This is a genomic window from Modestobacter sp. L9-4, assembly GCF_019112525.1.
Taxonomy (GTDB): domain Bacteria; phylum Actinomycetota; class Actinomycetes; order Mycobacteriales; family Geodermatophilaceae; genus Modestobacter.
Genome location: NZ_CP077800.1, coordinates 1,935,875 through 2,162,379, shown reverse-complemented (window position 1 = coordinate 2,162,379; position 226,505 = coordinate 1,935,875). Strand labels below are relative to the sequence as shown.

214 protein-coding genes and 1 pseudogene (2 of these 215 running past the window's edge) are annotated in these 226,505 nt (G+C 75.1%); 122 read left to right on the top strand and 93 right to left on the bottom strand.

Going from position 1 to position 226,505, the window contains the following annotated elements:
• From glpK (KUM42_RS10200) to KUM42_RS10185, 4 genes are all read right to left on the bottom strand, one after another.
• A protein-coding gene (gene glpK / locus KUM42_RS10200; RefSeq protein WP_237491930.1) for a glycerol kinase GlpK crosses the window boundary here: on the bottom strand, positions 1-420 show its 5' portion. The gene continues 1,098 nt to the left of window position 1, outside the view; 420 of the gene's 1,518 nt are visible here — the first part of the coding sequence; it begins with the start codon at positions 418-420; its stop codon lies off the left edge, out of view.
• A gap of 65 nt (positions 421-485) precedes the next feature.
• Positions 486-1,226 carry an MIP/aquaporin family protein gene (locus tag KUM42_RS10195; protein WP_237491928.1) on the bottom strand — a complete coding sequence of 247 codons (741 nt, stop codon included), beginning with the start codon at positions 1,224-1,226 and terminating at the stop codon, positions 486-488.
• 151 nt (positions 1,227-1,377) lie between these two features.
• Complete coding sequence (glpK, locus tag KUM42_RS10190; protein WP_237491926.1) at positions 1,378-2,880, bottom strand: glycerol kinase GlpK; 1,503 nt, start codon at positions 2,878-2,880, stop codon at positions 1,378-1,380.
• Positions 2,873-3,601, bottom strand: coding sequence for an IclR family transcriptional regulator (locus KUM42_RS10185; RefSeq protein WP_237491924.1), 729 nt, complete (start codon positions 3,599-3,601; stop codon positions 2,873-2,875). The genes glpK (KUM42_RS10190) and KUM42_RS10185 overlap by 8 nt, the downstream gene beginning before the upstream one ends.
• Positions 3,602-3,757: 156 nt before the next feature.
• Between KUM42_RS10185 and KUM42_RS10180 the strand changes: the two genes are divergently transcribed.
• The 4 genes from KUM42_RS10180 to KUM42_RS10165 all read left to right on the top strand — a co-directional run bounded on the left by KUM42_RS10180 (position 3,758) and on the right by KUM42_RS10165 (position 9,677).
• Positions 3,758-5,488 carry a glycerol-3-phosphate dehydrogenase/oxidase gene (locus KUM42_RS10180; RefSeq protein ID WP_237491922.1) on the top strand — a complete coding sequence of 577 codons (1,731 nt, stop codon included), beginning with the start codon at positions 3,758-3,760 and terminating at the stop codon, positions 5,486-5,488.
• Between the two features lie 170 nt (positions 5,489-5,658).
• Positions 5,659-6,294, top strand: a complete 636-nt coding sequence (locus tag KUM42_RS10175; protein ID WP_237491920.1) for a TetR/AcrR family transcriptional regulator — start codon at positions 5,659-5,661, stop codon at positions 6,292-6,294.
• A 13-nt stretch (positions 6,295-6,307) separates the two neighbouring features.
• Positions 6,308-8,539, top strand: coding sequence for an MMPL family transporter (locus KUM42_RS10170; RefSeq protein ID WP_237491919.1), 2,232 nt, complete (start codon positions 6,308-6,310; stop codon positions 8,537-8,539).
• A gap of 49 nt (positions 8,540-8,588) precedes the next feature.
• Entirely contained in the window at positions 8,589-9,677 is a 1,089-nt protein-coding gene (locus KUM42_RS10165) for a M20 family metallopeptidase (protein WP_237491917.1), read from the top strand.
• Between the two features lie 20 nt (positions 9,678-9,697).
• Here the strand turns inward: KUM42_RS10165 and KUM42_RS10160 are convergent, their stop codons facing one another.
• A complete protein-coding gene (locus tag KUM42_RS10160; protein ID WP_237491916.1) occupies positions 9,698-10,696 on the bottom strand; it encodes a LacI family DNA-binding transcriptional regulator in 999 nt (332 codons plus the stop codon).
• Positions 10,697-10,921: 225 nt separating this feature from the next.
• On the opposite strand from KUM42_RS10160, the gene KUM42_RS10155 reads away from it, so the two are divergent.
• From KUM42_RS10155 to KUM42_RS10115, 9 genes are all read left to right on the top strand, one after another.
• The gene (locus tag KUM42_RS10155) at positions 10,922-11,761 is read left to right on the top strand and encodes a BtpA/SgcQ family protein (protein ID WP_237491913.1); all 840 of its coding nucleotides are present in this window, start codon (positions 10,922-10,924) and stop codon (positions 11,759-11,761) included.
• The gene (locus KUM42_RS10150; RefSeq protein ID WP_237491912.1) at positions 11,758-12,651 is read left to right on the top strand and encodes a carbohydrate kinase family protein; all 894 of its coding nucleotides are present in this window, start codon (positions 11,758-11,760) and stop codon (positions 12,649-12,651) included. Before KUM42_RS10155 ends, KUM42_RS10150 begins: the two co-directional genes overlap by 4 nt.
• Before the next feature lie 120 nt (positions 12,652-12,771).
• The gene (locus KUM42_RS10145; protein WP_237491910.1) at positions 12,772-13,794 is read left to right on the top strand and encodes a substrate-binding domain-containing protein; all 1,023 of its coding nucleotides are present in this window, start codon (positions 12,772-12,774) and stop codon (positions 13,792-13,794) included.
• A 3-nt stretch (positions 13,795-13,797) separates the two neighbouring features.
• Positions 13,798-14,574, top strand: a complete 777-nt coding sequence (locus KUM42_RS10140; protein WP_237491909.1) for an ATP-binding cassette domain-containing protein — start codon at positions 13,798-13,800, stop codon at positions 14,572-14,574.
• Positions 14,571-15,602, top strand: a complete 1,032-nt coding sequence (locus KUM42_RS10135; protein WP_237491907.1) for an ABC transporter permease — start codon at positions 14,571-14,573, stop codon at positions 15,600-15,602. Before KUM42_RS10140 ends, KUM42_RS10135 begins: the two co-directional genes overlap by 4 nt.
• Entirely contained in the window at positions 15,599-16,633 is a 1,035-nt protein-coding gene (locus tag KUM42_RS10130) for a phosphotriesterase (protein ID WP_237491906.1), read from the top strand. The genes KUM42_RS10135 and KUM42_RS10130 overlap by 4 nt, the downstream gene beginning before the upstream one ends.
• Position 16,634: 1 nt before the next feature.
• Positions 16,635-17,384 (top strand): glutamine amidotransferase, encoded by a 750-nt coding sequence (locus KUM42_RS10125; RefSeq protein ID WP_237491904.1) that lies wholly within the window; start codon positions 16,635-16,637, stop codon positions 17,382-17,384.
• Complete coding sequence (locus KUM42_RS10120) at positions 17,381-18,013, top strand: TenA family protein (RefSeq protein ID WP_237491902.1); 633 nt, start codon at positions 17,381-17,383, stop codon at positions 18,011-18,013. Before KUM42_RS10125 ends, KUM42_RS10120 begins: the two co-directional genes overlap by 4 nt.
• Before the next feature lie 69 nt (positions 18,014-18,082).
• Positions 18,083-18,604 carry a flavin reductase family protein gene (locus KUM42_RS10115; protein WP_237491900.1) on the top strand — a complete coding sequence of 174 codons (522 nt, stop codon included), beginning with the start codon at positions 18,083-18,085 and terminating at the stop codon, positions 18,602-18,604.
• A gap of 138 nt (positions 18,605-18,742) precedes the next feature.
• Here the strand turns inward: KUM42_RS10115 and KUM42_RS10110 are convergent, their stop codons facing one another.
• Complete coding sequence (locus tag KUM42_RS10110; protein WP_237491899.1) at positions 18,743-21,073, bottom strand: GAF domain-containing SpoIIE family protein phosphatase; 2,331 nt, start codon at positions 21,071-21,073, stop codon at positions 18,743-18,745.
• Between the two features lie 160 nt (positions 21,074-21,233).
• On the opposite strand from KUM42_RS10110, the gene KUM42_RS10105 reads away from it, so the two are divergent.
• Positions 21,234-22,067 (top strand): hypothetical protein, encoded by an 834-nt coding sequence (locus KUM42_RS10105; RefSeq protein WP_237491897.1) that lies wholly within the window; start codon positions 21,234-21,236, stop codon positions 22,065-22,067.
• Positions 22,068-22,098: 31 nt separating this feature from the next.
• Here KUM42_RS10105 and KUM42_RS10100 read toward each other — a convergent pair whose 3' ends face one another.
• From KUM42_RS10100 to KUM42_RS10090, 3 genes are all read right to left on the bottom strand, one after another.
• Entirely contained in the window at positions 22,099-22,563 is a 465-nt protein-coding gene (locus KUM42_RS10100; protein ID WP_237491896.1) for a hypothetical protein, read from the bottom strand.
• Entirely contained in the window at positions 22,556-22,921 is a 366-nt protein-coding gene (locus tag KUM42_RS10095) for a hypothetical protein (RefSeq protein ID WP_237491894.1), read from the bottom strand. The genes KUM42_RS10100 and KUM42_RS10095 overlap by 8 nt, the downstream gene beginning before the upstream one ends.
• A 137-nt stretch (positions 22,922-23,058) precedes the next feature.
• On the bottom strand, positions 23,059-24,051 hold the full coding sequence (locus KUM42_RS10090; RefSeq protein WP_237491892.1) for an aldo/keto reductase: 993 nt from the start codon (positions 24,049-24,051) through the stop codon (positions 23,059-23,061).
• 18 nt (positions 24,052-24,069) lie between these two features.
• Here KUM42_RS10090 and crcB point away from each other — a divergent pair, with 18 nt between their 5' ends.
• The 16 genes from crcB (at position 24,070) to KUM42_RS10010 (ending at position 43,718) form a co-directional block, all read left to right on the top strand.
• Positions 24,070-24,576: a fluoride efflux transporter CrcB gene (gene crcB, locus KUM42_RS10085; protein WP_237491891.1), complete on the top strand. Its 507-nt coding sequence runs from the start codon at positions 24,070-24,072 to the stop codon at positions 24,574-24,576.
• Positions 24,573-24,929, top strand: coding sequence for a CrcB family protein (locus tag KUM42_RS10080; RefSeq protein ID WP_237491889.1), 357 nt, complete (start codon positions 24,573-24,575; stop codon positions 24,927-24,929). Before crcB ends, KUM42_RS10080 begins: the two co-directional genes overlap by 4 nt.
• 129 nt (positions 24,930-25,058) lie before the next feature.
• The gene (locus KUM42_RS10075) at positions 25,059-26,654 is read left to right on the top strand and encodes a methyl-accepting chemotaxis protein (RefSeq protein WP_237491887.1); all 1,596 of its coding nucleotides are present in this window, start codon (positions 25,059-25,061) and stop codon (positions 26,652-26,654) included.
• Positions 26,655-26,723: 69 nt separating this feature from the next.
• Positions 26,724-28,142: a trehalose-6-phosphate synthase gene (locus KUM42_RS10070; protein ID WP_237491886.1), complete on the top strand. Its 1,419-nt coding sequence runs from the start codon at positions 26,724-26,726 to the stop codon at positions 28,140-28,142.
• Complete coding sequence (gene otsB / locus KUM42_RS10065) at positions 28,139-28,879, top strand: trehalose-phosphatase (protein WP_237491884.1); 741 nt, start codon at positions 28,139-28,141, stop codon at positions 28,877-28,879. The genes KUM42_RS10070 and otsB overlap by 4 nt, the downstream gene beginning before the upstream one ends.
• Positions 28,880-28,966: 87 nt before the next feature.
• Positions 28,967-29,953 (top strand): tripartite tricarboxylate transporter substrate binding protein, encoded by a 987-nt coding sequence (locus KUM42_RS10060; protein WP_237491882.1) that lies wholly within the window; start codon positions 28,967-28,969, stop codon positions 29,951-29,953.
• Positions 29,954-30,026: 73 nt separating this feature from the next.
• Positions 30,027-30,575, top strand: coding sequence for a tripartite tricarboxylate transporter TctB family protein (locus KUM42_RS10055; protein WP_237491880.1), 549 nt, complete (start codon positions 30,027-30,029; stop codon positions 30,573-30,575).
• Positions 30,575-32,113 carry a tripartite tricarboxylate transporter permease gene (locus KUM42_RS10050; RefSeq protein WP_237491878.1) on the top strand — a complete coding sequence of 513 codons (1,539 nt, stop codon included), beginning with the start codon at positions 30,575-30,577 and terminating at the stop codon, positions 32,111-32,113. The genes KUM42_RS10055 and KUM42_RS10050 overlap by 1 nt, the downstream gene beginning before the upstream one ends.
• Complete coding sequence (locus KUM42_RS10045; protein ID WP_237491876.1) at positions 32,110-32,532, top strand: universal stress protein; 423 nt, start codon at positions 32,110-32,112, stop codon at positions 32,530-32,532. Before KUM42_RS10050 ends, KUM42_RS10045 begins: the two co-directional genes overlap by 4 nt.
• Before the next feature lie 327 nt (positions 32,533-32,859).
• Positions 32,860-35,307, top strand: coding sequence for a chemotaxis protein CheA (locus tag KUM42_RS10040; protein ID WP_237491874.1), 2,448 nt, complete (start codon positions 32,860-32,862; stop codon positions 35,305-35,307).
• A 1-nt stretch (position 35,308) separates the two neighbouring features.
• Complete coding sequence (locus tag KUM42_RS10035) at positions 35,309-35,761, top strand: chemotaxis protein CheW (RefSeq protein ID WP_237491872.1); 453 nt, start codon at positions 35,309-35,311, stop codon at positions 35,759-35,761.
• A gap of 198 nt (positions 35,762-35,959) precedes the next feature.
• Positions 35,960-37,567, top strand: coding sequence for a methyl-accepting chemotaxis protein (locus KUM42_RS10030; RefSeq protein ID WP_237491869.1), 1,608 nt, complete (start codon positions 35,960-35,962; stop codon positions 37,565-37,567).
• A gap of 319 nt (positions 37,568-37,886) precedes the next feature.
• Positions 37,887-39,482, top strand: a complete 1,596-nt coding sequence (locus KUM42_RS10025) for a methyl-accepting chemotaxis protein (RefSeq protein WP_237491867.1) — start codon at positions 37,887-37,889, stop codon at positions 39,480-39,482.
• A gap of 215 nt (positions 39,483-39,697) precedes the next feature.
• On the top strand, positions 39,698-41,305 hold the full coding sequence (locus tag KUM42_RS10020) for a methyl-accepting chemotaxis protein (protein WP_237491866.1): 1,608 nt from the start codon (positions 39,698-39,700) through the stop codon (positions 41,303-41,305).
• Positions 41,306-41,547: 242 nt separating this feature from the next.
• Positions 41,548-43,152: a methyl-accepting chemotaxis protein gene (locus KUM42_RS10015; RefSeq protein WP_237491864.1), complete on the top strand. Its 1,605-nt coding sequence runs from the start codon at positions 41,548-41,550 to the stop codon at positions 43,150-43,152.
• Between the two features lie 134 nt (positions 43,153-43,286).
• A complete protein-coding gene (locus KUM42_RS10010; protein ID WP_237491862.1) occupies positions 43,287-43,718 on the top strand; it encodes a hypothetical protein in 432 nt (143 codons plus the stop codon).
• 2 nt (positions 43,719-43,720) lie between these two features.
• On the opposite strand, the gene KUM42_RS10005 is transcribed toward KUM42_RS10010, so the two are convergent.
• On the bottom strand, positions 43,721-45,427 hold the full coding sequence (locus KUM42_RS10005; RefSeq protein WP_237491860.1) for a SpoIIE family protein phosphatase: 1,707 nt from the start codon (positions 45,425-45,427) through the stop codon (positions 43,721-43,723).
• An 89-nt stretch (positions 45,428-45,516) separates the two neighbouring features.
• On the opposite strand from KUM42_RS10005, the gene KUM42_RS10000 reads away from it, so the two are divergent.
• The 10 genes from KUM42_RS10000 (at position 45,517) to KUM42_RS09955 (ending at position 54,237) form a co-directional block, all read left to right on the top strand.
• Positions 45,517-45,903, top strand: a complete 387-nt coding sequence (locus KUM42_RS10000; protein ID WP_237491859.1) for a helix-turn-helix transcriptional regulator — start codon at positions 45,517-45,519, stop codon at positions 45,901-45,903.
• A gap of 202 nt (positions 45,904-46,105) precedes the next feature.
• Positions 46,106-47,020 (top strand): hypothetical protein, encoded by a 915-nt coding sequence (locus tag KUM42_RS09995; RefSeq protein ID WP_237491857.1) that lies wholly within the window; start codon positions 46,106-46,108, stop codon positions 47,018-47,020.
• A 126-nt stretch (positions 47,021-47,146) separates the two neighbouring features.
• Positions 47,147-48,271: a chemotaxis response regulator protein-glutamate methylesterase gene (locus KUM42_RS09990; protein WP_237491855.1), complete on the top strand. Its 1,125-nt coding sequence runs from the start codon at positions 47,147-47,149 to the stop codon at positions 48,269-48,271.
• The gene (locus tag KUM42_RS09985; protein ID WP_237491853.1) at positions 48,268-49,092 is read left to right on the top strand and encodes a protein-glutamate O-methyltransferase CheR; all 825 of its coding nucleotides are present in this window, start codon (positions 48,268-48,270) and stop codon (positions 49,090-49,092) included. The genes KUM42_RS09990 and KUM42_RS09985 overlap by 4 nt, the downstream gene beginning before the upstream one ends.
• A gap of 2 nt (positions 49,093-49,094) precedes the next feature.
• On the top strand, positions 49,095-49,478 hold the full coding sequence (locus KUM42_RS09980; protein WP_237491851.1) for a response regulator: 384 nt from the start codon (positions 49,095-49,097) through the stop codon (positions 49,476-49,478).
• Complete coding sequence (locus KUM42_RS09975) at positions 49,475-49,978, top strand: chemotaxis protein CheX (protein ID WP_237491849.1); 504 nt, start codon at positions 49,475-49,477, stop codon at positions 49,976-49,978. The genes KUM42_RS09980 and KUM42_RS09975 overlap by 4 nt, the downstream gene beginning before the upstream one ends.
• Positions 49,975-50,337: a response regulator gene (locus tag KUM42_RS09970; RefSeq protein ID WP_237496614.1), complete on the top strand. Its 363-nt coding sequence runs from the start codon at positions 49,975-49,977 to the stop codon at positions 50,335-50,337. The genes KUM42_RS09975 and KUM42_RS09970 overlap by 4 nt, the downstream gene beginning before the upstream one ends.
• Positions 50,334-50,822: a hypothetical protein gene (locus tag KUM42_RS09965; RefSeq protein ID WP_237496613.1), complete on the top strand. Its 489-nt coding sequence runs from the start codon at positions 50,334-50,336 to the stop codon at positions 50,820-50,822. Before KUM42_RS09970 ends, KUM42_RS09965 begins: the two co-directional genes overlap by 4 nt.
• Before the next feature lie 192 nt (positions 50,823-51,014).
• A complete protein-coding gene (locus KUM42_RS09960; protein WP_237496612.1) occupies positions 51,015-52,427 on the top strand; it encodes a cation:dicarboxylate symporter family transporter in 1,413 nt (470 codons plus the stop codon).
• A 100-nt stretch (positions 52,428-52,527) separates the two neighbouring features.
• Positions 52,528-54,237 (top strand): SpoIIE family protein phosphatase, encoded by a 1,710-nt coding sequence (locus KUM42_RS09955; RefSeq protein ID WP_237496611.1) that lies wholly within the window; start codon positions 52,528-52,530, stop codon positions 54,235-54,237.
• 7 nt (positions 54,238-54,244) lie between these two features.
• On the opposite strand, the gene KUM42_RS09950 is transcribed toward KUM42_RS09955, so the two are convergent.
• From KUM42_RS09950 to KUM42_RS09925, 6 genes are all read right to left on the bottom strand, one after another.
• Positions 54,245-55,180, bottom strand: coding sequence for an alpha/beta hydrolase (locus KUM42_RS09950; RefSeq protein WP_237496610.1), 936 nt, complete (start codon positions 55,178-55,180; stop codon positions 54,245-54,247).
• Positions 55,181-55,236: 56 nt separating this feature from the next.
• Positions 55,237-56,427 (bottom strand): ATP-binding protein, encoded by a 1,191-nt coding sequence (locus tag KUM42_RS09945; RefSeq protein WP_237496609.1) that lies wholly within the window; start codon positions 56,425-56,427, stop codon positions 55,237-55,239.
• Positions 56,428-56,606: 179 nt separating this feature from the next.
• A complete protein-coding gene (locus KUM42_RS09940; RefSeq protein ID WP_237496608.1) occupies positions 56,607-57,350 on the bottom strand; it encodes a TVP38/TMEM64 family protein in 744 nt (247 codons plus the stop codon).
• 152 nt (positions 57,351-57,502) lie between these two features.
• Complete coding sequence (locus KUM42_RS09935) at positions 57,503-60,112, bottom strand: LuxR C-terminal-related transcriptional regulator (RefSeq protein ID WP_237496607.1); 2,610 nt, start codon at positions 60,110-60,112, stop codon at positions 57,503-57,505.
• 169 nt (positions 60,113-60,281) lie between these two features.
• The gene (locus KUM42_RS09930; protein ID WP_237496606.1) at positions 60,282-60,461 is read right to left on the bottom strand and encodes a hypothetical protein; all 180 of its coding nucleotides are present in this window, start codon (positions 60,459-60,461) and stop codon (positions 60,282-60,284) included.
• Positions 60,458-61,165, bottom strand: coding sequence for a septum formation family protein (locus tag KUM42_RS09925; protein WP_237496605.1), 708 nt, complete (start codon positions 61,163-61,165; stop codon positions 60,458-60,460). Before KUM42_RS09925 ends, KUM42_RS09930 begins: the two co-directional genes overlap by 4 nt.
• Positions 61,166-61,375: 210 nt before the next feature.
• On the opposite strand from KUM42_RS09925, the gene KUM42_RS09920 reads away from it, so the two are divergent.
• Together KUM42_RS09920 and KUM42_RS09915 are read left to right on the top strand one after the other, a co-directional pair.
• Complete coding sequence (locus tag KUM42_RS09920; protein WP_237496604.1) at positions 61,376-61,762, top strand: phage holin family protein; 387 nt, start codon at positions 61,376-61,378, stop codon at positions 61,760-61,762.
• 59 nt (positions 61,763-61,821) lie between these two features.
• Positions 61,822-66,798, top strand: coding sequence for an NAD-glutamate dehydrogenase (locus tag KUM42_RS09915; RefSeq protein WP_237496603.1), 4,977 nt, complete (start codon positions 61,822-61,824; stop codon positions 66,796-66,798).
• A gap of 3 nt (positions 66,799-66,801) precedes the next feature.
• Here the strand turns inward: KUM42_RS09915 and KUM42_RS09910 are convergent, their stop codons facing one another.
• Positions 66,802-67,641 carry a DNA/RNA non-specific endonuclease gene (locus KUM42_RS09910; RefSeq protein WP_237496602.1) on the bottom strand — a complete coding sequence of 280 codons (840 nt, stop codon included), beginning with the start codon at positions 67,639-67,641 and terminating at the stop codon, positions 66,802-66,804.
• 81 nt (positions 67,642-67,722) lie between these two features.
• Between KUM42_RS09910 and KUM42_RS09905 the strand changes: the two genes are divergently transcribed.
• Positions 67,723-68,178 (top strand): PGPGW domain-containing protein, encoded by a 456-nt coding sequence (locus KUM42_RS09905; RefSeq protein ID WP_237496601.1) that lies wholly within the window; start codon positions 67,723-67,725, stop codon positions 68,176-68,178.
• Positions 68,179-68,206: 28 nt separating this feature from the next.
• Here KUM42_RS09905 and yaaA read toward each other — a convergent pair whose 3' ends face one another.
• Entirely contained in the window at positions 68,207-68,965 is a 759-nt protein-coding gene (gene yaaA, locus KUM42_RS09900; RefSeq protein ID WP_237496600.1) for a peroxide stress protein YaaA, read from the bottom strand.
• Between the two features lie 182 nt (positions 68,966-69,147).
• On the opposite strand from yaaA, the gene KUM42_RS09895 reads away from it, so the two are divergent.
• Together KUM42_RS09895 and KUM42_RS20410 are read left to right on the top strand one after the other, a co-directional pair.
• Positions 69,148-69,996, top strand: coding sequence for a PP2C family serine/threonine-protein phosphatase (locus tag KUM42_RS09895; RefSeq protein WP_237496599.1), 849 nt, complete (start codon positions 69,148-69,150; stop codon positions 69,994-69,996).
• Positions 69,948-71,788, top strand: a pseudogene (locus KUM42_RS20410) (SpoIIE family protein phosphatase). The gene KUM42_RS09895 and the pseudogene KUM42_RS20410 overlap by 49 nt, the downstream one beginning before the upstream one ends.
• 58 nt (positions 71,789-71,846) lie before the next feature.
• Here the strand turns inward: KUM42_RS20410 and KUM42_RS09885 are convergent.
• The 3 genes from KUM42_RS09885 to KUM42_RS09875 are packed head-to-tail and all read right to left on the bottom strand — an operon-like array spanning position 71,847 to position 74,828.
• The gene (locus KUM42_RS09885; RefSeq protein ID WP_237496597.1) at positions 71,847-72,947 is read right to left on the bottom strand and encodes a spore photoproduct lyase family protein; all 1,101 of its coding nucleotides are present in this window, start codon (positions 72,945-72,947) and stop codon (positions 71,847-71,849) included.
• A 59-nt stretch (positions 72,948-73,006) separates the two neighbouring features.
• A complete protein-coding gene (locus tag KUM42_RS09880; RefSeq protein ID WP_237496596.1) occupies positions 73,007-73,807 on the bottom strand; it encodes an exodeoxyribonuclease III in 801 nt (266 codons plus the stop codon).
• Positions 73,808-73,865: 58 nt separating this feature from the next.
• Positions 73,866-74,828, bottom strand: a complete 963-nt coding sequence (locus KUM42_RS09875; protein ID WP_237496595.1) for an acyl-ACP desaturase — start codon at positions 74,826-74,828, stop codon at positions 73,866-73,868.
• A 205-nt stretch (positions 74,829-75,033) separates the two neighbouring features.
• Between KUM42_RS09875 and KUM42_RS09870 the strand changes: the two genes are divergently transcribed.
• On the top strand, positions 75,034-76,683 hold the full coding sequence (locus tag KUM42_RS09870; protein WP_237496594.1) for an LCP family protein: 1,650 nt from the start codon (positions 75,034-75,036) through the stop codon (positions 76,681-76,683).
• A gap of 24 nt (positions 76,684-76,707) precedes the next feature.
• Here KUM42_RS09870 and KUM42_RS09865 read toward each other — a convergent pair whose 3' ends face one another.
• Positions 76,708-77,091 carry a VOC family protein gene (locus KUM42_RS09865; RefSeq protein ID WP_237496593.1) on the bottom strand — a complete coding sequence of 128 codons (384 nt, stop codon included), beginning with the start codon at positions 77,089-77,091 and terminating at the stop codon, positions 76,708-76,710.
• Between the two features lie 89 nt (positions 77,092-77,180).
• Here KUM42_RS09865 and KUM42_RS09860 point away from each other — a divergent pair, with 89 nt between their 5' ends.
• Positions 77,181-77,378 (top strand): hypothetical protein, encoded by a 198-nt coding sequence (locus tag KUM42_RS09860; RefSeq protein ID WP_237496592.1) that lies wholly within the window; start codon positions 77,181-77,183, stop codon positions 77,376-77,378.
• An 84-nt stretch (positions 77,379-77,462) separates the two neighbouring features.
• Here KUM42_RS09860 and KUM42_RS09855 read toward each other — a convergent pair whose 3' ends face one another.
• The 3 genes from KUM42_RS09855 to KUM42_RS09845 form a co-directional block, all read right to left on the bottom strand.
• Positions 77,463-77,936, bottom strand: coding sequence for a DUF4383 domain-containing protein (locus KUM42_RS09855; protein WP_237496591.1), 474 nt, complete (start codon positions 77,934-77,936; stop codon positions 77,463-77,465).
• A 127-nt stretch (positions 77,937-78,063) separates the two neighbouring features.
• Positions 78,064-79,725, bottom strand: coding sequence for a carbamoyltransferase C-terminal domain-containing protein (locus KUM42_RS09850; RefSeq protein WP_237496590.1), 1,662 nt, complete (start codon positions 79,723-79,725; stop codon positions 78,064-78,066).
• 111 nt (positions 79,726-79,836) lie between these two features.
• On the bottom strand, positions 79,837-81,555 hold the full coding sequence (locus KUM42_RS09845; protein WP_237496589.1) for an ATP-dependent DNA helicase RecQ: 1,719 nt from the start codon (positions 81,553-81,555) through the stop codon (positions 79,837-79,839).
• A gap of 160 nt (positions 81,556-81,715) precedes the next feature.
• On the opposite strand from KUM42_RS09845, the gene KUM42_RS09840 reads away from it, so the two are divergent.
• The gene (locus tag KUM42_RS09840) at positions 81,716-82,108 is read left to right on the top strand and encodes a molybdopterin-binding protein (RefSeq protein ID WP_237496588.1); all 393 of its coding nucleotides are present in this window, start codon (positions 81,716-81,718) and stop codon (positions 82,106-82,108) included.
• Positions 82,109-82,180: 72 nt separating this feature from the next.
• On the opposite strand, the gene KUM42_RS09835 is transcribed toward KUM42_RS09840, so the two are convergent.
• Both KUM42_RS09835 and KUM42_RS09830 read right to left on the bottom strand, forming a co-directional pair.
• On the bottom strand, positions 82,181-82,648 hold the full coding sequence (locus KUM42_RS09835) for a DUF779 domain-containing protein (protein ID WP_255557582.1): 468 nt from the start codon (positions 82,646-82,648) through the stop codon (positions 82,181-82,183).
• On the bottom strand, positions 82,645-84,168 hold the full coding sequence (locus KUM42_RS09830) for an aldehyde dehydrogenase family protein (RefSeq protein ID WP_237496586.1): 1,524 nt from the start codon (positions 84,166-84,168) through the stop codon (positions 82,645-82,647). The genes KUM42_RS09835 and KUM42_RS09830 overlap by 4 nt, the downstream gene beginning before the upstream one ends.
• Positions 84,169-84,382: 214 nt before the next feature.
• Here KUM42_RS09830 and modA point away from each other — a divergent pair, with 214 nt between their 5' ends.
• From modA to KUM42_RS09815, 3 genes are all read left to right on the top strand, one after another.
• On the top strand, positions 84,383-85,198 hold the full coding sequence (gene modA / locus KUM42_RS09825) for a molybdate ABC transporter substrate-binding protein (RefSeq protein WP_237496585.1): 816 nt from the start codon (positions 84,383-84,385) through the stop codon (positions 85,196-85,198).
• The gene (locus KUM42_RS09820; protein WP_237496584.1) at positions 85,195-86,001 is read left to right on the top strand and encodes an ABC transporter permease; all 807 of its coding nucleotides are present in this window, start codon (positions 85,195-85,197) and stop codon (positions 85,999-86,001) included. The genes modA and KUM42_RS09820 overlap by 4 nt, the downstream gene beginning before the upstream one ends.
• Positions 86,002-86,062: 61 nt before the next feature.
• Entirely contained in the window at positions 86,063-87,112 is a 1,050-nt protein-coding gene (locus KUM42_RS09815; protein ID WP_237496583.1) for an ABC transporter ATP-binding protein, read from the top strand.
• On the opposite strand, the gene KUM42_RS09810 is transcribed toward KUM42_RS09815, so the two are convergent.
• Positions 87,100-87,693, bottom strand: coding sequence for an NAD(P)H-dependent oxidoreductase (locus tag KUM42_RS09810; RefSeq protein WP_237496582.1), 594 nt, complete (start codon positions 87,691-87,693; stop codon positions 87,100-87,102). The two genes, KUM42_RS09815 and KUM42_RS09810, sit on opposite strands and share 13 nt — an antisense overlap.
• Before the next feature lie 51 nt (positions 87,694-87,744).
• On the opposite strand from KUM42_RS09810, the gene KUM42_RS09805 reads away from it, so the two are divergent.
• The 3 genes from KUM42_RS09805 (at position 87,745) to KUM42_RS09795 (ending at position 90,567) form a co-directional block, all read left to right on the top strand.
• Positions 87,745-88,320, top strand: coding sequence for an NTP transferase domain-containing protein (locus KUM42_RS09805; protein WP_237496581.1), 576 nt, complete (start codon positions 87,745-87,747; stop codon positions 88,318-88,320).
• Positions 88,321-88,413: 93 nt separating this feature from the next.
• Complete coding sequence (locus KUM42_RS09800) at positions 88,414-88,833, top strand: molybdenum cofactor biosynthesis protein MoaE (protein ID WP_237496580.1); 420 nt, start codon at positions 88,414-88,416, stop codon at positions 88,831-88,833.
• Positions 88,834-88,965: 132 nt separating this feature from the next.
• On the top strand, positions 88,966-90,567 hold the full coding sequence (locus KUM42_RS09795; protein WP_237496579.1) for a SpoIIE family protein phosphatase: 1,602 nt from the start codon (positions 88,966-88,968) through the stop codon (positions 90,565-90,567).
• Here the strand turns inward: KUM42_RS09795 and KUM42_RS09790 are convergent.
• From KUM42_RS09790 to KUM42_RS09760, 7 genes are all read right to left on the bottom strand, one after another.
• Positions 90,564-90,761: a hypothetical protein gene (locus tag KUM42_RS09790; RefSeq protein WP_237496578.1), complete on the bottom strand. Its 198-nt coding sequence runs from the start codon at positions 90,759-90,761 to the stop codon at positions 90,564-90,566. The genes KUM42_RS09795 and KUM42_RS09790 overlap by 4 nt on opposite strands.
• Positions 90,762-90,783: 22 nt before the next feature.
• On the bottom strand, positions 90,784-91,023 hold the full coding sequence (locus KUM42_RS09785) for a MoaD/ThiS family protein (protein ID WP_237496577.1): 240 nt from the start codon (positions 91,021-91,023) through the stop codon (positions 90,784-90,786).
• Positions 91,024-91,106: 83 nt separating this feature from the next.
• Complete coding sequence (moaA, locus tag KUM42_RS09780; protein WP_237496576.1) at positions 91,107-92,165, bottom strand: GTP 3',8-cyclase MoaA; 1,059 nt, start codon at positions 92,163-92,165, stop codon at positions 91,107-91,109.
• A 426-nt stretch (positions 92,166-92,591) separates the two neighbouring features.
• Positions 92,592-93,461, bottom strand: a complete 870-nt coding sequence (locus KUM42_RS09775; RefSeq protein ID WP_237496575.1) for a hypothetical protein — start codon at positions 93,459-93,461, stop codon at positions 92,592-92,594.
• A 97-nt stretch (positions 93,462-93,558) separates the two neighbouring features.
• Positions 93,559-95,361 carry a SpoIIE family protein phosphatase gene (locus tag KUM42_RS09770; RefSeq protein WP_237496574.1) on the bottom strand — a complete coding sequence of 601 codons (1,803 nt, stop codon included), beginning with the start codon at positions 95,359-95,361 and terminating at the stop codon, positions 93,559-93,561.
• A complete protein-coding gene (locus tag KUM42_RS09765; protein WP_237496573.1) occupies positions 95,354-97,228 on the bottom strand; it encodes a SpoIIE family protein phosphatase in 1,875 nt (624 codons plus the stop codon). The genes KUM42_RS09770 and KUM42_RS09765 overlap by 8 nt, the downstream gene beginning before the upstream one ends.
• Before the next feature lies 1 nt (position 97,229).
• Positions 97,230-97,679 (bottom strand): ATP-binding protein, encoded by a 450-nt coding sequence (locus tag KUM42_RS09760; protein WP_237496572.1) that lies wholly within the window; start codon positions 97,677-97,679, stop codon positions 97,230-97,232.
• 189 nt (positions 97,680-97,868) lie between these two features.
• Here KUM42_RS09760 and KUM42_RS09755 point away from each other — a divergent pair, with 189 nt between their 5' ends.
• From KUM42_RS09755 to KUM42_RS09740, 4 genes are all read left to right on the top strand, one after another.
• Positions 97,869-99,080: an MFS transporter gene (locus tag KUM42_RS09755; protein ID WP_237496571.1), complete on the top strand. Its 1,212-nt coding sequence runs from the start codon at positions 97,869-97,871 to the stop codon at positions 99,078-99,080.
• The gene (eis, locus tag KUM42_RS09750; protein ID WP_237496570.1) at positions 99,077-100,249 is read left to right on the top strand and encodes an enhanced intracellular survival protein Eis; all 1,173 of its coding nucleotides are present in this window, start codon (positions 99,077-99,079) and stop codon (positions 100,247-100,249) included. The genes KUM42_RS09755 and eis overlap by 4 nt, the downstream gene beginning before the upstream one ends.
• Before the next feature lie 82 nt (positions 100,250-100,331).
• The gene (locus tag KUM42_RS09745; protein ID WP_237496569.1) at positions 100,332-101,939 is read left to right on the top strand and encodes a peptide chain release factor 3; all 1,608 of its coding nucleotides are present in this window, start codon (positions 100,332-100,334) and stop codon (positions 101,937-101,939) included.
• Between the two features lie 178 nt (positions 101,940-102,117).
• On the top strand, positions 102,118-102,957 hold the full coding sequence (locus KUM42_RS09740) for an aldo/keto reductase (RefSeq protein ID WP_237496568.1): 840 nt from the start codon (positions 102,118-102,120) through the stop codon (positions 102,955-102,957).
• Between the two features lie 258 nt (positions 102,958-103,215).
• On the opposite strand, the gene KUM42_RS09735 is transcribed toward KUM42_RS09740, so the two are convergent.
• Positions 103,216-104,034 (bottom strand): DUF3097 domain-containing protein, encoded by an 819-nt coding sequence (locus KUM42_RS09735; RefSeq protein ID WP_237496567.1) that lies wholly within the window; start codon positions 104,032-104,034, stop codon positions 103,216-103,218.
• Between the two features lie 270 nt (positions 104,035-104,304).
• On the opposite strand from KUM42_RS09735, the gene KUM42_RS09730 reads away from it, so the two are divergent.
• Entirely contained in the window at positions 104,305-105,249 is a 945-nt protein-coding gene (locus KUM42_RS09730; RefSeq protein ID WP_237496566.1) for a PRC and DUF2382 domain-containing protein, read from the top strand.
• A 197-nt stretch (positions 105,250-105,446) separates the two neighbouring features.
• On the opposite strand, the gene ppk2 is transcribed toward KUM42_RS09730, so the two are convergent.
• The 6 genes from ppk2 to KUM42_RS09700 all read right to left on the bottom strand — a co-directional run bounded on the left by ppk2 (position 105,447) and on the right by KUM42_RS09700 (position 111,171).
• Positions 105,447-106,436 (bottom strand): polyphosphate kinase 2, encoded by a 990-nt coding sequence (gene ppk2 / locus KUM42_RS09725; RefSeq protein WP_237496565.1) that lies wholly within the window; start codon positions 106,434-106,436, stop codon positions 105,447-105,449.
• Positions 106,437-106,450: 14 nt separating this feature from the next.
• Entirely contained in the window at positions 106,451-107,719 is a 1,269-nt protein-coding gene (locus KUM42_RS09720; RefSeq protein ID WP_237496564.1) for an inorganic phosphate transporter, read from the bottom strand.
• Between the two features lie 67 nt (positions 107,720-107,786).
• A complete protein-coding gene (locus KUM42_RS09715; protein WP_237496563.1) occupies positions 107,787-108,956 on the bottom strand; it encodes a glycosyltransferase family 1 protein in 1,170 nt (389 codons plus the stop codon).
• Entirely contained in the window at positions 108,946-109,896 is a 951-nt protein-coding gene (locus tag KUM42_RS09710) for a 1-acyl-sn-glycerol-3-phosphate acyltransferase (RefSeq protein ID WP_237496562.1), read from the bottom strand. The genes KUM42_RS09715 and KUM42_RS09710 overlap by 11 nt, the downstream gene beginning before the upstream one ends.
• A 150-nt stretch (positions 109,897-110,046) precedes the next feature.
• Positions 110,047-110,691, bottom strand: coding sequence for an FMN-dependent NADH-azoreductase (locus KUM42_RS09705; protein ID WP_237496561.1), 645 nt, complete (start codon positions 110,689-110,691; stop codon positions 110,047-110,049).
• A 93-nt stretch (positions 110,692-110,784) separates the two neighbouring features.
• Positions 110,785-111,171 (bottom strand): YchJ family protein, encoded by a 387-nt coding sequence (locus KUM42_RS09700; RefSeq protein ID WP_237496560.1) that lies wholly within the window; start codon positions 111,169-111,171, stop codon positions 110,785-110,787.
• 121 nt (positions 111,172-111,292) lie between these two features.
• Between KUM42_RS09700 and KUM42_RS09695 the strand changes: the two genes are divergently transcribed.
• From KUM42_RS09695 to KUM42_RS09675, 5 genes are all read left to right on the top strand, one after another.
• Positions 111,293-112,273 carry an ABC transporter ATP-binding protein gene (locus KUM42_RS09695; protein WP_237496559.1) on the top strand — a complete coding sequence of 327 codons (981 nt, stop codon included), beginning with the start codon at positions 111,293-111,295 and terminating at the stop codon, positions 112,271-112,273.
• Entirely contained in the window at positions 112,270-112,977 is a 708-nt protein-coding gene (locus tag KUM42_RS09690) for an ABC transporter ATP-binding protein (protein ID WP_237496558.1), read from the top strand. The genes KUM42_RS09695 and KUM42_RS09690 overlap by 4 nt, the downstream gene beginning before the upstream one ends.
• Positions 112,974-116,234, top strand: coding sequence for a hypothetical protein (locus KUM42_RS09685; protein ID WP_237496557.1), 3,261 nt, complete (start codon positions 112,974-112,976; stop codon positions 116,232-116,234). The genes KUM42_RS09690 and KUM42_RS09685 overlap by 4 nt, the downstream gene beginning before the upstream one ends.
• A complete protein-coding gene (locus KUM42_RS09680) occupies positions 116,231-118,993 on the top strand; it encodes an FtsX-like permease family protein (RefSeq protein ID WP_237496556.1) in 2,763 nt (920 codons plus the stop codon). The genes KUM42_RS09685 and KUM42_RS09680 overlap by 4 nt, the downstream gene beginning before the upstream one ends.
• A gap of 74 nt (positions 118,994-119,067) precedes the next feature.
• Positions 119,068-120,438, top strand: coding sequence for an NAD(P)/FAD-dependent oxidoreductase (locus KUM42_RS09675; protein WP_237496555.1), 1,371 nt, complete (start codon positions 119,068-119,070; stop codon positions 120,436-120,438).
• Here the strand turns inward: KUM42_RS09675 and KUM42_RS09670 are convergent.
• A complete protein-coding gene (locus KUM42_RS09670) occupies positions 120,435-120,680 on the bottom strand; it encodes a toxin-antitoxin system YwqK family antitoxin (protein WP_237496554.1) in 246 nt (81 codons plus the stop codon). The genes KUM42_RS09675 and KUM42_RS09670 overlap by 4 nt on opposite strands.
• 88 nt (positions 120,681-120,768) lie before the next feature.
• Between KUM42_RS09670 and KUM42_RS09665 the strand changes: the two genes are divergently transcribed.
• A complete protein-coding gene (locus KUM42_RS09665; RefSeq protein ID WP_237496553.1) occupies positions 120,769-120,957 on the top strand; it encodes a hypothetical protein in 189 nt (62 codons plus the stop codon).
• 1 nt (position 120,958) lies between these two features.
• On the opposite strand, the gene KUM42_RS09660 is transcribed toward KUM42_RS09665, so the two are convergent.
• The 6 genes from KUM42_RS09660 to KUM42_RS09635 all read right to left on the bottom strand — a co-directional run bounded on the left by KUM42_RS09660 (position 120,959) and on the right by KUM42_RS09635 (position 126,735).
• Entirely contained in the window at positions 120,959-121,693 is a 735-nt protein-coding gene (locus KUM42_RS09660) for a GAF and ANTAR domain-containing protein (RefSeq protein ID WP_237496552.1), read from the bottom strand.
• Positions 121,694-121,810: 117 nt separating this feature from the next.
• The gene (locus KUM42_RS09655) at positions 121,811-122,173 is read right to left on the bottom strand and encodes a hypothetical protein (protein WP_237496551.1); all 363 of its coding nucleotides are present in this window, start codon (positions 122,171-122,173) and stop codon (positions 121,811-121,813) included.
• Positions 122,163-123,056, bottom strand: coding sequence for a hypothetical protein (locus KUM42_RS09650; protein ID WP_237496550.1), 894 nt, complete (start codon positions 123,054-123,056; stop codon positions 122,163-122,165). Before KUM42_RS09650 ends, KUM42_RS09655 begins: the two co-directional genes overlap by 11 nt.
• A gap of 195 nt (positions 123,057-123,251) precedes the next feature.
• Positions 123,252-125,282, bottom strand: a complete 2,031-nt coding sequence (locus tag KUM42_RS09645) for a glycosyltransferase family 2 protein (RefSeq protein WP_237496549.1) — start codon at positions 125,280-125,282, stop codon at positions 123,252-123,254.
• A complete protein-coding gene (locus KUM42_RS09640; RefSeq protein WP_237496548.1) occupies positions 125,282-126,352 on the bottom strand; it encodes a HEAT repeat domain-containing protein in 1,071 nt (356 codons plus the stop codon). The genes KUM42_RS09645 and KUM42_RS09640 overlap by 1 nt, the downstream gene beginning before the upstream one ends.
• Positions 126,349-126,735 (bottom strand): response regulator transcription factor, encoded by a 387-nt coding sequence (locus KUM42_RS09635; RefSeq protein WP_237496547.1) that lies wholly within the window; start codon positions 126,733-126,735, stop codon positions 126,349-126,351. Before KUM42_RS09635 ends, KUM42_RS09640 begins: the two co-directional genes overlap by 4 nt.
• Before the next feature lie 126 nt (positions 126,736-126,861).
• On the opposite strand from KUM42_RS09635, the gene KUM42_RS09630 reads away from it, so the two are divergent.
• Positions 126,862-129,681, top strand: a complete 2,820-nt coding sequence (locus KUM42_RS09630) for a response regulator (RefSeq protein ID WP_237496546.1) — start codon at positions 126,862-126,864, stop codon at positions 129,679-129,681.
• 56 nt (positions 129,682-129,737) lie between these two features.
• Here KUM42_RS09630 and KUM42_RS09625 read toward each other — a convergent pair whose 3' ends face one another.
• From KUM42_RS09625 to KUM42_RS09615, 3 genes are all read right to left on the bottom strand, one after another.
• Complete coding sequence (locus KUM42_RS09625; protein WP_237496545.1) at positions 129,738-131,843, bottom strand: ATP-binding protein; 2,106 nt, start codon at positions 131,841-131,843, stop codon at positions 129,738-129,740.
• 93 nt (positions 131,844-131,936) lie between these two features.
• Entirely contained in the window at positions 131,937-133,409 is a 1,473-nt protein-coding gene (locus KUM42_RS09620; protein ID WP_237496544.1) for an MFS transporter, read from the bottom strand.
• A gap of 97 nt (positions 133,410-133,506) precedes the next feature.
• A complete protein-coding gene (locus KUM42_RS09615) occupies positions 133,507-134,178 on the bottom strand; it encodes a TetR/AcrR family transcriptional regulator (RefSeq protein ID WP_237496543.1) in 672 nt (223 codons plus the stop codon).
• 85 nt (positions 134,179-134,263) lie between these two features.
• On the opposite strand from KUM42_RS09615, the gene KUM42_RS09610 reads away from it, so the two are divergent.
• From KUM42_RS09610 to KUM42_RS09600, 3 genes are all read left to right on the top strand, one after another.
• Positions 134,264-134,824, top strand: a complete 561-nt coding sequence (locus KUM42_RS09610; protein ID WP_237496542.1) for a GNAT family N-acetyltransferase — start codon at positions 134,264-134,266, stop codon at positions 134,822-134,824.
• A 10-nt stretch (positions 134,825-134,834) separates the two neighbouring features.
• Entirely contained in the window at positions 134,835-135,548 is a 714-nt protein-coding gene (locus tag KUM42_RS09605) for an ASCH domain-containing protein (RefSeq protein WP_237496541.1), read from the top strand.
• Positions 135,549-135,710: 162 nt separating this feature from the next.
• On the top strand, positions 135,711-136,160 hold the full coding sequence (locus KUM42_RS09600; RefSeq protein WP_237496540.1) for a hypothetical protein: 450 nt from the start codon (positions 135,711-135,713) through the stop codon (positions 136,158-136,160).
• A 4-nt stretch (positions 136,161-136,164) separates the two neighbouring features.
• Here KUM42_RS09600 and KUM42_RS09595 read toward each other — a convergent pair whose 3' ends face one another.
• Positions 136,165-137,454 (bottom strand): M18 family aminopeptidase, encoded by a 1,290-nt coding sequence (locus KUM42_RS09595; RefSeq protein WP_237496539.1) that lies wholly within the window; start codon positions 137,452-137,454, stop codon positions 136,165-136,167.
• A gap of 243 nt (positions 137,455-137,697) precedes the next feature.
• Here KUM42_RS09595 and KUM42_RS09590 point away from each other — a divergent pair, with 243 nt between their 5' ends.
• The 5 genes from KUM42_RS09590 to KUM42_RS09570 all read left to right on the top strand — a co-directional run bounded on the left by KUM42_RS09590 (position 137,698) and on the right by KUM42_RS09570 (position 140,859).
• A complete protein-coding gene (locus KUM42_RS09590; RefSeq protein WP_237496538.1) occupies positions 137,698-138,243 on the top strand; it encodes a dihydrofolate reductase family protein in 546 nt (181 codons plus the stop codon).
• A gap of 65 nt (positions 138,244-138,308) precedes the next feature.
• Positions 138,309-138,584, top strand: a complete 276-nt coding sequence (locus KUM42_RS09585; protein WP_237496537.1) for a hypothetical protein — start codon at positions 138,309-138,311, stop codon at positions 138,582-138,584.
• Positions 138,585-138,596: 12 nt separating this feature from the next.
• A complete protein-coding gene (locus KUM42_RS09580) occupies positions 138,597-139,172 on the top strand; it encodes an MOSC domain-containing protein (protein ID WP_237496536.1) in 576 nt (191 codons plus the stop codon).
• Positions 139,173-139,181: 9 nt separating this feature from the next.
• Positions 139,182-140,471 carry an MFS transporter gene (locus KUM42_RS09575; RefSeq protein ID WP_237496535.1) on the top strand — a complete coding sequence of 430 codons (1,290 nt, stop codon included), beginning with the start codon at positions 139,182-139,184 and terminating at the stop codon, positions 140,469-140,471.
• Positions 140,472-140,499: 28 nt separating this feature from the next.
• Positions 140,500-140,859, top strand: a complete 360-nt coding sequence (locus tag KUM42_RS09570) for a hypothetical protein (RefSeq protein ID WP_237496534.1) — start codon at positions 140,500-140,502, stop codon at positions 140,857-140,859.
• A gap of 86 nt (positions 140,860-140,945) precedes the next feature.
• Here the strand turns inward: KUM42_RS09570 and KUM42_RS09565 are convergent, their stop codons facing one another.
• Together KUM42_RS09565 and KUM42_RS09560 are read right to left on the bottom strand one after the other, a co-directional pair.
• A complete protein-coding gene (locus KUM42_RS09565; protein ID WP_237496533.1) occupies positions 140,946-141,275 on the bottom strand; it encodes a hypothetical protein in 330 nt (109 codons plus the stop codon).
• A gap of 3 nt (positions 141,276-141,278) precedes the next feature.
• Positions 141,279-142,334: an SPFH domain-containing protein gene (locus KUM42_RS09560; protein WP_237496532.1), complete on the bottom strand. Its 1,056-nt coding sequence runs from the start codon at positions 142,332-142,334 to the stop codon at positions 141,279-141,281.
• A gap of 231 nt (positions 142,335-142,565) precedes the next feature.
• Between KUM42_RS09560 and KUM42_RS09555 the strand changes: the two genes are divergently transcribed.
• From KUM42_RS09555 to KUM42_RS09540, 4 genes are all read left to right on the top strand, one after another.
• The gene (locus KUM42_RS09555) at positions 142,566-143,333 is read left to right on the top strand and encodes a hypothetical protein (RefSeq protein ID WP_237496531.1); all 768 of its coding nucleotides are present in this window, start codon (positions 142,566-142,568) and stop codon (positions 143,331-143,333) included.
• 146 nt (positions 143,334-143,479) lie between these two features.
• Positions 143,480-144,370, top strand: a complete 891-nt coding sequence (locus tag KUM42_RS09550; protein WP_237496530.1) for an NmrA family NAD(P)-binding protein — start codon at positions 143,480-143,482, stop codon at positions 144,368-144,370.
• 10 nt (positions 144,371-144,380) lie between these two features.
• Positions 144,381-145,034 carry a TetR/AcrR family transcriptional regulator gene (locus KUM42_RS09545; protein ID WP_237496529.1) on the top strand — a complete coding sequence of 218 codons (654 nt, stop codon included), beginning with the start codon at positions 144,381-144,383 and terminating at the stop codon, positions 145,032-145,034.
• A complete protein-coding gene (locus tag KUM42_RS09540; RefSeq protein WP_237496528.1) occupies positions 145,031-146,431 on the top strand; it encodes a bifunctional 3-(3-hydroxy-phenyl)propionate/3-hydroxycinnamic acid hydroxylase in 1,401 nt (466 codons plus the stop codon). Before KUM42_RS09545 ends, KUM42_RS09540 begins: the two co-directional genes overlap by 4 nt.
• Positions 146,432-146,433: 2 nt before the next feature.
• Here KUM42_RS09540 and KUM42_RS09535 read toward each other — a convergent pair whose 3' ends face one another.
• Entirely contained in the window at positions 146,434-147,000 is a 567-nt protein-coding gene (locus KUM42_RS09535; protein WP_237496527.1) for a TetR family transcriptional regulator, read from the bottom strand.
• A 95-nt stretch (positions 147,001-147,095) separates the two neighbouring features.
• Here KUM42_RS09535 and KUM42_RS09530 point away from each other — a divergent pair, with 95 nt between their 5' ends.
• Positions 147,096-148,217, top strand: coding sequence for a zinc-binding alcohol dehydrogenase family protein (locus KUM42_RS09530; RefSeq protein ID WP_237496526.1), 1,122 nt, complete (start codon positions 147,096-147,098; stop codon positions 148,215-148,217).
• Between the two features lie 6 nt (positions 148,218-148,223).
• On the opposite strand, the gene KUM42_RS09525 is transcribed toward KUM42_RS09530, so the two are convergent.
• Complete coding sequence (locus KUM42_RS09525; protein ID WP_237496525.1) at positions 148,224-149,114, bottom strand: hypothetical protein; 891 nt, start codon at positions 149,112-149,114, stop codon at positions 148,224-148,226.
• A 108-nt stretch (positions 149,115-149,222) separates the two neighbouring features.
• On the opposite strand from KUM42_RS09525, the gene KUM42_RS09520 reads away from it, so the two are divergent.
• On the top strand, positions 149,223-149,786 hold the full coding sequence (locus KUM42_RS09520; protein ID WP_237496524.1) for a TetR/AcrR family transcriptional regulator: 564 nt from the start codon (positions 149,223-149,225) through the stop codon (positions 149,784-149,786).
• A 50-nt stretch (positions 149,787-149,836) separates the two neighbouring features.
• Positions 149,837-151,063 (top strand): cysteine desulfurase-like protein, encoded by a 1,227-nt coding sequence (locus KUM42_RS09515; protein WP_237496523.1) that lies wholly within the window; start codon positions 149,837-149,839, stop codon positions 151,061-151,063.
• A 43-nt stretch (positions 151,064-151,106) separates the two neighbouring features.
• Here KUM42_RS09515 and KUM42_RS09510 read toward each other — a convergent pair whose 3' ends face one another.
• Complete coding sequence (locus KUM42_RS09510; protein ID WP_237496522.1) at positions 151,107-151,568, bottom strand: SRPBCC family protein; 462 nt, start codon at positions 151,566-151,568, stop codon at positions 151,107-151,109.
• Between the two features lie 71 nt (positions 151,569-151,639).
• On the opposite strand from KUM42_RS09510, the gene KUM42_RS09505 reads away from it, so the two are divergent.
• The 3 genes from KUM42_RS09505 to KUM42_RS09495 all read left to right on the top strand — a co-directional run bounded on the left by KUM42_RS09505 (position 151,640) and on the right by KUM42_RS09495 (position 153,057).
• On the top strand, positions 151,640-151,849 hold the full coding sequence (locus KUM42_RS09505; protein ID WP_237496521.1) for a hypothetical protein: 210 nt from the start codon (positions 151,640-151,642) through the stop codon (positions 151,847-151,849).
• A 36-nt stretch (positions 151,850-151,885) separates the two neighbouring features.
• Entirely contained in the window at positions 151,886-152,434 is a 549-nt protein-coding gene (locus KUM42_RS09500) for a hypothetical protein (RefSeq protein ID WP_237496520.1), read from the top strand.
• Between the two features lie 95 nt (positions 152,435-152,529).
• Entirely contained in the window at positions 152,530-153,057 is a 528-nt protein-coding gene (locus KUM42_RS09495) for a hypothetical protein (protein ID WP_237496519.1), read from the top strand.
• Here the strand turns inward: KUM42_RS09495 and KUM42_RS09490 are convergent.
• The 3 genes from KUM42_RS09490 to KUM42_RS09480 all read right to left on the bottom strand — a co-directional run bounded on the left by KUM42_RS09490 (position 153,050) and on the right by KUM42_RS09480 (position 156,178).
• Entirely contained in the window at positions 153,050-154,354 is a 1,305-nt protein-coding gene (locus tag KUM42_RS09490) for an endo-1,4-beta-xylanase (protein ID WP_237496518.1), read from the bottom strand. The genes KUM42_RS09495 and KUM42_RS09490 overlap by 8 nt on opposite strands.
• Before the next feature lie 231 nt (positions 154,355-154,585).
• Entirely contained in the window at positions 154,586-155,065 is a 480-nt protein-coding gene (locus KUM42_RS09485; RefSeq protein ID WP_237496517.1) for a pyridoxamine 5'-phosphate oxidase family protein, read from the bottom strand.
• Between the two features lie 111 nt (positions 155,066-155,176).
• Positions 155,177-156,178 (bottom strand): iron-siderophore ABC transporter substrate-binding protein, encoded by a 1,002-nt coding sequence (locus KUM42_RS09480; RefSeq protein WP_237496516.1) that lies wholly within the window; start codon positions 156,176-156,178, stop codon positions 155,177-155,179.
• A gap of 138 nt (positions 156,179-156,316) precedes the next feature.
• On the opposite strand from KUM42_RS09480, the gene KUM42_RS09475 reads away from it, so the two are divergent.
• The 3 genes from KUM42_RS09475 to KUM42_RS09465 all read left to right on the top strand — a co-directional run bounded on the left by KUM42_RS09475 (position 156,317) and on the right by KUM42_RS09465 (position 160,613).
• Positions 156,317-157,711, top strand: a complete 1,395-nt coding sequence (locus tag KUM42_RS09475) for a 3' terminal RNA ribose 2'-O-methyltransferase Hen1 (protein WP_237496515.1) — start codon at positions 156,317-156,319, stop codon at positions 157,709-157,711.
• Positions 157,708-160,251: a polynucleotide kinase-phosphatase gene (locus KUM42_RS09470; protein WP_237496514.1), complete on the top strand. Its 2,544-nt coding sequence runs from the start codon at positions 157,708-157,710 to the stop codon at positions 160,249-160,251. The genes KUM42_RS09475 and KUM42_RS09470 overlap by 4 nt, the downstream gene beginning before the upstream one ends.
• 110 nt (positions 160,252-160,361) lie before the next feature.
• On the top strand, positions 160,362-160,613 hold the full coding sequence (locus tag KUM42_RS09465; RefSeq protein WP_237496513.1) for a type B 50S ribosomal protein L31: 252 nt from the start codon (positions 160,362-160,364) through the stop codon (positions 160,611-160,613).
• A gap of 70 nt (positions 160,614-160,683) precedes the next feature.
• Here the strand turns inward: KUM42_RS09465 and KUM42_RS09460 are convergent, their stop codons facing one another.
• A complete protein-coding gene (locus KUM42_RS09460; protein WP_237496512.1) occupies positions 160,684-162,921 on the bottom strand; it encodes a bifunctional diguanylate cyclase/phosphodiesterase in 2,238 nt (745 codons plus the stop codon).
• Between the two features lie 174 nt (positions 162,922-163,095).
• Here KUM42_RS09460 and KUM42_RS09455 point away from each other — a divergent pair, with 174 nt between their 5' ends.
• From KUM42_RS09455 to KUM42_RS09445, 3 genes are all read left to right on the top strand, one after another.
• Entirely contained in the window at positions 163,096-164,571 is a 1,476-nt protein-coding gene (locus KUM42_RS09455; RefSeq protein ID WP_237496511.1) for a cytosine permease, read from the top strand.
• Positions 164,568-165,101: a cysteine hydrolase family protein gene (locus KUM42_RS09450; RefSeq protein ID WP_237496510.1), complete on the top strand. Its 534-nt coding sequence runs from the start codon at positions 164,568-164,570 to the stop codon at positions 165,099-165,101. Before KUM42_RS09455 ends, KUM42_RS09450 begins: the two co-directional genes overlap by 4 nt.
• A gap of 117 nt (positions 165,102-165,218) precedes the next feature.
• The gene (locus tag KUM42_RS09445; RefSeq protein ID WP_237496509.1) at positions 165,219-166,535 is read left to right on the top strand and encodes a multidrug effflux MFS transporter; all 1,317 of its coding nucleotides are present in this window, start codon (positions 165,219-165,221) and stop codon (positions 166,533-166,535) included.
• Between the two features lie 17 nt (positions 166,536-166,552).
• On the opposite strand, the gene KUM42_RS09440 is transcribed toward KUM42_RS09445, so the two are convergent.
• Positions 166,553-167,344 (bottom strand): fibronectin type III domain-containing protein, encoded by a 792-nt coding sequence (locus KUM42_RS09440; RefSeq protein WP_237496508.1) that lies wholly within the window; start codon positions 167,342-167,344, stop codon positions 166,553-166,555.
• Positions 167,345-167,496: 152 nt separating this feature from the next.
• On the opposite strand from KUM42_RS09440, the gene KUM42_RS09435 reads away from it, so the two are divergent.
• A complete protein-coding gene (locus KUM42_RS09435; RefSeq protein WP_237496507.1) occupies positions 167,497-168,714 on the top strand; it encodes an MFS transporter in 1,218 nt (405 codons plus the stop codon).
• A 146-nt stretch (positions 168,715-168,860) separates the two neighbouring features.
• Positions 168,861-170,363, top strand: a complete 1,503-nt coding sequence (locus tag KUM42_RS09430; protein ID WP_237496506.1) for an SRPBCC family protein — start codon at positions 168,861-168,863, stop codon at positions 170,361-170,363.
• A gap of 40 nt (positions 170,364-170,403) precedes the next feature.
• Here the strand turns inward: KUM42_RS09430 and KUM42_RS09425 are convergent, their stop codons facing one another.
• From KUM42_RS09425 to KUM42_RS09415, 3 genes are read right to left on the bottom strand one after another with little or no spacing between them, the layout of a single operon-like run.
• On the bottom strand, positions 170,404-171,012 hold the full coding sequence (locus KUM42_RS09425) for an alpha/beta family hydrolase (RefSeq protein ID WP_237496505.1): 609 nt from the start codon (positions 171,010-171,012) through the stop codon (positions 170,404-170,406).
• On the bottom strand, positions 171,009-171,683 hold the full coding sequence (locus KUM42_RS09420) for an HAD-IA family hydrolase (RefSeq protein ID WP_237496504.1): 675 nt from the start codon (positions 171,681-171,683) through the stop codon (positions 171,009-171,011). Before KUM42_RS09420 ends, KUM42_RS09425 begins: the two co-directional genes overlap by 4 nt.
• Positions 171,680-172,363 carry a DedA family protein gene (locus tag KUM42_RS09415; RefSeq protein ID WP_237496503.1) on the bottom strand — a complete coding sequence of 228 codons (684 nt, stop codon included), beginning with the start codon at positions 172,361-172,363 and terminating at the stop codon, positions 171,680-171,682. Before KUM42_RS09415 ends, KUM42_RS09420 begins: the two co-directional genes overlap by 4 nt.
• Positions 172,364-172,434: 71 nt before the next feature.
• Here KUM42_RS09415 and KUM42_RS09410 point away from each other — a divergent pair, with 71 nt between their 5' ends.
• Positions 172,435-173,727: an amidohydrolase family protein gene (locus KUM42_RS09410; RefSeq protein WP_237496502.1), complete on the top strand. Its 1,293-nt coding sequence runs from the start codon at positions 172,435-172,437 to the stop codon at positions 173,725-173,727.
• A 51-nt stretch (positions 173,728-173,778) separates the two neighbouring features.
• Here KUM42_RS09410 and KUM42_RS09405 read toward each other — a convergent pair whose 3' ends face one another.
• On the bottom strand, positions 173,779-174,828 hold the full coding sequence (locus tag KUM42_RS09405) for an aldo/keto reductase (protein ID WP_237496501.1): 1,050 nt from the start codon (positions 174,826-174,828) through the stop codon (positions 173,779-173,781).
• A 136-nt stretch (positions 174,829-174,964) separates the two neighbouring features.
• Here KUM42_RS09405 and KUM42_RS09400 point away from each other — a divergent pair, with 136 nt between their 5' ends.
• Positions 174,965-176,374, top strand: coding sequence for a radical SAM domain-containing protein (locus tag KUM42_RS09400; protein ID WP_237496500.1), 1,410 nt, complete (start codon positions 174,965-174,967; stop codon positions 176,372-176,374).
• On the opposite strand, the gene KUM42_RS09395 is transcribed toward KUM42_RS09400, so the two are convergent.
• The 4 genes from KUM42_RS09395 to KUM42_RS09380 are packed head-to-tail and all read right to left on the bottom strand — an operon-like array spanning position 176,354 to position 180,331.
• Positions 176,354-177,460: an ABC transporter ATP-binding protein gene (locus KUM42_RS09395; protein ID WP_237496499.1), complete on the bottom strand. Its 1,107-nt coding sequence runs from the start codon at positions 177,458-177,460 to the stop codon at positions 176,354-176,356. The two genes, KUM42_RS09400 and KUM42_RS09395, sit on opposite strands and share 21 nt — an antisense overlap.
• Positions 177,457-178,236 (bottom strand): ABC transporter permease, encoded by a 780-nt coding sequence (locus KUM42_RS09390; RefSeq protein WP_237496498.1) that lies wholly within the window; start codon positions 178,234-178,236, stop codon positions 177,457-177,459. Before KUM42_RS09390 ends, KUM42_RS09395 begins: the two co-directional genes overlap by 4 nt.
• On the bottom strand, positions 178,233-179,087 hold the full coding sequence (locus tag KUM42_RS09385) for an ABC transporter permease subunit (RefSeq protein WP_237496497.1): 855 nt from the start codon (positions 179,085-179,087) through the stop codon (positions 178,233-178,235). The genes KUM42_RS09390 and KUM42_RS09385 overlap by 4 nt, the downstream gene beginning before the upstream one ends.
• Positions 179,084-180,331, bottom strand: coding sequence for an ABC transporter substrate-binding protein (locus KUM42_RS09380; RefSeq protein ID WP_237496496.1), 1,248 nt, complete (start codon positions 180,329-180,331; stop codon positions 179,084-179,086). Before KUM42_RS09380 ends, KUM42_RS09385 begins: the two co-directional genes overlap by 4 nt.
• A gap of 177 nt (positions 180,332-180,508) precedes the next feature.
• Between KUM42_RS09380 and KUM42_RS09375 the strand changes: the two genes are divergently transcribed.
• On the top strand, positions 180,509-181,135 hold the full coding sequence (locus tag KUM42_RS09375) for a CDP-alcohol phosphatidyltransferase family protein (RefSeq protein ID WP_237496495.1): 627 nt from the start codon (positions 180,509-180,511) through the stop codon (positions 181,133-181,135).
• Here KUM42_RS09375 and KUM42_RS09370 read toward each other — a convergent pair.
• From KUM42_RS09370 to KUM42_RS09340, 7 genes are all read right to left on the bottom strand, one after another.
• Positions 181,089-182,552 (bottom strand): NAD(P)/FAD-dependent oxidoreductase, encoded by a 1,464-nt coding sequence (locus KUM42_RS09370; RefSeq protein WP_237496494.1) that lies wholly within the window; start codon positions 182,550-182,552, stop codon positions 181,089-181,091. The genes KUM42_RS09375 and KUM42_RS09370 overlap by 47 nt on opposite strands.
• A 109-nt stretch (positions 182,553-182,661) precedes the next feature.
• Entirely contained in the window at positions 182,662-183,291 is a 630-nt protein-coding gene (locus tag KUM42_RS09365; RefSeq protein ID WP_237496493.1) for a TetR/AcrR family transcriptional regulator, read from the bottom strand.
• Positions 183,292-183,368: 77 nt separating this feature from the next.
• On the bottom strand, positions 183,369-184,241 hold the full coding sequence (locus tag KUM42_RS09360; RefSeq protein WP_237496492.1) for an MBL fold metallo-hydrolase: 873 nt from the start codon (positions 184,239-184,241) through the stop codon (positions 183,369-183,371).
• 46 nt (positions 184,242-184,287) lie between these two features.
• Positions 184,288-185,541, bottom strand: coding sequence for an MFS transporter (locus tag KUM42_RS09355; RefSeq protein ID WP_237496491.1), 1,254 nt, complete (start codon positions 185,539-185,541; stop codon positions 184,288-184,290).
• Positions 185,538-186,026 (bottom strand): nuclear transport factor 2 family protein, encoded by a 489-nt coding sequence (locus KUM42_RS09350; RefSeq protein ID WP_237496490.1) that lies wholly within the window; start codon positions 186,024-186,026, stop codon positions 185,538-185,540. The genes KUM42_RS09355 and KUM42_RS09350 overlap by 4 nt, the downstream gene beginning before the upstream one ends.
• Positions 186,027-186,092: 66 nt before the next feature.
• A complete protein-coding gene (locus KUM42_RS09345) occupies positions 186,093-186,839 on the bottom strand; it encodes an SDR family NAD(P)-dependent oxidoreductase (RefSeq protein ID WP_237496489.1) in 747 nt (248 codons plus the stop codon).
• Positions 186,840-186,996: 157 nt separating this feature from the next.
• Positions 186,997-187,428, bottom strand: coding sequence for a DUF4260 domain-containing protein (locus KUM42_RS09340; protein WP_237496488.1), 432 nt, complete (start codon positions 187,426-187,428; stop codon positions 186,997-186,999).
• Positions 187,429-187,576: 148 nt separating this feature from the next.
• Between KUM42_RS09340 and KUM42_RS09335 the strand changes: the two genes are divergently transcribed.
• The gene (locus KUM42_RS09335; protein ID WP_237496487.1) at positions 187,577-188,686 is read left to right on the top strand and encodes an NAD(P)/FAD-dependent oxidoreductase; all 1,110 of its coding nucleotides are present in this window, start codon (positions 187,577-187,579) and stop codon (positions 188,684-188,686) included.
• Here the strand turns inward: KUM42_RS09335 and KUM42_RS09330 are convergent.
• Positions 188,680-189,324, bottom strand: coding sequence for an NAD(P)-dependent oxidoreductase (locus KUM42_RS09330; protein ID WP_237496486.1), 645 nt, complete (start codon positions 189,322-189,324; stop codon positions 188,680-188,682). The two genes, KUM42_RS09335 and KUM42_RS09330, sit on opposite strands and share 7 nt — an antisense overlap.
• Positions 189,325-189,458: 134 nt before the next feature.
• Here KUM42_RS09330 and KUM42_RS09325 point away from each other — a divergent pair, with 134 nt between their 5' ends.
• Positions 189,459-189,917, top strand: coding sequence for a MarR family winged helix-turn-helix transcriptional regulator (locus KUM42_RS09325; RefSeq protein WP_237496485.1), 459 nt, complete (start codon positions 189,459-189,461; stop codon positions 189,915-189,917).
• Positions 189,918-189,961: 44 nt separating this feature from the next.
• On the opposite strand, the gene KUM42_RS09320 is transcribed toward KUM42_RS09325, so the two are convergent.
• Together KUM42_RS09320 and KUM42_RS09315 are read right to left on the bottom strand one after the other, a co-directional pair.
• The gene (locus tag KUM42_RS09320; RefSeq protein ID WP_237496484.1) at positions 189,962-190,765 is read right to left on the bottom strand and encodes an MBL fold metallo-hydrolase; all 804 of its coding nucleotides are present in this window, start codon (positions 190,763-190,765) and stop codon (positions 189,962-189,964) included.
• A 16-nt stretch (positions 190,766-190,781) separates the two neighbouring features.
• Positions 190,782-191,315 (bottom strand): MarR family winged helix-turn-helix transcriptional regulator, encoded by a 534-nt coding sequence (locus KUM42_RS09315; protein WP_237496483.1) that lies wholly within the window; start codon positions 191,313-191,315, stop codon positions 190,782-190,784.
• 155 nt (positions 191,316-191,470) lie between these two features.
• Between KUM42_RS09315 and KUM42_RS09310 the strand changes: the two genes are divergently transcribed.
• The 3 genes from KUM42_RS09310 to KUM42_RS09300 all read left to right on the top strand — a co-directional run bounded on the left by KUM42_RS09310 (position 191,471) and on the right by KUM42_RS09300 (position 194,525).
• On the top strand, positions 191,471-192,220 hold the full coding sequence (locus KUM42_RS09310; RefSeq protein ID WP_237496482.1) for an SDR family NAD(P)-dependent oxidoreductase: 750 nt from the start codon (positions 191,471-191,473) through the stop codon (positions 192,218-192,220).
• Positions 192,221-192,293: 73 nt separating this feature from the next.
• Positions 192,294-192,632 (top strand): UBP-type zinc finger domain-containing protein, encoded by a 339-nt coding sequence (locus KUM42_RS09305; RefSeq protein ID WP_237496481.1) that lies wholly within the window; start codon positions 192,294-192,296, stop codon positions 192,630-192,632.
• A 24-nt stretch (positions 192,633-192,656) separates the two neighbouring features.
• Positions 192,657-194,525, top strand: coding sequence for a cation:proton antiporter (locus KUM42_RS09300; protein WP_237496480.1), 1,869 nt, complete (start codon positions 192,657-192,659; stop codon positions 194,523-194,525).
• A gap of 12 nt (positions 194,526-194,537) precedes the next feature.
• Here KUM42_RS09300 and KUM42_RS09295 read toward each other — a convergent pair whose 3' ends face one another.
• The gene (locus KUM42_RS09295) at positions 194,538-195,524 is read right to left on the bottom strand and encodes a GlxA family transcriptional regulator (RefSeq protein ID WP_237496479.1); all 987 of its coding nucleotides are present in this window, start codon (positions 195,522-195,524) and stop codon (positions 194,538-194,540) included.
• Positions 195,525-195,576: 52 nt separating this feature from the next.
• Here KUM42_RS09295 and KUM42_RS09290 point away from each other — a divergent pair, with 52 nt between their 5' ends.
• From KUM42_RS09290 to KUM42_RS09280, 3 genes are read left to right on the top strand one after another with little or no spacing between them, the layout of a single operon-like run.
• Positions 195,577-195,942 (top strand): cupin domain-containing protein, encoded by a 366-nt coding sequence (locus KUM42_RS09290; protein ID WP_237496478.1) that lies wholly within the window; start codon positions 195,577-195,579, stop codon positions 195,940-195,942.
• A 49-nt stretch (positions 195,943-195,991) separates the two neighbouring features.
• Positions 195,992-197,503, top strand: a complete 1,512-nt coding sequence (locus tag KUM42_RS09285; protein ID WP_237496477.1) for a TldD/PmbA family protein — start codon at positions 195,992-195,994, stop codon at positions 197,501-197,503.
• The gene (locus KUM42_RS09280; protein WP_237496476.1) at positions 197,500-198,888 is read left to right on the top strand and encodes a metallopeptidase TldD-related protein; all 1,389 of its coding nucleotides are present in this window, start codon (positions 197,500-197,502) and stop codon (positions 198,886-198,888) included. Before KUM42_RS09285 ends, KUM42_RS09280 begins: the two co-directional genes overlap by 4 nt.
• Before the next feature lie 43 nt (positions 198,889-198,931).
• Here KUM42_RS09280 and KUM42_RS09275 read toward each other — a convergent pair whose 3' ends face one another.
• The 3 genes from KUM42_RS09275 to KUM42_RS09265 all read right to left on the bottom strand — a co-directional run bounded on the left by KUM42_RS09275 (position 198,932) and on the right by KUM42_RS09265 (position 200,964).
• Entirely contained in the window at positions 198,932-199,918 is a 987-nt protein-coding gene (locus tag KUM42_RS09275; protein ID WP_237496475.1) for an alpha/beta fold hydrolase, read from the bottom strand.
• 123 nt (positions 199,919-200,041) lie between these two features.
• Positions 200,042-200,260, bottom strand: coding sequence for a hypothetical protein (locus KUM42_RS09270; protein WP_237496474.1), 219 nt, complete (start codon positions 200,258-200,260; stop codon positions 200,042-200,044).
• 62 nt (positions 200,261-200,322) lie between these two features.
• Positions 200,323-200,964 carry a DoxX family protein gene (locus tag KUM42_RS09265; RefSeq protein ID WP_237496473.1) on the bottom strand — a complete coding sequence of 214 codons (642 nt, stop codon included), beginning with the start codon at positions 200,962-200,964 and terminating at the stop codon, positions 200,323-200,325.
• Positions 200,965-201,383: 419 nt separating this feature from the next.
• On the opposite strand from KUM42_RS09265, the gene KUM42_RS09260 reads away from it, so the two are divergent.
• From KUM42_RS09260 to KUM42_RS09210, 11 genes are all read left to right on the top strand, one after another.
• The gene (locus KUM42_RS09260; protein ID WP_237496472.1) at positions 201,384-202,223 is read left to right on the top strand and encodes an amidohydrolase family protein; all 840 of its coding nucleotides are present in this window, start codon (positions 201,384-201,386) and stop codon (positions 202,221-202,223) included.
• A 25-nt stretch (positions 202,224-202,248) separates the two neighbouring features.
• The gene (locus KUM42_RS09255; protein WP_237496471.1) at positions 202,249-202,806 is read left to right on the top strand and encodes an MSMEG_0572/Sll0783 family nitrogen starvation response protein; all 558 of its coding nucleotides are present in this window, start codon (positions 202,249-202,251) and stop codon (positions 202,804-202,806) included.
• 10 nt (positions 202,807-202,816) lie between these two features.
• Complete coding sequence (locus KUM42_RS09250) at positions 202,817-203,890, top strand: MSMEG_0568 family radical SAM protein (RefSeq protein ID WP_237496470.1); 1,074 nt, start codon at positions 202,817-202,819, stop codon at positions 203,888-203,890.
• 6 nt (positions 203,891-203,896) lie between these two features.
• On the top strand, positions 203,897-205,315 hold the full coding sequence (locus tag KUM42_RS09245) for an MSMEG_0567/sll0787 family protein (RefSeq protein WP_237496469.1): 1,419 nt from the start codon (positions 203,897-203,899) through the stop codon (positions 205,313-205,315).
• Positions 205,316-205,330: 15 nt separating this feature from the next.
• Positions 205,331-206,188 carry a carbon-nitrogen hydrolase family protein gene (locus tag KUM42_RS09240; protein ID WP_237496468.1) on the top strand — a complete coding sequence of 286 codons (858 nt, stop codon included), beginning with the start codon at positions 205,331-205,333 and terminating at the stop codon, positions 206,186-206,188.
• Positions 206,185-207,507, top strand: a complete 1,323-nt coding sequence (locus tag KUM42_RS09235) for an MSMEG_0569 family flavin-dependent oxidoreductase (RefSeq protein WP_237496467.1) — start codon at positions 206,185-206,187, stop codon at positions 207,505-207,507. The genes KUM42_RS09240 and KUM42_RS09235 overlap by 4 nt, the downstream gene beginning before the upstream one ends.
• Positions 207,504-208,319 (top strand): carbon-nitrogen hydrolase family protein, encoded by an 816-nt coding sequence (locus tag KUM42_RS09230; protein WP_237496466.1) that lies wholly within the window; start codon positions 207,504-207,506, stop codon positions 208,317-208,319. The genes KUM42_RS09235 and KUM42_RS09230 overlap by 4 nt, the downstream gene beginning before the upstream one ends.
• On the top strand, positions 208,316-209,389 hold the full coding sequence (locus tag KUM42_RS09225; RefSeq protein ID WP_237496465.1) for an MSMEG_0565 family glycosyltransferase: 1,074 nt from the start codon (positions 208,316-208,318) through the stop codon (positions 209,387-209,389). The genes KUM42_RS09230 and KUM42_RS09225 overlap by 4 nt, the downstream gene beginning before the upstream one ends.
• Positions 209,390-209,556: 167 nt before the next feature.
• Positions 209,557-209,859, top strand: a complete 303-nt coding sequence (locus KUM42_RS09220; protein WP_237496464.1) for a hypothetical protein — start codon at positions 209,557-209,559, stop codon at positions 209,857-209,859.
• A gap of 196 nt (positions 209,860-210,055) precedes the next feature.
• Entirely contained in the window at positions 210,056-210,580 is a 525-nt protein-coding gene (locus tag KUM42_RS09215) for a hypothetical protein (protein ID WP_237496463.1), read from the top strand.
• A 132-nt stretch (positions 210,581-210,712) separates the two neighbouring features.
• Entirely contained in the window at positions 210,713-211,717 is a 1,005-nt protein-coding gene (locus tag KUM42_RS09210) for a C40 family peptidase (protein WP_237496462.1), read from the top strand.
• Between the two features lie 37 nt (positions 211,718-211,754).
• Here the strand turns inward: KUM42_RS09210 and KUM42_RS09205 are convergent, their stop codons facing one another.
• Positions 211,755-212,333: a YdeI family protein gene (locus KUM42_RS09205; RefSeq protein ID WP_237496461.1), complete on the bottom strand. Its 579-nt coding sequence runs from the start codon at positions 212,331-212,333 to the stop codon at positions 211,755-211,757.
• Positions 212,334-212,464: 131 nt separating this feature from the next.
• On the opposite strand from KUM42_RS09205, the gene KUM42_RS09200 reads away from it, so the two are divergent.
• Genes KUM42_RS09200 through KUM42_RS09185 form a run of 4 tightly spaced genes read left to right on the top strand, consistent with a single transcriptional unit; the run spans position 212,465 to position 215,317 of the window.
• Positions 212,465-213,220, top strand: coding sequence for a histidine phosphatase family protein (locus tag KUM42_RS09200; RefSeq protein ID WP_237496460.1), 756 nt, complete (start codon positions 212,465-212,467; stop codon positions 213,218-213,220).
• Positions 213,201-214,091, top strand: a complete 891-nt coding sequence (locus tag KUM42_RS09195) for an NAD(P)H-hydrate dehydratase (RefSeq protein ID WP_237496459.1) — start codon at positions 213,201-213,203, stop codon at positions 214,089-214,091. The genes KUM42_RS09200 and KUM42_RS09195 overlap by 20 nt, the downstream gene beginning before the upstream one ends.
• A gap of 4 nt (positions 214,092-214,095) precedes the next feature.
• Complete coding sequence (locus tag KUM42_RS09190) at positions 214,096-214,584, top strand: hypothetical protein (RefSeq protein WP_237496458.1); 489 nt, start codon at positions 214,096-214,098, stop codon at positions 214,582-214,584.
• 55 nt (positions 214,585-214,639) lie between these two features.
• Positions 214,640-215,317: a sigma factor-like helix-turn-helix DNA-binding protein gene (locus KUM42_RS09185; RefSeq protein WP_237496457.1), complete on the top strand. Its 678-nt coding sequence runs from the start codon at positions 214,640-214,642 to the stop codon at positions 215,315-215,317.
• A 55-nt stretch (positions 215,318-215,372) separates the two neighbouring features.
• Here KUM42_RS09185 and KUM42_RS09180 read toward each other — a convergent pair whose 3' ends face one another.
• Together KUM42_RS09180 and KUM42_RS09175 are read right to left on the bottom strand one after the other, a co-directional pair.
• A complete protein-coding gene (locus KUM42_RS09180; RefSeq protein ID WP_237496456.1) occupies positions 215,373-216,479 on the bottom strand; it encodes an acyl-CoA desaturase in 1,107 nt (368 codons plus the stop codon).
• A 172-nt stretch (positions 216,480-216,651) separates the two neighbouring features.
• Positions 216,652-217,710 (bottom strand): low specificity L-threonine aldolase, encoded by a 1,059-nt coding sequence (locus tag KUM42_RS09175; protein WP_237496455.1) that lies wholly within the window; start codon positions 217,708-217,710, stop codon positions 216,652-216,654.
• Between the two features lie 33 nt (positions 217,711-217,743).
• Here KUM42_RS09175 and KUM42_RS09170 point away from each other — a divergent pair, with 33 nt between their 5' ends.
• Positions 217,744-218,772, top strand: a complete 1,029-nt coding sequence (locus KUM42_RS09170) for an alcohol dehydrogenase catalytic domain-containing protein (protein ID WP_237496454.1) — start codon at positions 217,744-217,746, stop codon at positions 218,770-218,772.
• Between the two features lie 4 nt (positions 218,773-218,776).
• Here KUM42_RS09170 and KUM42_RS09165 read toward each other — a convergent pair whose 3' ends face one another.
• On the bottom strand, positions 218,777-219,358 hold the full coding sequence (locus KUM42_RS09165) for a hypothetical protein (RefSeq protein ID WP_237496453.1): 582 nt from the start codon (positions 219,356-219,358) through the stop codon (positions 218,777-218,779).
• Positions 219,355-220,278: a mechanosensitive ion channel family protein gene (locus KUM42_RS09160; RefSeq protein ID WP_237496452.1), complete on the bottom strand. Its 924-nt coding sequence runs from the start codon at positions 220,276-220,278 to the stop codon at positions 219,355-219,357. Before KUM42_RS09160 ends, KUM42_RS09165 begins: the two co-directional genes overlap by 4 nt.
• A 271-nt stretch (positions 220,279-220,549) precedes the next feature.
• Between KUM42_RS09160 and KUM42_RS09155 the strand changes: the two genes are divergently transcribed.
• Complete coding sequence (locus KUM42_RS09155; protein ID WP_370629347.1) at positions 220,550-222,115, top strand: methyl-accepting chemotaxis protein; 1,566 nt, start codon at positions 220,550-220,552, stop codon at positions 222,113-222,115.
• Between the two features lie 66 nt (positions 222,116-222,181).
• Here the strand turns inward: KUM42_RS09155 and KUM42_RS09150 are convergent, their stop codons facing one another.
• The 3 genes from KUM42_RS09150 to KUM42_RS09140 are packed head-to-tail and all read right to left on the bottom strand — an operon-like array spanning position 222,182 to position 225,146.
• Positions 222,182-223,000, bottom strand: a complete 819-nt coding sequence (locus KUM42_RS09150) for an ABC transporter ATP-binding protein (protein WP_237496450.1) — start codon at positions 222,998-223,000, stop codon at positions 222,182-222,184.
• Positions 222,997-224,088 carry an iron chelate uptake ABC transporter family permease subunit gene (locus KUM42_RS09145; RefSeq protein WP_237496449.1) on the bottom strand — a complete coding sequence of 364 codons (1,092 nt, stop codon included), beginning with the start codon at positions 224,086-224,088 and terminating at the stop codon, positions 222,997-222,999. Before KUM42_RS09145 ends, KUM42_RS09150 begins: the two co-directional genes overlap by 4 nt.
• The gene (locus KUM42_RS09140) at positions 224,085-225,146 is read right to left on the bottom strand and encodes an iron ABC transporter permease (protein WP_237496448.1); all 1,062 of its coding nucleotides are present in this window, start codon (positions 225,144-225,146) and stop codon (positions 224,085-224,087) included. Before KUM42_RS09140 ends, KUM42_RS09145 begins: the two co-directional genes overlap by 4 nt.
• Positions 225,147-225,299: 153 nt before the next feature.
• Here KUM42_RS09140 and KUM42_RS09135 point away from each other — a divergent pair, with 153 nt between their 5' ends.
• Together KUM42_RS09135 and KUM42_RS09130 are read left to right on the top strand one after the other, a co-directional pair.
• A complete protein-coding gene (locus KUM42_RS09135) occupies positions 225,300-226,331 on the top strand; it encodes an endonuclease/exonuclease/phosphatase family protein (RefSeq protein WP_237496447.1) in 1,032 nt (343 codons plus the stop codon).
• A gap of 63 nt (positions 226,332-226,394) precedes the next feature.
• On the top strand, positions 226,395-226,505 hold the 5' portion of the coding sequence (locus KUM42_RS09130; RefSeq protein ID WP_237496446.1) for an acyl-CoA dehydrogenase family protein. The gene runs 1,077 nt beyond the window's last position; the window shows 111 of its 1,188 coding nt (coding positions 1-111); the start codon lies at positions 226,395-226,397; the stop codon falls past the right edge of the window.

Genomic DNA, 226,505 nt, shown 5'->3' with positions numbered 1-226,505 from the left:
CTTGGGGCCGGCGAAGTAGGTGGCCAGCGGGAGGCCGACCTTGTCCTTGTACCGGTCGGCGCCGCCGCCCAGGGCGCCGAGCTGCTCGACGATGCCCGCGGTGCGGGTGTCCTGCCAGACGATGGCGTTGTAGACCGGCTCGCCGGTGGTGCGGTCCCAGACGACGGCGGTCTCGCGCTGGTTGGTGATGCCGACGGCGACGATGTCGGAGTTGCTCGCGTTGCCGCGGGCGAGGGCCTGGCCGACGACCTCGCGGGTGTTGGCCCAGATCTCCTTGGCGTCGTGCTCGACCCACCCGGCCCGCGGGAAGATCTGCTCGTGCTCCTTCTGCCCGACGGAGACGACGGCCCCGTCGTGGTCGAAGAGCATGCACCGGGTGCTGGTGGTGCCCTGGTCGATGGCTGCTACGTACTGCGGCATGGCGGTTCCTCCTTGCTGAGGAGGGCGGGAGTGGCCACCCCCGCCCCCTGGTGGGGTGGGGGAGGTCAGATGTGGACGAACTGGGCGAACAGGCCGGCGAGCGCGCCACCGATGAGCGGGCCGACGACCGGCACCCAGGAGTAGGCCCAGTTGCTGCCGCTCTTGTTCTTGATGGGCAGCAGCGAGTGCACGATGCGCGGGCCGAGGTCGCGGACCGGGTTGATGGCGTAGCCGGTCGGCCCGCCGAGGCTGGCGCCGATGCCGACGACCAGCAGCGCCACCGGGAGTGCACCGAGCTGGGCGGGGCTGTCCCCGAACCGCAGGATGACGTAGACCAGCACGAAGGTGCCGATGACCTCGGTGATGATGTTGTCCGGGGTGCTCTTGATCGCCGGGCCGGTGGAGAAGGTGCCGAGGATGGTGCCGGGGTCGGTCTCGGCCTCGTAGTGCTTGCGGAAGGCCAGCCAGGCGAGCACCGCGCCCAGCATGGCGCCGACCAGCTCACCGGCGAAGTAGGTCAGGGTCGAGCCGATGGTGATCGGCACGCCCGGGGCGTAGTCCGACGTCCCGCTCGCCCACAGCCCGACGGTGACCGCGGGGTTCAGGTGGGCTCCGGACGAGGCGGCGGCGTAGACGCCGGCGAAGACGGCGAGCCCCCAGCCGAAGATGATGACGATGTACCCGCCACCCAGGGCGCCGGACTTCGCCAGCAGGACGTTGGCGACCACGCCCACGCCCAGCAGGATCAGGATGGCGGTTCCGGTGACTTCACTGCCGAAGACGGTCAGCAGACTGACGGTGTCCACGCGTAGGCGCTCCTCACAACGGGTCCGCTGCACTGCGGACCGTGGATGTCCGACCTGGCACGGTGATGGCCGTCACCAGGTCGTGCTGCGGACCGTAGGAGTGATCATGTGACCCGGACAACACGCCCGGTGCGACATCGTCGGACGAGGCTCAGGGGGCGCCCCAGGCGATGCTGAGCTGCACCGCCCGCTCCCACCGCGGGTACTCGGCGGTCACGGCGGCCACCCGGGCCGGCGCCGGCGACCACTGGGCGGCTCGGTGCCAGTTGCGGCGCAGCGCCTCGACGTCCGACCACAGCCCCACGGCCAGCCCTGCGGCGTAGGCGGCGCCCAGCGAGACCGTCTCCCCCACCATCGGCCGCACCACCGGGGTGTCGAGGGCGTCGGCGACGAACTGCATCAGCAGGTTGTTGGTGGTCATCCCGCCGTCGACCCGCAGCGCCGGCAGGGACAGGCCGGAGTCCGCGGCCATCGCCCGGACGACGTCCCGGGTCTGCCAGCCGGTCGCCTCCAGCACGGCCCGCGCCAGGTGGCCCTTGGTGACGTAGGAGGTCAGCCCGGCGACCAGCCCGCGGGCCTCGCCGCGCCAGTGCGGGGCCAGCAGCCCGGAGAACGCCGGGACGACGTAGCAGCCGCCGTTGTCGGTGACGGTGCGCGCCAGCGTCTCGACCTCCGCGGCCGAGGCGATGAGCCCCAGCCCGTCACGCAGCCACTGCACCAGGGCGCCGGCCACCGCGACCGACCCCTCCAGCGCGTAGTGCACCGGCTCGCCGGCCAGCTGGTAGGCCACCGTGCTGATCGACCCCGAGCGGGTGCGCACCAGCTCGGTGCCGGTGTTCTGGAGCAGGAAGCTCCCCGTCCCGTAGGTGCACTTGGCCTCGCCCGGGGCGAAGCAGGTCTGCCCGAACAGCGCGGCCTGCTGGTCGCCGAGTGCGCCGGTGATGGGCAGCGCCGGCGACAGCGCGGTCGCCGTCCCCAGCAGGCCGACCGAGGGCCGGATCTCCGGCAGCATCGCGGCCGGGACGTCGAAGAAGGCCAGCAGGTCGGGGTCCCAGCGGCAGGTGCGCACGTCCATCAGCAGCGTGCGGCTGGCGTTGGTCACGTCGGTGACGTGCACGCCGCCGTCGGTGCCGCCGGTGAGGTTCCAGATCAGCCAGGTCTCCATCGTGCCGAACAGCAGCTGCCCGGCCTCGGCCCGCTCGCGGGCGCGCGGCACGTGGTCGAGGATCCAGCGCAGCCGGGGCCCGGAGAAGTAGCCGGCGATCGCCATGCCGCTGCGCTCGGCCACCAGCCCGGCGTCCGGGCGCGCGGCGAGGGCGGTGACCAGCTCGTCGGTGCGGGTGTCCTGCCAGACCAGGGCGCGGGTCACCGGCCGGCCGGTGTCCCGGTCCCAGACGACGGTGGTCTCACGCTGGTTGGCGATGCCCAGGGCCATCACCTCGCCGGTCCCCGGCACGTCGGCCAGCACCTGGGCGGCGGTGCGCTGCGTGTTCGCCCAGATCTCCATCGGGTCGTGCTCGACCCAGCCCGGGCGCGGGAAGTACTGGCGGTGCTCCCGCTGGCGCACCGCCACCATCCGCCCGCCCCGGTCGAAGACCAATGACCGCGTCGACGTCGTCCCCTGGTCGACGGCGAGCACGTACCGCTCAGGCACCGGGGGAGCCGAGCTCGCGGGAGACGGCGTGGGCGGCGTCGGTGACCATCGCCAGCACCAGGGGCCGCGGGACGCCGCGGGCGTCGAACAGCGCGCTGTGCGCCCCGCTGATGCCGAGTGCGGCCACCACCAGCCCACCGGCCCCGCGCACCGGTGCGGCGATGCCGCCGGTGCCGGGCTGGTGCTCGAGCCGGCCGGCGGCCCAGCCGCGGGCACGCACCTCGGCCAGCTCCGCGACGGCGGCCGGGGGCCGGGACGACGTCCGGGAGCCGGTGTGCGGGTGGCTGTGCGCCAGCAGCACCTTGCCCAGCGCGCTGCTGGGCGGCAGCGCGGTGCCCACCTCCAGCAGCTGGGCGGAGTCGTCGGGGCGGAAGACGTGGTGGACGACGACCACCTGGTCGTCGGCCAGGGTGGCCAGCCGGACGGCGTGCCCGCTGCGCGCGGCCAGCGCGTCGGCCCAGTTCGACGCCCGGGCGCGCAGCTCGTTGGCGTCGAGGGAGGAGCCCAGCCGGAGCAGCGCCGAGCCCAGGGAGTACCGGCCGGTGCCCGGGTCCTGCTCCACGAAGCCGACCAGCAGCAGGGTGCGCAGCAGGCTGTGCGCGGTGGTCTTCGCCAGCCCCACGGCCTCGGCGATGTCGGTGACCCCCAGCGTGCCGCCGGAGCCGGCCACCACGTGCAGGATCGCCGCGGCCCGCTCGATGGACTGCACGCTCCCGGGCACGGCGCGACCGTAGGCCATCCCGCGGCCCCGTGGAGTCACCCGGACTGTGCGACATCGTCGGACGGGAGGCCTCGGCGCGGGCCCGGACACCGACCTACCGTGGAGTGCAAGAGGCCACACCGACGTGTCCCGGGTCCGCCATGAGGAGCATCCCAGATGACCGCAGTCCCCCCGCTCGGCCCGCAGCAGCGCGCCGAGGCCTGGGCCGAGCTGGCCCGAGGCGAGTTCGAGGTCCTCGTCGTCGGCGGCGGGGTGACCGGCGCGGGTGTCGCGCTGGACGCCGCCACCCGCGGTCTGCGGACGGCGATGGTGGAGGCCCGCGACTTCGCCAGCGGCACGTCGTCGCGGTCGTCCAAGCTCTTCCACGGTGGCCTGCGCTACCTGGAGCAGTTCGACTTCGGCCTGGTCCGCGAGGCGCTGCACGAGCGCGACCTGTCGGTGAACCGGATCGCCCCGCACCTGGTCAAGCCGGTGCCCTTCCTCTACCCGCTGACCCACCGCGGCTGGGAGCGGCCCTACGTCACCGCCGGCCTGGCGCTGTACGACGGCCTGGCCCGCTTCGGTGCGCTGTCGGAGCCCATGCCCGGGCAGAAGCACCTGACCCGCACCGGCGCCCGCCGGATGTTCCCCGCGCTCAAGGAGCACGCGTTCGTCGGCGCGGTGCGCTACTACGACGCCCAGGCCGACGACGCCCGGCACACCCTGACCGTGGCCCGCACCGCGGCCGCCTACGGCGCGACCGTGCTGAACTCCGCCGAGGTCGTCTCCTTCACCCACGCCGGCGGCCGCGTCGTCGGTGCCCGGGTGCGCGACGTGGAGACCGGCCAGGAGGTCGACGTCCGCAGCGAGGTCGTCGTCAACGCCACCGGCGTCTGGACCGACGACCTGCAGACCCTGGTCGGCGGCCGCGGCCGGTTCCACGTGCGGGCCAGCAAGGGCGTGCACATCGTCGTCCCGCGCGACCGGATCAACGGCGAGGCCGGGCTGATCCTGCGCACCGAGAAGTCCGTGCTGTTCGTGATCCCGTGGGGCAGCCACTGGATCATCGGCACCACCGACACCGACTGGTCGCTGGACAAGGCGCACCCGGCGGCGTCGAAGGCCGACATCGACTACATCCTCGAGCACGTCAACGAGGTGCTCTCGGTGCCGATCTCGCACGCCGACATCACCGGCGTCTACGCCGGCCTGCGCCCGCTGCTGTCGGGTGAGGAGGAGTCGACCAGCCAGCTCTCCCGCGAGCACGCCGTCGCCCGGCCGATGCCCGGCGTGATCGCCGTGGCCGGCGGCAAGTACACGACCTACCGGCCGATGGCCGCCGACGCGGTGGACGCCGTGGCCGAGGACGTCACCCGGCGGGTGCCGCCGAGCGTCACCGAGGACATCCCGCTGGTCGGTGCCGAGGGCTACAAGGCGATGGTCAACTCCCTCGACACGCTCAGCGAGCGCTGGGGCATCCCGCACTTCGCCGCCGAGCACCTGCTCAACCGGTTCGGGTCGCTCACGCCGGAGGTGCTGGCCCTGGCCGACGCCGACAAGGCGCTCCTGCAGCCGGTGCCGGGTGCCGAGGAGTACCTGATGGTCGAGATGGTCTACGCCGCCGCGAACGAGGGCGCCCTGCACCTGGACGACCTGCTCGCCCGGCGCACCCGGATCTCCATCGAGACCCCGCACCGCGGTGTGGAGTCGGCCGAGCCGGTGGCCCGCGCCGTGGCCGGGGTGCTCGGCTGGGACGCCGAGCGCATCGCCAGCGAGGTCGACAGCTACCGGGCCCGGGTCGAGGCCGAGCGGCGGTCGCAGGAGGCCGCCGACGACCTGGCGGCCGACGCCGTCCGGCTCGCCGCCCCCGACACCCGCGCCGTCGCCGTCGGCCGCGCCCTGGCCTGACGCAGGACCCCCGTGGCGGGGCCCGGCACGGGGTGAGCTGAGCAGAGGCCGCCCACCCGCACCGACACCGGTGCGGGTGGGCGGCCTCTCCTCGTCCGGGACCGCGGCGCGGTGGGGGTCCGGGGTCCCGCGGACTCGATGCACCGCTGCATCCAATACAGTCCTGCATCGTGACCGACCCGGGGGCCGAGCGCCCCGGACGGCGCCGTGCGGCCACCGTGGAACGGCTGCTGGACGCCGCGCTGGAGACGTTCGCCGAGCGGGGGTTCGCCGCGGCCAGCGTCGAGGACGTCTGCCGCCGCGGCGGGTTCACCCGGGGCGCCTTCTACTCCAGCTTCTCCAGCAAGGACGAGCTGTTCGCCGCGCTCATGCACCGCGAGGTCGAGCGCGACCTGGCCCGGGCGACCGACATGCTCACCGGTCTGGGCGACGAGGCCGACCCGGTCACCTCCGCCGTCGACCGCAGCCTGGCCCTGTTCCGGGTCGGCCGGGTCTGGACGCTGGTCACCACCGAGTACGTGCTGCACGCCGCCCGGCACCCCGAGGCCGCCGAGGTGCTCCGTCGGTACCGGCGGCAGCTGCAGGCCAGCCTGGTGGAGCTGATCACCCCCGCCCTCGCCGAGGCCGGCCTGCACCTGCGGGTGCCGGCCGAGGAGCTGATGCGGGCGGTCTTCGCCCTGCACGCCGGCATGACCGTGCTGTCCCTCACCGACCCGGCCGAGGCCGACGGGCTGCGACGCGACGCGCTGCTCATGCTCGTCCGCGGCGCCGTCACCACCACTCCCCCCACCTCCCGACCCGGCTGATCCAGGAGAACCGATGTCCACCCTGCTGTACCGGCTGGGACGTGCCGCCTTCCGCCACCGCGTGCTCTTCTCCGCGGCGTGGGTGGTGGTGCTCGGCGCGGTCGTCGCCGCGCTCCTGACCATCGGCGGGGAGTTCGACGACGAGTTCACCATCCCCGGCTCGGAGTCCCAGGCCGCGCTCGACCGGCTCGCGCAGGCGTCCCCCGCTGCCGCCGGTGCCGGCGCGGACCTGGTCTTCATCGCCCCCGAGGGCGCCACCGTGGCCGACCCGCAGTTCGCCGCGGCCATCGGCCAGGTCGTCGCCGCGGCCGGGCAGGTGCCCGACGTCGCCGCCGTGCAGGACCCCTTCGCCGCGATGGCGGTCAGCCCCGACGGCCGGGCGGCGCTGGCCTCGGTGCAGTACGGCGTGAGCGCCGACCGGCTCTCCGGTGACGCCCTCGAGCAGCTCCAGCAGGCGTCGACGGCGGCCACGGACGCCGGCATGCAGGTCGAGGTGGGCGGCAACGCGTTCAACACCGGGGCGGTCACCGTCGGCCCCACCGAGCTCGTCGGCGTGGTCGTCGCCGTCCTGGTGCTCGTGCTGACCTTCGGGTCGCTGCTCGCGGCGGGCATGAACCTGCTGACCGCGCTGGTCGGCGTGGCCATCGGTCTGATCGGGCTCGTCGCGCTGTCCGGCGTCATCACGCTGTCCTCGACCGCCCCGACCCTGGCCCTGATGATCGGCCTGGCCGTGGGCATCGACTACACGCTGTTCATCCTGTCCCGGCACCGCTCCCAGCTGGCCGCCGGCATGGCGCCCGAGGAGTCGGCCGCCCGGGCCACCGGCACCGCCGGCTCGGCCGTCGTCTTCGCCGGGCTCACGGTGATCATCGCGCTCTCCGGGCTGGCCGTCGTGGGCATCCCCTTTCTCACCGTCATGGGCCTGGGCGCCGCCGGCACCGTGCTGGTCGCCGTCCTGGTCGCGCTCACCCTGCTGCCCGCCTTGCTGGGCTTCGCCGGCGCCCGGCTCACCCCGGCGCCCGGGTCGCGGGCCGCCCGCCGCGAGCAGGCACTGGCCGAGCACGCCGGGGCGCCGGCCCGCACCGGCGGTGCCCGCTGGGCCGCCCTGGTCACCCGGCGCCCGGCGCTCACCGCGGCGGTCTGCGTGGTCGGTCTGCTGGTCATGGCGGTCCCGGCGCTGCAGCTGCGGTTGTCCCTGCCCGACGCCGGCACCGCGCCGGCCGAGTCCACCGAGCGGCAGGCCTACGACGCGGTCAGCCGGTACTTCGGCCCCGGCGCCAACGGGCCGATCCTGGTCTTCCTCAGCGACCTCGACCCCGCCACCGCCGAGCAGACCGCGAACGAGGCGGCGGCGACCATCGGCGGCACCCCCACCGGGACGCCCGGGCAGTTCACCGGCGGACTGGCCGACGTCGTCTACGCCGCGCCCCGGCTCCTCCCCACCGGCACCGACGCCATCGTGCAGGTGGTCCCGGAGAGCGGCCCGCAGGAGGAGGCCACCACCGACCTGGTCACCGCGCTGCGGGACACCGGCCGCGAGCTGGAGGCCAGCACCGGTGCGCAGGTGGCGGTCACCGGCCAGACGGCGGTCGCCATCGACGTCTCCACCCGGCTCACGCGGGCGCTGCTGCCGTTCACGCTGGTCGTCGTCGGGCTGGCGCTGGTCCTGCTGCTGCTGGTGTTCCGCTCGGTGCTCGTGCCGGTCAAGGCGGCGCTGGGCTTCCTGCTGTCGGTGGGCGCCTCGTTCGGTGCCGTCGTCGCGGTGTTCCAGTGGGGCTGGCTGATGGACGTGTTCGGCGTGCCGGCGACCGGCCCGGTGATCAGCTTCATGCCGATCCTGCTGATGGCCGTGCTCTTCGGCCTGGCCATGGACTACGAGGTCTTCCTGGTCTCCCGGATGCGCGAGGAGTTCGTGCACGGTGGGGGTCCGCAGGAGTCGGTCGTGGCCGGCATGCGGCACGCCTCGCGGGTCGTCGTCGCCGCCGCGCTGATCATGTTCTCGGTCTTCGCCAGCTTCGTGCACATCGACGACGTGACGGTGAAGGCGATCGCCTTCGGCCTCGCCGTCGGTGTGCTGGTCGACGCGTTCGTCGTCCGGATGACCCTGGTGCCCGCCGTGCTGGCGCTGCTGGGGCGGTCGGCCTGGTGGCTGCCGCGCTGGCTGGACCGCGCCCTGCCCGACCTGGACGTCGAGGGCGCGAAGCTCGACGCCGCCCGCGAGCCGGCGCTCGCCGGGCGGGGCTGACGAGCCCGCCGGTTCCACGTGGAACCGGCGGGCAGGCCATGCTCGGGCCATGAGCGCCCCCACCACCGACGTCGTCGACCTCGTGCGCGAGCTGGTGCGCCGGCCCACCGTCTCCGGGGACGCCGGCCCGCAGCGGGAGGTGCTCGGCATCGTCACCGACGTGCTCACCGCCGCCTCCCCCCACCTGCACCGCCGGGACGGGACCGACCGGGACCAGCCGTGGACCCTGCTCACCTCACCCACGGACCCGGGGCGGCCGCGGCTGCTGCTGGCCTGCCACGTCGACACCGTGCCGGCCGCGGACCCCGGCTCGTGGCAGCGGGACCCCTTCGGGGCCGACCTGGACGGCGGCCGGGTCTGGGGGCGTGGGGGCTCGGACATGAAGGCCGGGCTGGTCGCCGCGGTCGCCGCGCTGGCCACCGCCCCGGCCGGGACGCCGGTGGCGCTGCTGCTCACCAGCGACGAGGAGATCGGCTCGCGCGGGGCCGCCGCCGCCGCTGCCGCCGTGTCCGAGCTCGAGGTCGGCGCGGTCGTGGTGCCCGAGGCGACCGGCAACCGGGTGGTGCTCGGCCACCGCGGCGCCCTGTGGCTGGCGGTCCGTGCCCAGGGCCGCGCGGCGCACGGCAGCACGCCGGAGCGGGGGCACAACGCGCTGCTGGACCTCGTCGCCGTCCTGGGCCGGGCCGGCGGCGTGCTCCCGCTGGCCGAGGAGCCCTTCCTCGGCCGGGAGACGTGGAACCCCGGGGTGATGCGCAGCGGCACGGTCCCGAACGTGGTGCCCGACTCCGCGGAGGTGGTGGTCGACCACCGGACCGTCGGGGACGGCGCGGCCCTGCTCGCCTGGTGGCGGGCGCAGCCGGAGGTCGCGGGGGTCGACGTCCTCGTGGACCTGCCCTCGGTGCGCACGCCCGCCGGCGACCCGTGGGTCGCCGGGCTCCCCGTCCCGGTCGAGTCCGCCCCGGCCACCTACTTCACCGACGCGTCGGTCCTGCAGCCGGTGGTCGGCCGGGCCCCGGTCGTCGTCTGGGGGCCCGGGACGCCGTCGGCGATGCACGCGGTCGACGAGCACGTCGAGGTCGCGGAGCTGCAGCAGGCCGCCGCCGCCTTCACCGAGGTGCTCCGCCGCTGGCCCGCCTGAGGTGCGCGTCCTGGGCCGGCTCAGCGCCCGGTGCTCTCCCGCACGGTGAGCGAGGGGGTCAGCGCCGTCCGGGACGGCGCGGCGTGCTCGTCGCCCAGCACACGCGACAGCAGGCGCACCGCCTCGGCGGCGATCTCACGCTGCGGCTGGTGCACGGTGGTCAGCGGGGGGTTGGACAGCGCGGCGAAGGGGACGTCGTCGAAGCCGGTGACGAGCACGTCCCCGGGCACCCGGACGCCGGCAGCGGTGCACGCCTGCAGGACGCCGAAGGCGATGAGGTCGTCGGCGCAGACCACCGCGTCCGGTCGCGGGCCCTCGCGGAGCAGCTGCTCGGCGGCCTGCCGGCCCCAGGCGATCGAGTACTCCCCGAGGTGCACCCCGGTCACGGCGATGCCCAGCCGGTCGGCGTGCCGGCGGAAGCCGGCGACCCGGAGCTCCGTCGAGGAGTTGGTGAGCCGTGAGCTGACGAAGGCGGCCGACCGGACCCCGCGGGCGGACAGGTGCTCCGCGACCAGGCCCAGCGCCGCGTCGTCGTCCACCCCCACCCAGTCGCTGTCGACGCCGGTGACGTACCGGTCGACCTGCACCAGGGGCAGCTCCTGCGCGGCCCGGTGGACGGCGGGGGTGCTGAGGCTGCCGTGGGCGGGGCTGATGATGATCCCGTCCACCTGCCGGGCCACCAGGCTGCGCAGCCGCTGGGCCTCCAGCCCGGGGTCGGACCGGGACGAGCAGAGGAAGAGCTGGCGGCCTGCCTCCTGGAGTGCGTGCTCGACGTGCTCGACCAGTCCGGTGAAGAACGGGTTGGTGATGCTGGGGACCACCATGCCGACCGTGTCGGTCCGGCTGCGCCGTAGCGCGCTGGCGATGCCGTTGCCGGCGTAGCCCAGCTCGTCGGCGGCGCGGCGGACCTGCTCGGCGACCGCCGGCGACACCGGCTTGGCGCCGGACAGCGCCCGCGAGACGGTGGCCGTGGAGACCTGCGCCCGCTCGGCGACGTCCCGGATGGTCACCCTCGCCACGCTCACCGTCCTCCCCGTCGTCGGTCCCGGCGGGACACGTCCCCATCCTGTCTGGTCCGGGTGGGCCGGGCGCGGGCGCGAGCCTCCACCGGACGGATGTCCGCGGGATGTCGAGGCGCTGACCACCGGAAACACGAATGTAAACGATTGCCTCTTGACGGACACCGGGGCTGGCCCGCTAGCGTTCGACAGGTCTTGCAATCGATTACATGAACGGGTGTGGACGTGTCAGCTCCGCTGGGTGTGTACCCCCGCAAGCCCTCCGCCATGGCCGAGCTCTTCGCCACGGAGAAGACGCTCATCGGCGCCGTGCACCTGCCCGCGCTGCCCGGGAGCCCGTCCTACCGCGGGCAGTCCGTGGCCGAGATCTGCCGCTTCGCGGTGGAGGAGTCGGCCACCTACGTGGGCAACGGCTTCGACTCGGTGATCGTGGAGAACCACTGGGACCTGCCCTTCCTCAAGCCCGGCGAGCACGGCTACGAGGTCGCGGCCTCGATGGGCGTGATCACCGCGGCGGTGGTCGCCGAGCTGGGCTCCCGGGTCGGCGTGAGCGTGCTGTCCAACGCGGGCACCTGCTCGGTCGCCGCCGCCTGGGCCGCCGGTGCCGGGTGGGTCCGGGTCAACCAGTGGGCCAACGCCTACGTGGCCAACGAGGGGTTCATCGAGGGTCAGGCCGCCCGCACGACGCGGTACCGGCACGAGATCGGAGCCGACCCGGTGAAGGTCTTCGCCGACGTCCACGTCAAGCACGGTGCCCACGCCATCGTCGCCGACCGGACGCTCGCCGAGCAGACCGAGGACGCGGAGTTCTTCGACGCCGACGTGCTCATCGCCACCGGCTCGCGCACCGGTCACGCCACCTCGGTCGAGGAGGTCGTGGGGATCCGGGACCACACGCAGCTGCCGGTGATCATCGGCAGCGGCATCGACCCGGGCAACGTGGCCGCGCTGCTGGCGGAGTGCGACGGCGCGATCGTGGCGTCCTCGGCCAAGGAGAACGGCCGCTGGTGGGGCCGCGCGGACGCGGAGAAGGTGCGCGCCGTGGCCCGGGCCGCCGGGAAGTGATCGTCTTCTGCGGGTACGCCAACCTGGACGTGGTCGGCCGGGTGCCCCGCTTCCCGCAGCCCGACGAGCGCGTGCACGCCACCGCGGTCGAGCACCTGCCCGGCGGCATGGCGGCCAACGCCGCCGTCGCGGCCGCACGGGCCGGTGCGGCGGTCGCCTTCGCCGGCGTGGTCGGCGACGACCCGCTGTCCGACCGGTTCCTGGCGCAGCTCGCCACCGAGGGGGTGGACACCGGCTGGACCGACCGCGGTGGCTTCCTCTCGACCGCGATCGTGCTGGTCGACGGCGCCGGCCGGCGGTCGGTGGTCAGCGAGGACGACGCGCTGGGTGGCGCTCACGTCTCCTCGGTCGCCGACCGGCTGGCCGCTGCCGGCGGCGGGCTGCTCTACCTCGACGGCTACCGCGCCGCGGAGCTCGGCGCCGCCGTGCGCCCCGGTGTCCCGCTCGCCGTCGACCTGGACGGCTGCGACGACCCGGCGACCGCGCTGGAGGCCGTCCGGCTGGCCGACCACGTCGTCGTCGGACGGGGCCGGCTCACCGGGCAGCTGGGCGTCCCGGCCACCGGGTGGGCGGAGCTGGCGCGCGCGGCCGGGACCGTGCTGGTCGTCACCGACGGAGCCCGCGGCTGGACGCTGCACGGTGCCGACGGGTCGTTCTCGCAGGGCAGCGCGCTGGCCGTGGACGTCGTCGACGACACCGGTGCCGGCGACTGCTTCGCGGGCACCTACCTGGCCGGGGTGGCCGGCGGGGCGGGTCCCGTGGCTGCGGCCACCCGCGCCGGGATCGCCGCCAGCCTGTCCTGCACCGTGCCGGGCGCCCGCGGCGCCCCCGCGCCCGCGCTCGTCGACGCCGCGCTGGGTGGCCCCTCGGTCCCCGCGCCGCCCGCCTGACCTCCCGCCGCTCCACCCGTCCCGCCGCAGCACCCGTCCCGCCGCTCCACCCGTCCCGCCGCACCACCGCTCCCCCGCACCGCGATCCGCACCGACCCGGCACCGCAACCTGGAGGACCCATGAACCGCTCCCTCGCCCTCGCCGCAGGCGCCTGCCTGTTCGCGCTCGCCGCCTGCGACAGCGCCCCGGCCCCGTCCGCCGGCCCGGCCGCGGCGCCCGCCTCGGGCAGCTCGGCGTCCGGCTCGCTCCCCGAGCCGTCGGCCCAGCCGGTCGGCTGCACGCCCACCGACGGCCCGATGAAGGTCGGGCTGGTCACGATCAACCTGCAGGCGCTGTTCTTCAACCAGATCAACCGGGCCGCGCAGGCGATGGCCGACGACCAGGGCGTCCAGCTGCAGATCATCAGCGGCAACGACGACTCGGTGACCCAGGCCAACGCGATCGACACCCTGGTCGCCAGCGGCGTGGACGCGATCATCGTCGACGCCATCGACACCGAGGGCATCAAGCCCTCGGTGCAGGCCGCCGACGCCGCCGGCATCCCGGTGGTCGCCGTGGACGCCATCGTCGACGACCCGGCGGTGAAGGCCCAGGTCGGCACGGCCAACGCCGACGGGGGTGCGGCCATGGGCAAGGCGCTGCTCGAGCAGTCCGGCGGACAGGGCGAGGTCGGCATCGTCGGGGCCCTGAACTCGACCATCCAGCTGGAGCGCCAGAAGGGCTTCGAGGACACCGTCACCGGTGGCGGCATGACCGTCGGCACGGTCGTCGACGGCAAGAACGTCCAGGAGACCGCCCAGTCGGCGGCGGAGAACCTGCTCACCGGCAACCCGGGCCTGGAGTACGTCTACGCCACCGGTGAGCCGGCGCTGATCGGCCTGGCGGCCGCCGTCCGCGGCCAGGGCGCCCAGGACCGCGTCGACGTCGTCGGCTGGGACCTCTCCGACCCGGCCGTCCAGGGGCTGCGGGACGGCTGGATCACCGGTGTCGTGCAGCAGCAGACCTTCGAGTTCGGCTACCGGGCGATGGCCGCGGCGATCGACCTCTCCTGCGGCAACCCGGTCGAGCGCGACCAGCCGGTGCCCACGGAGATCGTCACCCCGGACAACGTGGACGACTTCACGTTCTACCTGGCGGGCTGAGCGGTGAGCCTGCCCGACACGAGCAGCGACCTCCTCGTCGAACTCGCCGGGATCACCAAGTCCTACGGGCCGGTGAAGTCGCTGCAGGGGGTGGACCTGACCCTCCGGCGCGGCGAGGTCCTCGGCCTGGTCGGCGACAACGGCGCCGGCAAGTCGACCCTGATGAAGGTGCTGGCCGGAGCGGTGCAGCACGACGACGGCGAGATCCGGGTGCACGGCAGCCCGGTGCGCTTCGCCAACCCAGCGGACGCCCAGGCGGAGAAGATCGGCATCGTCTACCAGGACCTCGCGCTGTGCGACACCCTGGACGTGGCCAGCAACCTCTTCCTCGGCCGCGAGCCCAAGCGGGGGCCGTTCATCGACCGGGGCCGGATGCACCGGGACGCAGCCCGGATCCTGGCCGACCTGCACGTCAAGGTGACGAGCACCCACCAGGAGATCGGCACGCTGTCCGGCGGGCAGCGGCAGACCGTGGCCATCGCCCGGGCCGTGTCCTTCGCCCCGGACGTGCTCATCCTCGACGAGCCGACGGCGGCCCTGGCGGTCGCCGAGGTGGAGTCGGTGCTCCGGCTCATCGGCGAGGTCGCAGCCCAGGGGGTCGGGGTCATCCTGATCACCCACCGGCTGCAGGACCTGTTCCGGGTGTGCGACCGGATCACCGTCATGTACGAGGGGCGCAGCGTCGACGACGCGGCCATCGCCGACCTGGACATCGAGACCCTGGTCGGCCTCATCACGCGAACGCCTGCGCAGCCGCGTACCGAGGGGACCCGGGCATGACCACCACCGAGACCACCACCGCGCCCGAGCCCACCGTGGCCCGGCTGTCCCAGCAGCAGTCGTTCTGGCAGCGCACCAACAAGGCCACCCTGGTGATGGCCGGGGTCACCCTGGCCGTCTTCGTGTTCTTCGCCGTCGCCGACCCGAACTTCCTGACCTTCGCCAACCTGTCCAACCTGGCCACCCAGGTGGGGCCGGTGCTCATCGTCGCCGTGGCGATGACCTTCGTCATCACCGCCGGGCAGATCGACCTGTCGGTCGGCTCGATCGTGGCCTTCACGGCGGCGATCTCCGCGCAGCTGCTGGTGGCGGGCTGGGACTCCTCGCTGGTGATCGTGGCCGCGCTGCTCATGGGCCTGGGCTGGGGCCTGGTCAACGGCTGGTTCACCGCCTACCAGGGCATCCCGGCCTTCATCGTCACGCTGGCGACGCTGTCGGTGGTCCGCGGCATCGCGCTGTTCCAGACCGAGGGCTTCTCGGTGCCGATCGCCTCCTACACCCTCGTGGCGAAGCTCGGCACGGCGCGCTTCCTGGGGTTCTCGGCGACGGCCTGGATCGCGCTGGTCGTCGTGGTGCTGGGCTTCGTGCTGCTGCACGCCACCCGCTTCGGTCAGTACGTGATCGGCATCGGGTCGGCCCAGGAGTCCGTCCGCCGGGCCGGGGTGAACGTCAAGCTGGTCACGATGTGCGCGCTCGGCTTCTCCGGGCTGGCCGCAGGCCTGGCCGGGCTGCTCATCGCCGCCCGCCTGGGCTCGGGGTCGGCCAACAGCGCGCAGGGCTTCGAGCTGACCGTCATCGCCGCGGTCGTGCTCGGCGGCACCAGCCTGCTCGGCGGTCGCGGCACCATCGTCGGCACGCTGATCGGGGCCCTGCTCACGCAGGTCATCGCCAACGGGCTCACCCTGCTGTCGGTCAGCCCGTACCTGACCCCGATCATCACCGGCGCGGTGCTGGTGCTGGTGGTCTGGATCAACCTGCGCGGCAAGGACCTCGGCTGGTTCCTCCGACGGCTCACCTCCGGCCGGTGACCGCCGTCCGCACCGTCACCGGGGACGTCGACGCGGCGGCCCTGGGACTGGTGCTCCCGCACGAGCACCTGGTCAACGACAACGCGGTCGCCTTCCGCCCGGCGCCGGACCCGCGGCTGCGGGCACTGCTGGACGCCCCCGTGTCGGCGGACCTGGCCTGGCTGCTGTCCGACCACCCCTACGAGAACGCGGACAACTGCCGGCTGGACGACGCCGAGGCGATGGCGGCGGACCTGCGCACGTTCGCCGCCGTCGGCGGGCGGACCGTCGTCGACCTGACCCCGCCGGGCATCGGCCGTGACCCCGAGCGGCTCCGCGAGCTGTCCCTGGCCACCGGCGTCCAGGTGGTGATGGGGTCGGGCTGGTACCTGCAGGCCACCCACCCGCCGCAGGTGGCCACGTCGACGGCCGACCAGCTCGCGGCCGAGCTGGTCGCCGAGTTCGACCCGGCGCACGAGCTGCGGCCCGGTGTCATCGGGGAGATCGGGGTCTCCCCCGCGTTCACCGACGACGAGCGCCGGGCGCTGCGGGCCGCCTGCCGGGCCCAGCGGGAGGTCGGGGTGCCGCTGTTCGTGCACCTGCCCGGCTGGCAGCGCCGCGCGCACGAGGTGCTGGACCTCGTGGTGGACGAGGAGGGGGTCGACCCCGGGGCCGTCGTGCTCTGCCACATGGACCCCTCCGGAGCCGACCGGGACTACCAGCGGTCCGTCGCCGAGCGGGGCGTCGTCTGCGAGTTCGACATGGTCGGCATGCCGTTCGACTACCCCGGCGAGGGCCAGTCCCCCGCACCGGCCGAGACGGCGGCCGCCGTCGCCGCCCTGGTCGCGGCCGGTCACGGCGACCGGCTGCTGCTCTCCCACGACCTGTTCCTCAAGGCGATGCTCAGCCGCTTCGGCGGCAACGGGCTCGCCTACGTCCCCGTCGTCTTCGCCGACCGGCTGCGCCGCAGCGGGCTCGACGGGGACGCGGTGACCGACCTGATGACCACCAACCCGCGCGCGCTGTTCGAGCGCGCCTCGAGAGGACTCTGACGTGGCCCGCATCCTGATCGCCGGCGAGAGCTGGATGACCACCTCCACCCACGTGAAGGGAGTGGACGAGTTCTCCGTCCACTCCTACGTCGAGGGCGTCGGGCCGCTGCGCGACGCGCTCACCGCCCGCGGGCACGACGTCGTCCACCTGCCGGCGCACCTGGTGCCCACGCAGTTCCCCGGGGACGCCGCCGCGCTGTCGGCCTACGACCTCGTCGTCCTCTCCGACATCGGCGCCAACTCGATCCAGCTGTCCCCGCAGGTGTTCGAGCGCTTCCAGCCCGGGGAGGACCGGCTGGCCGCGCTGCGGACCTGGGTCGGCGACGGCGGTGCGCTGCTCATGATCGGCGGCTACCTGTCCTTCAGCGGGTTCCAGGCCCGGGCGGCGTTCCGGCAGACGGTGCTGGCCGACGTGCTGCCGGTGGAGATGCTCGCCGAGGACGACCGGGTGGAGGCCCCCGCGGGCGTGCTGCCGACCGTCGCCGACCCGGACCACGCGGCCCTGGGTGGCGCCGGGGCGCAGTGGCCCGCGCTGCTGGGCTACAACCGGGTGGTCGCCAAGGCCGGGGCCGAGGTGCCGGTCCTGGTGGGCGCGGACCCGTTGGTCGCGCTGGGCACCTTCGGCAGCGGGCGGGCCGGGGCGTTCACGTCCGACTGCTCCCCGCACTGGGCACCGCCGGCCTTCTGCGAGGAGTGGCCGGGCTACGCCGACCTGTTCGACGGGCTGGTGCGCTGGCTGGTGCGCGGGTGACCTCCCGGTCCGCGGCCCTGGTCGACCGGAACGCCGCGCTGCTGGACCGGGCCTGCGGCATCCGGTTCGTCCGCGAGGCCACCGACGGCACGCTCGGCGCCGGCGACCTCGCCCGGTACCTGCTGGTGGAGGAGGCGTTCGTGCTGACCGCCTCCCGGGTGCTCGGCCGGGTGGTCTGGGAGTCGACCACCTGGTCGGACCTGCTGCCCTCCGCCCGCTCGCTGACCAACCTCGTCACCGAGCAGCGGGACTACTTCGCCGGGGTGCGGGAGAGGCACCCGGCGACCGGCGGGGAGGCCGCGCTCGCGCGGGCCCAGGTGCTCTCGGACGTCGTCCTGCAGCAGGTCGCCGACGGCGGGCGCCCGGCCGCGCTGACCGGGATGCTCGCGGCCGAGACCATGTACGCGCGCTGGTGCACCGCTGCGGCGGCGCAGCCGGCGCCCCGCGACCCGGACCTGCAGGCGTGGGTGCAGCTGCACGCCGAGCCGGTCTTCCTGGGCCAGGTCGACGCACTGCGGCGCGACGTCGACGTCCTGGATCCCGGTGCCGTGGACGACGCCGACCTGGACCGCTGGTTCACCGCCGTCCTCGAGGCGGAGATCGCCTTCCACGACGCGGTGCACGCCTGACCGCCGGGTGCCGGCCGGCACCCGGCGGCCGGCGGCGCGGGAGCCCGGGCCGCGTGGTGGGATCAGCGGGTGACCGCCGAACCGGACGTCCCCGCCCAGGTGATCGACCCCCGGGTGATGCGCGACGTGCTCGGGCACTTCGCCTCCGGCGTGACCGTGGTGACGGCGATCGGCGCCGACGGGCCGGTCGGGTTCACCTGCCAGTCGTTCAGCTCGCTGTCGCTGGACCCGCCGCTGGTCACCTTCGCCCCCGCGCGCACCTCGACCACCTGGCCACTGCTGCGCCGGGCCGGCCGGTTCTGCGTCAACGTGCTGGCCGACGACCAGCAGGCGCTGTCCGGGCAGTTCGCCCGCTCCGGCACCGACAAGTTCGCCGGGGTGGGCTGGGCACCCAGCGCCCAGGGCTCACCGGTGCTCGACGGGGTCGTGGCCTGGATCGACGGCGAGCTGTGGGCCGAGTACGAGGGCGGCGACCACACGATCGTGGTGGCCCGGGTCCTCGGCCTGGGCGCCGACGCCGCGCGCTCCCCGCTGCTGTTCCACCGCGGCGGCTACGGCGTCCGGTCCGCGCTGCTCGACCCGGGCGCCTGACGGAGGACCCGCTGCCCCACCGCCCGCGAGCTCGCGGCGGGCCCCTGCAGCGGGGCCGTCAGGCGAAGCGGACGGCGGTGACGAGGACCCCGCCGCCCCCCCTGCGCGAGCTCGCGGCGAGCGCCTGCAGCGGGGCCGTCAGGCGAAGCGGACGGCGATGACGGCCACGTCGTCGCGGCGGTCGGGGTGCGGGCCGACGGCGTGCACGCACAGCTCGACCGGTGAGGCGTCGACCGGTGCGACCGACAGCCGGGTGACGAGCGAGGCGAGGCCCTGGTCGAGGTCCTCGCCCGGTCGCTCGATCAGCCCGTCGGTGTAGGCGACCAGCGTCGACCCGGGCGGCAGCCCCACCGAGCGGGAGGCCCGGGCGTGCGTGGCGTCCACGCCGATCAGCAGCCCGGTGATGCCGTCGAGCACCTCGACGGTGCCGTCGACGTGCCGCAGCAGCAGCGGCGGGTGGCCGGCGTTGGCCAACTGCATCTGCCACGGCTCCCCGGGGCCGGTCGGCCGCACCACGCGGCCGTAGACCATGGTCGCCATCGGCGCGACGTGCAGGCCCTGCACCAGCCGGTCGACCCGGCCCAGGATCTCGCCCGGGTCGCCCTCGCCGGCGTCCCAGGCGCAGGCACGCAGCAGCCCGCGCAGGTGGCCCATCGCCGCGGCCGCCGTGACGTCGTGGCCGACGACGTCGCCGATCGCGATGCCGACGCTGCCGTCGGGCAGCTGCAGCATGTCGTAGAAGTCGCCGCCCACGTCGGCGCTGCTGGACGCGCTCAGGTACTGGGCCGCCGCGGTGATGCCCGGGATGGTCGGGAGCTCCGGCAGCAGGGACCGCTGCAGCGTCTCGGCGACCGAGTGCTCCTGCTGGTAGAGCCGCACGTTGTCCATGGCCATCGCCGCCCGCCGGGACAGGTCGCGGGCGAGCTCGACGTCCTCGGTGCTGAACGGGCTGCGCTGGTCGGCCTTGACCATGGCCATCGCGCCCAGCATCCGGCGCCGCGCGACCAGCGGCACGGTCAGCACCGAGGCGCCCCCGAGGGAGCGGAACAGCTCGGAGGTGCGCTCGGTCGGGAAGACCCGTGCGGTCCACTCGTCGGTGACCTCGGCCTGGAGCACCGGCTCGCTGCTGGTCAGCGACCGGCGCGTCGGTGAGGTCTCCGGCAGGTTGCCCACGTGCAGCTCGGCCAGCTCCTGCAGCTCGGCCGCCCGGCCGTCCCGGTGCCGGGACTCGGTGCCGTAGACGACCCCGTGCTCGTCGACCAGCGTCACGAACACCCAGTCGGCCAGCAGCGGCACGCACAGCGAGGCCAGCCGGCCCAGCAGGTCGTCCATGTCCAGGGTGGCGCTCAGCGTGCTGGTCGCCTCGGCCATCAGGGCCAGCCGGCTCTGCGCCCGCTCGGCCTGCACCCGGGCGGCGTCGGCGGCGGCGTGCGCCTGCTCGGCGTCCCGGCGGGCGGCCTGCTCGGCGGCGAACGCCGCTCGACGGTCGTCCTCGACCCGCACCCGCTCGGTGACGTCGGTCTGCACCCCGACGAAGCTGACCAGCTCGCCCTCGCCGTCGAAGACCGGCGTGATGGACAGCTGGTTCCAGAAGGCCGTGCCGTCCTTGCGGTAGTTCAGCAGCGTCGTGGTGACCGGCTGCTGGCCCTGCAGCGCCTTGCGCAGCTGGTCGACACTGTCCGGGTCGGTCGCCGGGCCCTGCAGGAACCGGCAGTTGCGCCCGACGCTCTCCTCGTAGGAGTAGCCGCTGATCCGGCTGAACGAGGGGTTGACCCAGACCAGGGGGTCGTCCTCCCGACGCGGGTCGGTGATCGTGAACGCGATGTCGGTGGCGACGACGGCACGCTCCCGCAGCGCCTGCAGCTGGGCCTCGGGGTCGTCGTCGGCGTTCGGCTCGTCGATCTGCAGGAAGACCACCAGCGACAGGCGCTGCTCGCTGCCGTCCTGCGAGAGCGGGAAACCGGTCACCCACAGCACCTGGTCGGGTTCCTCGGCCGCGGCGGCCGCCCGCCCCTCGTCGGAGCTGCGCCGGGGGGAGAGCCGGACCGCCTCGCCGATCACCGGGCGCCCGGCGGCCACCAGCGACAACGGGCTGCTGCTCTCGGCCAGCGGGGCCGAGCTCAGGTCGGTGAGCCCCGCGGCGGCACCCCAGGCGTCGACCGGGACGGGGAGGCCCACGTTGCCGGCGAGCTCGATCGCGGCGGTGTTGGCGTAGGTGACGGTGCCGGCCGTCTGGTCGATGACCAGCACGGCGACCGGGACGTCGGAGAGCACCCCCGGCAGGGCCGCTCGGGCACCACGGTCGGAGTCGCTGCCGGTGACGACCGCCTCGGCCGCGCCCACGAGGGACGTCTGCCGGTCGCGCTCGGCGGGGTCGGACCCCACGGGCAGGCCGCTCGCCAGCACGGCGGCGGCCTCGGGGGGGACCTGGCCGGGGACAGACTCCCCCGGACGTCTGTCGGACGGCACGGCCCCAGCGTACCGAGCCCTTTGCGTTGCGTACCACCGACCACGCCCTTGAGCGGCGCTTTCGGGCGGTGCGTCGTCGGCAGTCGGGCTGGGTAGGGGTCTCGACGCCTGGTGCGCGAGACCGCTCGTGCTGGGTCGAGGACACGAGAGAGGACGCGCCATGGGACTCCTGGACCGGCTCTTCGGGCGGGGCCAGCGCAGCAGCTCGCCCTACGGCCCCGGGCAGCAGACCGAGGGCGGCTACGGGTACGCCCGTCAGCAGCCCGCCCCCACGGCACCGGCAGGCGGGCAGCAGCCGGCCCGCTCGGCCGACGAGCAGGCGATCGAGCGCTACCGGTACCTGCTGCGCACCGCGCCGCCGGACCAGGTCGAGGCCGCGCACGCCGAGGCGTTCGGCAAGCTCACCCCCGAGCAGCGCAAGCAGGTGCTCGAGCAGCTCGCCGCCGCCGGCCCGGCCTCCGAGCGTCCTCGCGGGGACGACGCGCAGAGCCTGGCCCGCGCTGCCACCCGCGCCGAGATCCGCCAGCCCGGCACCCTGGAGCGCGTCTTCGGTGGTGGTGGCGGCGGCTACGGCCCCGGCTACGGCGGGGGCGGCTACGGCCCGGGCTACGGGGGCGGTGGCTACGGCCGGGGCGGCGGCTTCGGCATGGGCGGCGGCATGGGGATGGGCTCCATGATCGGCGGCAGCATGCTGGGCACGATCGGCGGCCTCGTCGTCGGCTCGGCGGTGGCCGACGCGCTGTTCGACACCGGCATGGGTGACGGCGGCCTGTTCGGCGGCGGCGACGAGGAGGCCTACGCCGACGGCTACCAGGACGGCGAGCGGGCCGACGACAACGACAACGACAACGACAACGGCAACGACGGCGGCAACGACGGCGGCGACGGTGGCGGGGCCGACTACGACGCCGGCGGCTACGAGGACGGCGGCGGGTTCGACGGCGGCGGCGGCGACTTCGACGGCGGGGGCGACTTCGGCGGCGGCGACTTCTGACGCCGGGCCCGGCCCCTCCCAGGGGCCGGGCCTACCGCCCGCCTGCCTCCTCGTCGGCCTGCGACAGGTGGCGCAGCCACAGCAGACCGAGGACCGGCAGCGCCAGCGGGATGAAGCCGTAGCCCTGCCCGTAGCCCGACCAGACGGTGGCGTCGGGGAAGGCCTCGGGGTCGGCGAGGGAGAGGGTCCCGACGACCAGCACGCCGGTGAGCTCGACCGCGCAGGCGGCCAGCGCGGTGCGCCGTCCGGTGCGTCCGCCCCGGGCCAGCCCGACGGTGGCCACCACGTAGACGACCGCGGCGAGCGCGGACAGCAGGTAGGCGACCGGGGCCTCGTCGAACTGGACCGCGAGCTGCACGGCGGCCCGCGCACCGGCGGCGAGGGCGAAGACGCCGTAGACGGCCACGAGCACCCGGCCCGGACCACGGGCGGTGTCGATGCCGGTCGGCTCGGGCGCCGGCCCGCCCAGCGGGGAGCCCAGCGGTGAGTCAGCCACGGGTCACCGCCCACAGGTCGACCAGCCGCCACAGCATCACCGCGACGGTGAGGGCGGCGACGCCGAGCACCGTGCCGGCCCAGCGGGTGGGCTCGGTGCGCGCCCAGAGCAGGCCGGCCACCGGCAGCAGCACGACGCTGCCCAGGTAGGCGAGGAACGTGGTCAGCTCGACCGGGCGGTGCCCGTCGGCCAGCCCGACCACGGCGAGCACGCCCTGGACGACCAGCAGCAGCTCCAGCACCCCGGCCGCGGCCAGGTGAGCGGTGCCGATCCGCCGGCGCAGCACCGTGCTCAGCGCGCCGATGCCGGCGAGCAGGACGGCGACGACGGTGGTCACCGCGACGAGGGGCGTGTTCACCGGCGCCGGCCGGGAGGAGGGGGCTGCACGCCCCCATCCTCCCGCGCCGGCCGGCGATCGTCCGTCACCGCGGTCCGGCCACCGTCCAGGGGCCCGCGCCGGGCTCGCGAGGCGTGGGGGGAACGGTGGCCCTCCTTTCAGCGGTTGACGGAGGACATGTCCGGGTAGCGGTCGCCGGCGGTGGACCCGGCCGGGGCGGCCTGGTCCAGTGCACGCAGGTCCTCCTCGGTCAGCTCGACGTCGGCGGCCGCTGCGTTCTCCTCCAGGTAGGAGGTGCGCTTGGTGCCCGGGATCGGCACGATCGCCGGCTTGCCGTCGCGTCCGGACTGCGCCATCACCCAGGCCAGGGCGAGCTGGGTGGCGGTGACGCCCTTGGCCTGGGCGATCTCCCGCACCCGGTCGACCAGCTCGAGGTTCGCCGCGAAGGCCTCGCCCTGGAAGCGGGGGTTGTGCCGGCGGAAGTCGTCGGGGGCCAGGTCGTCGATGCTGCGGATCTGCCCGGAGAGGAAGCCGCGGCCGATCGGGGAGTAGGCGACGAAGCCGATGCCCAGCTCGGCGCAGACGGCCAGCGCGCCGTCGTCCTCGGGGTCGCGGGACCACAGCGAGTACTCCGTCTGCAGCGCCGTGACCGGCTGGACGGCGTGGGCGCGGCGGATCGTGTCCGGGGCGGCCTCGGAGATGCCGGCGTACCGGATCTTCCCGGCCTCGACGAGCTCCTTCATCGCGCCCCAGGTGTCCTCGATCGGCACCGTGGTGTCGACCCGGTGCTGGTAGTAGAGGTCGATGACGTCGACGCCGAGGCGCTGCAGCGAGGCGTCGCAGGCGGCGTGCACGTACTCGGGGCGGCCGTTGATGCCGAGGAAGGAACCGTCCTCGCCGCGCTCGTTGCCGAACTTGGTGGCCAGGGTGACCTCCTCGCGGCGGCCGGCGATCGCCTGCCCGACGAGGCGCTCGTTGGTGAAGGGGCCGTACATGTCGGCCGTGTCGAGGAAGGTGACGCCGAGGTCCAGGGCGCGGTGGATCGTGCGCTCGGCCTCCGCCTGGTCGCCGGTGCCGTAGAACTCGCTCATCCCCATGCAGCCCAGGCCCTGGGCGGAGACGGTGAGGTCGCGGAGCTGTCGCATCTGCATGAGGGGTCCGTGCCCTGGATGTGCACGGGCCAACCAGTCGGGAGCGCCCGTGGCTGTTCCACGTGGAACAGGTGCCGGTGGGATGCTGCCCCGGTCGCGACCGGCGCGGCCGGGGCCCGGGGAGGACCGCTGATCGGCTACCTCGCCGCCGCCCTCGGGGGCGCGCTGGGCTCGCTGGCCCGCTGGGGCCTGGGCCGGGCACTCCCCCACCCGGTCGGCGCCTGGCCCACGGCGACGCTGCTGATCAACCTCAGCGGCTGCCTGGTGCTCGGTGTGCTGGCCGTCGCGCTGTTCACCCGGCATCCCCGCTCGCCCTGGCTGCGCCCCTTCCTCGGCACCGGCGTCCTCGGTGGCTGGACGACGTTCTCCACCTTCGCCGTCGACACCGTCCAGCTGGCCGACGCCGGCCGGGGCGCCGCCGCCGTCGGCTACGTGCTGGCCTCGGTGGTGGGCGGGGTGCTGGCCGCGGCGGCCGGCGTCCGGCTCGGCCGGGTGCTGGGCGTCCCGCGGGAACCGCGCCGGTGACCGCGCTGCTGGTGGTGCTGGGAGCGCTCGTCGGCGCGCCGCTGCGGCTGTTCGCCGACCGCGTGGCCACCGCCCGCCGGGGCGGGCCCAGCGTGCTCGGCACGCTCACGGTCAACGTCGTCGGCAGCGCGGTGCTCGGTGTGCTGCTGGGCCTGCGCGACGTCTCCCCCGCCGTCGTCGCGCTGGTGGGCACCGGCTTCTGCGGCTCGCTGACCACGTTCTCCACCTTCGGCACCGACGTCGTCCGGCTGGTGGAGCAGCGGGTCGTGCTGCGGGCGGCCGGCTACGTCACCGCCTCGCTGGTGCTCGGGCTGGGTGTCGCGGCGCTCGGGTACCTGCTCGCCCGCGGCTGACCTCACCGGACACCAGGACTCCCCCGTTCCGTTGCCCGCGACCGTTGTCGATCGGGTCCGGGCCCGCCGATGGTCGGGGGGACCACCTCGGCAGTCGAGCTCAGGGGGCACGTGCGCGAGGAGAACACCGTGGGACTGCAGCGTCTGGGCGTCGGGCAACGGCTGGTGGCGGGGTTCGTCCTCGTCGTCCTGGCCATGATCGCGGTGACCGGGCTGGGGGTGGTGCGGATCAAGGAGGTCAGCAACGGTCTCACCGTCATCAACGACGTCAACAGCGTCAAGCAGCGCTACGCGATCAACTTCCGCGGGAGCGTCCACGACCGGGCGATCAACCTGCGGGACGTCGTGCTGGCCACCACCCCGGCCGACCAGCAGGCGGCGATCGCGGAGATCAAGCGGCTGGCCGAGGTCTACGCCGCCTCGGCGGGCCCGATGTCGGAGATCATCGCCGATCCCGAGCTGACCGATGACGAGGAGCGGGCCGACCACGCCGAGATCGAGCGCATCGAGAAGGCGACGCTGCCGGTGGTCGACCAGGTGATCGCGCTGCAGACCGCCGGGGACCCGGCCGCCCTCGGCGTGCTGATGACCCAGGCCAAGCCGCTGTTCGTCCAGTGGCTGGCCTCGATCAACACGCTCATCGACCTGGAGGAGGCCAAGAACCAGGCCGAGGGGGCCGCGGCGCGCGAGACCGCCGACGGCTACCCGGTGACGATGGCGCTGCTCTGCGGGCTGGCCGTGGTGCTGGCCTCCGCCATCGCCTGGGGCGTGGCCCGCAGCATCACCCGGCCCATGGCGGGCGCGGTCGAGGTCTTCGTGGCCGTGGCCGACGGGGACCTCACCCGGCGCCTGGACGTCTCCTCGGCCGGTGGGCTCGGTGAGCTCGGGGCGCACGCCAACCGCGCGCTGACCCGGGTCTCCGACGCGATGGGCGCCGTGGCCGGCAGTGCCGCCGAGCTGGGCGCCGCCAGCGACCGGATCGGGACGGTGTCCGCCCGGATCGCCGAGGACGCCCGCGAGTCCTCCGCCCAGGCCGGGGTGGTGGCCGGTGCCGCCGACGAGGTGTCCCGCAACGTGCAGACCGTCGCCGCGGGCAGCCAGGAGATGGGCGTGTCCATCCGGGAGATCGCCCAGAGCGCGAACGAGGCCGCGCAGGTGGCCAGCCGGGCCGTCGCCGCGGCCGGCACCACCACCGCCACGGTCACCCGGCTGGGCGAGTCCTCCCGCCAGATCGGCGACGTGGTGAAGCTGATCTCCTCCATCGCCGAGCAGACCAACCTGCTGGCCCTCAACGCCACCATCGAGGCGGCGCGGGCCGGGGAGGCCGGCAAGGGCTTCGCGGTCGTGGCCAACGAGGTCAAGGAGCTCGCGCAGGAGACGGCCAGGGCCACCGAGGACATCGCCCGGCGCGTGGAGACGATCCAGACCGACACCGGCAGCGCGGTGGGCGCCATCGAGGAGGTGGCCTCGATCATCAGCCGGATCAACGACCACCAGCTCACCATCGCGGCGGCCGTGGAGGAGCAGACGGCGACGACGGCGGAGATGGACCGCAACGTCACCGATGCCGCCAGCGGGTCCGGGGACATCGCGACCAACATCGCCGGGGTCGCCACCGCCGCCCGCTCCACCGCGGCCTCGGCCGAGGAGTCCCAGCGCGCGGCCGCCGACCTCGCGCAGGTCTCCGGCCGGCTGCAGTCGCTGGCCGCCCAGTTCCGCCTCTGACCCCTCTCCCCGCCCGGTCGGTCGCACGGCGTCGCGGCCGACCTGGCCGGTCAGTAAGGTCGGGTCCCGATGGCAGCCGAAGCGCAGGGTCCCGGGTCCGACGCCAACAGTCCGGTGGTGGTGGTCGCGAACCGCCTCCCCGTCGACCAGGTCACCGACGCGGACGGGACGACGCGCTACCAGCGCAGCCCCGGTGGCCTGGTGACCGCGCTGGAGCCCTTCGTCGCCGGCCGCGGCGGGGCCTGGGTCGGCTGGTCGGGTGCGGCCGGCGACGCCCCGGAGCCCTTCGAGTCCGGCGGCATGCAGCTGGTACCGGTGCCGCTGTCGGCCGAGGAGGTCGACCGCTACTACGAGGGCTTCTCCAACGCCTCGCTGTGGCCGCTCTACCACGACGTCGTCGAGAAGCCGGAGTACCAGCGCAGCTGGTGGAACAGCTACGTCGAGGTCAACAAGCGCTTCGCCGACCGGGCCGCCGAGGTGGCCGCCGAGGGCGCGGTCGTGTGGGTGCACGACTACCAGCTGCAGCTGGTGCCGGCACTGCTGCGCCAGCGCCGGCCCGACCTGACCATCGGCTTCTTCCTGCACATCCCCTTCCCGCCCTACGAGCTGTTCACCCAGCTCCCCTGGCGCTCGGCGATCATCGAGGGCCTGCTGGGCGCGGACCTGATCGGCTTCCAGCAGCCCGCCGGGGCGGTCAACTTCATCGACCTGGCCCACCGGCTGCACGACCTGCCCACCGACGGCGACACGGTCAGCTACGAGGGCCGCACGGTGACCGCGAGGTCGTTCCCGATCTCGATCGACGTCGCCTCCTTCGACGAGCTCGCCCGCTCCCCCGAGGTGCTCGCCCGGGCCGCGGAGATCCGCCAGGAGCTGGGCCGGCCGGACAAGATCGTGCTCGGGGTCGACCGGCTGGACTACACCAAGGGCATCGGCGTCCGGCTGGAGGCCTTCGGCGAGCTGTTGGACGACGGTGCGGTCGAGGCGCCGAACACCGTCCTGGTGCAGGTGGCCACGCCCAGCCGCGAGCGGGTCGAGCACTACGTGACCATGCGCGAGACGATCGAGCAGCAGGTCGGGCACATCAACGGCCTGCACGGGTCGACCGCGGGCCCGGCGGTGCAGTACTTCAACCAGTCGATGCCGCGCGAGGAGCTCGCCGCCCTCTACCGGGCCGCCGACGTCATGCTGGTGACCCCCTACCGCGACGGCATGAACCTGGTCGCCAAGGAGTACGTGGCCGCTCGCGGCGACGACCAGGGCGTGCTGGTGCTCAGCGAGTTCGCCGGGGCCGCCGCCGAGCTCACCCAGGCGCTGCTGGTGAACCCGCACGACATCGACGGCCTGAAGCACCAGCTGCTGCGGGCGCTGCGGATGGACCCGGCCGAGGCGGCCGACCGGATGCGGGCGATGCGCGCGCACATCGCCGAGCACGACCTCGACCACTGGGCGAACTCCTTCATCGAGCAGCTCCAGGCCCAGGTGTGACCGACCTCGGCGGGGCCCTCGCCGACCTCGCCCGGCAGCGGCCGCTGCTGGTGGCCAGCGACTACGACGGGGTGCTCGCCCGGCTGCGCGACGACCCCGGCAGCGCCGTCCCCGAGCCCGGGGTCGCCGACCTGCTCACCCGGCTGGCCGCGGTCGAGGGCGTCACCGTGGCCCTGGTCAGCGGGCGCGGGGTCGCCGACCTGCAGGCCACCAGCGGGCTGACCGGCCCGTTCCGCTGGGTGGGCAGCCACGGCGCGGAGTTCGACGGCCCGCTCAGCGGTGACCTCGCCGTCCGGCGCGACGAGCTGGTGGCCGCACTGGCCCCGCTGGTGGCCGCGGTGCCGGGCGCCCGGCTGGAGGTCAAGCCGGCCGGTGCGGCGGTGCACGTGCGCACGGTGACCGACCGGGACGCCGCCGCCCGCCTGCTCGCCGACGCCGCCGCCGGCCCCGGCGCCGACCCGTCGCTGACCGCCAAGCCCGGCAAGGACGTGCTGGAGCTGGCCGTCACCGACGCCGACAAGGGCTCTGCGCTGCTCCGGCTGCGCGACGAGCTGGGCGCCACCGGCGTCCTCTACCTCGGCGACGACGTCACCGACGAGGACGGCTTCACCGCGATCGCGCCCGACGGGCTGAGCGTCAAGGTCGGCGACGGCGACACGGCGGCCCGGCACCGGGTGCCCGACCTGGACGGCGTGCGTGACCTGCTGGCGCGGCTGGCGGAGCTGCTCGCCCCCTGATCCGGGCCGGGGGTGACTCGGAACAGTGCGGTGCCCTAGCGTCAGCTGTGTGATGACCGTCACCGCCGCCCCGGAGGTCCCCCACCCGTGCCGCTGACCCGCAGGTCGTTCCTCGCCGGCGCGCTCGCCGCCCCCGCGCTCGGGGTGCTGGCCGGCTGTGCCGGCACCGTCGTGCAGCCCGGCGACCTCTCCCGGCTGCGGATGATGGTGCCCGCCAGCCCGGGCGGCGGGTGGGACACCACCGCCCGCACGCTGCAGCGCGTCATCCAGTCCAGCGGCGTCGCCCGCAACGTCCAGGTGTTCAACGTCGAGGGCGCCGGCGGCACCATCGGCCTGGGCCAGCTGGCCCGCCAGGACGACGACGCCCTGCTGATGATGATGGGCCTGGTCATGGTGGGCGCCGTCGACACCAACGACTCCGCCACCCGGCTCACCGACGTCACCCCGATCGCCCAGCTGATCGGTGAGACGGAGCTGATCGTCGTCCCGGCGGAGTCCCCCTACGACGACCTGGCCTCGTTCGTGGAGGCCTGGAAGGCCGACCCGCGCGGCACCCCGATCGCCGGCGGCTCGGCCGGCGGCACCGACCAGATCCTGGCCGGGCTGCTCGCCCAGGCCGCCGACATCGACCCGCGCGAGGTCAACTACATCCCCTACTCCGGCGGCGGCGAGTCGCTGTCGGCGCTGCTGGGCAACCAGGTCGCCGCCGGCATCTCCGGGACGGCCGACTACGGCTCGCAGGTCACCGGCGGGACGCTCAAGGGGCTGGCGGTCTCGACCGCCGAGCGGTCGGGTCAGGTGCCCGACGTCCCCACCATCAAGGAGAGCGGCTTCGACGTCGAGGTGACCAACTGGCGCGGCCTGATGGCCCGACCGGGGATGAGCGACGGCGCCCGCGAGGACCTCATCGGGCTGGTCCAGCAGGCGCACGACACCGACGAGTGGGCCGAGGCCCTGGCCAACCGGGGCTGGTTGGACACCTTCCAGACCGGAGACGACTACGGCGAGTTCCTCGCCGCGGAGGAGACGCGCGTGCGACAGGTGCTGATCGAGATCGGGTTGATCGACCAGTGAACGAGCGGGTGGGTCCACCCACGGGTGCAGCAGCTCCGCGGACGCGGCCGACGAGCGCCGGCGAGGAGGTCTCGTGAGCACCGCGGTCACTCCCCCGGGGACGGACACGTCCGGGCGCACCGGGCGCACCGGGCGGCCCTCCGGTGAGCTGGTGATGGCGGTGCTGCTGGCGGCACTGGGCGTCTACCTGCTCATCGACGCCGGCGCCATCGCCATCCCGGGCTCCAGCAACACGGTCGGCCCGCGGTTCTTCCCCTACGCCGTCGGCGCGCTCACCCTGGTCACCGGGGTGGGGCTGGCGTTCCGCGTCCTGCGCGGCGACCGGGGCCCGGCCGACGACAGCGAGGACGTCGACCCCGACGCCCCCACCGACTGGCGCGCGGTCGCGGTCATCGCGGTCGCGTTCGGCGCACACGCGCTGCTGATCAACGTGATCGGCTGGCCGCTGGCCGTGGCGCTGATGTTCGCCGCGGTGTCCTGGGCGCTCGGCGCCGTGGGTGTCGTCCGGCCCTTCCTCATCGGCCTGGCGCTGGGCTGCGTCGCCTGGATCGTCTTCGTCAAGGCCCTGAACGTGGCGCTGCCCGGCGGCACGGTCCTCGAGTTCCTGACGGGCTGGTTCTGATGGCCCTCGACGACCTGCTGGGCGGGTTCGCCGACGCGATCACGCCGCTCAACCTGCTCTTCGCCCTGCTCGGGGTGCTGCTGGGCACCGCCGTCGGCGTGCTCCCGGGCATCGGGCCGGCGATGACGGTGGCGCTGCTGCTCCCGGCCACCTACGTGCTGGAGCCCACCAGCGCCCTGATCATGTTCGCCGGCATCTACTACGGCGGGATGTACGGCGGGTCGACCACGTCGATCCTGCTCAACACCCCCGGTGAGTCCAGCTCGATCATGACCGCGCTCGAGGGCAACAAGATGGCCAAGGCCGGCCGCGGGTCCGCCGCGCTGGCCACCGCGGCCATCGGCTCCTTCGTCGCCGGCACGATCGCCACGCTGCTGCTGGCCCTCGTCGCGCCCACCGTGGTCGACCTGGCCATCGGCGTCACCGCCGCCGACTACTTCGCCCTCACCGTCATCGCCTTCGTCGCGGTGGCCACCGTGCTGGGCTCCTCGCCGCTGCGCGGGCTGGCCTCGCTGTGCCTGGGGCTGTACCTCGGGCTGGTGGGCACCGACGTCATCACCGGCCAGGAGCGGTTCACCCTCGGGGTCCCCCAGCTGTCCGACGGCATCGACGTCGTGGTCGTCGCGGTCGCGCTGTTCGCCGTCGGCGAGGCGCTCTACGTCGCCTCCCGGCTCCGCCGTGGGGCGGTGCACGTCATCGACCACAAGGGCAACTGGATGACCCGGGAGGACTTCCGCCGGTCCTGGAAGCCGTGGCTGCGCGGGACCGCCTTCGGCTTCCCGTTCGGCGCGCTGCCGGCCGGTGGCGCGGAGATCCCGACGTTCCTGTCCTACGCCACCGAGCGGAAGCTGACCAAGCACCCCGAGGAGTTCGGCAAGGGCGCCATCGAGGGCGTCGCCGGGCCGGAGGCGGCCAACAACGCCGCGGCCGCCGGCGTGCTCGTCCCGCTGCTCACCCTGGGCATCCCCACCTCGGCCACCGCGGCGATCATCCTGGCCGCCTTCCAGGGCTACGGCATCCAGCCCGGGCCCACCCTGCTGACCACCGAGGGCCCGCTGGTCTGGACGCTCATCGCCTCGCTGCTGATCGGCAACGCGATGCTGCTGGTGCTGAACCTGCCGCTGGTGGGGGTGTGGGTGAAGCTGCTGCGGATCCCCCGGCCCTACCTGTACGCCGGCATCCTGGCCTTCGCCTCGCTGGGCTCCTATGCGGTCAACGCCGACCCGCTGGACCTCATCCTGCTGCTGGTGCTCGGCCTGCTCGGTTTCGTCATGCGACGGTACGGCTGGCCGGTGGCCCCCGCGGTGATCGGGCTGATCCTCGGCCCGATCGCGGAGGCCAACCTGCGCCGGGCGCTGGCGATCAGCGACGGCGACCTGGGCGTGCTGGTCGACACCTGGTTCAGCAGGATCGTGCTCCTGCTGGCGCTGCTGGCCCTCGTGGTGCCGATCGTGCTCCGCGCCGTGCGCGGCCCCCGCACCACGCCGCACGACCTGCAGCACGCAGATGCCGAGATCGAGGAGAGGACCGCACGATGACCGAGCAGCAGCAGCCCGTCGTGGTCGTGGGCCACGTGCCCAACCCCCGGGGCCAGGCCGCCCTGGCGCACGGGCTGCGGGAGAGCCGGCAGCGCGGCGCCCGGCTCGTGGTGGTCAACGCCTCCCGCGGTGACTCCCTCGTCGACGAGGACTACCTCCAGGGCGAGGCGCTCACCCGGCTGCACGAGGAGCTGACCGGGTCGGGGGTCACCTTCGAGGTGCGCCAGCCGGTGCACGGCCGGGACGTCGCCGAGGAGCTGTCCGCGGTGGTCGAGGAGACCTCCGCCGAGCTGCTGGTGATCGGGCTGCGGCGCCGCTCCGCGGTCGGGAAGCTGCTCATGGGCAGCGCCGCCCAGCGGATCCTGCTCGAGGTCGAGTGCCCGGTCCTGGCCGTCAAGAGCCCGCCCCGGGAGGGCTGAGCCGCCCCCGTCCCACCTGCCCCACCGGGTCCGTCCAGACCCTGCTCCCCCACCGTGACCGCCGTTCCTCCCGGGACGGCGGTCACGGTCGTCCCGGGGTCTGCCGATGCCACCTGGTACGCCGCAGTTCCGCTGCTGACCAGGGCAGACGGTTCCTGCACCGAATTGTCGACAAGGGCATGAAGAGCCATTCTCCATGCCTCGTCGAACCATTCTGGAAAGGCGGGCGAATTCCGTTCCACTCACCTACAGGTGGACCGGAGGGCGCCGAAACAGCCATCACCGGACGGGGCAGGCCCGCACGGCGCACCAAGGGAAGAGGCAGGCGTGGAAGGTCTGGACGACATCGTCGAGGAGTTCCTCGTGGAGAGCCACGAGAACCTGGACCAGCTGGACCAGGACCTCGTCGCCCTGGAGCAGGACCCACGGTCGCGGGACCGGCTCTCGAGCATCTTCCGCACGATCCACACCATCAAGGGCACCAGCGGCTTCCTCGCCTTCAACCGGCTCGAGGAGGTCGCGCACGTCGGGGAGAACCTGCTGTCCCGGCTCCGCGACGGTGCGCTGGACCTGACCCCCTCGCGCACCAGCGCGCTGCTGATGATGACCGACATCATCCGGGCGCTGCTGGCCGCCATCGAGGCCACCGGCGGTGAGGGCACCGTCGAGGTCGCCGAGACCGTCGTGGTGCTCGCCGCAGCCCTCGAGGACGTCCCCACCCCCGCGGTCGAGACCGCCGTCGTCGCCGAGGCGGAGGCCGTCGTGGCCGCCGAGGCCGTGGTCGAGGCCGCCGAGGCGCCCGCCCCGGCGAAGCCCGCCAAGCGGGCACCGGCCAAGCGCGCCTCCCGCGCCAAGGCAGCCGTCCCGTCCCCGGCGCCGGTCCCCGCCCTGGAGACCGTCGCCGCCCCCGTGGTCGAGGCGCCGCAGGCAGCCCCGGCCCCGGTCGCCCCGGCCCCCGCCGCTGCCGTCGCCGTCACGCCGCCCCCGGCTGCCGCAGCGCCGGCCGCCTCCCTCGCCCCCGAGCCGGGCACGCCCGAGGCCGGCCCCAAGGCCCGCGGCGTCGCCGACAGCACCATCCGGGTCGACGTCGACCTGCTGGACAACCTGATGCTGCTCGTCGGGGAGCTGGTGCTCACCCGCAACCAGATCGTCCAGTACGTGGGCCGGCAGAACGACCAGGACCTGGTCCGCGCCTCGCAGCGGCTCAACCTCATCGCCAGCGAGCTGCAGGAGAGCGCGATGAAGACGCGCATGCAGCCCATCGACCACATCTGGTCCAAGCTCCCCCGCGTCGTCCGCGACCTCGGTCTCCAGTTGTCGAAGAACATCCGGCTGGAGATGGAGGGCAAGGACACCGAGCTCGACAAGACCCTGCTCGAGGCGGTCAAGGACCCCTTGACCCACCTGGTGCGCAACTCCGTCGACCACGGCATCGAGTCCACCGCCGACCGGATCGCCGCCGGCAAGTCCCCCGAGGGCGTGCTGACGCTGCGCTCGCGGCACGAGAGCGGCCAGGTCGTGGTCGAGGTCGCCGACGACGGCGCGGGCATCGACCCGGCCAAGATCGGCCGGAGTGCGGTGAACAAGGGCCTCCTCACGCCCGAGGCCGTGGCCCGGATGAGCCCGCAGGACCTGCTGAACATGATCTTCGCCCCCGGCTTCTCCACCGCTGCCGCCGTCACCAACGTCTCCGGCCGCGGGGTCGGCATGGACGTGGTCAAGACCAACATCGAGGGCATCGGCGGCACCATCGAGGTCGAGTCGGTCGTGGGCAGGGGCACCTGCATGCGGCTGCGCATCCCGCTGACCCTCGCGATCGTCCCGGCGCTGACCATCGAGTGCGCCGGCGACCGCTACGCCATCCCGCAGATCAGCCTGCAGGAGCTCGTCGCCCTGGACGCCGAGAAGGCCTCCGCCGCGGTCGAGGAGGTCGGCGGCGCGTCGGTCTACCGGCTCCGCGGCGAGCTGCTCCCCCTCGTCCGGCTGGCCGACGTCCTGGGCCTGCCCTCGGACCGGCACGACGGCCACGTCGTCATCGCCGTCCTCCGCTCGGAGGGGCGCCGCTTCGGCCTGGTGGTCGACCGCGTCATCAACACCGAGGAGATCGTCGTCAAGGCGGTCAGCAGCCAGCTCAAGGCGATCGGCCTGTACTCCGGGGCCACCGTGCTCGGTGACGGCGCCGTGGCGCTCATCCTCGACGTCCAGGCGCTGGCCCGCCGGGCGCTGCGGGCCGAGTCGGCCGACCGGCAGGAGACCCGCGCCGCGATCACCGCGGCCGTCGCGACCCAGGAGCGGCAGCGGATGCTGCTGGCCGCCATCGGTGGCGGCCGCCGGGTCGCCATCCCGCTGGACACCGTCACCCGCCTCGAGCAGGTGCGCAGCGAGACCGTCGAGCGGGTCGGGTCGCGGGAGGTCGTGCAGTACCGCGGCGCGATCCTGCCGATCGTCCGGCTCGACCGGCACCTGGGCGCCTTCGGCGCCGACGACCGGGAGACCCTCGAGGTCATCGTCTACGCCGACCACGGCCGCAGCGTGGCCATCGTGGTCGAGGAGATCCTCGACATCGTCGACGGCGAGGCCTCGGTGCACAGCGACATCGACGACCTGGGCCTGCTGGGCTCGGCCGTCATCGGCGACCGGGTCACCGAGCTGCTCGACGTGCGGGCCGCGATCCTCGCCGCCGACCCCGCCTTCTACAACCCGGTGCCCGGCATGCCCGGCCCCGACGCCTTCGCCGCCCTCGACGGCGCCGGCTCCCACCTGATGGAGGTCTGACGTGAGCACCGCCACCGACGCACGCACCGTGCCCGTCACCAGCCAGCTGGCCACCTTCTGGCTCGACGGCGACCTCTACGGCGTGGAGGTCGAGCACGTCCAGGAGGTGCTGCGCAGCCAGAGCATCACCCGGGTGCCGCTGGCCCCGCCGGCCGTCGCCGGGCTGATCAACCTGCGCGGCCAGGTCGTCACCGCGATCGAGCTGCGCGAGCGGCTGGGCCGCCCGGCCCGCCCGGCCGGCGAGCAGCCCGTCGTGATCGTCGTCCGGCTGCACGGGGAGGCCGTGAGCCTGCTCGTCGACAGCATCGCCGACGTCGTCGACGTCAACGTGCGGGACTTCGAGGCGCCGCCGGACACCCTCGACGGCTCGGCCCGCGACCTGATCCGCGGCGCCTACAAGCTCTCCGGCCAGCTGCTGCTGTCCCTGGACGTCAACCGGGCCGTCGGCACCTGACGAAGGACCCCCTCGCCCCCCACGCCACGCTCCGCGCGGCGCGGGGCCCTGCGAGGGGGCCGGACCGGGGCCGGGACCGCCGGCCCCGGCGCACCACCCCTGCACCACTCCCCCGCTGCCGCGACCGGCACCGGGGGCGCACGTCCCCCCGACCCGACAGCGGCCGTACGAGCCACCCAGCCAGCCAGGAGCCCGACCATGAGCAACGCCGCATCCCCCTCCCGGCGGTCCGGGTGGTTCCTCGACCGCCCCCTGGGCGTCAAGATCGGCGCGGTCCTGGCCCTGCTGATCGTGGTCGTGGCCGGCACCAACGTGCTGTCGATCTCCAGGATGCGGTCGATGAACGCCGTCCAGGAGGAGATCTTCGACGAGAACCTGCGGCCGCTGAACTCCCTGGCCGCCATGCAGCGGGCCGTCTCGGCCTACCGCTCGCGGGTGCTCCAGTACCCGGTCTACACCGTCGCCGACCGGCCCAAGATCACCCAGGAGGCGCAGGGCAAGCTCGACGACCTGAAGGCCGCGTCCGCCGAGTACACCCCCTTCATCGTCGACCAGACCGCCGCCGCGACGTTCCAGACCGCCTTCCAGCAGCTGGTCGAGATCAACCGGACCCAGCTCGTGCCGGCCGCCGACGCCGGTGACCTGCTCACCTTCGGGCGCGTCTACAAGGACGTCGCCGCCCCGGTCGTCAGCGACTTCTCCCAGGCGCTCGAGGACGAGGGCGTGGCACAGGCCGCGCAGGCCCAGACCCGCAACGACGAGGCGGCTGCGGCCGTCGACCGTGCCGTGTTCCTCGTCGTGCTCACGGCGGTCGTCGGCGTGCTCCTCGCCGGTCTGCTGGGCCTGTTCGTGATCCGCCGGATGCTGGGCACCGTCCGCTCGGTGCAGGCGTCGGTCCAGGCGATGGCCACCGGCGACCTGACCGTGGTGCCCCAGGTCCGCGACCAGGACGAGATCGGCCAGATGGCCGCCTCGCTGGCCGACGCCCAGGGCAGCCTGCGCTCGGTGATGGCCTCGGTCGTCGCCTCCTCCGACGCGGTCGCCGCCGCCTCCGAGCAGCTGTCGGCCACCTCGGCCCAGATCTCCTCCTCGGCCCAGGAGACCTCCGCCCAGTCCGGGGTCGTCTCGGCCGCTGCCGACGAGGTCTCCCGCAACGTCGCCACCGTCGCCGCGGGTGCCGAGGAGATGGGCGCCTCCATCCGGGAGATCAGCCAGAACGCCAACGAGGCCGCCCGGGTCGCCGCCCAGGCCGTCGCCGAGGCCGAGACCACCAACGCCACCGTCGTGAAGCTGGGCGACTCCTCCCGCGAGATCGGCAACGTCGTCAAGGTGATCACCTCGATCGCGGAGCAGACGAACCTGCTGGCGCTCAACGCCACCATCGAGGCCGCCCGGGCGGGTGAGGCCGGCAAGGGCTTCGCCGTGGTCGCCAACGAGGTCAAGGAGCTGGCCCAGGCCACCGCCCGGGCCACCGAGGACATCACCCGCCGGGTCGAGACCATCCAGGGCGACACCAGCGGCGCCGTCACCGCGATCGGCCGGATCTCGGAGATCATCGGCTCGATCAACGACTTCCAGCTCACCATCGCCAGCGCGGTCGAGGAGCAGACGGCCACCACCAACGAGATGTCCCGGTCGGTCCAGGAGGCCGCCGGCGGTTCGACGGAGATCGCCACCAACATCACCGGCGTCTCCACGGCCGCCGCCTCCACCACCGAGGCCCTGGGGCAGACCCGGCAGGCCGTCGACGAGCTGTCCCGGATGGCCAGCGACCTGCGCACCACGGTGTCCCGCTTCTCGTACTGACGAACGACCCCGGACGACCCCTGCGGCCGTCACTCCGTCCCCTTCCCCGGGCGGAGTGGCGGCCGCGGTCGTGTGTACAGCGCACTGGTCGGAATGGTCGACGGGATTGTCGACAAAGGGGTCCACCGAGCCGGTCCCCGACCATTCTGGATGTGGTCCGCGACACGGTCGGGAAACCGGTAACGCCTGTTCTCGCATGCTCCACCCTGGTGCCGGGGAGAGACCTGGCGACCGTGCGGTGAACGACGGACGACAGCACTCCCGCACTCCCCCGAGGTCCACCGCGGACCCGGGCACGTCGTCGTCCTGGAGAACCGCCATGAGCTCCTCTGCACCGTCCGGTCCGCTCGCCTGGTTCGCCGGGCGTCGACTCGCCGTCAAGTTCGGCGTCCTGCTCGGCGTCGTCGTCCTCGCCTTCGGCGCGCTGCTCGCCAGCCTGCTGACCGCCAACGCGACCGTGCGCGAGGCGAGCGCCGCCCGCTCGGCCGTCGGCGCGGCCGAGGCCGCCGTCCTGCAGCTGGACACCCGGGCCAGCGAGCTCAAGGTGGACGCCCTCAAGTCGCTGGTCGGCCCCGACCCGGCCGCCCTGCGGGCCGACGTGCAGGACGACGTCGCAACCACCGACGGCCTCCTCGAGGAGCTCGCCGCCGTGCCGCTCACCGGCGACGCCGCCACCGCGGCCGGCGCCCTGGACGGCTCCTTCGCCACCTACACCGCCGCGATCGGCGCGTTCGTCGACTCCGCGGTCGCCGACCAGGCCACCGCCCGGCTGCGCGCGCAGGACGTCCAGGCCGCCAACGACGTCTCCGACGCCGCGGTGAGCACCGCCAAGGACGTCCTGGACGCCGCCTCCGCCGCCGCGGACCTCGAGGTGGGGGCCGCGATCGACCGCGCGACCCGCCTCGGGCTGCTCACCGCCGCCGCGGGCCTGCTGGTCGTCGCCGGCATCTGCCTGCTCACCCACCGGTCGCTGGCCCGCCCGATCGGTCGCGTGCAGGCCGCGCTGGCCGCGATGGCCACCGGTGACCTCACGGTGGACTCGCAGGTGACCGCCGGCGACGAGGTGGGCCGGATGGCCGCCGAGCTGCGCACCGCACAGCAGCACCTGCGCGCCGTGGTCGCCGCTGTCGCGGCGTCCTCCGAGGCGGTCGCCGCGGCGTCGGAGGAGCTGTCGGCCTCGGCGGCGGAGATCTCCGCCTCGGCGGACGAGACCTCCACGCAGTCCGGGGTCGTCGCCACCGCAGCCGAGGAGGTGTCCCGGAACGTGGCGACGGTGGCGGCGGGCGCCGACGAGATGGGCTCGGCGATCCGGGAGATCAGCCAGAGCGTCAACGAGGCCACCCGGGTCGCGGCGCAGGCCGTCACCGACGCGGAGGCCACGACCGCGACCATCGAGCAGCTGGGCACCTCCAGCAAGGAGATCGGCGCGGTGGTCAAGGCCATCACCAGCATCGCCGAGCAGACCAACCTGCTGGCGCTGAACGCCACGATCGAGGCGGCGCGGGCCGGTGAGGCGGGCAAGGGCTTCGCGGTCGTCGCCAACGAGGTCAAGGAGCTGGCCCAGGAGACCGCCCGGGCGACGGAGGACATCGCCCGCCGGGTGGAGGCGATCCAGGCCGACACGTCCCGTGCGGTCGCGGCCATCGGTGGGATCTCCGGGGTGATCGGGCAGATCAACGACTTCCAGCTCACCATCGCCAGCGCCGTGGAGGAGCAGACGGCCACCACCAGCGAGATGTCCCGGTCGGTGCAGGAGGCCGCCGGCGGCTCGGTGGAGATCGCCACCACCATCACCGGCGTCTCCGCGGCCGCGTCGGCGACCACCTCGGCGCTGGGCCAGACCCGGCTCGCCGTCGACGAGCTGTCCCGGATGGCCAGCGACCTCCGCGGCAGCATCGCGACCTTCACGTACTGACCGACGTCGTCGACCATTCCCGGACTTGTCGACAAGGACGCCATCGGGACCGGTGGCCCGCCATTCAGCCCCCTTTCCGTCCCCTTTCTCCGACACGCGCACAGCAACCGCACAGGCGGTCCTGCGATCGGACACGATCCATTCCGGTAACGGCGGGAACAGCATCTCGGCCGGTCCCGGTCACCCCACCCACCCGAACGACCCTGGAGAGACCCATGTCCCTGACCCCGAACGCACGCCCCGTCTCCTGGTGGGGTGACCGCTCCGTGCGGACGAAGGTGCTCGCCTCGGCGGGGGTGGCCGGCCTCGTGGCGGCCGGCATCGGGCTGAGCGGCCTGATGGCCCTGGGCGACGCGGCCGGGGCCGCCGACGAGCTCTACGACGACAACCTGCAGGGGGTCGCCGCGGCCGCGGACCTCGACGGCCTGGTCGGCGACCTGCGGGTCAACATCCGCGACACCATCCTGGGCGCGGACCCCGCGGCTGCGGTCGCGAGGATCGACGCGCTGGCCGCCGACTTCGCCGCCGCCACCGACACCTACCGCGCCGAGACGGCCAGCCCCGACACCCGGGCCACGCTGGACGAGATCACGACCTCGATGGAGGCCTACGTCGCGCTGCAGAAGAACGTGCTGGTCCCGCTGGCCCAGCGACAGGACCTCGCCGGCTGGATCGCCACCAACAGCACCCAGTCCGCGCCGATCGTCGAGAAGGTGGACGCCGACATCCAGGCGTTGCGGGACCAGGAGCAGGCCGAGGGCGAGCAGGCGGTCGCCGAGACGCGCAGCAGCTACCGCACCCAGCGCACGGTCGCCATCCTGCTCATGGTCGCCGGGATCGGCACCTCGCTGGGCCTGGGCTGGTTCGTGGCCGCCGGCATCGCCCGCGCCACGCGCCGGGTCAAGGACGTCGTCGACGGGCTGGCCGCCGGTGACCTCACCCGCAGCAGCGGGCTGACCACCCGCGACGAGCTCGGCGAGATGGGCCAGGCGCTGGACACCGCGGTCGGTGAGCTCCGGACGGTGATGAGCGCGGTCGCTGCCTCCTCCGACGCGGTCGCCGCGGCCTCGGAGGAGCTGTCGGCCTCCGCCGCGCAGATCTCGGCCTCGGCCGAGGAGACCTCCACGCAGTCCGGGGTCGTCTCCACCGCTGCCGAGGAGGTCTCCCGGAACGTCGCCACGGTGGCCGCCGGGGCCGACGAGATGGGCTCGGCGATCCGGGAGATCAGCCAGAGCGTCAACGAGGCCACCCGGGTGGCCTCCCAGGCGGTGACCGAGGCGCAGACGACGACGGCGACCATCCAGGCGCTGGGCACCTCGAGCCAGGAGATCGGCGCGGTGGTCAAGACCATCACCTCGATCGCGGAGCAGACGAACCTGCTGGCCCTGAACGCCACGATCGAGGCCGCGCGGGCCGGTGAGGCGGGCAAGGGCTTCGCGGTGGTGGCCAACGAGGTCAAGGAGCTGGCGCAGGAGACGGCGCGGGCGACGGAGGACATCGCCCGGCGGGTGGAGGCGATCCAGGCCGACACGACGCGGGCGGTGGCCGCGATCGGTGGGATCTCCGGGGTGATCGGGCAGATCAACGACTTCCAGCTGACCATCGCCAGCGCGGTCGAGGAGCAGACGGCGACCACCAGCGAGATGTCCCGGTCGGTCCAGGAGGCCGCCGGCGGCTCCACCGAGATCGCCACCACCATCACCGGCGTCTCCACGGCCGCCGCCTCCACCACCCAGGCCCTGGGGCAGACCCGGCTGGCCGTGGACGAGCTGTCCCGGATGGCCAGCGACCTGCGGGGGAGCGTGGCCCGCTTCACCTACTGACGGACACCTCTGCGAGCCCGGGACGGGCCGGCGGGAGGTGCTGACCAGCGGCCGTCGCACCCTGCGGGGTGCGGCGGCCGCTGCCGTGTGTCGACACGTCGTCCCGGCCGGACGGTGACCGGTCTTTCTGCAGGTCCAGGCGGCGACACGCCGACGCGGAACGGTTCGGCGGCGGGCCTGCTGCCCGACGATTCCCCTCTCTCGCCGGCCAGCCCGGCACCACCCGCCCAGGAGGCAGCACCGTGAGCGCACGATCCCTTCTCGCCCGGCTCCGCGTCCGCGGCATCCTGGGGAAGATCCTGTCGGCCGTGGCCGTGGCGGTCCTCGTCGCCGTGGGGGTGGGCCTCGTCGGGCTCACCAGCCTCCGCTCGTCGGCCGACGCGACCGAGAGCATGTACCGCGACGAGCTGGTCGGCACCGCCGACGTGGAGGCCGTGCGGGCCGAGCTCTACGCGCTGCGCCTGTCCGCGGTGAACTACGCGGTCGCCACCGACTCCGCCGACCGGCAGCAGTACATGGGCGACCGGCAGCAGGCCTTCAACCTGCTGGCCCGCGCCGCCTCGCACTACCTCGCCACCCACCCGAAGGCGCAGAGCCGGGAGCTGATCGACAGCGCGCTGGCGGGCGTCAACCAGTACAAGGCGGCCCTCCCGGCACTCGACAAGCTGGCCGACGGCGGCGACCTCGTGGCCTGGGCGGCCATGCGCGACACGGTGGTGGCCCCGATCGCCGCCGACATCGTCACCGACCTGGACCAGCTGGCCACGCTGCGCCAGGACAACGCCGCGGCCAGCGCCGCCGCGGCCAGCGCCGCCTACGACCACACCCGCTGGGTCCTGCTCGGCGCGGTCCTGGCCGGTGCCGCGATCGCCCTGACCGTCGGGGTCCTCATCGCCCGCCGGATCACCGCCGGCCTGCGCCGCGTCCAGCACGCCGCCGAGGGCCTGGCCACCGGCGACCTGACCCGCACCGCCGACGTCCGCTCCCGGGACGAGGTGGGCGCGACGGCCGCGGCGCTGGACGGCGCGATGACCGAGCTGCGGTCGGTCATGACCTCGGTGGTCGCCTCCGCCGACGCGGTCGCGGCCTCCGCGGAGGAGCTGTCGGCGTCCGCCGCGCAGATCTCCGGGTCGGCGCAGGAGACCTCGGCCCAGTCCGGGGTGGTGTCGGCTGCTGCCGAGGAGGTCTCCCGCAACGTCGCGACGGTGGCCGCCGGTGCGGAGGAGATGGGCGCCTCCATCCGGGAGATCAGCCAGAACGCCAACGAGGCCGCCCGGGTCGCCGCCCAGGCGGTGGGGGAGGCCGAGAGCACCACGGCCACCATCACCCAGCTGGGGGCCAGCTCCAAGGAGATCGGCGCGGTGGTCAAGACCATCACCAGCATCGCCGAGCAGACCAACCTGCTGGCGCTCAACGCCACCATCGAGGCCGCGCGGGCCGGGGAGGCCGGCAAGGGGTTCGCCGTCGTCGCCAACGAGGTCAAGGAGCTGGCGCAGGAGACCGCCAAGGCGACCGAGGACATCGCCCGCCGGGTGGAGGCGATCCAGGCCGACACCGGCCGGGCCATCGCGGCCATCGGCGGCATCTCCGGGGTCATCGGGCAGATCAACGACTTCCAGCTGACCATCGCCAGCGCGGTCGAGGAGCAGACGGCGACCACCAGCGAGATGTCCCGGTCGGTGCAGGAGGCGGCCAGCGGGTCCACCGAGATCGCCACCAACATCACCGGCGTCTCGACGGCGGCCTCGGCGACCACCTCGGCGCTGGGGCAGACCCGGATGGCAGTCGACGAGCTGTCCCGGATGGCCAGCGACCTGCGGGGGAGCGTCACCCGGTTCACCTTCTGAGGCAGCGCCCCCGCCGTCCCCCGGACCGGGCGGCGGGGGCCACGGGCCGGGGGACGAGCTCCCGGTCCAGCTCGGACACGGACGTCACCCGACCGGTTTACGTTGTAAACAGAGAGGGTCTAGGCTTCCCGGCCGTGGACCTGGACGAGCTCGCGCGGCTGACCTCCGACTTCGGGGACGCCGTCGACGAGCTGAACGACGCCGCGAGGCGCGCCGGTCAGGACGTGCCCGGGGTGCCCCTGCAGCTGCAGCCCGGCCCCGACCCGCTGCGGGCCCGGGCCGGTCGGGTGCTCGCACTGCAGGAGGAGATCGTGGCCCTGCTCGGCGTCCCCGGCGACCAGCTGGTGGCGCTGCAGACGGTCACCGTCGGGCTGGTCGTCCCGCCCAGCGTCTGGCAGGTGTCCGCCGGCGAGCGCGGCATGGTCCGCGACCGGGCACGCGCCGCGCTCGACCGGGCCGCCGCGCGGCTGGGCCTGGTCGTGGTGACCGAGCCCGGCGAGACGGTGGCCGAGGACGAGCGGGGCGGCGTCGTCCTGACCCTGACCGCGGGTGGCCGCCCCCGCTGAGCTCAGCCGTCGGCGGGGTCCGGGCCGACGGTCGGGGGCACGACGCGGGGGCCGGCCACGGCCGGGCGCGGGCGGTCCTGGCGGTGCAGCCGGATGGCGACGAGGGCGACGTCGTCCTCCGGCGTGGTGTCGACCAGCTGGTCGATGAGCCGGTCGCACAGCTCGTCCAGCGGCCGGTCGGCCAGCCGGGCCGCGGCTGCCCGGAGCTGGTCCATGCCGTCGTCGAGGACCGAGCCGCGACGCTCGATCAGCCCGTCGGTGTAGAGCAGCACGGTGGTCTCGCGGTCCAGGCTGATCACCGACTCGGTGCGGTGCGCGGTGGCGTCGACGCCCAGCATGAGGTCGCCCCGCCAGGTGGCCAGCTCGGCGACCGTGCCGTCGGGGTGGATCACCAGCGGTGGCGGGTGCCCGGCGTTGGCCCAGCGCATCCGGGTGACGCCGCGGGCGAGGTCGTCCGCGTTCTGCTCGAAGCGGGCCAGGGCGACCGTGGCGTAGGTGTGCAGCTGCAGCTGGGTCATCGCCGCGTCGAGCTGACCGAGGAGCGCCGCGGGACCGGCGTTGCCGGTCACAGCGATGCCGCGCAGCATGCTGCGCAGCTGGCCCATGGAGGCGGCCGCCGCGGTGTCGTGCCCGACGACGTCCCCGATCACCAGGGTGGTCGCGCCGTCGGGCTGCACGAAGGCGTCGTACCAGTCGCCGCCCACCCGGGCAGCCTGGGCCGCGGGCAGGTAGCGCACCACGATCTGGGCGTGGTCGGGCTCCGGCGGGGCGGTGAGCATGCTGCGCTGCAGCTCCTCGGCCAGCCGGCGCTGCTGCTCGTACAGCCGGGCGTTGTCCAGTGCCAGGCCGGCCCGGTCGGCGACCTCGGCCGCGGTCGCGACGTCGGCCGGGTCGACGGCGCGGTGCCGGTCGTGGCCCAGCGTCAGCGCGCCCAGTACGTGGTCGGGGCCCCGGATCGGCAGCACCGTGAGCGTCTCGGGGTCCAGCAGCCGCAGCATCTCCCGCGCGACGCCGGTGGCCACGGCGCCCAGCGCCGGGCCGGTCAGCTCGGGGCCGGAGACCGTGACCGGGGCGCCGGTGGTGACCGCCCGCAGCAACGGCGCGGTGGCGGGGGAGGACTCCAGGGCGGCGGCCGCGTGCCGGCGCACCAGCGGGGTCCGGCCGGGGTCGGCGTGCCAGCCCCCGGCGTCGGTCAGGGTGCCGTCCTCGCCGAGCAGGGTGACCGTGGCCCAGCTGGCCAGCGCCGGGACGAGCAGCCGGCTGATGCGCCCGACGGCGGTCGGGGCGTCGAGGGTCCCGACCAGCTCGTCGCTGACGCGGGCGAGCAGGGCCAGCCGTTCGACGGCCGCCCGGCGTGCGGTCACCTCGGTGAAGTAGAGCCACAGCCCCTGCGCGGTGGGCACCGCGTGCACCTCGAACCACTGGTTGAACGGCTCGGGGTAGAAGGCCTCGACCGTCTGCGGCTGCCGCTGGGCGACCGCGGCGCGGTAGGCGCGGCCGAAGTCGTTGTCCACGTTGGCCGGGAACACGTCCCAGTAGGAGCGGCCGAGCAGCTCCTCGCGGGGCATGCCGAGCTGGAGCTCTGCGGCGGCGTTGAGGAACCGGATCGTCCACTCGGTGTCCAGCTCGATCAGACCGATCGGCATCGTCTCCAGCGTCTGCGCGTCGGCGTCCGCCTCGTCGCCGTCCGTCCGCCACCAGCGGGCCATGCACCGTCCTCACGTCGTTGGTCAGTTCGATCACTTGACGACATCGTCAAGTCATTCGAGACGCTACCTCCCGGCTCTATGCTCGGCTCATGCCGTTCACGCCCGGCCGGCCGCTCGCGGAGGCCAAGGCCGACCTCTTCAAGGCCCTGGCCCACCCCGCCCGCATCCGGGTGCTCGAGCTGCTGGCCGAGTCCGACCGCACCATCGGTGAGCTGGCCGCGGGCACGGGTCTGGAGCTGTCGCACCTGTCGCAGCAGGTCAGCGTGCTGCGGCGGGCGGGTGTCGTGGACAGCCGGCGGTCGGGCAGCAACGTCATCTGCTCGCTGTGCGACCCGCAGACGGCCGAGCTGCTCGCGGTGGCGCGGCGGATGCTCACCGCCCACCTGCGGCAGGGGCAGGCGCTGCTGGCGGCCCTCGACGGCGCGGACGACGCCGTGGCGCTGGCCGACGCCGCGCGGAGCTCCACCCCCGCCTGAGCGGCCCCCGCCGGCCGGGCACCGGTCTGCAACGGCACCGACCGGGTGACACGGGTTAGAACACGCTGTCACCGGGCACTGACCCTCGGGCAGGAACGCGCCGCCCTCCCTCCTCGCTGTCCCGCGAGCGGGTGAGCAGCGCGTGGCGGTGCGTCGCGGGAGCCCCGCACGCTTGCCGCACCACACCCCTGGAGGCGACGACGTGCCCTACTCCCTGGTCAGCGCAGCGACGCTCGGCTTCGACCTGGTCCGACTCCCCGGCGGGGCGCAGGTGGCCGACGTCCTGCTGACCGGCCTCGGTGCGGACGCCGACACCCTCCGCCGGCTCGCCGCGGCCCACCCCGCCGCGGGCCGCTCCGAGTCCGAGCGCGCCGCCCTGGCCGTGCGGGCCCGCCGTGCGCACGAGCTCGCCGCGACCGGTGTCCCGCAGCTGCGCGACGTGACCGGCCCGGCCGAGGGCGCCGGGGACCGCTCGGCGGCGCTGGTCGCCCTGCTCGAGCGCAGCACCATCGGCAACACCCCGGCCCTGGAGCGTCTCGTCCGCGACGACGTCCTGGGCCCCGAGCACGCCGTCGTCGCCGACTGCGACCCCGCGGTCGCCGCCCTGGCCGCCGACGTGCTGGCCGACGCCGCCACCGGCTGGTGGGCCTCCGACGCCCTGGACGCCGCCACCCGGCGCGAGCTGACCGGCCCCCACGCCACCGCCACCGCCTGGGAGCGCGGCCCGCGGCCCGACCTCGGGCCGATGGCCACCGGGTTGGCCGAGCTGCTCGACGCCGTCCGCGGGGCCGACGAGGTCGACCGCCGCCGCTGGCGGGCCGCCGTGGACGCCGGTCGCGCACAGCGCCGCCCGTGGGCCGCGGCCATGCACGGCGCCGCCTGGGCCGCGCACGTCTCCGGGCGCACCCGCACGCTGGCCGCCGCGCAGCTGATGAGCGTCGCGGCGTTCGTCGAGGGCGGCTTCTCCCCGCGCGACGGTGCCGAGGGCGTGTGGAACGCCCTGTCCGGCTGCGTGCAGGGGCTGGCGATGGCCGACCTGCTCGACGAGGAGTCGCTCACCGTGCTGGGCTCCCCGTGGGCGATGGTCACCGGACGGGCCCTCCCGCTCGGGGACTGACCCCTCGGGGGGTGCCCCCGCCCCGGATCCGCAGGACACGTCCGAATCCGCTCAAGCCCCGCCACCCCGTGCCGATACAGGGAGGGAGCGGCCCACCGGCCGGTACCTACGGCTGCGGGGGAACGCGTGGAACAGATCAGGGTGATGGTCGTCGACGACTCCGTCGTCGTCCGCAAGATCGTGACCGACGTGCTCTCCGCCGACCCGATCATCAACGTCGTCGGCACCGCCGTCAACGGCCGCGTGGCCGTGGCGAAGCTGGAGCAGCTCAAGCCGGACCTGATCACGATGGACATCGAGATGCCGGACATGAACGGCATCGAGGCGGTCCGGGCCATCCGTGGCCTGCGCAACCGGGTGCCGATCATCATGTTCAGCACGCTCACCGAGCGCGGCGCCTCCGCCACCCTGGACGCGCTCAGCGCCGGCGCCAACGACTACGTCACCAAGCCGGCCAACGTCGGCAGCGTCGCGCAGTCGATGGAGAGCGTCCGCCAGCAGCTCATCCCCAAGATCAAGGCCCTCACCGGCCGCCCGCAGACCGCGAGCGCCGCCGCACCCGCGGCCGCCGCGCCGGTCGCGGTCCGCCCGCCGGTCGCCCGCACCCGTGCCCCCAAGCCCCCCGCCGTGCTGGTCATCGGCTCCTCCACCGGTGGGCCCGAGGCGCTGACCAAGGTGCTGCCGCTGCTGCCGGCCAACCTGCCCGTCCCGGTGCTGCTGGTCCAGCACATGCCGCCGGTCTTCACCCGTCAGTTCGCCCAGCGGCTGGACCGCCTCTGCGCGCTGGACGTGGTCGAGGCCGTCGACGGCACCCTGCTGGCCCCGGGCACCGTGCACATCGCGCCCGGCGACTTCCACCTCACCGTGGGCACCAGCGGGGCCAACCGGCGCACCGCGCTGAACCAGGCCCCGCCGGAGAACTTCTGCCGCCCGGCCGTCGACGTGCTCTTCCGTTCTGCGGTCGCCGCCTACGACGGCGCCGTCCTCGGGGTCGTGCTCACCGGCATGGGCTCCGACGGGCGCATCGGCGCCGGCCTGATCCGGGACGCCGGCGGCAGCGTCGTCGCCCAGGACCAGGCCACCTCGGTCGTCTGGGGCATGCCCGGTGCCGTCACCCAGGCCGGGTTCGCCGACGAGGTCCTGCCGCTGGGGCGGGTCGCCGAGGCGATCACCCGGCTCCTGCCCACCCCGCGACCCGCTGCGTTCTCCGCGGCCGGCCGCGCCGCCGTTCCGATGGGAGGCACCCGATGACCCTGACCACCACGAGCTTCGACTGGGTGCGCCAGCTGGTGCACCGCGAGAGCGCGATCGTGCTCCAGCCGGGCAAGGAGTACCTGGTCGAGGCCCGACTGCTCCCGATGGCCCAGCAGCGCGGCCTGTCCGGCGTGAGCGAGCTGGTCGAGAGCGTCCGCAACCACCCCGACCCGGCGGTCACCCGCCGGATCGTGGAGGCCCTGACCACGAACGAGACGTCGTGGTTCCGGGACGGTGACCCGTTCACCTCCTTCACCGGCACGGTGCTGCCGCAGCTGCTGGCCGCCCGCCGCCCCGACGAGCGGCTGCAGATCTGGTCCGCGGCCTGCTCCAGCGGGCAGGAGGCCTACACGCTGGCGATGCTGCTGTCCGACGCGCTGCCCAACGCGGCGACCCGGGTGTCGATCACCGCCACCGACCTGTCCCGGCAGATGGTCGAGCGCACCCGCGCCGGCCGCTTCAGCCAGCTGGAGATCAACCGCGGACTGCCCGCATCGATGCTGGTGCGGCACTTCACCCGCGCCGGCAACGAGTGGGAGATCGCCCCGGCGCTGCGCCGGATGGTGACGGCCAGCGAGTGCAACCTCGCGGCCCCGCTGCCCCGGCTCGGCCCCTTCGACGTCGTGTACCTGCGCAACGTCCTCATCTACTTCGACCTGGCCACCAAGCAGCAGATCCTCGGCCGCGTCCGGCAGATCATGCGGCCGGACGGCTGGCTCTTCCTCGGCGCCGCCGAGACGACCCTCGGGGTCGACGACAACTGGGAGCGGGTCGTCCTCGGCCGCGGCTCCGCCTACCGCCCCCGGAAGGGAGCCTGACCATGCGTGCTCTGGTGATCGACGACTCGCGCGCCATGCGGCGCATCGTCGGCACGATCCTCAAGGACTTCGGCTACGAGGTCCGCGAGGCCGGCGACGGCCGCCTGGCCCTCGACGTGCTCGAGGAGGGCTTCGTGCCCGACCTCTGCTGCATCGACTGGAACATGCCGGTGATGGACGGGCTGCAGTTCGTCATGTCGGTGCGGGCCAACCCGGCGTACCGGCAGGTGACGCTGATGATGGTCACCACCGAGAGCGAGACCGGCCAGATCGTCAAGGCGCTGGCCGCCGGTGCCCACGAGTACCTGATCAAGCCCTTCACCGCCGACGCGATGCGGGACAAGCTCGCGCTGCTCGGCCTGCTCCCCGAGGAGGTGTCCGCATGACCCTGTCCCACGCTCAGCCGATCTCCGAGCTGCTCGACGTCGAGACGGTGCAGAGCATCGCCGACGAGGTCTGGCCCTCGCTGGTGGGCGACGGTGAGGCCTTCGTGCCGGTGCCCGTCGCGCCGCCGGCCGAGGTCGTCAGCGCCTGGGTGACCATCTCCGGCCCGTGGAACGGCGCCGTCGTCGTCACCTGCGCCCCGGCCACCGCCGCGGCGCTCACCGAGTGCGTCCTGATGACCCGGCCGCCCACGGTCGTGGACGACGAGGACGTCGCCGATGCGCTGGGCGAACTGGCCAACGTGCTCGGCGGCAACATCAAGTCCGTCCTCCCGGGGCCCTCGGCCCTGGGACTCCCCCAGATCGGGTCCGCGCCCCTCACCGGGCGGCTGGACGACGTCCGCTCCCTCGTCGGTCAGTGGCGAGGGCAGTACCTGACCATCACCGTGCAGGGCGCCACCGGGGCGCCGCACACCGAGCGGAACGAGGTGCCGCAGCCATGAAGATCCTGGTGACCGACGACAGCCGTGTCATGCGGCAGATCGTGATCCGCACCCTGCGCCAGGCGGGGTACGACGACCACGACATCATCCAGGCCGCCGACGGCAAGGAGGCCTTCGACATGGTCGCGGCCGAGCAGCCGGACCTGGTGCTCTCGGACTGGAACATGCCGGAGATGACCGGCATCGAGTGCCTCGAGGCGCTGCGCGCGTCGGGCTCCCAGGTGCCCTTCGGCTTCGTGACCTCGGAGGGCTCGCCGGAGATGCGGGACAAGGCGGCCAGCGCCGGCGCCCTGTTCCTCATCGCCAAGCCCTTCACCGAGGACACCTTCCGCGAGGCGCTGGACGGGGTCATCGCGTGACCGCCCCGACCGCTCCCGCGCTGCTGCCGAACCCGAAGGACGTCCGGGACCTCATCGAGGGCCTGATCGGCAAGGACGTCACGGTCGGCACGGGCGAGCCGATCTCGCTCAACGACAAGCCGGCCGTGGCCGTCTACGTCGACCCGCAGCTGAACACCACGGCCCTGACCCTGGTGGACGTCCCGCTGGCCGCCTGGTGCGCCGGTGCCTTCGCGCTGCTGCCCAAGGGCGGGCTCGAGGACGCCATCGACGAGGGCGAGCTCTCGGACATGCACCTGGAGGTGCTGTACGAGGTGGTCAACGTGATGGCGGCGCTGTTCAACGGCGGCGGCATCACCCACTCCAAGCTCTACAAGCTCTACGCCCCCGGCGAGGCGCTCCCCGGTGACATCGCCGGCCTGGCCGCCGCCTTCAACCGCATCGACCTCACCGTCGACGTGGCCGGCTACGGCAAGGGCTCGCTGTCCATCGTGCTGGCGCACTGACCGCAGCACCCGCAGCACCGCACGACCCCGGGACCGGGGGAGCAGGGCCACCGCCCAGCTCCCCCGGTCCTGCGTCGTCCCAGGGGTCGGACGCCGGGGGTGTCCGCCGTCACACCCCGGCTGCAGCGGCCCGGCCGGTCCGCGCGATGATCTCCCGGCACATCCGATCCAGGGCAGGGGAGAGCGGCGGTCATGGCGACAGGCAGCACGTCCGGGGACGGCGGCGCGGACACCGGCACGCCCAGCCGCCGGCGGGACCGCACGCACTGGCTCTACCTGTCGGTGATCGCCGCGGTCGCCCTCGGCATCCTGGTCGGGTTCGTGTTCCCCGACTTCGCCGTCAGCCTCAAGTGGCTGGGTGACGCGTTCGTCAACCTGATCAAGATGCTCATCGCCCCGGTCATCTTCTGCACGATCGTGCTGGGCATCGGCTCCATCCGGAAGGCCGCCCAGGTCGGCCGGGTCGGTGGCCTGGCGCTGGGCTACTTCATCGTGATGTCCACCTTCGCCCTGGCCATCGGCCTGGTCGTGGGCAACCTGCTGCACCCCGGCGACGGGCTGCAGCTCTCCGACGCGCTGCGCCAGCGCGGGCAGGCCCTGGCCGAGACGGCCGAGGGAGCGGGCGGCACGACCGGCTTCATCCTCGGGCTGATCCCGAAGACGCTGGTCTCCTCCCTCACCGAGGGGTCGGTGCTGCAGGCCCTGCTGGTGGCGCTGCTGGTCGGGTTCGCGATCCAGTCGATGGGCACCAGCGGCGAGCCCATCCTGCGCGGGATCGGGCACTTCCAGCGGCTGGTGTTCAAGGTCCTGTCGATGGTCATGTGGGTCGCGCCGATCGGTGCCTTCGGGGCGATCGCGGCCGTGGTCGGGGCGACCGGGATCGACGCGCTGAAGAGCCTGGCCGTCCTCATGCTCGGCTTCTACGCGACCTGCCTGATCTTCGTGTTCGGCGTCCTGGGCACCGTGCTGTGGGCCTTCACCCGGATCAACGTGTGGAAGCTGCTGAAGTACCTGGGCCGGGAGTTCCTGCTCATCGTCTCCACGTCGTCGTCGGAGACCGCGCTGCCCCGGCTGATCGCCAAGATGGAGCACGTCGGGGTGTCCAAGCCGGTGGCCGGCATCGTGGTGCCGACCGGTTACTCGTTCAACCTCGACGGCACGGCCATCTACCTCACGATGGCCTCGCTCTTCATCGCCGAGGCCCTCGGCGACCCGCTGTCGCTGCACGAGCAGATCGGCCTGCTGGTCTTCATGATCATCGCCTCGAAGGGGGCCGCCGGCGTCACCGGCGCGGGCCTGGCGACGCTGGCCGGTGGCCTGTCCTCGCACCGCCCGGAGCTGCTGGACGGCGTGGGCCTGATCGTGGGCATCGACCGCTTCATGTCCGAGGCGCGCGCGGTCACCAACTTCGCCGGCAACGCCATCGCCACGGTGCTGGTGGCGAGCTGGACCAAGGAGCTGGACCGCGAGCAGCTCGACGAGGTGCTGGCCGGCCGGCGGCCCTTCGACGAGGCGACCATGGCCGGTGACGGGCACGGCGGCGACCACGGGCTGGCCGCGGCCAGCGGGGCACCGGGCACCGGCGAGACACCCTCCCCGCGCTGAACCCGGCGGCGCCGCGGCGGTCACCCGGTCGGGTGGCCGTCGGCGGCCCCCCGGGGCGGCGATGGCCGTCGGCGGCCCCGTGATGGTGCACAGTGTCCGGATGACCGCCCTCGGCGTCCCGGCGCCCTCCGACCTGCTGGTGCGGGCGGTGCACGGGATGGCGCGTCCGCTCTTCGTGCTGGACGACACCTGGCGGTTCAGCTACGTCAACCCCTCCGGCGCCGCCCTGCTGGGCCGCACCGTCGAGGAGCTGGTCGGCCGGGTCGTGTGGGCGGAGTTCCCCGAGGCCCTCGACACCGACGTCGAGCGCAGCTACCGGCACGTCGCCGAGACCGGTGAGCCGGCGAGCTTCGAGGCCTGGTCCGCCCCCCTGGGCCTCCTCTTCCAGGTCGGCGCCTTCCGCACGGACGGCGGCCTCGTGGTCACCTACGACGACGTCACCGGCCGCCGGCAGGGCGAGCTGGCCCGTGCCGAGGCCGCCGCGGCCCGCGAGGAGGAGGCCGCCCGCGCCGCGGAGGCAGCCGCCGAGGCCGCGCTGGCCGGCCGGCACCTGATGCTGCTCGGCGACATCAGCCAGGCGATGACCTCCACCCTGGACGTCGAGGAGGCGGTGCACCGCTTCGCCGACCGGGTCGTGCCCACCCTCGCCGACTGGTGCCTGGTCAGCGTGGTGGAGGACGGCGTCCGCCGCGACGTCGGCCGCGCCCACCGGGACCCGGCGCTGATGCCGCAGGTCGACCGCTACGCCGACCAGCGGGTGCGCTCCAACCGGCCCAACGCCCCGGTGCCCACCTCGCTGCGTGAGGGCCAGCCGGTGGTCGTCCAGCACCTCACCGACGACGCGCTGGCCGCGATGGTCGGTGACCCCCGGGCGCTCGAGGCGGTCCGGGAGCTGCGGCCCAGCGCGGTGGCGGTCCACCCGCTCATCGCCCGGGAGGAGCTGTTCGGCGCGCTGACGCTGGTCAACGGTCCCGAGCGCGGTCCGTTCACCGACCTGGAGCTGCGCACCGCCGCCGTCGCGTCCTTCCGGGCGGCGCTGGCGCTGGACAACGCCCGGCTGGCCGGCGCGCAGCTGCGGGTGGCCGAACGGCTGCAGCACAGCCTGCTGTCGGACCCGGTGCAGCCCGACCACCTGGAGATCGCCGTCCGCTACCGGCCGGCCACCCGGGGCATCGCCATCGGCGGCGACTGGTACGACTCCTTCCAGCAGCCCGACGGCGACACGGTGCTGGTCATCGGCGACGTGGTGGGCCACGACCTCGAGGCCGCCGCCACGATGGGGCAGCTCAAGACCACGGTCCGGGCGATCGCCTACGACCGGCAGGAGCGGCCCGCGCAGGTGCTGGCCCGGGCCGACCGGGCCGTCGCCGGGCTGGGCGTCGCCACGCTGGCCACCGCCCTGGTCGGCCGGATCGAGCAGGACGAGGTGGCCCGCGCGGCGGGGCTGCGCCGGCTGCGGTGGGCGTCGGCCGGCCACCCGGTGCCGCTGCTGTTGCAGCCCGACGGCACCGTGGTCGACCTGGCCGCACCGGTCGGCCCGCCGCTGGGCATCGACTGGGCGGGGGAGCGCACCGACGGGGTCGCCGACCTGCTGCCCGGCGCCACGCTGCTGCTGTTCACCGACGGGCTGTTCGAGCGCCGGACCGGCGACCTGGACACCGGGCGGGCCCGGCTGCGGGCCGTCGCCGCCGGCCTGGCGGGCGCACCGGTCCAGGACCTGTGCGACGGCCTGCTGGTCGAGATGCTCGCCGACGGCGCCGAGGACGACGTCGCGCTGCTCGTGGTGCGGGCGCACCCCGAGCAGCGCTGACCCGCGCTCAGTCGAGGCGGGTCGCGGCCTCCCGCACGGCGGCGGCCACGGCCGCCACGCCCTGGGGGCTCCAGAGCACCGAGTCGTGGTCGGTGTCGGGCACCTCACGGGCCGTGACGTGCGCGCCCTCCAGCCCGAGGCCGGCCAGCCGCACCTCGTCGTAGAGGCCGGGGGTGCCCCCGTCCATGCCGCGGGTCGCCCACAGCAAGGTCGCCGGCACCGGCAGGTCGGTGGTGGCCTCCAGCACCGCCTCGTTGCGCAGCATGTCCGCGCCGTCGACCCGCACGGCCTCCGGGGAGACCGCGCTGCGCAGCTGCGGGCCGCTGCCGGTGAGGTCGCGGGCGAGGAACGCCGCCACGGCCGGGTCGTCGACCCACGGGCCGACGGTGGGGTGGTCGGCCCAGAACGAGCGCACCGCGGCCTCGTCGGGGAACGTGGCGCCCAGCCGGTCCAGGGTCGGGCCCAGGAAGGCGGCCAGCATGTCGTCGGTGTCGGCGGCCGGGGGCACGGGGAAGGGCAGCCCGCCGTCGACCAGCACCAGCCCGTGGACCCGGCCGCGGGCGGTGCCGGTGGTGGCCAGGGCGGCGACGAAGCCGCCCATCGAGTGGCCGACGAGCACGGTGACGTCGGCCCCGGCACCGCCGTCGGCGCCGAAGGCCTCCAGCAGCGCGGCGACGTCGTCGGCGTGGGCGCCCAGCCCGTAGGGGGAGGGGAGCCCGGCGCTGCGGCCCCGGCCGCGCAGGTCGGGGGCGACGACCTGGCAGCCGCCGGCCAGCGCGGAGGCGATCGGCGCCCACACCATGCCGTTGCTGGTGATCCCGTGCAGCAGCACCACCAGCGGGGCGGCGGGCGCGTCGGCGGCCCAGTACAGCGCCGCGAGGTCACCCCCGGCCACCGGGACGGTGATCTCCTCGGGCGTACGGACCTCGGCAGCGGTGCTCACGCCGTCACCCTCCCCCTCGGTCCCGGTTGTTGCACGTGGAACCGAGCGCTGCGCGACTAGTCCGTGGCGTGGCTGAGCAGGTAGCGGCCGAAATGCGGGACGGTGAAGGCGATCTGGCCCCGTTCGGCGGAGTAGACCAGGCCCTTCTTGATCAGCGAGTCGCGGGCCGGGGACAGCGAGGCGGGCTTGCGGCCCAGGCTGACCGCGACGTCCGACGTCCCCACCGCGTTGCCGGCCGGCCCGCCGAGGGTGGCCATGGCGTGCATGTACTCCCGCTCGGCGGGGGTGGCGCGGTCGTAGCGCGAGCCGAAGAAGCCCACCGCCAGCTCGGCCTCGGCCGCCGGGGCGCCCATCGCGACGTCGGCGGCGGTGATGGGGGAGGAGGCGGCGACGTCCCAGGTGACCTTGCCGTAGGCCTGCACGAAGTAGGGGTAGCCGTCGGCGGCGTCGTAGAGGGCGTCCAGCGCGGCGGGCTCGAAGGTGACGTCCTCCCGCTCGGCGGGGGCCAGCAGCGCGCGGTCCGCGGCGTCCCGGTCGAGCCGGTCGATCCGCAGGTAGCGGAAGAGCCGCTCGGAGTAGCTCTTGGAGGCGCTGAGCACCGCGGGCAGGTGGGGGAGCCCCGCACCCACGACGATCAGCGGGGCGCCCTGCTGCGACAGCTCGTGGCAGGCCGCGCAGATCGCCGAGACGTCGTCTGTCTGCACGTCCTGCATCTCGTCGATGAAGAGCGCGACGCCCTTGCCCACGTCGGCTGCGATCCCGGCGACGTCACTGAGCAGCTCGACCAGGTCGATCTCCATGTCCCCGGAGTCGGCGCGGCCGGTCGTGGCCGGGACGTCGATGCCGGGCTGCCAGCGGTCGCGGACCCGCGCGTCGGCGGGTGCCTGGCGCTGCGCGAAGGCCTTCAGCGTCCCCAGGACGGCGTCGGTGGACTCCTGGTCGGGGTGCCGCAGCTCGCGCAGCGCCATGTGCAGCGCGGCCGAGAGCGGGCGCCGCAGCGACTGGTCGGGGCGGGCCTCGATCTTGCCGGTGCCCCAGCCGCGGGTGATGGCCGCCGAGCGCAGCTGGTTGAGCAGCACGGTCTTGCCCACCCCGCGCAGGCCGGTGAGCACCAGCGAGCGCTCCGGGCGGCCGCGGGCGATGCGCTCCAGCACGACGTCGAAGGCCGACAGCTCGACGTCCCGGCCGGCCAGCTCGGGTGGGCGCTGCCCGGCGCCGGGGGCGTACGGGTTCCGCACGGGGTCCATGTCGAGGAGGCTATGCGGCCTTCTTGCCCGGACGCTAGACAGGCATAGACCAGGGCATGGAGCGGCGACTCGACCGCCGTCTGCCGCTCTCTAGCGCTGTGGCTAGACAATGGCAGAGGTGGCTCCTGCACCTGCTCGACCACCGTAACAGAGTTATCGAACACGTGTTCGAACAGCGGTCAGGCGGTGCGACGACGACGGCGCAGCTGCCACCAGCGTGCCCCCGCGAGACCCACCGCGCCCAGCGCCAGCGGGACCAGGCTGAGCAGCAGCCCGGGGCCGCCGCCGTCGCCCGCCGCGCCGACCGTGGCGCCGATGGTCACGTGCAGCACGGTGCCGGGCACCAGGCCGACGGCCGAACCCAGCAGGTAGGGCCCCACCGGGATGCCGGAGAGCCCACCGGCGTAGCTGACCAGCGTGAAGGGGGTGACCGGGATCAGCCGACCGGTCATCACCGCGAGAGCACCGCGCCGGGTGAGCAGTGCGTCGGCCTTGGCCAGCCGCGGCCCGGCGAGCCGGGTGACGGTCTCCCGGCCCAGCCACCGGGCCAGGCCGAAGCCGGCGAGCGCGCCGAGCACCCCGCTGCCCAGGGCCAGGCCCAGCCCGCCCCAGAAGCCGGCGAGGACGCCGGCGAGCACCGACAGCGCCGTGCGGGGCACCGGGGCGAGCGTGGCCAGGGCGAGCCCGACCAGCAGCACGGCCCAGCCGGTGGCGCCGCGGTCGTCGAGCCAGGTGCGCAGCGTGGCGACGTCCGGGACGTCGACGAGCAGGGCGAGCACGCAGCCGGCGGCCAGCAGGACGACGAGGGCCGCCGTCCGCAGCAGCGCCCGCCGGGGCAGCCGGCGCGTGACCGGCGCCGCGGTGCCCGCCGGTGCGTCGGTGCGCACCGGTGCGTCGTCGGTCGCTGCGGGGGGAGGGGCCACCCGTCCAGTGTGCAAGGCGCCCGCCCGCCGGCCGGCGCTCGTGTCGCACGGGCGGGGTGCGAGTGACGGGACGCGGCGGGAGGGGCAGCTGCGCGAGCACCGACCGCACCCCGTCGTCGCCCTCCGGGTCGTGCGACGCGGGTCCCGGACGGTCAGGCGCCGGCGCCGTCCAGTGCGGCCGGCAGCTCGGTGCGGCTGTTGACGCCGAGCTTGCCGAAGGCCGACTGCAGGTAGCTCTCCACGGTGCGCACCGACAGGTGCAGGGCGGCGGCGATCTCGGCGTTGGACTGCCGTTGCGCCGCCCGCTCGGCCACCTCGTGCTCGCGTCGGGTCAGCGGCCCGGCGGTCGCGCCGGGGCCGGCCGGTCCGGCGAGCCGACGACGGGCGAGCGAGAGCACCCGGGTGGCGGTGCGCACCGCCTCCCGGGGTGCGTCCGGCACCTGCAGCGCGGCCGTCGCGGCGTCGACGGCGAACCCGGCGTCACCGTCGGCGAGCAGGCGGTCCGCCGTCCGCGCCAGCAGGTCGGCGTCGCCGGTGGCGACCCCCTCGGCGTGGTCGCGGGCGGCGCGCATCCAGGGTCCGGGGGAGTCCATCGGCATGCCGCGCAGCAGCTCCACGGCGTCGGCGGACCCGTGCCGGGCGGCCTGGGAGAGCACGACCGCGGCGTTGCCCAGGTGCCCCCGCTCCACGAGCACGCGCCCGCGCGCCACCACCTCGTCCCGGACGTCGTCACCGAGGGTGAGCCGGGCGCCGGAGAGGCTGAGCTGCGGGGTCACCGGGCCGTCGTGGTCCAGCCACATCGTGGGGGCGTACCGCGACAGCTCGGTGCGCGCGGCCGCGGTGTCGCCGGCCAGCGCCTCGGCCCACGCCAGTGCTGCGCGGGCGAGCCCCTCGAGCCGGTGCGGGTCGCGCAGCACGAAGCCGGCGAGGGCCGAGCGGAGCAGCGGCCGGGCGCGGTGACCGTCGCCGCACAGCACGTGCACCAGGCCGAGTCCGAGGTCGTCGGAGACGCCGTTGCGGGCGTCGCGGTGCGGCCCGGGCAGCGCGAGCCGGTCCCGCACCACGCCCCACTCACCGCAGGTCAGCAGGGCGACGTTCAGCCCGGACAGCACGACCATCGACAGGTCCGGGGGGAGCTCGCCGCGGTGCCACACCTCCGCGACCTGCGCGGCCACCGCGCCCGCCTCCTGCTGGCGCCCGAGCGCGGCCAGGGCGGCCGCCAGGAGGGAACCGCCGACCGTCCACCGCTCGACGCCGGCCGCCGTGCCGGCCCGGTGCACGGGGTCCAGCCGCTCGACGAGCTCGGTGTACCGGCCGCCCGAGTAGGCGAGCGAGGCCCAGGCGACGTCCAGCATGGCCTCGGGGTCCGCATCGGTCGTCGGCGCGCCGGTGCGCAGCGAGTCGAGCACCGCCAGGGCCGCCTCCCGCGCCTCCTGCGGGGCGTAGCGGGCGGTGTCGGCGCGTTCGATCGCCCACTGCACGCGCTCGCCGGCGGACATCGACGCCCAGCGGCGGGCGCGCAGCTCCTCGAGGGCGGTCACCGCCTCGTCGCGCCGGCCGAGCACCCGCAGCGCCTGGGAGCGCAGCACCGTGGCGAGCACCTCGTGCTCACCCGCCGGGACCGCTCCGGCCAGCCGCAGCGCCAGCGGTGCGTCGTGCTGGAGCAGGGCGGTGCCGGCGGCGCGGACCGCCAGCGCGGGCTCCAGCACGGCCCCGGTGTCCAGGGTGAGCGCGGCCAGGCCCAGCTCCTGCGCGGCGCTCGGGTCGCCGCTGCCCACGCCGAGCTCCACCGCGGTCCGCAGCACCGTCCGCCGCCGGGCCCAGGGCACCTGCTGGCCGACGGCCCGGGCCAGGGCCGGGCTCGCCAGCCGGGCGGTGGGGGGACCCGGGACCTCCCCGGCCTCGACCACCACGACGCCGGCACGCTGCAGCGCCTCCAGCTGGTCGGCGGGCAGCAGCCGGTCGACCGCGGTCAGCGGGACGTGGTCGACCAGCGCGACCAGCTCCAGGAGCTGCCGCTGCGCCGCCGTCCACCGGGCCAGCGGCGCGTCGAGCAGGCCCCCGGCGTCAGGGGCCGACCACCGGAAGGCGTCGACGGTCCAGCTGCCGTGCGAGCGCACCAGCCCGCCGCTGTGCACGCCGAGCTCCAGCAGGTGCCGCAGCAGCATCGGGTTGCCCTCGCTGGAGTCCCGCAGGTGCCGGCGCACCCCCGCCGTGACCTGGCCCCCGAGCCGGTCGCGGACGGCCGCGTCGACCTCCTCGGGGCTCCACGGGGGGACGACGACGGCGCCGAGCAGCCCGTCGCGCCAGAGGTCGACCACGGCGTCCGGAGCGGCCGTGACGTCGTCGGCGACCACGAGCAGGCGCAGCTCACCGGACCCGGCCAGCGCGCCGAGCACGTCGGCGCTGTGCCCGTCCACCTGGTCGACGTTGTCCACCACGACGAGCGGGGCCGTCGCACCCCCCAGCCCCCGCAGCCGCTGCTGCAGGGCCCGGGTGACCGCCAGTGGGTCCGGCGGGTCGTCGCCGACGTCGGCCGGCAGCCCGTCGAGGTACGGGGAGAGGGCGCCGTATGCGTGCCGGGCCGCGAGGGCGCTCCCGCGGACCAGCAGCACGGCGCACCGGGCACCGGCCGCTGCGCCGACCTGGCTGGCCAGCGTCGTCTTCCCGGACCCCGCCTCGCCGGTGACGGCGATGCCCACGACCCCGGGCCGGGCGAGCTCGGCCAGTGCCTGGGCCAGCAGGGCCGGCCGGGGCCGCACCGTCCACCGGGCGGGTGGTGTCCCGGACCCGCCGTCCCGAGGAGGAGTGCGCACCGCTGGCCCCCGCCGCTCGACAGCCCGGACGGCGCCGAGGATAGGGCAGCAGGCGCTGTCCAGGACCCCTCTCGGAGCCCCGTCCGCAGGCCGGCCACGACGTCGGGCTCCCCGGTCAGCCCAGCAGGGTGGGCAGCAGGACCGCCACCCCGCCGATCGCCGTCAGCACCCCGCCGAGGCCACCGACCGCCACGCCCAGCGCGAGGGCGTGCAGGGCCCGGCCGACGGGGGTGGCGGAACCGCTCGCCGGCGCCCGCCCGCCGCTGACCGCCGCAGGGGAGACGGTGGCGGTCACCGGTCCGCGCCCCTCAGCGAACCGGTCATGTCGCCGGACAGGTCGAAGGCGAGGCACAGCACGTTCCGGTCGCCCTCCGCCCAGGTCTCGTAGGACGGCTGCTGGTCCCGCCACTGGTACTCGGACCGGCTCGCCGGGACGCCGACGTAGTCCTCGAACGCGGCCTCGCACTCCGACTCGACCTCGGCCGACAGGGCGTCGGGACCCGGCCACTGCTCACCCATGTCGGCCACCGACACCACCGAGTACACCTCCACGTTGTGCCCGGTGCTGCAGTCGACCGGGGTGACCTGGCTGGTGCCGAGGAAGACCGAGGCGTCGTTCGAGCAGTCGCCCACGGTCAGCGGTGCCCCGATCGCCTCCATCCCCAGCGGGCCGGCGTGCATCGCGGGGTCCTCGGTGTCGGTGTCGGCGGTCTTCCCGGCGAGCCACTCCTCGTAGACCGCCTGGGCCTCCTCCGGGGTGGGCTGGTCGACGTCGCCGAGCGACTCCTCGTAGTCGCGGAGGACGTCGGCGATGTCGCCGACGTCCTGGCCGGTGAGGTCCTCGATGGCCTCGGTCGTCTCGCCGTCCAGCCGGTCGGCGGGGTCGCCGCCGCAGGCGGTGAGGACGAGGGCCAGCCCGGCGGCGGCGACCAGGCCGGCGAGCGTGGTGGCGGGACGGCGGGGTGCGCGGTGCGCGCCACGGCGGTGGGTGCGTGTCACGGGGAGCTCCGATCGGTGCGGCCGGGGGTCGTCCCGGCTCCAGCAGGACGAGATCGATCCTGTGGGCGCGCTGATCGGGCGGGCACCGTACGCACTACGGCAACGCGGTCATCGGAGTACGGCATCTGCGGTACGGGTGGCGGCGACGCGCGGGGGCCCGGCCGGCGCAGCGGGGCCGGTCGGCGGTCGGCGGGCGCTAGCGTGCGCGCCGTGAACACGATCGCGAAGTTCGCCCTCCGCGTCGTCGTCCTGGCCGTGATCATGTACCTGGTGACCCGGCTGGTCGACGGCATCGACGTCATCGGCAACGACGACGGCACGTTCGGCACGGCGGGCACCTACCTGTGGGTGGCCCTGCTCTTCGCCGTCGTCAACTCGATCGTCGGCCCGGTCATCCGGCTGCTGTCACTGCCGTTCGTCGTGCTGACCATGGGGCTGTTCCTGCTGGTCATCAACGCCGCGCTGCTGGGGCTCACCGCGGCGCTGTCGGACCGGCTGACCGTCGACGGCTTCGTGGCGGCGCTGCTGGGCGGCTTCCTCATCGCCGTCTGCAGCTGGATCGCCGAGCTGCTGCTGCCGCTGAAGGTCCGCGGCTGACCATGCGGCGGCGCGCCGATGTGCGTGCAGCACGGGGGAGCGGCCGCTAGCGTCGGAGCATGACCGGCCTGGGTACGGAGTCCGATCGGTCCGCTGTGGTGCCGGCCCTGCCGTCGCCCTCGCTGACCGCCGACGGACCGGTGGACATGGCCTCGCTGGAGGCCGCCCAGGACGTCAAGCGCCACCTGCTGGACCTCGCCGCGGCCGCCGCGAGCGGACTGCTCACCGAGGAGCCCGACGACGCCCCCGGCTTCGGCCGCGAGGACGCCGGCACCCTGGTGCACCGCTTCTACGCCGGGGAGCCCGCCGCGGAGGTGGTGGGGCAGGAGCCGGCCGACCTGGCCGTGCTGGCCGTCGACCACCTGCGGCTGGCCCTCGTCCGCCCGGCCGGCACCCCGCTGCTCGACGTGCACCGCAGCGCCGAGGGGCGCGCCGTGCTCCGGGTGGTCATCGACGACATGCCCCACCTGGTCGACTCCGTCACCGCCGAGGTGGTCCGCCAGGGCATCGCCCCGGAGCACGTGGTCCACCCGGTGGTGGTCGTGCGCCGCGACCCCGCCGGGCAGCTGCTCGCCTTCTGCGACAGCGCGGACGCCGGGGCCTGCGGCGCCGACGCGCTCGCCGAGTCCTGGATGGCGGTGGTGCTGGCGGGCACGGTCGACGAGGAGTCGGCCACCGACCTGCTCGCCGGGCTGGCCACGGTGCTGGCCGACGTCCGCCGCAGCCACGCCGACGCCGCCGCCCTGGTCGCGAGGACCCGCGAGGTCGCCGCCGCGCTGGAGCAGCTGGCGGCCCCCGGCGCGGAGCCGGCCGCGCACCCGGGGGAGGACCCGGTCGAGGCCGCGGCGCTGCTGCGCTGGCTGACCGGGGGCAACTTCCTCCTGCTGGGGGCCCGCACCGTCGAGCGGTCCGGCGACGCGGGCGGGGCCGGCGTCACCGTCGTCCCCGGCTCCGAGCTGGGCGTGCTGCGCAGCGCACCGGAGCGGGTCACCTCGGTCGCGCCGGCCGCGCTGGCGGCCCCGGGCGCCCCCGCCCGCCGGGTCCTGGTGACCAAGGGCGACGCCCGCTCGACCGTGCAGCGCCCGGCCTGGCTGGACCTGGTGGTGGTCGACCTGCCGGCCGACGGCGCCACCCCGGCCCGCCAGCACCTGCTCGTCGGGCTCTTCCAGACCGAGGCGCACACGGTCAGCGTGCGCGACGTCCCGCTCGTGCGGCGGACGGCGGAGGCGGTGCTGGAGCGCTCCGGCGTCCCGGCGGACAGCCACTCGGGCAAGGAGCTGCTCGACGTCCTGGAGACCTACCCGCGCGACGAGCTGCTGCAGGTCGACACCGAGGAGCTGCTGCCGGTCGCCCTGGCCGTGCTGCACCTGCGCGAGCGCCGCCAGACCCGGCTGTTCCTGCGCCGCGACCCCTTCGGCCGGTTCTTCTCCGCGCTGGTCTACCTGCCGCGCGACCGGTACACGACCGAGGTCCGGCTGACCATGCAGCGGCTGCTGCTGGAGACCCTCGGCGGCACCAACGTCGAGTTCACGGTGCGGTCGAGCGAGTCGGTGCTGTCCCGGCTGCACTTCGTCGTCCGGGTGCCGGTCAGCCGGCGGGACGGGCCCTCGCTGCCGGACGTCGACGTCCCGGCGCTGGAGGCGGCGCTGGCGGCGGCGGCCCGCAGCTGGACCGACGACCTCGCCGACGCCCTCACCGAGCGGCACGGCGACGACGGCGCCCGGCTGCTGGCCCGCGTCGCCGACGCCTTCCCGGCCGCCTACCAGGAGGACTTCCCGGCCCGCGTGGCCGTGGCCGACCTCGCCCGGCTCGACCGGCTCGCCGTCGGGGGGACCGACCTGCGGCTGTGGGCGCCGGCGGACGCGCCCGAGGGCGACCGCCGGCTGACCGTCTACCGGGTGGGGGAGCGGCTGCTGCTGAGCGACGTGCTGCCGGTGCTGCAGCACATGGGCGTCGACGTCGTCGACGAGCGGCCCTACGAGATCGACCGGATCGGCGCCCCGATGGCCTGGGTGTACGACTTCGGCCTGGCCGCACCGGCCGCCGAGGTGCCCTTCGCCGGCACGCTGCCGGAGCGGTTCACCGAGGCGATCGCGGCGGTGTGGGCCGGCCGGGCCGAGGACGACGGTCTCAACGCCCTGGTGCTGCTGGCCGGGCTCACCTGGCGGCAGGTGGCGGTGCTGCGCGGCTACGTGCAGTGGCTGCGGCAGGGCGGGCTGCCCTTCGGGGCGGGGTACGTCGAGCAGGTGCTCAGCGGGCACCCCGGCGTCGTCGCCCGGCTGGTGGCGCTGTTCGAGACCCGCTTCCACCCCGACCGCGCCGCCGGCCGCGAGGTGCGCACCACCGCGCTCGTCGACTCCCTCACCGTGGCGATCGGCCGGGTCGAGAGCCTGGACGCCGACCGGGTGCTCACCGCGCTGCTGTCGGCGGTGCAGGCGACCCTGCGGACGACGGCGTACACCGCCGGCGTGCTCACCGGCGCCGCCCCGCTGGCGCTCAAGCTCGACCCGCACGCGATCGCCGACCTGCCCGAGCCGCGCCCGGCCCGTGAGGTGTGGGTGAGCTCGCCGCGGGTGGTGGGCGTGCACCTGCGCTTCGGCGCGGTCGCCCGCGGTGGGCTGCGCTGGAGCGACCGGCGCGAGGACCTGCGCACCGAGGTGCTGGGCCTGGTGAAGGCGCAGACGGTGAAGAACACCGTGATCGTGCCGACCGGGGCCAAGGGCGGGTTCGTCGTGCTGCGCGGGCCGGGCGAGGGCGCCGACCGCGACGCGGTGCTGGCCGAGGGCCAGGCCTGCTACCGGCTGTTCATCGGCGCGCTGCTGTCGCTGACCGACAACCTGGTCGAGGGCGCCGTCGTCCCGCCGGAGCGCGTGGTCCGGCACGACGGCGACGACACCTACCTGGTGGTGGCCGCCGACAAGGGCACGGCGACCTTCTCCGACCTGGCCAACTCCGTCGCGCTCGAGCGCGGGTTCTGGCTCGGGGACGCCTTCGCCTCGGGCGGCTCGGTCGGCTACGACCACAAGGCGATGGGCATCACCGCCCGCGGCGCGTGGGAGTCGGTGACCCGGCACTTCCGCGAGCTGGGCGTCGACGTGCAGCGCCAGGAGGTCACCGTCGTCGGCATCGGCGACATGTCCGGTGACGTGTTCGGCAACGGCATGCTGCTCAGCGAGCACCTGCAGCTGGTGGCCGCCTTCGACCACCGGCACGTGTTCGTCGACCCCACCCCCGACCCGGCGGTCTCCCACGCCGAGCGGCGCCGGCTGTTCGAGCTGCCCCGCTCCTCGTGGGCGGACTACGACAGCTCGCTGATCAGCGCCGGCGGCGGGGTCTGGCCCCGGACGGCGAAGTCGGTCCCCGTGTCGGAGCCGATGCGCGCCGCGCTCGGGCTGGACGACGGCGTGACGGCGCTCAGCCCCGCGGAGCTGGTGCGCGCGGTGCTGCTCGCCCCGGTCGACCTGCTGTTCAACGGCGGGATCGGCACGTACGTGAAGGCGGCGTCCGAGAGCGCGCTGGACGTCGGCGACAAGGCCAACGACGCCGTGCGGGTGGACGGCGGTCAGCTGCGGGTCCGGGTGGTCGGCGAGGGCGGCAACCTGGGGCTGACCCAGCGCGGCCGGATCGAGTACGCGCTGGCCGGTGGCCGGGTGAACAACGACGCGATCGACAACTCCGCGGGCGTGGACACCTCCGACCACGAGGTCAACATCAAGATCGCGCTGAACCGGGTGACCGACGAGGGCCGGCTGGACCCGGTCGGCCGGGCCCGGCTGCTGGGCGAGATGACCGACGAGGTCGCCGCCGGCGTGCTCGCCGACAACTACGCGCAGAACGCCGCCCTGGCCGGGGAGTCCGCCGCGGCCCGCGGGCTGCTCGACGCCCACCAGCGGTACCTGCGGGCACTGGAGCGCTCCGGGCGGCTGGACCGGGTCGTGGAGGCGCTGCCCGACGACCGGGCGCTGGCCGAGCGTCGCCGCGACGGGCAGGGGCTGAGCAACCCGGAGCTGTCGGTGCTGCTCGCCTACGCCAAGATCGAGGTCGCCGACGCCGTGCTGCACGGCGGGCTGCCCGACGACCCGGCGCTGGAGCACCTGCTGGTCGACTACTTCCCGGAGCCGCTGCACCGGCGCTTCCCCACCGCGCTCACCAGCCACCCGCTCCGCCGGGAGATCATCACCACCGCGCTGACCAACCGGACGGTGAACACCGCCGGGGTCACCGGGGTGTTCCGGCTGGCAGAGGAGACCGGCGCCCCGCTGGCGGCGGTGGTGCGGGCGCACGCGGTCGCCCGTGCGGTGTTCGACGTCGACCGGCTGTGGGACTCCCCGCGCGACCTGGACAACCGGGTGCCGGCGGCCGTGCAGGTGCAGCTGCGCACCGAGGCGACCCGGCTGGCCGAGCGGGCCACCCGCTGGCTGCTGCGGGTGCCCGAGCTCACGGCGGAGCCCGCGCCCAGCCTGGCCGCGGTCGCCGAACGGTTCGCCGCCCCGGTCGCCGAGGTCCGCGCGGGGCTGCCTGGCTGGCTGCTGGGCACCGACGCCGAGGCCCACGCCGACCGGGCCGCCGGGCTGCGGGCCGCCGGGGTCCCGGTGGAGCTGGCCGCCGAGGTCGCCGTCGCGCCGTTGCTGCCGGTCGCGCTCGACCTCGCCGTCGTGGTGGAGGACACGGGTGCCCCGATCGCGCTGGCCGCGCAGGTGTCCCAGCACCTGGCCGAGCTGCTCGGGCTGGTGCCGCTGCGCGAGCTGGTCATCGCCCTGCCCCGCGACCGCCGCTGGCCCTCGATGGCCCGGGCGAGCCTGCGCGACGACCTGGCCACCGAGCAGGCGGCGCTGACCGCCGACGTGCTGGCGCTGCGGGAGTCCAGCGTGGAGGCGTCCGCCGCCGACCTGGTGCAGCGGTGGGCGGACTCCTGGGACGTCACCCAGCAGCGGTCGGCGGCCCAGCTGGCGGAGGTGGCCGGCGGCGACCGGCACGAGCTCGCGGAGCTGGTCGTCGCCGTCCGCACGCTGCGGGGCCTCCGGCGTCGCCGCTGACGGCTACCAGCGCACCTGCCCGAGCGAGCTGAGCCGGACCCAGCCGGCCGGGACGCCGGGCTCGGGCGCCGCCTGCCCGACGAGGGCCGGCAGCCGGTCGACGGCGGCCAGCTGGTCCAGGTCGAGCCCGGTGAGCGCAGCGACGTCGGCGATCGGCGCCTGGAAGGTGCGGAAGGGGCCCAGCGGCGGTGCGTCGGCGGCCTGGGGGAGGGTGCCGACCAGCGGGGTCTGGTCGAGCACGTAGCCGGTGGCCGCGAGCTCGCCGTCCTGGACGAAGGCCGCGACCTTGACGAAGCGCAGCGGCAGCTGGACGCCGCGGTAGAGCGGGTCGCTGGGGTCCAGGACCGGCGCGGTCACCACCACCAGCCGCCGCTGGTACGTGGCGGCGTGGGTGAGCAGGTAGGTCTCCAGCCCCAGCCACAGCTCCTCGCCTTGGTTGAACGCCGCGGCCTGCGGTGCGGCGTTGGTGTAGTGGAAGGTGTCCTCGTTGCCCGCCCGGGCCTCCGCGGGGGTGCCCCACACGGCGTCGGCCCGGCGCACCAGGTGGCCGCGGTCGAGGTCGTTGCGGGCGTAGACCTCCGGGCCGGTCTGCTGCTCGGCCGGCAGCCGTGGGTCCAGCCGCCAGTCGACGCCCTCCCGCGACACGTCCCGCAGCAGGGCGCCGTCGATGCCCACCGCGGTCACCGCGGCGAGGCGCCGGTCGGGGCGCATCCGCAGGCTGAAGTGGGTGTAGTCCAGCCGCACCGTGGGCGGGCCGTCACGCAGGTCGGGCAGCGGGACCGGCACGCCGAGCAGCAGCTCGTCCAGCCCGGCGCGGTCGGCGAGGTCCTCGGGAGCGGTCATGGGGCCATCGTGGCGGGGAGCTACGACACTCGCCGGTCCGCTCGAGGCGTGAGCAGCCGGTCAGTCGGGCACAACCGACAGATGAAGACCGTCGTGATCGCCGTCCTCGGCGGCCTGCTGACCCTCGCCGGCATCGGGCTGCTCGTCCTCCCTGGTCCGGGCTTCGTCCTCGTCGCCGCCGGCCTCGCCGTGCTGGCGACCCGGTTCAGCTGGGCGCAGAAGCCGCTGGACTACGCCAAGGACAAGGCCGAGCAGGGGATCCAGGAGGTCGGCAAGAGCCCCCTGCGGGCGGTCGGTGCCGCACTCGCCGCGCTGGTGCTCGTCGCGCTGGGCATCGCCGCGCTGGCCGGTGTCGACCTGCCCTTCGTCAACGCCTTCACCGCCGTGGTCCTGATCCTGTCCGGGCTCTTCCTGGTCGGCACCATCGTCTTCGCCCGCAAGCAGGAGGCGATCGAGGAGGCCAAGGCCCACCGCCCCGACGCCACCCCGGGCACCGGCGGCGCCTACCGCGCGTCCGTCCCCCGCGACCGCGACTGACCCCCGGGGCGCCGGGCGGCGCCGGCCGTCAGCGGGTTACCGCGGCGGCCGGCACGACGAGCGTGAGCTCGGCGCCCCCGGCGTGTTCCACGTGCAACCCCGCCCGGCGCAGCAGCGCCCGCAGCCGGACGACGGAGTCCGGCTCGCCCGTCGTGGTGACGAGCAGCCGGGCCAGGCGTCCCTTGTGCGCCTTGTTGAAGTGGCTGACCACCGCCCGCGTGCCGTCCGGCCGCTCGCTGAGCACCTGGACCGTCACCGCGCCGGGCACCGGCGCCAGGTCGGCGTAGGCACCGGAGCGCAGGTCCACGACCAGCTCGTCGGTCGAGCCGAGGACGTCGGTGAGCAGGGGTTTCCACAGCGCGCGCAGCGTGGGCAGGCCGGGCAGCGCGCTGCCCGCCGACAGCCGGTAGGCCGGGACGGCGTCCTCGGCACCCACCACGCCGAACAGCGCGGAACCCACCGCCAGCCGGCGGGCGGCCCGGGCCCGCTGCGCCCGGGTCAGCGAGCGCACGTCGAGTGCGTCGTAGAGGACGCCGGTGTAGCGCTCGATCGCCGGCATCGTCGGGCTGCTGCGCAGGACGGCGTTGCGGGCGACCTCCTCGTCCTGGGCCGGGGAGAGCCCCAGCGCCGCACGCGCGGCCGGGACGTCGGCGGCCAGGTCCACGACCGCCGTGACCAGCTGCTCGCGCACCGGGGTCAGCTCCGGTGCGGTCAGCGCGGCGAGGTCCAGCGGTGCGCCGTCCCCGCCGGGGTGCTTGGTCTCCGAGGGGGGCAGCAGCACGAGCACGGGGACCGACGGTACGTGCCCGGCCCGGGTGGGGTGCGAGGGTCCGGTGAGCACTGCACCGACGGCCCGGGGCCCTCCTGCGGCGCTGCTCGTGGGCGTCGTCCGGCGCGGTGATCTACCGTTCGTCGATCCCTGCGTGCACCGTGCGCGCAGACGAGGTGCGCGGACGAGGGGGTGCGGCGGTGCTGGTGCTCGACAGCGCGGCCGTCTCGACCCGCGGGCCGCGGCCGGACAACCAGGACTCGGCGGTCGCCGGGCCGCTCCTGATCGCCATCGCCGACGGGGTCGGCGGCAACGTCGGCGGGGCCGTCGCGTCCTCGCTGGTGGCCAACTGGCTGGCCCCGTTGGCCACCGGCAGCACCGGCGACGGCGCCGACGACCCGCTGCGGATCGTGGCCAGCGCGAACGAGCGGATCCGCGCGGCCTACACCGAGCGCCCGCGGCTGCGCACGATGGCGACCACCATGACCGCGCTGCTCGTCGACGAGGAGGGGCTGGCCCTGCTGCACATCGGCGACTCGCGCGGCTACCTGCTCTCCGGCGGCTCGCTGACCCAGGTCAGCACCGACCACACGCTGGTGCAGGCGCTGATCGACGCGGGCTCGCTCACCCCCGCCGAGGCGAAGGTGCACCCCCAGCGGTCCGCCGTCTACGCCGCGCTGCACGGCGCCTACGACGACGTCGCCGCGGTCGACCTGATCCGGCTCGACGCCCGCCCCGGCGACCGGGTGATGGTCTGCTCCGACGGGCTGTCCGACGTCGTCCCGCCCGACGTGCTGTGCACCCTGCTCGACGGCGGCACCCCCGCCGAGGCCGCCGCCCGGCTGCGGGACGCCGCGCTCGCCGGCCCGCCGACCGACAACATCACCGTGGTCGTCGCCGACGTCCGCGAGGCGCCGGCCGAGGGCGGTCCGCGGCGGGTCCTGACCGTCGGTGCGGCCACCGAGCTGCGCGAGGAGACCGCGGAGGCGCTGGAGGCCGTGTGGCCCGGCCCCGTGCCGGTCGGCCTCGTGCAGCACCGGCCCCGGTGACCGCGGCCTCCGATCCGCAACGGCTGGCGGCCGTCCACGCCACCGACCTCCTCGACGCCGAGTCCACGGTCTCCTTCGACCGGCTGACCGCGCTGGCGCGGCGGCTCACCGGCGCGCCCATCGTGCTTCTGACGATCGTCGACGACGCGCGCTCCTACTGGCTCAGCCGCCAGGGGCTGCCCACCGGCGCACCCGTCGAGGGCACGCTGGAGGACTCCTTCTGCCAGCACGTGCTGGGCGGCGACGCCCTGCTGCTGCCCGACGTGCGGCTGGACGAGCGGACCCGGCTCAACCCCGCGATCGACGACATGCACGTGCGGGCCTGGGCCGGGCACCCGATCCGCACCCCCGACGGGTTCGTGCTGGGCAGCTTCTGCCTCATCGACACCGAGGTGCACCCCTGGACGGCGGCCGACGCGGCGCTGCTGGCCGACCTCGCCGCCATCGCCTCCCGCGAGGTCGAGCTGCGGGTGGCGACGGTGCGCGCCGAGCAGGCCGTGGCGCTGGCCCGGGCCGAGGCCGAGCGGGCCGCCGTCCTGGCCCGGATCGGCGAGCTGCTCGGTGCTGGCCTGGACCCCGACGAGGTGTGGCAGGCGATCACCGCCCTCGCCGTGCCCGACCTGGGCGACCTCGCCTACGTGTGCACCGTGGAACGCGACGGCGGGCTGGTGCCGGTCGCCGCCCGGCACGCCGACCCCGCGCAGCTGGCGTTCCTGCAGGAGTGGGTCGGTTCGGTGGGGCGCCGGGTCGGCGAGGCCGCCGGGCCCGGGCACGTGGCGGCCACCGGCCGGGCGGAGCTGGTCGACACCGCGGACGCCCCCGGCCTGACGGCGGCCCAGCGGGAGGCCGTGGACCAGCTCGGGATCGCCAGCTCGCTGGTGGTGCCGCTGCGCAGCCGCGGCCGGGTCGCGGCCGTGCTGACCCTCGCCCGGGTGCGGGGCTCGCGGCCCTACAGCGACACCGACCGCGACCTCGTCACCGCACTGGCCGACCGCGCCGCCCTGGTGGTGGAGAACGCCCGGGTGCACGCCCGGGAGCGCACCGTGTCGGAGACGATGCAGCGGGCGCTGCTGCCCGCGCTGCTCCCCGCGCCCGGCGACCTGCGCCTGGCCGCCCGCTACCGGCCGGCCGGCCTGGCCCAGCTGGTGGGCGGGGACTGGTACGACGCCTTCGTGGACGCCTCCGGTGCGACCAGCCTGGTGATCGGCGACGTCGCCGGCCACGACGTCGACGCCGCGGCCACCATGGGCCAGCTGCGCACCATGCTCCGGATGGCCGGCCACGACGGCACCCGGTCCTCCGCCGGCGTCCTCGCCGCCGTCGACGCCGCCTGCCGCACCCTGGACCAGCGGGTCTTCGCCACGGCCCTGGTGGCCCGGATCGCGGGCGGCACGGACAGCCGGGACGGCGAGCTCGTGGTCCGCTGGTCCTCGGCCGGTCACCCGCCGCCGCTGCTGCTGCACCCCGACGGGACGGTGGCGGTGCTCACCGACCCGGTCGGCCTGCCGCTGGGCGTCCTGCCCGACCGGCCCCGCCCGGAGCACGGGACGGCGCTGCCCCCGGTGCGACGCTGCTGCTCTACACCGACGGCCTCATCGAGCAGGGCCGGGACGGGCCGGGCCGGGGAGAGCGGGACCTCGACCAGGGCCTGGCCGACCTGGTGGCCACGGTGTCGGACGCCGCGGCGCTGGAGCTCGAGGCGCTGTGCGACCGGGTCGTCGACGTCCTGCTGCCCGCGGCCGGCGCGGAGGACGACGTGGCGCTCATCGCCATCCGCGCGCTGCCCGCCTGACGGCCTCCCTCCCGTCCGGCCCGTGGCGGCCCCGCTGCGGGGGCAGCGGGGTCCTCCCTCAGGTCCAGTAGAGGAGGCGGGCCTCCGGGAGCCGCTCGGCGATCGCGCCGGTGAACCAGCCGCGCAGCTCGGTCATCGTGTCCTTGGGGTAGACGTGCTTCACCGCGCCGAACTTGCCGCGCTTGGTGGTGCGGAGCTCCTCGTCCATCTCCAGCTTGGTGCGCGGGTACCACTCGGTCAGCGTCGCCTTGCTGTTCGGCGTGAACCGGTGGGTGATGCACTCGACGGTGAGGTCGGTGCCGGCCGGGAGGACGGCGGCCACGTCGTCCAGCAGCTGGCCGTACTCCTCACGCCAGCCCTCGACCGGCATGATGGGGGCGATGGTCAGGCCCACCGGGTAGCCGGCCGCGGCGACGGCCGACAGCGCGGCGATGCGGGCGGGCACCTTGGCGGTCGCGCCCTCGAAGCGGCGGTCCACGGAGGCGGCGTTGACCGAGAAGCGCAGCCGGGTGCGGCCGTTGTGCGGGAGGTCGAGCAGGCCGGCGACGTCGTCGAACTTGGTGGTCGCACGCAGCTGCACCGGACCCGGCCAGTCGTGGGTGCCGAAGTACGTGATCGCCGTGGCCATCCCGCCGGTGAGGTGCTCCAGCGCCAGCGGGTCGGTGTAGCAGGAGGCCTCGAACGTCGTCCCCTCCATGCCGCGCTCCGCGGTGCCGGAGGTGATGGCGCCGTGACCGACGTAGGGCTCCAGGTCGGCCAGCGCCTCGTCGAGGTCGGCCCACACGCGGGTGATCGGCGGGCCGGTCAGCGAGCCGGCCAGGTAGCAGTACTGGCAGTGCGCCGGGCAGCCCTCGGCCAGGTCGAAGCGCCAGTCCGCGGACGGCGGGATCGGCTGCAGCTTCCGCTTGGACGCGGGCGGGACGACGACGGCGAGGGTCTGCTTGGCCGCCATGAACGCCGCCCGGTCGCCGTCGCCGCGCAGGTTGGGCAGCCGGTCGCCGGTCAGCAGCTCGATGTCGGAGACCCCGGCGGTCTCGAGGCGGTCGATGACGCGCCGGCCGTGCGGGCGCTCGGCGGCGGAACGGGTCACCAGGACGCGGGACGGCGTCCAGAGGCGGGTGGCGGCGGGGGCAGGAGCGGGAGCGACTGCGGTGGTCATCGCCTGTGTCAACGGCCCACCGGACGCCGTCCTTCCAGATCAGCGGCGTGTCGCAGGGCTCATCCGGCCAGTTCGACGACCACCGGGGCGTGGTCGCTGGCGCCCTTGCCCTTGCGCTCCTCGCGGTCGATCCGGGCGTCGGACACCCGCCGGGCGAGGGCGGGGGAGCAGAGCTGGAAGTCGATCCGCATGCCCTCCCGGCGCGGGAAGCGCAGCTGCGTGTAGTCCCAGTAGGTGTAGACGCCCGGGCCGGGCGTGTACGGCCGGACGACGTCGGTGAAGCCCGCCTCGACGACCGCGGCGAAGGCGGCCCGCTCGGTCGGCGACACGTGGGTGGAGTTGGCGAAGACGCCCATGTCCCACACGTCGTCGTCCTGCGGGGCGATGTTCCAGTCACCGACCAGCGCGACCTGGGCCTCGGCGTCCTCGCTGAGCCAGCCGGCGGCACTGACCCGCAGCGCCTCCAGCCACTCGAGCTTGTACTGCAGGTGCGGGTCGGTGAGGCTGCGCCCGTTGGGCACGTAGAGGCTCCACACCCGCACCCCGCCGCAGGTGGCGCCGATCGCGCGGGCCTCGGCGACCGGCTCCGCGTCGTCCTTCGCCCATGACGGCATGCCCGGGAAGCCGACCTGCACGTCGTCCAGCCCGACCCGGGACAGCAGCGCGACGCCGTTCCACTGCGAGTGGCCGACGTGAGCCACCTCGTAGCCGAGCGCCTGGAAGCGCTGGAACGGGAACTGCTCGTCCTTGCACTTGGTCTCCTGCAGCGCCAGGACGTCGACGTCGCTGCGCTGCAGCCACGCCTCCACCCGGTCGGCTCGGCTGCGGATGGAGTTCACGTTCCAGGTGGCGAGGCGCACGGCTCCCGAGCCTAGGCGGAGTGGATCCGTCCGGCTCAGGCCGACGAACCCACTCCGCTCACGCCTGCGAGAGGGGGGCGATCTCCGAGTCGGACCGGGCCTGCAGGCGGGCGCGCATGCGGTCGCGGCTCTCCACGAACTTGGTGGCCTGGGCGTCGAGGCCGGTCATGAACCGGGCCAGGTCCTCGCGGGCCTGCTCGCCGGCCGGGCCGAGGTTGGTGCGCTCGAACACCTTCCAGGCGCGCAGCACCGGGGAGATGACCTCGTCGTGGTGCAGCCGCAGGTCGTAGATGCCGGCCTTGGCGATGAGCACGGAGTTCTTGCGGAACCCGGCCATCGAGGCGCCGGGCATCTCGAAGCGCATGACCTCGTCGGCGACCGCGCGCATCGTCTCGTCCGGGGCGATGTCGAACGCCGCGGAGACGATGTTGCGGTAGAAGACCATGTGCAGGTTCTCGTCCTTGGCGATGCGGGCGAGCAGCCGGTCGGCGATCGGGTCGCCGGTGGCCTTGCCGGTGTTGCGGTGGCTGACCCGGGTCGCGAGCTCCTGGAAGGACACGTAGGCGACGGCCTCCAGCGCGGTCTTGTCGCCTGAGTCGTAGCCCGAGGTCATGTAGTCCATCCGGGCGCGCTCTAGCTCGACCGGGTCGACCCCGCGGGTGACCACCAGGTAGTCGCGCAGCGCGATGCCGTGCCGGTTCTCCTCCGCCGTCCAGCGGCCCACCCAGGTGCCCCAGGCGCCGTCGCGGCCGAAGCGGGTGGCGATCTCCCGGTGGTAGCTGGGCAGGTTGTCCTCGGTCAGCAGGTTGGTGAACATGGCCGCCTTGGCGGTCTCGTCCAGCTTCGACTGCTCCGGTGCCCAGTCCTCACCGCCGAGGAAGGCGAAGTCGCGGCCCTGGGACCAGGGCACGTAGTCGTGCGGGTGCCACTCCTGGGCCAGGCCGAGGTGGCGGTCGAGGTTCTCCTCGACCACCGACTCCAGCTCGATCAGCAGTGCTGCCTCGGTCGGCGTCTTCGACACGGTGGCCTCCTGGGTCCCTGCCTGCGGACCTCTCAACGTACGTGACCAGGGCGGTGACGGCCCGGTGTGCACCGCCTCACCGGCAGGCGCGGCGGGCCGGTAGCACCTCCTGTGGGTGAGTTGTGGGAGGTCACGCTGGTGGCGTGGGGCGGGATCGGTGCGATCATGGTCGAATGACCGAGTTCCCGGCGCGCGTGATCGTCGCGTGAGCGACGACGCCAACCCGCTCCGGCGATCGCGGCACGGCGCCGACCCCTCCGAGCCCCCGGCTCGTACCGGGAGCTCGGCGTACGTCGATCCCGACCGCGCGCCCCACGCCCACCGCCGCACGCGGCGCCGCGCCGCCGGCTTCGGCTCGGCGCTGCTGCTGACCGTCGCCGGCACCGTCGTCCCCGGGACGGCGTTCCTGGCCACCGGGCGGCGCAAGGTCGGCGCCGCGCTGCTGGCCCTGTTCCTGCTGCTCGTCGTCGGCGGGCTGGTCGTGGCCACCCACGCCCAGCGGGGTGTCGTCCGGCTCGCCGTCGACTCGACGGCACTGCGCTGGATCATCGCCGGGATCGTCGTCCTCGCGCTGGGCTGGCTGCTCGTCGTCGTCACCGGCTACCGGGCCGTGCGGCCCCGGCGGCTGCGCCCCTGGCAGCGGGGCGTCGGCGCCGGTGTGGTCACCCTGCTGTGCGCGGCCGTCGTCGTCCCGGCCGCCTGGGGCGTGCAGCTCGCCGTCGCCCAGCGCAACCTGCTCGACACCGTCTTCGACGACGGCGACAGCGCCACGGTCACCCAGCCCGCCGACCGGACCGTGCCCTTCGGCGGTCAGGACGAGGTCAACATCCTGCTGCTGGGCGGCGACGGCGGGGCCGGGCGCGAGGGCGTGCGCACCGACACGGTGATCGTGGCGAACGTGCAGCTGGACACCGGTGCGACGACGCTGTTCAGCCTGCCGCGCAACCTCGAGGACCTCCCGTTCCCCGAGGACAGCCCGCTGGCCGCCCTGTACCCCGACGGCTTCGACGCCGGCAGCGAGAGCGAGAGCCTGCTCAACGCGGTCTACCGCAACGGGCCGGCCGCCCACCCCGACGTCCTGGGCCCGACCGACGACGCCGGCGCCGACTGGCTCAAGCTCGGTGTCGGTGAGGCCCTGGGCCTGCACATCGACTACTACGTGCTGGTCAACCTCGACGGGTTCAGCCGGCTGGTCGACGCCCTGGGCGGGCTGACGCTGAACGTCAACTACTACGTGCCGGTCAACGGCGACACCGCCACCAAGACGCTGCCCGACCGCTACATCGCCCCCGGCCCCGACCAGCACATGGACGGCGTCGAGGCGCTCGACTTCGCCCGCGGGCGCTTCGGGTTGTCGGACTACCTGCGGATGGACCGCCAGCGCTGCGTCCTGCAGGCCATCGTCGACTCCGCCGACCCGGTGAAGCTGCTGTCCCGCTACCAGGAGCTGGCCCGCACGACCTCGGACATCGTCAGCTCCGACGTCCCCTCCAGCGAGCTCGGGGACGTCGTGGACCTGGCCTTCCAGGTCAAGGACGCCGGGATCCGCAGCGTCGTGTTCGACTCCACGGTGATCAACCCGGCCTACCCGGACTACGACCGGATCCGGTCGCTGGTGCAGGAGGCCCTGCACCCGGCCCAGCCGTCCGGCGGCGGCGACACGACCGCCCCGGCGACGTCGGAGGCCCCCGCGACGTCGGAGGCCCCCGCCACGTCCAGCGCGCCGCTGTCGGCCGCTCCGGCACCGGCCGGCAACGGCGGGGTGCCGGCCGAGGTCACCGACGCCTGCGCCTTCGACCCGGCGCAGGCCGCCGCGGCGCTGGAGGCGGGCGAGCCGGACAACCTCGGCCGCTGACGCCCGGCGCCCGACCCGGGGCGGTCAGGCGCCGGCGAGCTGGATCAGGTTGCCGCAGGTGTCGTCGAGGACGGCGACCGTCATCGGGCCCATGGACAGCGGCGGCTGGACGAACCGGACACCGGCCGCGCTCAGCCGTGCGTGCTCGGCGCGGACGTCGTCCACGGCGAACGCGGTGAACGGGATGCCGTCGGCGACCAGCGCCTGCTTGAACGCCCGCGCCGCCGGGTGCTGGTCGGGCTCGAGCACCAGCTCGACGCCGTCCGGGCCCTGCGCGGACACGACGGTGAGCCACCGGTGCTCACCCACGGGGACGTCGTTCTTGACGACGAAGCCGAGGACGTCGGTGTAGAACCGCAGCGCCTTCTCCTGGTCGTCGACGAAGACGCTGGTCATGGCGATCCGCATGGGGGCTCCTGCCGGGTTCCTCAGCCGCGCGCCGGGTGGCGGCGCGGTCGGTCCATCCTGGCCGATGCGGCCGTCGCTAGGGTCGGCACATGACCTCACCGGACCCCCGCAGCCGGCGCGAGCGGCTCGTCGCCCTCTTCGTGCTCGGCGTCGCCGCCGTCCTGGTGCTCACCGCGACCACCTGGTTCAGCAGCGACCGCGCCGGCGTGGGGATCGCGCAGCTGGTCGTGGGCGTCGTCCTGGCCGCCGTGGGCGCCTTCCTGTTCCGCCGGGCCCGGGTGCGCTGACGGGTCCGGACACGCCACCGCCCGGACACCGAGTGGTGTCCGGGCGGTGGCGTGCCAGGTCCGGGGCGGTGGCCCCGGGACCGGTCAGCGGAGCGAGGCGTTGCGGCCGCGCTCCTGCGTGATGGTCTTGACCGGGCCGAAGGCGATGACGGCGCCCACGATCGCGGTGACGATGTGCAGGATGTTGTCGGCCCAGTTCAGGTTCAGGAAGTCCCAGTCCTTGCCGACGGCGATGACGCCGTAGACGAACGCGGCCCCGTAGCCGACCAGCAGCAGCAGGCCGTAGGTGCGGGCGCTCTTCAGCGTGCGGGACAGCGCGATCCCGGCCAGGCCGATGAGGATGTGGACGACGTTGTGCGCCGGGTTGATCATGAACCCGAGCAGGGTGTCGTCGTGGGTCATCGACGACCCGTTCATGTTGCCGAAGAAGTCGCCGAAGCCGGTGATGAAGAAGCCGATGACGCCGATCAGCGTGTAGATCACGCCGAAGGCCAGGGACAGCTGCTGCGGCCAGGTCATGCCGCGGGAGCCGGCGCCCGGGAGGTCTGCTGTGGACATGGGGTCCTCCAAGAGTGTGGGGGCCCACTGGGTCTCGGTGGGCCGAGTCGCTGGGTGCCCCCGGGCCCACCTGCGGAAACGCCCCGTCACCCGAAGGGGTGACGGGGCGTTCCGGTACGTCGGTGTCTCAGGCGGGTCGCGGCGTCGCCTTCGGGCGGCGGACGACGAACGGGCCGATGGCCAGCAGGTCGACCGGGGCCGAGCCGAAGCACTCCAGGGCGTCCCGCGGGTCGTCGACCATCGGGCGTCCGGCGGTGTTCAGGCTGGTGTTGACCACGATCGGCAGCCCGGTGCGCCGCTCGAAGGCGGAGATCATCCGGTGCACCAGCGGGTCGACCTCGGGGTCGATCGTCTGGATGCGCGCGGTGCCGTCCACGTGGGTGACGGTGGGGATCTTCTCCCGCCACTCCGGCGCCACGTCGTGCACGAAGAGCATGTACGGCGAGGGGATCGGGCCGCGGCTGAAGATCTCCGGGGCCTTCTCCAGCAGCACCATCGGCGCGACCGGGCGGAACTGCTCCCGGCCCTTGACGTCGTTCATCCGCTCGAGGTTGCCCTCGAAGCCGGGGTGCGCCATCAGCGAGCGGCGGCCCAGCGCGCGCGGACCGAACTCGCTGCGGCCCTGGAACCAGGCGACGATGCCGTTGTCGGCCAGCACCTCGGCCACGGCCTCGGCGACGTCGTCCGGGCGCTCGTAGTCGATCGAGGCGGTGATGAGCACCTGCTCGATCTGCTCGTCGGTCCAGCCGCGGCCCAGGGCGGCGCCCGGCATCGGCTGGGTGTCCTCGCCGAGCTCGCGGGCCACGTGCAGGGCCGCACCCAGCGCCGTCCCGGCGTCACCGGCGGCCGGCTGCACCCAGACCTGCTCGAAGGGGCTCTCGGCCAGGATGCGGGTGTTGGCCACGCAGTTGAGCGCGGTGCCGCCGGCGAGGGTCAACACCTTGTCACCGGTCTGGGCGTGCACCCAGGTGGCGAGGTCGATGAGGACCTCCTCCAGGCGCTGCTGGACGCTGGCGGCCAGGTCGGCGTGCGCCTCGGTCCACGGCTCGTCCTTGCCCAGGCGAGGGGCGAACTCTGTGTAGTCGATCTTGTCCGTGCGGAAGCCGCCGTCGTCGGTGGCCCGGATGAACTCCGACAGCGCGCCGACGAAGCGCGGCTTGCCGTAGGAGGCCATCGCCATGACCTTGAACTCGTCGGAGCTGCGCAGGAAGCCCAGGTGGTCGGTGAGGTCCTCGTACATCAGGCCCAGGGAGTGCGGCAGCGCCTGGCCGGCGAGCACCTCGAGCTGGCCGTCGACGTAGCGGCCGGCGAGGTGGCTGTGCGCTTCGCCGCGGCCGTCGAGCACCAGCACCGAGTTGTCCCGCAGGCCACCGCGCGCGGGGGCGGCCAGGCCGGCGGAGGCCGCGTGGGCGACGTGGTGCTTGACGAAGCGGACCTTGGCCGGGTCGAGGCCGGGCAGGGCGTGGGCGAGGAAGTCCGGCGCCATCTCGGCGTACTTCTTGCGCATCACGTCGCCGTCGTCGAACAGCCCGGAGTCCTCCGGGGTGCCCATCAGCTCCGGGTCGAAGGAGTAGGCGACCGCGTCCAGCTCCTCGGGGCGGATGCCGGCCTCGCGCAGGCACCAGGCCGCGGCGAGCTCAGGCAGCTCCCAGGCGCTCCACGGCAGCGGGCGCTTGCCGTGCTTGCGACGGCTGAAGCGCTCCTCCTCTGCCGCGGCCACGACCCTGCCGTCGACGACGAGCGCCGCCGACGGGTCGTGGTAGATCGCGTTGATGCCCAGCACCTTCACGTGCGCACTCCTCCCGGCCGGACACGTACTGCCCGGTCCCACCCCAGATGATCGCAGTGTGCTCGACCGTCACGCACGGTCAGGTGCGGCCGTTCACCTCGCCGGGGGACGTCAGCCCGCGCGGCGGCGGAGCAGTTCGTGGTCGATCACGGCCTGCAGGGCGAGGGTCTTGTAGCCGACCTCCTCGAACAGGACGACGATCCGGTCGTCCTCGTGCCGCATGACCAGGCCCGGACCCCACTCGGAGTGGTCGACCGCGGAGTCGATCGGGAACGGGTGGTCGGCGTCGGCGGCGTGCTGCTGCTGGGAGGACCCCGCGCTGCAGTTGTCGCAGTTGCCGCACGGCTCGTCGAGCTGCTCGCCGAAGTAGCCGAGCAGGTACTGGCGGCGGCAGCCGGTGGTGTCGGCGTAGCCGCGCATCATCTCGATCCGGCTCTCGTCGACCTTGATGTGCTGCTGGGCGAGCTCGCGGGCGGCCGCGGCGGCCTCACCGGGCGCGGGGGCGCCCGGGGCCGGGGACGCCGTCCCGTCGTCGTCGAGCACGACGGCGCCGGCCTGCTCGAGCAGGTTCAGGTCGCGCACCAGCGGCGTCGCCGCCCGGCCGGTCTCCTCGCGCAGCTCGTGGACGTCGACGCCGTCCATGCCGGCCTCGGCTCCGGCGCGCACCAGCCCGGCGACCTGCTGGAGCTCCTGCTCGGCGGGCGCCCCGGCGGCGAAGAACTTGCGGATGCCGAGGTCCTCCTGGCGGTACACCAGGACGGCGACCGCCGGCTCGCCGTCGCGCCCGGCGCGGCCGATCTCCTGGTAGTAGCTGTCGACGGAGTCCGCGGGCTCGGCGTGCACCACGAAGCGGGTCTCGGGCTTGTCGATGCCCATGCCGAAGGCGGTGGTGGCGACGACGACGTCCAGCTCGTCGTCCATGTAGCGGCGCTGGACCTCCTCGCGGTCGCTCTTCCTCAACCCCGCGTGGTAGGCCGCGGCCCGCAGCCCGCGCCCGGTCAGGCCCTCGGCGAACTCCTCGGTGCCCTTGCGGGTGGCGCTGTAGAGGATGCCGATCCCGGCACCGCTGAGCTCGCAGACCTTGTCCAGGATCGCGTGGTGCTTGTGCTGGGCGTCGGCGTGGTGGACGACCTCCAGCCGGATCTCCGGGCGGTCGAAGCCGGCGACGACGACCTCCGGCTCGGTCATCTCCAGCCGCTCGACGATCTCGGCGCGCACCGGCGGCGCGGCGGTCGCCGTCAGCGCGAGCACCGTGGGGTGGCCCAGCTGCTGCACGACCCCGCCGAGGCGCAGGTAGTCGGGGCGGAAGTCGTGGCCCCAGGCGGAGACGCAGTGCGCCTCGTCGACCACGAACAGCGCCGGGGCCGAGGTGCGGATCGCCTCGACGACCTCGGGCTTGGCCAGCTGCTCCGGCGCCAGGAAGCAGTAGCGGATCGTCCCGTCGCGCATGCCGTCCAGCACGGCCTGGTGCTCGAGCACCGAGAGGCCGGAGTTGAGCACCGCCGCCTTCCCGACCGCGTCCTCGCCCAGCTCCTCCAGCCGCTGCACCTGGTCGCGCTGCAGGGCGACCAGCGGGGACACGACGAGGACCGGCCCGTCGAGCAGCAGCCCGGCGACGGTGTAGACCGCGGACTTGCCCGCGCCCGAGGGCAGGACGGCGAGGGTGTCGCGCCCCGCGGCGACCGCCTTCATGGCGTCCTCCTGGCCGGGGCGGAACTCCGTGTAGCCGAGCACGTCGCGGGCGACCTGCCGGATCCGGCGGGTGCGGACGGACGCGGACCCACCGGCCTTCGTGGTCGGGTCGGCGGGGCGCTGGACGGTCGCAGTCACCGGCCCCGACTTCCCGGGGCCCGAGATCGACAAACGACTCCCAGGTCAGGCCCGGGTTCCGATCGATCGACAAGGTTGCCTACAACCGTGTGATTCCGCTGCCCGCAGGAGCGGCCACAGGCGCCTTGTGGAACCGCACGTGCGGACCTAGTTTCGCCGGGTGGCCACCTCGTACCGGATCTCCGAGGCCGCCGCGCTGCTCGGCGTCAGCGACGACACCGTGCGCCGCTGGATCGACGGCGACCGGCTCGCCGCCACCCGCGCGGGCGGCCCCGCCCAGGTCGACGGCGCGGACCTGGCGCGGCTCGCCGCGGAGCTGCACGACGCACCGCAGCCCGGGGCGACCCGCTCGTCCTCGGCCCGCAACCGGCTCACCGGCATCGTGACCCGGGTGGTCCGGGACACCGTGATGGCGCAGGTCGAGATCCAGGCCGGGCCGTTCCGGGTGGTCTCGCTGATGTCCCGCGAGGCCGCCGACGAGCTGGGGCTCGAGCCCGGCGTCCGCGCCGTCGCCACCGTCAAGGCCACCCAGGTCAGCGTCGACGTGCCGTGAGTGGGCATCGCAGCGAGCGCCTGCGAGTGAGGAGCGGAGCGACCGGCACCTGCCGGGTCGTCGTCCCCCAGCTCAGGTCACGTCCCGTCCCCGCGGTGCGGGGCAGCTGTCCAGCCACTGCTGCTCGGCGTCGTCGAACACCCGGCTGCGGGTCAGGAACCGCACGCCCTCCGGTGCCTCCAGGCTGAAGCCGGCGCCGCGCCCGGGGACGACGTCCAGCAGCAGCTGGGTGTGCGCCCAGGCCGCGTACTGCGGCCCGGAGATCCACACCGGGCTGACGTCCTCGGCGATCGGCTCCCCGGGACGGTGCACGGGGGACGGCTCCCCGGGGTGGGCGTCGTCGAGCAGGCCGAGCAGGACGTCGTCGTCCCCGACGATGAAGTCCCCCCGCGGGAAGCACATCGGCGCCGAGCCGTCGCAGCACCCACCGGACTGGTGGAACATCAGCGGGCCGTGCGCGGCCCGGAGGCGACGGACGACGTCCGCCGCCTCCGGGGTGAGCGCGACCCGGTCGACGGGCTCGGGAGCGGGCCCGGTCAGAAGAACCCCTGGGCCTTCGTGCTGTAGCTGACCAGCAGGTTCTTGGTCTGCTGGTAGTGGTCGAGCATCATCTTGTGGTTCTCCCGGCCCATGCCGGAGGCCTTGTAGCCGCCGAAGGCCGCGTGCGCCGGGTAGGTGTGGTAGCTGTTCGTCCACACCCGGCCGGCCTGGATGTCCCGCCCGGCGCGGTAGGCGGTGTTGCCGTTGCGGCTCCACACCCCCGCCCCCAGGCCGTACAGGGTGTCGTTGGCGATCGAGATGGCGTCGGCGTAGTCGGTGAAGCTGGCAACCGAGAGCACCGGCCCGAAGATCTCCTCCTGGAAGACGCGCATGTCGTTGCGGCCCTCGAAGATCGTCGGCTGCACGTAGTAGCCGCCGTTGAGCTCGCCGCCGAGCTCGGCCCGCTCGCCACCGATGAGCACCCGGGCGCCCTCGGCCTTCCCGATGTCGATGTAGGACAGGATCTTCTCCAGCTGGTCGTTGCTGGCCTGCGCGCCGATCATCGTGTCGGTGTCCAGCGGGTTGCCCTGCCGCACGGCCTTCGTGCGGATCGCGCCGAGGGCCAGGAAGTCGTCGTAGATCGACCGTTCGATGAGCGCCCGCGACGGACACGTGCAGACCTCGCCCTGGTTGAGGGCGAACATCGTGAAGCCCTCCAGCGCCTTGTCCTGGTAGTCGTCGGCGTGGTCCATCACGTCGGCGAAGAAGACGTTCGGGCTCTTGCCGCCCAGCTCCAGGGTCGCCGGGATCAGGTTCTGCGAGGCGTACTGCAGGATCAGCCGCCCGGTGGTGGTCTCCCCGGTGAAGGCGATCTTGCGGATCCGGCTGCTCGAGGCCAGCGGCTTGCCGGCCTCCACGCCGAAGCCGTTGACCACGTTGAGCACGCCGGCCGGGAGCAGGTCGGCGATCAGCTCCACCAGGTGCATGATCGACACCGGGGTCTGCTCGGCCGGCTTGAGGACGACGCAGTTGCCCGCCGCCAGCGCCGGCGCGAGCTTCCAGGTGGCCATGAGGATCGGGAAGTTCCACGGGATGATCTGTCCGACGACGCCCAGCGGCTCGTGGAAGTGGTAGGCGACGGTGTCCTCGTCGAGCTGGGAGATCCCGCCCTCCTGCCCGCGGATCGCGCCGGCGAAGTAGCGGAAGTGGTCGATCGCCAGCGGCAGGTCGGCGGCGAGGCACTCGCGGATCGGCTTGCCGTTGTCCCAGGTCTCGATGACGGCGAGCTGCTCGAGGGCCTGCTCCATCCGGTCGGCGATCCTCAGCAGCACGTTCGACCGCTCGGTCGCCGAGGTCTTCCCCCAGGTCTCGAAGGCCGTCCACGCCGCGTCCAGGGCGGCGTCGATGTCGGCGGCTGTGCCGCGGGCGACCTCGCAGTAGACCTCACCGGTGACCGGCGTCGGGTTCTCGAAGTACTGCCCGCCGGCCGGCGGGGTCCACGCGCCGCCGATCCAGTTCTCGTAACGGGCCTTGAGGGTGACCGGGCTGTCCGCGGTGCCGGGTGCGGCGTACGTGGCCATGCTGTTCCTCCTGGGGTGACCGGCACGTCGGTGTGACCGGCACCACACGGACGCTAGGCCTGTCCGGCGCACCGGGGCAACGGTCGGCGCTGTCGGCCGTCACCACCGCCGGTGCCAGGTCGGCCCGGGTCTTCTCATCTGCGGGTGATCGGCCGTAGGATCTCCGCACCTGCGGATGCGCCGCTCCCCGGGTCACGCCGACCTGGGAGGTGCCGTGCCGAACCGGTCACTGCTGGCTGCCGCCGCGACGCTGGCCCTGGGCCTCGCCGCGTGCACCGGTCCCGCGGCGGACGGCGCGGTGGCCACTCCGTCGTCGGACGGCGGTGAGCTCAGCGGCACGCTGACCGTGTTCGCCGCCGCCTCGCTCACCGACGTCTTCACCACCCTCGGGGACCAGTTCGAGCAGCAGCACCCGCAGGTCGACGTCCGGTTCAGCTTCGCCGGCAGCTCGGCGCTGGCCGCCCAGCTCACCCAGGGCGCCCCGGCCGACCTCTTCGCCGCCGCCGACGAGGCCCAGATGGCGCGGGTGCAGCAGGCCGGCCTCGTCGAGGACCCGGAGGACATCGCGGTCAACCGGCTGGTGCTGGCCGTGCCGCGGGCCGATCCGGCCGGGTTGCAGCCGCCCCCGGGTCAGGGCGGCATCCCCTCGCTGGCCGACCTCCTCACCTCCGACGTCACGCTCGCCGTCTGCGCCCCGGAGGTGCCCTGCGGCGCCGCGGCGGCGGAGGTGCTGGCCGCGGCCGGCTCGCCGGCCACGCCGGACACCTACGAGGAGGACGTGCGCGCCGTCCTGACCAAGGTGGAGCTGGGCGAGGTCGACGCCGGGCTGGTCTACGTCTCCGACGCCGTCTCGGCCGGTGACCAGGTCCTGTCCTTCGCCTTCCGGGAGAGCGAGCAGGCGGTCAACCGCTACGAGGCCGCCGTCCTGTCCGACGCGCCGAACCCGGCCGCGGCCCGGGCGTTCAGCGACCTGGTGCGCTCCCCGGCCGGACAGGCCGCGCTGGGCGCCGCCGGGTTCCCGACCTCGTGAGCCGCCGGCGCCGCGACGGCGGGGTGCCGGCGCCGCTGCTCGTGCCCGCGCTGCTCGCGGTCGCCTTCCTGGTGCTGCCGCTGCTCGGGCTGGTGGTGCGCGCGCCGTGGTCGCAGATCGGGCCGCAGCTGATCCGCCCGGGCGTGGGCGAGGCGCTGCGGCTGTCGCTGCTCTCGGCGACGGCGGCCACCGCGGTGTCGCTGCTGCTCGGCGTCCCGCTGGCCTGGGTGCTGGCCCGGTCGACGGTCCGCGGCCGGTCGGTGCTGCGCGCGCTGGTCACCGTGCCGCTGGTGCTGCCCCCCGTGGTGGGCGGCGTGGCGCTGTTCCTGGTGCTGGGCCGGCAGGGCCTGCTCGGCCGGCCGCTGTTCGAGGCGACCGGGTTCTCGCTGCCGTTCACCACCGCCGCGGTCGTGGTCGCCGAGACGTTCGTGGCCATGCCGTTCCTGGTGATCAGCGTGGAGGGCGCGCTGCGCGCCGCCGACGCCCGCTTCGAGGACGCCGCAGCCACCCTGGGCGCCGACCGGTGGACGACGTTCCGCCGGGTCACGCTGCCGCTGGTCGCCCCGGGCCTCGCCGCCGGTGCGGTGCTCTGCTGGGCGCGGGCACTGGGGGAGTTCGGCGCCACCATCACCTTCGCCGGCAACTTCCCCGGGACGACGCAGACGATGCCGCTGGCGGTCTACCTCGCCCTGCAGAGCGACCCGGAGGCGGCGATCGTGCTCAGCCTGGTGCTGCTGGCGGTCTCGCTGGCCACCCTGCTCCTGCTCCGCGGCCGCTGGCTCGGCCGCACGGTGAGCACGTGACCGCTCATGGAGTCGCAGCGCGACGTCTTCCGAGCCCTGGGACTCCGTGGCGGGTGACGGCGTGAGCCTCGAGGCGCACGTCGTGGTGCGGCGCGGCTCGCTGGAGGTGGACGTCGATCTCTCGGTGGCCGACGGCGAGGTGCTGGCGGTGCTCGGCCCCAACGGCGCGGGCAAGTCCACGATCTTGCGGGTGCTGGCCGGGCTCCTGGTGCCGGACGGCGGCCGGGTGGTGGTGGACGGCGACGCGGTCTGGAACGCAGCGGACGTCCACCTGCCCCCGCACCGGCGCGCGATCGGCATGGTCTTCCAGGACCACCTGCTCTTCCCGCACCTGTCGGTCACCGAGAACGTGGCGTTCGGGCCGCGCTCCCGCGGTGTCCCCCGGTCGGCGGCCCGTGTGGCCGCGGCGGCCTGGCTGGAGCGGGTCGGGCTGTCCGGGCTGGGCGACCGGCGTCCCGGGCAGCTGTCCGGCGGGCAGGCGCAGCGCGCGGCGCTGGCCCGGGCGCTGGTGGGCGAGCCCCGGGTGCTGCTGCTGGACGAGCCGCTGTCGGCGCTGGACGCCCGCACCCGGCTCACCGTGCGGGCCGAGCTGCACCGGCACCTCGCCGACTACGCCGGCAGCGCCGTGCTGGTCACCCACGACCCGGTCGACGCCATGGCGCTGGCCACCCGGGTGGTCGTGGTCGAGGACGGCCGGGTCGTGCAGACCGGCACCCCCGCCGAGGTCGCCCGCCGCCCGCGCACCGACTACGTGGCCCGCCTCGTCGGGCTGGTGCTGCTGGCCGGCACGGGCACCGGCACGACGGTGGAGCTGGACGGCGGCGGCTCGGTCGCGGTGGCCGCCGAGGTCGACGGCCCGGTGTTCGTCGCCGTCCGGCCGGAGTCGGTCTCGCTGTACTTGTCCCGCCCCGCCGGCAGCCCGCGCAACGTCTGGCCGCTGCAGCTGGTCACCGCCACCCCGCACGGCTCGGTGGTGCGCTGCGACCTCGCCGGGGAGGTGGCGCTGACCGCCGACGTCACCGCGACGTCCTTCGCCGAGCTGGGGTTGGCGCCGGGGGCGCAGGTGTGGGCGTCGGTGAAGGCCTCCGAGGTGGCCGTCTACCCGCGCTGACCGACGGCGGTGGCGATCGCCGCCGCCGCCTCCTCCAGGCTGCGCGCCACGGCGGCCGCGTCGCCGGACTCGGACTCCCACAGGAAGGCGGTGGCGCCCCGCCGCATGCCGCAGTAGTCGAGGACGCCGTGCTCGACCTGCGTGCTGAAGGACTGCGCGTAGCCGTGCCGGGCGAAGGACCCCGCTGCCGTCCCGGAGACCGGCAGCAGGTGCGCCGTCAGCCGCCCGAGCGCCGGCACGACGCGGCCGGCCTCGTCGAAACCGAACGCCCACCCGCCGATGAACACCCGGTCGACCCACCCCTTGAGCAGCGCCGGCATCGACCACCACCACACCGGGAAGACCAGCACCAGGTCGGTGGCCCGGTCGACCCGCTGCTGCTCGGCGAGGACGTCCGGTCCGGCGGGCCGCCGCTCCAGGTAGGCGCGCCGGTCGGAGTCGGTGAACCGCGGGTCGAAGCCCTCCTGCGCCAGGTGGGCGGTCTCGGTGCTCCCGGCGGGCAGCAGCTCCTGCACCCGCTGGGCCGCCCGGTGCGTCAGCGAACCGGTGTCGGGGTGCGCGGTCACGATGAGGGTGGCCATGGGGTCATGGTGCCGACCGGGCCGGCGGACGACGGGTGGCAGGGTGGCGGGATGACGTCGGACGCCCCCGTCGCGGGGCTGGTGCTCGCCGCCGGGGGTGGCCGGCGGTACGGCATGCCCAAGGCGCTGGTCGAGTTCGAGGGCAGCCTGCTGGTCGAGCGCGCGGTGCGCACGGCGGCCGCGGTCTGCGACCCGGTGCTGGTCGTCCTGGGCGCCCAGGCGGTCGACGTCTGGCGCACCGCGGACCTCACCGGCGCCACCGTGCTGGCCAACGCCGACTGGGAGACCGGGATGGCCTCCAGCCTGCGCACCGGGCTCAACGGGCTGCGCGGCTGGCCCGGCCGGGTCGACGCGGTGCTGGTGCAGCTGGTCGACGTGCCCGGCATGACCCCGGCCGCCCTGGCCCGGGTGGCGGCGCACGCCGCTCCGGACGCCCTGGCGGTGGCCACCTACGACGGCGTCCGCGGCCACCCGGTGCTCCTGGGCCGCGAGCACTGGGCCGGGGTGGCGGCGACGGCCACCGGCGACGAGGGCGCCCGCGCGTACCTGGCGGCACGCGAGGTCACCGAGGTCGACTGCACGGGCCTGGCCGACCCCACCGACCTCGACGTCCCGCCTGCGCCCTGACGACAGCCCCGGTTCCACGTGGAACCGGGGCCGCCCGGCGGTGCCGTCCCGGGTCGACCCGGCGGGACCCGGCCGGCGGGTACCTTCGCCGCCGTGGACACGCTGCTGGCCCGGGTCACCGAGGAACCGCTGTCGGTCGCCGAGCACGAGGCGGCCGTCGACCGTGCGGCGGCCGGCGCCGTCGTCTCCTTCTCCGGCGTCGTGCGCGACCACGACGGCGGCCGGTCGGTCACCGAGCTCGAGTACACCGGTCACCCGACCGCGTCGGCGCTGATCGCCGAGATCGCCGCCGAGTTCGCCGCCCGTCCCGACGTGCACGCCGTCGCCGTCTCCCACCGGATCGGGCTGCTGGCCATCGGGGACGTGGCGCTGGCCTGCGCGGTGAGCGCCTCGCACCGCGGGCAGGCCTTCACCGCCTGCGCGGAGCTGGTCGACGAGGTGAAGGCGCGGCTGCCGATCTGGAAGCGCCAGGTCTTCGCCGACGGCCAGGAGGAGTGGGTCGCCTGCCCGTGAGGCGGCTCTCGATCGGCCTGCTTGCCCCGTCCGGTCGCGCGTGACATAACTGCACCGGAGCGTTCCCGCCCGGGGGCGCCGGTGACCTCCACGGAGCCGCCGCGAGCGTGCAGGCAGCAGACGGAGGACCCGGTGGACGAGCAGGACGGCGTGGTGCGCCTGGTCGAGTCGCTCCCGGTCGGCTACCTGGCCGTGGACGGCGACTGGCAGATCACCTACGCCAACGCCGCCGCCGAGCGCTTCCTCGGGCAGGCCCGGGCCGGGCTGGTGGGCGTGTCGATGTGGACGGCCTTCCCGGACAACGAGCGCAACGAGTTCGGCCGCACCTACCGGGAGGCGGTCGCCACCGGTGAGCCGCGGTCGGTGGAGGCCTACTACCCGCCCCCCTACGACCAGTGGTTCCAGGCGCAGGCCGTGCCCGACGGCGACGGCCTCGCGGTCTTCTTCACCGACGTCAGCGACCGGCGGGCGGCCCAGGAGCGACTGGCCCTGCTGGCCCGGGTGAGCGCCCAGCTGGCCGGCAGCGTCGTCGACGGCAGCGTGACGGCCCGGCTCGCGCAGCTGCTCGTGCCCGCCCTGGGCGACTGGTGCCTGCTGACCGTCGTCGACGCCGACGGCCGGCCGCAGGACGTCGGCTGGTGGCACGCCGACCCGGCTCGCCGAGAGCTCGTGGACCGGTACGCCGCCGGTCGGCTGGCCGCCATGCCGGCCGGGGCGCCGGTGGTCCGGGCGCTGTCGGGTGAGACGGTCGTGTCCCCCGTCGCCGACGTGCTCGCCCTGCTGCCGCCGAGCCGGACCCGCGACCTGATCGAGCAGCTGGACACCGGGTGGGGCCTGGCCATCCCGCTGCGCGGCCGCGACCGGGTGCTGGGCGTGCTGACCCTGTGCTTCGACCGCGGCCACGAGCCCCTGGACGCCGACCTGCTGGTGGCCCGGCAGGTCGCCGACCGGATCGGGCAGGCGCTGGACAACGCGCGGCTGTTCCGCCAGCAGCGCCAGCTGGCCGAGACGCTGCAGCGCAGCCTGCTCACCCGCCCGGTGCACCACGAGGGCGTCGAGATCGTCGTCCGGTACGCCCCGGCCGCCGAGGCCGCGCGGATCGGCGGCGACTGGTACGACGCGTTCGTCCAGCCCTCAGGGGCGCTCATGCTGGTCATCGGCGACGTCGTGGGCCACGACACCGCGGCCGCGGCCGCCATGGGGCAGCTGCGGGCGCTGCTGCGCGGCATCGCCACCTACAGCGACGCGGGCCCGGTCGAGGTGCTGCGCGGGCTGGACGCCTCGATGGAGCTGCTCTCGGTGGGCACCTACGCGACCTCGGCGGTGGCCCGGTTCGAGCCGACCGAGGGCGCCGCCCGCGGCACGACCCGGATGCGGTGGACCAACGCCGGTCACCTGCCGCCGCTGGTGATCCACCCCGACGGCACGCTCGCCGACATGCCGCCCTGGCGCGGCGAGCTGCTGCTGGGCGTCGACCCGCAGGTGTCGCGCACCGAGTCGGAGGTGACCCTCGCGGCCGGGGCGACGGTGCTGCTCTACACCGACGGCCTCATCGAGCGCCGCGACGGCGACCTCGACGAGGGCATGGACCGGCTGCGCGAGGCAGCCACGGAGCTGGCCGGGGCGTCGCTGGACGACCTGTGCGACCAGCTCATCGACCGGCTGGTCGACGGCCGCCCGGACGACGACGTCGCCCTGGTCGCCCTCCGGCTGCGGCCGGCCCCCGAGGACTAGCGGGCGCCGGCCAGCCCGTCGTCGCCGTCGCGGTGGGAGCGCCCCTCGGCGGCGGCCTCCTCGGCCTCGCCCTCGAGTCGGCGTGCCTCGCCGTCCATGGTGGCCGCGGCGTCGCCGTGGGACTCCCCGTAGACCTGCTCGGCGCGGCCGAGCAGCTCCTCGGCCTTGGCCTTCGCCTTGTCGAACACGCTCATCGTGGGCTCCTCATCTCACCGGTCATCCGCCGGCGAACGGCGGCAGGACGTCCACCACCGCGCCGGGCGTGAGCACCAACGCGCGGTCCCGGGTGCTGGTTCCGTCGACCAGGAACGAGCAGGCGGTGAGCACCTTCTCCAGCCGCTCGCCGTGGGCGTCGACGATCTGGCCGACCAGCTCCTGCAGCGTGCCGGCCTCCCGGGTCTCGGTGTCCACCCCGACCGCGGCGCGTGCGCCGGCGAAGTACCTGACGGTGACCATGCCCATCGGTTCGCCTCCTCGGTCGTCCCGCTCCTCGCTCGCAGAGCTCGCTGCGATGCTCGCTCCCGGTCGGCTCACGGTGCTCAGCCCCCGATCGCGGACATCGGACGGGAGGGCTGCAGGAAGCTCGGGTCGTCGATGCCGTGCCCGGGCAGCTTGGTCAGCGTGGCGATCCGCCAGCGGTCGGCGATCTCCTGGTCGCTGGCGCCCTCGCGCAGCGGCGTGCGCAGGTCGGACTCCTCGCGGGCGAACAGGCAGTTGCGGATCTGCCCGTCGGCGGTGAGCCGGGTGCGGTCGCAGGCACCGCAGAAGGACCGGGTGACCGAGGCGATGACGCCGACGGTGAGGCCGGTGCCGTCGACCAGCCAGCGCTCGGCCGGCGCGGCGCCGCGCTCCTCGACGTCGGGCACCAGGGTGTGCGTGGCGGTGAGCTTGGCCAGGATGTCCTCGGCGGTGACCATCTCGCTGCGGGTCCAGGCGTGGTGGGCGTCCAGCGGCATCTGCTCGATGAAGCGCAGCTCGTAGCCGTGCTCGAGGCAGTACTCCAGCAGCGGGACGGCGTCGTCCTCGTTGATGCCCTTCAGCAGCACCGTGTTGATCTTCACGGGGGTCAGGCCGGCGTCCTTGGCCGCCTTCAGCCCGGCGAGGACGTCGGGCAGCCGGTCGCGGTACGTGAGCTGCTTGAACCGGTCGCGGTCCAGCGTGTCCAGGCTGACGTTGATCCGGTCCAGGCCCGCGGCGGCCAGCGCCGGCGCCATCCGGGACAGACCGACGGCGTTGGTGGTGAGGCTCACCTCGGGGCGCGGGAGCAGCGCGGTCGCGGCGGCCACGATGCCGGGCAGGCCCGGGCGGAGCAGGGGCTCACCGCCGGTGAACCGGACCTCGCGGATGCCGAGGTGCTCGACGCCGATGCGGACGAGCCGGGCGACCTCCTCGTCGGTGAGCTGCTCGACCTTGGGCAGCCACTGCAGGCCCTCGGGGGGCATGCAGTAGGTGCAGCGCAGGTTGCAGCGGTCGGTGAGGGAGACGCGCAGGTCGGTCGCCGTGCGGCCGTGCCGGTCGACCAGCCCGCCGGTGCCCGCGGCGACCGGGACGAGCTGCGGGCGCAGCTGCGGGTCCGGGAGCGGGCTGGAGGTCGTCACAGCCCGAATGTAGTGCGCGATCGGGTGCCGGGTCGGGCGGCGGTCCGCGGTCCTCCCGGCGGAGTGGCGCGCCGGCGTCCCCGGACCGATCCTGTGCCGACACACCGGGCCCGCCCCGCCACCGGAGGCGGCCGCGGCCCTGTCGGCGAGAGGGGCCCAGCCCGTGCCTGGAGACACCGGGGCGGACGCCGTGGCCTGCCGGCGGTGCGGCCACGAGTACCCCGCCCACGGACCGGTCTGCTCGGCCCCGGCCCCGGACGACACGTGGTGTGGCTGCCGCGGGTTCCGCTGGGTCGACCCACGGGCCGCGGCCGACCTGCTCGGCTACCACCGGCCGGTGCGGCACCCCTGACGCGCCGGGACGCCGGGGGCGGTGGCCCCCGGCGTCCCGGAGTCGAGCAGTGGGGTCGAGCGGTGGAGTGCGGGTCAGCCGATCGGGACGGGGTTCGTCGGGTCCGGCGGCACCGGCAGCGAGCCCTGGACGCGGTTGCGGGCCTGGCAGTCACTGGTGCAGTTGGTCGCCCCGGCGGACAGCTCGATCGCGTCCTCGCCGAGCACGCCGCCCATCCGCCCGCCCGAGGCCACCGACCAGCGGCTGACCGTCGCGGTCTGGGCGAGCTTGGTGGCCACCTGCGGGCTGTCCTTGCCCAGCAGCATCTGGTGCGTGGCGTCGGCGTCCACGCCGTTGCCGAGGTTGACCTTCCCGGTGAACTCGTTGACGAAGTAGAAGAGGCCGGTGCCCAGGGTGTGCACGAACTCGACGGGCGCGCCGAACTCCTGCTCCATCTGGAAGATGCCGCCCTGCGCGGCGTCCTTGGCCTGCACCTTCAGCTTCCCGGCGGCGGTGGAGAAGGTGACCACGAGCGTGTCGTCGCGCAGCCGCAGCTCCTCGATGCGCACGCCGGAGCGCTGTGCCGCGGTGAGCACCGGGACCTTGGAGGCGAAGACGACGGTGGGGGTGGTCACCATCCGCTCCGGGCTCGCCGCGCCGGTGAGCGTGTAGTCGTAGACGCCCAGCGTCGTCGGGTCGATGCGGAAGCCGACGTTGCTACCGGTGACCAGGACCGGGCTCGTCGGGGCGACACCGCTGACCCGGAAGTCCTTGCCGGCGGCCGGGTTCGAGGTGCGGCCGTTCACCGTGACGGCGAAGTCGCCGGTCACCGCGCCGCCGCCACCGCCGTCCTCGGTCACGCCGCCGTCGTCACCGCCCTTGGCCTGGGCGACGCCGGGGACGAGCAGGACGGCGGTGCCGAGGGCGAGCGCGGCGAGCAGGCGTCGGGGGGTGCGGACGGACACAGGCGGGCCTCCTGGTTGTGGTCACCGCGCGTGTGCAGCGGCTCACACATTGATCCATGAACGTTCATGGATGTCCAGCTCCTGGCCGTGTCGCGGGTCAGCGGTCCGCGGTCAGCGCCAGGAGCACCACGTCGTCCTCGGCGTGGCCGGCGACCAGTCCCAGCAGGTGGTCGCACAGCTCGTGCGGCCGGCCGCCGGCACGGAGGTGCTCCCGGACGGTGGCCACCAGCCACTCCTGGCCGGCGTCCAGGTCGCTCCGGCGCCGCTCGATGAGGCCGTCGGTGTAGAGCAGCAGCGTCTCCCCCGGCGCGAGGCGGGTCCGGTGGTCGCTCCGCGTGCGCCCCGGGTCGGCGCCCAGCATGGGCTCCGGCGCGGTGGCGAGGACGTCGACGGTGCCGTCGGCGCGCAGCAGCAGCGGCGCCGGGTGGCCGGCGTTGGCCCACTGCAGGGACGCACCGCCGTCCGGGTGCGGCGTCAGCGTCGCCAGGACCACGGTGGCGTAGACGCCGGCACCGAGGGAGGCCAGCGTGCGGTCGAGCCGGCCGAGGACGTCGGCGGGCGAGGAGGACACGGTGTGCGCGATGCCCCGCAGCACGTTGCGGGTCTGGCCCATCAGCGCGGCCGCGTCCTGGTCGTGGCCACTGACGTCCCCGACCACGACGTGCACCAGCTCCCCGTCGGTCGGGGAGCCGGCCGTGGTCGCGCTGCCGGTGGTGAAGCTGTCGAACCAGTCCCCGCCGATCTGGGCGAGCTGCGCCGCCGGCCGGTACCGCGCGGTGACCGTCGTCCCGGGCCGGGACCGCGGTTCGCTGAGCAGGCTCCGCTGCAGGGCCTCCGACATCTGCACCGCCTGGACGGTGCGCTCCTGCTCGGCCCGGCGTGCCTCGATCCGGCCCACGGCCTGCCCGTACTGCGCGGCCAGCGCCTGCAGGACGTCGACGTCGGCGTCGCTGAAGGCGCGGGGCCGGTCCCAGCAGAAGCTGAGCGCGCCCCGCAGCTCCCCGCCCACCCGCCAGGGGAACCCGACCACCGCCTGCAGCCCCGTGCCGGTGACCACGTCGGCCATCTCCGGGCTGAAGGCCGCCATCGCGGCGGCGTCGGGCAGCAGCACCGGCCGGCCCTCGCGGCTGACCACCGCGGAGTGCAGGCCGCTGTCCAGCGGGATGGTGGAGAACTCCACCAGCGCCGGGGTGTGCGCGGCGGTGATGGTCTGCCGCAGCAGCGCTCCGTCGCGGACGCTGACCGCAGCGAGCACGGCGCCCACGGCCGCCCGGCCGCGCTCGATGAGCACCCGGTCCAGCTCGGCGACCGAGGACGCGCCGGCCATGCCCAGTGCCGTCTCGGCCAGCGCCGCGCGCATCTCGACGGCCCGCCGTTCGGCCGCCCGGGCGTCGCGGACCTCGCCGACCCGGGCCAGCAGCAGCGCCTCCACGGCCTCGGCCCGGGACCGCCACTGCCCCTCGGTGGGTGCGGCCGCCTGCTCCCGCCGCACGTACTCGGTCACCTCGGTGAGCACCTGGACCACCAGCGCCACCTCGTCCCGCGCCTCGTCGACGACCGGGAACGCGACGTGGGACCAGTACCGCTCGGCGATCTCCCCGGTGTGGTCGACGATGTCGTAGCGGGCCACCGGCATCGGGTCCGGCCGCCGGGTCTCCGCGGCCCGGGTGAACGACTGCAGGATGAACGGGGTGCCGTCGACGTCCAGGCTCGCCGGGTCGGGTGGGAACAGCGAGACGATCGGGCGCCCCACCACGTCGGCTCGGCGCAGACCGAACAGGTCCAGGTAGGCGTCGCTGGCGTCCACCACGACCATGTCCGGGGTGACCGCCACGTGCGGTGTGGGCAGGGCGGCGAACAGCCGGGCGTACAGGCGCTCGGCCGCGACGTCGTCAGCCATCCGCCGGCCGGTCCCCGCGCAGGTCGGCCGGCAGGACCGCGGGTCCCGCCTCGGCGGGCCGCGGACGGTCCTCGGCGTGCGCGCGCAGTGCGAGCAGCGCGACGTCGTCCTCGACGTCACCGCCCAGCTCGGCCAGCAGCGCGTCGCACAGCTCGTCCAGCGGCAGGTCCCCGGTCGCCAGGCGCCCGGCGGTGGACCGGAGCAGCTCGGTCCCCTCGTCCAGGGTCGACCCGCGGCGCTCCACCAGCCCGTCGGTGTAGAGCAGGACGGTCGAGCCGGGCACCAGCACGTGGCTGTGGTCGTGCCGCTGCCGGTCGGGGCGGATCCCGAGCAGCAGGTCCACCGGGCGGACCAGCAGCTCGGCGGCGCCGTCGGGGGTGAGCAGCAGCGGCGGCGGGTGCCCGGCGTTGGACCAGCGCAGGGTGCGCAGCCCGGCCCGCGCCTGCTCCTCCGGCTGCTCGACCTTGGCCAGGACGGCGGTCACGAGCGACCCGACGGCCAGGTCGTGCAGGGCGGCGTCCAGTGCGGTGAGCACGGCAGCGGGGGACCCGGCCAGCTGGTGGGCGATCCCCCGCAGCACGTTGCGCACCTGGGCCATGGCCGCGGCGGCCTCCCGGTCGTGGCCGGAGACGTCGCCGACGACGAGCTGGGTGCTGCCGTCGGAGACCTGGAAGGCGTCGTACCAGTCGCCGCCGACCTGCACCCCGCGCGCCGCCGGGACGTACCGGGCGGTGATCTGCAGGTGGTCCGGCTGCACCGGGGTGCCGAGCAGGCTGCGCTGCAGCGCCTCGGACATCTGCCGGGCCGCCGCGGCCGAGCGCCGCTCCGCCTGCCGGCGCAGCAGGCGGTCCAGCGTCTGGGCGCACTGCGCGGCGAAGGCGTTGAGCAGCGCGACGTCGCCGGGGGAGAAGACCTGGGGCGCGTCCCAGCTGACCGTGATGGACCCCAGCGTCGCGGTGCCCAGCCGCAGCGGGACGGCGGCCCAGGCCTCCTTGCCCGCCGTCTCGTAGACCTGGGTCATCTCCGGGGAGAAGGCCAGCCCGGCCGCGCGGTCCCGCAGCAGCACCGGCCGGCCGGTGCGCACCGCGACCGTCGCCGGCAGCCCGCTGTCCATCGGCAGGTCGCTGTACAGGCGCTGGGCCGCGGTGCCCAGCGAGTCGGTGATGTCCAGCCGCAGCCGCGTGCCGGAGGCGTCGACCACCCCGACCGCGCCGCCGTCGGCCCCGAGGGCGGCGACCCCGTGGCTGACCACGATCTCGGTGAGCTGCTCGACGGACTCCGCCCCGGCCAGCTCCAGGGCGACCTCGCCGAGCGCGGCGAGCCGCCGGGAGCTGCGCGCCTCGGCGAGCCGGACCTCGGACAGGTCGAGGGAGCGGGCGGCGAGGTCCTCGCTCAGCGCGCGCGACTCGCGCAGCAGGTCCTCCGCGGCCGCCCGGGCCAGCCGGCCGCGCCGCTCCTCGACGACGATCCGGGTGACGTCCTCGACGGCGTTGAGCAGGCCGGTGGCCCGGCCGTCGGCGCCCAGCAGCGGGATGTTGACCACGCTCCACCACCGGTCCTGGTAGCCCGCGACGGCGCCGTCGGTCTCGACGGCGTAGTCCAGCAACGGCAGCCGGTCGGGCCGTCCGGTCGCCAGCGCACGGCGCATGGAGGTGCCCAGCGCGCTCTGCTCGCTGCGCCCCGAGACGTCGGGGAAGACGTCGAAGACGTACCGCCCGACCACGTAGGGCCGGGCCCGGTCCATCAGCCGCAGGTAGCTGTCCGAGGCGTCGGTGATCACCAGGTCGGTGTCCAGGAGCAGCCCGGCGACGGGGGAGGCGGCGAAGACCGAGCGGTAGTACGCCGCGTCCGCTGCGTACCCGGTCACCTCAGGCAGCCGGGCACAGCGCTGCCCACACGTGCTTGCGGGCACCGGTCACCGCCCACCCGTGCGCGGTGGCCAGGCGGGCGACGAGGTGCAGCCCCAGACCGCCCAGCGCCGGGTCACGGCCCACGGCCGGGACGGGCGGCTGGCCGGGCCGGGCGTCGCTGACGTCGATGAGCCAGCCCCGCCCGCAGCCGTCGACCTGCACCTCGATCGGGCTGCCGCCGTGGCGCAGGCCGTTGGAGGTGAGCTCCTCGAAGGCGAGCAGCAGGCGGTCGACGTCGTCCTCGCCGGCCCCGGTGGGCAGCGGGTGCTCCGACAGGCCGCGGCGCAGCTCCCGGCGGGCCGAGGTGAGCTCCGCCGGGCGGGTGATGCCCCAGGACCACGTCCCCCGGTCGCCGGTGGCCACCGGGAGCGCCCGGTGCGCCCACACGCTGGGCTGGTCGGAGGTCATCTGCTCCTGCTCGTCGGAGGGGTCGCACGCCGGGGACCCGGCCGGACGACCCGTCGAGAGTCCCACCCGCCGACCTGGTCGGCACGTCGGCCGGGCAGCCGCCGGCGGCTGCTAGTTTCGGTGCGCCACCCGAGGACCCGGCGGGCACCCCCGCACTCGCCCGTGGCCAGGAAGCGCGAGAAGCAACAGTTGCCTGCCGTCTTCGCCCCGTACGCCCGGCTGTTCACCGTCCCCGGCACCCGGGCCTTCTCCTCCGCCGGCCTGGTCGCCCGCGTGCCGATGGCCACGGCCGGGCTGGGCACCGTCCTGCTCGTCGAGGGCCAGAGCGGCAGCTACGCCCTCGCCGGCGCGGTCGCCGGCACCAACGCGCTGTCCTTCGCCGTGGGCAGCCCGCAGTGGGCGCGGGCGATGGACCGCCGCGGTCAGGGCCCGGTGGTGCGCGCCACGGCGCTGCTGTCGCTGGCCGGCGGCCTGGCCTTCGTCACCGCGGTGGTCACCGACGCGCCGCACTGGACCTGGTTCGCCCTCGCCGTGTTCGCGGGTCTGTGCTCGGCCAACGTCGGGTCCGTCGTGCGCAGCCGCTGGGCCGACGCCCTGCCCGACCCGGCGCAGCGGCAGACCGCGTTCGCCTTCGAGTCGGTCGCCGACGAGGTCGTCTTCGTGGTCGGGCCGCCGCTGGTCACCTTCCTCGCGGCCCTGGTCGCCCCGCCGCTGGGCTACCTCACCGGCCTGGTCGTGGGGGTCGCCGGCGCGCTGGTGCTCTCCCGGCTGCAGGCCACGGCCCCGGCCGTCGTCCCCCGGGTGGCCGGCCAGGCGCGGCCCGGGGTGCTCAGCCCCGGGCTGGTCGCCATCGCGGTCACCTACCTCGCCGTGGGCATCGTGTTCGGCGCCGTCGACGTCGTGGTCGTGGGCTTCGCCGAGGAGCAGGGCAGCCCGGCCACGGCCGGCGTCGCGCTCTCGGCCTACGCCGCCGGCAGCCTGGTCGCCGGGCTGGTCTACGGCATCGTCCGGCTGCCCGGGTCGCTGGTCGCCCGGTTCCTCGGCACGGCACTGCTGTTCGCGCTCGTCGCCCAGGCGCTGCACCTGGTCGGGTCCCTGCCGGCGCTGATCGGCATCGCGTTCCTGGCCGGGCTCACCATCGCCCCGGTGCTGGTCTCCGGGCTGTCGGTGGTCGAGTCGCGGGTGGCGCGGGCCTCGCTCACCGAGGGGCTGACCTGGACGACGACCGGGCTGACCGTCGGGGTCACCGCCGGGTCGTCGCTGGCCGGTGCGGCGGTCGACCACTGGGGCGCGGAGGCGGCCTTCGCCGTGCCCGCGCTGGGGGCCGCGCTGACCGGTCTGCTCGCCGTGGTCGCCTGGACCGTGCTGCGCCGTCCGGTCGCCGCGCAGGTGCCGGCATGACCCCGGTGGTCCGGGAGCTGACCCGCGACGAGCTGGTCCCGGCCTGGGAGATGGGCCGGCTGGCCTTCGGCGGGCCGGCCGAACCGAACCACGTCGTGCTCCGCACGGTGCCCGGCGTCTCCCGGCTGGGCGCCTTCGACGAGCGCGGCCGGCTGCTCGGCAAGATCGTCGAGCTGCCGCACGAGCACTGGTGGGGCGGGCGCCGGGTGCCGGCGGCCGGGGTGAGCGGCGTCGCGGTCGCGCCGGAGAGCCGCGGCGGCGGGCTGACCCGGGTGCTGCTCGGCGCGGTGCTCGCCCAGGCCCGTGACCGGGGTGCGGCGGTCAGCACGCTGTACCCGACGGTCTCGGCGGTCTACCGCTCCGCGGGCTGGGAGGTCGGCGGCATGCTGCGCTCGGCCGACCTGGACACCGCCTCGCTGCCCCGCCCGCGCGGCGAGGACGGCGTGGAGCTGCGTCCCGGCGGCCCGGACGACCGAGCGGCGGTCACCGACCTCTACGAGCGGCTGGCCCGCGAGCGCGACGGGCTGCTCACCCGGCGCGGCGGCTTCTTCGACGAGCCCGCGCCGGACGCCCCCGACGCGGTGAGCCTGGCCCACGAGGACGGCGTCCTCACCGGTGCGCTGGTGCTGGACCGGGGCCGCGGCTACGGGCCCGACGCCCGGCTCGCCGTGCGTCAGCTGCTGGCCGTCACCCCGGCGGCGGCCCGGGCGCTGGTCGGGGTGCTGGCCGGCTGGCGCACGGTCGCCCGCACCGTGCGCGTGCCGCTGCTGGCCGGCGACGCCGTGTCCGCCGTCCTCCCGCTGGAGCGGGTCACCGACCCCGGGACGACGGCGTGGATGCTGCGGCCGGTCGACGTGGTCCGGGCGGTCGAGGCCCGCGGCTGGCCGGCGCACGTGCGCGGGCGGGTCGCCTTCGCCCTCACCGACGCCCTCGCGCCGTGGAACACCGGCCGCTGGGAGCTGGAGATCTCCGACGGGCAGGGCACACTGGTGCCCGCGCGCAGCGAGCCGGACCTGGTGCTGGACGTGCGGGGCTTCGCCGTCCTGTACTGCGGCGGCACCACCGGGCGGGCCGTGGCCCAGGCCGGGCTGGCCGGTGGGCCGGGTGACCCGGCCGCGCTGGACCTGCTGGCCAGTGGCCCGGCGGCCCAGCTGCTCGACTACTTCTGACCGTGGGCATCCGCCGGGGCCCGGCGGCGTTGCACGATCGACGAGGAACACCCCCGGCCGCAGCCGGGACGAGGGAGAGAGCATGACCACGACCCAGACGCCGAGCGCCCCGCTGCCCGAGGTGCTGTCCCAGGCCGCCCGCCGGCGCACGTTCGCCGTCATCAGCCACCCCGACGCCGGCAAGTCGACGCTGACCGAGGCGCTCGCGCTGCACGCCCGGGTGATCGGCTCGGCCGGTGCCGTGCACGGCAAGGCCGGCCGCCGCGGCACGGTGTCGGACTGGATGGACATGGAGAAGGCCCGCGGCATCTCGATCACCTCCGCGGCGCTGCAGTTCGAGTACCGCGACGCCGTGGTGAACCTGCTGGACACCCCCGGGCACGCCGACTTCTCCGAGGACACCTACCGGGTGCTCACCGCCGTCGACGCCGCGGTGATGCTCATCGACGCCGCCAAGGGCCTCGAGGCGCAGACCATGAAGCTGTTCGCGGTCTGCAAGCACCGCGGCATCCCGGTCATCACCGTGGTCAACAAGTGGGACCGCCCGGGCAAGGACGCGCTCGAGCTGATGGACGAGGTCAGCCAGCGCACCGGCCTGGTGCCCACCCCGCTGACCTGGCCGGTCGGCATCTCCGGTGACTTCCGCGGCGTGCTGGACCGCCGCGACGGCACCTACCACCGCTTCACCCGCACCGCCGGTGGCGCCACCATCGCCCCCGAGGAGGTGCTGCCCGCCGCGGCGGCGCTGGCCCGCGAGGGCGACGCCTGGACGACCGCGGTGGAAGAGAGCGAGCTGCTGGACGTCTCTGAGGCCGACCACGACCAGGCCCGGTTCCTGGCCGGGGAGACCACGCCGGTCATCTTCGCCTCGGCGGTGTCCAACTTCGGCGTCGGTGCGCTGCTGGACGTCCTGGTCGACCTGGCACCCGCCCCCACCCCGCGTCCGGACGCCGAGGGCGCCGCCCGCCCGGTCGAGGCGCCGTTCAGCGCGTTCGTGTTCAAGGTGCAGTCGGGCATGGACGCCGCGCACCGCGACCGGCTGGCCTACATCCGGATCGCCTCCGGGGTGTTCGAGCGCGGCATGGTCGTGACCCACTCGACCACCGGCCGGCCCTTCGCCACCAAGTACGCCCAGCACGTGTTCGGCCGTGACCGGGAGAGCGTCGACGTGGCCTACCCCGGCGACGTCGTGGGCCTGGTCAACGCCAACGCGCTGCACGTCGGCGACACCCTCTACGCCGACGCCAAGGTGACCTACCCGCCGCTGACCACCTTCGCCCCCGAGCACTTCGCGGTGGTGCGCGGCAAGGACACCGCCAAGTTCAAGCAGTTCCGCCGCGGCATCGGCCAGCTGAACTCCGAGGGCGTGGCCCAGGTGCTGCGCTCGGACCGCCGCGGGGACGCCTCGCCGGTGCTCGCCGTCGTCGGGCCGATGCAGTTCGAGGTCGCCGTCCACCGGATGGAGCAGGAGTTCGGGGCGCCCGTGTCCCTGGACAACCTGCCGTACACGATCGCGGTGCGCACGGACGCCGCGTCCGCGCCGGCCGTCGCCGCCGCCCGCGGTGTCGAGGTGCTCCAGCGCGAGGACGGGGAGCTGCTGGCGCTGTTCATGGACAAGTGGGACCTGCGCACGCTGCAGCAGCGCAACCCCGAGCTCACTCTCGAGCCGATGGTCGCCGCCCAGCTCTGATCGGCGGTGATGGAGTCCCAGCGCTGCGTTTTCCGCGCCCTGGGACTCCAAGACGGCGCGTGAGATGGCTCGCGGGTAGCAACCGTCTCCCGCGGGTAGGTGCCCTGCAGGTCGGCGTGCCACCTCCGGGTGTCTGCGCGCCGCCGCACCGCACGCAGTCGACAGGAAGAAGAGCTCCATGGCCACCGTGCCCACCATCACCCTGAACAACGGCGTCGAGATCCCCCAGCTGGGCTTCGGCGTCTACCAGGTCAAGCCGGAGGAGACCGCGCAGGCGGTGCAGACGGCCCTCGAGGTCGGCTACCGGCACATCGACACCGCCGAGATGTACGGCAACGAGAAGGGCGTCGGCGAGGGCATCCGCAACTCCGGGGTCCCGCGCGAGGAGGTCTTCATCACCTCCAAGCTCAACAACGGCTTCCACGCCCACGACGACGCGCTGCGCGCCTTCGACGGCACGCTGGAGGCCCTCGGCTTCGACGACGTCGACCTGTTCCTCATCCACTGGCCGCTGCCGGGCATCGACGTCGACTACGTCGAGACCTGGAAGGCCATGGAGGAGATCTACCGCTCCGGCCGCGCCAAGTCGATCGGCGTCTCGAACTTCCAGGCCCACCACCTGCGCAAGCTGCACGGCGAGACCGAGGTCGTCCCGGCGGTGAACCAGATCGAGGTGCACCCCTACCTCGCCCAGGACGAGCTGCGCGCGTTCAACGCCCAGCACCAGATCGCCACCGAGGCCTGGTCGCCCATCGCCCAGGGCAAGGTCCTCGACGACCCGGCGATCCTGCGGGTGGCCGAGCGCTACGGCAAGACCGCCTCGCAGGTCACGCTGCGCTGGCACGTCCAGCGCGGCGACATCGTCTTCCCGAAGTCGGTCACCCGCAGCCGCGTCGAGGAGAACTTCGCCATCTTCGACTTCGAGCTCAGCGAGGACGACCTGCGCGAGATCACCGCCCTCGACCGCAACGAGCGCACCGGCCCCGACCCGGACACGTTCAACTACATCCCCGAGTGATGTGACGGAGTGGATCCGGTGGCGTGACGCCGACGGATCCACTCCGCACACCCGGTCACGTCGCGGCCGTCGTCCTCACGGACGGCGGCCGCTGTCGTGGTCGGGGGAGGTGGGCTCAGGCGGGGTGCCGTCCTCGAGCACTGTGCGCCTGGTGCCCAGTCGGCGGCCGGACCGGGCACTGGCCGCACAGCTCGCTCAGCCGCCCTCCTGCGGGGCCGGCCGCGAACTCGCGGGTGGTGAGAACAAGAGCGTGCTCCGTCAGTCCTCGGTGACGAAGTCGATGAGCTCCTCGACGCGGCCGATGAGCACCGGCTCCAGGTCGGTCCACTGGTTGACCCGGGCGAGGATCCGCTGCGCCCAGACGTAGCCGGTGTCGTCCTCCCAGCCCAGGCGCCGGCAGACCCCGGTCTTCCAGTCCTCGCCCTTCGGCACCGTCGGCCACGCCTTGATGCCGACGACGGAGGGCTTCACGGCCTGCCAGATGTCGATGAACGGGTGCCCGACCACGAGCGAGTGGGCACCGGTGACCTGCTGGGCGATGCGGGTCTCCTTGGAGCCGGTCACCAGGTGGTCGACGAGCACGCCCAGGCGCCGTCCCGACTGGGGCTTGAAGTCGCGCACGATGCCCGGCAGGTCGTCGACGCCGTGCAGCGGCTCCACGACGACGCCCTCGATGCGCAGGTCGTGGCCCCAGACCTTCTCCACCAGCTCGGCGTCGTGCTTGCCCTCGACGTAGATGCGGCCCTCGCGGGCGACCCGGGCCCGCGCGCCGACGACGTACGTCGAGCCCGAGGCGCTGCGCTGCGGGCCGGAGATGGTGTTCACCTTGGGACGCACGAGCACGACCGGCCGCCCGTCGACCCAGAAGCCGGGCCCGAGCGGGTAGGCGCGCACCTTCCCGAAGCGGTCCTCGAGGTGGACGACGTCCTTCTCGCACCGCACGACCGCGCCGACGAACCCGCTGCTGGGGTCCTCGACGACGAGGTCCTTCTCCGCCTCGACCTGCGGGGAGGGCTTCTTCTGCGTGCGCGGGTGGACCAGGTCGTCGTACTGCGAACGGGGAGGCACGTCCCCCATGCTCTTCGCCGTCCGGGCCGGTTCCTGGACGACACGCCCGGACACCGTCCGGGTGGCCGACTCCGCGGCGTGTCCGAGGCGGTCCGTGCCCGGCGCGTCAGTCGCAGGAAGCCCGCGTTGACCAGCCCAGATCTACCCAGCGTGACCGCACGTGCGGACGACACGCCCTAGCACGGCCCGTGTTGATCATGAACTGGCTGTTTCCGGATCCGTCTGACGGGCACAGAGCGTCATGAGCAACACCGTCCCCCGAGCTGAGGAGCAGCCCCCATGATCGGCACTGACATGCTCGACCGCGTCATCGGCGCAGACGTCTACGACAACGACGGCGACAAGATCGGCACCGCCTCCGAGGTCTTCCTCGACGACCAGTCCGGCAACCCGGAGTGGGTCACGGTCAAGACCGGCCTGTTCGGCTCCAAGGAGACCTTCGTCCCCCTGCGTGACGCCGACCTGACCGGCAACGGCGTGCGCGTCCCGGTGAGCAAGGCCGCCGTCAAGGACGCCCCGAAGATCGACCAGGACGGTCACCTGTCGCCGGAGGAGGAGAGCGCCCTCTACCGGCACTACTCCCTCAGCGACTCGACGACCACCACGACGACGGACACCACGACGTCGAACACCTCCGGCTTCGCCGGCACCTCGGGCATCGACACCGACCGCGACCGCACCACCGGTACCGCGGGCATCGACACCGACCGCACCGCGGGCTTCCAGGAGACCAACCAGCACGGCACCGTGGGCCACGACACCTCCGGCCCCACCACGGACGACGCGATGACGCTGTCCGAGGAGCGCCTCAACGTCGGCACCCAGCGTGTCGAGGCCGGCCGTGCGCGGCTCCGCAAGTACGTCGTGACCGAGAACGTCACGCAGACCGTCCCCGTGTCGCACGAGGAGGTCACGATCCAGCGCGAGCCGATCACCGACGCCAACCGCGGCGCCGCCTATGACGGCCCCGCCATCTCGGAGGAGGAGCACGAGGTCGTGCTCCACGCCGAGCAGCCCGTGGTCGCCAAGGAGGCCGTGCCGGTCGAGCGCGTGCGCCTGGGCACCGAGACGGTGACCGAGCAGCAGCAGGTCACCGACACGGTCCGCAAGGAGCAGGTCGACACCGACGGCATCACCACCGGCCGCAACGCCGGCACCACCGGTGACGACCGCAGCCTGGCCGACAAGGCCAAGGACGCCCTGGGTCGGAACGACAACCGCTGACCCACCCCGCACCGCACACAGCGCCCGCCCCGGTCCACCGGGGCGGGCGCTGTGCTGTCTGCCCAACGGACACGCGGATGTCTCTGACCCGACCATCTCAGCCACGGCGGCTCAGGACACTGTGCCGGACCGAGCGATCACGCGGCGCGGGCTGCGAAGGCCCGCGCCGTTCCCGACCCCGGCCGGTGACCCGCGGGTCAGGCCTCGGCGAAGGGCGCGTGGTCGCCGGGCCGGGGCATCGCCGGCGCGACGACCTCCTCCTCGATCACGTCGGCGGCCGCCCCCACGATCAGCGGGTCGGGGACGCCGACGGCGTCGTGGTCCTTGCCGTCGTAGTCGAAGCGGGCCAGCACGTGGCGCAGGGCGGCCAGCCGGGCGCGCTTCTTGTCGTTGCTCTTGATCACCGTCCACGGGGCGTGCTCGGTGTCGGTGTGCACGAACATCGCCTCCTTCGCGTCGGTGTAGGCGTCCCACTTGTCCAGGCTGGCCAGGTCGGTGGGGGAGAGCTTCCACTGCCGCACCGGGTCGATCTGCCGCACGATGAACCGGCTGCGCTGCTCACCCCGGGTCACCGAGAACCAGAACTTGACCAGCTGGATGCCGCTGTCGACGAGCATCCGCTCGAACTCCGGCGCCTGGCGCATGAACAGCAGGTACTCGTCGGCCGTGCAGTAGCCCATCACCCGCTCGACGCCGGCGCGGTTGTACCAGGAGCGGTCGAACATGACGATCTCGCCCGCGGCCGGCAGGTGCTGCACGTAGCGCTGGAAGTACCACTGCGTCCGCTCGCGCTCGTTGGGCTTGTCGAGTGCGATCGTGCGGGTGCCGCGCGGGTTCAGGTGCTCGGTGAAGCGCTTGATCGTGCCGCCCTTGCCCGCGGCGTCGCGGCCCTCGAACACCACCACCAGCTTCTGGCCGGTGTCCTTGACCCAGCCCTGCAGCCTGAGCAGCTCGATCTGCAGCTTGCGCTTCTCGATCTCGTACTCGCGGCGGTGCATCCGCTCGCTGTAGGGGTAGCCCTCGCGCCAGGTGTCGACCCGGTTGCCCTGGGGGTCGAACAGCTCGCGGTCGTCGTCCCAGTCCTCGTCGGAGTTCTCGTCGGGCAGGGCGTTGAGCCGCCACTCCGACAGGTCGAGGACGGGGGACGGCGTGCCCTCGGGGACGCTGTGGCGCACGTGCTGGGTCACTGGGTCTCCGTGCATCAGAGGGGCTGCTGACTGCGATCCTGCCTGCGCGCGGCGGCCTCCGCCTCCTCCAGGCTGCCGCCGTGCTCGAGGACCTCCCGGCTGGCGGGCACCCCGCGGGAGTCGATGACCGAGCCCGCGCCCACGCGCAGCGGCACGTCGTGCTCCTGGCCGTCGTCGGGGACCGCGTCGGAGGCCCTCGGCGCCTGCCGGACGGCGCGGAACAGGGCCGCGGCCAGCCCGACCATGACGACGGTCATGACCACCGCGGAGACGGCGGTGGGCGGGGCGGTGGTCAGCAGGTAGGCGACGGCGGCGACGACCGCGGCGGCGGGCAGCGTGACGATCCAGGCGATGGCCAGGTGGCCGAAGACCCTCCAGTTCACCGTCGCCCCGCGGTTGGTCGCGCCCACGCCGGTGACCGCGCCGGCCACCGTGTGCGTGGTGGACACCGGTGCGCCCAGCGCGGTGGAGCCGAAGAGGGCGATGGCGGCGCTGGTCTCGGCGGCGAACCCGCTCACCGGGCGCAGCTGGGTGATGCTCGACCCCATGGTGCGCACCAGCCGCCAGCCACCGGACATCGTGCCGGCCGCGATGGCGGCGTAGGCCGCCAGCGCGACCCAGTCCGGGATGGGCAGCTTGCCGTCGGCAGCGGCCTGCAGGTGCCCGGTGCTGACCAGCAGCGCGGCGATCACGCCCATCGTCTTCTGCGCGTCGTTGCCACCGTGGGCCAGCGACACCGCGGCGGAGGAGACGAGCTGCAGCCCGCGGAAGCGGCGCTCCGTGCGCTCGACGTCGGCCCGGCGCAGCAGCACGCCCAGCAGCGCCATCACGACCGAGCCGATGACCAGCCCGGCGATGGGAGAGACGACGATGAACATCGCCGTCTTCGACACGCTCTCGCCCTTGATCGCGGAGATGCCGCCAGCAGTCATCCCGGCGCCCACCAGCCCGCCGACCAGCGCGTGCGAGGACGACGTGGGCAGCCCCAGGTGCCAGGAGGTGAAGTTCCAGACCACCGCGCCGAGGAGCGCGGAGAAGACGACGGCCGGCCCGAAGTACTCGAGGTCGACGGTGCCCCCGACCGTGTTGGCCACCGCGGTGCCGACCAGGAAGAAGGCGACGAAGTTCCACCCCGCCGCCCACAGCACCGCCCAGCGGGGCTTCAGGACCCGGGTGGCGACGACGGTGGCGATGGCGTTGGCCGCGTCGTGGAAGCCGTTGGTGTAGTCGAAGAGCAGCGCGAGGGCGATCAGCCCGACCAGCGTGACCAGCTCGAGGTCCATGCGCAGCACGGTTCCCCAGCGCAACCACCGGCGTTCCCCGCAGCCGGTGAAGTCTCGGTGAACTCCCTCAGCGTGTCGCGGTCACCGGCGCGCCGGTGCGCAGCCGCTGCAGGTGCCCGATCAGCTCGTCGCCGACCCGGCCCCAGGTGCGGCCGGCCACCGACGGGCGAGCGGCCGCGGCCGCGGCCTGCAGGGCCGTCCGGTCCTCGCGCAGGGCCGCGACCATCGCAGCCAGCACCTGCGGGTCGTCGCCGGCCCACAGCCAGCCGTTCTCCCGGTGCCGCACCAGGTCCAGCGGGCCGCCGGAGGCCGCCACCACGGCCGGCACGCCGGCGGCCAGGGCCTCCTGCACCGCCTGGCAGAACGTCTCGTCGGCGCCCGGGTGCACGAACAGGTCCAGGGAGGCCACCACGGCGCCCAGCTCCGCGCCGCCGAGCTGGCCGAGGAACCGCGCCCGCGGCATCGCCCGGGCCAGCGCCCGGCGCTGCGGGCCGTCGCCCACCACGACGAGCCGCACCCCGGGCAGCTCGCTGAGCGGGGCGAGCAGCTCCAGCCGCTTCTCCACCGCCAGCCGGGCGACCACGCCCACCAGCAGCTCCCCGCCGGGGGCGAGCTCGGCGCGCAGTGCCTCGTCGCGGTGGTCCGGGGAGAACTGCTCGAGGTCCACGCCGCGGGCCCACAGCGCGACCGGGCCGATGCCGTGCCGGGCCAGCTGGACGGCGGTCGCCGAGGACGGCGCGAGGGTGAGGTCCGCCGTCCCGTGCACGGTGCGCAGGTACCGCCAGGCGGCCGCGGGCCCGCCGGGCAACCGGTAGCGCTGGGCGAAGGCGGCCAGGTCGGTCTGGAAGACCGCGACCGACGGCACCCCGAGGCCCCGGGCGGCCCGGGCCGCGGCCAGCCCGAGCACCGCCGGTGACGCCAGGTGGACGACGTCGGGCGCCAGCCGGCGCAGCACCTCGGTCAGGTCGCCGGCCGGGCGGGCCAGGGGGAGCTGGCGGTACCGCGGCAGCCGCATCGAGGGCACCGTCACCACCTCGATCCGCGCTCCGCAGCGGGACTCGTAGCTGCTGCCCGACGGGGCCAGCACCACCGGGTCGTGCCCGCGCACCGCGAGGTGGTCGACCAGCCGCAGCACCGAGTTGACCACCCCGTTGACCGCGGGCAGGAAGGTCTCGGCCACCACGACCACGCGCATGCCGGTGGTCAGCGCGATCGGGACCGACCCCTCACGCAGCACGCACGGTCCCCCGGTGGAGCTGCACCGGCGCCGGCACCCGCGGACGGCGGGGGTGCGCGGCCACCAGCGGCGGACGGGCCTCGGTGACCGCGGCGACGGCGTACTCGGCCAGGGCGGCGAGCTCGTGGCGGTCGGCGCCGGCGGGGTCGAGGGCGGGCAGCAGGTGCACCTCGACGACCAGCCCGCGGGCGGCGAGCACCCGGGCCAGGCTGCGCAGGAACGGCTCGCCGGCCGGCTGCCCGGCCACCGCGGTGCCGGCCCCGCCGTCGACGCGGTACCGGATCGCGACCGGGCAGACGGGGGCGGCGGCGTCCACCGCGGCCTGCAGGAAGGCGGGGGAGAAGCGGCCCAGCTCGACCCCGCAGGACGTCGCGCCCTCCGGGTGCACGCTCACCGTCGCGCCACCCCGCAGCGCGTCGGCGACCTGCCCGACCGCGACCGGCAGCGAGCGCGGCCGGGCGGGGTCGACCAGCACGGCGCCGGCCCGGCGGAGCAGCCCGCCGAGCACCGGCCGGCCGCCCAGCCCGGTCGTGGCCACCGGCAGCCCGGGGACGACGGTGAGCAGGGCCAGGTCGTCGACCCAGGAGACGGAGTTGCTGACCACCAGCAGGCCGGGCCCGCGGTTGGCGCCGGTGCGCGGCCAGGCCACCGGGGACGAGGTGACCGCGACCCGCACGCCGGCCGCGGTGAGCACCCGGGCCGAGGCGCAGGTGAGCAGCCGGCGGCGGCCCCGCGTGCCGGCCAGCGGGGCCCGCAGCGCGGCGACGGCCACCCCGGCCAGGGCGCCGGCCAGGCGCAGCGCGCGGCGGCGGCGGGTGGCGGCGTCCACGGTGGGGCCGGGGTCGGCGGCACACGCCGGGGTGCAGGGGGAGGTGGGCAGCGCCCGCGGCCGGGTGCTGGTCCGTGCGTGGGTCCGTGCCTGGGGCGGGGCAGTGGTCACGTCGACACCTCGGGTGTCGGGGAGCCCCTGGACGAGGCCCGGACGGTCCCCAGGGTGGGCGCGGGAGGTGTCCGCGGGGTGGCGCCCGCCTGGCGGGTCCCCGTCGGGACGGCGAACCCCCGCCCGGGCGTCGCCCGGGCGGGGGACCGGTCAGCCGATCCGCTCGGCGAGCTCCTCGGCGAAGGCGCGCGCGGCGTCGGCCTCAGCGGCGGCGCGGCCGCGCAGGTCGGCCATCGCCGGTACCCGGTCGGCGAGGGTGAGCTGCAGGGTGATCACCGAGACGGTCATCCCGAACGAGCGGCCCAGCACCAGCTCCAGCGGCGGCACGGTGTGGTCCCAGCTGGCCTGCTCGCCCCCGGCGTCGTAGCTGGCGCCCCGGCTGGAGACGACGACGGCGGCCCGGCCGGCCAGCGGGCGGGCCTCGAAGTCGCCGAACGGCACGGTCGTGCCCAGCACGTGCACGTGGTCGACCCAGGCCTTCAGCGTCGAGGGCAGCGACCAGTTGTACATCGGGGCGCCGACCAGCAGGACGTCGGCGGCGAGCAGCTCGTCGAGGTAGCGCTGCTGCCGGGCCTCGGCGGCGGGGTCGACGACCTCACCGGCGGTGCGCAGCCGGGGCGCCCAGTGCAGGGCGGCGTCGGGCAGGTGCGGCGGCGGGTCGGCCTGCAGGTCGCGGGAGGTGACGGTGAAGTCCGGTCCCCGGTCCCGCCAGCCGCGCAGGAAGGCCGCGGTGACCTCCCGGGACGCCGAGCGCCGCGGGTCCGCGGACGAGTCGAGGTGCAGCAGGTGGGGCATCGGGGCCTCCTGGGCTCGGTGGCACGGCGTCGGGGCACCCACCCAAGCAGCTCCCGCCGCAGCGGGCCCGGCGGGGTCGTTCCACGTGGAACCTCAGCGCAGCGGGACGCCGTCCAGGTAGACCCAGCGGCCGCCCTCGCGGACGAACCGGCTGTCCTCCGCCTGGACCCCGGGCACGCCGTCGTCCAGCCGGGAGGCACGGAACGCCACCGTGCCCTCGGCGGCCAGCAGCGACCCGCCCGTGGTGCCCAGCACCTCCAGCCCGGTCCAGCGCACGTCGGGGTCGAGCTCCAGCCGGCCGGGGCGGGTCGAGGAGTGCCAGGTGGCCAGCAGGTACGCCGGGTCGCCGACGGCGAAGGCGCTGTACCGCGAGCGCATGAGCTGCTCGGCCGTGCCGGCGGTCGCCGTCCCGTCGTGCAGGCGGCCGCAGCACCCGTCGTACGTCAGGCCGGTGCCGCACGGGCAACGTCGGGGAGCCACCGGCCCAGTCTCCGTGGCGCGGTGGAGGACGTGCAGGTCGGGGGTGTGAGCGCGCTAACATCCGCAGCCGTTGCAGCGTGCAGCGACATGGCCGCCCAGAGCCGGGCGGACGGAGGGCCGGATGGCGCAGGGCGGCACGGTGGGCGGCAGCACGGTGCCGGGGGGCGGGGCCGGTCAGGACGTCCTGCCGGCCCTCGGCGCGGCGGCGCCCCGGGCGGCGGAGTTCGGCCGCGACGCCCTCGTCGTCTGCGACAACCTCGTCCGCATCCACCAGACCGGCTCGATCGAGGTCCAGGCGCTGCAGGGGCTGGACCTGCTGGTCGACGCCGGGGAGATGGTCGCCGTCGTCGGGGCCTCCGGGTCGGGGAAGTCGACGCTGCTCGCCGTCCTGTCCGGCCTCGACGCACCCACCGCCGGGCGCGTCCGGGTGGGGGAGTGGGACCTCACGGCGATGACCCGCCGCGACCAGGTCGCCTACCGGCGCAGCACGGTCGGCTTCGTCTGGCAGCAGACGGCGCGCAACCTGGTGCCGTACCTGACCGCCGCGCAGAACGTCGGCCTGCCGCTGGCCCTGGCCGGCGCACCCCGCCGCGGCCGGTCCGCCCGGGTCGCCGAGCTGCTCGACCTGGTCGGTGTGGGGCACTGCGCCGGCCGGCGGCCCGGGCAGCTGTCCGGTGGCGAGCAGCAGCGGGTGGCCATCGCCGTCGCGCTGGCCAACGCGCCGCGGCTGGTGCTCGCCGACGAGCCGACGGGCGAGCTGGACACCGCGACGTCCCAGCAGGTCTTCGAGGCGCTGCGGGCGGCCAACCGGGAGCTGGGGGCCACCGTCGTGGTGGTCACCCACGACCCGACGGTGTCCGGGCAGGTGGAGCGCACGGTGGCGATCCGGGACGGGCGCACCTCCAGCGAGGTGCTGCGGCGCACCGAGGTGGCCGCCGACGGCGGCTCGGCCGTCGTCGCCGAGGAGTACGCGGTGATGGACCGCGCCGGCCGGGTGCAGATACCCGCCGACTACCGCGCCGCCCTCGACCTCACCCGCCGGGTCCGGCTCGCGCTGGAGGCCGACGCCGTCTCGGTGCGCCCGGACGCAGGCCCGCGGTGACGGGGGTCCCGGTGGAGGTGCCGATGGTCGAGGTGCGGGGCGTGCACCGCACCTACGGCAGCGGGCCGGCCGCCGTGCACGCGCTGCGCGACGTCTCCCTCACCGTCGCGCCCGGCGAGCTCGTGGCCCTCGTCGGGCGCTCCGGCTCGGGCAAGACCACGCTGCTCAACGTCCTCGGCGGGCTGGACCGCCCCGACTCCGGCACCGTGCACGTCGCCGGCACCGAGGTCACCGCGCTGGACGACGACGGGCTGGTGCGGCTGCGCCGGGACGTCGTGGCCTACGTCTTCCAGACCTTCGGGCTGGTGCCGGTGCTGTCGGCCGCGGAGAACGTCGGTGTCCCGCTGCGGCTGCGCGGGCTGCCGGTCGCCGACCGCGAGAAGCGCGTGCAGCTGCTGCTGGAGCTGGTCGGGCTGGGGCAGGCGGCGGGGCAGCGACCGGGGGAGATGTCCGGCGGGCAGCAGCAGCGGGTCGCGATCGCGCGGGCGCTGGCCGGCTCGCCGCGGCTGCTGATCGCCGACGAGCCCACCGGACAGCTGGACAGCGAGACCGGGCTGGCGGTGATGGCGCTGATCCGCGCGGTCGTCGAGGCCGAGGGGATGACCGCGGTCGTCTCCACGCACGACCCGGTGATGGTCGCCCTCGCCGACCGGGTCGTGCACGTGACCGACGGCCGCGTGGTCGCCGGCGTGGGCCGCGGGTGACCCCGTCGGTCGGTCCGGTCGCCCGCCGGTCGCTCGCCCAGCGGGGCCTGCTGGCCGCGGTCCTGGCCGTCGTCGTCGCCGGTGCGGTCGTGCTGGGCACGTGCACGCTGCTGCTCACCACCGGCCAGGACCGGGCGCGGGCGGCGCAGCTGCGGGCGACCCCGGCCGCGGAGCTGACCGCCGAGGTGGTGGTCGGGGAGGTGCCGGCCGACGCGGCCGGGGCGGCGGACGCCGCGGCGGCCGCGCTGACGCAGGCGCTGGCCCCGCTGCCGTCCCCGCTGTCGACCTGGACCACCTCGACCGTGCGCGCCCTGGACGCCGGCGACGGCGCGGCGGACCGGCTGGGCTACGTGGCCGGCATCAGCGACCTGCCCGCCCACGCCGAGCTGCTCACCGGCCGCTGGCCGGAGGTCGCTCCCGGTGCCGGCCCGTGGGAGGCGGTGCTCCCGGGACCGGCGGCCGACCTGCTCGGCGTCGGCCCGGGCGACGAGCTCACCCTGGGCCCGGGCGAGGGTCCGACGGCGCCCGGGGTGACCGTCGTGCTGGTGGGCACCTTCGCGCCCGAGACGGCCGACCCCGGGTGGCAGCGGGACCTGCTCGGCGGCGCCGGGTACGACCCGGCGCTGGAGTTCGGCGTGTGGCGGCGGAGCACCCGGCCGGCCTTCGGGCCCGTGGTGGTCGCGGCGGACACCCTGCTCGGCCGCGGCGCCGCCCCGACCGGTGGCGGGCTGGACCAGGTGCGGGTGGTCGCCTCCCCGGACGTCGCACACGCCTCGGCCGCCGGGCTCGACAGCGCCGACCGCGGCATGGCCGTCCTCCGGACGACGCTGCCCGACGCCCTGACGGGTGCGGACGCCTCGGCCCGGGTCGACGTCCCGCTCGCCCGCACCCTGGCCCGGACGCGGACGCAGCAGGCGGTGACCGGGTCCGGAGTCCTGGTCGTCGCGCTGGTCGGGCTCGCCCTGGCCGGGACGGCGCTGGGGCTGGCCGCCCGGCTGGTCACCGGCCGGCGGGCCGCGGAGAGCGTGCTGCTCACCGCCCGCGGCGCGGGACGCGGGCAGCTGGCGGGCCGGGCGGCGGCCGAGGCGGGGGCGCTGGCCGTCGTCACGACGGTCGTGGCCGTGCCGCTGTCGCTGTTGCTCTTCCGGGCGCTCACCTCGGTGCCCCGGCTGTCCGCCGCGGGGCTGGGCGGCCCGGTCGGCGTGAGCTGGCCGCTGGTGGTCGCCGTGGCCGTCGGCGCGCTGCTGCTCACCGCGGTGCTCGTCCTGCCGGCGCTCGCCCCGGTGCACGGCGGCGCCGCCGTCCGCCGGGGACGCCGTGGCCTGCTCGTGCGGTCCGGGGCCGACCTACTGCTCGTGGCGGTCGCCGTCGTCGTCCTCCTGCAGCTGCGTGCCCACCCCGGCTCCGGCTCCCCGGCCGGCGTGGTCGACCCGCTCCTGGTGGCGGCTCCGGTGCTGTGCCTGGTCGCCGGCGCGGTGCTGGCGCTGCGCGTGCTGCCCCTGGTGCAGCTGCTCGCCGAGCGCCGGGCCGGTCGCTCCCGCGGGCTCGTCGGCGCGCTGGCCGCCTGGGAGGTCGCGCGCCGGCCGCACGCCACGGGTGCCGCGCTGCTGCTGGTCCTGGCCACGGCCGCCGCCACCTTCGCCACCGGGTACGCCGACACGTGGGACACCTCGCAGGTCGACCAGGCCGCCGCCCGGGTGGGCACCGACGTCGTCGTCCCGGCGTCCGTCCCGGCTGCTCCCGGGGAGGGTGCCGAGGTGGCGGCCGTGCTCGGCGGCACGGTGACCCCGGCCACCGTGCGGCCGGTCTCGCTGGGGGACCTGTCGGCCACCGGGACGGCTCCCCCGGAGAACCGGCTGGTGGCGGTGGACACCTCCGTGGCCGGTGACCTGCTCGCCGGGCACCCTCCCGGCGCCCTGGACTGGACCGCGCTGACCGCGGGTCTGGAGGCCCCCGAGCGGGCGCAGGGCGTGGTGCTGCACGTGCCGGACAGCGGGGCGGCGCTCACGGTCACCGGGTCCGCCGTCGGCGTCGACCTCGTGGTCCGGCCGGTGCTCGTCGTCCAGGACACCCGGGGCGCCCGGGCCACGCTGTCGGGCACGGAGGTGCCGCTGGACGGCGCCCCGCACCCGGTGGAGCTGCGCGACGCCACGGACACCGCGCCGGTCGCCGGGGACGATCTCACCGTCGTCGGCGCCGACCTGGTGCTGTCGGCCCTGGTCCCGAGCGCGATCGACCCGGCGGTGAACCGCGGGGCCGCGGTGACCGTCCGGCTCGCGCTGGCCGGAGGCCCCGCCGCCCCCGCCGCGGAGTGGACCGCCGCTCCGCCGGTCGACGCGATCACGGGGGACCTGGACCGCACCGCCGTCACCGTGTCCGGCGGCGCCGGCGGCGTGGTGCTCGACGCGGCGGGCACGGTGTCCGTGCCCAGCCTGCTCGACCGGTCGGCGCACCTGCTGCTCACCGCCTACCGGCCGCCGCTGGCCGTGCCGGTGCTGCTCACCCCGGACCTCGCCACGGCGATCAACGCCCGGCCCGGCGACCCGATCGCCCTCGGCGTCGGCACCGAGGTCGTCAACGGCCGGGTCGCCGGCCTCACCCCCTGGCTGCCGGGCGCCCCGGACGCCTCGGGCGTGCTGGCCGACGAGGAGGTCCTCGCCCGGGCCCTCGCCGCCCTCGCCGACCTCGATCCGGTGACCGACAGCTGGTGGGCCGGGGGCGTCGCCGACCAGGGCACCGCGGTGGCCCGGCTCGCCGACGCCGGCCTCCCGGGCGCGGTCACCCGCGACGGCGTGGCCGCCCAGCTGCGCGGCGGCCCGCTGCGGGTCGGCCTGCCGGCGGTGCTCTGGCTGCTCACGGCCACCGCCGTCGCCCTGGCGCTCACCGGCACGGCCCTGCACACGGCCGCCGCGCTGGAGTCCAGGTCGGTCGAGGTCGCCCGCCTGCAGGGCCTGGGCGTGCCGCGGCGCGCGCTGGCCGCGGCGGTGCTGGTCGAGCACACGCTGGTCACCTCGGTCTCCGTCGTGCTGGGTGCGCTCGTCGGCGGGCTCCTGACCCGGCAGCTGGCGCCGTCGATGACCGTGTCGGAGACCGGCCGGGTCCCGGTGCCCGCGCCGGTCGCCCAGTGGCCCTGGCCCGCGGAGACGGCCCTCGTCGTCGGCCTGCTGATCGGCTGTGCGGCCGTGGTGGTGCCGGTCGCCGGCGCGCTGGTGCGCCGCGCGGGGTCGGCGCACCTGCGGCTTGGGGACGCGACGTGACCCGCGCGGTCCTGCCCCGGTCCCGGCGTCCCGGCGTGCCCCTGGCCGGGCTGGCCCGGCGCACCCGCGCCGACCGGCTGCTCCTGCTGCTCACCGTCGCCGTGCTCGCGCTGACCTCGGCCCTGGCGGTGGTCACCCCGCGCCTGGTGGACCGCAACGCCGACGCCGCCGTCCAGGACGCCGTCCGCGACGCCGGACCGCTGGCCGACACGACCCTGACCGCGCCGTTCGCGCAGCTGCGCACGTTCCCGCCGGAGCTGCCGGAGGACTCGGTCCCGGAGACGGTGGCGACCACGGAGCGGATCGAGGCGGCCCTGCCGCCGGAGCTGTCCCGGGTGCTCGGGGCGCCGGTGGCGGCCGTGGTCGGCCGGTCCATGCCGCTGGACCGGCCGATCGACCCCGCCCTCGGGCCGCTGGGCGTCCGGCTGGCGTGGGTGTGGAACGGGGTCGAGCCCGCGGTCACCTGGGTCGAGGGCGCGGCTCCCGGACCGCCCGCACCGCGTCCGGAGGGCGCACCGGAGATCGAGTTCGACGGGCCGCCGCCCTACCCGGTGCCGATCGGGCTGAGCGAGGAGGGGGCGGCCACCCTGGGCGCCTCCGTCGGGGACCTGATCGGCGTGACGTCCTCGGCCCACTACGAGGTGGTGCTGAACGTGACGGGGGTCTTCCGGGCCGGGGACCCCGGCGACCGGGCCTGGCAGCGTGCCCCGGAGCTGCTCCGGCCGCGCACCAGCGGCACCGGGCGCACCGCCCAGACCACCGTGGCGGGGCTGCTGTCGGCCGGCTCGCTGCCCGCGCTGCGGCTGGCGGTGCCCAGCGGCGACCTCACCCGCACGGTCACCTTCAGCACCGACCCCGACGCCGTCGACGCCGCGTCCGCCGACGTCCTGCCCCCGGTGGTGGGTGGGCTGCAGGTGGCACCGGCGAAGCTGCAGGTGTACCCGACGCCGACGGTGACCAGCCGGCTGGGCCTGGTGCTCACCCAGGCCGGTGACCGGGTCCGGACGGCGCAGGCCCAGGCCGCGGTGCTGCTGGCCGGGGTCGTGGCCGGTGCCGCGCTCGTGCTGCTGCTCTGCGCCCAGCTGCTGGCCGGCCGCCGCCGGACGGTGCTGGCCACCGAGCGGGCCCGCGGGGCGTCGCTGACCGCGCTGGCGGTCGACCTCGGGATCGAGTCCGCCGTCCTGACCACCGTCGGCGGGACGGTCGGCGTCCTGGTCGGGGCGGTCCTAGTGCCGGGCCCGACCGCGATCGGCTGGCTGGTGCCCGTGCTGGGGGCGGGCCTGCTCGCCGGGCCGGTCTGCGGGGTGCTGGTCGCCGCCCGCGCCACCGGTGGACGGCGGGTGCCCGCCGACCGGCGGCAGCGCAGGCGGCTGGCCCGGGCCGGGCAGCTGCGCCGGGGCGCGGTCGAGGTGGTCGTCGTGCTGCTGGCCGTGGCGGCGATCGCCACGCTCCGGCTGCGCGGGGTGGTCGCCTCGGCCGCCGACCCGATCGCGGACCTGCTGCTCGTCGCGGCCCCCACGCTGGGGGTGGCCGCCGGTGCCGTGGTGCTGCTCCGGCTGGTGCCGCTGCTGCTGCAGGGCGTGCTGCGCACCGCCACGCGCTCGCGCCGTGCCGTGCCGCTGCTGGCCGCGGTGCAGGCCCGGTCGACCGCGGGTGCGCGGCTGCCGCTGCTCGCCCTCACCCTGACCACGGGGCTGGTCGCGGTGGTGGCCACGCTGGGCCTCACCGTCCGCGCCGGCCAGGAGACCGGGTCCTGGGCGGCGGTGGGCGGCGACGTCGCGGTCACGGTCGGGGCGGACCAGGAGCTGCCCGCCGGGGGGCTGCCGGGCCTGGCCGCGCAGCTGCTGACCCGGCCGGGGGTCGAGCAGGCCGTGCCGGCCCGGGTCCAGCGGGACACCCAGCTGCTGGTCCGCACCACCAGCAGGACGGTGACCGTGCTCGCCGTCGACCCGGCCGCCTTCGACCGGCTGCTGCGCAGCACCCCGCTGCCCGATGCACCCGACCTGGCGCTCCTGGCCGGTGGCGGCGCCGAGGGCGTGCCCGTGCTGGTCGGGCCGGACGTGCCGCTGGAGAGCCGCTCGGCGTCGGTGCTCTGGAACGGCCAGCAGGTGCCGGCCGACCCGGTCGGCCGGTCCCCGGCCCTCGGCGTGGCCGGCCCCGCCACCGTGGTCGTCGACGCCGCGGCACTCGAGGCGGCGGGCGGCGGGTCCGCTCCGCCGGACACGCTCTGGGTGGTCGGGCCGGGGGCCGCCGCGGCGGTGGCCGGCACGCCCGCGCTGGCCGGTGCCGACGTCGTCTCCCGGCAGGACCGCCTGGCGGCACGGCGGGCGGACCCGCTGACCGGCGGGCTCACGCTGGTGGCGGCCGGGTCCGCGGGGGCGCTGCTGGTGCTGGCCGCCGCCGTCGTCGGACTCGGTGCCGCCGCCGGTGCGCCCGCCCGCGGCCGCTCGCTGGCGACCCTGCGGACCCTCGGTCTCACCGGCCGCCAGGCCCGGGCGATCAGCCTCGGCGAGCTGCTGCCGCCGGTGGTCGTGGCGGCCCTGGCCGGGTCGGCCCTCGGGACGGCGGTGGCCGGGCTGGTCCGGGCGCCGCTGGCGCTGCGGCTGCTCACCGGCCAGTTCGGCCCACCGGCGCTGGTCGTGCCCTGGGCCGTGCCGCTGGTGGCGGTGCCGCTCGTGCTCGTGGTGCTGGCCGTCGTCGCGGTGGAGTCCTCCGCCCGCCGGCGGGAGCGGCTGGGCGAGGTGCTCCGGGTCGGCTGACGCGTCCGGCCGGGCGCGAGTACCGGTGGCCGGGGCGGGCACAGTCGGGGTGCAGCCGAGGCGAGGAGATGCACGTGACCGAGGGACAGCCCACCCGCATCGTGGTGGTCGGCGGCGGGTTCGCCGCCTTCTACGCACTGCGGCACCTGCAGCGGCACCTGCCGCCGGGTCGGGCCGAGCTGGTGCTGGTCAGCCCGAACGACTACCTGCTCTACAGCCCGCTGCTGCCCGAGGTGGCCACCGGCGTCATCGAGGCCCGGCACATCGCCGTCTCCCTGCGCCGGGCGCTGCCCCGCGTGCGGCTGGTGCTCGGCCGGGTCACCTCCGTCGACCTCGGCGGCCGCACGGTCACCGTGCGCCCGGCCCTGGGGGACGCCGACGACGAGGCCCGCACCGAGCGCTTCGACCAGCTGGTCCTGGTGCCCGGCTCGGTCACCCGCCGCTTCGACATCCCCGGCGTGGCCGAGCAGGCCCGCGGGCTGAAGACGCTGGTCGAGGCCGTCTACCTGCGCGACCACCTGCTGCACTGCCTGGACGTCGCCGACGCCGAGCCCGACACCCCGGAGGGCCGGGCCCGCCGCGCGGAGCTGCTGTCGGTGGTCGCCGTGGGCGCCGGGTACACCGGCACCGAGTTCGTGGCCCAGACCCAGCGGTGGCTGCGCACCATCGAGGGCCGCTGGGACCGCACCCGCGCCGAGGACGTGCGCTGGGTGCTGGTCGACGTGGCCGAGGCGGTGCTGCCCGAGCTGGGGCCCAAGCTCGGGAAGCTGGCCCTGGACCTGCTGCACCAGCGCGGGATCGACGTCCGGCTCGGGGTGTCGGTCGCCTCGGCCACCGACCGCGCCGTCACCCTCACCGACGGGACGACGGTGCCCACCCGCACCCTGGTCTGGGGCGCCGGCGTGGCCGCCAGCCCGCTGGTCGCCGGGCTCGGACTGCCGCTGCGCAAGGGCCGGCTGGTGGTCGACCCGGAGCTGTCGGTGCCCGGTGTCCGCGGGGTGTGGGCGGCCGGCGACGCCGCCGCCGTCCCCGACCTCGCCGCCGGACCGGGGGACGACGGCCTGCCCGACACCCCGCCGACGGCGCAGCACGCCCAGCGGCAGGGCACGGCGCTGGGCCGCAACATCGCCGCCTCGCTGGGGGTGGGCACCGCCCGCCCCTACCGGCACCGCGACCTCGGTCTGGTCGCCGACCTGGGCGGCTGGGACGCGGTGGCCAAGCCGCTCGGGCTGCCGCTGAGCGGTCCGCTGGCCAAGGTCGTCACCCGCGGCTACCACCTGTACGCGCTGCCGGCGATGGCCAACCGGGTGCGGGTCGCCGCCGACTGGCTGTGGCAGACCGTGCTGCCGCCGGAGAGCACCCAGCTGTCGGTGGTGCGCACCGAGGACGCCCGGCTCGACGCCGCCCAGGCCACCGGCATCTACGCCCCGCAGGACCGCGGCTAGCGGCCCTTCTCGGTGACCTTGTAGGGGGTGCCGTCGCGGTCGTAGGTGGTCCAGGTGCCGACCGTGCGGCCGTGGTCGAACGTGCCCGAGCGCATCAGGCTGCCGTCGAGCCGGAACCACTCCCACCACCCGTGCGGCTGCCCGCCGACGACCGGGCCGCGGGCACGCAGCGACCCCGTGGTGTGCCGCTCGACGTGCATGCCGTCGGGCGGCGGTCCGGCCGGGTGCGGGGCGTCGGGCACGGCTCCTCCTGCGGGTGGGTGCCCGATCGTAGGTCCGGGTGGGCGCCCTGGCGGTTGCGCCCGCCCGGTGGCGTACTAGCGTCGCCCCATGCCGCTGATCTTCCACTGGGGCGGGCCGCGCCACGGCCAGGTCGACGACGTCCCCGACGAGGCGGTCTTCTCCTCCGTCCTGGTCTACGACGGGCCGCAGTACCTGGGCGTCTACGAGCGCTCGACGCCCCCGCAGATGCACGACACCCCGCAGGGTCCCGCCGAGGTCTGGGTCGTGCGGGAGTAGCTCAGCCGGCCTCGCGCGTCGCCAGGGAACCGGTCGAGGTCAGCTCCTCGGCGATGTCCCGCAGCTTGCGGTTGGTCAGCGACGAGGCGCGCACCAGCAGGTCGAAGGCCTGGACGGCGGTCAGCTTGTGCCGCTCCATCAGGATGCCCTTGGCCTGCCCGATCCGGTCGCGGTGGTCGATGGCGGCGAGCAGGTTCGACTCGTGCTCGGCCCCGGCGAGCGCGACGGCCGCGTGGGCGGCGAAGAGCAGGCCGACGTCCTCGGACACCGCGTCGAACGCCCCGGCCCGGCGCGCGTAGAGGTTGAGCGCGCCGAGGTGGTCGCCCTCGACGAACAGCTGGAAGCACAGCAGGCTGCCCACACCGAGCGCGGCGGCCTGGCGGGAGTACTCCGGCCAGCGGTCCTCGGTGGCCACGTCGGGGACCCGGACGACGACGTCGTCCCAGATGGCGTCCAGGCAGGGTCCCTGCCCGAGCGTGCCCTGCAGGGCGTCGAGGGTCTTGGGCAGGTCGCTGGTCCAGGCGCGCGGCTCGACCTGCTGGCGGGCGATGACGTAGCTGATGCCGCACTCGTCGGCGCCGGGCACGGTGTCCACGGCAGCCCGGGTGATGCCCTGCAGGGTCGCCTCGACGTCACCGTGCTCCTGCTGGAGCTCACGGGCGACACGGCTCATCACGTCACCGAGGCTCTCGGGCACCTGGTGGTCGCCGCTGCGGTCCTGCTCCTCGGGCGTCACCCCACGACCGTAGACCGGCGGCCGGACCACCGGGCGGCTGCGGACGGCCGCTGCGCGCGTGCGGAGGAGCCGGAGCCCGGGGGACGGCGCCCACCGGGTGGTCGCGGCCGCCTGCCGTCAGGCGGGCGGGCAGCCCGGCGCACCGACCGCGGACACCTGGGCCAGCAGGTCGGGGGACACGGCCAGGGCGTCGTGCCAGTCCTTCCACTGCGCGTGGGTCAGGCCGGCGGCGCCCAGGCGCGCGTCGAGGTCGGTGGTGAAGGCGGACTCGTCGGCGAACGCCTGTCCGGTGACGGCGCACTGCCGGGCGAACTCGACCTCGGCGATCCGCTGCGTGGTGGCGTCGGCGGGCACCGCCGTCACCGTCGTGGTGGGCGCGGCGGCGCTGACCTCGGCGGCTGCGGAGGTGCAGCCGCCGAGGGCGAGCAGGACGATCCCGGCGACCAGGCCCGGCACGGTCGAGCGCAGGTCAGCGGACAACGAGGGTCACCGCCCCCACCGTCGACGCCGGCGCTGCGGCGGTGTAGCTGATGGTCAGCGGCACGGCGTAGGTGCCCGGTGCGACCCCGGTCGTGGTGAACCGGATGCTGACGTGGTCGGTGGTGCGGCCCACCAGGGTGCTGCCGCTGTTGAGGGTGCTGGCGGTGCCGTCGGCGGGGTAGGCGACCTGCAGCCCGGCCGGCAGCGTCCCGGCGCGCACGGTGAAGCCGGCGAGGTCGGTCTGGCCGCCGGTGAAGGAGATCTGCTGGAAGGCGTCGCTGCCGGCGGCGACGGCCAGCTGCGTCGTGTCCTGGGTGAACGGCACGCCCACGGCCGGGACGACGGGCACCGCGACGGAGGTGGTGAGCGTGGAGGTGCGGATCCCGCTGGCCGCCCACATGGCGCGGTCGCCGGCCAGCAGCACGTCGAGGCAGCCGAGCAGGCCGGTGCAGCCGGTGTAGGTCGAGGTGAGCGTCACCCGGAAGCTGGTGCGCTGGGAGTAGGGCACCGACAGCTTGAAGGCGGTGAAGTCCTGGGTGCCGCCGGCCAGCGTCGCGGAACCGTAGAGCGAGGTGTCCGACCCGCCCCGCGTCGTCGGGTACGTGACCGTCACGCCGGCGGGGGCGCTGACCGTGGTCGACCAGTCGGTGACGGTGGCGCGGGTGCTCCAGGGCACCGACACCCACGCGGACTGGCCCGGTGCGAGGGCGGCGGTGGTGGTGGCCGCGCTCTGCACACCGCTCCAGTTCAGGTTGAGCAGCTCGGCACGCGCGGGCGTGCCCGGCAGCAGGACCGACCAGGCCAGCAGTGCGCTCAGCAGCAGCGCACCGGCGGCGCTGCCGCGGCGCCACCGGGGCCGCAGGGTCTGGGGCAGTGGGGTCACCCGGTGTTCATCGGTCGCGGGACGGTGGTCCTGTAGTCCGCGCGGCCCACGCTCACCCGTGCAGGTGATCCGGGGGTCAGGCGGAGGTGGCGGGCGATGTCCGCCGTGGCGGTGAGAGATGGACTCCTCGACCGCGACGACGGTGGTGGACAGCGCGTGCCGATGAGCAGCTGCAGTCGCCCGCCGGCTGACCGCTCAGCCCTCGGCGGCGGCCCACTGCCGGACCGGGGCCCGCGCGGCCAGTGCAGCCGTGACGACCGGCAGCGGCAGGGCGACCAGGACCACGAGCAGGACGTCGAGGAGCTCGTCGCCCGGCAGGGTGAACGCCCCGCCCACCAGGGCGAGCACCAGAACCGCGGCCGCGGTCACCGCTCCCTTGAGCACCCAGCCCAGCCGACGCCGGTCCAGCAGCGAGATGCCGCCGGCGAGCAGCACCCCACCGACGGGCAGGCCGAGGCTCAGCAACCGGGTGGTCAGGACACCGCCGCCGGTCAGCCAACCCAGGTACACCCCGCCGAGCACCGCCAGGCTGCCGGTCACGATGGCGAGCACGGCCACAGCGGTGGCCGACCCCGGGCGGCCCGGGCCGTGCGGCCAGACGCCGGGCTGCGCCCAGCCCGGACCGGACGGCGGCCCGTACGGCCCCTGCCGGTGGGCCGGCTGACCGTGGAGGAGCTGACCGTGGGGAGCCTGCCCGTGGGGTCGGCCGTCGTGCGGTCCGGGCTGCCACGGCCCGCCGGAGGTCACGACCATGAGGCTGCCGACGCCCGGCCGTGCCGGCTGTGCGAGGGCAGGTGCGCCGTCGGTGGCGGCGCTGAAGCCGGTCCGGGGCATCGCCGTCCACACCGCGGTGCGCCGGGTGACGGCGCGGTACAGCCCCTGCAGGCGGTACCAGGCGTGCACCTGGCGGAAGCCGACGTTCTCCAGCAGGCCGGCGGCCAGCAGGGCCGGCAGCGACCGGCGACCGCCGTAGCGGTGGAAGGTGAACTCCTCGACCGCGACGACGGTGGTGGACAGCAACGTGCCGATGAGCAGCGCCAGGCCGAGCATCGTCCCGGCCCCCACCAGGTTGAGCCAGCCGAACAGGTAGGCGATCGCCAGCGAGGCCAGGCCGACGACCTCCACGAGCGGGCCGATCGTCTCGAACAGCAGGAAGAAGGGGAGCGCCAGCAGCCCGACGGTGCCGAAGCGCGGGTTGCCGATCATCCGCCGGTGCTTCCACAGCAGCTGGCCCAGCCCCTGCGACCAACGGCGGCGCTGACGGCCGAGCACCGTCCACGTCTCGGGGACCTCGGTCCAGCACACCGGCTCGGGCACGAAGACCATCCGGTGCGGGCGGCCCAGCCGGCGCTGGTGCTCCAGCAGGGTGACCACCAGTTCGGCGTCCTCGGCGAGGGAGTGCGGGTCCATGCCGCCGACCTCGACCACCAGGTCGCGGCGGAACAGCCCGAAGGCGCCGGAGATGATCAGCAGCGCGTTCGCGTCGGCCCAGCCGGTGCGGCCGAGCAGGAAGGAGCGCAGGTACTCCACGGCCTGGATGCGCACCAGCCACTTCGACGACAGGCGCGGCTCGACCACGGTGCCCCGGTCGATGAGCGAGCCGTTGACGGCGCGGATGACGCCGCCGGCGCCGACCACGTTGACCGGGTCCTCGACGAAGGGGCGGGCCACCCGCAGCAGCGCCTCGGGCTCGAGCAGTGAGTCGGCGTCGAGCATGCAGACCAGGGGGTGCCGGGCGAGGTTCAGCGCCGCGTTGCTGGCGTCGGACCGGCGTCCGACGGAGACCTTGCGGATCACGGTCAGCGGGTCGCCGGTCGTGGCGCGGTGCACCGAGAGGACCTCGCCCTCGATCGGGAGGTCGGCGGTCCAGCGGGGCGTGATCGGCGTCAGCCCGTAGGCCTCGGCGACGAGCTCGAACGTGCGGTCGGTGCACCCGTCGTCGACGAGGACGATCTCGAAGGACGGGTACCGCTGGCCCAGCGCGGCGGCGAGGGTGCCGAGGACGCCGGCCTCCTCGTCGTGCGCGGGGATGAGCACCGAGATGGCCGGGGTGAGCGGGCTGGCGAAGATCTGCTCGTGGCCCTCGGCGCCGCTCCACCGCCGGTTGGCCAGCACCCGGCGGGCGCCGAAGACCACCAGCAGCAGCATCGAGAGGTCGAGCAGGACGACGTAGCCGAACACCGTCCAGTTCACGACCTGCACCAGGTGCACGACCGAGTCGGTCATCACGCCGCCTGCAGGGAGCTCGGGCGCCGGACGGCGCGGGCGGCGGAGGAGTCGAGGGCGGCCCGGGCGACGGCGCCGGTCGGGCCGGCGAGGTAGGCGTGCGCCACCAGCCGGGCCCGTCCCCGGTCGCCGAGGGCCGTCAGCGCGTCGGCGCAGGCCGCCCGCACGGGCACCGGGGCCGAGCGCATGGTCGTGGTGAGCGGGTCCAGGCAGCCGGGGTCGCCGATCCGGCCCAGGGCCTGGGCGGCGGCGAGCCGCACGCCCAACGGCGCGTCGGAGGTGAGGGCCGCGACCAGGGCGGGCGTGGCGTGCGGGGAGCCGATCCGGCCCAGCGCGGACGCCGCCGCCTCGCGGACGACGGGGGTGCGGCGGCCGTCGGCGACGACGTCGGCGAGGACGCCGGTGGCGCCCGGGTCACCGTGCAGGCCGAGCAGCTGGGCGGCCACGGGCCGGGCCGCGCGCAGCGGGCCGTTGACGGCGTCCCGCAGCGCGGGCAGCGCGGGTGTGCCCAGGTCGAGCAGGGCCATGCCGACGACGCCCGGCGGCACGGACGGCCGGGCGTCGAGGGCGGCCAGCAGCGGCGCGACGGACGTGACGTCGCCGATCCGGCCCAGCGCCCGGGCGGCCGCACTGCGGACGTCGGCGACGGGGTCGGTGAGGAGGGCGACCAGGTCGGGCACGTGCCGGCTGCTGGCCACGTTGCCCAGCAGCTCGGCCGCGCGGCCCCGCCGCCAGGCGGCACGGGCACCCAGCTGGGCGGCGGCCTGGTCGACCACGCCGCGGTCGACCAGCACCGACTGCAGGGCGGCCCGGTCCGCGCCGCGCAGCTGGGGGAGCAGCTCGAGCACCAGCTCGTCGAGCAGGGGGTCGGCGGAGGAGACGTCGGAGTCCGGCGCGTCGTCCTCCAGCAGGGCGTGGACCAGCGGCGTCAGCTCGGCCCGGTGCCGGGCCGTGCGGGCGGCGCGGCGCGTCCGTCCGGCGTGCTCCAGCGCGGTCGCGAGGAGCAGCAGGACGGTGAGCAGCGCCAGGACGGCGGAGACGACGAGCGACCCCGCCTCGATGCCGCTCACGCCCGTACGGTCCCCGGCGGCAGCGCCGCGGTCACCCGGGTCGCCAGCTCCCGGGTGCTGAAGGGCTTGACGATGTAGTCGGTCGCGCCGGCGGCGAAACCGCGCTCGAGGTCGGGCTCCTGGGCCTTGGCGGTGAGCAGCAGCACCGGCGTGCGGGCCAGCTCCTCGTCGGGGTCGGCGCGCAGCGCCGCGCACATCTCCAGGCCGTTCATCCGCGGCATCATCCAGTCGAGGACGACGAGGTCGGGGCGCAGCTGCCGCGCAGCGGCCAGCCCGGCCTGCCCGTCGGTCTCGACCGAGACGTCGAGTCCCAGCCGGGACAGGCGGAAGGACACGAGGTCGGCGATCACAGGGTCGTCGTCGACGACCAGGACGCGGGTCATGGGGCTCCGATCAGAAGGTCACTGGAGACGGTGATCGGCTGGTCGGGCGGGGAACTGTAGGGGCGTGTCACGGCTGTGACCGCCGCCCGCCTCAAGTCGCCTCCCGCACCGGCCGACACCAGACACATGGCGCACAACCCGCAGGTCCCCGGCTCCCGGCTCCCAGGCGCCCGTCCGGCCGGTGGACCGCGCACGCTGCAGGAGCTGATGCGCCGGCCGGCCCGGGTCGGCCTGGCCGCGCTGCTGCTGGTGACCCTGACCATCGTCACGGTCAACGTCATCGTGCTGGCCGTGCTGGCGCCGGACTCCACCCGGTCGGTGCGGATGCTCACCGCCCTGCAGGAGGGCAGCGTGGCGATGGTCGACCAGGAGACCGGGCTGCGCGGGTTCCTCATCACCCGCGACGAGCAGTTCCTGGCGCCCTACCGCGAGGGGGCGCTGGCCGTCGACCGGCTGAACACGCAGCTGGGCGCGTGGGCGCAGGACGACCCCGAGCTCGCCCGGCGGGTGGCCGAGCTGCGCGCCGCCGAGGAGGCCTGGATCCAGGGGTGGGCCCAGCCGACGCTGCAGGCCCAGCCGGCCGTCGCCGACCGGGCCGCGCTCATCGCCTCGCTGCTGCAGGGCAAGGAGCTCTTCGACGCCTACCGCACCGTCGAGACCGGCGTCCAGCAGGCGGTGGCGGAGCGGCGCGCGGCCGCCTCCTGGCACACCCGGCTGGCCCTGGCGGTCGGCACCGTCGTCGGGCTGCTCGTGGCCGTCGCCGCCGCCCTGCGGGTGCGGCAGGTGGACCGCCGGGCCAGCGCGGAGATCGCCCCGGCGTTCGCGCGGCTCAGCGGCCGGCTGTCCGACCTGGCCGGCGGCGACGTGGACCGCCGCCTGGCGCCCGTGGGGCCGGCCGAGCTGCGCGCCATGGCCATGGACGTCAACACCCTCAGCGCCGCCCTCCGCAGCCGCGGTGAGCTGGTCGCCGCGCGCGAGGAGGAGCTGGTCACCGCCCGTGACGAGGCCGAACGGGCCGGGCAGGCCAAGACGGCGTTCCTGGCCACGATGAGCCACGAGATCCGCACCCCGCTCAACGCCGTGCTGGGCCTGACCGACCTGCTGCTGGCCACCGAGCTGACCGAGCTGCAGAGGGGGCACCTGGAGACGGTGTCGCGCAGCGGCGACAGCCTGCTGACGCTGATCAACGACGTGCTCGACTTCTCCAAGATCGAGGCCGGTGAGCTGGACCTCGACGAGGCGCCCTTCGACCTGGAGGAGCTGGTCTACGACGTGGCCCAGCTGTTCAGCGCGCAGGCCGCGACCAAGGGCATCGACCTGCTCGTCGACATCCGGGCCGCCGAGGGCCGCCAGGTCATGGGCGACGCGCTGCGGCTGCGCCAGGTCCTGATGAACCTGGTCTCCAACGCCATCAAGTTCACCCCGCGCGGCCACGTCGTCGTCCGGATCACCGGGGAGGCCGGGAGCGACGGCGTCCTGGACGTGCAGATCGCCGTCCTGGACACCGGCATCGGCATCCCCGACGAGCACCGCGACCGGCTGTTCCGCTCCTTCAGCCAGGTCGACGGCTCGACCACCCGCGTCTACGGCGGCACCGGCCTCGGCCTGGCCATCAGCCAGCGGATCGCACAGGCGATGGGCGGGGAGATCACCGTGGACAGCGAGGTGGGCGTCGGGTCGACGTTCACCGTCGCCGTGCCGATGGGTCTGCTGCCGATGGCCGACGGCGGCGCCCGGTCGGGCTCGCTGCAGGGCTGCCGGGTGCTGGCCGTCGACGACAACCCGACCAACCTGGAGATCCTGGAGCACCAGCTGACCCGGGCCGGTGCCTCGGTCGTGCTGGCCGGCAGCCCGTTCCGGGCGATGGAGCTGCTCTCCGGTGGCCAGGACTTCGACCTGTGCCTGACCGACCAGCACATGCCCGGGATGAGCGGTGACGAGCTGGCGCGCTGGATCCGGCGGACGCCCGCGGTGGCCGACCTGCCGCTGGTGCTGCTGAGCAGCCTCACCACCGTCTCGGCCGGCACCGCGGGGCTGTTCGCCGCCCGGCTGCACAAGCCGGTGCACCCCGACCGGCTGCTGGCCGCCGTCGGCGCCGCGCTGCACCCCGCGCCGGCCGCCGGGCAGCGGAGCGTCGCCCCCGCCCCGGGGGAGCCCGCCCGGGACACCGGCCTCCGGGTGCTCGTCGCCGAGGACCACGAGGTCAACGCCCAGCTCATGGAGCTGTACCTGCAGCAGCTCGGGCACCGCAGCGAGCGGGTCGCCGACGGTCGCGCCGCGGTGAACGCCGTCCGCGCGGGCACCTACGACGTCGTGCTGATGGACGCCCAGATGCCCGTCCTGGGCGGCGCGGACGCGACCGCGGAGATCCGTGCGCTGCCCGGCCACCAGCCGGTCGTCATCGCGGTCACGGCGAGCGTGCTGGCCAGCGACCGGGCCGCCTTCGCCGAGGCCGGCGCCGACGACTTCCTCACCAAGCCGGTGCGGCTCGCCGTCCTGGACGGCGCACTGCGCGCCCTGCTCCCCGTCCGGCCCGCGGACGCCCCGGCGGAGGCCCCGGAGCCGGCCGCGGCCGGTGGACCGCTGGACCCCGAGGTCGTGGAGGAGCTGCGGGACCTCGGTGACGAGGGCTTCACGCAGGTCTACACGCGCTACTTGGACCACCTGGACGGCTGGGTCGCGGACCTGGTCGTCGCGGCGGGCCGCGCCTCCGGCTCCGGTGACGAGGCAGCGGAGGGCTCGGCGTCGCGGCTGGCGCACCGGCTGAAGGGCAGCAGCGCCTCCCTGGGCGCCACCCACCTGGCGGCGCTGTGCCAGCGCGTGGAGGGCGTCGACGCGCTGGAGGAGGCCGAGCGCGCCGCCTTGCTGACGGACCTGCAGGTGGAGTCGGCGCGGGTGTCCCTCGCCGTGCGGGAGCTGCTCGCGGTCCGGCCCGTCAGCGCCTGAGGGCGGTCGGGCCCCGCGCGGGGCGGGGGTGGGCCGGACCGGCCCGCCCCCGCGGTTCAGCCGCGGAGCTCGCCCAGGACGCGGCGGACGTCCGCCCCGCGGACCGGCTTCACCAGGACGCCGTCCATGCCGGCCTCTCGGCACGCGGCGGCGGACTCGCCGAGCGTCTCGGCGGTCAGGGCGAGGACACGGACGCCGCCGGTGGGCAGCGCGCGGATCGCGACGGCGGCCTCCAGACCGGACATCCGGGGCATCTGCAGGTCCAGCAGGACCAGGTCGAAGGTGCCCTCGGCGACGGCGCGCACCGCCTCGTCGCCGTCCGCCACCGTGACGACGTCGGCCCCCTCGGCGGCCAGGAGCCCCCGGGCGACCATCAGGTTGATCTCGTTGTCGTCGGCGACGAGCACCCGCGGCCGCCGCGGCGCCGACGCGTGCGCGGCACCGGCGCGCGGGCCGGCCGGTGCGGACGCGGGGGCCGCCAGGGGCAGTTCCACCACGACGGTGAACGTCGAGCCGACCCCGGGCTCGCTGGTGACCTCGATGCGGCCGCCCATCAGCTCGAGGAGCTGCCGGCTCAGCGCGAGCCCGAGCCCCGTGCCGCCGAAGCGCTCGCCCTGGGTGCCCTGGGTGAAGGGCTGGAACAGCTGGTCGAGCTCGGCCGCGGTCATCCCGGCACCGGTGTCGCGCACGGCGATCCACAGCTCCGCGGAGTCGGCCCGGGTCCGGGCGGTGGCGACGTGGACGTCGATCGAGCCGCTGCCGGTGAACTTGACCGCGTTGCCGACGAGGTTCATCAGCACCTGGCGCAGCCGGCGCGGGTCGCCGGTCAGCGCGTCGGCCGTCCCGGTGGTCAGCGTGAGGTCCAGTCCGCGGTTCCGGGCGACCGGCGCGAGGGCGTCGACCACCTCCCGGGCGACGTCGGTGGGCGCGAAGGCCTCGCGCGCCAGCGTCACCGACGTCGTCTCGGCCTTGGAGAGGTCCAGCACGTCGTTGAGCAGGGAGAGCAGCGCGTCCCCGGAGTGGCGGGCCACCTGCACGTACTCGTGCTGGCGGGTGGTGAGGCTGTCGAGGGCGAGGATCTCCAGCATGCCCAGGACGCCGTTGAGCGGCGTCCGGATCTCGTGGCTCGCGGCCGCCAGGAAGGCGGTCTTGGCGCGGGTGGCGGCCAGTGCCTGGTCGCGGGCCTCGATGAGCTCCCGGGCCTGGGCCCGGGCCTCGGTGACGTCCTTCATGGCGACGACCGCACCGAGCAGCCGCCCCGTGGAGTCCCGCATGGCCTGGCCGTCGCAGCGCACCGTGACCGCCGGGCGGTCCGCCGGCGCGATCACCATGACCTGTCCGTGCACCGAGCCCTCGGTGAGGGCGCGGAACAGCGGGATCTCGGGGACGGGCAGGAGCCGGACGCCGTCCTCGTCGAGGAGCGAGTACGTCCGGGCCCAGTCGGCCGACCCGACGCCCGCGTCCTCGGACGTGCCGGTGAAGCGCCGGGCCGCCTCGTTGACCAGCGTGAGCCGACCGTCGGCGTCGCAGGCGGCGATGCCGACGTCGATCGTCTCCAGCAGGGCCGCCATCAGCGCGCCCCGACGCTCGGACTGGTCCTGCGCCTCCCGTGCCTCGACGGCCTGCTCGGCGGCCTCCCGGGCGAGCTTCGCCTGCTCGAAGAGGGCGACCGCCTGGCCGGCCAGGTCGGTGAGCGCGCCGAGCTGGGCGGCGTCGAGGCGGCCGGCCTCCTCGGAGAACACGCAGAGCGAGCCCAGCACGCGCCCGTCGGAGAGCAGCAGCGGTGCCGACGCGTAGAGGCCCACCCGGGCCAGGCGCCCGTCCACCCAGGGGTTCGCGGCGAAGGCCGGTTCCCGCCGGGCGTCGGGGAGGTAGCGCAGCCGCTCGTCCTGCACGGACACGGCGCACATGGAGTCGGTGACGTCGGAGTCGGTGCCGGCGAAGCCGACCTCGCCCACCTGGTGCTGGAAGCAGTCGCTGAGCAGGTTCACGACCGCCATCGGCACGCCGGCGACGGTGGCGGCGACGCGGGTGACCGCGCGCAGCTGCTCGACCGGCGCGTGCCCCGGGAGGCCGTACTCCGCGAGCAGGGCATCGGCCCCGCTGCAGTCCGCGGACGGGCGGGCACCGGCGGCCCCGAGAGGGGCGCTCACCACGGTCACGCGTGCACATCGGCATCCGGACGGCGGGTGTTGAGCGGAGCTGTCTCGGGATGTCGGGGCGGCCGGTCCGCCGAGTCCGCGGTGGCGGCGGCCTCAGGCCTCGGAGAGCGCGTCGGCGACGGTCATGCCCGCCCCGTCCTCGCCGGCGCCCCGCGCGCGCAGGGCGGCCCAGCCCACCAGTGCCGCCGCCGCCACCGTGAGCCCGAGGACGGCGATCGTCAGCGCGTCGTGGAACTGCGCGGTCTGCTGCGCGCTCCAGCCGGCCGTGGCGATGTCGCCGTGGAACACCGCCGCCAGGACCGTGCCGACGGCCGCGACACCGATGGCGGACGTGACCTCGGTGGAGGTGTCGTTGACCGCCGCGCCGATCGAGGTGCGGTCGGCGGGCAGGCCGCGCAGGACGTTGACCGTCGCGACGACGCCGACGACGCGCATCCCGGCCGCGGTGAGCACCAGCGCGACCGCGACCGACACGTAGCCCAGGCCGTTGCCCAGGCCGTAGACGGCGAGCCCGGTCACCACCGCGGCCCCGCCCAGCGCCGCGGCCCGCCCGATGCCGACCCGCGCGACGAAGCGGGGGACGAACGGGGCGACCGCCAGCATGGTGAGGATCTGCGGCAACATGCCGGCGGCCGCCAGCGCGGGCGCCCAGCCCCAGTCCAGCTGCAGCTGGAGGGTCACCAGGTAGACGAGCCCGGCCACGGCGAGCCCCTCGGCGGCCTGGTAGGCCAGACCGCTGGAGACGAGGGGGCGGGCGAGCAGCCGCAGCTCGAGCAGGGGGTGGCGGGCCGTCCGCTGGCGCACCACGAAGCCCGCCCCCGCGCCCACCGCGGCCACCGTCGCCGTCCAGGGCGCCCAGGAACCGGCGCCGTCCTCCACGAAGAGGGTGGGCACGACGAGGGTGAGCACGATCGTCGCCGTCCCGAGCAGGCCGCCGAGGACATCGACCGGGTCGGGGTGCAGCTCGGCCGGGTCGTCCGGGGCGATGCCGGCGCGGACCGCGGCGATCGCGAGGACGGCGACCGGCACGTTCGCCAGCAGCAGCACCTGCCAGGGGGCCACGGAGAGCACGAGTCCGCCCGCGGTGGGGCCGACCGCGAGCCCGACGAGCCCGACAGTGGCGATGACGTTGGTCGCCCGGATGCGCAGGTCGTCGGCGCCGAAGAGCCGGAACGCCAGCGCCATCGTGCCCGGCGTCGTCATGGCCGCGGCGACCCCGGTGGCCACCCGCACCGCGACGAGCTGCTCGGTGGCGGTGACGAAGGCGGTGGCCAGGCTGGTGAGGGCCAGGACCGTGAGCCCGACGAGCATCACCCGGCGCCGGCCGAAGCGGTCGGCGAGCGCGCCGAAGACCAGCATCAGCCCGCCGAAGACGACGGCGTAGGAGCTGGTGACCCACTGCAGCCCGGTCGTCGAGGCGTCCAGGTCCCGCCCGATGGTGGGCAGCGCGACGGTGAGCACGGAGTTGTCCAGCATCTCGAACAGGAACACCGCCGACAGCCCCGCCAGCGCCACCCACGCCTCCCGCAACGACCGGGGTCCTGCTGCTGCCGTGTCGGTGTCCATGCCGCCTCCTCTCCATTCCTGGAACGGCGTTCCAGTGTCTGAGAGCAGCATGGAACGCCGTTCCAGCGCTGTCAAGGGCGCCGGTCCGGGAGGGGGGTCAGCGGGTCGCGGCGATACCGGCGAGGAAGACGTCGACGCCGGCGAGGAACTGGGCGCGGTCGTCGTGGTCGGCCAGCCGGCCGGCCATCGCGTGCACGAACGGGTACCGCGCCGGGTCCAGGGAGGTCCACCGGTCGGCGACGGACCCGAGGAAGGCCGAGCGGTCGACCTCGCGGGCGAGCAGGCGTGCGCCGGCGGCGTACTGCGCGGCCAGGCCCAGGACGTAGTTCACCAGGGCGGTGGCGGCGTCGAAGCGAGCGTGCTCGGGGACGCCGAGGGCGGCGAGCTGCCCACCGACGGCCTCGAAGAGCTCGAGGACGGCGAACTGCCACGGCTCCCGGGACAGCTGGGCACCCACCCAGGGGTGGGCGTCGATCGCGTCGAAGACCCCCAGGGTGACGGCCCGGACCGCCTCCCGCGCGTCGGTGCCGGCGGGGACGTCGGTGACCGCGCGGCCGACCACCTCCGCGGCGGCCGCGGCGAGCAGCTCGTCCTTGTTGGCGACGTGCCAGTAGATCGCCCCGCTGCCGGTGGCCAGCCGGGCGGACAGGGCGCGGAAGGTCAGCGCGCCCTCGCCGTCGGTGTCCAGGATCTCGACGGCGACCGCCACGATCCGCTCCTTGGAGAGCGCGTCGGTGCGTCGTTCGGCCCGCTGGTCCCTGCCCGCCATGGCCCCATCCTGGCCGTGCCGCGGCGCGGCGCCGCGTGGGGCCGCCCCGCGTGCGCCCGGGCGGGCCGGGCGGGACAGTCGTGCCGTGCCCGACGTCGACGAGCTGTGGACCTGGCCGCCGGTGCCGCCGGCGGCGGGCAGCGTCCGGCTGCGCAGGTTCCGGGACGACGACGTGTTCGCGGCGATGGCGCTGTCCCTGGACCCCTACGTCCCCCAGATCGGCACGCTGCCCGCGCAGGCCTCGGCTGCCCAGGCGATGGCGTGGGTGGCCGCGCAGCGGCAGCGGACGGCGCAGCGGGTCGGGTTCTCCTTCGCCGTCGCCGACCGGGACGGCGACGACTGCGTGGGGTTCGCCGGGCTGTGGCTGCGGCAGGTCGAGCAGGGGCTGGCCACCGCGGGCTACGCCGTCCTCCCCGCCTCCCGCGGCGCCGGCCGGGCCACCGACGCGCTGCGCGCACTCACCGCCTTCGCCTGGACCCGACCGGGCGTGCAGCGGGTCGAGCTGCACGTCGAGCCGTGGAACACCGCCTCCTGCCGGGTGGCCGAGCGGGTCGGCTACGTCGCCGGGGAGGTGCTGACCCGCGGCCACGAGATCGGCGGCGAGCTGCGGGACGTCGTCCCGTACGTGCTGCACCGGCCCCGGTAGCTTCCCCGCCGTGCCCGCGACGGACCTCGACCCTGCCGACCAGGAGCTCGTCGCCGCGGCCCGGGCGGCGGTCGACGAGCACGGGGACGGCGACGTGCACACCGTCGCGGCCGCGGTGCGCGACGAGCACGGGCGGGTGCACGTGGGGCTGAACCTGTTCCACTTCACCGGGGGCCCGTGCGCGGAGCTGGTCGCGCTGGCCGTCGCGCGGGGTGCGGGAGCCCGCCGTCCGGTCACGATCGTCGCGGTCGGCGACGGGACACGGGGTGTGCTGGCCCCGTGTGGTCGCGACCGCCAGGTCCTGCTGGACCACCACCCCGGCATCCGGGTCCTGGTGCCCTCCCCGGACGGCCCCCGTGTCGTGCCGGTGGCCGAGCTGCTGCCGCACGCCTTCAGTGCCGCGGCTCAGGGCATGCAACGCCTGCGGTTCAACCCCCGGTACCTGCCGGCGGTCCAGGACGGGTCCAAGCGGGTCACCATGCGCTTCCGCGACCCGGTCACGGTCGGCCCGGCGCTGCTGGTCTTCGAGTTCCCCGAGGAGGTCGTGCTGCCCGGCCGGGTCACGGCGACGGTGCAGCGCACGGTCGACGGGATGAGCGACGCCGAGGCCCGTACCTGCGGCTTCCCGAGCCGTGCCCAGGTGCTCCCCGGGCTCCGCAGCCACTACCCGGACCTGACCGGGGCCGACGAGATCGTCCTGGTCTCCTTCGACGTCGACCCCTGACGCGAGCTGCCGCTCACCCGTCGTCCGTCCCCGGCCTCCCGCCTGCTCGTCGCCCGGGTCGTCCCCGGCCCGGTCCGGCACACTCGCGGCCGGTGGGTGCGCGCCCCGGGGTGACTCGGGGGCGCCCCGGCTGCGCGCCACCGACACCGCCTGGAGGGCACGATGACCGCCACTGCCGCCCGCTCCCGCTCCGCCTGGTCGGTGGTGGCGCTGGCCCTGCCGGCGGCCACCCTGCTCGCCGGGTGCTCCGCCGACCCGGAGCCCGTGGCCGCACCGGCGACGTCCGAGAGCCCGGCTGCGTCCGCCGCGACGACGACCCCGGCACCGACGAGCGCAGGTGCGCCGGCGACCGCTGCCGCCGACGCGCCGGCCTGCCCGGACGCCGCCGTCCTGGCCGCTGTCGCACCGGACCAGGCGCCGGGCGTGCAGCTGACCGACCCGACGTGCTCCGGGCCCTGGGCGGTCATCGGCATCTCCGGGCCCACCGTCGGGCCGGTCGTGCAGGTCTTCCGCTACGCCGACGGCGCGTGGCAGCCGGCCGACCGGGACGCCGTGTGCGCCGCCGGTGAGCTCCCGGCCGACATCGAGCCCGGGGTCTGCCAGGCGGGCTGACCGCTCAGTCGGTGAGGCAGGCGGTGAGCGCGCCGACCATCAGCGGGACGTCGAGGGCCGAGGCCAGCTCGCGGCAGGAGTGCATCGCCAGCATCGGGGCTCCGATGTCGACCGTGGGGATGCCCAGCCGGGTGGCCGTCAGCGGGCCGATCGTGCTCCCCGAGGGCAGGTCGGCGCGGGTGACGAACCACTGCACCGGCACCCCGGCGTCCGCGGCCCGCTCGGCGAACCACCCGCTGGAGGCCGCGTCGGTCGCGTAGGCCTGGTTGGCGTTGACCTTGAGCACCGGGCCGCCGCCGAGCTGCGGCTGGTGGGCGGGCTCGTGCCGGTCGTACCGGGTCGGGTGCACCGCGTGCGCCATGTCGGCGGAGACCAGCCGGGACCGGGCGATGGTCCGGGGCGGCGCCTGCGCGTCACCGGCGTCGGTGATCGCGACCAGTCGGCCGATCACGTCCTCCAGGAAGCTGCCGCGGGCGCCGGACATCGAGCCGCTGCCCACCTCCTCGTGGTCGTTGCAGACCAGCAGCTGGGTGCGCACCCCGGCCGGGGCGGCCAGCAGCGCGGTGAGGCCGGAGTGGCAGCAGGCCAGGTCGTCCAGCCGCGGCGCGGCGACCCAGGTGTCGTCGGCGCCGGCCCGGGCGGCGGGCAGCGTGTCCGCGAGCACCAGGTCGTGCCCGACGACGTCCTCGGGCGCCACGCCGGCGGTGCTGGCGACGGCCTCGCGCAGGCCCGGCTCGGTGCCCAGGCCGTTCGACCAGACCGGCACCAGCTCGCGCTGCGGGTCCAGGGTCAGTCCGTCGCGGACGCTGCGGTCGAGGTGGATCGCCAGGGACGGCAGCCGCAGCGGCGCACCGGGCAGCCGGACCAGCGCCGCCGTCCCGCCCCGCAGCGCCACCCGGCCGGCGACGGTGAGCTCGCGGTCCAGCCAGGTGTGCCAGAGACCGCCGCCGTAGGGCTCGACGCCGACCAGCCGGTACCCGGCCTGCCGGACGTCGGAGTTCGGGCGCACCTTGAAGGTGGGGGAGTCGGTGTGCGCCCCGACCAGCCGCAGCCCGGCCTCCGCCGAGGGCGCGCTGCCCACCCGGAAGGCGATCAGGCTGCCGTGCCGGACGACGAAGTGCTCCCCGCCCGGGGCGACCTCCCACCGGTCGGCCTCCGCCAGCTCGGTGAAGCCCGCGGCGCGCAGCCGGCGGGCCAGCTCGGCGACCGCGTGGAACGGCGAGGGCGAGGCGTCGACGAACGCCCGCAGGTCGTCGCCCAGGGCCAGTGCGTCGGTCGGGGAGGTCTCCGGCATGCGGTCATCCTCTCCCGCCGCCTCCCGCCGTACCTGCCCACACCTCCCGCCGCCCGGCCGACCCTCCGGCCACGGCGCGACCCGGCTGGACGGTCGCCGCGGCGGCCGGACCCCGACGGAGGTCCCCTGCGCGGTCGCCCAGCGACCGGTCGACGGGGGTCGCCTCGACGGGCGACTGACGGCCACCGATGAGTTCGGCGAGCGCGGGGGGTCCTGGTCCCGTCACCGTCGAAGGGGAGTCCGTTGCGCCAGGTCGTGCTCTACCAGCTGCTGTCACTCGACGGGGTCGCCGAGGAGCCCGGGGACTGGGTGTTCGACGTGGACCCCGAGCTCGTCGACCACCTCGGAGAGGTGATCGGACGCCAGGACGACGTCCTGCTGGGCCGGACCACCTACGACTACTGGGCCGGGTACTGGCCGACGTCCCACGTGCAGCCGTTCGCGGACTTCGTCAACGGCGTCCGCAAGCACGTCGCGACCTCCACCTCGCTGACCCGGCCGTGGGCCAACAGCTCGGTGGTGGCCGGGCCGGTGATCGAGCACGTCGCCGCGCTGAAGCGCCGCGACGGCGGGGACATCGGGCTGCACGGCAGTGCGACCCTCGCTCGTCATCTGCTGCGGGCCGGGCTGGTCGACGAGCTGCGGCTGGTGCTGGCGCCCGCCCTCGCCGGCCACGGGCGGCGGCTGTTCGGCGAGGACGAGCGGCTGCACCGCTTCGAGCTGGTCGACGTCGTCCGCACGTCGTCCGGGCTGGTGCTGCTGCACCACCGTCTCCTGGGGGCGAGCTGACCGAGGTCGGCACGGTCACCCGACCGGGTGCGTTTGTCCTGGTGAGTGCGGGTAGGGCGCAGGGCATGGCCGACGACGACATCGAGATCGACGCACAGGGCGAGAACTCCTACCTGGTGGTGCAGCCCAGCGAGCTGGAGGACGTCCGCACCTTCGTGACGGTCTCCCCCGAGGTGATGGACCGGCTCGGCACCGACGACGAGGAGGACGTCGTCCGGCGCACCGTGCTCTTCCTGCGCAAGCACCAGGAGGTCGCCGACTTCCCCGAGGTCATCGACCTGGAGGACGTCATCGCCGGCTACGACGACTACCTCGAGGCGATGGCCACCAGCACCGACTGACGGACCGGCGAGGTGGAGGAGCTGCCGTTCCGGTACGACGTCGAGGTGGTCGGGCTGCTCGCCTCGCCGGCGCACCGCTACGACGGACGTCCGGACGCAGGGACGGCGGCGCTCCCCGTGGAGTCGCGGGAGAGCATCGAGGTCCGGGCCGACCTGGGCGTCGTGGGCGACCGCTACTTCGGCCGGCCCGCCCACCGGGACGCCTCGGTCACCGTGCTGGCCGTCGAGTCGCTGGAGGAGCTGGCCGCCGAGCTGGGCAGCGGCCCTTGGGACCCGCTGGCCGCCCGGCGCAACGTCGTCCTGCGCGGCGCGGAGGTCGAGGCGCTGCGCGGGCAGCCGTTCGGCATCGACTGCGGCGCCGGGGAGGTGCGGCTGGACGGCGGCCGCCCGGCCAACCCGTGCGCGTGGATGGACCTCGTGCTCGGCCCCGGCGCGCACCGCGGGATGCGCGGCCGGGGCGGAGTGCGCTGCCGGCCGCGCACCGACGGCGTCCTGCGGCTGGGCCCGGCCGTGCTCCGCTCCGCCGTCCCGCTGGACGCCGCCCGGGCCGGTGGAGCCGTGCGTCCGGCAGCCCGGCGGCCCGCATAGGGTCCTCGCGTGATCGAGGTCGACCGGCGGGTCGTGCGCAAGTCCGCCCGCCGTTTGCTGCCCCTGCTCGTGCTGCTGTACCTGGTCAACTACCTGGACCGGGTCAACGTCGGGTTCGCCGCGCTCACCATGAACGCCGACCTGGGCCTGAGCTCGGCGGCCTACGGGCTGGGCGCCGGGCTGTTCTTCATCGGCTACTTCGTCTTCGAGGTGCCCAGCAACATCGCCCTGCACAAGGTCGGTGCCCGGCTCTGGATCGCCCGGATCATGATCACCTGGGGCCTGGTCGCCTCCGCCACGGCGTTCGTGCAGGGCGAGGTCAGCTTCTACGTCGTCCGCGTGCTGCTGGGCATCGCCGAGGCCGGCTTCTTCCCGGGCGTCCTGCTGTACCTGACCTACTGGTTCCCGCGGCCCGAGCGGGCCCGGATCGTCGCGCTCACCTTCCTGGCCGTGCCGCTGTCCTCGGTGCTGGGCAGCCCGCTGTCCACGCTGCTCATCCAGCACGGTGAGGGCCTGCTCGGCTTCGACGCCGGCTGGCGGTTCATGTTCTTCGTCGAGGGGCTGCCCGCCGTGGTCCTCGGCGTCGTCGTCCTGCTGTTCCTGCCCGACCGGCCCACGCGGGCGCGCTGGCTGACCCCGGCCGAGGCCACCGCGCTCGAGGCGCACCTGGCCGCCGAGGAGGCCGAGGTCGTGGGCCGCGAGGTGCCCACCCGGCAGGCGCTCACCGACCCGCGGGTGATCGCCCTGAGCCTGGTCTACTTCGGCATCGTCTTCGGGCTCTACGTGCTGGCCTTCTTCCTGCCGCAGGTGATCCGCGGTTTCCAGGAGCAGTTCGGCACGACGTTCTCCCTGCTCGAGATCGGTCTGGTCACCGCCGTCCCGTACGTGTTCGCCGCCGTGGCGATGGTGCTGTGGGCCCGGCACTCCGACCGCACGGGTGAGCGGGAGTGGCACGTCGCGGCCTCGACGTTCGTGGGCGCGGCCGGCATCGCCGCCGCGCTGTACATGGACTCGCCGCTGGCGGTGATGGCCTGCATCACCGTCTGCGCGGTCGGGGTGTTCGCCGCGATCCCGGTGTTCTGGACGCTGCCCACCCGGCTGCTGACCGGGGTGGGTGCCGCGGCGGGCATCGCGCTGGTCAACTCCTTCGGCAACCTCGCCGGCTTCGCCGCCCCGTACGTGACCGGCTGGCTGGAGGACCTCACCGGCAGCTTCCGCACCGGCATGTGGGTGGTGGCCGTGCTGATGGTCGCCGCCGGCCTCATCGCCCTGCGCTCCCGGCCGGCCGCCCGCCGATGACCTCCGACCACGACCCCCAGGAGCTCCCGTGCCCGCACTGACCGCGCTCGCCGGCACCGCCACCGCCGTCTTCTCCGCCGCCGTCGTCGTGGTGCCCTCGGCGCTGCTGCGGCCCTGCGGCCTGGACGACGACCGCTCCACCCGCGCGCTGGTGCGGATGGTCTGCGCGCGCGACGTCGTCCTCGGGGTGGCCCTGGCGACGGCGCCGGCCGGGCGGCTGCGCCGGCGGGCGGTGGCCGGCCGGGTGGTCGCCGACCTCACCGACGCCGCGGCGCTCGCGATGGCGCTGCAGGGCAGGCAGCGGCGCGGGCTGGTCAGCGCCTCGGCCGCCGTCTGGGGCCTGGTCTGCCTGACCGCCGGTGTGCTGGACGAGCGCGCCGGCCGCTGACCCGGCGGTCCTCGTTGCACGCTCTTCGTCCACGTTGCACGTGCTGCCGCACGTGCACTGCGGACGAGGAGCGTGCAGTGCGGTGGTCAGCCGAGGTAGGAGCGCCCGTTGAGGTCGATCGCCCGGTCGTAGGCCCGCGCGCGGGCGGCGTCGAAGCGGCCGTGCCAGTCGGGGTCGCCGTCGGCGATCTCCTCGATCACCGACTCGGCCAGCACCCGCTCCTCACCCGAGGGCAGCCGCGCGGTGCGCCGCACCACCACCCGGGTGACCCCGCCGACGGTGGAGTGATCGTCGGCCCACACCGCCCGCGCCTCGGCCGCCGCCCAGGCGCGCGCGGTGCGCTCTCGGACGGCCAGCACGACGGCCACCACCAGCAGGACGACGACGAGGACGGCGGCCAGCGCCAGGAGCCGCACGGATCACTTCCCTGAGACGGTGAACCCGGTGCCGGGCGCGTAGGTGGTCAGGCCGCTCGGCAGGGACTTCATGATGTCGATCTGGGCGCAGGTCGGGCAGTCGTTGTAGCCGGCCTGCCGGGCGGCGTCGGCCTTGGCGTCGATCTCGGCCCGCTGCAGCGCGGCCTGTGACTCGGTGACGCCGGCGAAGGCGGCCTGCGCCTGGTTGATGGCGTCCTGCACGTTCTGCGGGAGCTCGATCTTGCTGAGCACGAACCGCGGGTTGACCAGGATGTCCACGCCCAGCACGTCGTTGACGTCGCGGCTGAACGCGTCGTTGACCGCGGCCTGGACGCCGTTGATCGTCTGGTTGCCGTTCGCGTTGGGGTCGATGACCGCCGCGGCGGCGGCCTGGGCGCTGGAGTTCGCGGCCAGCGAGCAGGAGGCCACCAGGTCGGCGCACTCCACGTTGCCGATCTCCTGACGCAGCACGTTCTGCACCAGGTTGCCCAGCGTGAAGTTGAGGAAGGCGCTCCAGCCCTCGTCGCCGTCCCAGGCGCTGATCAGCCCGTCGGGGCCGGGGTAGGTGCGGGTGCCGTATTTGTCGTCGAAGGCGCTCATCACCGCGGCGTCGGTGAAGTTGACGTCGAAGTAGAAGGTGCCCTCGACGCCGACCAGCACGCCGTCCTTGGTGGGCACGTTGATGACCTCGTTGGAGTCGGCGTCCTGCTGGCCGCTCACCTTGAAGTTCCGCTGGGTCGAGGGGTAGGGGTGCTCCTTGGAGTACAGCCCGGTCGAGGTCAGCGAGGAGTTCGGCTGGATCACCTGGCGGATGCTGTTGTCGTCGAACAGGCCCCCGTTGCGGACGACGACGACGTGGCCACCGTCGGCCTTGGTGAACCCCGCCGCCCACGCGATGCCGGGGATCACCCCGGCGACCAGCACGACCAGGGCGAGCACCAGCCCGAGCAGCACCCGGGCGCCACTGCGGCGCCGGGCCGGCGGGCGCACCGGCAGCGCCCCGGAGGACCCCGCGGGGCCGGACGGCTCGGCGGGCTTGCGGGTCCTGGCGATCGGCACGGTCTCTCCTGGTGCTCGGGCTCCGCCGCTGCTGGGCGGCAGCGGACTGTAGCGGCCGGAACCGGGTCGGGCGCCCTCCGTGATCGTGTCGTCGTCGGCTGTTCACGTGCGCGGTCACCGCCACCCCGACTCGCCCGGGTGACCCTGAGTGGACTGGTGTGCACCGTCTGTGTCCATGCTGTGCTCGCCGCGGTGCGACCAGCGCGCCGCCGGCTCGAGGGACGGAGACCCATGCGCAACCGATCACGGCTCGGCACCCGACTCGCCGGCGGACTCACCGCAGGCCTGGCGACGCTGCTGCTCGCCGGCTGCGGGGGCTCGGACGACGCGCCCGCAGCAGCGGCGTCGGCCCCCGCCGCGAGCTCGGCCGCCAGCTCGGCCGCGAGCTCCTCGGCTGCCCCCAGCAGCGAGTCGCGCACGGGCGCGCAGGTCGCGGCCGACGCGGCCGACGCGCTCGAGGCGGCCGGCGCGGTGCACGTGACCGGCACCTTCGGCACCGGCGCGGAGGCGCAGGGCGTCGACCTGCAGCTGCAGGGCGAGGACGTCTCCGGCACGATCGACCTGGGCGGGCAGCAGGTCGAGCTGCTGACCCTCGCCGGTGTCACCTACTTCAAGGCCCCCGCCGGGTTCTGGGAGACCTCGGGCGCCCCGGCCGAGTCCGCCGCGCAGCTGGCCGGCAAGTGGGTGCTCGTGCCCGAGGAGGAGGCCGCCGGTCTGGACGAGCTGACCCTCGGTGGGCTGGCCGACGAGCTGCGTTCGCCCAGCGACGGCGCCATCGAGGACGCCGTGACCACCGAGCAGCTGGACGGCCAGGACGTCCTCGTGCTCAGCCAGGTCGGCGGCAGCAAGCTCTACGTCGCCAGCGGCGACCCGGCGTACCCGCTGAAGACGGTCACCGGCGACGCGGAGCCCGAGACGCTGACCCTAGACGGGTTCGGCGAGTCGATGACGCTCACCGCCCCGACCGACGCGATCGACCTGGCGCAGGCCGGCGCCTGACGTCGCCGCCCGCACCCGCCCCCGACCGGGCGGGTGCGGGCCCCGGCGGACAAGTGGACTGATCTCTCCGCTTGGTGCTACGTTCGGCCGGTGAACCGGAGCAGCTCGTCCACTTGTGTCCCCGCGCCCGGAACGGGCACCCGCTGATGGCCACCGTCGTGCTGGCCGGTGCCAGCGGTGACCTGGGGGAGCGGCTCGCCGTGGCCCTGGTCGACCGCGGTGCCACCGTGCGTGCGCTGACCCGGCCCGGCGCCTCGGTCGCCAAGACCGCGCACCTGGAGTCCCTGGGCCTGGAGGTCGTCCCGGTCGACTACGCCGAAGCCGCCGCCCTGCGCGCGGCCGTCACCGGTGGCGACGTCGTCGTCTCCGCCCTCAGCGGGCTGCGCCCGGTGGTCATCGACGCGCAGACCCAGCTGCTCACCGCCGCGGTCGCCGCCGGCGTCCCGCGCTTCGTCCCCTCGGACTGGTCGGCCGACTACCGCCGGCTGCCGGTGGGCACGAACCGCAACCTCGAGCTGCGGCGGGAGTTCATGGCCCGCCTGGACGCCGCCCCGGTGCAGGCGACGTCGGTGCTCGTGGGCGCCTTCGGCGACATGCTCACCGGCCAGGCGCCGCTGGTGCTGTTCGGACGCGGCCGGGTCCTCTACTGGCACGACGCCGACCAGCTGCTGGACTTCACCACCAAGGACGACGCCGCCGCGTTCGGCGCCGAGGCGGCGCTGGACCCGACCGCGCCGCGCTGGCTGGAGGTGGCCGGCAGCTCGGTGTCCTCCCGCGACCTGGCCGCCACGATGACCGAGCTCACCGGCGAGACCTACAAGCCGCAGTACGCCGGCGGCATCGGCTTCCTGCGCACCGCGGCGCGCATCGGCAGGCTGGTCTCCCGCGACCGCGAGGCCCTCTACCCGGCGTGGCAGGGCATGCAGTACTTCGACGGCATGTTCAGCGGCGACGCCAAGCTCCGGGCCGTCGACAACGACCGGTACGGCGTCCGGCACTGGACGTCGGCGGCCGAGGTCCTCAGCTCGCGCTCCTAGGATCGTCGGCGTGGACGTCGACGGGCCGGGCCGGCTGCGCCGGGACGCCGAGCGCAACCGCGAGCGCATCCTCACCGCCGCCCGCCGGCTGTTCTCCGAGACCGGGCTGGCGGTGAGCCACAACGACGTGGCCCGGGCCGCCGAGGTCGGCGTGGGCACCGTCTACCGGCGCTTCCCGCGCAAGGAGGACCTGCTGCTGGCCCTGTTCGAGGACCAGGTCGGGCGGGTCGTGCAGCTCGCGGAGGCAGCGGCCGCCGGGGACGACCCGTGGCAGGGGCTGTGCGGGTTCATCGAGGCGTCGTTGGAGATGCAGGCGGAGGACCGGGGGCTGCAGGAGTACCTGCTCGGCCCGCAGGCCGCCGAGCTGGCCGGGGTGGCCAACCAGCGGATCACCCCGGTGGTCGGCGAGCTGCTCGCCCGGGCCAAGGCGCTCGGGCAGGTGCGGGACGACGTCGAGGTGGCCGACGTCGCGATCGTGCCGATCATGGTCGGCTCGGTCATGGACCGCACCCGCGGCGTCGCCCCGGACGCCTGGCGCCGGGTGTTCGCGCTGGTGATGGACGGGTTCCGGCCTGGATCGAGCGCCGTGCTGCCGGGCTCGCCGCTGCCCCCGGAGCAGCTGGAGAAGGTCTTCGCCGCCTGGAAGTCCGGCCGGCACGCGTGACCGTCGTGGTCGTCGGTGCGGGGCCGGTCGGGGTGACCGCGGCGCTGCTGCTGGCCCGCCGCGGCGTCGACGTCCTGGTGCTGGACCGGCACGTGGCCGCCTACCCGCAGCCGCGCGCGGTGCACCTGGACGACGAGTCGCTGCGGGTGCTGCAGGCCGCCGGCGTCGCCGAGGCGTTCACCGCGGTCAGCCGGGCGATGACCGGGATGCGGCTGCTGGACGGCGCCCACCGCACGCTCGCCGAGTTCGGCCGCGGGACGGGTGTGCACGGCTGGCCGCAGGCCTCGATGTTCAGCCAGCCCGACCTGGAGGCGGCGCTCCGCGCGGCGCTGGACGCCGAGCCCCGCGCGCGGTTCCGCGGCGGGGTCGAGCTGGTGCACCTGCAGCACGTGGCCGGACCGGTCCGTCTCACCCTGCGCGACCGGGTCACCGGTGCCGAGGAGGTGCTGGTCGCCGACGCGGTGCTCGGGTGCGACGGGGCGCGGAGCACCGTGCGCCGGCTGATCGGGTCCTGGATGCGCGACCTCGGCCCGGCCCAGCGCTGGCTGGTGGTCGACCTGGTCTCCGACGAGCCGCTGGACGTCTGGCCCGGCGTCCACCAGGTCTGCGACGCGACGCGACCGGCCTCCTTCATGCCGGTCGCGGGCGACCGCTACCGGGCGGAGTTCCGGCTGGCCGCGGGGGAGGAGCCCGCCGACCTCGACCTGCCCGCGCTGCTCGCCGGCTTCGGTGCCGCCGGGTGCACGGTCGTGCGCACCGCGGCCTACACCTACGCCGCCCAGGTGGCCGACCGCTGGCGCAGCGGCCGGGTGCTGCTGTGCGGCGACGCCGCCCACCTCACCCCGCCGTTCATCGGGCAGGGCCTGGGCATGGGGCTGCGCGACGTGCACCAGCTGACCTGGAAGCTCGCCGCGGTGCTCGACGGCGCGGACGACGCCCTGCTCGACACCCACCAGGCCGAGCGCGCGCCGCACGCCGCCGCGCTGGTGCGGATCGCCCTGCTGCTCGGCCGGCTGATGACCGGTGGCGGCGAGCGGGCCGCACTGCTGCGCCGGGCGGTGCTGGCCGGGGTGCGGCGGGCGCCGCGGCTGGCCGCCTTCGCCGCGAACAGCCGCACGCCGCTGCTGCGGCCGGGGCCGCTGGTCCGCCGGCGGCGGGGAGCGCCCGGGTCGCCGGTCGGGGGCCTGGTTCCGCAGCCGCCGCTCGCGGGCGGCGGGCGGCTGGACGACGTGCTGGGTCCGGACTGGGCGGTGCTGACCGCCGGCGGGCCGGTGCCGGCCGGCTGGCCGGGCCGGGTCGTGCAGGTGGCCGACCTCGGCTCCCCGGACCTGGAGCGCTGGCTCGGCGGCCGGTCGGTGCTGGTGCGCCCCGACCGGATCGTGGCCGCCCGCGCCTGAGCTCAGGCGGGGGTGATCGCCAGCCGCAGCTCCTCCAGGGTCCGCCGGACCAGCGCGGGCAGGTCGGCGGTGGCGCCCTCGTCGACCCAGCGGTCGTAGGCGACGGTGAACACGGCCACGCCGGTGTGCGCGGCCAGGCGGGCCTGGTCCGAGCCTGCCCCGCGCCGGAGCAGCACCTCCACGACCCGCCCGGCCAGGTCGGCCATCTTGACCAGCTCCCGCTCCTGCAGGTCGGTCGAGGAGGCGATGAGCGCCCGCCGCTGGCGCTGGAAGTCCGCGTACTCCGCGAGCTGGGCCCCGGCTGCGGCGAAGGCGCCGATCACGGCGTCCATCGGGGAGGCGTCCTCGGCGGCCTGCTCGACGGAGGCGAGGACGCCGGCCTCGAACAGCTGGGCGCCGGAGAAGAAGACCTCGCGCTTGTCGGCGAAGTGCCGGAAGAAGGTGCGCTTGGTGAGGCCGGCGGTCTCGGCGATCTCGGCCACGGTGACGTCGTCGAAGCCGCGTTCGAGGTAGAGGCTCATCGCCGCCTGCTGGAGCCTGCCGCGCGCGTCCGCCTCCCACCTGCCCATGCCGCCATCCTAGCGCGGATGACACCAGGTGACATCGAGTGTTACGGTTGCAATGTCACCAGGTGACATCACGAACCGAGCAGAGGACGACGGACATGACCGGCAACACCGCAGCCTGGATCCCCCGCGAGTACGCGCAGCTCGAGGTCGGGCCCGCCCCCTACCCGACGCCCGGCCCCGACCAGATCGTCGTCCGCGGCCACGCCGTCGCGGTCAACCCGCTGGACTGGGTGCTGCAGGTGGCCGGTCCGGTGGCCTACCGCTGGCTGACCTACCCCACCGTGCTGGGCTCCGACGTGGCCGGCGAGGTCGTCGAGGTCGGGTCGGCGGTCACCCGGTTCGCCGTCGGGGACCGGGTGCTCGGGCACGCGGTGGGCAGCGACAAGGACAGCAACAGCGCGGCCGAGGGCACGTTCCAGCAGTACTCCGTGGTCCTGGAGCGGATGGCGTCCCCGATCCCGGACTCGATGTCCTACGAGAGCGCCTCGGTCCTGCCGCTGGCCGTGTCCACGGCGGCCAGTGCGCTGTTCCAGGACGACCTGCTGGGGCTGCGCCACCCGACCGCCACGCCGGAGCGCACCGGCGAGGTGGTGCTCGTCTGGGGCGGGTCGACCAGCGTGGGCAGCAACGCCGTGCAGCTCGCCGTCGCCGCGGGCTACGACGTCGTCTCCACCGCCTCGCCGAGGAACTTCGACCACGTGCGCGCCCTGGGTGCCAGTCAGGTGTTCGACTACACCAGCCCCACCGTCGTCGCCGACCTGATCGCCGCCCTGGCGGGGCGGACCGTCGTCGGTGCGATCGCGTTCGGCGCCACCGCGCTGCCGGCGTGCGTGCAGGTGGTGGCCGCCTCCACCGGGCGGAAGTTCGTGGTCGCGGCCAGCACGCCGGTCTCCTTCGAGGGCCTCGGTGAGCCCGACCGGCCGCGGTTCGCGCTCCCGCGGACGGTGCTCCGCCTCGGCGCGAAGACCGTCGCCCAGCAGCTGCAGGCCCGGCGGGCCGGGGTCACCACGAAGTTCGTCTTCGGCACCAGCCTCAAGCACAACGAGGTGAGCACCGCCGTCTACCGGGACTTCCTGCCCGCCGCGCTGGCCGAGGGCCGCTACGTCGCGACCCCCGAGCCGCTGGTCGTCGGGACCGGCCTGGAGTGCCTGCAGGAGGCCATGGACGTGCAGCGCCGCGGCGTCTCGGCGCGCAAGGTGGTCGTCACCCTCCCCTGACCGGGCTCACTTCGAGTCGACCCGGCCGACCGGGGCGACGTCCGCGGCACGGACCGCGGGCCACGCGGCGGCGTCGACGCCGAGCGCGGTGCGCAGGTAGGCGGTGCTCGCACGCTGCACCAGGGCGACCCGCTCGGGGCTCTCGTCGGTGGTCTCGGTGACGCCGTGGCCGGAGATGCCCCCGAGGGAGTGCTCGCCACCGGCGAGGGTGAGCAGGTCGGTGGCGCCGGGGCTGAGCCGGTACACGTCGGTGAACCAGTCCGGCCCACGGGTGGAGAGCCTCGACTGGTCGGCGTCGCCGGCGATCACGAGGGACGGCGTGGTCAGCGTGCTGAAGTCCGGGCGCATGAACCCGAAGTTCGCAGCGGCGAACCCGGTCAGCTCCTCGCCGGTGCCGGTGGTGGCGAGCAGGACGCCGGCGGTGATCCGCGGGTCGGTGAGGCTCTCGCCGGGGACACCGTCCTCGTCCAGCACCCGCGCACCGAGCAGCATGCCGACGCTCTGGCCGCCCCAGGAGTGCCCGACCGCGGCGACGCGGCTGCGGTCGACCCGGCCGGGCAGCCCGGGCACGGCGGCGGTCAGGGGATCGAGGGCGTCCAGGACGTGCCCGAGGTCGCTGACCCGGGTCCGCCAGATGTGGGCGTACCGCGGGTCCTCGGGGGTCACCGCCAGCGTCCGGGAGTCCAGGAAGGTCGGCTGCAGCACGACGAGGCCGGCGGCCGCCCAGTGCTCGACCAGTGGGGCGTAGTCGTCCATGGACTTGCCGAAGCCGTGCGCGAACAGGACGACGGGCAGGTCGGTGCCGGTGGTGGGCGCGGTGACCCGGACCTGCAGGTCGGTGCCGCGGCCGGGCACGGGCAGGACGAGGGGTCGGACGGAGACGACAGGGGTGGTCACGGGGTTCCTCCGGTTGTGGTGGGGCGCGTCCGCCCGGCATGATGAGCTGAAACGGAACGCGGTTCCGCAAGCGTACGGAACGTTGTTCCGTTTTGTCGAGGAGGACGTGTGGGAGAGGAGCCGGTCGCGCCGCGGCCACGGGCGGACGCGCAGCGCAACGCCAGCGCGCTGCTCGGCGCGGCGGCGAGGGTGTTCGTGCGCGCAGGTGTCGAGGCGCCGGTGCGGGACGTCGCAGCGGAGGCGGGCGTCGGGGTGGCCACGATCTACCGGCACTTCCCGACCCGGGCCGACCTGGTCGTCGCCGTCTACCGCCACCAGGTGGACGCCTGTGCCGAGGCCGGCCCGCGGCTGCTGGCCGAGGAGGCCGACCCGTACGAGGCCCTGGTGCGCTGGATCGACCTGTTCGTGGACTTCCTGGTGACCAAGCACGGGCTCGCCGCGGCCATGCACTCCGACGCGGCGGGCTTCGAGACGCTGCACGCCTGGTTCCTCGACCGGCTGGTGCCCGTCTGCACCGAGCTGCTGGACGCCGCTGTCGGCGCCGGTGAGGTGCGCACCGAGCTCGACGGCCTGCAGCTCATGTGGGGCGTGGGCAACCTCTGCATCGGCGACGACCCGCGCTACGACGCGCGGCAGCTCGTCGCCCACCTGCTCGCGGGGATGCGGACCTGACCCCGGGTGGCCGGTCGCCGCAGCCGGCGGGCATGCCGCAGGATCAGGACATGACCGCCACCGTGCCTGCCGCTGTCGTGCCCTTCGACGTGGCGTCGCTCCGCGCGCACTTCCCGGCCCTCGTCGACGGGGCCGCCCACTTCGACGGGCCGGGCGGGTCGCAGACGCCCGACGTGGTGGCCGCCGCCATCGCGGCGACGATGACCCAGCCGATGTCCAACCGCGGCACGGTCACCCAGGCCGAGCGCAACGCCGACGCCGTCGTGCGCAACGCCCGGCAGGCCGTCGCCGACCTCACCGGCGGGGTGCCCGGCGGCGTCGTCTTCGGGCGCAGCGCCACCGTGCTCACCTACGACCTGGCCCGCGTGCTGAGCACCGGCTGGGGCGCCGGTGACGAGGTGGTGGTGACCCGGCTGGACCACGACGCCAACGTCCGCCCGTGGGTGCAGGCCGCCGAGGCCGCCGGGGCGACCGTGCGCTGGGCCGACTTCGACCCCGCCACCGGTGAGCTGGCGCCGGAGGTGGTGGGCGCGCTGCTGTCCGAGCGCACCCGGCTGGTCGCCGTCACCGGCGCGTCGAACCTGATCGGCACCCGCCCCGACGTCGCCGCGATCACCGCCCTGGCGCACGAGGTCGGTGCGCTGACCTGGGTCGACGGCGTCCACCTGACCGCGCACGCCCCGGTCGACGTCACCGCGCTGGGTGCGGACTTCTTCGTCTGCTCGCCCTACAAGTTCCTCGGCCCGCACTGCGGCTGCCTGGTCGCCGCCCCCGAGCTGCTGGAGACCCTGCACCCGGACAAGCTGCTGCCCTCGAGCAACGCCGTCCCGGAGCGGTTCGAGCTGGGCACGCTGCCCTACGAGCTGCTGGCCGGCACCACCGCGGCCATCGACCTGCTCGCCGGCCTGGCCGGGTCCGACGGCGACCGTCGCACCCGGCTCGTCGCGGCGATGGCCGCGCTGGAGGAGCACGAGGACCGGCTGCGGCACCGCATCGAGGACGGCGTCCGCGACCTGCCCGGCGTCACCGTGTGGTCGCGCGCCCCGCACCGCACGCCCACGCTGCTGCTCACCTTCGACGGGCGCACCGCCGCCGACGCCTACCGCTTCCTCGCCGAGCGCGGGGTCAACGCCCCGGCCGGCTCGTTCTACGCCATCGAGGCCTCCCGGCACCTGGGGCTCGGCGACACCGGCGGCCTGCGCGTGGGCCTGGCGCCCTACAACGACGACGCCGACGTCGACCGCCTGCTGGACGGTCTCCGCGCGTTCAGCGCATGAGGCGGAGCGGACCCGTCGGCGTCAGCGCGACGGGTCCACTCCGCTACCGCTCGGCGACGGCCCTGATCGCGGCGAGGGTGGCCGGGATGCCGTCGAGGGCCGCCCGGGTGCGGTCCTCGATCTGGGCCTGGGCGTCCGCGCCGTAGCGCTCGGCGAAGGAGGCCAGGCCGGCGGGGAGGAACTCCCACTCCTCGGTGAGCAGCGTGCCGCCCTCGACCGGGGCCATCGTGAAGGCCCAGCGCACCAGCCGCCCGCCGACCAGCCAGGCGAACTCGCGCCCGCGCTCGGCCGTGACGACCTGGCTGCGCGTCTCCCAGGTGCGCCCGGGCACCTCGTTGCGGCCGGTGAACCACGCGCCGGGCACCGCCGAGGCGCCCTCGTCCCACCAGCACGCCCGGCAGACCGGGCTCCACTCGCCGGTGCGGGTCACGTCGGACACCAGGTCGTAGACCTCGTCGGGGGTGGCGGCGACGACGACGGAGGCGGAGTGCGTCAGTGCGGTCACCCGCGCATCCTCCCAGCGAGTTCGTGCCAGATCGGAGGGGTGCGACGGGAACCGGCGGGTACCGGACGCTCATGAACATCGACAAGAGCCAGATCCTCGAGCTCCTGAAGTCCCAGGGTGACAACGACAAGGCCGCCCAGGCCGACTCCGAGCTGCCCGACCAGGTCGACACCGACCAGCACGCGGGGCTGCTGCAGAAGTTCGGGATCAACCCCATGGACCTCATCTCGAAGTTCGGCGGCGGCGGCGGTGGGGGCCTCGGCGGCCTCCTCGGCCACTGACCTCTCTCCCCACCCCTTCTCGCTAGGAGCACCCGCATGGCCAACACGCTCTCCCGCTCGCTGCACGACGTCGGTCTCGCCGCCTGGTTCGGTGGCACGCTCGCCAACGCCGTCGCCCTCAACGCCGCCGCTGCCGAGGCCGGCAGCGACAAGGCCACCGGCGCCGTCGCCAACGCCGGCTGGGACCGGTGGACCCCGGTCAACGCCGCCGCCATCGGCGCCCACCTGATCGGCAGCGTCGGCCAGCTGGCCGGCAACAAGGACCGCGTCGCGCAGCAGCAGGGCGTGGGCGGCATGTCCACGGTCAAGACGCTGCTCACCGCCGCCGCCCTCGGCGTCACCGCCTACAGCCGCGTGCTCGGCAAGATCGTCTCCGCCAACGGCGCGACACCGTCCAAGCGCGGCACCAAGGCCTCGAAGACCGCCAAGGGCGAGGTCGCGGCCGCGCAGGCGAAGCTCGACCAGCTCCAGTGGGCCATCCCGGCCATCACCGGCGCGCTGGTGATCGTCAGCTCCTACGCCGGCGAGCAGCAGCGCCCGTCCGAGGTGCGCCGCGGCATCGCGGAGAAGAACTCGTCGATCTGATCGGCGTCCCGGGAGCGGGGCCGGTCACCGGTCCCGCTCCCGGGCTCCCCCGGACGAGGCTGGCCATCGGGGCCGCTCGCGGGCAGCATGGCCGGATGCGCACCTGGCTCCTCACCGCACCCCGGTGGGTCCACCGTGTCGCGTCCGGGGTGCTCTTCGGTGGCCTGACGGCCGTCTTCTACGGCCTCGAGGACGACCACTCCTGGACCGCCGCCCTCGTCGGTGGCGTGGCGGGCGGTGTCCTGTTCGGCCTGGTCATGGGGTCGTGGTCGTACCGGACGGCGCGCGGGACGCACGCCGTGGTCGCCGGCCTCACCCCGGCCCAGCGCCGCACGGCAGCCCGGGTGAGCTGGCACGGACCGGCCCCGCACGACCCCGCCGTGCGCGCGGCCGCGGTGCGGATGATCGACCACCAGCTGGCCCTCTACCTGCCGCTGCGCGCCTTCACCCTCATCGTGGGGGTGCTGATGCTCGCCCTCTACGTGATGGCAGCGCTGGTCTCCTCGCCCTGGTGGTGGCTGGTCGTCCCGGTGTGGGTCGGCATGATCACGCTCTCGCTGCTGGCCCCCGCCCGGCTGCGCCGTCGCCGCGCCCTGCTGACGGGCGCCCCGGCGCTCAGCTGAGCCGCACCTCGACGTCCACCGGGCCGGCCTGGTCCAGGGCGACCGTCGCCGACCCGTCCGGGCCGGTGACCGAGTAGTCGCCGAGGAAGCCGGTGACCGGCACGCGGCCGGCGTCGTCGGTGCGCAGGGTGGTCGGCGGCAGCCACCACTCGCCCCTCACCAGGTCGCGGAGGGCGTCGTAGGACGGCTTGGGCGTGCCGTCGGCACGCAGCAGGCCCACCGGGGCGCCCAGCCACGCGCCGGCGTCGGTGATGCCCCAGTAGGTCGCGGCCTCGACGGCGGGGTGGGAGAGCAGGGTGCGGTGGTGGCGCACCAGCTCGTCGGCCTGGCGGGCCTCGCCCTCGGGGGTGGAGGGCCACTCGTCGACCTGCCAGTCGTTGAGGTCCTCGACCTCCGGCGGCATCAGCTCGCCCGAGAGCAGCGTGGACTCGGTGAGGTGCAGGGGCAGCCCGAACCGGGCGAACCGCTCCAGCACCTCCAGCGTGCGCTCCTCGCCCCACCAGCCCTGGTGCATGTGGCTCTGCAGGCCCAGCGCGTCGATCTGCACGCCGGCCTCCAGGCAGTCCTCGACCAGGTGCTCGTAGGCGCTGGACATGTCGAAGTCGTTGAGCAGCAGCGTGGCCGAGGGGTTCGCGGCCCGGGCCTCCTCGAACGCGAGCCGGACCGTGCCGACGCGGCCGAGCCGGCGGGCGAGCCGGCTGAGCGCGTTGTCGTACCTGTCGAACACCGGCATGATCACGACCTCGTTGATCGCGTCCCAGGTGTCGACCACGCCGGCCATGTCGGTGACGTCGCGCCGGATGCGCGCGCGCAGCGCCGCCTCGACCTCGGCGTCCGTGCTGTCGAGCAGCCAGTCCGGGGCCAGCGTGTGCCAGGCGAGGGGATGGCCCTTGACCACGACGCCGCGCTCGGTGAACCACTCCGCGGCCCGCCGCAGCCGCGCGGTTTCCGGCCGGCCGCGCACGGGCTCGAACTCGCTCCAGTAGAACGGCAGCGTGGCGGCGTTGAACACCTCCAGCCACCGGTCGGCCAGCGCGGCGGCCTGGGCCGGGGCGGCGGCTCCGCCGAACACCGAGCCCGGCACCGCCTCGTCCTCGCCGTTGGCCAGCGGCACCAGGTCGAAGCCGATGCAGCCGAACAGGAACCGGTGCCGCAGCTGCGCGACGGTCACCTCGGCGCCGGCCAGCGGCTCACCGTCCCGGCCGCGGACGGTGAGCGTCGCCTCGGTGCGCCGGTGGTGGAGCTGCGGGTCGACGGCGGACGGGCGGCTGGCGGCGGACCGGACCTCGGGCGGCATGCACGCAGCCTCACCGGGCCGGCCGCCGTCCGCACGTCGGGGTCAGACCCCCGGCGCCACCAGACCGGGCGCCGACCGGCCGGGCAGCAGGTCGGCGGTGGTGAGCACGAGCAGGAAGACGATCAGGACGGCGACGGCGAGCACGGGGACCTCCGGTGGTGGCGTGGTCCCCACGGTCGTCGCCGTCCCTGGACGGCTGCCCAGCTGCGGCTGTGGATCGGCTGCCCGGGCTCAGAGCCGGACGGTCTCGTTCTCCCCGCCGTCGTAGGGCTGTCCGGTGACCTTGGCCTTGGCGAAGCTCAGCGCGGTGGCGATCCGGCCGCCGGGGGTGTCCCAGTACTCCGCCGAGGTGCCCTCGACCCGCAGCAGCACGATCGATGCGTCGTCCGGGCCGTCGGGGAACCAGGCGGCGACCCCGCCGTTCCACAGCTCGCGCTTCTTCTCCGGGTCGTCGACCACGGACGCGCGACCGGTGAGGGAGACCCAGGTGCTGCCCGAGCCCACGGTCACGTTGACCTCGGGGTGGGCGTCGAGGTGCCCGACCTTGCGGGAGCTGCGCTCGGCGAAGAACCAGAGGTCGCCGTCGAACTCGACCTCCTGCAGCGCCATCGGGCGGCTGGTCAGCGTGCCCTGCGGGGCGGTGGTGGTGAACATCGCGATGCGCTCGCCGGAGATCAGCTCGGCGACCTTGTGTGCCTCGGGAGTGGTCATGCCTCCTCCCTGCCCCTCCGGTGCCGGCGTGACACCGGTGTTGCACGTGGAACAGCGGGGACGACGACGGCCCGGCCCCCGGTGTGCGGGGGCCGGGCCGTCACGGGTGAGTCAGAGCGCGCCGGCGAACAGCGGGACGGCGTTCTCCAGCGCGTACTGGATGCTCTGCGGCGTCGCCAGGGAGAAGGCGTTGGCCAGCGTGGCGTCACCGAGCACCACGCTGTGGCCGGCCTGCACCGACGGGATCGCCTGCCACAGCGGGTTGTCGGTGATCTGGGCGGCGTCGACGAAGATCGGGAACGCCACGGTCAGGCCGGCGTCCAGCAGCGGCAGCTGCTCCTCGCTGACCGGGACGAAGAAGCTGTCGGTGGCGAGGTCCTGGATGGCCGGCTTGTTCGTGAAGCCCAGCTTCTCCATGAAGTCGACGCGGCCGTCGCCGCGCACGTAGGCCCCGAAGCCGGTCGACCCGTAGGCGGCCACGGCCACGTCGACGCCCTTGAACTCCGGGTGGGCGGCCGCGGCGGCGGTGAAGGCGTCGTCGACCTGGGCGGCGACCGCGTCGGCCTCGGTGGTCTTCCCCAGCGCCTGGCCGACCAGGTCGAGCTGCTGGGTGTAGGTGGTCAGGTACGGGTCGACGCCCTCGGGCTGGCCGATGGTCGGCGCGATCGCCGACAGCTTGTCGTACCGCTCCTGGGTCGCCGGGGACTTGGTGTCCAGGATCAGGTCCGGCTTCAGCGCCGCGATCGCCTCGTAGCTCGGCTCGAGGGTCCCGATGATCTGCGGGGCTTGGTCGTACTCGCCCGCGGCCCACGGGCCCACGCCCTCGCCGCCGAAGGCCAGCCAGTCGCTGGCCCCGACCGGCTGCACGCCCAGCGCCAGCGCGGTCTCCGCGTCGCCCCAGCCCAGTGCGACGACGCGCTCCGGGGCCTTCGGCACCTCGACGTCCCCGAAGGCGGTGGTCACGGTGACCGGGAAGCTCGACTGACCGCTGGTGGGGGCGGTGCTGCCCTGGGCGCTGCCGCCCCCGGAGCCGGCGTCGGAGCCGCCGCAACCGGCGAGGACGAGAGCGGCGGCCAGGACGGCTGTGCCGCGGAGGGCGGTGCGGGACGACATCGTGCTCCTTGCTGAGACGGTCAGGTGAGGCTCACCTAAGCACACGGACGTCACGGGCAGGTCACCGTCGACCGGACGGGCTGCAGCGGGTGCGGCAAGTCGGTGGCCAGGGCCGCTGCGACCGGCGACACTGCGGCGGTGCTGCTCACGCTGTCGACCACCCACCGGCCGGCCACCGACCTGGGGTTCCTGCTGCACAAGAACCCCGCCCGGGCCCAGCAGGTGGAGGTCTCGACCGGGACGGCGCACGTGTTCTACCCCGAGGCCACCGACGAGCGCTGCACCGTCGCGCTGCTGCTGGAGGTCGACCCGATCGCCCTCGTGCGCGGGAAGGGCGACGGGGAGGGGTTCGCGCTCGGGCAGTACGTCAACGACCGCCCCTACGCCGCCTCCAGCCTGCTCGCCGTCGCCCTGGGCAAGGTCTTCGCCAGCGCCCGCCGCGGCGTGAGCAAGGAGCGGCCGGACCTGGTCGACACCCCGCTGCCGCTGGAGGTGCACCTGCCGGCGCTGTCGTGCCGGGGTGGCGCCGCGCTCGCCGAGCGGTTCTTCGCACCGCTGGGCTGGGCGGTGCAGGCCACGGCCGTCCCGCTGGACGAGCAGTTCCCCGAGTGGGGCGCCTCCCGGTACGTCGACCTGCGGCTCACCGGCACGCACCGGCTGGCCGACGCGGTCAACCACCTCTACGTCGGGCTGCCGGTGCTCGACGACGCCAAGCACTACTGGGTCAGCACCGACGAGATCGACAAGCTGCTGCGCGCCGGCGGGGGCTGGCTGGCCGCCCACCCCGAGCGCGAGCTGATCGCCGCCCGCTACCTCGCCCACCAGGGGCGGCTGGCCGGCGCGGCGATCGCCCGGCTGGCCGAGGCCGACGACGCCGACCCCGAGGTCCTCGACGACGCCCCCGAGGTGCCCGAGCGGCCGACCTCGCTGGCCCAGCTGCGCCAGGGCGCCGTGCTGGCCGCGCTCCGCTCGGCCGGCGCACACCGGGTGCTGGACCTCGGCTGCGGCAACGGCGCGCTGCTGCCGGCACTGCTCGCCGAGCCGGCCTTCACCGAGGTGGTGGGCGTGGACGTCAGCGCCCGGGCCCTGGAGGTCGCCGCCCGCCGGCTGCGGCTGGACCAGCTGCCCGAGCGCCAGCGTGCCCGGATCACCCTGCTGCAGGGCGCGCTCACCTACACCGACGCCCGGCTGGCCGGCTACGACGCCGCGGTGCTCATGGAGGTCGTCGAGCACCTGGACCCCGACCGGCTGCCGGCCCTGGAGCACGCCGTCTTCACCGCGGCGGCGCCGTCCACGGTGCTGGTGACCACCCCCAACGTGGAGCACAACGTGCGCTACCCGGCGCTGGCCGCCGGGGGCATGCGGCACCGTGACCACCGCTTCGAGTGGACCCGCGCGGAGTTCACCGACTGGGCGCAGGGGGTGGCCGGACGACGCGGCTACGCCGTCCGGTTCCTCGGCGTCGGCCCCGACGACCCCGAGGTCGGGCCGCCCACCCAGCTCGCGGTGTTCACCCGGGAGGTGGCGGCATGAGCGAGCTCGCCGTCCCGGAGCTGTCGCTGGTGGTGCTGATCGGTGCCTCCGGCTCGGGCAAGTCCACCTTCGCGCGGCAGCACTTCCTGCCCACCCAGGTGCTGTCCAGCGACGCCTGCCGCGCCATGGTCGCCGACGACGAGAACGACCAGTCGGCGACGCCGGCGGCCTTCGCGGTGCTGCACGCCATCGCCGCGGCCCGGCTGCGCGCCGGCCGGCTCACCGTCGTCGACGCCACCAACGTCAAGCGCGAGGACCGCGCCTCGCTGGTGCAGCTGGCCCGCGACCACGACGTCCTGCCGGTGGCGATCGTGCTCGACCTCCCCGAGGGCGTCTGCCTGGAGCGCAACGCCGCCCGCCCCGACCGCGACCTGGCCCGTACCGTCGTCAGCCGGCAGCGCGCCGAGCTGCGCCGCGGCCTGCGCGGGCTCAGCCGCGAGGGCTTCCGCAAGGTGCACCGGCTGGGCAGCGTCGCCGACGTCGACGCCGCGGTGGTCACCTACGAGAAGGCCTACAACGACCTGCGCGACCAGACCGGCCCGTTCGACGTGGTCGGTGACGTGCACGGCTGCCGCGCCGAGCTCGAGGCGCTGCTCGGCCGGCTCGGCTACACCGTGACCCGCGACGAGCAGGGCCGGGCCGTGGACGCCGTCCCGCCGGAGGGGCGGCGCGCGGTGTTCCTCGGCGACCTCGTCGACCGCGGCCCGGACTCACCCGGCGTGCTGCGCCTGGTGATGGGCATGGTCCGCGCCGGCCACGCCCTCTGCGTGCCCGGCAACCACGAGAACAAGCTGGTCAAGGCACTGCGCGGACGCGACGTGCAGGTCACCCACGGCCTGGAGACGACGCTCGCGCAGCTGGCCGAGGAGAGCGAGGAGTTCCGCACGGACGTCGCGGAGTTCTGCCACGGCCTGGTCAGCCACTACGTGCTGGACGGCGGGGCGCTGGTGGTCGCCCATGCCGGCCTCACCGAGGAGCTGCACGGTCGGGCCAGTGCCCGGGTGCGCAGCTTCGCCCTCTACGGCGACACCACCGGGGAGACCGACGAGTTCGGGCTGCCGGTGCGCTACCCGTGGGCGCAGGACTACCGCGGCCGGGCGGTGGTGCTCTACGGCCACACGCCGGTGCCCGAGCCCGAGTGGGTCAACAACACGCTGTGCCTGGACACCGGCTGCGTGTTCGGCGGCCGGCTGACCGCGCTGCGGTACCCCGAGCGCGAGCTGGTCGACGTCCCGGCGGAGCGCACCTGGTACGAGCCGGCCCGGCCGTTCCTGCCCGACGCTGGGCCCGCCCCGGAGCGGCCCGCCGAGGTGCTCGACGTCGCCGACGTGCTGGGCAAGCGGGTCGTGGAGACCCGGCTGTCCGGGCGGGTCACGGTGCGGGAGGAGAACGCCGCGGCCGCGATCGAGGTGATGAGCCGGTTCGCCCTCGCCCCGCAGCAGCTGGCCTACCTGCCGCCGACGATGAGCCCGGTCGCCACCTCCTCGGTCGAGGACCTGCTGGAGCACCCGGCCGAGGCATTCTCCTACTACCGCGGCGAGGGCGTGGCCGAGGTCGTCTGCCAGGAGAAGCACATGGGCTCCCGCGCGGTGGCGCTGGTGCGCCGCTCGGACGCCGGTGGCGACCCGACGCGGCCGGTGGGGGAGCGCGGTGCGTTGCACACCCGCACCGGACGGGCGTTCTTCGGCCCCGAGCTGTCCACGGCGTTCCTGGCCCGGCTGTCGCAGGCGGTGGCCGACGCCGGGGTGTTCGACGAGCTGGACAGCGACTGGGTGCTGCTCGACGGTGAGCTGCTGCCCTGGTCGGTGAAGGCCGGTGACCTGGTCCGCGGTCAGTACGCCTCGGTGGGGGCCGCGGCCCGGTCCGTGCTGCCGGTGGCCGAGTCGGTGCTGGTCCAGGCCGCCGCGCGCGGTCTGGACGTCGGCGACCTGCTCGACCGGCAGCGCGCCCGCACCGCCGACGCGCTGTCGTTCACCGACGTCTACCGGCGCTACTGCTGGCCGACCGACGGGCTCACCGGCACCGCGTTCGCGGCGTTCCAGGTGCTGGGTGCGGCCGGTCGCACCTTCGCCGACCGCCCGCACGACTGGCACCTGGGGGTCGCCGACCGGCTGGTCGCCGCGGACCCGGAGCTGCTGCGCGCGACGGCGCACCGCAGCGTGGACGTCACCGACCCGGCGGCCGAGCAGGCGGCCACCGAGTGGTGGACGGCGCTGACCGCCGACGGCGGCGAGGGCATGGTCGTGAAGCCGGCGGCCAACCTGACCCGCGCCCGGCGGGGCGTCGTCCAGCCCGGGCTCAAGGTGCGTGGCCGGGAGTACCTGCGGCTGGTCTACGGCCCCGACTACACCGCCCCGGCCAACCTGGCCCGGCTGCGCGACCGGAACCTGGGCCGCAAGCGCGGGCTGGCGCTGCGCGAGTACGCCCTGGGGCTCGAGGGCCTGGAGCGGCTGGCGCGGGGGGAGCCGATGTGGCGGGTCCACGAGTGCGTGTTCGCGGTCCTCGCGCTGGAGAGCGAGCCGGTCGACCCCCGGCTCTGACCGGGCGGCCGGGCGGGAACAGGAGAGGTGCCGGACCGGTTCATCCAGGTGTCGCGATCAGCCCGCCCCACCGGGGGTGGACGTCCCGCGCAGACCCCAGGAGACCCACCATGCGAAACGGCATCCACCCCGAGTACCGCACCGTCGTGTTCCAGGACACGTCGACGGGGGAGACCTTCCGGACCCGTTCGACGGTCCAGACCAGCCGCACGATCGAGCTGGACGGCGAGACGCTGCCCGTGGTCCCGGTCGAGATCAGCTCGTCCTCCCACCCGTTCTGGACCGGCAACCAGCGTGTGCTCGACACCGCGGGCCGGGTCGAGAAGTTCAACCAGCGGTACGGCGCGCGCCAGCGCGGCTGACCCACCCCGATCGCGCCGACGGCGCCGGACCCACCCGGGTCCGGCGCCGTCGCCGTGTCAGGAGCTCGTGTCAGGCGGGCTGCAGGAGCGGCGCCGCCGGGGTGAGCGCGGCCGCCGGGACCGGCCGGGAGTGCAGGTAGCCCTGGCTCTCGTCGCAGCCCAGCGCCTCCAGGCGCTGGAGCGTGGCCAGCTGCTCGACGCCCTCGGCCACGACGCGCAGGCCCAGCCGGTGCGCCATGTCGATGGTGCCGCTGACGATGGCGTCGGTCCTCGAGTCGGTGAGCAGGTCCTGGGTGAAGGAGCGGTCCAGCTTCAGCTCGGTCACCGGGAGCTGGCGGAGGTAGCTCAGCGAGGCGTAGCCGGTGCCGAAGTCGTCGATGCTGACCGCGATGCCCAGCGCGGCGATCGCGTCGAGCACCGCGAGGCTGGACTCCGGGTCGCTCATCAGCACGGTCTCGGTCACCTCCAGCACCAGGGACGACGCGGGCAGACCCTGGGCGGCCAGCAGCTCGGCGACCCGGCCCGGGAGCGCCCGGTCGAGCAGGTTGCTCACCGACAGGTTCACCGACACCCGCAGGTCGCGGCCCTCCTGGCGCCAGGCGGCGGCCTGGGTGACGGCCTGCACCAGCACCGTCTCGGTGAGGGCCCCCATCAGGCCGTGCAGCTCCGCGGCCGGCAGGAAGTCCGCCGGCGGCAGCAGCCCGCGGGTCGGGTGCTGCCACCGGACCAGCGCCTCGACGCCGACGACGTCGCCGGTGCGCACGGCCACCTGTGGCTGGTAGTGCAGGACCAGCTCACCGCGGGCCATGCCGGCGCGCAGCTCCTCGACGAGGGCCAGCCGGCCGCTGGTGTCCACGTGCCGGCCCGCGTCCCAGGCCACGGCCGAGGCGCCGGTGCGCTTGGCGTCGTAGAGCGCCGAGTCGGCGCGGCGGAGCAGCAGGGTCGCGCAGCCGTCGGGCAGGTGCCCGCCGGGCTCGTGCACGGTGAGCCCGATGCTGAGGTCGGCGTGCAGCTCGAGGCCGGCCACCTGGAACGGGACGGCGAAGCGCTCGACCAGTCCGGTGCCCAGCCGGCCGGAGGCCTCGCCGGTGGCGGTGGCCGTCAGCGGGGCGATGACGGCGAACTCGTCTCCACCCAGCCGCCCGACCAGCGTCCCGGCCGGCACGGTCTGCTCCAGGCGGCGGGCGATCATGCGCAGCAGGTCGTCGCCGGCTGCGTGCCCGAGCCCGTCGTTGACCTCCTTGAACTTGTCCAGGTCGACCAGGCCGAGCGCGAACGGGGTGCCGGTGGCGCAGAGGTGCTCGATGCGCCGCAGCACCGCCCGGCGGTTGGGCAGCGAGGTCAGCTCGTCGGTCAGCGCCTCGCGCCGGCTGACCGCCAGCTCCGACAGGTCCCGGACGTTGACCAGCAGCCGCAGGCTGGAGGCGATCGCGGACAGCCCGGCGCAGACGACGGCCGGCCAGGACGGCGTGGTCGCCGCGGCGACGGCGAGGGTGAGCGTGGCGACGGCGATGATCGACACGGCGCCGACCGTGGAGTCCGCGGGGTCGGCCGGTTGCGGGGTCGAGCGCGGGGGCTGCCGGACCGCGGCGAGGGCGAGCGGGACCAGGCCCACCGCCACGGCGGCGGCGGCGGCCAGCGGGGCGCCGTCCGCGGTGGCCAGGCCGAGGGCGACCCCGCCGGAGACGGCGGTCAGCGCCCCGGCGACCAGCCACATGCGCACGTCGCTGCGGAGCGCGGCGATGATCGTCATGACCCAGACGGTCCCCAGGCACACCACGGCGGAGGCGGCGGCCAGGAGCAGCGGCTGCAGGCGCCAGTCCGGCAGCGCGGCCAGCGGTCCGCCGAGGTCGTCGACCAGCACGTTGCCGATCGCCACCGCGACCAGGACGCCCGCGGAGCCGTTGAGGACGTCATTGGGGTCGGCCGCGCTGGTGGAGTACCGGTTCCACTTCAGCAGCCCGCTGTAGACCGGCGGGAAGACCAGCGCGGTGGCCACGGCCAGGGGCAGCCCGCCGACCTGCTCGAGGCCGGGTACGAGCGAGGCGGCGACGGTGCTCAGCACGCCGACACCGAGGAGGCCGCCGGAGAGCAGCAGCCGGGCCCACATCTCCCGTTCGGGCTGGTCCTCGGTGGTCCGCCAGCCGAGCAGCAGGCCGAGTGCCGCCAGCAGCAGCACCGCGGACCCCAGCCCCACGGGGGCCAGCCGGCCGGTCGCGGAGGTCGCGGCGACGGCGAGCGCCGGGACGACCACCAGCGCGACGAGGGGCGCGCGGGGGAGCCAGCGGGGAGGTGCGGACGAGCTCATGGCCCGACTCTGCGCTCCTGCCCCGGAAGTTGGTACGCAATGTAGTTGCGTCCTCACCCTTTGAGAGGGGGCCGGGTCCAGCGCGGTCTCCCCGGCCGCGGCGGAGGACATGTCCGACCGCGTCGGTACGGTGCCGCCAGGACCCGGCTCGGCCGGTCAGGACGGAGCAGACAGATGGCGCACCAGGTGACCGGCTCGCAGCCGCCGTACGAGGCGCCCCCGCCGCGGCTGGCGGTGGAGACCAACGGCATCAACGTCATCGCCGAGGCCGAGCGCAAGGGCACGCCGCGGCAGCTGTTCTGGCCGTGGTTCGGCGCCAACGTCAGCGTGCTGGGCCTGTCCTACGGCGCCTTCACCCTGGGGTTCGGCATCGGCTTCTGGCAGGCGGTGGTCGCCGGGGTCGTCGGCATCGTCGTCAGCTTCGCGCTCTGCGGCCTGGTCGCGATCGCCGGCAAGCGGGGCTCGGCGCCCACGCTGGTGCTCAGTCGCGCCGCCTTCGGCGTCACCGGCGGCCGCGTCCCCGCCGTCCTGTCCTGGGTGCTGACGGTCGGCTGGGAGACCGTGCTGACCTCGCTCGCGACGCTGGCCACGGCCACCGTGCTCACCGAGCTCGGCTGGGGCGGCGGGACGGCGACGAAGGTGGTCGCCCTGCTCGTGGTCGCCGCGCTGGTGGTGGCCGGCGGCGTGCTCGGGTTCGACCTGATCATGCGCATGCAGGCGGTGATCACCGTGGTCACCGGGGTGCTCACCGTCGTCTACCTGGTGCTGGTCCTCGACGACGTCGACTGGTCCGCGGTCACCGCCCTGCCCAGCGGGTCGGCGGAGCTGTTCATCGGCGCGCTGGTGCTGGTGATGACCGGGTACGGCTTCGGCTGGGTCAACGCCGCCGCCGACTACTCGCGCTACCTGCCGCGCACGGCGTCCACCCGCGGCGTCGTCGGCTGGACGACGTTCGGGTCGGCGCTGGCGCCGGTGTTGCTGCTGGTGTTCGGCCTGCTGCTCGCCGGGTCGTCGGGTGACCTGTCCACCGCGATCAGCGCCGACCCGATCGGTGCGCTGGCCACCCTGCTGCCCACCTGGTTCCTGGTGCCCTTCGCCGTGGTGGCCGTGCTCGGCCTGGTCGGCGGCGCGGTGCTGGACATCTACTCCTCCGGCCTGGCGCTGCTGGCCGCCGGCGCCCGGGTGCCCCGCCCGGTCGCCGCCTCCATCGACGGCGTGCTGATGGTGCTGGGCGCCATCTGGGTGGTCTTCCTCGCCGAGGGCACCTTCTTCACCCAGTTCCAGGGCTTCCTGATCACCCTCGGCGTCCCGGTCGCGGCCTGGTGCGGGATCTTCCTGGCCGACCTGCTGCTGCGCCGCCGCGACTACGCCGAGGCCGACCTCTACGACCCGCGCGGCCGCTACGGCGCCGCCCAGCCGGTGCCGCTGCTGCTCCTGGCGCTCGGGACGGTGCTGGGCTGGGGTCTGGTGACCAACTCCTACGCCGGCTGGCTGGACTGGCAGGGCTACCTGCTGGGCCCGGTCGGGCTGGGCGGCCGGGACGGCGCGTGGGCCTACGCCAACCTCGGTGTCCTGGTCGCCCTGGTCGTCGGGTTCCTCGGCACGCTGCTGCTGCGCCGCGGGGCGGTCCGCCGCCAGGAGGCGGCGTGACCGCGCTGCTCGCGGTGATCGACGTCCAGCACGTCTTCGCCGACCCCGGGTCGCCGTGGGGCGCGCCCGGGTTCGCGGCGGTCCACCCCGCCATCCGCCGGCTCACCGCGGCGTTCGCGGGCCGGGTCGTGCACACCCGCTTCGTCGCGCCGGCCGAGCCGACGGGTGCGTGGGTGCCCTACTACGCCCAGTTCCCCTTCGCCCTCCAGCCGCCGGACGCCCCGCTGTACGCGCTCCTCGACGACCCGGACGGCGCACCGGTGCTCGACGCGACGACCTTCGGCAAGTGGGGCCCGGAGCTGGCCGAGCTCACCGGCGACGGCCCGCTGCTGCTCGCCGGGGTCTCCACCGACTGCTGCGTGCTGTCCACGGCGCTGCCCGCCGCGGACGCCGGCGTGCCGGTGCAGGTGGTCACCGACGCCTGCGCCGGGGCGACCGACGCCGACCACGGGCGTGCCCTGGCCGCGATGGCCCTCTACGCCCCGTTGATCACGCTGACCACCACCGACGAGGTGCTCGCCGCACGGTGAGCCCGGGCGGCGCGCCGGGCCCGGGAATGTCGTTGCTCTGTGCACGCTTGGAGCCCCCTGTACTGCGAGCGTGACCAACGTCGGTCCAGCGTGAGCACCGCGCCGATGGAGGGACCCATGACCGCCACATCCGACGACACCCGGACGACCGCCCCGTCGGTCGGCCGGCCCGTCACCCAGGCCCAGCTGGACGCGCTGCCGTCGCCGGTGGCCGAGAAGCCGAGGACCGCCCGCACCGCGCTGACGCTGGGCGCGTTCGTCGCGCTCGGCCCGCTGACCATCGACATGTACCTGCCGGCGCTGCCGACGATCACCGACGAGCTGCAGACCACCTCCTCGGCGGTCCAGCTCACGCTCACCGGCACCCTGGTCGGGCTCGCGCTCGGCCAGCTCGTGCTCGGCCCGCTGTCGGACCGCTACGGCCGCCGCACCCCGCTGCTGATCGGCACGTCGCTGCACGTCCTGGCCTCGCTGCTGGTGCTCGTCGCCCCGAACGTCGCCGTCCTCGGCCTGCTGCGCGTGCTGCAGGGCGCGGGTGCGGCGGCCGGTGCGGTCATCGCGATCGCCGTCGTCCGGGACCTGTTCGACGGCCGGGCCGCGGCCACGATGCTGTCCCGGCTGTTCCTGGTGCTCGGCGTCGCGCCGGTGCTCGCGCCCACCATCGGCGGGGAGATCCTGCGCTTCACCTCCTGGCGCGGGGTCTTCGCGCTCCTGGCCGTCTACGGCGTGCTGCTGGTCGCCATGGGCTTCTTCGCCGTCCGCGAGACGCTGCCGCCCGAGCGCCGCAGCAGCAACGGGGTCGCCGGCACGCTGCGCAGCTACGGCTCGCTGTTCCACGACCGGGCCTACGTCGGCCTTGTGCTCGTCGCCGGCCTGACCATGGCCGGGCTGTTCGCCTACGTGTCGGGCTCCTCGTTCGTCTACCAGGACGAGTTCGGCCTCGACGAGCAGCAGTTCGGCCTGCTCTTCGGCGCCGGTGCGGTGTTCCTCATCGCCGCCACCCAGCTCAACCCGGTCCTGCTGCGCTGGTTCGCCACCGCGAGGATCCTGGTCGCCGGCACGATCGCCGGTGCCCTCGCGGGCGCGACGCTGCTCGTGCTGGCCCTCACCGACACCGGTGGCCTGTTCGGTGTCGCCGCCCCGCTGTGGGCGGTGCTGTTCGCCGTCGGCCTGGCCCTGCCCAACGCCCCGGCGCTCGCGCTGTCCCGGCACGGCGAGAAGGCCGGTACCGCGGCCGCACTGCTGGGCGCCGTGCAGTTCGGCGTCGGCGCGGCGGTCTCCCCGCTGGTCGGCCTGCTGGGCAACGACGCGGTGGCCATGGGCACGGTGATCGTCGGGTCGCTCGTGCTCGCCATCGTCGTCCTGGTGGTCGTCGTCCGGCCGTGGCAGCTGGCCGACCCGGACCGCGACAGCGCTGCGGTCGTCGCGCACTGACCTGCCCGCCCCGGTCGTCAGCCGATGACGACCGGGGCGGAGATCCCGACCTCCACCATCCGGGCCACCCCGGTGGTGCGGGAGCGGACCTCCTCCTCCATCCAGATGACGTAGGCGTCACCCGGCACCAGGCCGGTGATCGTCGCGCTCAGCTCCGAGCAGGTCGCGGGCCTGGCCACCGTCACCGGGACCGGGCCCGCCTGCTCGCCCCCGACCAGCTCCTGGCTGACCGCCGAGACGCGGTAGGACAGCACCTCCTCGCGGGAGTCCGCCAGCCACGTCACCGTCGCCGACCCCGGCCCGGCCACCGCGTTCGGCACGATCCGCCGCGGCGTCGTCGAGCTGCCGCAGGGGTCCGGCCGTGGCGTGTACCGCGGCACGACGCCGTACGAGGTGTCGACCGGCACCGTGATGCCGACCGGCCGGGGCGGCTGCGGGACGGCGAACCCGCCGCTGCGCGCGCCCTGGGCGGCCACCGCACTGATCTCCTCGCCGCCCATCCCGGCCTGGCCGGTGCCGGACATGCCGACCGCCCTGTCCGGCAGCGTGGTGTCCAGCAGCTGCTGCCGGGCGATGCCGTTGGTCACCTCGGTGCCCGAGGCGGTCAGCTCGACCACCACCGGGGCCACCTGGACGCCGGCGATCACCGCCACCGCGCCCACCAGCAGCGCCGGGGCCAGCCAGCCCAGCCGGTTGCGCGGTCGCCGCTGCGGACGGCGAGCTGCCGGACGCGTGGTCCGGCCCGCCGCCGGGCGGGTGCCCTTCCCCGGTGCCGGACGCCGCTGAGCCGGACGCTGCTGTGCCGCCATGAGCGATCTCCCATCCCTGGTCCTCCGAGGATGATCGGCACGTCGGGGCCGGAGCTGTTGCCGAACCCGGCACCGGCTGCCTGTGAGCAGGACCGCGCGACGGACCACCGGTGCGCGGAATGCCGCCGCCGGGCCACGTCTTGGCCCCTGCTGTGAGTGCAGCCCCTCCCGTCGAGACGACGCAGGCCCCGACCCACCCCGCGACCCGCACGGCGGTGCTGGCGATCGTGGCGCTGGCGCTCGGCGGCTTCGCGATCGGCACCACGGAGTTCGTCACCATGGGGCTGCTGCCCGACATCGCCTCCGGGGTGCAGGCGAGCATCCCCTCGGGCGGGCACCTCATCTCCGCCTACGCACTCGGCGTGGTGGTCGGCGCCCCCACCATCGCCGCGCTCGGCGCCCGGCTCCCGCGCCGCTCGCTGGCCATCGGCCTGCTCGTGGCCTTCATCGCCGGCAACACCCTCAGCGCCGTGGCCCCCGGTTTCACCAGCCTGCTGCTGGCCCGGTTCGTCGCCGGGCTGCCGCACGGCGCCTACTTCGGCGTCGCCTCGCTGATCGCGGCCTCCCTCGTGCCGGCCCACCAGCGCGGCCGGGCGGTCAGCTCGGTGATGCTGGGCCTGGCGTCGGCGAACGTGGCCGGCGTGCCCGCCGCGACCTGGCTGGGTCAGCACCTGGGCTGGCGCTCGGCGTACTGGGCCGTCGTCGTGGTGGGCGCGCTGTCGGTGGTCGCCGTGCTGGCCGTCGTGCCGTCGGTCCCGGGGCGGGCGGAGGCGACGCTGCGCTCCGAGCTGGGTGCGCTCCGCCGTCCGCAGGTGGTCCTGACGCTGCTCGTGGCCACGGTGGGGTTCGGCGGCATGTTCGCCATGTACAGCTACATCGCCCCGACTGTCACCGACGAGGCGCACACCTCGGCCGGCTTCGTGCCCGTGGTGCTGCTGGCCTTCGGCCTCGGCGGCGTGCTCGGGACGGCGCTGGGCGGACGGCTCGCCGACCGTGCCCTGTTCCGCTCGTTGGTGGGCGCCACGATCGCCGTCGGCGTGCTGCTCGGGGTGATGGTGCTGGCCGCCGGCCAGATCGTGGCGCTGACCGCCACGGTGTTCGCCGTCGCCGCGGCCGCCTCGACGATGGTGGTGCTGCTCCAGCTCCGGCTGATGGAGGTCGCCGGCGACGCCCAGATGCTGGGCGCTGCGCTCAACCACTCCGCGCTCAACGCCGCCAACGCCCTCGGCGCGTGGCTGGGCGGGCTGGTCATCGCCGCCGGGCTGGGCTACCGGGCGCCCAGTGCGGTCGGCGTGGGGCTGGCCGCCGTCGGGCTGGTCTTCCTGGCCGCCTCCGCGCGGGTCCGGCACCGGGCGCTGGCCGGTCGCTGAGCCGTCGTCCCGGACCGGTCCGTCACAACGATGGGGAGGCCGCTGCGGCGCGCCGTCGGGCCCGCGCCTGCGCCGCCGTCCCGGACATGGTCGGATGTAGGGGGTCAGGCCGTACCGCCCCGTCGCCCGCCCTCGGAGGTCCTGCAGTGCAGCTCGAGAACTCGTTCACCCTGCCGGTGCCGATCGACGAGGCCTGGCGGGCGCTGAGCGACGCCGAGCGCAGCCTGCCGTGTCTGCCCGGGGCCGACGTCGACTCCGTCGACGGCCCGGAGGCCGCCGGCCGGATCAAGGTCAAGCTCGGGCCGATCAACCTGACCTACCAGGGCAGGGTCAGCGTCAGCGCGAGCGACCCGGTCGCGCACCGCGTCGTGCTCGACGCCCGCGGCAAGGACCAGCGCGGCAACGGCACCGCGTCGGCGGCGGTGACCGTGACGCTCACCGCCGAGGGCACCGGCACCCGCGCCGAGGTGTCCAGCGACCTGACCATCACCGGGCGCCCGGCCCAGTTCGGCCGCGGCGTGATGACCGACGTGGCGGGCAAGATGCTCAACCAGTTCGCCGACCGGCTCGCCGCCCAGCTGGCCGCCGGTGACGGCGGGACCGTCGAGCTGCCGGCCGCCGGTGCGCCGGAGCCCACGATCACGGAGCGGGCCACCGCGGCGGTGGCCAAGGCGGCGGCGACGACCGCAGGAGTGGTGGAGGAGGCAGCGATGTCGATCGAGGGAACCTCAGGCGACACCCCGGCCGGCGAGGCGGCCAGGAAGGCCGGCGCGGCCGCGAAGAAGGTCGCCGGTGCGGCGGCCGACCGGGCCGCGGACGCCGAGCAGAGCGCGACGCCGGTGAAGAAGGCCACCCCGGCCAAGGCAGCGCCAGCGAAGGCCGCGCCCGCCAAGGCCGCCGCCAAGAAGGCCGCGCCGGCCAAGGCCGGTTCCACCCTGCCCGACCCGCTGGCCCCGCCGCGCAAGAGCGCAGCCACCCCGCCGCCCGCCGGCACCCCGACGAGCACGGGCACCCAGCCGGTGGTCCCGTCGGTGGGCGGTCCGGCCACCACGCCGATCATGGCCAGCGTCCCGCCGGCCGACTCCACGGCGGCCGCGGCCGCGACGCCCCCCGCGCCCGACTCCGGGACGACCCAGGCGATCAGCCTGCCGGCCGACGACGCCACCCCCGCCGGCGGCGCCCCCGCCGCGGGCGGCACCTCCCCGGCTGCGAGCGGCACCTCCCCGGCCGCGAGCAGCACCACACCCGCGGCGAGCGGCAACGCCCCGGCGGCCAGCAGCGGCGCTCCCGCGGCGAGCAGCAGTGCCCCCGCGGCGAGCAGCACCGCGCCCGCGGCGAGCAGCACCGCGCCCGCCGCCGACGCGACCCTCCCGGCCGCGGCGCCGGTGAGCGCCCCGGTCACCCCGCGCAAGGCGCCGAGCAAGCCGCCGACCGGCACCACCGCGCCGCCGAACCGGCCCGCCGGTGGCGGCCCGGGCAAGGGCACGCCGGACTCCCCGCGCCGCCCGCTGGCCGAGGCCGACCCCAAGCCGATCGACCGGCTGCAGGTCAGCGACGGCTCCGCGCTGTCGAAGTACGCCGCCCCGGCCGCCGGCGCGACCGTGCTGGCGCTGCTGCTCGCCCTCGTCCTCCGCCGCCGCCGGCGCTGATGGAGTCCCAGCGCTCGGAATTCGATGCGCTGGGACTCCACTAGAGCGAGAGCAGCCAGTCGGCCGCAGCGGTCGCGACCGCGGGGACGTCCTTCTTCAGCGAGTGGTCGCCCGGGACGGCGTGCACGCGGCCGTCCGCGGGCAGCACGGCGGCGACCTCGTCGGGCCCGCCGAACGCGTCGGTGCGCCCCTGCACCACCAGCAGCGGGACGCCGGCCAGCGCGAGCTCGGCGGCCCGGCTCTTCTCCGGCCGGCCCGGCGGGTGCAGCGGGAAGGCCAGCGCCAGCACCCCGGCCGCCCCCGCGGACGACGCCGTCCGGCAGGCCACCCGCGCTCCGGCGCTGCGGCCGCCGAGCACCAGCGGCCCGGTCAGCTGCCCGTCGGCGGCCAGGCCGGCGAGCACCGCGGTCCAGCCCTCGTCGAGCCGGGCCGGGGCAGGGGCGATCCGCTTCCCGGCCACCCGCCAGGGCTGGTCGACCCGCAGCACCCGCCAGCCGGCCGCACAGCCGGCGCCGGCGACCGCGACCAGGTCGGCGGCGTCGACCCCGCCGCCGGCACCGCCGCCGAGCACCAGCGTGCCGCGCACCGCGCCGTCCGGTTCGGAGGCGTACACGCGGGCCGGGCCCAGCGGGGTGGCGACCTCCCTCACCGGGGAGGGAGCGCGAGCAGTGCGTCGACGACCTCGACCAGCGTGCCGCCCTGCACGTCGGGGGCGCCGAGGACGTCGGCGAACACCCGCTCCGACCGCCCGGAGGTGAACCCGGTGGTGAGCCCCGCACGCCGGGCGCCGAGCACGTCCCAGGATTGGGCCGCGACCAGGGCCATCTGCTCCGGTGCCACGCCACAGACGCCCACCGCCCACAGGTAGGCCTCCCGCGCGGGCTTCCACGCCCGGATCGACTCCGAGGTGAGCATCCGCTCGACGAGGACCGCCACCCCGCCGCGGGTCAGCCCCGCCTCGGCCACGCCGGGCGCCCCGTGGCTGAGCGTCACGACCCGCACGCCGGCGCCCACCAGCCGGCGCAGCGCGGGCTCGACGTCGGGGTGCGGCGACAGCTCCATGAACGCGTCGGCGACGGCGGAGCAGGCGGTGCCCGGCAGCCCGGTCACCTGGGCGACCGAGGACTCGAAGGCGGCGCGGAAGGAGAACCAGGTGCCTGCGGTGCTGCCCGCCAGGCCGGTGAGCAGGGTGCGGGAGAAGACCGCGGGCAGCGCGTCGGCCGAGGAGCCCTGCTCGGTCAGCGCCGCCCCGACGGGAGCGAGGTCGAGCAGCGTCTCGTTGACGTCGAACGCGACGACCTCCGGGCGGGTGCGGGTCACGCGGCCTCGTCGTCCCGGGGGTCGGCGGGCAGGTGCCTGCCGGCCTGGGCGGGCCGCCGCATCCGGCCGCTGATCTTGCGGTACAGGAACCAGCCGACGGCCCCGACGACGACGGCGGCGACCACGTAGTCCAGGTAGTGCAGGTTCGCCTCGATGAAGTCGCCGGCCGCCACGCCGAGACCGATCAGCAGGCTGTTCCAGATCAGCGACCCGGCCGTGGTGAAGAGCAGGAACTGCGGCAGCGGCATGTGCACCACACCGGCGGGCACCGACACGAAGCTGCGCACGATGGGCACCATCCGGCCGAAGAACACCGCCGACCGGCCGTGCTTCTCGAACCAGGCGAAGGTGCGGTCGACGTCGGCGGTCTCGACCAGCGGCAGCCGGTCGAGGAACGCGTGCGAGCGCCGTGGCCCCAGCCCGCGACCGACCGCGTACAGGACCAGCGCCCCCACCACCGAGCCGAGGGTGGCGAACAGCACCACCGGGACGACGTCCAGCCGGCCGTCGTTGATCAGCACCCCGGCGGCGCCGAGCACGGCCTCGCTGGGGATCGGGGGGACGACCGTCTCGATCAGGATCGTCAGCCCGACGCCCACGGCGCCCAGCTTGTCGACGAGGTCGAGCAGGAAACCGGTGATCCCACCCTGGTCGGAACCGGTGGCAGCGAGGGCTGTCATGGGCGCCACGGTATCGGCGCCCACGGCGTCGTGCCCCGCCCGCGGCACCGGGCGACCGTAGGGTGCGCGCCATGGTGCAGCGATTCACCGCCCGCGCCGTCGTGGTCGGGGACCGCGCCGGCACCGTCGTCCCCGACGCCGTGCTGGACGTGGCCGACGGCATGATCAGCTGGGTCGGCCCCGCCCGAGATGCCCCACCGGCCCCGGACGCCGAGGTCACGGCGCTGCCCGGCGTCCTGGTGCCCGGCATGGTCAACACCCACGCGCACTCGCCGATGGTGCTGTTCCGCGGTCAGGGCGAGGGGCTGCCGCTGGACCGCTGGCTCGCCGAGGTGATGTGGCCGCGTGAGGCGAGGCTCACGCCCGAGGACGTCGAGGTCGCCATGACCGCGGCCTCGGCGGAGATGCTGCGGCACGGGGTCACCACCAGCGTGGAGATGTACTTCCACCCCGAGCGGATCGCCGCGGCGCTGCGCGCCACCGGCGGGCGCGGGGTGATCGCCAACCCGCTGATCGGGCTGCCCGGCTTCGGCAGCTTCGACGAGCAGCTGGAGACCGCCGTCCGGCTCTCGGCCGCCAACGACGCGCAGGTCGAGTACGGGATCGGTCCGCACGCGGCCTACACGGTGCCGCTGCCGGTGCTCGCCCAGGCGGCCGAGGCGGCCCGCGCGCGCGACCTGCTGCTCACCGTGCACGTCGCCGAGACCGCCACCGAGGGCGACGAGCTACTGGCCACCCACGGGCTCAGCGTCCCGCAGCTGCTGGCCAGCCACGACGTCCTGGGCGGGCGGGTGCTGGGCGCCCACTGCGTGCACATGGACGACGGCGACCTGGAGCTGTGGCGGGAGTACGACGTCGCCGTCGCCCACTGCCCAGGCAGCAACACCAAGCTGGCCAGCGGCACCGCCCGGCTGCGGGACATGCTCGACCTGGGCATCCGGGTCGGCATGGGCACCGACGGCCCGGCGTCCAACGACAACCTCGACCTGTTCGAGGACCTGCGGCTGGCCGCGCAGCTGGCCCGCCTCCGCGAGCGGGACGCCATGGCGCTCACCGCCCCCGAGGCGTTCTGGCTGGCCACGGGCGCGGCAGCCGACGCGATCGGCCGCCCGGACCTGGGGCAGCTGGCCGCGGGGCGGCGCGCGGACCTGGTGCACGTCGACACCGACGACATCGCGTTCGTGCCGGTCGGGGAGGTCACCGACCTGCTCACCCACCTGGTCTGGTCGGTGGGCAGCCGGCACGTGCGCGACACCTGGGTCGCCGGCCGGCAGGTCGTGGCCGGCGGTGTGTCGACCACGGTCGACGAGGCGGCGCTGCGGGCCGACGTGCAGACCCGCGCGATGCGCCTCGCCGGCCGCTGAGCGGAGTGGGTCCGTCGAGCTGACGCCGACGGTCCCACTCCGCCTGCGCGGTCAGCCGATGTGGCGCTGCAGCAGGCTGAGGTCGGCGGGGCCGAGGCGGTCGGCGGCGGTGGCCGCCTGGTGCCAGTAGGGGTAGAGCAGCGGCGGGTGGCTGACCTCCTCCAGCCGGGCGATCTCGGCGTCCTCGAGCACCAGGTCCGCGGCGGCGAGGTTCTGCCGCAGCTGGTCGGTGGTGCGGGCGCCGATCACCACGGAGGTGATGCCGGGCCGGGACAGCGTCCACGCCAGGGCGACCTGCGCGGCCGGCACGCCGCGGGCCTCGGCGACGGCCACCAGCACCTCGATCGTGTCGTACAGCCCCTCCTGGTCGTACACGGGCGGCTCGCCCCAGTCCGACAGCTGGCGGCCCTCGGCCGGCTGCTGCCCGCGGCGGTACTTGCCCGACAGCAGCCCGCCGGCCAGCGGGCTCCACACCAGCACGCCCAGCCCCTGGTCCAGGCCGGCCGGCACCAGCTCGTACTCGGCCTCCCGGCCCTGCAGCGAGTAGTAGACCTGCTGGCTGACCGGCCGCGGGGCGCCGATGCGCTCGGCCGTCCCGACGGCCTTCATCAGCTGCCAGCCGGCGAAGTTCGAGATGCCGACGTAGCGCACCTTGCCGGCGTCGACCAGCGTGCGGAGTGCGGCGAAGGTCTCCTCCAGCGGGGTCAGCCCGTCCCACTCGTGCAGCTGGTAGAGGTCGATGTGGTCGGTGCCGAGCCGGCGCAGCGAGGCCTCGCACCCGCGGACGACGTGGTGCCGGCTCAGCCCGCCGTCGTTGGGGCCCTCGCCCATCGGGAAGCGGACCTTGGAGGCGATCAGGACGTCGTCCCGGCGGCCGGCGAGGACCTGGCCGACGATCTCCTCGCTCAGCCCGGCGGAGTAGACGTCGGCGGTGTCGATCAGGTTGACGCCGGCCTCCAGGGCCAGGTCGACCTGCTCGCGGGCCTCGTCGACCTGGGTGCTGCCGACCTTGGCGAAGTCACCGGCCCCACCGAAGGTCATCGTGCCCAGGGTCAGCGTCGACACCCTCAGGCCCGAGCTGCCCAGCTGGCGGTACTGCATGTGCGTCTCCTCCGGTCGACGGTCTCCGGCCAGTCCACCACGGGGCCGCGCAACCCGCGGACCGGCAGCGGGAACGATTGCGTCCCAGCTATCGTGACGGCGGGCACGTCGGTGCTGCGCGCGACAGGAGACGGTCATGACCATGCTCAGGCGGATGCGGGCCCACGTGCGGGAGCTCGCCGCGCGGACCCGGCCGGTGCACCCGGCGACGGAGGCGGCGCTGGCTGAGCGCTGGGCGGCGCTGCCGGACCACGTGAAGACCCCGGCGCAGAGCCTCGGGCAGCACGCGGTGGGCTGCGAGGGCACCCACGGCGTCTTCCCGAAGTGCAACCTGACCTGCACGCCCTGCTACCACTCGGCCGACGCCAACAAGGTCCGCGTCGACGGTGAGCACACCGTGCGCGAGATCGAGGCGCAGATGGCCTACCTCGAGGAGCGCCGCGGCCCCTACGCCCACGCCCAGCTGATCGGCGGCGAGGTGAGCCTGCTGCCGCCGGACGCGCACGCCGCCGCGCTGCAGACGATGCGCGCCCACGGCCGCTCGCCCATGTCGATGACGCACGGCGACTTCGACCCCGAGTACCTGCGCGCCCTGGTCACCGACGACGACGGCGCGCTGCGCTTCGACCGGATCAGCTTCGCGGCCCACTTCGACATGCTCATGCGTGGCCGCCGCGGCGCGGTGAAGCCGAAGAGCGAGGCCGAGCTCAACCCGTTCCGCCAGCGCTTCGTGCAGATGTTCCGCGACCTGGCCGCGGAGACCGGGCTCAAGTACTACCTGGCCCACAACATGACCGTCACCCCGGCCAACCTCGACCAGGTCGCCGAGACGGTGCGCGCCGTGCTGCCCATGGGCTTCTCGATGATGAGCTTCCAGCCCGCCGCCCACGTGGGCGACGACCGCCGCTGGAAGGAGTCCTACACCGCGGTGGACGTCGACGCGGTGTGGGCGCAGCTGGAGGCCGGGCTCGGCCACCGGGTGCCCCACGAGGGCATCGAGTTCGGCGACCCGCGCTGCAACCGGGTGGCCTTCGGGTTCATGGTCGACGGGCACTGGCACGGCGTGGTCCACCCCGACGACGCGGCCGACCGCGCGGCCCGCGACCGGTTCTTCGCCCACTACGGCGGCGTGGCCTTCAGCGGCACCCCGCCGCTGCTGCTGGTGGTCAAGCTGGCCCGCGTGCTCCGTCACCACCCCGGCGACCTGCCGGTGGCGCTGCGCTGGGCGGCCCGCACCGTCCGCCGCGTCGGCGGCCTGCGCACCGTCGTGACGGCGGCCCGGGAGGGGAAGCTGGGACTGATGACCTTCGAGGTGCACAGCTTCATGGACGCCGAGCAGGTGGGCCCGGCCTGGGCGATGATGCAGCGCGGCGAGACGGCCACCGACCCGCAGCTGCTGGCCACCCAGGAGCGGCTGGCCGCCTGCACCTACTCGATGTCGCACCCCGAGACCGGCCAGCTGGTGCCCGCCTGTGCCCAGCACTCGGTGCTCGACATCGCCGAGAACGTCGAGCTGCGGAGGCTCCTACCCCTGACCGTCGTCTGACGGCGGTACCGGGACGCCGGCCGGGGGCACGGCGTCGCCGGCCGGGGGCACGACGCACCGGTCGGCGAGGGGGAGCCGCAGCCCCACCGGCGCCCCGACCGGCAGCTCCTCCCCGGGGGCCAGCTCGCCGTCGACGGTCGTCGTCCCGCCCGGGCCGGTGACCTCCACGGTGACCAGGGCGCGCAGCCCGCGCCGGCGGACCCGCACGACCGTGCCCCGGACGTCGGCGCCGGGGTCGCCGGGTGCCGTGACGGTGACCGCCTCGGGCCGCACGACGAGCACACCGGCACCGTCGGGCGTCGGCGTGGGCAGCGACAGGACGCCGAGCGCGGAGGAGTGCCGGCCACCGGAGACCGTGCCGGGCACCTCGGTGCGCCCGCCCAGCAGCCGGCTGACCGCCAGCGAGCGGGGTGCGGCGTAGAGCTCGCGCAGCGGGCCGTGCTGCTGCAGGCGGCCGTGGTCGAGGACCGCGACGGTGTCGGCCAGCACGTCGGCCTCGGCCGGGTCGTGGGTGACCAGCAGGACGGTGGTGTCCACGCGCTGGCGGAGGCCCGCGACCAGCTCGTGCATCTCGGCGCGCAGCGCGGTGTCCAGGGCGCTGAACGGCTCGTCGAGCAGCAGCACCGCAGGCTCGGCGGCCAGCGCACGGGCCAGCGCCACCCGCTGCTCCTGCCCGCCGGACAGCGCCCGCGCGGGCCGGCCGCCGTAGCCGGCCAGCTGCACCAGGTCCAGGTAGTGCTCGGCGCGCTCGCGGGCGCGCCGACGGGGCACCCCGCGCACCCGGTCGGCGAACCCGACGTTGTCCCGCACCGACAGGTGGGGGAACAGCAGCGGCCGCTGGAACACCATCGCCATGCCGCGCCGCTCGGGGACGACACCGGCCAGGTCGCGCCCGTCGAGGTGCACGCTGCCGCTGGTCGGGGCGTCGAGCCCGGCGGTCAGCCGCAGCACCGTGCTCTTGCCCGAGCCCGACGGCCCGAGGACGGCGACGCACGAGCCGGCCGGGACGGCGAGCGTGAGGTCCGCCAGCGCGGGCACCGTCCCGTGCAGCCGGGTCAGCCCGGTGAGCTGCAGCGCGCCGCTCACCGCCGTGCCCGCCGGCCGATCGAGCCGACGACCAGCAGCAGCACCACCGGCGGCAGCACGGAGGTCAGCGCCAGCACCGCGACCTGGGCGTCGTTGCCGGTCGCCGAGGCCGCCGCGGCGATCAGCACCGGCAGGGTGACCAGCCGGCCACCGCCGACCAGCAGGGTCACCACGTAGTCGCTCCAGCCGGCCAGGAACGCCAGGAAGGCCGCGCCCGCCAGCGCGGGTGCCAGCATCGGCAGCTGGACGGCGCGCACGGTCTGCCACGCGGTCGCGCCGAGCACCCGGGCCTCCTCCTCGTAGTGGCGGTCGTGGGCGGCGTACGCCGCGCGCATGACGATCGTCGTGTACGGGACCGCGGCCACGGTCAGCAGCGCCACGACCCCGACCTCGCCGGGCACGCGCAGCCGCAGCAGCAGCACGTCCAGCCCCAGCGCGACGGCGAACGGGGGGAGCACGAGCGGGGACAGCAGCACGGCCAGCAGGGCACCGGGTGCGGGCACGCCCCGGGTGGTCAGCGCCCGGCCGGCCAGCGCACCCAGCGGGGTGGCCAGCACCGCGACCGCCAGGCCGAGCACGGTCGACCGGCCGAGGGCCGCGCCCAGGCCCCGCGCCCGGGCCTCGCGCAGCCCGCTGCTGCCCCAGGCCTGGGGCAGCAGTGCCGGGGCCGACCACCGGTCGGCGAACGCCCACAGCAGCAGCGGCACCAGGGGCAGCACCAGCCAGACCACCAGCGCACCCCGGCCGGCCCGGGAGGCCACCACCGGCGCGGTCACTGCTCGGCCGCCAGCCGGCGCAGGAACCGCAGCGAGGCGAGCACCACGACCAGCCCGAGCACGGAGGTGGTCACCGCGACCGCGGCGGCCTGCGGCCGGGCGGCGAGGTCGATGGAGGTGAACAGCCGCACGGCGATCACCGGCAGCGGCTCGGGGTACGGGCGGCCCAGCAGTGCGGCCACCTCGTAGGAGCCCAGCGTGTAGACGAAGCTCACCGCGGCCGCCGAGGCCAGCGCCGGGGCGGCCAGCGGCAGCGTGACGTGCCGGAACCGCGCCCAGCGGCCGGCGCCCAGCAGCGCGGCGGTCTCGGCGTAGGACGCCGCCCGGGTGGACAGCACCCCGGCCACCACCAGGGCGATGAACGCGGACTCCTTCCACGCGTACTCCGCGCCCACCGCGACCCACCAGCGGCCGCCCACCAGCGCCGGCCAGTCACCCGGGGCGATGCCCAGCAGGCGGGGGAGGAAGCCGGCGTCGGCCAGCAGCAGGCCCATGCCGGCCGCCCCGACCAGGTGCGGCACCGGGACGGTGAGCGCGCTGAGCGTGGCCAGCAGCCTGCTGCGCCGCACCGCCGCCGTCGTTGCCAGCGCCAGGGCCAGACCGACAGCGGCGGCCACGGCGGTGGAGCCGGCCGCGATGGCCAGGGACAGCCGGGTCGACGTCCCCAGGTCGGGCGCCGCGGCCCGCCAGGCGTCCAGCGACAGCCGGGGCACCCCGACCAGCGGGGTCAGGCCCAGGCTCAGCAGCACCGCCGAGACCAGCGCGGCGCCGACCACGACGAGCACCGGCAGCAGCGCCGGCAGGACGAGCAGCAGGGCCCGGCCGGACCGGGGCTCGGCCCGGGCGGTCACCCGGCCGCGACCTCGCGGCGCCATCCGTCGTCCAGCGGCGGGACCCAGGCCGCCGACAGCTCGGGCTGGGCGTTCTTCGACAGCTCCTCGTAGGAGGGCACGACGTCGGAGGCCGGCAGCTGGTCGAACCCGGCGCGGGCGTCGCCGATGCGGTCCATGTCCAGCACGGTGAACTGGCCCCACGTGTCGGGCTGGGCCTTGGCCAGCTGCTGCTCCGGCGAGAGCGCCAGGTCCGCGACCACCTGGGCACCGGCCTGCGAGCCCGAGGTGGAGGGGATGGCCAGGAAGCTGGCGTTGCCGAGCGTGCCCTCCTCCAGCGGCAGCACCCGGGTGGTGGCCGGGAAGGTGCCCTTGGCGACCAGGTCCTTGAGCGTGGCCGGCCCGTAGGTCATCGTCATGTCCACCTCACCGTCGGCGTAGAGCTTGTCCAGCTCCTCCTGCGACTGCGGGTAGGTGTCCCCGCCGCGCCACAGCGACGGCGCCAGCGTCTTCAGCCGGTCGTACAGCGGCGGGGTGAGGGAGTCGAAGTCGTCCTGGGAGAAGGCCAGCGGCACCTTGCTGACGCCGCCGGAGACGCTGTACAGGGCCTCGCGCAGGAACGCCGAGCCGGTGAAGTCCGGCGGCGCGGGGTAGGTGAAGCGGCCCGGGTGGGCCTGGGCCCAGTCCAGCACCCCGGCCAGCGACGTCGGCGGGTCGGTGACCTTGGCCGAGTCGTAGACCAGGCTGAACTGCGCCTTGTGCCAGGGCGCCTCGCAGCCGTCGACCGGGTTGCCGAAGTCCGTGGTCAGCAGCGGGTCGGCGGGGTCGGTGCCCGCCATGTTCGGCAGCATCGACGTCCAGTCGCACAGCCACGCGCCCGCCTGCCGGCCGGTGGCGAAGTTGTCGCCGTTGACCCAGACCAGGTCCACCTCGCCGTCGGTGACGTTGGCCTGCCGCTCGGACAGGATGCGGTTGACCGCGTCGCCGGTGTCGGCGATCGGCACCCGCTTCAGGGTCACCCCCTGCTCCGCGGCGGCCGGGGCGAGCACGTCGTCGACGTAGGCGTTGCCCTGGTCGTCACCGCCGTACATCCACAGCGCGACGGTCTGGCCCTTCGCCTCCGCCTTCACGTCGTCCCACGACCGCTGCTGGGCGACCGGCGCCTCGGCGTCCGGGGCGGCACAGCCGGCGAGCACCACGGTGAGGGCGGCTGCGACGCCGACGGCGCGGAGGGGGGACCTGCTCGGACGACGGACTCCGGACAACCGGCTGCCTCCTGCGTCGGGTGCCGGGCGAGGGGCCCGGTCGGTGGGTGTTCGCGAGCAGGCGTCGTACCGGACTGGCCGCCGTCCCGGAGCTGCGACAGGATCGTGCCCTACCGGATGACACCCCGCCACGCACGGGGCACCGCCAGCGTGGCGTCGGGGGACAGGAGGCGCCGGGTGCTCGACGCGGCTGCGCGCCGGGTGCTCGACGCACCGCTCGCCCGGGCCGCCGGCGTCCTCGACCGCCCCGGGATCAGCCCCGACCGGATCACCGCCGCCGGCCTGGTGCTGGGCCTGGCCAGCGCCGGTGCTGCGGCTGCCGCGTGGTGGGTCCCGGCGCTGCTGCTGTGGCTGGCCTCCCGGCTGGCCGACGGGCTCGACGGCCCGCTGGCCCGCCGTCGCCAGGCCGCCGGCCGCCCCGGGGACGCCGGGGCCGGTGGGTTCTTCGACATCACCGCCGACTTCCTCGTCTACGGCTCCGGCGTGCTCGGCGTCGCGCTGGGCGTCGTCCGGACGACGGACGCGCCGTGGGAGCCGTTCGCCGCCGTCCTGCTCGCCTACTACGTCAACGGCGCGGCGTTCCTGGCCTTCTCCTCCCTTGCCGAGCGGGCCGGCCGGCAGATCGACGACGGCCGCTCGCTGTCCTTCCTCGGCGGGCTGGCCGAGGGCACCGAGACGGTGGTCGTGCACGCGCTGTGGCTGCTGCTGCCCGCGATCGCCTGGCAGGTGGCCTGGGTGTGGGCCGTCGTGGTCGGGGTCAGCGCCGCCCACCGGATGTGGGCCGGTCACCGCGCCCTGCGCTGAGCCGCCGCAGCCGCACCACCCCGCGCAGCGCCAGCCGGACGGCGGGGGCCTGCAGCCGCCCGCGGACGTCGGCGATCGCGGCGTTCCACACCCCGTCGTTGTAGGTCGGGTAGGCGTGCGTGGTGCCGGCGACGTCCTGCGTGCGCAGGCCCTGCCGGACGGCGAGGGTCAGCTCGCCGAGGGTCTCCCCGGCGCGGGGGCCGATGACGACCGCCCCGCGCAGGCGGCCGCGCCGGTCGTGCACCAGCGTGGTGGAGCCGGCGGTGAGGTCCTCGGCGATGGCCCGGTCGATCTCGGTGTGCGGGACGCGCCGCACGGTCAGCCCGGCCGCCTCAGCGTCGTCCGGGCTCGTGCCGACCGAGGCGACCTCGGGGGAGGTGTAGGTGACCCGGGGGACGACGGGGTCGACCCGGCGGCGCAGGCCGAGCACCGCGTTGCCGGCGGCGAGGCTGCCGTGCACGCCGGCCACGTGGGTGAACCGCGGCCCGCCGGTGACGTCGCCGGCCGCCCAGATGCGCGGGTTGGCGGTGCGCAGGGTGTCGTCGACGACCACGCTGCCGTCCTCGGCCAGCTCGACCCCCGCGGCCGCGCAGCCCAGACCCTCGGTGCGCGCCCGGCGGCCCACGGCGACCAGCAGCCGGTCGAAGGGCACCGAGCCGCCGTCGGCGAGCGCGATCGACCCGCCGTCGGGGCCGCCGGTGACGGCGACCGCCCGGGCACCGGTGCGCACGTCGACGCCGTCGCGCACCAGCGCGGCGGTGACCAGCTCGGAGGCCTCCGCGCTCTCCACCGCCAGCAGCCGGTCGGCGGAGTTGACCACGGTGACCTCGGCGCCGAGCCGGGCGAACGCCTGGCCCAGCTCGCAGCCGATCGGCCCGCCGCCGAGCACCGCCAGCCGGGCGGGCAGCACGTCGAGGTCCCAGACGCTCTCGTTGGTGAGCGGCTCGACCCCGGCCAGCCCGGGGACCGGCGGGAGCGCCGGGCCGGAGCCGGTGGCGATCACCGCGGCCCGGAACCGGACCTCCCGCCCGTCGACGGTGACCCGGTCGGGGCCGGTGAACACCGCGTCGCCGGCCAGGACGGTGACGCCCTTGCCGCGCAGCGTCTCGGGTGAGTCGACCGGCTCGATCGTGGTGATCGCCGCCTTCACGTGCGCCATCACCCGGGCGAAGTCGACCGTCACGCCGGAGACGTCGACCCCCAGCCGGGCTGCGCCGCGGGCGTCGGCCGCCGCGGTCGCCGAGGCCAGCAGTGCCTTCGACGGCACGCAGCCGGTGTGCAGGCAGTCGCCGCCGGTGCGCTCCCGCTCGACCAGCAGGACGCGGGCACCGAGCGAGGCGGCGGTGGTCGAGGCGACGATCCCGGCGGTGCCGCCGCCGACGACGAGCAGATCCCAGATCGCGGGCTCGCGGGTCATCGGGTGCTCGGGACGGGCGACGGCTGCACGGGTGCGCTCACCCCGACGACGCTAGGCGCTCCGGGGACGCGGCGTCACGACCACCGGAGCAGGTGCCGACGAGGCTGCCTCAGGACCAGTCGCCGTCGTCGGTGCCGAGGTGGTCGCGGCCGAGGTCGGTGATCGGGATGGCCGCCATGCTGGTCAGCCCGATGTCCAGCAGCGTCGCCCGGGGAACGCCCGACCCGCCCAGGGTGGACATGCCCTCGATGACCGCGCAGAAGTAGGCCCCGAGGGAGTCCGGGTCGGCGGTGGTGTCGATCTCCCCGGCGGTCTGGGCGTCGGCGATGCAGGCGGCGTAGTGCGTCCGCATCGTCTCGAACGCGGCCGCCACCGTCGAGGCGACGGCGGGGTCGTGCGCCGACAGCTCGACGGCGGCCTTGGTGAACAGGGACGGCGGGGCCTGCGCCGAACCGTGCTCGACGGCGACCTTGACCAGCTGCGAGCGGATGCGGGTGATCGGGCTGTCCGCGCCGTGCCGGATCGACTCGACGGCGTCCACGGCCTCGGCGGCATCGCTGAGGAACGCCCGCATGAACAGTTCCCTCTTGCCGCCGAAGGCGTTGTACAGGCTCTGCCGGGCGAGGCCGGTCGCCTCGAGGAGGGCGTCGAGCGAGGTGCCCGCGAAGCCGGTCTCGGCGAACGCCTTCCGGGCACGGGCGATGACGTCCGCCTCGTCGAAGGTGCGGGGTCTGGCCATGGTCGTCCTCCTCCTCGAGTCCTCGACCGCTCCCTCCATCATCCCGCACGACGACGAGACGATCGTCCCGTCCGCCGTCAGAGCGGGTGGGGGGTCAGCGACGGCGTCGCTGCGGGGTCGTACCGGCGGAACACCGCGTCCGGGAAGTGCGGACCGACCAGGACGGCGCCCTCGCGGGCCACGCGGTCGGCGATGTCGGTCCGCGTGCGGACGGCCGTCGCCGCGTCGTGGTCGCCGACCCACCTCAGGTCCGGGTGCAGGACCTCGGCGGGGCAGTGCACGGCGTCGCCGACGATGAACGCCCGGCGCCTGGTCCCCTGCACCGAGAAGGCCGTGTGCCCCGGCGTGTGCCCCACCGTCGCGACGGCCGTGACCCCCTCGACGGGCTCGGAGCCCTCCACCAGGTGCCGCCGCCGCGCGCCGATGATCCGGAGCTCGTGCGGCCGGGGACCGACGGCGTCACCCTCCTGCCCCGGGCCCGCCCAGGCGTCCCACTCGTCCTCGCTGAGCCAGTACTCCGCGTTCGGGAACGTGGGGACGCCGTCCGCGGACTCGTCGCCGATCCACCCCACGTGGTCGGCGTGCAGGTGGGTGAGCAGGACGGCGTCGACGTCCTCGGGCCGGACCCCCAGCTCGCGCAGGTTCTCGAGCAGTGCGCCACCGCGCATGTACGCGTCCCGGGACGTCCCCGGCCGGACGAGGGGGATGGTCCGGGCGCCGATGCCGGCGTCGACGAGGACCCGCCGGTCCCCGGTGGTGACGAGGACCGCGCCGACGCTGAGGACGAGCATGCCGTCCTCGTCGAGGACGTCGAGACCGTCGGTGAACAGGTCCTCGTGCCCGCCCGGGTAGGCCACGCCGGGCTCGGCGCGGAACTCGCCGTCCGGGACGTAGGTGAGGGTGACGCCCCCGAGGTCGAGGCTCGTGGTGGGGGCGGGGGAGGCGTTCATGGGGACTCCAGGGGACGTGGGCTGGACCGCAGGGACTCCGACTCCATCAGCGGCTCGGCGCCGCGGCCTCCGTGCTCTCGCGGGGATCTGCGTCCTCGCCCGGGCTCCCGACGGGGTCGACCGCCCGGCTCCGGGAGCCCAGCGCGAGGAAGGCGAGGGCGCCGACCAGCGCGACCACCCCGGCGAGCCGGAAGTCGGCGTCGATCCCCCAGGAGGTGACCGCCACGCCGCCGAGCACCGAACCCGCCGCCAGGACGAGCTGGATGGTGGTGACGAACAGCGACAGCCCGGTCTCCGCACCGGCCGGGGAGGCGGTGGACATCCACGTCTGCATCGCCAGCGGGAGGCCGCCCCACACGAAGCCCCAGACCGCGACCAGTGCGACCGCCCCGGGGGTCGAGTGCGCCAGGCTCGGGAGCAGCAGGACCGTCGCGGCGAGCACGATCTCCGCGGCCGCGGTCGTGCCCACCAGGCTCCGGCCCAGCAGTGCGCCGATCACGAAGTTGCCGACGATCCCGGCGATCCCGAAGAGCAGGAGCGCGAGGGTGACGGTCCCGGGGCCGACCGCGACGACGTCCTCCAGGTACGGCGACACGAAGGTGTAGGCCGCGAACTGCGAGAAGAACAGCACCGCGGCCGCGAGGAGCCCGATCCGGGCACGGGGGACCCGGAACAGCGCCCCGAGCGTCGCGACCCGCACGCGATGGGTGGCCGGCATCCTCGGCAGGGTCATCAGCTGCAGACCGAGCGCCACCAGGCCGATCGCGCCGCCGATGACGAACGCGACCCGCCAGCTGGTGAGCGCGGACACCGCAGCGCCCAGCGGGAGGCTGACGACGGTCGCGACCGAGATCCCCGCCGTGATGACCGCCGTCCCCCGGATGGCGTCCGCCGGCGGGACCAGTCGCCCGGCGAGCCCGGCACCGACCGCCCAGAACCCGCCCAGGCTGGTCCCGAGCAGCACCCGGGCCACCAGGAGGACGGCGAACGACGGGGCGAGCGCGGCGAGGGCGTCGGAGACGACCAGCAGCGCGCTGAGGCCGGCGAGCACGAGCCGGCGGTCCAGTGCGGACGTGGCCACCGTGACCACCGGGGCGGCGATCGCGGCGAAGAGCCCGGTGAGGACCACCAGCAGGCCTGCCGTCCCGATCCGGACGTCGAGGCCCGACGAGATCGCCGGGAGGACCCCGATCGGCAGGAACTCCGACAGGACGATCGCGAACGAGCCGAGCGCGACGGAGGAGACGCCGAGCCAGCCGCGGCCCTCCGCGGCCTCGGTCGGCGTGCGGGCCGCGGTCACGAGATCGCCGCCAGCAGGACGGTCGGGTCGCCCTCGAGCCACCGGGTGTCCATCGTGAACCGCGCGACCCGCGGCCCCTCCGGGGTGGGGCGGACGTCGAAGGTCCAGGTGTTGCCCATCAGCACGTGCCGCGTCCTGGTGCTGTCCGGGCCCTCCCCGGGCAGGAAGTGCTGGGCCGACGCGTAGGCCTCGATCACCCAGCCGTCGCCGGCGGCGCGGTAGGTGACGTTGGAGACCATGTGCATGGTGTCCAGCGGGCCGACGGACCCGATCATCGTCGGGACGACGGTCTCGCGGCCGGTCAGGACCGGGAAGTCCAGCCCGATCCTGGTCGTGGCGGGCGTCAGGTCGACGACGACGTCGTCGGTGAGCAGGTCGGTCAGGATGCCGGCGTCGCCCTCGTCGAGCGCCCGGGCCCACAGCAGGGGCAGCGGCGCGAGCTCGCGCTCGGTCTCGAACGGGACGGGTGTGGCGTGGTCGGTCACGGGTGTGCTCCTCGCTGGTGGCTGGCGTGCTGGTGGCTGGGGTGCTGGTGGGTGGCGGTGTGGGCGTCAGGCGATGGTGGAGCCGCCGTCGACGACGACCTCGCTGCCGGTCATGCCCGAGCTGGCGTCGGAGACCAGGAACAGGACGACGGCGGCGACCTCCTCGGGACGGAGCAGCCGGCCGAACGGCAGCCCGGCGGCGACCTGCTGCACGAGCGCGTCCCCGTTGCCCGGGAGCAACCCCTTGAAGCCGGGCGTCTCGGTCGGCCCGGGGATGATCGTGTTGATCCGGACGCCGCGCGGTGCGAGTTCTGCCGCCCAGGTGCGGGTCAGCGTCGCGACCGCCGCCTTCGACCCGCCGTACAGGCCGAAGTTGCGCTCGGTGCCGGACGCGGCGGTCGAGCCGGTCACGACGATCGCCGCGCCCTCGCTCAGGAAGGGCAGCGCTCCCTGCACCGTGAGGGTCGTGCCGCGGACGTTGGTGCCGAAGGCGGTGTCGATGTCCTCGGGCGTGACGTCGGCCAGGGGCTTGAACTCACCGATGCCGGCGTTGACGTGCACGGCGTGCAGCCCGGTCCCGCGGGCGGCGACGGCCTCGAAGAGCGTCGCCACGTCGGCGGGGTCCGAGGCGTCCGCGCGCACGGCCGTCACCGCGTCGCCGAACTCCGCCGCGACCGCGTCGAGCTGCGCCTGCCGCCGTCCGGTGACGACGACGTGCGCGCCCTCCTCGACGAACCGGCGGACGACCGCCAGCCCGATCCCCGAGGTACCGCCGGTCACCAGGGCCGTCTTGCCGTTCAGTGCTGCGTCCATCACGAGCCTCCGCTAAGGTTGTAGACCAACTGGTCACAAACCCTAGGCCGTACTTGACCGATCAGTCAAGAACCTGGCGGAAGTCGTCTCTAGCGACGCCGTACGCGCGCCTGACCTGCGGATGGTCAGCAGGTCAGGCGCGGTGGGTGCTGACGGCTCAGCGGTGGGCGTGCCCGGCGCCCGGCTCCTTGATCCCGAGGTGGGTGTGACCGAAGCCCTCGTCGTACTTCACGCCGTAGCCCAGTGCACGGTCCAGGCCGATGTGCACCAGGCCGACGGCGCCGGCGACGGTGAGCGCGGTGACGTCCCAGGCCAGGCCCGCGGTCAGCAGGGCCACCGACAGGGGTGCGGTGTGCGCCAGGTTGTAGCTCCAGGCGCCCACCCGGTTGCCGGCGAGGTAGCCGAACGCGGCCAGGTCCGGCACCAGGAACAGTGCCGGGACCAGCCACCACGGCGCGCCGGTGGTCCCGTGGACGACGAGCCCGGCCACGGCGAGGGCCAGCCCCTCGGTCCGCAGCCAGGTGCGGGGACGGCCGGTGACCACGCCCACGACTGCGGGGGTGGTGTCGATCGTCAGGGTGGTGGTCATGGCTGCCTCCAGGCGTCCGGGAGCCCGTTGGCTCACTGCGTTAGCTGAAAGCTAGCACCGTTAGCCAGTGTGTCAAGGGGCCCGCAGGTGGCCGCCCAGGAGCCGCCCACGCCTCCGGGGCGCAGGTCGAGAGCGGATGATGCGGCGGGTGACCTCCGCGCCGTCCGTGCACGACGTGCTCGTCGTCGGTGCCGGGCAGGCCGGGCTCGGCACGGCCTGGTGGCTGACCCGGAAGGGCGTCCGGGACGTCGTGGTCCTCGACGCCGGCGAGGTCGGTGGCAGCTGGCTGCGGCGGTGGGACAGCCTGCAGCTGTTCACCCCGCGCCGGTTCAGCAGCCTGCCCGGACGCCGGTTCCCCGCCGGCCCGACGCCGTCGCCCGACCGGACCGAGATGGCCGGCTACCTCCGGGGCTACGCGGCCCGCCTGGGCGTGCCCGTCCGCACCGGCACCCCGGTCACGCGGCTGACCCGGGACGACGGCGGTTTCTGCGCACAGACGCCGGACGGACCGGTCCGTGCCCGGCAGGTGGTGCTCGCCGTCGGCCCGTTCACCCGCCCCCGGGTGCCGGCCGCATCGCAGCAGCTGGACCCGTCGGTGCACCAGCTGCACTCCTCGCGGTACCGCCGCCCGGCCGACGTCCCGCCGGGACCGGTGCTGGTGGTCGGCGGCGGCAACTCCGCCGCACAGCTGGCGGTCGAGCTCGCCGCCACGCACCAGGTCACCGTCGTCGCCCCGCGCGAGCCCCGGTTCCTGCCCGAGCGGCGGTGGGGCGTGGGCATCTACTGGTGGCTGCTGCTGTCCGGGGTCCTCAACGCCGGCAGCGGCAGCCGGGTGGCCCGCGGCGTGCGCCGGCGCGGCGACGCGATCGTGGGCCGCGACCTCGCCCGGCTCCGGGACGCCGGCACGATCGGCTGGCTGACCGGTCGGGTGGTCGGCGCGCACGGCACCGCCCTGCGGCTGGACGACGGCCGCGCGGTGGAGGTCTCCGCCGTCCTGTGGTGCACCGGGTCGCTGCCGGAGACCGGCTGGCTCGACGTCCCCGGTGCCCTGGACGGCGACGGGCTGCCGCTGCACGACCGGGGCGCGTCCCCGGTGCCCGGCCTGCACTGGATGGGGCTGCCCTGGCAGACCCGGGTGAACAGCTCGATCATCGACGGCGTCGACCGGGACGCCCGTCGGACCGCCCGCCGCATCGCCGGTGGAGTCCCGGGGCGCCGGGAACGCACCCCGGGGACTCCATCAGGGCTACCTCAGTAGGCGACGGTGAAGCGCTGGCGCCGGTGGGCGGCCTGCTCGACCTCGTCGACGACGGCCGTGCCGAAGTCCGCGCCGGAGATGAAGGAGTTGCCCTCGGCGTCGGCCAGCAGGACGTCGCCACCGGTGCGGTAGCTGCCGGTGCGCTCACCCACGGCCCAGGCGCCGAAACCGCCGGCCGGGCTGACGTAGAACCAGTCCAGGGTCTCGTCGGAGGCGCGCAGGTCGTCCAGGACGTCCTCCATCGTGCGCGCCTCGGGCTTGATCGCCTCGGGGAACCACTCGGCGTCGATGACCTTGATGCCGCCGTCGGTGACGAACAGCGAGCCGGCGCCGCCGACGACGCCGAGCCGCACGCCGGCCTGCTGCGCCTTCGCGGTCACCGCGGCGGTCACGTCGCGGAGGGTGTGCTCCAGGTCCCCGCGCGGGGAGAGGGCGACGACGACCACGTCGGCGTCGGCCACGACCCGGTCGTGGGTGTCCGGGTGGCTCACGTCGGCGGAGACGTGGGTGACGCCCTCGATCGGCTCGGCAGGGGCGGTGCGGCTGTAGCTGGTGACCTGGTGCCCGCGGGCGACGGCCTCGCGGACGATGTTGCTGCCGGCGTAGCCGGTGCCACCCAGGACGGTGATGCGAGCCATGACGTGTTCCTCCACTGGTGTGTGCCGCCCGCGCCTCCGTCCACGGGGACGGGGCGCCGGCGGCGAGAGCAGTTGCTTGCTCACGCAAGGAGTCAACACCCTGGGTGCTTGCGCGCGCAAGTACCGTGGGACACATGGCGGCACGACCCGGCGACCCCGTCCCCCTCGACGCAGCGGAGGAGGACCTGCTGCGCACCTTCAGTCAGGTGTGGAGCGCGCTCCCCCGGCTGATGGACGCCGACCTCCAGGAGCTCGGCCTGCCGCTGGGGGAGTACTTCGTGCTCATGCACCTGTCCGAGGCGCCGGGCCGGAGCCTGCGGATGAGCGAGCTCGCCGCGGCCACGGACATGTCCCTCAGTGGCACCACCCGCGCCGTCCAGCGCCTGGAGGCCGGTGGCCTGGTGCGCCGCGAGCGGTCCGACGACGACCGGCGGGGCTGGCACGCCGTGCTCACCGATGCCGGGCTCGACCGGCTGCGCGAGTGCTGGCCGACGCACCTGGCCAGCGTGCGGCGGCACTTCTTCGACCACCTCACCGACGAGGAGCGCCCGGTGCTGGCCCGCGCCCTCCACCGGGTGCTGTCGGGGGGCTGACCGGTGGAGTCCCAGGGCGCCGGACGTGCGCCGCTGGGACTCCATCAGGCCCGCAGCGAGACCGTCTCCCCGCGGCCGACGACGCGGACCTCGCCCGGCGCCCGGCGGGCCGCCACCTCGGCGACGAAGTTGCCCAGCGGGTCCTTGAACAGGCCGTAGTCGTCGTAGTGGACCGGCACGGTCAGCCGGGGGGTGAGCAGCTCGACCAGGTCGGCGCCCTGCCGGGCGTCCATGGTGACCGTGATGCCGGCGACCTTCGTGCCGCCGAGGTGCGGGACCAGGGCGTCGAGCGGGCCGCAGCGCTGCAGCACCTCGCCGAGCACCGGCCGGTAGAGGCTGTCGCCGGTGACGTAGCCGCGCCACCGCACCGTCCCGGCGCGCCGGAGCTCCAGCACGCTGCCCATGACCTGGGGGAGCAGTCGCGCCAGCGGGCCGGGGCCGTGCACGCCGGGCACGCTGGTGATCCGCAGGACGGCGTCCCCGCGGGTGAGCTCGTGGGTCTGCCACGGGCGCAGGTCCGAGGTGTCGGTGAACCCGCGCTTCGCCAGGCAGCCGGCGGCCTCCGGGGTGGTGATCACCGGGGTGGCCTTGGGCAGCGACCGGGTGGCGACCCGGTCCCAGTGGTCGCCGTGCATGTGGCTGAGCAGGACGGCGTCCAGGGCCGGCAGTTGCGCGGGCAGCAGGGCCGGCTGGGTGAGCCGGCGGCTGCGCAGGCCGTAGCCGAGGTGGGCCCACTGCCCGCGGTGCAGGAAGTTCGGGTCGGTCAGCAGGGTGAACGGCCCGAGCCGCAGCAGCGTGGTGGCGGTGCCGCCGAAGGTCAGCGTGACGTCGTCCGGTGCGTCGGCCATGCCCGTCGGCTACCCCTCAGGTGGGTGGGGTCAACCCCGGCAGCCGGCGCTGCGGCACGCCCGGGCGGGGGAGGGTGCCGTGCGCGAGCACCTGCTCGTGCACCTGCTCCAGCGCGCTGCGCAGCGGGGTGAGCAGTGCGGGGTCCAGGCCGTCGAAGAACACCTGCCGGACGAACGCCGCGTGTCCGGGGGCGGCCGCGGCCTGGGCGGCCCGTCCGGCGTCGGTGAGCACGGTGTCGGTCGCCCGCCGGTCGGTCGCGGACGGGCACCGGTCGACCATCCCGCGGTCGCTCATCCGCTGCAGGTGGTGGGACAGCCGGCTGCGCTCCCAGCCGATCCGGGCCGCCAGTGCCGTGAGCTGCAGGCGGCCACCCGGTGAGTCGGCCAGCGCGTTGAGCACGTCGTAGTCCGGCAGGGAGAGGTCGCTGTCGCGCTGCAGCTGGCTGTTCATCTCGTGGGTCAGCCGCAGCACCACCCGCATGAAGGCGAACCAGGTCTCCTGCTGCTCGTCGGTGAGCAGCGGCTCCGGTCCTCCCGCTGGACGTGCCATGGCGCGCGCCTCCCGTTCCCGTGGGTGTCCAGTGTCCCTCCCCGGCGACCCCTGACCCCCGCTGGTCGCCCGCGCAGCGGAACAGGTGACATGTCACGCTGGTCGTCGGGGTGTGCGGGACGTCAGCCCGCCGGGACGAGAGGCGAGGGACGACCATGGGACAGCTCGAGGGCAGGACGGCGCTGGTGACCGGTGCCACCAGCGGGATCGGTCTGGCCATCGCGCAGCGGTTCGCCGCCGAGGGCGCCACGGTCTTCGTGACCGGCCGCCGTCAGCAGGCACTCGACGAGGCGGTGGCCTCGATCGGGCACGGCGCGGTCGGCGTGCAGGGCGACGTCAGCGACGCGGCCCACCTCGACCGGCTCTTCGCCGAGATCGGCGCCGCGGGCCGCGGCCTGGACGTCGTCGTGGCCGCGGCTGGCGGCGGGGAGTTCGCCGCGCTCGGGGAGATCACCGCCGCGCACTACGCCGACACCTTCGACCGGAACGTGCGCGGCACCCTGTTCACCGTGCAGGGCGCGCTGCCGCTGCTCGCCGACGGCGCCTCCGTCGTGCTGCTCGGCTCGACCGCCACCCTGCACGGGACGCCGTCCTTCAGCGTCTACGCCGCCTCCAAGGCCGCGCTGCACTCGTTCACGAGGACCTGGGCGGTGGAGCTCGCCGGCCGGGGGATCCGGGTCAACACCCTGGTGCCCGGCCCGACCGAGACGCCGGGGCTGCTGGCGCTGGCCCCCGACTCCGCGGCCGCGCAGCAGATGCTGCAGGGCATGGCGGCCGGGATCCCGCTGAAGCGGGTCGCGCGCACGTCGGAGATCGCCGCCGGTGCGCTGTTCCTGGCCTCGGACCAGAGCAGCTTCATGACCGGCAACGAGCTGGTGCTCGACGGCGGCGAGGACCAGGCCTGACCGCACGGCACCTTCCCCCGACCGGCCGCGGGCAGGCAGACTGCCCGCGGCCACCGACCCCGAGGAGCACGCCATGACCCAGATCGACCCCACCACCCCGCCGAGCGGCACCGGCTGCGTCGAGTGCGACGCGACCGGCGCGTGGTGGTTGCACCTGCGCCGCTGCGCGGCCTGCGGGCACGTCGGCTGCTGCGACTCCTCGCCCAACCAGCACGCCTCGGCCCACGCGCACGCCAGCGGCCACCGGGTGATCCAGAGCTTCGAGCCCGGCGAGGGCTGGTTCTGGGACTACGTGGCCGGTGAGTACGCAGACGGCCCGCCGCTGGCGGCGCCCACCGCGCACCCGGCCGACCAGCCGGTGCCCGGCCCGGCCGGCCGCGTCCCGGCCGACTGGACGTCGCACCTGCACTGACAGGATCGTGCACGTGAGGACCTCGTGGAGCTGACCGCCCAGCTGGTGGGCCTGGTCATCGCCGTCGGACTGGTCGCGGGGCTCTGCGACCGGTTCGGCTGGCCGACCCCGCTCGTGCTCGTCGTCGTGGGTGCCGCGGCCTCGTTCGTGCCCCACGTGCCCGACGTGCAGCTCGACCCGGACGTCGTCCTGTTCGCGGTGCTGCCGCCGCTGCTGTACGCGACCACGTCACGCACCTCGCTGTTCGACTTCAAGCACAACAAGCCCAGCATCATCGCGATGAGCGTGGTGCTCGTCGTCGTCACGACGCTGTTCGTGGGCTGGGTGACCTGGCTGCTGCTGCCCGGTGTGGCGCTGGCCGCCGCGCTGGCGCTGGGTGCGGTGGTCGCCCCGCCGGACGCCATCGCCGCCTCGGCGGTGGGCCGCCGCCTCGGGCTGCCGCGGCGGGTGGCCACGCTGCTGGAGCACGAGAGCCTGGTCAACGACGCCGCCGCGCTGATCGCCCTCAGCGTCGCGGTGTCGGCGCTGACCTCCTCGCCGTCGGCCCCCGAGGTCGCCGGCGAGTTCGTCTGGGCCGTCGTCGGTGCGGTGCTGGTGGGTGCCGTGGTCGCCGGGGTGCTGGCGGTCACCCGGGCCCGGCTGCGTGACCCGGTGCTGGACACCCTCGTCTCCTTCGTCGCGCCCTACCTGGCGTTCCTGGCCGCGGAGGAGGTGCACGCCTCCGGTGTCCTGGCCACCGTCGTCACCGGGCTGACGCTGGCGCACTACTCGCCGAAGGTGCAGACCGCCTCGGCCCGGGTCACCGAGGCGATCACCTGGCGCACCGTCGCCTTCGTGCTGGAGAACGGCGTCTTCCTGCTCATCGGGCTGCAGCTGCCCGGCCTGCTCTCCGGCGCCGCCGACAGCGGCCTGGGCACCGGGCGGATCGTCGTCGTCTGCCTGGGCGTGCTGGTGGCCACGATCGTCGTCCGTGCCGCCTTCGTGTTCGGGCTGGCCGGCCTCCTCGCCGTCGGGACGCCGTGGATGCGCCGGGAGGCGTGGAGCCCCGCCGTCGCCGGGCTGGTCTCCTGGGCGGGCATGCGCGGGGTGGTCACCCTGGCCGCGGCGCAGGTGCTGCCCGAGGACGTGCCCAACCGCGAGGTGCTGCTGCTGGCCGCGTTCACCGTCGTGGTCGGCAGCCTGCTGGTGCAGGGCTCGACGCTGCCGTGGCTGGTGCGCAAGGTCGGCCTGCCCCCGCCGGACCCGGCCGAGGACGCGCTGCGGGCCGCCGAGCTCAGCGACGCCGCGAACGCCGCGGGGCTCGCGCGGCTGGCGGAGCTGACCACCGGCGAGGAGCCGGACGGCGTCGTCCACCGGCTGCGCGACCGCTCCATCGCGCGGTCGCACGCCAGCTGGGAGCGGCTGGGCCGGCCGCTGGCCGACCAGGAGACGCCCTCGAGCATCTACGCGCGGCTGCGGATGGCGATGCTCGACGCCGAGCGGGACGTCGTCGTCGCGGCCCGCGACGCCGGGACCGCGCCCGGGAACGTGCTGGAGGCGGCGCTGTCCCAGATCGACGTCGAGGAGTCGCTGCTGGACCGGCACGAGGAGCTGGAGGCCTCGACCTCGGACCGGGCCCTCGTGCCGCGGCCGCGCGAGGCCAAGTGCGCCCACCTCCGGCTGGCCCCGGCGGGGGAGGCCGACCCCGCCTCGGCGTGCGAGGACTGCGTCCGCGAGGGGACGACGTGGGTGCACCTGCGCCGCTGCATGACCTGCGGCCACGTCGGCTGCTGCGACTCCTCGCCCATGCGGCACTCGGCGGCGCACTACCGCACGGTCGGCCACCCGGTCATCGTCAGCGCCGAGCCCGACGAGGCCTGGCGCTGGTGCTGGGTGGACAGCGAGCTGGGCTAGACGAAGGACCCCTCATCCCTCCTGCGCTCGGGACGGGGCCACGAACCGGGCGCGGTACTCCGAGGGGCTCAGGCCGGTGTGCCGGCGCAGCAGGGCGCGCAGGTTCGCCGTGGTGCCCAGGCCGCTGCGGTGGGCCACCGCGTCCAGGCCGGTGCCCTGCTCCAGCAGCCGCCTGGCCAGCTCGACCCGTTCGCCGGTCAGCCAGCCCAGCGGCGTGGTGCCCAGCTCGGTGCGGAACCGCCGGTGCAGCGTCGTCACGCTGAGGTGTGCGTGCCGGGCCAGCTCCGCGACGGGCAGCGGGCGGTCCAGCCGCGCCTGCGCCCAGGCCAGCGTGGCGGTCAGCGGCTGCTCGGCCGCGGCGGGCACCGGGCGCTCGACGAACTGGCGCTGCCCGCCGTCGCGGTAGGCGGCGAACACCAGCCGGCGGCTGACCGAGTTGGCCGCCTCGGTGCCGTGGTCGCGGCGCACCATGTGCAGCGCCAGGTCCAGGGCCGCGGCACTGCCCGCGGAGGTCAGGACGTCGCCGTCGTCGACGAACAGGACGTCGGGTTGCAGCCGCACGGCGGGGAAGCGGCGGCGGAACTCCTCGGCCAGCTGCCAGTGCACCGTCGCCGGCCGCCCGTCCAGCACCCCGGCCTCCGCGAGGGTGAAGGCCCCGGTGCACAGCCCCACGAGCCGGGCGCCGCGGTCGTGCGCCCGGCGGATCGCCGCCAGCACGTCGGGGTGGTGCGCCCGGACGACGTCCGGGCGGTTGGGCACGACCACCGTGTGCGCGGCGTCCAGCTCCGCCAGGTCACCGACGTCGGCGAAGGCGAAGAGGCCGTCGCGGGCGGTGGCCCGGCCGCCGGGCGCCACGACGCGCAGGTCGTAGAGCTCCCGGCCGAGGTCGGCGCGCCGCCGCGCCCCGAACACCTCGCAGGCGCAGCCGACCTCGAAGGGGTTGGAGTCCTCGTCGACGAGCAGCGCGACCGGCAGCGGCTGGTCGGATCCTTGCGGCATGTGGCGATCCTGGCACTGCCCGGGCAGGCCTGACGTCGGCAGAGTCGGCGGCATGGAGAAGATCGCACTGGCCGTGGAGGCCGAGGAGCTGACGGAGTTCTGGTCGCAGCGGGTGCTCGCGCGGGCCAACGGCAACCTGTTCAAGGTGGCCAAGGGCATCGGCTCGACGACCTGGCACATCCACGAGGACCAGGAGGAGACGTTCCTGCTGCTGTCGGGCCGGCTGACCGTCCAGCTGCGCACCGGCGACGTCGAGCTCGAGCCGGGCGACCTGTTCGTCGTCCCGCGCGGCGTCGAGCACTGCCCGCTCGCGGCGGAGGAGGCCCGGTTCCTGCTCGTCGGTCCGGAGGTCACCTCGACCGCGGCCGGCGGCAAGCCCGCCTGGAGCGCCGACGGGGGCACGCCGCCGTCCGTCTGAGGTCCGCGGTCGAGCGGACGGCGCCGGGCCCGGCTGGTAGACACAGGGCGTGGCTGGAAAACGCTCCGTCGACGAGTCCTTCCTCGCGCTCCCGCTGTCCGCCCTCGCCGACGCGGCGCTGACCCGCGCGGTCGACCTGGGCTGCGAGCACGCCGACCTGCGGGTCGAGCGGATCCGCACCCAGACCGTGCGGCTGCGCGACGCGCGGCTCGAGGCGCTGGCCGACGGGGAGGACCTCGGTCTCGCCGTCCGGGTGGTGCACGAGGGCACCTGGGGCTTCGCGGCCGGCGTCGTCCTCACCGCGGCCGAGGCGGTGCGGCTGGCCGAGGAGGCCGTCGCCGTCGCCCAGGTGTCGGCGGCGATGAACACCGACCGCGTCGAGCTCGCCCCCGAGGCCAGCTACGACGGGGAGTGGGTCTCGGCCTACGAGGTCGACCCCTTCGCCGTCCCGGACGCGGAGAAGACCGCGCTGCTGACCGAGCTGTCCGAGCAGCTGCTGGCCGCCGACGGCGTCGAGCACGTCAGCAGCAGCGTCATGCAGGTCAAGGAGCAGAAGTTCTACGCCGACACCGCCGGCACGCGCACCCGGCAGCAGCGGGTGCGGGTGCACCCGGAGTTCACCGCCTCGACCGTCGACCGGGCCACCGGCAGCTTCGAGTCGATGCGCACCCTGGCCCCGCCGGTGGGCCGCGGCTGGGAGTTCGTGAACGGCGACGGCTGGGACTGGCGCGGTGAGCTCGCCCAGCTGCCCGAGCTGCTGCGGGAGAAGGTCAAGGCGCCCTCGGTCGAGGCCGGCCGCTACGACCTCGTCGTCGACCCCTCCAACCTGTGGCTGACCATCCACGAGTCGATCGGGCACGCCACCGAGCTCGACCGGGCGCTGGGCTACGAGGCCGCCTACGCCGGCACCTCGTTCGCCACCGTCGACAAGCTCAACACCTTGCAGTACGGCTCGCCGTTGATGAACGTCACCGGTGACCGCACCGCCGAGCACGGGCTGTCCACGGTCGGCTGGGACGACGAGGGCGTGGCCGGCCAGCAGTGGGACCTGATCCGCGACGGCGTGCTCGTCGGCTACCAGGTCGACCGCAACATGGCCCGTCTGCGCGGCATGGACCGCTCCAACGGCTGCGCGTTCGCCGACTCCGCCTCCCACGTGCCGGTGCAGCGGATGGCCAACGTGTCGCTGCAGCCCGCCCCCGACGGCCCCTCCACCGAGGAGCTGATCGGCGGGGTCGAGCGCGGCATCTACGTCGTCGGCGACAACAGCTGGTCGATCGACATGCAGCGCTACAACTTCCAGTTCACCGCCCAGCGGTTCTACAAGATCGAGGGCGGGCAGCTCGCCGGGCAGCTCCGCGACGTCGCCTACCAGGCGACGACGACGGACTTCTGGGGCTCGATGACCGCGGTCGGCGGTCCGCAGACCTACGTGCTCGGCGGGGCGTTCAACTGCGGCAAGGCCCAGCCCGGCCAGGTCGCGCCGGTCAGCCACGGCTGCCCGAGCGCGCTGTTCGAGAACACGGCCATCCTCAACACGAAGACGGAGGGTGGGCGATGAGCTCCCTGACCCCGCAGGAGATCGTCGAGCAGGCGCTGGCGGCCTCGACCGCCGACGGCGCGGTCGTCTACGTCACCGACAGCTCGGAGGCCAACCTCCGCTGGGCGAGCAACAGCCTCACCACCAACGGCGCGATGCGCTCGCGCCAGGTCGTGGTGGTCTCGTTCGTCGGCACCGGCTCCGGGACGGCGGTCGGCACGGTCGCCCGCACCGGGACGCCGGACGTCGCCGAGCTGGTGGCCGCCAGCGAGCAGGCCGCCCGGGACGCCGGCCCCGCCGAGGACGCTATGCCGCTGCTGACGGAGACCCCGCCGGGCTCCGGCGACTGGGACGCCCCCGCCGCGACGACCTCGATCGACGTCTTCGCGGAGTTCGCCCCCGCGCTGGGGAAGGCCTTCGGTGCGGCCCGCGACCGCGGCGAGCTGCTGTTCGGGTTCGCCGAGCACCAGCTGGCCAGCACGTGGCTGGGCACCTCCACCGGGCTGCGGCTGCGGCACGACCAGCCCACCGGACGCGTGGAGCTCAACGGCAAGAGCGCCGACTTCTCCCGCTCGGTGTGGGCCGGCGTGGGCACGCGCGACTTCACCGACGTCTCGGTGGCCGACCTGGCCGCCGAGGTCGCGCAGAAGCTGGCCTGGTCGGCCAACCGCATCGACCTGCCCGCCGGCCGGTACGAGACGCTGCTGCCGCCGTCCACGGTCAGCGACCTGATGATCGTCGCCTACTGGGCGATGGAGGCCCGGGACGCCGACGAGGGCCGCAGCGTCTACGCGAAGGCCGGTGGCGGCAACCGGATCGGCGACCGGCTGGCCACGCTGCCGCTGACCCTCCGCAGCGACCCGGACGCCCCCGGCCTGGAGACCTCGCCGTTCCAGGTCGTCGGCGGCTCGTCGGGCAGCTCGTCGGTGTTCGACAACGGCATGGTCACCCCGGCGGTGGACTGGATCCGCGAGGGCGTGCTGACCAACCTGGTGCGCCCGCGCTCGTGGGCGGAGAAGCAGGGCGCCCCGGCCACGGCCGCGCTGGACAACCTGGTCCTGGAGGACCCGAGCGCCACCGCGACGACGGCGGAGATGATCGCCCGCACCGAGCGCGGCCTGCTGCTGACCACGCTCTGGTACATCCGCGAGGTCGACCCGCAGACGCTGCTGGTCACCGGCCTCACCCGCGACGGCGTCTTCCTCATCGAGGACGGCGAGGTCGTCGGGGCGGTGAACAACTTCCGGTTCAACGAGTCCCCGGTCGACCTGCTCTCCCGCGCCACCGAGGCCAGCCGCACCGAGCGGACCCTGCCGCGGGAGTGGAACGACTGGTTCACCCGCGCCGCGATGCCGATGCTCCGCATCCCGGACTTCAACATGAGCTCGGTCAGCCCCGCCAGCTGACGCACCCGGGGGCGGGACCGGCCACTCCCGCCCCCGGACGGGGTCAGGCGGGGGTGGGCAGGTCCGCCAGCCACTCGGTCAGCAGCCGGTTGACCTCCTCGGGGCGCTCCCGCTGCACCCAGTGGCCGCACCCGGGCAGCAGGGTCGACGAGCGCAGGCCGGGCACCGTCTCGGCCTGGGTCGCGATCACGTCGGCCAGCCAGGTGCTGGTCGCGTCGAGCTCGCCGCCGATGAAGACAGCCGGCTGGGTGAGGTGCGCCCCGGTGTGGCCGGCGAGGTCGGTCCAGTCCCGGTCGGCGTTGCGGTAGCGGTTCAGTGCACCGGTGGCCCCGGTGTGCGTGAGCTCGGCAGCGGCGGCGTCGAGGTCGGCCGGGTCCAACCAGGCCGGTGCCGGGTCGTCGGGGAACCGGTCGGACATCCGGGCGCCGCGCGGCACGAAGAACAACCCGTCCGGGCCCGGTGAGGCGTGCGACTCCCCGGACAGCCCGGTCGTGAAGCCGGTGAGCCAGGCCCGCGGGTCGTGCTCGATGTCGGCCTCGGCCCGGCCGGGCTCCTGGAACCAGCTGACGTAGAACTCGGCGTCCGGACCACCGATGTGCGCGAAGACCTCACTGGGCCGGGGACCGCCCGGCGGTGTGTACGGGACGCCGAGGAGCCCGACGGCCCGCACGACGTCCGGCCGCAGCAGCGCGGCGCCGGCAGCCACCGGGGAGCCCACGTCGTGGCCGACCACGACGGCGGTGGACTCACCGAGGGCGTGCACGACCGTGACGACGTCCTCGACCAGCGCCTCGAGCCGGTAGGCAGCCACGTCGGCCGGTGCGGACGACGTCCCGTTGCCGCGCAGGTCGAGGGCGACCGCCCGGAAGCCGGCGGCCGCGAGCGCGGGGAGCTGCGCCCGCCAGGCGCGCCAGGTCTCCGGGAAGCCGTGCAGCAGGAGCACCAGCGGGCCGGTGCCCTGTTCGACCAGGTGCAGGTCGCCGGACGCGGTGGGGACGGTGCGGTGGTGCAGGAGAGCGGGCTCGGTCACGGGTCCTCCTCGACGACGGTCCCGCCATCGTCGGCACCGCAGCCGCCGAACGAGGAATCGCCTTGCCGTTCCAGCAAGGACCGGCTCCTAGGGGCCGTGCCCGCGGACACGACCCTTGAGAGGTCAGTCGGCGGGGCCGACCTCGGTGGGGTCGGGCGTGCGGAACGGGGTGTCGGACGTCCGGCCGGCGACGGGGGAGTCCGTGGCGGTCTCCTCCGGGCGGTCGGGCTCCTCGCCGCCGACGCCGAAGCCCTCGGCGGGCGGCGGGGCGCCGTTGCCGGCGTCCGCGGCGGGGATGCCGTCGTCGGTACCGGGCTGGACCGGGTCGAACGGTGCGCTCATGGACATGACGCGGCCCTACCCCGGCCGGCGGCAGGACTCACCTGCGCCGGCCGGGAGCGGGGTCAGACGTCGGCGTGCTTGCCGAGCCCGCCGGCGTTCTCGCCGAGCTCGCCGGCGTTCTCGCCGAGGTCGCCGGCGTTCTCGCCGAGCTCGCTGGCGGCCAGCTGATCGTCGGCGGTGGGCACGGCGGCGGCCTTGATCGCCTGGTTGCGCCGGACGACGAGGGCGATGGCGGCCCCGCCCAGCGCGGTCAGCGCCGTGGTGGACATCCACGGGCGGTTGAGCCGGTCGCCCAGCAGCTCGTCCAGGGAGTACCGGCCGGGGCCGGCGACCGAGAGGGCCGCGCCCGCGAGGCCCAGCACGGCGGTGTACTCGTAGCCGCCCTGGGTGGCGAAGAAGCCGCCGTCCTTGTTCACCGAGCCGGCGGCGATCATCGTCGAGGTGGCTGCGGCACCGGCGACCGGCGTGGCCAGACCGGCCGCGAGCAGCGCGCCACCGGCGGCCTCACCGAGGCCGGCCAGCACGGCGCTGGTCTTGGCCGGGTGGAAGCCCATCGCGGTCATGGCGCCGGTGGTGCCGGCGATGCCGTGGCCGCCGAACCAGCCGAACAGCTTCTGGGCGCCGTGGGCGAACAGCGTGCCGCCCAGCCCGACGCGCAGGGCCAGCAGGCCGATGTCCTGACGCGTGGTCGTGGTGGTGCTCATGGGGGACTCCTCGTCGGTAGGTGGGGGCACCGGGGACCCGCGGCAGCGGGGGTCCGGCCGGCGCACTGCCCGGTACCCCGACCGTAGGTCCTGATTGAGCGGTCAACCATCCGGTGCGGCCAGTGCGGGCCCCTGGGCTGGGCGGACACCGTGGGTACGTGACCGATCGCACGCCGGAGCCGGAGGTGAACCCCCCTTGCACCCCGCGCACGCAGACGGCGTGGGCCGGGGGTGACCCGCCGGCCTCGTGCGCTCACGGCTGCCTCGATCCCCGGGAGGCAGCCGTGAGCGCACAACGGCGACCCGGTGCGGACTCGGCCACGTGGCTGAAACAGGAGGCGTCCGCGGTGCGGTCTTCGTAACGGCATCTCGTTCCGGACGTCACCACGGCGACACGCGCGGCGACCACCGTTCTCGCCATGACCACGAGGGCCCCGAGGCTGGTGCACGACGCGCACCGGCACCTCGGCGTGCTCCCCGCGTTCCCCTTCTACGGCGGCCCGCCGGTCAACCCGGACACCACCGCGCGCGCCACGATCGACGAGCTGATCGCCGACCTGGACGCCGAGGGCACCGAGCGGGCGCTGGTCATCCCGAACTACGGCGTCCCGGACCCGACGGCGTCCTTCGCGCTCAACGAGCTGGTCGTCGAGGCGGCGCAGCGCGACGACCGCATCAAGGCCGGGCTGTGGACCAGCCCCCGCCCGCAGGACGCCGTCGCCACCGAGAAGGCGCTCGCGCTCGCCGGCGAACCAGGCGTCTCCGCGCTGAAGCTCTCGTTCCTGCTCGGCGGCGGGGTCGACGACCCCGGCTGCCTGCCCCAGCTCGATGCGATCTTCGCTGCCGCCCGCACCCACGGCCTCGTCGTGCACGTGCACACCAGTCCGGGCGCGGCCAGCGACCTCGACCAGGTCGGCAAGCTCGTCGACCGCTACGCCGACGACGTCGCCGTCCACCTGGTGCACATGGGCGGCGGGATGAGCGGCCACATCAAGCTCATCGGCCAGCTCTTCTTCGCCTGGGTCGCCGCCGGCAAGCGGGTCTACACCGACACCAGCTGGGCCATCGGCTTCGCCCCGCGCTGGTTCGCCACCGAGATCGAGCGGCACGGCATCGGCCACGACCGCGTGCTGTTCGCCTCCGACCAGCCCTGGGGCGACTTCGCCGGCGAACACGCCCGGCTGGTCGCGGCCACCGGCGGCGGCGAGCTCACCGACCTCTTCTTCCGCCGCAACTTCGAAGCCCTCCACGGCTTCTGACCACCCCACCCAGAGGAGAACCCCGATGACCACGACCCTGCCCGCCACCACCGGCACCCCGCTGATCAGCGACGCGGACCTCAAGGCCGCCCAGGACACCAGCAAGGGCGAGATCGCGCACCCCTCGCTGCCCAAGGGCAGCAACATCTACGGCTCGACCAAGATCTTCCCCGACTACCAGGCCGGCGAGGGCGAGTCCTACTTCACCCTCGTGCACGGCATCGCCCACGAGTCCTCGGTCGCCTTCGTGGCCTGCCTGCAGGCGCTGCGCGCGCTCCGCAAGGGCTACGAGTCGGTCCTGTACTTCTACGGCCCCGGCGCCATGAACGCGATGGCCACCCGCGGCTTCCCGACGACGGGTGACTCCGGCTTCCCGGGCGAGCAGAACATCAACAACCAGATCGAGCGCTTCATCGAGGAGGGCGGCACGGTCTACGTCTGCCGCTTCGGCCTGAGCCTGCACGGCCTCCGCGAGGAGGACCTGATCGCCGGCACCATCCCCTGCCACCCGCTGGACGTGCAGGACGCGCTCATCCACTACGCCCGCAAGGGCGCCATCATCAACTCGACCTACAACCTCTGAGCCTGCCGTCATGACCCAGACGCCGACGAGAGCGTCGACCCGGGTGGACGTCGCGATCCTCGGCGTCCGGGTCGACGCGCAGGTGACCCGCCGGGCGGGTGCCGGCCCCAGCGACGACGGGCACGTGCTGCTCGGCGGGCACGGCGCCGCGCTGCCGCTCAACCCCGACTCCCCGTACTCGATCAGCGGCGGCCGGCTGCTGCTGGACGGCGCCGACCTCGGGCTCGAGGCAGAGGCGGTCACCCGCCCGCAGTTCTACGACCTGACCACCGCCGACGGCGTCCCCTACGAGAAGCTCGCCCGGCTGCACGGCAAGGACGTGCTGGCCACCACCGTCGTGCAGACCTGCATCCGCTACGACGAGGCCGACCGCTGCCGGTTCTGCGCCATCGAGGCCTCGCTGGCCGCGGGCTCCACCACCGCGGTCAAGACCCCGGCGCAGCTCGCCGAGGTCGCCGAGGCCGCCGTCCGGCTCGACGGCGTCCGGCAGATGGTGATGACCACCGGGACGACGAACGGCCGCGACCGCGGCGCCCGCCACCTCGCCCGCTGCGTGCGGGCGATCACCGCGGCGGTGCCGGGGCTGCCCATCCAGGTGCAGTGCGAGCCCCCGGCACCGGAGGACCTCGACGCGATCACCGAGCTCAAGGAGGCCGGCGCCACCGCGATCGGCATCCACGTCGAGTCGCTGGACGACGGCGTCCGGGCGCGCTGGATGCCGGGCAAGGCGAGCGTGCCGATGAGCCAGTACCGCGCGGCGTGGGCCGAGGCCGTGCGGGTGTTCGGCCGTAACCGGGTGTCGACCTACCTGCTGGTCGGGCTGGGGGAGGACCCCGACGAGCTGGTCGCCGGCGCGCTCGAACTGGCCGAGGTCGGCGTCTACCCCTTCGTCGTCCCCTACCGCCCGCTGGCCGGCACCCTCGCCGTCGCCGACGGCGTCGGTGCCCCCGACCCGGCGGTGCTGCAGGACGTGACCGACCGGGTCGCCGCCGGGCTGCGCCGCCTCGGCATGCGCGGCGCCGACCAGGGCGCCGGCTGCGCGGCCTGCGGCGCCTGCAGCGCCCTCCAGTCGGCCGGGGCCTGAGCAGCCGTGCTGGCGAACACGGCCGGTGACGAGCGGGCGGCGCTGGAGCGCAGCGTCCTGCTCGTCGACTTCAGGACGCCGCCCGCCGGTCCGGCCTGGCAGGTCGAGGAGGCCGACGCCGCCGGTGCCGCCGCCCACCGGGCACTCCGGCAGCGGGCCTTCGTCGAGGAGCAGGGCCTGTTCACCGGCACCGACCGCGACGGCACGGACGACGACCCGCGGGCCGTGACCCTTGTTGCACGTGAAACGGGTGGGGCGGTGCTGGGCGGCGTCCGGCTGGCCCCGGTGGACCCGGGCGGGCCCGACGTCGGATGGTGGACCGGCTCGCGGCTGGTCGTCGTCCCGGGCGCACCGCACGGCCTGGGCGCCGCACTGGTGGCCGCCGCCTGCGCTCGGGCCGAGGCCGCCGGGGTGCTGCGCTTCGACGCGACCGTGCAGGACCGCTACGCCGCCCTGTTCACCCGGCTGGGCTGGCGGGCCACCGGCGCCACCGACCTCGGCGGGCGGCCGCACACCACGATGACCTGGCCGATCGGCCGGATCGCCGCGCTCGCCCGGGCCACCAAGTCACCGCTGGGCGCCCTGCTCGGCGGGTTCCACCTCGGTGGGGGCGGTTTCGTGGGGGACGACGGCGCACCGGTGCCCGGCACCGATGTGATCGCCGCCTGCGACGCGATCCTGCCCTCGATGGTCGAACGCGACCCGGAGTGGGCCGGCTGGTGCGGCGTGCTGGTCAACGTCAACGACCTCTCCGCCATGGGCGCCGCCCCGCTCGGCCTGCTGGACGCCGTCGGCGCCCGGGACGCCTCGTTCGCCGCCCGGGTGCTCACCGGTCTGCGCGACGCCAGCCGGGCGTGGGGCGTGCCGGTCCTCGGCGGGCACACCCAGCTCGGCGTCCCGGCCTCGCTGAGCGTCACCGCGCTCGGACAGACGTCCCGGCCGGTGCCCGCCGGCGGTGGCCGCGCCGGGCACGAGGTGCGGCTGACCGCCGACCTCGGCGGGGGCTGGCGGCGCGGGCACACCGGCCGCCAGTGGGACTCCACCAGCAGCCGGTCGACCGCCGAGCTGCAGGCGATGGGCTCCTTCGTCGCCCGCACCGCCCCGGCGTCCGCCAAGGACGTCTCCATGGCCGGGCTGGTCGGCACGCTGGGCATGCTCGCCGAGGCCAGCGGCTGCGGTGCGGTGCTCGACGTCGCCGCCGTCCCCCGGCCGGCCGCGGCCAGCGCCGGGGACTGGGCCACCTGCTTCCCCGGCACCGCCTTCCTCACCACCGACGTCCCCGGCGCACCCGTCGCCGACGCCGGGCCTGCCACCACCGCCGTCTGCGGCGCGCTCGTCCCCGGCGCCGGCGTGCAGCTGCGCTGGCCCGACGGCTCGCTCACCACCGCCGTCCCCGGGCCGGTCACCGGCCTCGGTGCGGCCTGAGGACAGGAGCACCCCATGCCCACCACCACGGTCGCCGCCGTCGCCGCCCCCTTCGGGCGCGACCTCGGCGAGGTCTTCGCCCGGGTCGAGCAGCTCGTCGCCGAGGCGCGCAGCCGCGGCGTGCAGCTGCTGGCGCTGCCCGAGGCCACCCTCGGCGGCTACCTCGCCGACCTCGGCGAGCACGGCGTCGCAGCAGTGACGCCGCAGCACGCCCTGCCCCCGGCCCTGGACGTCGACGGCCCCGAGGTCGCGCGGCTGGCCCGGATCGCGGGGGACATGGTCATCACCGCGGGGCTCTGCGAGGCCGACGGCGGCACCCGCTACAACACCGCGGTCGCGGTGACCGGCGACGGCGTCCTCGGGGTGCACCGCAAGGTCCACCAGCCGCTGGGGGAGGGCAACAGCTACGCCGCCGGCGACGGCTTCCGCGCCTTCGACTCACCGGTCGGCCGGATCGGCATGATGATCTGCTACGACAAGGCCTTCCCCGAGGCGGCCCGCACGCTGGCCATGGACGGCGCCGAGATCGTAGCCTGCATGTCGGCCTGGCCCGGCTCGCGCACCGCCGCCGCGACCGACCTCGCCGAGGACCGCTGGACCCGCCGGTTCGACCTCTTCGACCAGGCCCGCGCGCTGGAGAACCAGATCGTGTGGCTGTCGGCGAACCAGGCCGGCACCTTCGGCGGACTGCGGTTCGTCTGCAGCGCCAAGGTCGTCGGCCCCGGCGGCGACGTGCTGGCCACCACCGGCGTCGCGCCCGGCATGGCGGTGGCCACGGTCGACGTCCGGGCCACCCTCGACGGGGCGCGGCGGTCGATGGGGCACCTGCGCGACCGCCGTCCCGACGCCTACGGCGCGCTGGTGGGGGCATGACGCTCACGCAGTCCCAGACCACCCGCACGGGGCTGCCCGCCCGCGTCCCGGTCGCCGTCGTCGGCGGCGGCCAGGCCGGGCTGTCGCTGAGCTGGCACCTGGTGCAGCGCGGCATCGAGCACGTCGTGCTGGAGCGGGAGACGATCGCGCACGAGTGGGCCGACGCCCGCTGGGACACCTTCTGCCTGGTCACGCCCAACTGGCAGTGCCAGCTGCCCGGCTGGCCCTACGCCGGGGACGACCCCGACGGCTTCATGCTGCGCGACGAGATCGTCGAGTACGTGCGCGGCTACGCGGCCTCCTTCGACCCGCCGGTGCACGAGGGCGTCGCCGTCACCCGGCTCGCCCCGGCCCCGGACGGCGGCTATCTGCTCAGCACCAGCGCCGGGGACGTCGCCGCCGACCAGGTCGTGCTGGCCGTCGGCGGTTACCACCTGCCGGTGCTCCCGCCGTGGGCGTCGCAGCTGCCGGAGCGGGTCACCCAGCTGCACTCGCAGGCCTACCGCAACCCCGGCCAGCTGCCCGACGGCGACGTCCTGGTGGTGGGCACCGGGCAGTCGGGCGCCCAGATCGCCGAGGACCTGCACCTGGCCGGCCGCCGGGTGCACCTGGCCGTGGGCAGCGCCCCGCGCATCGCCCGCCGGTACCGCGGCCGCGACATGGTCGAGTGGCTGCACGACATGGGCCACTACGACATGCCCGTCGAGCAGCACCGCGACGGCGAGGCGGCCCGGATGGGCACCAACCACTACGTCACCGGCCGGGACGGCGGCCGCGACATCGACCTGCGCCGGTTCGCCACCGAGGGCATGCAGCTCTACGGCACGCTCACCGGCCTCGACGGCGGGGTGCTGTCCTTCGCGCCGAACCTGACCCAGCACCTGGACGCCGCCGACCGGGTGGACGACAACGCCAAGAACCTGGTCGACGCCCACATCGAGCGCACCGGCACCGACGCCCCGACCGAGACGCGGTACTCCCCGGTCTGGGCACCGGAGGCCGACCCGACGTCCCTCGACGTGGACGCGATCTCCTCGGTGGTGTGGGCGATCGGCTTCCGCGCCGACTGGAGCTGGGTGCGCGTGCCGGTGTTCGACGGCGCCGGCTACCCGACCCACGTCCGCGGGGTGACGAGCGCACCCGGGCTGTACGTGCTGGGCCTGCCGTGGCTGCACACCTGGGGCTCGGGCCGCTTCGCCGGCATCGCCCGGGACGCGGAGTTCCTCGCCGACCGGATCACCGACCTCACCGGGACGACGACCGGCCTGACCCGCTCGCTCGCGGTGGCCGCGGCGTCCTCGGCCGCCCGCATGGCGTGAGAGTCGCGGCGGTCGCGGCGCACTTCGGGCGGGACGTCGGCCAGTGCCTGACCAAGGTCGAGGCGATCATCGCCGACGCCCGCGAGCAAGGCGTCCAGCTGCTGGTCTTCCCGGACGCCACGATCGGGGGTTACCTCGGTGACCTCGGTCGCGGCGACGACACCGGCCTGCCCCCGGCCCTGGACGCCGCGGCACCCGAGCTGACCCGGGTCGCCGCGGCCGCCGGGGACGTCGTCGTCTGCCTGGGCTACCGGGAGTCCGCGGGCGGGCAGCACTTCAACAGCGCCGTCTGCGTGAGCGGCGACGGCGTCCTGGGCCGGCACCGCAAGGTGCACCAGCCCGCCGGCGAGCTGCCCGCCTACGCACCGGGCGGCACGTTCACCGCCTTCGACACCCCGCTCGGCCGGATCGGCATGCTCATCGACTACGACAAGACCTTCCCCGAGGCCGCCCGCACCCTGGCCGGCGACGGCGCACAGCTGCTCGCCTGCCTGTCGGCGTGGCCGGCCAGCCTCACCAACCGGGCGCCCCGGCTGGTGCAGGACCGCCAGTCCCGGCTGTTCGACCTCTACGACTGCGCCCGCGCCGCGGAGAACCAGGTGGTCTGGGTGTCGGCCAACCAGACCGGCACCATGGGCCGGCTGCGCTTCCTGGGCCAGTCCAAGGTGGTCGGCCCCGGCGGTGACGTGCTGGCCCGCACCTGGGCCAAGGCCGGTCTGGCGCTGGCCGACCTGGACGTCGCCGGTGAGGTCGCCCGGGCGCGCATGGTGCTCGACCACCTGCGGGAACGCCGTCCGGAGGCCTACTCGTGAAGATCGCGCTGCTGACCTACTCCACCAAACCGCGCGGCGGGGTCGTGCACACCCTGGCGCTGGCCGAGGCGATGGCCCGCGCCGGGCACGACGTGAGCGTCTGGTCGCTGGGCCGCGGCGGCGACGCCGCCTTCTTCCGCCCCGTGGACCCGGCGGTCACCCTGCGCCTGGTGCCGTTCCCCGACGTGCCGGGTGAGGACGTCGGCGCGCGCATCCTGCGGTCGATCCAGGTCCTCGCTGCGGCATTCCGGGATGAGCGGTACGACGTCGTGCACGCGCAGGACTGCATCAGCGCCAACGCCGTCCCCGACTGCGTGCGCACGGTGCACCACCTGGACACCTTCACCACCCCCGAGCTGGCCGCCTGCCACGAGCGGGCGGTCGTCACCCCGCACGCGCTGGTCTGCGTCTCGGCCGCGGTGGCCGCCGAGGTGGCGACCGGCTGGGGCCGCGTGGCCACCGTCATCCCCAACGGCGTGGAGGCCGCCCGGTTCGCCGCCGCGGCCGGCCCGACGGGGGAGCCCGGACGGCGCGGGTGGCGGGAGCGGCTCGGCAGGTACGTGCTGGCCGTCGGCGGGATCGAGCCGCGCAAGGGGACCCTCGACCTGGTCGAGGCGATGGCCCGCGTGCAGGCGGTGCGCCCGGAGCTGTCGCTGGTCGTGGCCGGCGGGGAGACGCTGTTCGACTACCGCGACTACCGCGCGCAGGTGTTCGACCGGGCGGCGGAGCTGGGCGTGTCGCCCGTCGTCCTCGGGCCGGTCGACCACGACGCGCTGCCCGCGCTGGTCGCCGCCGCCGACGTGTTCGCCTTCCCCTCGGTCAAGGAGGGCTTCGGGCTGGCGGCGATGGAGGCGCTGGCCGCCGGCGTCCCGGTGGTCACCCGCGACCTGCCGGTGCTCCGGGAGGTGTTCGGCACCGCCGCGACCTTCGCCGCGGACCCGGCGGAGCTCGCCACCGGGCTGCTGGCCGACGTGGGCGAGGAGCGCCGGGCGGTGGGCCGGGCACTGGCGCAGGGCCACAGCTGGGACGCTGCGGCGGCGGCGCACCTGCAGCTCTACGCGTCGTTGTGACGGACGGGTCCGTTGTGACCAGCGTGACGACTGAGCCCGGAGAAATCGGGCGACCGCGTTTCATGCCCTCGAATCACGGACATGAAACACGCTTCCTGTCTACTTCCCCGTAGCACGCCGACGACGACCCCCTGCCACCACGGCAGGACGGCGAGGGGAGCCCCGACATGACGTACCAGAAGCCTTCGATCTTCCAGCTGGGCAAGGTCCATGAGAACGGCGCGTCGGTGATCGTCTCCGGGTGGGGGCTGGGCATGTGCGCCTCGTCGTGCCGGTGCCACCGCAACCCCGAGGACGGCCAGCTCGCCCTCGCCGAGGACCAGGCCGGCGGCAGCCTCGGCCTGCACAGCTTCACCGACACCGGTGACTGCGGGTGCTGCGAGGCGTGGACCTCCGCCGAGCTGCTCGCCATCCTCCGCGACGTCGCGGCCCTCGACGCCCTCGACTCCTCGGAGCCGGCCGCCGGCTGATCCACCCCTGACGTCCACGAGCCGTCCACCGGTCACCCGGTGGGCGGCTCGTCGTCTTCCTGGCGCAGGACGGCGTGGGTGTCCCTGCGCCCGGGACGGCGTGGGTGTCCCTGCGCCCGGGACGGCGTGGGTGTCCCTGCGCCCGGGACGGCGTGGGTGTCTTTGCGGCCGGGACGCCGGGGGTAGGCCGTTGCCCATGTGGGCGAGAGCAGCGGTGCGGGGCATGGTGGCGGGGCTGGCCGGCGTGGCGGCGATGACGGCGGCGGAGAAGCTGGAACAGCAGGTGACCCACCGGCCCGACAGCTACGTGCCGGGCCGCACGCTCACCGCGCTGACCACCGGCGTCCGGCTGCCGGAGTCCGCGCGCCCGCTGCTGCGCAACCACCTCATGCACTGGGGCACCGGCGCGCTGGTCGGGGCGCTGCGCGGGGTGTGGGCCGCCGCCGGGCTGCGCGGGTGGCGGGCCAACGCCTGGCACACCTCGGTGCGACTGTCCGTCGACCAGACCCTGGAGAACGCCACCGGGGTGGGCTCCCCGCCGTGGACCTGGTCGCGGCAGGACCAGGTGGTCGACGTGGCAGGGAAGGCCGTCTACTCCTTCGTGACCGGTGCCGTCGCCGACCGGCTGGTCGTGCCGGCACCACTCCGTCGGGCCCGGAACGGGTGGGGCAGGAGTGGTTCGCCGCGGGGCCGGAGTGGCACACGGGGCCTCTGGGACTGAGCGGGACGGCGGACCGATCGACCCCCGGCGCGGCGGGACGACCGGCTGGCAGGGCCTCCCTACGTTCCGTTGCGACGCGCGCGTAGTGCTGTCGCCCCTCCTCGGGCGCGACGCGCGCAGACGGAGGCCCTGGTGCATCGAACGACTCGGCGGACGTGGACCCGCACTGCCGCGCTCTCGCTGAGCGCCGGTGTCGTGGTCCTGCTGAACCCGGCAGGTGCCTCCGCCGCCCCTGCCAGCCCCGAGCAGGCCCGTCAGGCCGTCACCGAGACCGGCAAGCAGCTCGAGGCGATCGGGGAGCAGGTCAACGAGGCCACCGACACCGCCGCACAGCAGCAGGCCGCCGCCGACGCCGCGGCCGCCGCGGTGCTCGTCGCGCAGGCGCAGCTGGATGCGCTGGAGCCGCAGCTGCGGTCGATCGCGCAGACCGGCTACGTGGGCACCACCCGCGGCAAGCTCGCCGCCTTCCTCACCAGCGGCTCGGCCGACGACCTCATCGAGCAGATGAGCACCCTGGACAAGCTCGCCTCGCACGCCGACGCGGTCGTCTCCCGGGCGGCCTCCGCCCGCGCCACCGCCGACCAGGCCCAGCGGGACGCCACCACCGCCGCCGCGGCCGCCGCCCAGGCCGCCGGCGACCTCGCCGCGCAGCAGGACCAGCTGGAGGAGGAGCTGGCCGGCTACAAGAGCGACTTCGCCCGGCTCACCGCCGCCGACCAGGTGCGCGTGCACACCGCGCTCGCCGGCCCGACCGTGACCGCGGCGAACCCCGCCCCCGCACCGACCGCGGCGGCCGGCGTGGCCGTGCAGACCGCGCTCGCGCAGGTCGGCGACATGTACGGCGTCGGCGCCAGCGGTCCGGACTCCTTCGACTGCTCCGGCCTGACCTCCTACGCCTACGCCGCCGCCGGCGTGGCCCTGCCGCACTCCAGTCGCGCCCAGTCGCAGATGGGCGTACCGGTGGCCCGCGCCGACCTGCAGCCCGGCGACCTGGTGTTCTTCTACTCGCCCGTCAGCCACGTCGGCCTCTACATCGGCAACGGCCAGATGGTGCACGCCAGCGTCACCGGCAAGCCCGTCGCCGTCACCAGCGTCGACAAGGGCGGCTACGTCGGCGCCCGCCGCGTCACCGGCTGAACCGCCCCTCTGCAGGGCGGGGCAGCGGCGTCCTCCTTCAGTGGATCCGGCGGCCCTCGGCGAGCATCGTGACCAGCGCGGCGACCCGTGTCGCCCGGGTCTGCGGCGTCGCGGCGGTGTGCACCCGCCAGAGCACCGAGTACCGGTTCGTGCCGTCGAGCGCGGCGAAGGCGGCAGCCGCCGCGGGCTCGGCGGCCAGCGCCGCCGCCAGGTCGTCGGGCACCGTGATGGTCGCGGGGCCGGCGTAGGCGCGGTCCCACCGCCCGTCGGCCTGCGCCGCCTCCACCGCCGCGAGGCCGGCCGGGCGCATCCGGCCGTCGGCGACCAGCCGGGCCACGCTGGCCACGTTCTTCTGCGACCACACGCTCCTCGCCCGCCGCGGGGTGTACCGCACGGTGAACCAGACGTCGTCCACGCGGTTGCCGCGACCGTCGATCCAGCCGTGACACAGCGCCACCTCCACCGCCTCCGGCGCGGTGATCGAGGGGATGCCGGAGGCCTTCCTCGCCATCAGCACGAACAGCCCGGGAGCCCGGTCGTGCTCGGCGTCGAGCCAGGCGTCGAACTCCGCGGGCGTGGCGAACGCCCGCCGCTCGAACGTGCTCTCGTCGGCCACCCCGTCATGGTCGGTACCGGCCGGGGCGCCGTCCAGCCCCCGGTTCGCGGTTTCGCGGCGGAGCTGATCGGCTAGCCCCGAACGGACGGCGCCCAGCAGCGGGCGCCGCGACGACGGACGGGGACGACGCGATGGCACGGGCACCGGGTCCGAGTGCGCTGTGGCTGGTGCGCCACGGCGAGAGCATCGGCAACCTGGCCGACGCGCAGGCGTACCGCAGCGGCGCCGACCGGCTCACCCTCGACGTCCGCGACCCCGACGTCCCGCTGTCGCCCACCGGTGAGCAGCAGGCCGACGCGCTCGGCGCCTGGCTGGCCCGGCTGCCGGAGGAACAGCAGCCGACCACCGTGCTGAGCTCGCCGTTCGCGCGCGCGGCCGGCACCGCCCGGCGCGCGGTCGACGCCAGCGGGCTGGACCTCACGATCCGGTACGACGAGCGGCTGCGGGAGCGCGACTTCGGCGTCTTCGACGGCATGACCCGCGAGGGCATCCGGGCCGAGTACCCCGAGGAGGCGCGCCGCCGCGACCTGCTCGGCAAGTTCTACTACCGGCCGCCGGGCGGCGAGAGCTGGGCCGACGTGGCGCTGCGCATCCGCAGCCTGCTGGCCACCGAGGCGCTGCGGCACGACGGCGAGCGGCTCATGTGCGTCTCCCACCAGGCCGTGGTCATGGTGTTCCGGTACGTCCTCGAGGAGCTGTCGGAGCCCCAGCTGCTGGAGATCGACCGCGCGGAACAGGTCGCCAACACGTCCGTGACCCGCTACGACCTGACCGGGACCGGGGCGTTCGCCCTGGCCGGCTTCAACGGCGTCGAGCACCTGCTCGACGCCGGCCCGGGCGACGGCGCCCCCGTGACCGAGGAGACCGATGTCCCGTCCCCAGCCTGAGCCCACCCTGGTCACCCCGCCGGTGCTCCGCAGCTGGCCGCTGCCCGAGCCCACCGGGGGCAAGGAGTCGCGCGGGTCGATCCTGGTCATCGGCGGCAGCACCGAGACCCTCGGCGCGGTGACGCTGGCCGCCGAGGCCGCGCTGCGCTCGGGGGCGGGGAAGCTGCAGGTCGTCGTCCCGTCGAAGGTCGCGCCGCACATCTCCATCGCGCTGCCCGAGGCGCTGGTGCGCGGCGTCCCCTCGACCGAGGAGGGGGCCATCCGCGGCGACGCGGCCGACCTGGTGCTGGACCTGGTCCGGTCGGCGTCCGCGGTGCTCATCGGCCCCGGCATGGCCGACGAGCCGCAGACCCGGGAGCTCGTGGAGCGGCTGCTGCCGGAGCTGGACGGGCCGCTCGTGCTCGACGCCCTCGGTCTGGCCGCCGTCACCGCCGACCCCAGCTGCCTGCACCGGCTGGAGGGCCGCGTCGTCCTCACCCCGAACCCGACCGAGCTGGCGATCGCCCTGCACGTCGACGCCGACGAGATCGACGAGGACCCGGCCGGCTCGGCCCGCCGCCTCGCCGAGCAGGCGCACGCCGTCGTCGGCCTGGGCGGGGCCACCAGCTGGGTCGCCGACCCCGACGGCCGGCTGTGGCAGGACGAGAGCGGGGGCGCGGGACTGGGCGTCTCCGGCTCCGGCGACGTGCGCGCCGGGGTGACCGCCGGGCTGCTCGCCCGCGGGGCCGAGCCGGCGCAGGCCGCCGTCTGGGCCTCCTACCTGCACGGCCGCGCGGGGGAGCGGCTGGCCGCCTCGGTCGGCCGGCTGGGCTTCCTGGCCCGCGAGCTGCCGCTGCAGGTCCCGCAGATCATCGCCGAGATCTCGCTCTGACCCGATGAGCGATGCGGAACTGCGCCGGCTGGTCGGGTGGACGGTCGAGGACCCGCCGCCGGAGGCCCGGGCCGGCCGGCTGCTGGGCGGGGTGTTCCGGGCGGTCTCCACGGTGATGACCCTGGGCGCCGACGCCGCGCTCGGCGCCCGCCCGCCGAGCTGGTCGGTGCCCGCCGACCCGGGCGGCTACCTGGACCTCGGCGTCCTGGAGCTCCGGTGGCCGGACTCCGCACCGGCCGAGCCCGTGCAGGCCACGCGGGACGCCGTCTGGGCGACCGCGGCGGGCCGGCCCGCCCGGCAGCTGCCGGTCGGGACCTGGCAGGTGGTGCGGGCGGTGCCCGGCGGCGGGTCGCGGCGACCGCGGCAGTCGACGTCGCCCTGGCGGCTGGAGCTCACCGACGGCTCGGGGACCGGGTCACTGACCGGGGCCTGGCTGGCACTGGCCTGGGTCGGGCACCTGGCCGGCTGGCCCGAGCCGACCACCGGCAGCTGACCTGCGGGCCGTCGTGGGTGACGATGGAGACCCACGACGGCGGGAGGGGCGGGCGATGGGCACCACCGACGACGGCTCGTTCGCGGCCTTCGTGGCCGATCAGGCCCCCGCCCTGGTGCACACCGCGGTCCTGCTCACCGGCGACCCGACCGAGGGCGCCGAGCTCGCCGCAGCCGCGCTGGGCACCGTCCGCCGGCACTGGGACGAGCTGCCCGCCGCCGACCGGGCCGACGCCGCCCGTCGCGCCCTGCTGGCCGAGCACCCACGCTGGCACCGGCGCACCCAGCGGCGCGAGGCGGTGGCGGCCACGCCGCTGCTGCGCGGGCTGTCGCTGGCCCCGGTCCCGCCCCCGCCGGTGCGCGGCGCGCTGACGACCGCACTGGGCCGGCTGCCCGCACAGCAGCGGGCCGCACTCGTCCTGCGTCTCGGGGACGGGCGGTCGGTACAGGAGACGGCGGCCGAGCTCGGCGTCCCGCAGGAGACCGTGGCCCCCGACGTCCTGCGCGGCCTGGACCGGGTCGAGGAGCTGCTGCCCGCCGACGACCGGCCGGCCGGCGGGGTGGAGGCGGCGCTGCGCACGCACCTCGCCGGCCGCCGCACCGCCGTGCCCGCGGACTTCCTGGCCGCCGTGCTGGACGGCGTCAGCACCCAGCGCCGGCACTGGACCGCGCTGGCCACGGTGGCCGCCTTCTTCGTGCTCGTCGTCGTCCTGGTCCTGCTGACCACCCGCTGACGCACGACGGCCCGGCTCCCCTGGGGGGACCGGGCCGTCGGGTCGAGCGGGGCGTTCAGTTGCGGGTCGCGGCCACCAGCGGGCAGGTGAACGGGTCGCGCTCGGCGATGCCCACCCGGTTCAGGTACCGGACGACCTGGCGGTAGGAGCCGACCAGCGAGGTCTCGGTGTAGCTGATCCCGTGCTTCGCACAGTGCGCGCGCACCAGCGGCTGGGCCTTCTTCAGGTTCGGCCGCGGCATGCTCGGGAAGAGGTGGTGCTCGATCTGGTAGTTCAGGCCGCCCATCATGAAGTCGGTGACCCGGCCGCCGCGGATGTTGCGGGACATGAGCACCTGACGACGCAGGAAGTCGACCTTGGCGTTCTTCGGGACGATCGGCATGCCCTTGTGGTTGGGCGCGAACGACCCGCCCATCAGCAGACCGAACACGGCCTGCTGGACGACGATGAAGGCCAGCCCCAGCACCGGCGGCATGATCAGGAAGACGGCCACGACGTAGGCCACCAGCCGGACGGCGATGATCGCCAGCTCGAGACGACGCCGCGGCATCGTCTTCTCCTTGATCAGCGTCGCGATGCTGTTGGCGTGCAGCGCGGTGCCCTCGAAGCCCAGCAGCGGGAAGAACGCCCAGCCCTGGTGCCGGGTGAACCAGCCGCGCAGGCCGGTCATCCGCTCGGCGGCGTCGTCGGGGGTGAAGGCGAGGACGTTGGACACGATGTCCGGGTCCTTGGCCATCTGGTTCGGCGCGTTGTGGTGCCGGTTGTGCTTCTGCATCCACCAGCCGTAGCCGATGCCGGTGATCCCGCAGGAGAGCACCCGGGCCGACCACTCGTTGACCGAGTGCGACCCGAACGCCTGCCGGTGGGCGGTGTCGTGGCCGAAGAAGGCGAACTGGGTGAGCACCAGGGACAGCACCACGGCCAGGCCGAGCTGCCACCACGAGTCGCCGAGGGCCACGATGCCGACCCAGGTGGCGACGAACGCCAGAGCGGTCAGCGCGATCGTGACCACGTACCAGCCGCGCCGTCGGTTCAGCAGTCCGGCGTCCTTCACCTGCTGCGAGAGCTCGGCGTAGACGCTCACCTGACGGTCACGGGTGCGCTCGGGACGGGGCTCCCGGGCGGGGGGAGGCGTGGAGCCCTCCAGAGTCGATGCGGTCATCTGTTCTCTCTGCTGGGTCCCGGGCTGCTCCGGGGTGGTGCCGGCGACCGGCGACGACGGGGGACCGCGCTACGTCTGGATGGAGCACCGCGTGCGGTCGACGGTATGCGACGACCGCACCCCCTGCCACGCGAGGCCCACCCCGCCGGAGACGGTCCCGGCGCGCAACCAGTCAGCGGGCCAGCGCGGCCACGGCGTCCCGGATCTCGGCGACCGACAGCGCCGTCGTCGCGTCGCCGATCGAGAACTCCACCCGCTGCACGGCCGGGTCGCCGGTGGGCATCGCGCGCTCCCACGTCCACAGCCCCTGCTCGGCCAGGGCGCGGACGGCGGCGGTGAACCGCTCGGGGGTGGTGCGCAGCAGCAGGTGCAGCATCGGCGTCTGCGGCGGGTCGGGCACCACGGTCACCCCGGGCAGGTCGCGCACCGCGGCGGCGATCTCGCGGGCGCGCTCGAGGTAGCCGCCGAACAGCGGCAGCCGGCGGCGCAGACAGGTCAGCGCCGAGGCCGCCCCGGGCCACATGCCGAACAGCGTGCCGCCCATCCGGCTGCGCCACTCGCGCACCTCGGCGACGACGTCCTCGGGTCCGGCCAGGGCACACCCGGCCAGCGCGCCGATGCCCTTGTAGAAGCTGACGTACGTGGTGTCGAACAGCGCCGCGACCTCGGCCGGCGGGCGGCCGTAGCCGGCGGCGGCCTCCCACAGCCGCGCGCCGTCGAGGTGCACCGCAGCACCCCGGTCGCGGGCCCAGGCGGTCTGCGCGACCAGGTCCTCCCACGCCGGCAGCTGCCCGCCCAGGTCGCGTTGCGGCAGTTCCAGCAGCAGCGCCGCCGGCGGCTCGGCGACGGCCTCGAGGTCGGCGAGGGCGAGCAGCCGGTCGCGGTGCCCGGCCGGGCGGCCCTGCAGCCCCTGCAGCCGTTCCAGCGCCCGCCCCTCGTGCACCTCCAGGTGGCACTGCGGGTGGTAGACGACGGTCTGCCGGGCGCGCCGGGCGGCGTGCACCCGCAGCACCGCCTGCTGGGCCATCGTGCCGCTGGGCAGGTACACCGCGGCGGGCTGGCCGAGCAGCGCGGCGACCTCGGCCTCCAGCTCGGCCACCACCCCGCCGGCGCCGTAGCGGTCGACCGCGGTGTCGGGGGGCACGGTGGCCAGCAGGTCGGCGGCGGTCTGCGGACCGTGCCCGGCCAGCGCGCGGTCGCAGGACTGCCGGAGGGCGGTGAGGTCGTCCACGCGGTCAGTCTGCCCCTGGGGCACCCTGTCGGGGTGCGCGCGCTGGTGTTCGAGGAGTTCGGTGGTCCGCTCGGCGTCCGGGCGGTGCCCGACCCCACGCCGTCCCGGGACGGGGTGGTCGTCGAGGTCGGCGCCAGCGGGATCTGCCGCAGCGACTGGCACGGCTGGCTCGGCCACGACCCGGACGTCGTCCTGCCGCACGTGCCCGGCCACGAGCTCGCCGGCACCGTCGCCGCGGTCGGCGACCGGGTGCGCACCTGGGCGGTCGGCGACCGGGTGACGGTTCCGTTCGTCTGCGCCTGCGGGCACTGCGGGCCCTGCCGCGAGGGCGCCCGCCAGGTCTGTGCGAACCAGACCCAGCCCGGCTTCACGCACTGGGGCTCGCTGGCGCAGTACGTGGCGCTGGAGGCCGCCGACGTCAACCTGGTGGCGCTGCCCGAGGGCATGCCCGTCGCCACCGCCGCCAGCCTGGGCTGCCGGTTCGCCACCGCCTACCGCGCGGTGACCGGGGTCGGGCAGGTGCGGCCGGGGGAGTGGGTGGCCGTGCACGGCTGCGGCGGCGTGGGGCTGTCCGCCGTCCAGGTCGCGGTCGCCGCCGGGGCGCGGGTGGTCGCCGTCGACGTCGCCCCCGGCGCGCTGGAGCTGGCCCGCGCCTTCGGTGCCGAGCACGTGGTGACCGGCACCGGTGACGTCCCCGCCGAGGTGGCCGAGCTGACCGGCGGCGGGGCGCACGTCTCCCTCGACGCCCTCGGCGCGGCCGTCACCTGCCTCAACTCGATCCACAGCCTGCGCCGGCGCGGCCGGCACGTGCAGGTCGGGTTGCTGCCCCCCGCGCTGGGCCGCCCGGAGGTCCCGATGGAGCTGGTGATCGCCCGCGAGCTCGCGGTGCTCGGCAGCCACGGCATGGCCGCGGCCGACTACCCGGCCATGCTCTCCCTCATCGCCGCGGGGCGGCTGCACCCCGAGCGGCTGGTGACCTCCGAGCTGGACCTGGCCGACGCCGGGGCCGCGCTCGCCGCGATCGGCCGCGAGCCGGGGATCGCCGTCGTCACCTCGTTCTGAGGCGTCAGCCGGTGGGGTCGGCGGTGCCCGTCGGCGCGGTCGGCACCGCGGTGCGCGCCGGGGTGCCCTCGTCCTCGTCGGCGGTCGACGTGGGAACCGCCGAGGTCGACGGGGCCCGCGTGCTCGTCGTCGTCCGGGTGGCCGAGGGGGTCGACGTCGGTGCCGCGCTGCTGCGGGTGGGCGGCGCGGAGGTCTCCGCGTCCGTCGTGGTCGGCGGGGCGGAGGTCCCCGTCGGCGTCGCCGGCGTGGGTGAGGCCGGCTCGCGGGTGGCCGGCGCCGGTGCGGTCGAGGTGGGCCGCGCCTCGCTGGGGATGGCGGAGTTCGGCACGCTGACCGTCTGCCCGCTGGGCAGCACCACCGGCGTCATCCCGGTGTCCCGGGTGGGCAGCAGGGCGTTCAGCCCGCCCAGGAGCACGAACAGTGCGCCGATGACCAGCGTGGAGCTCCGGGCGCGGCCGATCCGGGCCGGGATGCGGCGGTGCCAGGTGTAGCTGCGGCGGGTCGCCGGCGACGTGGTGACCGAGGGCTGCTCGACCGTCGGCTGCGGCAGCACCGTGGTGGGCACCTCGTCGGGCGGCCGGGTCACGCGGCGCCCCCGCTGCGCGCCCGGTCCTCGGCCAGCGCCTCGTCCCGGACGTCGTCCTCGGTCGAGGTGGCCCGCAGCGAGACGCCCTCGCGGGACAGCGCCAGCGCCACCCGGGCGCGCAGGTCACGGCCGACCTCGAACTGCTTGCCCGGCAGGGTGCGGGCCACGATCCGCAGGTTCACCTCGTCCAGGGCCAGGCTCTCCACGCCCATCACGCTCGGGGCGTCGAGCAGCAGCCGGTGCAGCCGGGCGTCGGCGAAGGCACGCTCACCCACCTCGCGCAGCACCTGCTGCACCCGGTTGACGTCGGAGGAGGCCGGCACCGGGACGTCGACGACGGCGCGCGCCCAGTCGCGGGAGAGGTTGACGACCTTCACGATCTGCCCGTTGGGCACGATCACGACCTCGCCGTTCACCGAGCGCAACCGGGTGATCCGCAGGTTGACGTCCTCGACGGTGCCCTCGGCCGGGTCGCCACCGCCGACCACCTGGATCGCGACCACGTCGCCGAAGCCGTACTGACGCTCGGTGATCAGGAAGAACCCGGCCAGCACGTCGCCGACGACGCGCTGGGCGCCGAAGCCCAGGCCAACGCCCAGCACGGTGGCCGGCGCGACGAGGCCGGTGACCGGCAGGCCCAGGGTGTCGAGCACGAAGATGACCGTGACCGACCAGATCAGCACGATCGCCGCCCAGGTGAGCACCTGGGTCAGCGAGTGCCGGTGCTTGGCGGCCTCGGAGCGCACGAGGGCGTCGGAGCCGGTCGCCGCGGCGTCGATCCGGTCGGTGATCCGCTGCCCCGTCCAGCTCACCAGCCGGGCCAGCAGGACCGCGCCCAGGACGATCAGCAGGGCGTTCAACCCCGGTCCGCGCACCCAGTAGAGGGCGTCGGTGACCGGGCCAGCGGCGAGCACGTCCATCGCCGTCCAGTGTGGCCTGCGGCGGCGTCCGGTGCGACGGCGGGGTGCGTGCTGACGGTCACGGATGGTGACGGCGGGTGGCCGGAGGCGGACGCGTGGGGCGGAAGGGGCCCCACACGGCGCCCGGCTCAAGCAGTTGCCCCGTGCGGACGATGCAGAGGGGGAACCTGACACCCAGGCCACGCCCCGACCCCGGAGCAGCACGATGCCGACCGCCGAACTCCCCACTGCCCCGACTGCGCGCCCCCGCGCGTGGTGGGGTGACCGGTCGGTGGCCACCAAGGTGCTCACCGCGGTCGGCGCCGCCTCGGCCGTCGCCCTGGTCATCGGGGTCACCGGGCTCCACGCGCTGGCCGGCGAGGCCGAGACCAGCGAGCGGATGTACGCCGAGGACGTGCTGGGCATCGACGGGGTCTCCGCGCTGATCGGCGACGTGCAGCGCGTCGCGGTCGCCCAGCGGGACGCCGTCCTGGCCGACACCCCGGCCGAGACCACCGCCGCCCTGGACCGGGTCACCGCGGCCCGCACCGACTTCGACGCCGACCTGCAGGCCTTCCTCGCCCTGGACCACCCCGCGGCGACCGAGCAGGCGCTCGGCGACATCTCCGCCGCGTTCGGTCAGGCCCGCGACGTCGAGGACACCCTCCTCACCTCCCTCGCCCAGCAGCACGACCAGCCCGGCTGGCTCGCCGTGCACGAGGCCCAGGTCGCCCCGCTGTTCGACCAGGCGCTCACCGGCCTGGCCGACCTGGAGCAGCTGGAGAGCGCCGACGCCGCCGCGAGCGCGCAGGCCGCCGCCGCCGAGAGCGCCTCCACCCGCACGTTCTCCCTCGTCGTCCTGGTCGTCGGCATCCTGCTGGCGCTGACGGTCGGGCTGCTCATCGCCCGCAGCATCGCCCGCAAGGTCCGCCGGGTCGAGGAGGTCGCCGAGGCGCTCGCCACCGGCGACCTGACCCGCACCACCGGGCTCACCAGCCGCGACGAGCTGGGCCGGATGGGCACCGCGATCGACGAGGCGATGGGCCGGCTGCGCGCCGTCATGAGCCTGGTCGTGGACTCCTCCGCCACGGTCGCCGCCTCCGCCGAGGAGCTGTCGGCCTCGGCCGCGCAGATCTCCGCGTCGGCGGAGGAGACCAGCGTGCAGGTCGGCGTCGTCTCCGCAGCCGCCGAGGAGGTCTCCCGCAGCGTGAGCACGGTCTCCGCGGGCGCCGAGGAGATGAACGCCGCGATCCTGGAGATCTCCCGCAGTGCCACCGAGGCGGCCCAGGTCGCGGCCACCGCCGTCGCGGAGGCGGCGACCACCAACGCCACCGTGGTCGCGCTCGGCGACTCCTCCCGCGAGATCGGCGAGGTCGTCAAGGTCATCACCTCGATCGCCGCCCAGACCAACCTGCTCGCGCTCAACGCCACCATCGAGGCCGCCCGGGCCGGTGAGGCCGGCAAGGGCTTCGCCGTGGTCGCCAACGAGGTCAAGGAGCTGTCCCAGGAGACCGCCAAGGCCACCGAGGACATCGCCCGCCGGGTCGACGCCATCCAGGGCGACACCGCGGGTGCCGTCAGCGCGATCGGCCGGATCTCGCAGATCATCGGTTCGATCAACGACTTCCAGCTGACCATCGCCAGCGCGGTCGAGGAGCAGACCGCGACCACCGCCGAGATGTCGCGGTCGATCCAGGAGGGGGCCACCGGCACCGAGGAGATCGCGGCCAACGTCACCGGCGTCTCCCAGGCCGCCGAGCAGACCAACCAGGCGCTGAGTCAGACCCGCATCGCCGTCGACGAGCTCTCCCGCCTGGCCAGCGACCTCCGCGGCGCCGTCACCCACTTCACCTACTGATGGACGAAGGACCCCCTCGCCCCCCACCACGAGCAAGCTCGCGGCGGGGCCCTGCGAGGGGGCCGGTCAGCGCTTGAGGCGGCGGACGGGGACCACCATCGGGGTGCCGGTGACCGGGTCGGGGACGACGCGGGCCTCCAGCTCGAACACCTCGGCCAGCAGCTGCTCGGTCAGCACCTCCGCCGGCGTCCCGGAGGCCACCAGGACGCCGTCCTTCATCGCCACCAGCCGCTGCGCGTAGCGGGCCGCCAGGTTCAGGTCGTGCAGGACGACGGCGACGGTGCGGCCGCGCTCGGTGTGCAGCCGGGCGATGAGCTCCAGGACGTCGACCTGGTGGGCGAGGTCGAGATAGGTGGTGGGCTCGTCGAGCAGCAGCAGGTCGGTGCCCTGGGCCAGTGCCATCGAGATCCAGGCCCGCTGCCGCTGCCCACCCGACAGCGCGTCCACGGGTGCGTCGGCGAGGTCGGCCATGTCGGTCCAGGTCAGCGCCTCGGTGACCACCGCCTCGTCGTCGCTGGACCACTGCCGCAGCCAGCTCTGGTGCGGGTGCCGGCCGCGGGCGACCAGGTCGGCCACGGTGAGGCCCTCGGGCGCCAGCGGGGTCTGCGGCAGCATGCCCAGCACCTTGGCGACCTCGCGGGTGGACTGCGAGGTGATGGCCCGGCCGTCGAGCAGCACGCTGCCCCCGGTCGGGCGCAGCAGCCGGCCCAGCGCGCGCAGCAACGTGGACTTGCCGCAGCCGTTGGGGCCGACGATCGCGGTGAACGACCCGTCGGTGAGCTCCAGGTCCAGGTCGTCGACGACGACCTTGTCGCCGTAGGCCAGCCGGACGCGGTCCGCGGCCAGGCGCACCTGGGCGGTGCGGGGGGTGTCGAGTGCGGTCACAGGGTGGATCGCCGCCTTCCGCGGACCAGCAGCCAGAGCAGATAGGGGGCGCCGACGACCGCGGTGACGACCCCGACGGGGAACGTCTCGGGCAGCGCGGTGCGGGCGACGAGGTCGCTGGCGGTGAGCAGCAGCGCCCCGAGCAGGCCGGAGGTGAGCAGTGGTGGCCGGGAGCCGCCGGTCAGCCGGACGGCGATCTGCGGCACGACCAGCGCGACGAACTGGACGGGCCCGGCCGCCGACACGGCGAACGCGGCCAGCCCGACCGCGACCAGCACGACGGCGAGCTGGGCCAGCGGCACCCGCACGCCCAGCGCCCGCGCCGTCTCGTCGCCGAACTGCAGCACGTTCAGCACCCGGGTCATGGCCAGCGCGGCGGGAAGCAGCACCACCAGCGCGATCAACAGCGGTCGGGCCTGGTCCCACCCGCGGCCGTTGAGCGAGCCGGTGAGCCACACGTTGGCGGCGGCGGCGTCGAACAGCGTGCTGCGGGTGAGCAGGTAGGACACCACCGCCTGGGCCATCGCCGACAGCCCCACCCCGACCAGCACCAGCCGGTAGCCGTCGATGCCCGACTGCCAGGCCAGCCCGAAGATCAGCCCGGCCATGACCAGCCCGCCGAGCAGCGCGGCCGCCGGCACCCCGAGCCCGCCCAGCGTGCCGACCGCGGTGGTGCCGCCGCCGGCCACGACCACCGCGACCGCGCCGATCGCCGCGCCGCCGGTCACGCCGAGCACGTCGGGGCTGGCCAGCGGGTTGCGGGCGAAGGTCTGGATCAGCGCGCCGGAGACCCCCAGCGCGAGCCCGACCAGCACGGCGACGGCGATCCGCGGTGCGCGCAGCTCGAGCACGATGAACCGTGCGGTGTCGTCACCAGCGCCGACCAGCGTGCCCAGCACCCCGGGCACGCTGATCGGGTAGTCACCGCGCCCCAGGCTGAGCGCCGCGACCAGCACCAGCAGCAGGGCCACCAGCACCGGCACGACCAGCGAGCGGCGGCGGTAGGTGGCCGACACCGGGCCCACGCGCAGCGTCCGCCGCGGTCGCGCGTGGGACTCCGGGGTGCGGGTGGGCGCGGCCAGGCTCACAGCTGCACCAGCCGGCGCCGGCGCACCAGGGCGATGAAGAACGGCGTCCCGACGACGGCCAGCACGATGCCCACCTGCAGCTCACCGGGGCGGGCGACGACCCGGCCGAGGACGTCGGCCAGCAGCAGGGCGATGACGCCGAGCAGCGCGGACGCCGGGACCAGCCAGCGGTGGTCGGGGCCGGTGAACGCGCGGGCGACGTGCGGCACCACCAGCCCGACGAAGGCGATCGGCCCGCAGGCGGCGGTGGCCCCGCCGGCCAGCAGCGTGATCGCGGCCAGCCCGACCGTGCGGGCCAGCCACACCCGCTGGCCCAGGCCCCGGGCGACGTCCTCACCGAGCCCCAGCAGGTTCAGCGCCGGGGCGTTGACCACCGCGAGCACCAGCCCGACGACGACGAACGGCGCGACCTGGGCGACCACGGTGGCGTCGCGGCCGGCGAGGGCGCCGACGATCCAGAAGCGGTAGGCGTCCAGCGTGCTCGACTCGCGGATGGTGATCGACTGGACCAGCGCGAACATCAGGTAGGTCAGCGCCGACCCGGCCAGCGCCAGGCTGACCGGGGTGGCCCCGCCGCGGCCCACGGAGCCGATCGCGAAGACCGCGACGCTGGCCAGCAGCGCCCCGGCCAGGGCGGGCCAGATGTAGGCGCTGGGGGTGCTCAGGCCGAGCAGCGAGATCGACAGGACGACGGCGAACGAGGCCCCCGCGGTGACGCCCAGCAGGCCGGGGTCGCCCAGCGGGTTGCGCGTGTGGCCCTGCATCAGCGCCCCGGAGGCGCCCAGCGCGAGACCGGCGAGCACGCCCAGCAGCGTGCGCGGCACCCGCAGCTGGCGCACGATCACCGTCTCGTCGCCGGGGGTGGCGGGGTCCAGCAGTGCGTGCCAGACCGTGCCCAGCCCGATCGGGCGGGTGCCGACGCTGATGCTCAGCGCACAGACGGCGACCGCCAGCACGAGCAGCAGCCACAGGCCCAGTGCCCGGCTGCCGGTGCCCCGCAGCAGGCCGCGCCGGGGCGGTGCGTCCTGCGGGGGCCGGGGAGCCGTGCGCTGTGCCACGTGCGGCTCCTGGGGTACGGCGGACGGGCCTGACGAGATTGGGAAGGCTCACCTTACCCACCGGACCTGTCGACGGCGCCGGGGTGACCAAGGCAACTGCGCGGGAGCCGGGGATCGGTCCGGCGGGCGCCCGTCTCCCCGCACCATGGACGGGTGCTGCGACGCCTGACCCCGCCCGCCCGGCCGCGCTGGCTGCGGTGGAGCCTCGGGCTGGCCGTGGCGTACGGCCTGGTCGCGACGCTGGTGCTGCTGGCGGTGGCCGTCCTGCGCGACCGGACGGCGGTCACCTACACCGCCGCGCTGTTCTCCTTCTGGTGGCTGCTGCCCGCTCCCGCGCTGCTCGTGCTCGCCGTCGTCCTGCGCTCCTGGCGGGCGGTCGCCGCGGTCGCCGTCCCGGCCGTGGTGTGCGCGGTGCTGCAGGGGCCCTACCTGCTCAACCGGCTCCCGGGCGGGGAGTCCGCGCACGACCTGCGGGTGGCGACCTACAACCTGACCCAGACCGCGCCGCTGGACGGGCTGTACGCCCTGGTCCAGCGTGAGCAGCCCGACGTGCTGCTGCTGCAGGAGGTGACGGACCAGTCCCGCCCGGCGCTGGCGTCCCTGCCGGGCTACCCGTACAGCAGCTTCGGGCCGGTCAGCGGCACCTTCGAGCCCGACGGGGACGCCGTCGTGTCGAAGCTGCCCATCACCGGGACGGAGCAGGTGACCGGGCTGCCGGCCGGGGCCCGGCCCACCGCCCTGGTCACCCTCGACGCCGGTGGTCGCCGGCTCGCCGTCCTCTCGGTGCACCTGGCCTCGCCGTGCATCGGCTGCCTGCCGGAGAAGGAGTCCCTCAACCCGGCCGGGAGCACCAGCGAGGCCGCCCGGCTGCGGGTGGCCGAGGCCCGGCGCTACGGCGAGATCGCGGCCGGGCTGATCGCGCAGGGGCAGCCGGTGCTGCTCGGTGGCGACCTCAACTCCGCGCCGCTCAACCAGCCGCTGGGCGAGCTCGTCGACGCCGGGCTGGTCGACGTCCATCGGGCCGTGGGCACCTGGCCGGCACTGACCCGCGGGCCCGGCCCCGGGGTGGCTCGGGTGGACGCCGTCCTGGTCAGCGGGCTGGAGCCGGTGCGCAGCGTCGAGGGCGCCGCCGGCCCGAGCACGCACTCGCCGATCGTCGCGGACCTGGCCTGGCCCGGGGGCTGACCGTGCGTACCGTCGGGGGTCCGGGACGACGAGGTCCCGGACCCGCGGAGGTGTGTTGTGCCCGTGCGTCGCCTGGTCCCGACCGTGGAGGCCGCCGACCTGCTCGACCTCGCCCGTGAGCTGGCCCGCGACGAGCTCGCGCCCCGGGTCGCCGCGGCGGAGGCCGAGGGGTGC

Coding starts and splice junctions, on each gene's coding strand:
- KUM42_RS10180 (WP_237491922.1), top strand. CDS start 3,758: ATGACCGCAGTCCCCCCGCTCGGCCCGCAGCAGCGCGCCGAGGCCTGG.
- KUM42_RS10170 (WP_237491919.1), top strand. CDS start 6,308: ATGTCCACCCTGCTGTACCGGCTGGGACGTGCCGCCTTCCGCCACCGC.
- KUM42_RS10165 (WP_237491917.1), top strand. CDS start 8,589: ATGAGCGCCCCCACCACCGACGTCGTCGACCTCGTGCGCGAGCTGGTG.
- KUM42_RS10145 (WP_237491910.1), top strand. CDS start 12,772: ATGAACCGCTCCCTCGCCCTCGCCGCAGGCGCCTGCCTGTTCGCGCTC.
- KUM42_RS10135 (WP_237491907.1), top strand. CDS start 14,571: ATGACCACCACCGAGACCACCACCGCGCCCGAGCCCACCGTGGCCCGG.
- KUM42_RS10105 (WP_237491897.1), top strand. CDS start 21,234: ATGGGACTCCTGGACCGGCTCTTCGGGCGGGGCCAGCGCAGCAGCTCG.
- KUM42_RS10090 (WP_237491892.1), bottom strand. CDS start 24,051: ATGCAGATGCGACAGCTCCGCGACCTCACCGTCTCCGCCCAGGGCCTG.
- crcB (WP_237491891.1), top strand. CDS start 24,070: ATGTGCACGGGCCAACCAGTCGGGAGCGCCCGTGGCTGTTCCACGTGG.
- KUM42_RS10070 (WP_237491886.1), top strand. CDS start 26,724: ATGGCAGCCGAAGCGCAGGGTCCCGGGTCCGACGCCAACAGTCCGGTG.
- KUM42_RS10050 (WP_237491878.1), top strand. CDS start 30,575: ATGGCCCTCGACGACCTGCTGGGCGGGTTCGCCGACGCGATCACGCCG.
- KUM42_RS10045 (WP_237491876.1), top strand. CDS start 32,110: ATGACCGAGCAGCAGCAGCCCGTCGTGGTCGTGGGCCACGTGCCCAAC.
- KUM42_RS10030 (WP_237491869.1), top strand. CDS start 35,960: ATGAGCAACGCCGCATCCCCCTCCCGGCGGTCCGGGTGGTTCCTCGAC.
- KUM42_RS10025 (WP_237491867.1), top strand. CDS start 37,887: ATGAGCTCCTCTGCACCGTCCGGTCCGCTCGCCTGGTTCGCCGGGCGT.
- KUM42_RS10020 (WP_237491866.1), top strand. CDS start 39,698: ATGTCCCTGACCCCGAACGCACGCCCCGTCTCCTGGTGGGGTGACCGC.
- KUM42_RS10005 (WP_237491860.1), bottom strand. CDS start 45,427: ATGGCCCGCTGGTGGCGGACGGACGGCGACGAGGCGGACGCCGACGCG.
- KUM42_RS10000 (WP_237491859.1), top strand. CDS start 45,517: ATGCCGTTCACGCCCGGCCGGCCGCTCGCGGAGGCCAAGGCCGACCTC.
- KUM42_RS09985 (WP_237491853.1), top strand. CDS start 48,268: ATGACCCTGACCACCACGAGCTTCGACTGGGTGCGCCAGCTGGTGCAC.
- KUM42_RS09980 (WP_237491851.1), top strand. CDS start 49,095: ATGCGTGCTCTGGTGATCGACGACTCGCGCGCCATGCGGCGCATCGTC.
- KUM42_RS09975 (WP_237491849.1), top strand. CDS start 49,475: ATGACCCTGTCCCACGCTCAGCCGATCTCCGAGCTGCTCGACGTCGAG.
- KUM42_RS09970 (WP_237496614.1), top strand. CDS start 49,975: ATGAAGATCCTGGTGACCGACGACAGCCGTGTCATGCGGCAGATCGTG.
- KUM42_RS09960 (WP_237496612.1), top strand. CDS start 51,015: ATGGCGACAGGCAGCACGTCCGGGGACGGCGGCGCGGACACCGGCACG.
- KUM42_RS09955 (WP_237496611.1), top strand. CDS start 52,528: ATGACCGCCCTCGGCGTCCCGGCGCCCTCCGACCTGCTGGTGCGGGCG.
- KUM42_RS09945 (WP_237496609.1), bottom strand. CDS start 56,427: ATGGACCCCGTGCGGAACCCGTACGCCCCCGGCGCCGGGCAGCGCCCA.
- KUM42_RS09915 (WP_237496603.1), top strand. CDS start 61,822: ATGACCGGCCTGGGTACGGAGTCCGATCGGTCCGCTGTGGTGCCGGCC.
- KUM42_RS09910 (WP_237496602.1), bottom strand. CDS start 67,641: ATGACCGCTCCCGAGGACCTCGCCGACCGCGCCGGGCTGGACGAGCTG.
- KUM42_RS09905 (WP_237496601.1), top strand. CDS start 67,723: ATGAAGACCGTCGTGATCGCCGTCCTCGGCGGCCTGCTGACCCTCGCC.
- KUM42_RS09885 (WP_237496597.1), bottom strand. CDS start 72,947: ATGACCACCGCAGTCGCTCCCGCTCCTGCCCCCGCCGCCACCCGCCTC.
- KUM42_RS09865 (WP_237496593.1), bottom strand. CDS start 77,091: ATGCGGATCGCCATGACCAGCGTCTTCGTCGACGACCAGGAGAAGGCG.
- KUM42_RS09860 (WP_237496592.1), top strand. CDS start 77,181: ATGACCTCACCGGACCCCCGCAGCCGGCGCGAGCGGCTCGTCGCCCTC.
- KUM42_RS09855 (WP_237496591.1), bottom strand. CDS start 77,936: ATGTCCACAGCAGACCTCCCGGGCGCCGGCTCCCGCGGCATGACCTGG.
- KUM42_RS09830 (WP_237496586.1), bottom strand. CDS start 84,168: ATGGCCACGTACGCCGCACCCGGCACCGCGGACAGCCCGGTCACCCTC.
- KUM42_RS09810 (WP_237496582.1), bottom strand. CDS start 87,693: ATGGCCACCCTCATCGTGACCGCGCACCCCGACACCGGTTCGCTGACG.
- KUM42_RS09805 (WP_237496581.1), top strand. CDS start 87,745: ATGACGTCGGACGCCCCCGTCGCGGGGCTGGTGCTCGCCGCCGGGGGT.
- KUM42_RS09790 (WP_237496578.1), bottom strand. CDS start 90,761: ATGAGCGTGTTCGACAAGGCGAAGGCCAAGGCCGAGGAGCTGCTCGGC.
- KUM42_RS09785 (WP_237496577.1), bottom strand. CDS start 91,023: ATGGTCACCGTCAGGTACTTCGCCGGCGCACGCGCCGCGGTCGGGGTG.
- KUM42_RS09770 (WP_237496574.1), bottom strand. CDS start 95,361: ATGGCTGACGACGTCGCGGCCGAGCGCCTGTACGCCCGGCTGTTCGCC.
- KUM42_RS09760 (WP_237496572.1), bottom strand. CDS start 97,679: ATGACCTCCGACCAGCCCAGCGTGTGGGCGCACCGGGCGCTCCCGGTG.
- eis (WP_237496570.1), top strand. CDS start 99,077: ATGACCCCGGTGGTCCGGGAGCTGACCCGCGACGAGCTGGTCCCGGCC.
- KUM42_RS09745 (WP_237496569.1), top strand. CDS start 100,332: ATGACCACGACCCAGACGCCGAGCGCCCCGCTGCCCGAGGTGCTGTCC.
- KUM42_RS09740 (WP_237496568.1), top strand. CDS start 102,118: ATGGCCACCGTGCCCACCATCACCCTGAACAACGGCGTCGAGATCCCC.
- KUM42_RS09735 (WP_237496567.1), bottom strand. CDS start 104,034: ATGGGGGACGTGCCTCCCCGTTCGCAGTACGACGACCTGGTCCACCCG.
- KUM42_RS09730 (WP_237496566.1), top strand. CDS start 104,305: ATGATCGGCACTGACATGCTCGACCGCGTCATCGGCGCAGACGTCTAC.
- KUM42_RS09720 (WP_237496564.1), bottom strand. CDS start 107,719: ATGGACCTCGAGCTGGTCACGCTGGTCGGGCTGATCGCCCTCGCGCTG.
- KUM42_RS09705 (WP_237496561.1), bottom strand. CDS start 110,691: ATGCCCCACCTGCTGCACCTCGACTCGTCCGCGGACCCGCGGCGCTCG.
- KUM42_RS09695 (WP_237496559.1), top strand. CDS start 111,293: ATGGCGCAGGGCGGCACGGTGGGCGGCAGCACGGTGCCGGGGGGCGGG.
- KUM42_RS09665 (WP_237496553.1), top strand. CDS start 120,769: ATGCCGCTGATCTTCCACTGGGGCGGGCCGCGCCACGGCCAGGTCGAC.
- KUM42_RS09645 (WP_237496549.1), bottom strand. CDS start 125,282: ATGACCGACTCGGTCGTGCACCTGGTGCAGGTCGTGAACTGGACGGTG.
- KUM42_RS09635 (WP_237496547.1), bottom strand. CDS start 126,735: ATGACCCGCGTCCTGGTCGTCGACGACGACCCTGTGATCGCCGACCTC.
- KUM42_RS09630 (WP_237496546.1), top strand. CDS start 126,862: ATGGCGCACAACCCGCAGGTCCCCGGCTCCCGGCTCCCAGGCGCCCGT.
- KUM42_RS09620 (WP_237496544.1), bottom strand. CDS start 133,409: ATGGACACCGACACGGCAGCAGCAGGACCCCGGTCGTTGCGGGAGGCG.
- KUM42_RS09615 (WP_237496543.1), bottom strand. CDS start 134,178: ATGGCGGGCAGGGACCAGCGGGCCGAACGACGCACCGACGCGCTCTCC.
- KUM42_RS09600 (WP_237496540.1), top strand. CDS start 135,711: ATGACCGCCACTGCCGCCCGCTCCCGCTCCGCCTGGTCGGTGGTGGCG.
- KUM42_RS09595 (WP_237496539.1), bottom strand. CDS start 137,454: ATGCCGGAGACCTCCCCGACCGACGCACTGGCCCTGGGCGACGACCTG.
- KUM42_RS09585 (WP_237496537.1), top strand. CDS start 138,309: ATGGCCGACGACGACATCGAGATCGACGCACAGGGCGAGAACTCCTAC.
- KUM42_RS09555 (WP_237496531.1), top strand. CDS start 142,566: ATGCGCAACCGATCACGGCTCGGCACCCGACTCGCCGGCGGACTCACC.
- KUM42_RS09550 (WP_237496530.1), top strand. CDS start 143,480: ATGGCCACCGTCGTGCTGGCCGGTGCCAGCGGTGACCTGGGGGAGCGG.
- KUM42_RS09535 (WP_237496527.1), bottom strand. CDS start 147,000: ATGGGCAGGTGGGAGGCGGACGCGCGCGGCAGGCTCCAGCAGGCGGCG.
- KUM42_RS09530 (WP_237496526.1), top strand. CDS start 147,096: ATGACCGGCAACACCGCAGCCTGGATCCCCCGCGAGTACGCGCAGCTC.
- KUM42_RS09515 (WP_237496523.1), top strand. CDS start 149,837: ATGACCGCCACCGTGCCTGCCGCTGTCGTGCCCTTCGACGTGGCGTCG.
- KUM42_RS09505 (WP_237496521.1), top strand. CDS start 151,640: ATGAACATCGACAAGAGCCAGATCCTCGAGCTCCTGAAGTCCCAGGGT.
- KUM42_RS09500 (WP_237496520.1), top strand. CDS start 151,886: ATGGCCAACACGCTCTCCCGCTCGCTGCACGACGTCGGTCTCGCCGCC.
- KUM42_RS09495 (WP_237496519.1), top strand. CDS start 152,530: ATGCGCACCTGGCTCCTCACCGCACCCCGGTGGGTCCACCGTGTCGCG.
- KUM42_RS09490 (WP_237496518.1), bottom strand. CDS start 154,354: ATGCCGCCCGAGGTCCGGTCCGCCGCCAGCCGCCCGTCCGCCGTCGAC.
- KUM42_RS09485 (WP_237496517.1), bottom strand. CDS start 155,065: ATGACCACTCCCGAGGCACACAAGGTCGCCGAGCTGATCTCCGGCGAG.
- KUM42_RS09480 (WP_237496516.1), bottom strand. CDS start 156,178: ATGTCGTCCCGCACCGCCCTCCGCGGCACAGCCGTCCTGGCCGCCGCT.
- KUM42_RS09470 (WP_237496514.1), top strand. CDS start 157,708: ATGAGCGAGCTCGCCGTCCCGGAGCTGTCGCTGGTGGTGCTGATCGGT.
- KUM42_RS09465 (WP_237496513.1), top strand. CDS start 160,362: ATGCGAAACGGCATCCACCCCGAGTACCGCACCGTCGTGTTCCAGGAC.
- KUM42_RS09460 (WP_237496512.1), bottom strand. CDS start 162,921: ATGAGCTCGTCCGCACCTCCCCGCTGGCTCCCCCGCGCGCCCCTCGTC.
- KUM42_RS09455 (WP_237496511.1), top strand. CDS start 163,096: ATGGCGCACCAGGTGACCGGCTCGCAGCCGCCGTACGAGGCGCCCCCG.
- KUM42_RS09445 (WP_237496509.1), top strand. CDS start 165,219: ATGACCGCCACATCCGACGACACCCGGACGACCGCCCCGTCGGTCGGC.
- KUM42_RS09440 (WP_237496508.1), bottom strand. CDS start 167,344: ATGGCGGCACAGCAGCGTCCGGCTCAGCGGCGTCCGGCACCGGGGAAG.
- KUM42_RS09415 (WP_237496503.1), bottom strand. CDS start 172,363: ATGACAGCCCTCGCTGCCACCGGTTCCGACCAGGGTGGGATCACCGGT.
- KUM42_RS09410 (WP_237496502.1), top strand. CDS start 172,435: ATGGTGCAGCGATTCACCGCCCGCGCCGTCGTGGTCGGGGACCGCGCC.
- KUM42_RS09405 (WP_237496501.1), bottom strand. CDS start 174,828: ATGCAGTACCGCCAGCTGGGCAGCTCGGGCCTGAGGGTGTCGACGCTG.
- KUM42_RS09400 (WP_237496500.1), top strand. CDS start 174,965: ATGACCATGCTCAGGCGGATGCGGGCCCACGTGCGGGAGCTCGCCGCG.
- KUM42_RS09370 (WP_237496494.1), bottom strand. CDS start 182,552: ATGACCCGCGAGCCCGCGATCTGGGATCTGCTCGTCGTCGGCGGCGGC.
- KUM42_RS09365 (WP_237496493.1), bottom strand. CDS start 183,291: ATGGCCAGACCCCGCACCTTCGACGAGGCGGACGTCATCGCCCGTGCC.
- KUM42_RS09360 (WP_237496492.1), bottom strand. CDS start 184,241: ATGAACGCCTCCCCCGCCCCCACCACGAGCCTCGACCTCGGGGGCGTC.
- KUM42_RS09345 (WP_237496489.1), bottom strand. CDS start 186,839: ATGGACGCAGCACTGAACGGCAAGACGGCCCTGGTGACCGGCGGTACC.
- KUM42_RS09340 (WP_237496488.1), bottom strand. CDS start 187,428: ATGACCACCACCCTGACGATCGACACCACCCCCGCAGTCGTGGGCGTG.
- KUM42_RS09330 (WP_237496486.1), bottom strand. CDS start 189,324: ATGGCTCGCATCACCGTCCTGGGTGGCACCGGCTACGCCGGCAGCAAC.
- KUM42_RS09325 (WP_237496485.1), top strand. CDS start 189,459: ATGGCGGCACGACCCGGCGACCCCGTCCCCCTCGACGCAGCGGAGGAG.
- KUM42_RS09320 (WP_237496484.1), bottom strand. CDS start 190,765: ATGGCCGACGCACCGGACGACGTCACGCTGACCTTCGGCGGCACCGCC.
- KUM42_RS09315 (WP_237496483.1), bottom strand. CDS start 191,315: ATGGCACGTCCAGCGGGAGGACCGGAGCCGCTGCTCACCGACGAGCAG.
- KUM42_RS09310 (WP_237496482.1), top strand. CDS start 191,471: ATGGGACAGCTCGAGGGCAGGACGGCGCTGGTGACCGGTGCCACCAGC.
- KUM42_RS09305 (WP_237496481.1), top strand. CDS start 192,294: ATGACCCAGATCGACCCCACCACCCCGCCGAGCGGCACCGGCTGCGTC.
- KUM42_RS09295 (WP_237496479.1), bottom strand. CDS start 195,524: ATGCCGCAAGGATCCGACCAGCCGCTGCCGGTCGCGCTGCTCGTCGAC.
- KUM42_RS09290 (WP_237496478.1), top strand. CDS start 195,577: ATGGAGAAGATCGCACTGGCCGTGGAGGCCGAGGAGCTGACGGAGTTC.
- KUM42_RS09280 (WP_237496476.1), top strand. CDS start 197,500: ATGAGCTCCCTGACCCCGCAGGAGATCGTCGAGCAGGCGCTGGCGGCC.
- KUM42_RS09270 (WP_237496474.1), bottom strand. CDS start 200,260: ATGAGCGCACCGTTCGACCCGGTCCAGCCCGGTACCGACGACGGCATC.
- KUM42_RS09265 (WP_237496473.1), bottom strand. CDS start 200,964: ATGAGCACCACCACGACCACGCGTCAGGACATCGGCCTGCTGGCCCTG.
- KUM42_RS09260 (WP_237496472.1), top strand. CDS start 201,384: ATGACCACGAGGGCCCCGAGGCTGGTGCACGACGCGCACCGGCACCTC.
- KUM42_RS09255 (WP_237496471.1), top strand. CDS start 202,249: ATGACCACGACCCTGCCCGCCACCACCGGCACCCCGCTGATCAGCGAC.
- KUM42_RS09250 (WP_237496470.1), top strand. CDS start 202,817: ATGACCCAGACGCCGACGAGAGCGTCGACCCGGGTGGACGTCGCGATC.
- KUM42_RS09240 (WP_237496468.1), top strand. CDS start 205,331: ATGCCCACCACCACGGTCGCCGCCGTCGCCGCCCCCTTCGGGCGCGAC.
- KUM42_RS09235 (WP_237496467.1), top strand. CDS start 206,185: ATGACGCTCACGCAGTCCCAGACCACCCGCACGGGGCTGCCCGCCCGC.
- KUM42_RS09220 (WP_237496464.1), top strand. CDS start 209,557: ATGACGTACCAGAAGCCTTCGATCTTCCAGCTGGGCAAGGTCCATGAG.
- KUM42_RS09215 (WP_237496463.1), top strand. CDS start 210,056: ATGTGGGCGAGAGCAGCGGTGCGGGGCATGGTGGCGGGGCTGGCCGGC.
- KUM42_RS09200 (WP_237496460.1), top strand. CDS start 212,465: ATGGCACGGGCACCGGGTCCGAGTGCGCTGTGGCTGGTGCGCCACGGC.
- KUM42_RS09195 (WP_237496459.1), top strand. CDS start 213,201: ATGTCCCGTCCCCAGCCTGAGCCCACCCTGGTCACCCCGCCGGTGCTC.
- KUM42_RS09190 (WP_237496458.1), top strand. CDS start 214,096: ATGAGCGATGCGGAACTGCGCCGGCTGGTCGGGTGGACGGTCGAGGAC.
- KUM42_RS09185 (WP_237496457.1), top strand. CDS start 214,640: ATGGGCACCACCGACGACGGCTCGTTCGCGGCCTTCGTGGCCGATCAG.
- KUM42_RS09180 (WP_237496456.1), bottom strand. CDS start 216,479: ATGACCGCATCGACTCTGGAGGGCTCCACGCCTCCCCCCGCCCGGGAG.
- KUM42_RS09160 (WP_237496452.1), bottom strand. CDS start 220,278: ATGGACGTGCTCGCCGCTGGCCCGGTCACCGACGCCCTCTACTGGGTG.